This window comes from Achromobacter mucicolens (assembly GCF_029866465.1).
Classification (GTDB): domain Bacteria; phylum Pseudomonadota; class Gammaproteobacteria; order Burkholderiales; family Burkholderiaceae_B; genus Achromobacter; species Achromobacter mucicolens.
This window is the reverse complement of record NZ_CP123364.1, coordinates 4872151-5100773: the sequence shown is the minus strand read 5'-3', so window position 1 is coordinate 5100773 and position 228623 is coordinate 4872151. Positions and strand designations below refer to the sequence as shown.

General features: G+C 66.9%; 203 protein-coding genes and 2 tRNA genes (2 of these 205 only partly in view). 106 read left to right on the top strand and 99 right to left on the bottom strand.

Annotated elements, in window-relative coordinates; genetic code table 11:
- Positions 1 to 487: the 3' portion of a phytanoyl-CoA dioxygenase family protein gene (locus QEP15_RS23205; RefSeq protein ID WP_152382759.1), read on the top strand. The gene continues 284 nt to the left of window position 1, outside the view; only the last 487 of its 771 coding nucleotides appear in the window; its start codon lies off the left edge, out of view; its stop codon occupies positions 485 to 487.
- Between the two features lie 99 nt (positions 488 to 586).
- Positions 587 to 1393: a pyrroline-5-carboxylate reductase gene (gene proC / locus QEP15_RS23200; RefSeq protein ID WP_217618257.1), complete on the top strand. Its 807-nt coding sequence runs from the start codon at positions 587 to 589 to the stop codon at positions 1391 to 1393.
- 37 nt (positions 1394 to 1430) lie between these two features.
- Here proC and QEP15_RS23195 read toward each other — a convergent pair whose 3' ends face one another.
- Entirely contained in the window at positions 1431 to 2882 is a 1452-nt protein-coding gene (locus QEP15_RS23195; RefSeq protein ID WP_175156188.1) for an MFS transporter, read from the bottom strand.
- Positions 2883 to 2990: 108 nt separating this feature from the next.
- Between QEP15_RS23195 and QEP15_RS23190 the strand changes: the two genes are divergently transcribed.
- The 3 genes from QEP15_RS23190 (at position 2991) to QEP15_RS23180 (ending at position 5594) form a co-directional block, all read left to right on the top strand.
- Positions 2991 to 3881 carry a helix-turn-helix transcriptional regulator gene (locus QEP15_RS23190; protein ID WP_280148163.1) on the top strand — a complete coding sequence of 297 codons (891 nt, stop codon included), beginning with the start codon at positions 2991 to 2993 and terminating at the stop codon, positions 3879 to 3881.
- A 94-nt stretch (positions 3882 to 3975) separates the two neighbouring features.
- Positions 3976 to 4752 (top strand): PadR family transcriptional regulator, encoded by a 777-nt coding sequence (locus tag QEP15_RS23185; protein ID WP_280148162.1) that lies wholly within the window; start codon positions 3976 to 3978, stop codon positions 4750 to 4752.
- 26 nt (positions 4753 to 4778) lie between these two features.
- Positions 4779 to 5594, top strand: a complete 816-nt coding sequence (locus QEP15_RS23180; protein WP_280148161.1) for a siderophore-interacting protein — start codon at positions 4779 to 4781, stop codon at positions 5592 to 5594.
- Positions 5595 to 5616: 22 nt separating this feature from the next.
- Here QEP15_RS23180 and QEP15_RS23175 read toward each other — a convergent pair whose 3' ends face one another.
- Entirely contained in the window at positions 5617 to 6504 is an 888-nt protein-coding gene (locus tag QEP15_RS23175) for a LysR family transcriptional regulator (RefSeq protein WP_175156185.1), read from the bottom strand.
- Positions 6505 to 6609: 105 nt separating this feature from the next.
- Between QEP15_RS23175 and QEP15_RS23170 the strand changes: the two genes are divergently transcribed.
- On the top strand, positions 6610 to 7470 hold the full coding sequence (locus tag QEP15_RS23170; protein ID WP_280148160.1) for an isocitrate lyase/PEP mutase family protein: 861 nt from the start codon (positions 6610 to 6612) through the stop codon (positions 7468 to 7470).
- Here the strand turns inward: QEP15_RS23170 and QEP15_RS23165 are convergent.
- Both QEP15_RS23165 and QEP15_RS23160 read right to left on the bottom strand, forming a co-directional pair.
- Positions 7464 to 10367, bottom strand: coding sequence for a WG repeat-containing protein (locus QEP15_RS23165; protein ID WP_280148159.1), 2904 nt, complete (start codon positions 10365 to 10367; stop codon positions 7464 to 7466). The genes QEP15_RS23170 and QEP15_RS23165 overlap by 7 nt on opposite strands.
- A gap of 2 nt (positions 10368 to 10369) precedes the next feature.
- Complete coding sequence (locus QEP15_RS23160) at positions 10370 to 13483, bottom strand: WG repeat-containing protein (RefSeq protein ID WP_280148158.1); 3114 nt, start codon at positions 13481 to 13483, stop codon at positions 10370 to 10372.
- A gap of 430 nt (positions 13484 to 13913) precedes the next feature.
- Here QEP15_RS23160 and QEP15_RS23155 point away from each other — a divergent pair, with 430 nt between their 5' ends.
- Positions 13914 to 15155 (top strand): MFS transporter, encoded by a 1242-nt coding sequence (locus QEP15_RS23155; protein WP_280148157.1) that lies wholly within the window; start codon positions 13914 to 13916, stop codon positions 15153 to 15155.
- A gap of 61 nt (positions 15156 to 15216) precedes the next feature.
- On the opposite strand, the gene QEP15_RS23150 is transcribed toward QEP15_RS23155, so the two are convergent.
- On the bottom strand, positions 15217 to 15597 hold the full coding sequence (locus QEP15_RS23150) for a cupin domain-containing protein (RefSeq protein ID WP_056324729.1): 381 nt from the start codon (positions 15595 to 15597) through the stop codon (positions 15217 to 15219).
- Positions 15598 to 15700: 103 nt separating this feature from the next.
- Here QEP15_RS23150 and QEP15_RS23145 point away from each other — a divergent pair, with 103 nt between their 5' ends.
- Both QEP15_RS23145 and QEP15_RS23140 read left to right on the top strand, forming a co-directional pair.
- Positions 15701 to 15934 (top strand): Arm DNA-binding domain-containing protein, encoded by a 234-nt coding sequence (locus QEP15_RS23145; protein ID WP_152382750.1) that lies wholly within the window; start codon positions 15701 to 15703, stop codon positions 15932 to 15934.
- Positions 15931 to 16488, top strand: coding sequence for an ureidoglycolate lyase (locus QEP15_RS23140; protein ID WP_152382749.1), 558 nt, complete (start codon positions 15931 to 15933; stop codon positions 16486 to 16488). Before QEP15_RS23145 ends, QEP15_RS23140 begins: the two co-directional genes overlap by 4 nt.
- Before the next feature lie 24 nt (positions 16489 to 16512).
- On the opposite strand, the gene QEP15_RS23135 is transcribed toward QEP15_RS23140, so the two are convergent.
- Positions 16513 to 17109, bottom strand: a complete 597-nt coding sequence (locus QEP15_RS23135) for a hypothetical protein (RefSeq protein ID WP_152382748.1) — start codon at positions 17107 to 17109, stop codon at positions 16513 to 16515.
- Between the two features lie 149 nt (positions 17110 to 17258).
- Between QEP15_RS23135 and QEP15_RS23130 the strand changes: the two genes are divergently transcribed.
- On the top strand, positions 17259 to 18401 hold the full coding sequence (locus QEP15_RS23130) for a DUF1254 domain-containing protein (protein ID WP_152382747.1): 1143 nt from the start codon (positions 17259 to 17261) through the stop codon (positions 18399 to 18401).
- Between the two features lie 9 nt (positions 18402 to 18410).
- On the top strand, positions 18411 to 19340 hold the full coding sequence (locus QEP15_RS23125) for a LysR family transcriptional regulator (protein WP_056324740.1): 930 nt from the start codon (positions 18411 to 18413) through the stop codon (positions 19338 to 19340).
- 17 nt (positions 19341 to 19357) lie between these two features.
- Here the strand turns inward: QEP15_RS23125 and QEP15_RS23120 are convergent, their stop codons facing one another.
- The 4 genes from QEP15_RS23120 to QEP15_RS23105 form a co-directional block, all read right to left on the bottom strand.
- Positions 19358 to 20164, bottom strand: coding sequence for an SDR family oxidoreductase (locus QEP15_RS23120; protein ID WP_280148156.1), 807 nt, complete (start codon positions 20162 to 20164; stop codon positions 19358 to 19360).
- Between the two features lie 25 nt (positions 20165 to 20189).
- Positions 20190 to 21389: an ABC transporter substrate-binding protein gene (locus QEP15_RS23115; RefSeq protein ID WP_152382745.1), complete on the bottom strand. Its 1200-nt coding sequence runs from the start codon at positions 21387 to 21389 to the stop codon at positions 20190 to 20192.
- A 34-nt stretch (positions 21390 to 21423) separates the two neighbouring features.
- Positions 21424 to 22356 (bottom strand): 3,5-dioxohexanoate:acetyl-CoA acetone transferase, encoded by a 933-nt coding sequence (kce, locus tag QEP15_RS23110; RefSeq protein ID WP_152382744.1) that lies wholly within the window; start codon positions 22354 to 22356, stop codon positions 21424 to 21426.
- A 248-nt stretch (positions 22357 to 22604) separates the two neighbouring features.
- Positions 22605 to 22886: a peptidylprolyl isomerase gene (locus QEP15_RS23105; RefSeq protein WP_056324750.1), complete on the bottom strand. Its 282-nt coding sequence runs from the start codon at positions 22884 to 22886 to the stop codon at positions 22605 to 22607.
- A 289-nt stretch (positions 22887 to 23175) separates the two neighbouring features.
- Between QEP15_RS23105 and QEP15_RS23100 the strand changes: the two genes are divergently transcribed.
- The 8 genes from QEP15_RS23100 to QEP15_RS23065 all read left to right on the top strand — a co-directional run bounded on the left by QEP15_RS23100 (position 23176) and on the right by QEP15_RS23065 (position 29751).
- Positions 23176 to 23913, top strand: coding sequence for a FadR/GntR family transcriptional regulator (locus QEP15_RS23100; RefSeq protein ID WP_223573290.1), 738 nt, complete (start codon positions 23176 to 23178; stop codon positions 23911 to 23913).
- Between the two features lie 36 nt (positions 23914 to 23949).
- Entirely contained in the window at positions 23950 to 25308 is a 1359-nt protein-coding gene (locus QEP15_RS23095) for an aromatic ring-hydroxylating oxygenase subunit alpha (protein ID WP_280148155.1), read from the top strand.
- Positions 25305 to 25874 (top strand): 3-phenylpropionate/cinnamic acid dioxygenase subunit beta, encoded by a 570-nt coding sequence (locus QEP15_RS23090; protein WP_056324755.1) that lies wholly within the window; start codon positions 25305 to 25307, stop codon positions 25872 to 25874. The genes QEP15_RS23095 and QEP15_RS23090 overlap by 4 nt, the downstream gene beginning before the upstream one ends.
- A gap of 103 nt (positions 25875 to 25977) precedes the next feature.
- A complete protein-coding gene (locus tag QEP15_RS23085) occupies positions 25978 to 26970 on the top strand; it encodes a Bug family tripartite tricarboxylate transporter substrate binding protein (RefSeq protein WP_254607166.1) in 993 nt (330 codons plus the stop codon).
- A gap of 5 nt (positions 26971 to 26975) precedes the next feature.
- Positions 26976 to 28169 carry an FAD-dependent oxidoreductase gene (locus QEP15_RS23080; protein WP_280148154.1) on the top strand — a complete coding sequence of 398 codons (1194 nt, stop codon included), beginning with the start codon at positions 26976 to 26978 and terminating at the stop codon, positions 28167 to 28169.
- Between the two features lie 20 nt (positions 28170 to 28189).
- A complete protein-coding gene (locus tag QEP15_RS23075; RefSeq protein WP_280148153.1) occupies positions 28190 to 28516 on the top strand; it encodes a 2Fe-2S iron-sulfur cluster-binding protein in 327 nt (108 codons plus the stop codon).
- A 31-nt stretch (positions 28517 to 28547) separates the two neighbouring features.
- Positions 28548 to 28757 (top strand): hypothetical protein, encoded by a 210-nt coding sequence (locus QEP15_RS23070; RefSeq protein ID WP_280148152.1) that lies wholly within the window; start codon positions 28548 to 28550, stop codon positions 28755 to 28757.
- A 16-nt stretch (positions 28758 to 28773) separates the two neighbouring features.
- Positions 28774 to 29751 (top strand): 2-hydroxyacid dehydrogenase, encoded by a 978-nt coding sequence (locus QEP15_RS23065; protein ID WP_280148151.1) that lies wholly within the window; start codon positions 28774 to 28776, stop codon positions 29749 to 29751.
- Positions 29752 to 29847: 96 nt separating this feature from the next.
- Here QEP15_RS23065 and QEP15_RS23060 read toward each other — a convergent pair whose 3' ends face one another.
- The 3 genes from QEP15_RS23060 to QEP15_RS23050 form a co-directional block, all read right to left on the bottom strand.
- Positions 29848 to 30846, bottom strand: a complete 999-nt coding sequence (locus QEP15_RS23060) for a Bug family tripartite tricarboxylate transporter substrate binding protein (RefSeq protein ID WP_280148150.1) — start codon at positions 30844 to 30846, stop codon at positions 29848 to 29850.
- A gap of 145 nt (positions 30847 to 30991) precedes the next feature.
- Complete coding sequence (locus QEP15_RS23055) at positions 30992 to 32437, bottom strand: M81 family metallopeptidase (protein WP_280148149.1); 1446 nt, start codon at positions 32435 to 32437, stop codon at positions 30992 to 30994.
- An 11-nt stretch (positions 32438 to 32448) separates the two neighbouring features.
- Positions 32449 to 33423, bottom strand: coding sequence for a Bug family tripartite tricarboxylate transporter substrate binding protein (locus tag QEP15_RS23050; protein WP_280148148.1), 975 nt, complete (start codon positions 33421 to 33423; stop codon positions 32449 to 32451).
- A 165-nt stretch (positions 33424 to 33588) separates the two neighbouring features.
- Between QEP15_RS23050 and QEP15_RS23045 the strand changes: the two genes are divergently transcribed.
- On the top strand, positions 33589 to 34509 hold the full coding sequence (locus QEP15_RS23045; protein WP_063954814.1) for a LysR family transcriptional regulator: 921 nt from the start codon (positions 33589 to 33591) through the stop codon (positions 34507 to 34509).
- 10 nt (positions 34510 to 34519) lie between these two features.
- Here the strand turns inward: QEP15_RS23045 and QEP15_RS23040 are convergent, their stop codons facing one another.
- Positions 34520 to 35536: an amino acid ABC transporter substrate-binding protein gene (locus QEP15_RS23040; protein WP_056324770.1), complete on the bottom strand. Its 1017-nt coding sequence runs from the start codon at positions 35534 to 35536 to the stop codon at positions 34520 to 34522.
- A gap of 209 nt (positions 35537 to 35745) precedes the next feature.
- Between QEP15_RS23040 and QEP15_RS23035 the strand changes: the two genes are divergently transcribed.
- Both QEP15_RS23035 and QEP15_RS23030 read left to right on the top strand, forming a co-directional pair.
- Positions 35746 to 36870 (top strand): FUSC family protein, encoded by a 1125-nt coding sequence (locus QEP15_RS23035; protein ID WP_280148147.1) that lies wholly within the window; start codon positions 35746 to 35748, stop codon positions 36868 to 36870.
- A 68-nt stretch (positions 36871 to 36938) separates the two neighbouring features.
- Positions 36939 to 37181 carry a hypothetical protein gene (locus QEP15_RS23030; protein WP_226847303.1) on the top strand — a complete coding sequence of 81 codons (243 nt, stop codon included), beginning with the start codon at positions 36939 to 36941 and terminating at the stop codon, positions 37179 to 37181.
- A 22-nt stretch (positions 37182 to 37203) separates the two neighbouring features.
- Here QEP15_RS23030 and QEP15_RS23025 read toward each other — a convergent pair whose 3' ends face one another.
- Positions 37204 to 38184, bottom strand: coding sequence for a LysR family transcriptional regulator (locus tag QEP15_RS23025; RefSeq protein ID WP_226847301.1), 981 nt, complete (start codon positions 38182 to 38184; stop codon positions 37204 to 37206).
- Positions 38185 to 38350: 166 nt separating this feature from the next.
- On the opposite strand from QEP15_RS23025, the gene QEP15_RS23020 reads away from it, so the two are divergent.
- The 3 genes from QEP15_RS23020 (at position 38351) to QEP15_RS23010 (ending at position 42212) form a co-directional block, all read left to right on the top strand.
- Entirely contained in the window at positions 38351 to 39355 is a 1005-nt protein-coding gene (locus tag QEP15_RS23020) for a Bug family tripartite tricarboxylate transporter substrate binding protein (RefSeq protein WP_063954817.1), read from the top strand.
- A gap of 33 nt (positions 39356 to 39388) precedes the next feature.
- Positions 39389 to 41104: an N-acyl-D-amino-acid deacylase family protein gene (locus tag QEP15_RS23015; protein WP_280148146.1), complete on the top strand. Its 1716-nt coding sequence runs from the start codon at positions 39389 to 39391 to the stop codon at positions 41102 to 41104.
- 133 nt (positions 41105 to 41237) lie between these two features.
- Entirely contained in the window at positions 41238 to 42212 is a 975-nt protein-coding gene (locus QEP15_RS23010) for a Bug family tripartite tricarboxylate transporter substrate binding protein (RefSeq protein ID WP_062841229.1), read from the top strand.
- Positions 42213 to 42230: 18 nt separating this feature from the next.
- Here the strand turns inward: QEP15_RS23010 and QEP15_RS23005 are convergent, their stop codons facing one another.
- On the bottom strand, positions 42231 to 43226 hold the full coding sequence (locus tag QEP15_RS23005) for a LysR family transcriptional regulator (protein WP_152382735.1): 996 nt from the start codon (positions 43224 to 43226) through the stop codon (positions 42231 to 42233).
- Positions 43227 to 43394: 168 nt separating this feature from the next.
- On the opposite strand from QEP15_RS23005, the gene QEP15_RS23000 reads away from it, so the two are divergent.
- Both QEP15_RS23000 and QEP15_RS22995 read left to right on the top strand, forming a co-directional pair.
- The gene (locus QEP15_RS23000; RefSeq protein WP_280148145.1) at positions 43395 to 44369 is read left to right on the top strand and encodes a D-2-hydroxyacid dehydrogenase; all 975 of its coding nucleotides are present in this window, start codon (positions 43395 to 43397) and stop codon (positions 44367 to 44369) included.
- A 60-nt stretch (positions 44370 to 44429) separates the two neighbouring features.
- Complete coding sequence (locus QEP15_RS22995) at positions 44430 to 45632, top strand: pyridoxal phosphate-dependent aminotransferase (protein WP_175156170.1); 1203 nt, start codon at positions 44430 to 44432, stop codon at positions 45630 to 45632.
- Positions 45633 to 45664: 32 nt separating this feature from the next.
- Here the strand turns inward: QEP15_RS22995 and QEP15_RS22990 are convergent, their stop codons facing one another.
- Complete coding sequence (locus tag QEP15_RS22990; RefSeq protein WP_217618272.1) at positions 45665 to 46681, bottom strand: LysR substrate-binding domain-containing protein; 1017 nt, start codon at positions 46679 to 46681, stop codon at positions 45665 to 45667.
- A 146-nt stretch (positions 46682 to 46827) separates the two neighbouring features.
- On the opposite strand from QEP15_RS22990, the gene QEP15_RS22985 reads away from it, so the two are divergent.
- From QEP15_RS22985 to QEP15_RS22970, 4 genes are all read left to right on the top strand, one after another.
- Complete coding sequence (locus QEP15_RS22985; protein WP_062841225.1) at positions 46828 to 48057, top strand: metal-dependent hydrolase family protein; 1230 nt, start codon at positions 46828 to 46830, stop codon at positions 48055 to 48057.
- Positions 48058 to 48093: 36 nt separating this feature from the next.
- Complete coding sequence (locus tag QEP15_RS22980) at positions 48094 to 49449, top strand: MFS transporter (protein ID WP_056324799.1); 1356 nt, start codon at positions 48094 to 48096, stop codon at positions 49447 to 49449.
- Complete coding sequence (locus QEP15_RS22975; protein ID WP_262759500.1) at positions 49446 to 49991, top strand: GAF domain-containing protein; 546 nt, start codon at positions 49446 to 49448, stop codon at positions 49989 to 49991. The genes QEP15_RS22980 and QEP15_RS22975 overlap by 4 nt, the downstream gene beginning before the upstream one ends.
- A 308-nt stretch (positions 49992 to 50299) precedes the next feature.
- Positions 50300 to 53803 (top strand): autotransporter outer membrane beta-barrel domain-containing protein, encoded by a 3504-nt coding sequence (locus tag QEP15_RS22970; RefSeq protein ID WP_280148144.1) that lies wholly within the window; start codon positions 50300 to 50302, stop codon positions 53801 to 53803.
- Positions 53804 to 53886: 83 nt separating this feature from the next.
- On the opposite strand, the gene QEP15_RS22965 is transcribed toward QEP15_RS22970, so the two are convergent.
- Positions 53887 to 54732 carry a DMT family transporter gene (locus tag QEP15_RS22965; protein WP_280148143.1) on the bottom strand — a complete coding sequence of 282 codons (846 nt, stop codon included), beginning with the start codon at positions 54730 to 54732 and terminating at the stop codon, positions 53887 to 53889.
- A gap of 26 nt (positions 54733 to 54758) precedes the next feature.
- The gene (locus QEP15_RS22960; RefSeq protein WP_280148142.1) at positions 54759 to 55652 is read right to left on the bottom strand and encodes a LysR family transcriptional regulator; all 894 of its coding nucleotides are present in this window, start codon (positions 55650 to 55652) and stop codon (positions 54759 to 54761) included.
- A gap of 110 nt (positions 55653 to 55762) precedes the next feature.
- Here QEP15_RS22960 and QEP15_RS22955 point away from each other — a divergent pair, with 110 nt between their 5' ends.
- The 3 genes from QEP15_RS22955 to QEP15_RS22945 all read left to right on the top strand — a co-directional run bounded on the left by QEP15_RS22955 (position 55763) and on the right by QEP15_RS22945 (position 58239).
- On the top strand, positions 55763 to 56767 hold the full coding sequence (locus QEP15_RS22955) for a Bug family tripartite tricarboxylate transporter substrate binding protein (protein WP_226847282.1): 1005 nt from the start codon (positions 55763 to 55765) through the stop codon (positions 56765 to 56767).
- A 66-nt stretch (positions 56768 to 56833) separates the two neighbouring features.
- Positions 56834 to 57553 carry a PIG-L deacetylase family protein gene (locus QEP15_RS22950; protein ID WP_175156163.1) on the top strand — a complete coding sequence of 240 codons (720 nt, stop codon included), beginning with the start codon at positions 56834 to 56836 and terminating at the stop codon, positions 57551 to 57553.
- Positions 57550 to 58239, top strand: a complete 690-nt coding sequence (locus tag QEP15_RS22945) for a 4-carboxy-4-hydroxy-2-oxoadipate aldolase/oxaloacetate decarboxylase (protein WP_175156162.1) — start codon at positions 57550 to 57552, stop codon at positions 58237 to 58239. Before QEP15_RS22950 ends, QEP15_RS22945 begins: the two co-directional genes overlap by 4 nt.
- Positions 58240 to 58267: 28 nt before the next feature.
- On the opposite strand, the gene QEP15_RS22940 is transcribed toward QEP15_RS22945, so the two are convergent.
- Complete coding sequence (locus tag QEP15_RS22940) at positions 58268 to 58564, bottom strand: hypothetical protein (RefSeq protein ID WP_175156161.1); 297 nt, start codon at positions 58562 to 58564, stop codon at positions 58268 to 58270.
- Positions 58565 to 58639: 75 nt separating this feature from the next.
- A complete protein-coding gene (locus QEP15_RS22935) occupies positions 58640 to 59824 on the bottom strand; it encodes a chymotrypsin family serine protease (RefSeq protein ID WP_218895224.1) in 1185 nt (394 codons plus the stop codon).
- A gap of 581 nt (positions 59825 to 60405) precedes the next feature.
- Between QEP15_RS22935 and QEP15_RS22930 the strand changes: the two genes are divergently transcribed.
- From QEP15_RS22930 to QEP15_RS22920, 3 genes are read left to right on the top strand one after another with little or no spacing between them, the layout of a single operon-like run.
- Positions 60406 to 62595 carry a TonB-dependent receptor gene (locus QEP15_RS22930; RefSeq protein ID WP_280148141.1) on the top strand — a complete coding sequence of 730 codons (2190 nt, stop codon included), beginning with the start codon at positions 60406 to 60408 and terminating at the stop codon, positions 62593 to 62595.
- Between the two features lie 10 nt (positions 62596 to 62605).
- On the top strand, positions 62606 to 63775 hold the full coding sequence (locus QEP15_RS22925; protein ID WP_280148140.1) for a PepSY-associated TM helix domain-containing protein: 1170 nt from the start codon (positions 62606 to 62608) through the stop codon (positions 63773 to 63775).
- A complete protein-coding gene (locus QEP15_RS22920; RefSeq protein WP_226847276.1) occupies positions 63772 to 63984 on the top strand; it encodes a hypothetical protein in 213 nt (70 codons plus the stop codon). The genes QEP15_RS22925 and QEP15_RS22920 overlap by 4 nt, the downstream gene beginning before the upstream one ends.
- Before the next feature lie 29 nt (positions 63985 to 64013).
- On the opposite strand, the gene QEP15_RS22915 is transcribed toward QEP15_RS22920, so the two are convergent.
- The 5 genes from QEP15_RS22915 to QEP15_RS22895 all read right to left on the bottom strand — a co-directional run bounded on the left by QEP15_RS22915 (position 64014) and on the right by QEP15_RS22895 (position 69992).
- Positions 64014 to 64643, bottom strand: a complete 630-nt coding sequence (locus QEP15_RS22915; RefSeq protein ID WP_280148139.1) for an HAD family hydrolase — start codon at positions 64641 to 64643, stop codon at positions 64014 to 64016.
- Positions 64644 to 64790: 147 nt separating this feature from the next.
- Positions 64791 to 65546, bottom strand: a complete 756-nt coding sequence (locus QEP15_RS22910) for a hypothetical protein (protein WP_280148138.1) — start codon at positions 65544 to 65546, stop codon at positions 64791 to 64793.
- Positions 65547 to 65886: 340 nt separating this feature from the next.
- Complete coding sequence (locus tag QEP15_RS22905; protein ID WP_280148137.1) at positions 65887 to 68034, bottom strand: laminin G domain-containing metallophosphoesterase family protein; 2148 nt, start codon at positions 68032 to 68034, stop codon at positions 65887 to 65889.
- Positions 68035 to 68358: 324 nt separating this feature from the next.
- Positions 68359 to 68443: transfer RNA gene (locus QEP15_RS22900), tRNA-Leu, on the bottom strand.
- A 157-nt stretch (positions 68444 to 68600) separates the two neighbouring features.
- A complete protein-coding gene (locus QEP15_RS22895) occupies positions 68601 to 69992 on the bottom strand; it encodes a uracil-xanthine permease family protein (RefSeq protein ID WP_280148136.1) in 1392 nt (463 codons plus the stop codon).
- 208 nt (positions 69993 to 70200) lie between these two features.
- Between QEP15_RS22895 and htpG the strand changes: the two genes are divergently transcribed.
- The 4 genes from htpG (at position 70201) to QEP15_RS22875 (ending at position 75246) form a co-directional block, all read left to right on the top strand.
- A complete protein-coding gene (htpG, locus tag QEP15_RS22890; protein ID WP_152382717.1) occupies positions 70201 to 72099 on the top strand; it encodes a molecular chaperone HtpG in 1899 nt (632 codons plus the stop codon).
- A gap of 240 nt (positions 72100 to 72339) precedes the next feature.
- Positions 72340 to 72591 carry a helix-turn-helix domain-containing protein gene (locus QEP15_RS22885; protein WP_152382716.1) on the top strand — a complete coding sequence of 84 codons (252 nt, stop codon included), beginning with the start codon at positions 72340 to 72342 and terminating at the stop codon, positions 72589 to 72591.
- Positions 72588 to 73853: a type II toxin-antitoxin system HipA family toxin gene (locus tag QEP15_RS22880; protein ID WP_280148135.1), complete on the top strand. Its 1266-nt coding sequence runs from the start codon at positions 72588 to 72590 to the stop codon at positions 73851 to 73853. Before QEP15_RS22885 ends, QEP15_RS22880 begins: the two co-directional genes overlap by 4 nt.
- A 193-nt stretch (positions 73854 to 74046) precedes the next feature.
- Entirely contained in the window at positions 74047 to 75246 is a 1200-nt protein-coding gene (locus QEP15_RS22875; protein WP_280148134.1) for an MFS transporter, read from the top strand.
- Positions 75247 to 75268: 22 nt separating this feature from the next.
- Here QEP15_RS22875 and QEP15_RS22870 read toward each other — a convergent pair whose 3' ends face one another.
- From QEP15_RS22870 to QEP15_RS22845, 6 genes are all read right to left on the bottom strand, one after another.
- Complete coding sequence (locus QEP15_RS22870) at positions 75269 to 75577, bottom strand: helix-turn-helix domain-containing transcriptional regulator (RefSeq protein WP_062839856.1); 309 nt, start codon at positions 75575 to 75577, stop codon at positions 75269 to 75271.
- Positions 75574 to 75897 carry a type II toxin-antitoxin system RelE/ParE family toxin gene (locus tag QEP15_RS22865; RefSeq protein ID WP_180097601.1) on the bottom strand — a complete coding sequence of 108 codons (324 nt, stop codon included), beginning with the start codon at positions 75895 to 75897 and terminating at the stop codon, positions 75574 to 75576. The genes QEP15_RS22870 and QEP15_RS22865 overlap by 4 nt, the downstream gene beginning before the upstream one ends.
- Before the next feature lie 296 nt (positions 75898 to 76193).
- Entirely contained in the window at positions 76194 to 77504 is a 1311-nt protein-coding gene (locus tag QEP15_RS22860) for an MFS transporter (protein WP_056324855.1), read from the bottom strand.
- Positions 77505 to 77530: 26 nt separating this feature from the next.
- On the bottom strand, positions 77531 to 78679 hold the full coding sequence (dgoD, locus tag QEP15_RS22855; RefSeq protein WP_056324857.1) for a galactonate dehydratase: 1149 nt from the start codon (positions 78677 to 78679) through the stop codon (positions 77531 to 77533).
- The gene (locus QEP15_RS22850; protein WP_062839854.1) at positions 78676 to 79329 is read right to left on the bottom strand and encodes a 2-dehydro-3-deoxy-6-phosphogalactonate aldolase; all 654 of its coding nucleotides are present in this window, start codon (positions 79327 to 79329) and stop codon (positions 78676 to 78678) included. The genes dgoD and QEP15_RS22850 overlap by 4 nt, the downstream gene beginning before the upstream one ends.
- A 9-nt stretch (positions 79330 to 79338) precedes the next feature.
- Positions 79339 to 80346 carry a 2-dehydro-3-deoxygalactonokinase gene (locus QEP15_RS22845; protein ID WP_280148133.1) on the bottom strand — a complete coding sequence of 336 codons (1008 nt, stop codon included), beginning with the start codon at positions 80344 to 80346 and terminating at the stop codon, positions 79339 to 79341.
- Positions 80347 to 80750: 404 nt separating this feature from the next.
- Between QEP15_RS22845 and QEP15_RS22840 the strand changes: the two genes are divergently transcribed.
- On the top strand, positions 80751 to 81572 hold the full coding sequence (locus QEP15_RS22840) for an IclR family transcriptional regulator (protein ID WP_128829335.1): 822 nt from the start codon (positions 80751 to 80753) through the stop codon (positions 81570 to 81572).
- A gap of 90 nt (positions 81573 to 81662) precedes the next feature.
- Here the strand turns inward: QEP15_RS22840 and QEP15_RS22835 are convergent, their stop codons facing one another.
- Together QEP15_RS22835 and QEP15_RS22830 are read right to left on the bottom strand one after the other, a co-directional pair.
- Positions 81663 to 83843: an ATP-binding response regulator gene (locus QEP15_RS22835; protein ID WP_280148132.1), complete on the bottom strand. Its 2181-nt coding sequence runs from the start codon at positions 83841 to 83843 to the stop codon at positions 81663 to 81665.
- A 191-nt stretch (positions 83844 to 84034) separates the two neighbouring features.
- On the bottom strand, positions 84035 to 84985 hold the full coding sequence (locus QEP15_RS22830) for a LysR family transcriptional regulator (RefSeq protein WP_280148131.1): 951 nt from the start codon (positions 84983 to 84985) through the stop codon (positions 84035 to 84037).
- Positions 84986 to 85077: 92 nt separating this feature from the next.
- Between QEP15_RS22830 and QEP15_RS22825 the strand changes: the two genes are divergently transcribed.
- The 7 genes from QEP15_RS22825 (at position 85078) to QEP15_RS22795 (ending at position 92787) form a co-directional block, all read left to right on the top strand.
- Positions 85078 to 86553 carry an aldehyde dehydrogenase gene (locus tag QEP15_RS22825; RefSeq protein WP_226847239.1) on the top strand — a complete coding sequence of 492 codons (1476 nt, stop codon included), beginning with the start codon at positions 85078 to 85080 and terminating at the stop codon, positions 86551 to 86553.
- A 6-nt stretch (positions 86554 to 86559) separates the two neighbouring features.
- Positions 86560 to 87594 (top strand): NAD-dependent epimerase/dehydratase family protein, encoded by a 1035-nt coding sequence (locus QEP15_RS22820; RefSeq protein WP_128829331.1) that lies wholly within the window; start codon positions 86560 to 86562, stop codon positions 87592 to 87594.
- Between the two features lie 90 nt (positions 87595 to 87684).
- A complete protein-coding gene (locus tag QEP15_RS22815; RefSeq protein WP_280148130.1) occupies positions 87685 to 88659 on the top strand; it encodes a tripartite tricarboxylate transporter substrate binding protein in 975 nt (324 codons plus the stop codon).
- A 38-nt stretch (positions 88660 to 88697) separates the two neighbouring features.
- Positions 88698 to 89375 (top strand): RraA family protein, encoded by a 678-nt coding sequence (locus QEP15_RS22810; protein WP_175156148.1) that lies wholly within the window; start codon positions 88698 to 88700, stop codon positions 89373 to 89375.
- The gene (locus QEP15_RS22805) at positions 89372 to 90337 is read left to right on the top strand and encodes a 2-hydroxyacid dehydrogenase (RefSeq protein WP_280148129.1); all 966 of its coding nucleotides are present in this window, start codon (positions 89372 to 89374) and stop codon (positions 90335 to 90337) included. The genes QEP15_RS22810 and QEP15_RS22805 overlap by 4 nt, the downstream gene beginning before the upstream one ends.
- Positions 90334 to 91755, top strand: coding sequence for an FAD-binding oxidoreductase (locus QEP15_RS22800; RefSeq protein WP_280148128.1), 1422 nt, complete (start codon positions 90334 to 90336; stop codon positions 91753 to 91755). Before QEP15_RS22805 ends, QEP15_RS22800 begins: the two co-directional genes overlap by 4 nt.
- 81 nt (positions 91756 to 91836) lie before the next feature.
- The gene (locus QEP15_RS22795) at positions 91837 to 92787 is read left to right on the top strand and encodes a tripartite tricarboxylate transporter substrate binding protein (RefSeq protein ID WP_280148127.1); all 951 of its coding nucleotides are present in this window, start codon (positions 91837 to 91839) and stop codon (positions 92785 to 92787) included.
- A 9-nt stretch (positions 92788 to 92796) separates the two neighbouring features.
- Here QEP15_RS22795 and QEP15_RS22790 read toward each other — a convergent pair whose 3' ends face one another.
- The 4 genes from QEP15_RS22790 to QEP15_RS22775 form a co-directional block, all read right to left on the bottom strand.
- Positions 92797 to 93420 (bottom strand): glutathione S-transferase family protein, encoded by a 624-nt coding sequence (locus QEP15_RS22790; protein ID WP_175156145.1) that lies wholly within the window; start codon positions 93418 to 93420, stop codon positions 92797 to 92799.
- Positions 93421 to 93438: 18 nt separating this feature from the next.
- Positions 93439 to 94017, bottom strand: a complete 579-nt coding sequence (gene ampD, locus QEP15_RS22785; protein ID WP_280148126.1) for a 1,6-anhydro-N-acetylmuramyl-L-alanine amidase AmpD — start codon at positions 94015 to 94017, stop codon at positions 93439 to 93441.
- Between the two features lie 93 nt (positions 94018 to 94110).
- On the bottom strand, positions 94111 to 94365 hold the full coding sequence (locus QEP15_RS22780) for a PP0621 family protein (protein WP_280148125.1): 255 nt from the start codon (positions 94363 to 94365) through the stop codon (positions 94111 to 94113).
- Position 94366: 1 nt separating this feature from the next.
- Positions 94367 to 95209 carry a cytochrome C assembly family protein gene (locus QEP15_RS22775; protein WP_062839871.1) on the bottom strand — a complete coding sequence of 281 codons (843 nt, stop codon included), beginning with the start codon at positions 95207 to 95209 and terminating at the stop codon, positions 94367 to 94369.
- 107 nt (positions 95210 to 95316) lie between these two features.
- Here QEP15_RS22775 and ffh point away from each other — a divergent pair, with 107 nt between their 5' ends.
- A complete protein-coding gene (gene ffh / locus QEP15_RS22770) occupies positions 95317 to 96723 on the top strand; it encodes a signal recognition particle protein (RefSeq protein ID WP_056324911.1) in 1407 nt (468 codons plus the stop codon).
- Positions 96724 to 96838: 115 nt separating this feature from the next.
- Here ffh and lysM read toward each other — a convergent pair whose 3' ends face one another.
- The 4 genes from lysM to trmB form a co-directional block, all read right to left on the bottom strand.
- Positions 96839 to 97285, bottom strand: a complete 447-nt coding sequence (lysM, locus tag QEP15_RS22765) for a peptidoglycan-binding protein LysM (protein WP_056324913.1) — start codon at positions 97283 to 97285, stop codon at positions 96839 to 96841.
- Between the two features lie 303 nt (positions 97286 to 97588).
- A complete protein-coding gene (thiS, locus tag QEP15_RS22760; protein WP_063954630.1) occupies positions 97589 to 97789 on the bottom strand; it encodes a sulfur carrier protein ThiS in 201 nt (66 codons plus the stop codon).
- Positions 97790 to 97800: 11 nt separating this feature from the next.
- Positions 97801 to 98742: a prolyl aminopeptidase gene (gene pip / locus QEP15_RS22755; RefSeq protein WP_062839872.1), complete on the bottom strand. Its 942-nt coding sequence runs from the start codon at positions 98740 to 98742 to the stop codon at positions 97801 to 97803.
- Positions 98742 to 99644, bottom strand: a complete 903-nt coding sequence (trmB, locus tag QEP15_RS22750) for a tRNA (guanosine(46)-N7)-methyltransferase TrmB (protein ID WP_280148124.1) — start codon at positions 99642 to 99644, stop codon at positions 98742 to 98744. The genes pip and trmB overlap by 1 nt, the downstream gene beginning before the upstream one ends.
- Before the next feature lie 127 nt (positions 99645 to 99771).
- On the opposite strand from trmB, the gene QEP15_RS22745 reads away from it, so the two are divergent.
- The 5 genes from QEP15_RS22745 to QEP15_RS22725 all read left to right on the top strand — a co-directional run bounded on the left by QEP15_RS22745 (position 99772) and on the right by QEP15_RS22725 (position 104174).
- Positions 99772 to 100668, top strand: a complete 897-nt coding sequence (locus tag QEP15_RS22745) for a LysR family transcriptional regulator (RefSeq protein ID WP_175156144.1) — start codon at positions 99772 to 99774, stop codon at positions 100666 to 100668.
- A 121-nt stretch (positions 100669 to 100789) separates the two neighbouring features.
- Positions 100790 to 101983: a CaiB/BaiF CoA transferase family protein gene (locus QEP15_RS22740; RefSeq protein WP_152382695.1), complete on the top strand. Its 1194-nt coding sequence runs from the start codon at positions 100790 to 100792 to the stop codon at positions 101981 to 101983.
- Positions 101980 to 102933 carry a hydroxymethylglutaryl-CoA lyase gene (locus QEP15_RS22735; RefSeq protein ID WP_152382694.1) on the top strand — a complete coding sequence of 318 codons (954 nt, stop codon included), beginning with the start codon at positions 101980 to 101982 and terminating at the stop codon, positions 102931 to 102933. The genes QEP15_RS22740 and QEP15_RS22735 overlap by 4 nt, the downstream gene beginning before the upstream one ends.
- 74 nt (positions 102934 to 103007) lie before the next feature.
- On the top strand, positions 103008 to 103994 hold the full coding sequence (locus QEP15_RS22730) for a Bug family tripartite tricarboxylate transporter substrate binding protein (RefSeq protein WP_280148123.1): 987 nt from the start codon (positions 103008 to 103010) through the stop codon (positions 103992 to 103994).
- Positions 103995 to 104100: 106 nt separating this feature from the next.
- Positions 104101 to 104174 (top strand) — tRNA-Gly (locus QEP15_RS22725).
- A 144-nt stretch (positions 104175 to 104318) separates the two neighbouring features.
- On the opposite strand, the gene QEP15_RS22720 is transcribed toward QEP15_RS22725, so the two are convergent.
- On the bottom strand, positions 104319 to 104705 hold the full coding sequence (locus QEP15_RS22720) for a VOC family protein (RefSeq protein WP_280148122.1): 387 nt from the start codon (positions 104703 to 104705) through the stop codon (positions 104319 to 104321).
- Positions 104706 to 105295: 590 nt separating this feature from the next.
- Here QEP15_RS22720 and QEP15_RS22715 point away from each other — a divergent pair.
- The gene (locus tag QEP15_RS22715) at positions 105296 to 105691 is read left to right on the top strand and encodes a hypothetical protein (RefSeq protein WP_280148121.1); all 396 of its coding nucleotides are present in this window, start codon (positions 105296 to 105298) and stop codon (positions 105689 to 105691) included.
- Positions 105692 to 105723: 32 nt separating this feature from the next.
- On the opposite strand, the gene QEP15_RS22710 is transcribed toward QEP15_RS22715, so the two are convergent.
- The 8 genes from QEP15_RS22710 to QEP15_RS22675 form a co-directional block, all read right to left on the bottom strand.
- Positions 105724 to 106329, bottom strand: coding sequence for a hypothetical protein (locus QEP15_RS22710; RefSeq protein ID WP_280148120.1), 606 nt, complete (start codon positions 106327 to 106329; stop codon positions 105724 to 105726).
- 82 nt (positions 106330 to 106411) lie between these two features.
- Positions 106412 to 108265: an ABC transporter ATP-binding protein gene (locus QEP15_RS22705; RefSeq protein WP_142052922.1), complete on the bottom strand. Its 1854-nt coding sequence runs from the start codon at positions 108263 to 108265 to the stop codon at positions 106412 to 106414.
- 210 nt (positions 108266 to 108475) lie between these two features.
- Positions 108476 to 109348, bottom strand: a complete 873-nt coding sequence (locus tag QEP15_RS22700) for an amidohydrolase family protein (protein WP_280148119.1) — start codon at positions 109346 to 109348, stop codon at positions 108476 to 108478.
- A gap of 2 nt (positions 109349 to 109350) precedes the next feature.
- Complete coding sequence (locus QEP15_RS22695) at positions 109351 to 110412, bottom strand: isocitrate/isopropylmalate dehydrogenase family protein (protein WP_280148118.1); 1062 nt, start codon at positions 110410 to 110412, stop codon at positions 109351 to 109353.
- 32 nt (positions 110413 to 110444) lie between these two features.
- Positions 110445 to 111449 (bottom strand): Bug family tripartite tricarboxylate transporter substrate binding protein, encoded by a 1005-nt coding sequence (locus tag QEP15_RS22690; RefSeq protein ID WP_280148117.1) that lies wholly within the window; start codon positions 111447 to 111449, stop codon positions 110445 to 110447.
- 32 nt (positions 111450 to 111481) lie between these two features.
- Positions 111482 to 112471, bottom strand: coding sequence for a tripartite tricarboxylate transporter substrate binding protein (locus tag QEP15_RS22685; protein ID WP_280148116.1), 990 nt, complete (start codon positions 112469 to 112471; stop codon positions 111482 to 111484).
- Between the two features lie 27 nt (positions 112472 to 112498).
- Positions 112499 to 113131 (bottom strand): GntR family transcriptional regulator, encoded by a 633-nt coding sequence (locus QEP15_RS22680; protein ID WP_180097649.1) that lies wholly within the window; start codon positions 113129 to 113131, stop codon positions 112499 to 112501.
- 85 nt (positions 113132 to 113216) lie between these two features.
- On the bottom strand, positions 113217 to 114125 hold the full coding sequence (locus tag QEP15_RS22675; RefSeq protein WP_280148115.1) for a LysR substrate-binding domain-containing protein: 909 nt from the start codon (positions 114123 to 114125) through the stop codon (positions 113217 to 113219).
- A gap of 142 nt (positions 114126 to 114267) precedes the next feature.
- Here QEP15_RS22675 and QEP15_RS22670 point away from each other — a divergent pair, with 142 nt between their 5' ends.
- On the top strand, positions 114268 to 115245 hold the full coding sequence (locus QEP15_RS22670; protein ID WP_175234718.1) for a Bug family tripartite tricarboxylate transporter substrate binding protein: 978 nt from the start codon (positions 114268 to 114270) through the stop codon (positions 115243 to 115245).
- A gap of 83 nt (positions 115246 to 115328) precedes the next feature.
- The gene (locus QEP15_RS22665; RefSeq protein ID WP_280148114.1) at positions 115329 to 116738 is read left to right on the top strand and encodes an amidase family protein; all 1410 of its coding nucleotides are present in this window, start codon (positions 115329 to 115331) and stop codon (positions 116736 to 116738) included.
- 17 nt (positions 116739 to 116755) lie between these two features.
- Here QEP15_RS22665 and QEP15_RS22660 read toward each other — a convergent pair whose 3' ends face one another.
- From QEP15_RS22660 to QEP15_RS22630, 7 genes are read right to left on the bottom strand one after another with little or no spacing between them, the layout of a single operon-like run.
- A complete protein-coding gene (locus QEP15_RS22660; protein ID WP_280148113.1) occupies positions 116756 to 117493 on the bottom strand; it encodes a carboxymuconolactone decarboxylase family protein in 738 nt (245 codons plus the stop codon).
- The gene (locus QEP15_RS22655) at positions 117481 to 118662 is read right to left on the bottom strand and encodes an SDR family oxidoreductase (RefSeq protein ID WP_280148112.1); all 1182 of its coding nucleotides are present in this window, start codon (positions 118660 to 118662) and stop codon (positions 117481 to 117483) included. Before QEP15_RS22655 ends, QEP15_RS22660 begins: the two co-directional genes overlap by 13 nt.
- A complete protein-coding gene (locus QEP15_RS22650) occupies positions 118662 to 119420 on the bottom strand; it encodes an SDR family NAD(P)-dependent oxidoreductase (protein ID WP_280148111.1) in 759 nt (252 codons plus the stop codon). The genes QEP15_RS22655 and QEP15_RS22650 overlap by 1 nt, the downstream gene beginning before the upstream one ends.
- Before the next feature lie 9 nt (positions 119421 to 119429).
- Positions 119430 to 120374, bottom strand: coding sequence for an acyl-CoA dehydrogenase family protein (locus QEP15_RS22645; protein WP_280148110.1), 945 nt, complete (start codon positions 120372 to 120374; stop codon positions 119430 to 119432).
- Positions 120371 to 121576 (bottom strand): acyl-CoA dehydrogenase family protein, encoded by a 1206-nt coding sequence (locus QEP15_RS22640; RefSeq protein ID WP_280148109.1) that lies wholly within the window; start codon positions 121574 to 121576, stop codon positions 120371 to 120373. The genes QEP15_RS22645 and QEP15_RS22640 overlap by 4 nt, the downstream gene beginning before the upstream one ends.
- 8 nt (positions 121577 to 121584) lie before the next feature.
- Positions 121585 to 123717 (bottom strand): acetate--CoA ligase family protein, encoded by a 2133-nt coding sequence (locus QEP15_RS22635; protein WP_280148108.1) that lies wholly within the window; start codon positions 123715 to 123717, stop codon positions 121585 to 121587.
- 2 nt (positions 123718 to 123719) lie between these two features.
- Positions 123720 to 124490: an enoyl-CoA hydratase/isomerase family protein gene (locus QEP15_RS22630; protein WP_280148107.1), complete on the bottom strand. Its 771-nt coding sequence runs from the start codon at positions 124488 to 124490 to the stop codon at positions 123720 to 123722.
- Between the two features lie 274 nt (positions 124491 to 124764).
- Here QEP15_RS22630 and QEP15_RS22625 point away from each other — a divergent pair, with 274 nt between their 5' ends.
- Positions 124765 to 125649 (top strand): SMP-30/gluconolactonase/LRE family protein, encoded by an 885-nt coding sequence (locus QEP15_RS22625; RefSeq protein ID WP_280148106.1) that lies wholly within the window; start codon positions 124765 to 124767, stop codon positions 125647 to 125649.
- A gap of 14 nt (positions 125650 to 125663) precedes the next feature.
- On the opposite strand, the gene QEP15_RS22620 is transcribed toward QEP15_RS22625, so the two are convergent.
- Positions 125664 to 126605, bottom strand: coding sequence for a LysR family transcriptional regulator (locus tag QEP15_RS22620; protein ID WP_056325002.1), 942 nt, complete (start codon positions 126603 to 126605; stop codon positions 125664 to 125666).
- A gap of 108 nt (positions 126606 to 126713) precedes the next feature.
- Here QEP15_RS22620 and QEP15_RS22615 point away from each other — a divergent pair, with 108 nt between their 5' ends.
- Positions 126714 to 127778 (top strand): LLM class flavin-dependent oxidoreductase, encoded by a 1065-nt coding sequence (locus QEP15_RS22615; protein WP_063954001.1) that lies wholly within the window; start codon positions 126714 to 126716, stop codon positions 127776 to 127778.
- Between the two features lie 11 nt (positions 127779 to 127789).
- A complete protein-coding gene (locus QEP15_RS22610; RefSeq protein WP_063954000.1) occupies positions 127790 to 128587 on the top strand; it encodes a flavin reductase family protein in 798 nt (265 codons plus the stop codon).
- Between the two features lie 96 nt (positions 128588 to 128683).
- Here the strand turns inward: QEP15_RS22610 and QEP15_RS22605 are convergent, their stop codons facing one another.
- Together QEP15_RS22605 and QEP15_RS22600 are read right to left on the bottom strand one after the other, a co-directional pair.
- Complete coding sequence (locus QEP15_RS22605) at positions 128684 to 129646, bottom strand: tripartite tricarboxylate transporter substrate binding protein (RefSeq protein ID WP_062839900.1); 963 nt, start codon at positions 129644 to 129646, stop codon at positions 128684 to 128686.
- 246 nt (positions 129647 to 129892) lie between these two features.
- Positions 129893 to 130645 carry a Crp/Fnr family transcriptional regulator gene (locus QEP15_RS22600; protein WP_280148105.1) on the bottom strand — a complete coding sequence of 251 codons (753 nt, stop codon included), beginning with the start codon at positions 130643 to 130645 and terminating at the stop codon, positions 129893 to 129895.
- Between the two features lie 147 nt (positions 130646 to 130792).
- Between QEP15_RS22600 and QEP15_RS22595 the strand changes: the two genes are divergently transcribed.
- The 5 genes from QEP15_RS22595 (at position 130793) to QEP15_RS22575 (ending at position 137226) form a co-directional block, all read left to right on the top strand.
- Positions 130793 to 132010, top strand: a complete 1218-nt coding sequence (locus QEP15_RS22595; protein ID WP_280148944.1) for an ABC transporter substrate-binding protein — start codon at positions 130793 to 130795, stop codon at positions 132008 to 132010.
- A gap of 9 nt (positions 132011 to 132019) precedes the next feature.
- On the top strand, positions 132020 to 132934 hold the full coding sequence (locus QEP15_RS22590) for a beta-keto acid cleavage family enzyme (protein ID WP_152382686.1): 915 nt from the start codon (positions 132020 to 132022) through the stop codon (positions 132932 to 132934).
- A 131-nt stretch (positions 132935 to 133065) separates the two neighbouring features.
- The gene (locus tag QEP15_RS22585; RefSeq protein WP_371825581.1) at positions 133066 to 133629 is read left to right on the top strand and encodes a sigma-70 family RNA polymerase sigma factor; all 564 of its coding nucleotides are present in this window, start codon (positions 133066 to 133068) and stop codon (positions 133627 to 133629) included.
- Positions 133626 to 134618 carry a FecR domain-containing protein gene (locus QEP15_RS22580; RefSeq protein WP_152382684.1) on the top strand — a complete coding sequence of 331 codons (993 nt, stop codon included), beginning with the start codon at positions 133626 to 133628 and terminating at the stop codon, positions 134616 to 134618. Before QEP15_RS22585 ends, QEP15_RS22580 begins: the two co-directional genes overlap by 4 nt.
- Before the next feature lie 250 nt (positions 134619 to 134868).
- The gene (locus QEP15_RS22575; RefSeq protein WP_425285991.1) at positions 134869 to 137226 is read left to right on the top strand and encodes a TonB-dependent siderophore receptor; all 2358 of its coding nucleotides are present in this window, start codon (positions 134869 to 134871) and stop codon (positions 137224 to 137226) included.
- Between the two features lie 12 nt (positions 137227 to 137238).
- On the opposite strand, the gene QEP15_RS22570 is transcribed toward QEP15_RS22575, so the two are convergent.
- Genes QEP15_RS22570 through QEP15_RS22550 form a run of 5 tightly spaced genes read right to left on the bottom strand, consistent with a single transcriptional unit; the run spans position 137239 to position 142282 of the window.
- Positions 137239 to 139341, bottom strand: coding sequence for a TonB-dependent receptor family protein (locus tag QEP15_RS22570; RefSeq protein WP_280148103.1), 2103 nt, complete (start codon positions 139339 to 139341; stop codon positions 137239 to 137241).
- A gap of 32 nt (positions 139342 to 139373) precedes the next feature.
- Positions 139374 to 139814, bottom strand: coding sequence for a CopD family copper resistance protein (locus QEP15_RS22565; protein ID WP_279989400.1), 441 nt, complete (start codon positions 139812 to 139814; stop codon positions 139374 to 139376).
- Positions 139811 to 140509: an ATP-binding cassette domain-containing protein gene (locus QEP15_RS22560; protein WP_152382681.1), complete on the bottom strand. Its 699-nt coding sequence runs from the start codon at positions 140507 to 140509 to the stop codon at positions 139811 to 139813. The genes QEP15_RS22565 and QEP15_RS22560 overlap by 4 nt, the downstream gene beginning before the upstream one ends.
- Positions 140502 to 141281 (bottom strand): ABC transporter permease, encoded by a 780-nt coding sequence (locus QEP15_RS22555; protein ID WP_152382680.1) that lies wholly within the window; start codon positions 141279 to 141281, stop codon positions 140502 to 140504. Before QEP15_RS22555 ends, QEP15_RS22560 begins: the two co-directional genes overlap by 8 nt.
- Positions 141278 to 142282, bottom strand: coding sequence for a substrate-binding domain-containing protein (locus QEP15_RS22550; protein WP_152382679.1), 1005 nt, complete (start codon positions 142280 to 142282; stop codon positions 141278 to 141280). The genes QEP15_RS22555 and QEP15_RS22550 overlap by 4 nt, the downstream gene beginning before the upstream one ends.
- Before the next feature lie 57 nt (positions 142283 to 142339).
- On the opposite strand from QEP15_RS22550, the gene QEP15_RS22545 reads away from it, so the two are divergent.
- Positions 142340 to 143053, top strand: a complete 714-nt coding sequence (locus QEP15_RS22545; RefSeq protein WP_152382678.1) for a Crp/Fnr family transcriptional regulator — start codon at positions 142340 to 142342, stop codon at positions 143051 to 143053.
- Positions 143054 to 143110: 57 nt separating this feature from the next.
- Here the strand turns inward: QEP15_RS22545 and QEP15_RS22540 are convergent, their stop codons facing one another.
- Positions 143111 to 143809 carry a response regulator transcription factor gene (locus QEP15_RS22540; protein ID WP_152382677.1) on the bottom strand — a complete coding sequence of 233 codons (699 nt, stop codon included), beginning with the start codon at positions 143807 to 143809 and terminating at the stop codon, positions 143111 to 143113.
- A gap of 78 nt (positions 143810 to 143887) precedes the next feature.
- On the opposite strand from QEP15_RS22540, the gene QEP15_RS22535 reads away from it, so the two are divergent.
- From QEP15_RS22535 to QEP15_RS22525, 3 genes are all read left to right on the top strand, one after another.
- Positions 143888 to 145927, top strand: a complete 2040-nt coding sequence (locus QEP15_RS22535; protein ID WP_152382676.1) for a sensor histidine kinase — start codon at positions 143888 to 143890, stop codon at positions 145925 to 145927.
- Positions 145928 to 146168: 241 nt separating this feature from the next.
- Positions 146169 to 148706 carry an autotransporter family protein gene (locus QEP15_RS22530; RefSeq protein WP_175156138.1) on the top strand — a complete coding sequence of 846 codons (2538 nt, stop codon included), beginning with the start codon at positions 146169 to 146171 and terminating at the stop codon, positions 148704 to 148706.
- Positions 148707 to 148881: 175 nt separating this feature from the next.
- Positions 148882 to 150396, top strand: coding sequence for an argininosuccinate lyase (locus QEP15_RS22525; protein ID WP_152382674.1), 1515 nt, complete (start codon positions 148882 to 148884; stop codon positions 150394 to 150396).
- Between the two features lie 74 nt (positions 150397 to 150470).
- On the opposite strand, the gene QEP15_RS22520 is transcribed toward QEP15_RS22525, so the two are convergent.
- On the bottom strand, positions 150471 to 151373 hold the full coding sequence (locus QEP15_RS22520; protein WP_280148102.1) for a LysR family transcriptional regulator: 903 nt from the start codon (positions 151371 to 151373) through the stop codon (positions 150471 to 150473).
- Between the two features lie 144 nt (positions 151374 to 151517).
- Between QEP15_RS22520 and QEP15_RS22515 the strand changes: the two genes are divergently transcribed.
- On the top strand, positions 151518 to 152930 hold the full coding sequence (locus tag QEP15_RS22515) for an MFS transporter (RefSeq protein WP_280148101.1): 1413 nt from the start codon (positions 151518 to 151520) through the stop codon (positions 152928 to 152930).
- Between the two features lie 41 nt (positions 152931 to 152971).
- Here QEP15_RS22515 and QEP15_RS22510 read toward each other — a convergent pair whose 3' ends face one another.
- From QEP15_RS22510 to QEP15_RS22495, 4 genes are read right to left on the bottom strand one after another with little or no spacing between them, the layout of a single operon-like run.
- Positions 152972 to 153937 (bottom strand): Bug family tripartite tricarboxylate transporter substrate binding protein, encoded by a 966-nt coding sequence (locus tag QEP15_RS22510; RefSeq protein WP_152382672.1) that lies wholly within the window; start codon positions 153935 to 153937, stop codon positions 152972 to 152974.
- Between the two features lie 43 nt (positions 153938 to 153980).
- On the bottom strand, positions 153981 to 155225 hold the full coding sequence (locus tag QEP15_RS22505; RefSeq protein ID WP_152382671.1) for a CaiB/BaiF CoA transferase family protein: 1245 nt from the start codon (positions 155223 to 155225) through the stop codon (positions 153981 to 153983).
- Between the two features lie 29 nt (positions 155226 to 155254).
- The gene (locus QEP15_RS22500; protein ID WP_056325026.1) at positions 155255 to 156400 is read right to left on the bottom strand and encodes an FAS1-like dehydratase domain-containing protein; all 1146 of its coding nucleotides are present in this window, start codon (positions 156398 to 156400) and stop codon (positions 155255 to 155257) included.
- 40 nt (positions 156401 to 156440) lie between these two features.
- Positions 156441 to 158018: an acetate--CoA ligase gene (locus tag QEP15_RS22495; protein WP_280148100.1), complete on the bottom strand. Its 1578-nt coding sequence runs from the start codon at positions 158016 to 158018 to the stop codon at positions 156441 to 156443.
- Positions 158019 to 158186: 168 nt separating this feature from the next.
- Between QEP15_RS22495 and QEP15_RS22490 the strand changes: the two genes are divergently transcribed.
- Positions 158187 to 158984, top strand: a complete 798-nt coding sequence (locus QEP15_RS22490) for an IclR family transcriptional regulator (protein WP_081259812.1) — start codon at positions 158187 to 158189, stop codon at positions 158982 to 158984.
- Between the two features lie 4 nt (positions 158985 to 158988).
- Positions 158989 to 159462, top strand: coding sequence for a PaaI family thioesterase (locus QEP15_RS22485; protein WP_280148099.1), 474 nt, complete (start codon positions 158989 to 158991; stop codon positions 159460 to 159462).
- A gap of 34 nt (positions 159463 to 159496) precedes the next feature.
- Here the strand turns inward: QEP15_RS22485 and QEP15_RS22480 are convergent, their stop codons facing one another.
- The 7 genes from QEP15_RS22480 to QEP15_RS22450 form a co-directional block, all read right to left on the bottom strand.
- Positions 159497 to 161341, bottom strand: a complete 1845-nt coding sequence (locus tag QEP15_RS22480) for a methyl-accepting chemotaxis protein (RefSeq protein WP_280148098.1) — start codon at positions 161339 to 161341, stop codon at positions 159497 to 159499.
- Between the two features lie 155 nt (positions 161342 to 161496).
- Complete coding sequence (gene prpF, locus QEP15_RS22475) at positions 161497 to 162678, bottom strand: 2-methylaconitate cis-trans isomerase PrpF (protein WP_152382666.1); 1182 nt, start codon at positions 162676 to 162678, stop codon at positions 161497 to 161499.
- Between the two features lie 69 nt (positions 162679 to 162747).
- The gene (gene acnD / locus QEP15_RS22470; RefSeq protein ID WP_175234703.1) at positions 162748 to 165363 is read right to left on the bottom strand and encodes a Fe/S-dependent 2-methylisocitrate dehydratase AcnD; all 2616 of its coding nucleotides are present in this window, start codon (positions 165361 to 165363) and stop codon (positions 162748 to 162750) included.
- Positions 165363 to 166097, bottom strand: a complete 735-nt coding sequence (locus QEP15_RS22465) for a GntR family transcriptional regulator (RefSeq protein ID WP_152382665.1) — start codon at positions 166095 to 166097, stop codon at positions 165363 to 165365. Before QEP15_RS22465 ends, acnD begins: the two co-directional genes overlap by 1 nt.
- 185 nt (positions 166098 to 166282) lie before the next feature.
- Positions 166283 to 167254 carry a Bug family tripartite tricarboxylate transporter substrate binding protein gene (locus tag QEP15_RS22460; protein ID WP_253857425.1) on the bottom strand — a complete coding sequence of 324 codons (972 nt, stop codon included), beginning with the start codon at positions 167252 to 167254 and terminating at the stop codon, positions 166283 to 166285.
- A 104-nt stretch (positions 167255 to 167358) separates the two neighbouring features.
- A complete protein-coding gene (locus tag QEP15_RS22455) occupies positions 167359 to 168183 on the bottom strand; it encodes an alpha/beta fold hydrolase (RefSeq protein WP_253857427.1) in 825 nt (274 codons plus the stop codon).
- Positions 168180 to 168782 (bottom strand): amino acid synthesis family protein, encoded by a 603-nt coding sequence (locus QEP15_RS22450; RefSeq protein ID WP_056325045.1) that lies wholly within the window; start codon positions 168780 to 168782, stop codon positions 168180 to 168182. The genes QEP15_RS22455 and QEP15_RS22450 overlap by 4 nt, the downstream gene beginning before the upstream one ends.
- 122 nt (positions 168783 to 168904) lie before the next feature.
- On the opposite strand from QEP15_RS22450, the gene QEP15_RS22445 reads away from it, so the two are divergent.
- Positions 168905 to 169813, top strand: coding sequence for a LysR family transcriptional regulator (locus QEP15_RS22445; RefSeq protein WP_280148097.1), 909 nt, complete (start codon positions 168905 to 168907; stop codon positions 169811 to 169813).
- A gap of 29 nt (positions 169814 to 169842) precedes the next feature.
- Here QEP15_RS22445 and QEP15_RS22440 read toward each other — a convergent pair whose 3' ends face one another.
- On the bottom strand, positions 169843 to 170748 hold the full coding sequence (locus QEP15_RS22440; protein WP_180097714.1) for a LysR family transcriptional regulator: 906 nt from the start codon (positions 170746 to 170748) through the stop codon (positions 169843 to 169845).
- Positions 170749 to 170860: 112 nt separating this feature from the next.
- Between QEP15_RS22440 and QEP15_RS22435 the strand changes: the two genes are divergently transcribed.
- The 17 genes from QEP15_RS22435 (at position 170861) to QEP15_RS22355 (ending at position 191736) form a co-directional block, all read left to right on the top strand.
- The gene (locus tag QEP15_RS22435; protein WP_280148096.1) at positions 170861 to 174400 is read left to right on the top strand and encodes an indolepyruvate ferredoxin oxidoreductase family protein; all 3540 of its coding nucleotides are present in this window, start codon (positions 170861 to 170863) and stop codon (positions 174398 to 174400) included.
- Positions 174401 to 174537: 137 nt separating this feature from the next.
- The gene (locus tag QEP15_RS22430) at positions 174538 to 175440 is read left to right on the top strand and encodes a LysR family transcriptional regulator (protein WP_280148095.1); all 903 of its coding nucleotides are present in this window, start codon (positions 174538 to 174540) and stop codon (positions 175438 to 175440) included.
- Between the two features lie 191 nt (positions 175441 to 175631).
- Entirely contained in the window at positions 175632 to 176606 is a 975-nt protein-coding gene (locus tag QEP15_RS22425) for a Bug family tripartite tricarboxylate transporter substrate binding protein (RefSeq protein ID WP_280148094.1), read from the top strand.
- A gap of 10 nt (positions 176607 to 176616) precedes the next feature.
- A complete protein-coding gene (locus QEP15_RS22420) occupies positions 176617 to 178623 on the top strand; it encodes an aconitase family protein (protein ID WP_280148093.1) in 2007 nt (668 codons plus the stop codon).
- Positions 178624 to 178884: 261 nt separating this feature from the next.
- A complete protein-coding gene (locus QEP15_RS22415; RefSeq protein ID WP_280148092.1) occupies positions 178885 to 179745 on the top strand; it encodes an N-acyl homoserine lactonase family protein in 861 nt (286 codons plus the stop codon).
- 8 nt (positions 179746 to 179753) lie between these two features.
- Positions 179754 to 180737, top strand: coding sequence for an ABC transporter ATP-binding protein (locus tag QEP15_RS22410; protein WP_280148091.1), 984 nt, complete (start codon positions 179754 to 179756; stop codon positions 180735 to 180737).
- Complete coding sequence (locus QEP15_RS22405) at positions 180734 to 181447, top strand: ABC transporter permease (protein ID WP_056325070.1); 714 nt, start codon at positions 180734 to 180736, stop codon at positions 181445 to 181447. The genes QEP15_RS22410 and QEP15_RS22405 overlap by 4 nt, the downstream gene beginning before the upstream one ends.
- On the top strand, positions 181444 to 182823 hold the full coding sequence (locus tag QEP15_RS22400; RefSeq protein WP_280148090.1) for a GldG family protein: 1380 nt from the start codon (positions 181444 to 181446) through the stop codon (positions 182821 to 182823). The genes QEP15_RS22405 and QEP15_RS22400 overlap by 4 nt, the downstream gene beginning before the upstream one ends.
- Complete coding sequence (locus QEP15_RS22395; protein WP_280148089.1) at positions 182820 to 183398, top strand: DUF4340 domain-containing protein; 579 nt, start codon at positions 182820 to 182822, stop codon at positions 183396 to 183398. Before QEP15_RS22400 ends, QEP15_RS22395 begins: the two co-directional genes overlap by 4 nt.
- Positions 183399 to 183642: 244 nt before the next feature.
- Positions 183643 to 184548, top strand: coding sequence for a branched-chain amino acid ABC transporter permease (locus QEP15_RS22390; RefSeq protein WP_056325078.1), 906 nt, complete (start codon positions 183643 to 183645; stop codon positions 184546 to 184548).
- Positions 184548 to 185528 carry a branched-chain amino acid ABC transporter permease gene (locus QEP15_RS22385; protein ID WP_056325080.1) on the top strand — a complete coding sequence of 327 codons (981 nt, stop codon included), beginning with the start codon at positions 184548 to 184550 and terminating at the stop codon, positions 185526 to 185528. Before QEP15_RS22390 ends, QEP15_RS22385 begins: the two co-directional genes overlap by 1 nt.
- Positions 185529 to 185530: 2 nt before the next feature.
- The gene (locus QEP15_RS22380) at positions 185531 to 186271 is read left to right on the top strand and encodes an ABC transporter ATP-binding protein (RefSeq protein ID WP_056325083.1); all 741 of its coding nucleotides are present in this window, start codon (positions 185531 to 185533) and stop codon (positions 186269 to 186271) included.
- A 3-nt stretch (positions 186272 to 186274) separates the two neighbouring features.
- On the top strand, positions 186275 to 186931 hold the full coding sequence (locus QEP15_RS22375; RefSeq protein ID WP_063956832.1) for an ABC transporter ATP-binding protein: 657 nt from the start codon (positions 186275 to 186277) through the stop codon (positions 186929 to 186931).
- Between the two features lie 20 nt (positions 186932 to 186951).
- Positions 186952 to 188388: an aldehyde dehydrogenase family protein gene (locus QEP15_RS22370; protein WP_253857440.1), complete on the top strand. Its 1437-nt coding sequence runs from the start codon at positions 186952 to 186954 to the stop codon at positions 188386 to 188388.
- Positions 188389 to 188415: 27 nt separating this feature from the next.
- On the top strand, positions 188416 to 189168 hold the full coding sequence (locus QEP15_RS22365) for a glucose 1-dehydrogenase (RefSeq protein ID WP_062839932.1): 753 nt from the start codon (positions 188416 to 188418) through the stop codon (positions 189166 to 189168).
- Between the two features lie 101 nt (positions 189169 to 189269).
- Complete coding sequence (locus tag QEP15_RS22360; protein WP_280148088.1) at positions 189270 to 190394, top strand: zinc-dependent alcohol dehydrogenase family protein; 1125 nt, start codon at positions 189270 to 189272, stop codon at positions 190392 to 190394.
- Positions 190395 to 190431: 37 nt separating this feature from the next.
- Positions 190432 to 191736, top strand: a complete 1305-nt coding sequence (locus QEP15_RS22355) for an ABC transporter substrate-binding protein (protein WP_253857444.1) — start codon at positions 190432 to 190434, stop codon at positions 191734 to 191736.
- A 75-nt stretch (positions 191737 to 191811) separates the two neighbouring features.
- Here the strand turns inward: QEP15_RS22355 and QEP15_RS22350 are convergent, their stop codons facing one another.
- Both QEP15_RS22350 and QEP15_RS22345 read right to left on the bottom strand, forming a co-directional pair.
- The gene (locus QEP15_RS22350) at positions 191812 to 194163 is read right to left on the bottom strand and encodes a cytochrome P450/oxidoreductase (protein ID WP_280148087.1); all 2352 of its coding nucleotides are present in this window, start codon (positions 194161 to 194163) and stop codon (positions 191812 to 191814) included.
- A 152-nt stretch (positions 194164 to 194315) separates the two neighbouring features.
- A complete protein-coding gene (locus QEP15_RS22345) occupies positions 194316 to 195305 on the bottom strand; it encodes a Bug family tripartite tricarboxylate transporter substrate binding protein (RefSeq protein WP_180097733.1) in 990 nt (329 codons plus the stop codon).
- A 160-nt stretch (positions 195306 to 195465) separates the two neighbouring features.
- On the opposite strand from QEP15_RS22345, the gene QEP15_RS22340 reads away from it, so the two are divergent.
- Positions 195466 to 196320 (top strand): IclR family transcriptional regulator, encoded by an 855-nt coding sequence (locus tag QEP15_RS22340; protein ID WP_253857458.1) that lies wholly within the window; start codon positions 195466 to 195468, stop codon positions 196318 to 196320.
- 4 nt (positions 196321 to 196324) lie between these two features.
- On the opposite strand, the gene QEP15_RS22335 is transcribed toward QEP15_RS22340, so the two are convergent.
- Entirely contained in the window at positions 196325 to 197365 is a 1041-nt protein-coding gene (locus tag QEP15_RS22335; RefSeq protein WP_280148086.1) for a DUF2235 domain-containing protein, read from the bottom strand.
- Between the two features lie 426 nt (positions 197366 to 197791).
- Here QEP15_RS22335 and QEP15_RS22330 point away from each other — a divergent pair, with 426 nt between their 5' ends.
- The 7 genes from QEP15_RS22330 (at position 197792) to QEP15_RS22300 (ending at position 203503) form a co-directional block, all read left to right on the top strand.
- Positions 197792 to 198538 carry a 5'-methylthioadenosine/adenosylhomocysteine nucleosidase gene (locus tag QEP15_RS22330; protein WP_280148085.1) on the top strand — a complete coding sequence of 249 codons (747 nt, stop codon included), beginning with the start codon at positions 197792 to 197794 and terminating at the stop codon, positions 198536 to 198538.
- A 102-nt stretch (positions 198539 to 198640) separates the two neighbouring features.
- A complete protein-coding gene (locus QEP15_RS22325) occupies positions 198641 to 199621 on the top strand; it encodes a Bug family tripartite tricarboxylate transporter substrate binding protein (RefSeq protein ID WP_280148084.1) in 981 nt (326 codons plus the stop codon).
- Between the two features lie 54 nt (positions 199622 to 199675).
- Positions 199676 to 200641: a Bug family tripartite tricarboxylate transporter substrate binding protein gene (locus tag QEP15_RS22320; RefSeq protein ID WP_142055961.1), complete on the top strand. Its 966-nt coding sequence runs from the start codon at positions 199676 to 199678 to the stop codon at positions 200639 to 200641.
- Positions 200642 to 200660: 19 nt separating this feature from the next.
- On the top strand, positions 200661 to 201305 hold the full coding sequence (locus QEP15_RS22315) for a flavin reductase family protein (RefSeq protein ID WP_152382648.1): 645 nt from the start codon (positions 200661 to 200663) through the stop codon (positions 201303 to 201305).
- A 38-nt stretch (positions 201306 to 201343) separates the two neighbouring features.
- The gene (locus QEP15_RS22310; RefSeq protein ID WP_152382647.1) at positions 201344 to 201958 is read left to right on the top strand and encodes a glutathione S-transferase family protein; all 615 of its coding nucleotides are present in this window, start codon (positions 201344 to 201346) and stop codon (positions 201956 to 201958) included.
- A 13-nt stretch (positions 201959 to 201971) separates the two neighbouring features.
- Positions 201972 to 202583 carry a carboxymuconolactone decarboxylase family protein gene (locus QEP15_RS22305; protein ID WP_280148083.1) on the top strand — a complete coding sequence of 204 codons (612 nt, stop codon included), beginning with the start codon at positions 201972 to 201974 and terminating at the stop codon, positions 202581 to 202583.
- Positions 202580 to 203503: an amidohydrolase family protein gene (locus QEP15_RS22300; protein ID WP_280148082.1), complete on the top strand. Its 924-nt coding sequence runs from the start codon at positions 202580 to 202582 to the stop codon at positions 203501 to 203503. The genes QEP15_RS22305 and QEP15_RS22300 overlap by 4 nt, the downstream gene beginning before the upstream one ends.
- A gap of 65 nt (positions 203504 to 203568) precedes the next feature.
- Here QEP15_RS22300 and QEP15_RS22295 read toward each other — a convergent pair whose 3' ends face one another.
- From QEP15_RS22295 to QEP15_RS22260, 8 genes are all read right to left on the bottom strand, one after another.
- A complete protein-coding gene (locus tag QEP15_RS22295; RefSeq protein ID WP_056325137.1) occupies positions 203569 to 204531 on the bottom strand; it encodes a LysR family transcriptional regulator in 963 nt (320 codons plus the stop codon).
- Between the two features lie 69 nt (positions 204532 to 204600).
- Positions 204601 to 205572, bottom strand: a complete 972-nt coding sequence (locus QEP15_RS22290) for a Bug family tripartite tricarboxylate transporter substrate binding protein (protein WP_063956803.1) — start codon at positions 205570 to 205572, stop codon at positions 204601 to 204603.
- Positions 205573 to 205618: 46 nt separating this feature from the next.
- On the bottom strand, positions 205619 to 207970 hold the full coding sequence (locus QEP15_RS22285) for an acyl-CoA dehydrogenase family protein (RefSeq protein ID WP_280148081.1): 2352 nt from the start codon (positions 207968 to 207970) through the stop codon (positions 205619 to 205621).
- A complete protein-coding gene (locus tag QEP15_RS22280) occupies positions 207967 to 209190 on the bottom strand; it encodes a CaiB/BaiF CoA transferase family protein (RefSeq protein WP_280148080.1) in 1224 nt (407 codons plus the stop codon). The genes QEP15_RS22285 and QEP15_RS22280 overlap by 4 nt, the downstream gene beginning before the upstream one ends.
- 11 nt (positions 209191 to 209201) lie before the next feature.
- Entirely contained in the window at positions 209202 to 209999 is a 798-nt protein-coding gene (locus QEP15_RS22275; protein ID WP_370458339.1) for an enoyl-CoA hydratase/isomerase family protein, read from the bottom strand.
- An 18-nt stretch (positions 210000 to 210017) separates the two neighbouring features.
- A complete protein-coding gene (locus QEP15_RS22270; RefSeq protein WP_056325146.1) occupies positions 210018 to 211238 on the bottom strand; it encodes a CaiB/BaiF CoA transferase family protein in 1221 nt (406 codons plus the stop codon).
- A 145-nt stretch (positions 211239 to 211383) separates the two neighbouring features.
- Complete coding sequence (locus QEP15_RS22265) at positions 211384 to 211548, bottom strand: hypothetical protein (RefSeq protein WP_142053099.1); 165 nt, start codon at positions 211546 to 211548, stop codon at positions 211384 to 211386.
- Between the two features lie 56 nt (positions 211549 to 211604).
- Entirely contained in the window at positions 211605 to 213044 is a 1440-nt protein-coding gene (locus QEP15_RS22260; RefSeq protein ID WP_280148079.1) for a hypothetical protein, read from the bottom strand.
- Between the two features lie 181 nt (positions 213045 to 213225).
- Between QEP15_RS22260 and QEP15_RS22255 the strand changes: the two genes are divergently transcribed.
- From QEP15_RS22255 to QEP15_RS22225, 7 genes are all read left to right on the top strand, one after another.
- Positions 213226 to 213657 carry a hypothetical protein gene (locus QEP15_RS22255; RefSeq protein WP_175156114.1) on the top strand — a complete coding sequence of 144 codons (432 nt, stop codon included), beginning with the start codon at positions 213226 to 213228 and terminating at the stop codon, positions 213655 to 213657.
- Between the two features lie 43 nt (positions 213658 to 213700).
- The gene (locus QEP15_RS22250; protein WP_056325154.1) at positions 213701 to 214399 is read left to right on the top strand and encodes a glutathione S-transferase N-terminal domain-containing protein; all 699 of its coding nucleotides are present in this window, start codon (positions 213701 to 213703) and stop codon (positions 214397 to 214399) included.
- 3 nt (positions 214400 to 214402) lie between these two features.
- Positions 214403 to 215329 (top strand): LysR family transcriptional regulator, encoded by a 927-nt coding sequence (locus QEP15_RS22245; protein ID WP_175156113.1) that lies wholly within the window; start codon positions 214403 to 214405, stop codon positions 215327 to 215329.
- Between the two features lie 77 nt (positions 215330 to 215406).
- Entirely contained in the window at positions 215407 to 216822 is a 1416-nt protein-coding gene (tcuA, locus tag QEP15_RS22240; protein ID WP_062839952.1) for an FAD-dependent tricarballylate dehydrogenase TcuA, read from the top strand.
- On the top strand, positions 216809 to 218050 hold the full coding sequence (gene tcuB / locus QEP15_RS22235; RefSeq protein WP_063956789.1) for a tricarballylate utilization 4Fe-4S protein TcuB: 1242 nt from the start codon (positions 216809 to 216811) through the stop codon (positions 218048 to 218050). The genes tcuA and tcuB overlap by 14 nt, the downstream gene beginning before the upstream one ends.
- Before the next feature lie 74 nt (positions 218051 to 218124).
- Positions 218125 to 219102, top strand: a complete 978-nt coding sequence (locus tag QEP15_RS22230; RefSeq protein ID WP_280148078.1) for a Bug family tripartite tricarboxylate transporter substrate binding protein — start codon at positions 218125 to 218127, stop codon at positions 219100 to 219102.
- An 85-nt stretch (positions 219103 to 219187) separates the two neighbouring features.
- Complete coding sequence (locus QEP15_RS22225) at positions 219188 to 219769, top strand: WG repeat-containing protein (protein ID WP_175156110.1); 582 nt, start codon at positions 219188 to 219190, stop codon at positions 219767 to 219769.
- A gap of 14 nt (positions 219770 to 219783) precedes the next feature.
- Here QEP15_RS22225 and QEP15_RS22220 read toward each other — a convergent pair whose 3' ends face one another.
- The 8 genes from QEP15_RS22220 to rbbA all read right to left on the bottom strand — a co-directional run.
- Positions 219784 to 221193 carry an aminotransferase-like domain-containing protein gene (locus QEP15_RS22220; RefSeq protein WP_280148077.1) on the bottom strand — a complete coding sequence of 470 codons (1410 nt, stop codon included), beginning with the start codon at positions 221191 to 221193 and terminating at the stop codon, positions 219784 to 219786.
- A gap of 27 nt (positions 221194 to 221220) precedes the next feature.
- On the bottom strand, positions 221221 to 221358 hold the full coding sequence (locus QEP15_RS22215; protein ID WP_217618184.1) for a DUF2474 family protein: 138 nt from the start codon (positions 221356 to 221358) through the stop codon (positions 221221 to 221223).
- Entirely contained in the window at positions 221358 to 222365 is a 1008-nt protein-coding gene (cydB, locus tag QEP15_RS22210; RefSeq protein WP_280148076.1) for a cytochrome d ubiquinol oxidase subunit II, read from the bottom strand. Before cydB ends, QEP15_RS22215 begins: the two co-directional genes overlap by 1 nt.
- 4 nt (positions 222366 to 222369) lie before the next feature.
- On the bottom strand, positions 222370 to 223806 hold the full coding sequence (locus QEP15_RS22205) for a cytochrome ubiquinol oxidase subunit I (RefSeq protein WP_280148075.1): 1437 nt from the start codon (positions 223804 to 223806) through the stop codon (positions 222370 to 222372).
- Positions 223807 to 224148: 342 nt separating this feature from the next.
- Positions 224149 to 224895, bottom strand: coding sequence for an acetoacetyl-CoA reductase (gene phbB, locus QEP15_RS22200; RefSeq protein ID WP_175156105.1), 747 nt, complete (start codon positions 224893 to 224895; stop codon positions 224149 to 224151).
- Positions 224885 to 225349 (bottom strand): hypothetical protein, encoded by a 465-nt coding sequence (locus QEP15_RS22195; protein ID WP_280148074.1) that lies wholly within the window; start codon positions 225347 to 225349, stop codon positions 224885 to 224887. Before QEP15_RS22195 ends, phbB begins: the two co-directional genes overlap by 11 nt.
- Before the next feature lie 46 nt (positions 225350 to 225395).
- Positions 225396 to 226520 carry an ABC transporter permease gene (locus QEP15_RS22190; RefSeq protein ID WP_175156103.1) on the bottom strand — a complete coding sequence of 375 codons (1125 nt, stop codon included), beginning with the start codon at positions 226518 to 226520 and terminating at the stop codon, positions 225396 to 225398.
- Position 226521: 1 nt separating this feature from the next.
- On the bottom strand, positions 226522 to 228623 hold the 3' portion of the coding sequence (gene rbbA, locus QEP15_RS22185; protein WP_175156102.1) for a ribosome-associated ATPase/putative transporter RbbA. Its footprint extends 634 nt past the window's final position; the window shows 2102 of its 2736 coding nt (coding positions 635-2736); its start codon lies off the right edge, out of view — the gene reads right to left on this strand; it ends in the stop codon at positions 226522 to 226524.

Sequence of the window (228623 nt, the reverse complement as noted above, 5' to 3'; positions counted from 1 at the left end):
GTGGCTGCAGCGCTACTTCAACCAGACGCCCGTGCTGTCCACGGTGCACCACAACTGCGTGATGACCAAGCACCCCGCGTATGGCAGCCTGACCGGCTGGCACCAGGACATCCGATATTGGTCGTTCTCGGACACGGATCTGGTGTCCTGCTGGCTGGCCCTGGGGCCAGAGACGCGCGCCAATGGCGGCCTGTCGTTCATTCCCGGTTCGCACACGGCGGCCTATACGCCGGAACAATTCGACGACAAGAAGTTCTTCCGCGAGGACGTGCCGCAGAACGCCGAATGGATCGCGCGCGCCGTCTGCCCGGAACTGCAGGCGGGCGACGTCGTGTTCTTTCACTGCCGCACCTTGCACGCCGCGCAGGGCAACAGCAGCGACCGTGTGAAGTTATCGGTGGTTCATTCCTATCACCCCGAGTCCTGCCATCCGCTGCCGGGCACGCGTTCGTCATCGCAGGCAGGCGTGGCGCTGACGAAGGCGTGATGCCTCGCGATGCCCGTAGACTGTCGAATCCCCATTCCGCGCGCCGGCATTGCAGCCTCGCCGGCCCGGTCCGCAATCCCTCTTTGGAACTGAAGCAACATGCGTGAAAAGATCGTCTTCATCGGCGGCGGCAATATGGCCTCCGCCATCATCGACGGGCTGCTCGGCCAGGGCCGGGCGCTGACCGATTTTCTGGTGATCGAGCCCTACGCGCCCACGCGCGAGGCGCTGGTGGCGCGCGGATTGCCGTGCCTGGAGCAGGTCAGCAGCGACATCGGCGACGCGGGCCTGTGCGTGCTGGCCACCAAGCCGCAGGTACTGCGCGAGGCGTGTGGCCAGGTCCGTCAGCATCTGCCGGCCGACGCCACGGTGGTCAGCATCGCGGCGGGCGTGGAACTGGCCGCGCTGTCGGACTGGCTGGGCGGCCACGCGCGCATCGTGCGCGCCATGCCCAATACGCCCGCGAAGGTGGGGCTGGGCATGACCGGCCTGTACGCCACCCCGGCCTGCGGGCAGGCCGAGCGCGATCAGGTCGACGCGCTTTTCGCGGCCGTCGGTGAGCGCATCTGGACCGACAGCGAAGCCATGATCGACGCCGTCACCGCGGTGACCGGCAGCGGTCCCGGCTACGTGTTTCACTTCATGGCGGCGCTGGAGAAGGGCGCTGTCGAGCTGGGCTTCACGCCTGCCGACGCCCGCCGGCTGTCGGTCGCCGCCTTCCGCGGCGCGGCAGAGCTTGCCGCCAGCGAAGACGTGCCGCTCACCGAATTGCAGGAGCGCGTCACTTCCAAGGGAGGCACCACCTACGCCGCGCTGTCGCACATGCAGCAGGCCGGCGTGGCCGAGGCCATCACGCAGGCGGTGCACAAGGCGCAGCAGCGCGCTCGCGAATTGTCCGCGGGATAAGCGCGCCGGCACGGCCGCGCCGCAAGTCCGAACGCGGTCAGCGGTGGCGGCCCAGCCGCCACAACAGCGCGGCCGCCAGAAGAATGGCCGCGACGTTGAATTGCATGGCTGACGCGAATGCCTGCGCATGGCGCTCGGCCACGCCCGCATCCGCATGGGCTTGCAGCGCACCGCCATACAGCATGCCCGCGGCCGATACGCCAAGCGCCGCGCCCACCTGCTGCAGGGTCGACACCACGCCCGCGGCCATGCCCGCGTGGCGGTCCTGGACCAGTCCCATCGCCAGGTTCACCAGCGGCGTGTTGACCGCGCCTTGGGCCGCGCCCAGCCACACCAGCGCGGGCAAAAGCGTCCAAGGGTCCAGATCGGCGCCCGCAAATTCCGTGTGCAGCATCAGGGCAGCCGTCGCGCCGCCGTACAGCAGCGCGGCCAGCGCGATCGCCCGCGTCCCATACCGGGCAACCAGCCGTGGCGCGGCCATCGAGCCGGCGACGAACCCGACGCTGGCCGGCGCGAAGATCAGGCCGGCCGTCAGCGCATCGCGGCCGAATCCGGTCTGCACCAGCAGCGCATAGCAAAGAAACATGGCGCTGGCGGTGGAGAACACCAGCATCACGACAAGGCACCCGGCCGCAAAGCGCGGCTGCGTCAGCAAGGCCATGTCCACCAGCGGCGCGCCGCCGCACGCGGCGATCCGGCGTTGCAATCGCACGAATGCCGTCAATGCGGCCACCGATGCCGCGCCGCAGCCGAGCGTCCAGGCGGGCCATTGACGTGCCGGACCCTCGATCAGCGCCAGCAGCAGCAACGCCAGCCCCAGCCCCACGAGGGCGGCCCCTGCCCAATCCATCGCCGCGCCGGAAGGGTCGGCGGATTCAGGGATGTGACGCGCCAGCCAGCAAGCCAACAGACCCAGCGGCAGGTTGACGAGGAAGATGGTGCGCCAGGCCAGGCCGAACAGATCCGCATGGACGATCCATCCCCCCAGCACCTGCCCGGCGATGGCCGCAAGGCCCAGCGTCATGCCCAGCCATGCAAACGCCCGCCGCCGCGCGTGGCCCTCGAAGCTGACGCGAATCAGCGCATACACCTGCGGAAACAGCAGGGCCGCCGCGGCGCCTTGCACAATGCGCGCGGCGATCAGCGTGTCCGGCGTGGGCGCCAGGCCGCACAAGGCGGATGCCAACGCGAAACCCGCCATGCCCAGCATGAACAGGCGCCGCCTGCCGTGCCGGTCGCCCAGCCGGCTGCCCGCGATCAGCAGCACCCCGTACGCCAGTTCGTAGGCGGCGATGATGAAGTTGATTTGCGCGAAGCTGGCCGACAGTGTCGCTTGCATGCTGGGAATGGCCACGTTCACGACGAAGAGGTCGAAGATCGTGATGAATCCGCCGGAGAGCAGCACGGCCAGGCCAAGATTGCCCAGGCGCGGGGAATCGGTGTGGAGGAGGGCGGGCGAGGGCGTGGCGGGAAGGCAGGAGGTCGACATGGAAAAGGCCAGAAAGTCAGGATCGGCGCTATTCTGGTCGGACCTTCAGCCTTATACAATTTGGCTGTTTATGCTATTACTGCCTGCAACAGCGTCATGACCGCACCCATGCCTACAACCCCGTCCGCACCGGCTACGGCGCACCGTCTGGACCGCACCCGCGCCGATCTTTCCGAATTCCTGCGCCTGCGGCGCGAGCGGCTGAGCCCCGCCGACCTTGGGCTGCCGCCCGGCCGCCGTCGCCGCACGCCGGGGCTGCGGCGCGAGGAGGTCGCGGCGCTCGCGGGCGTCGGGCTGGCCTGGTACACGTGGTTTGAACAGGGCCGCAACATCAGCGTGTCGTCGGCGTTTCTGGAAAACCTGGCGCGCGTGTTGCGGCTGGACGATGCCGAGCGCCGCCACCTTTACCTGCTGGCGCATCAGCGCCCGCCGGCCGAGACGGGCCGCACCTGGTGCACCGTGCCCGCGCAAGTCCGCCGCCTGATGGACGACCTGCCCGCGCGGCCCGCGTACATCCTGAATCTGCGCTGGGACGTCGTGGTGTGGAACGCCGCCGCGGACAAGGTGTTCAATTTTTCCGGGCAGGCGCCGGGCCGCCGCAATCTGCTCTGGATGCTGTTCGTGGACCCCGCCATGCGCGAGCGCTTCGTGGACTGGACGGCGCAGGCGCCGCGCATGCTGTCCTCGTTCCGGCGCGATTTCGCCAGCGCCGCCGGGGTGCCCGACATCGCCGAACTGGTCGATGAGTTGGAACGGGTGTCGCCCGATTTCCGGACCTGGTGGCGCGAACACGACGTGCATGGTTCGTGCATGGGCCTACGTACGCTGCATGTGGAATCACTGGGTGACATCGCATTCGAGCACGCCACCTTGAGCGTCGACGAAAGCCGTCATTTGCGGCTCGTGGTCTATGCGCCCGCGCCGCACGAGCCCAAGGCGGCGGACTTCGTCCGATGGGTGCAGGTGGATGCCACCGCGCCGAGCGAACCTCTGCGATAGGACGGGGCGGCGGAAAAAAAACGGGGGAGTTGACGCCGCCAAAGCGGCAGGTATATCGTACGAGCTATCGTAAGACATATCGTAAGAGGCATTCATGTCCCCGTTTTCGTTCATCGCCGCCGTCCAGCGCGCTGCCGGCGGGCGCCGCGCCCATGGCCATCGCGGCCATTGTCAGCATCAGGGTCGCCACGGCAACGCCCATCCCCACGCCCCGCATCCCGGCCATCACGGCGGCCGTCATCATGATCACCATCCGCGTCACGCCACCGCGGGCGGCGACTGGTTCTCGGGTGGCGCCCACGGCCGCGGCGACGCAGACGGCTTCGGCGGCGACGGCCGCGGCTTCACACGCAGCCGCAAGGTGTCCAGCGACGACTTGCAACTGATGCTGCTCGGGCTGCTGGAGCAGAACCCCAGCCACGGCTACGAACTCATCAAGGCGCTGGGCGCGCTCAGCAACGGTTTCTACACCCCCAGCCCCGGCATGGTGTATCCCGCGCTCACCTATCTGGAAGAACTGAGCTACGCCACCGTCGAACAGGAAGGCGCCAAGAAGCGCTATCACCTCACGGAACCCGGCAAGGCGCACCTGGACGCCAACCGCGAGCGCCTGACGCTGATGTTCAACAAGCTCAAGCACGTGGCGCGCAAGATGGACTACATGCGCCAGGCCTGGAGCGGCCAGCCGCGCGAGACTGGCCCCGAAGGCGAGGACACCCGCACCGGCTGGCTGCCCGAATTCGTCGAGGCGCGCCAGGCGCTCAAGCGCGCGCTGCTGGATCGCACCGACGCCTCGCCCGCCGAACAACGACGCATCGCCGGCATCCTGGCGCGTGCGACCGACGAGATCAACGGCAAGTCTGGCGCCTGATCCCGTCCCAACTGACTGGAGTACCCATGAATCAAAGCGACCTCACCGTGGCGCGCGTGCGCCACACCCTAAAGATGCGCACGCTGACCGTGGCGCGCGTCGAGCGCATCGCCGGGCTGCTGGCCCGTGTCACGTTCACCGGCGAAGACTTGCAGGACTTCGTGTCCGCGTCCTTCGACGATCACGTGAAGATCTTTTTCCCCGCCGATCCCTCGCAACCGCCCGTGCTGCCCACCGCCGGGCCGGACGGCATCAAGTTCCCCGACGGCGTGCCCCGGCCCGCCGCGCGCGACTACACGCCGCGCCGGTTCGACACCGCGCGCCAGGAACTGGAGATCGAATTCGTGCTGCACGGCGACGGCCCCGCCTCGACCTGGGCCGAACAGGCCGCGCCCGGCCAGCAACTGGGAATCGGCGGACCACGCGGTTCGTTTGTGGTGCCTACCGCGTTCGACTGGTATGTGCTGATCGGCGACGAGACCGCGCTGCCCGCCATCGCGCGCCGGCTGGAAGAACTGCCCGCCTCGGCGCAGGCGCTGGTGCTGATCGAAGTGCCGGCGGCGGAGAATGAAATCCCGCTGCAAACGGCCGCGAAGGCGTCGGTGCGCTGGCTGCATCGCAACGGGACCGCGCCGGGCTACAGCACGCTCTTGCTGCAAGCCGCGCGCGAATTGGCGTTGCCGCGGGGCGAAGGCTATGTGTGGGTGGCGGCGGAATCGGCCACCGCGAAAGCGGTGCGCGAGATCATGGTGGCCCAACACGGCATCGACAAGAGCCGCATCCGCGCCGCCAGCTACTGGAAGCGCGGCGCAATTGCCGTGCACGAATCGCACGACGATTGAGCGTGCGGGCCAGCAAAACGCATCAGGGCTTGCGGCGAGCCCGCGCCAGCGCAAGCAGATTGGCGGCCCGTGCACCGGTCGCATCGCGCACGGCCAGGCCCAGCACCGCGCGCGGCCAATCCAGCGCTAACGGCCGGTAGAGAACGCCATCCGGGCGCAGGGGGCGCAGCGAAGCCGGCACGATCGCCACGCCCATCCCCGCCGCCACCAGGTTCACGGCCGACGACAACTGCGGCGCCTGCTGCCCGATGCGCGGGCTCAGCCCGTGCTGCCGGCACGCCGCCATGATGTCTGCGCTCAGGCCATAGCCCGATTTGCGCGAGTACAGGATGAAGGTCTCCTGGTGCAGGTCAGCCGGCGTGAGCCGCTTGCGGCGCGCCAGCGCATGGCCCAGCGGCATCGCGACCACCAGCGGTTCCTCCACCAGTTGCGTGAACGTCAGCCCGCCGTCCAGCGCAAAGGGCGGGCGCACGAACGCGGCGTCGATCGCGCCGTCGCGCAGTTGCGCCACAAGCGTTTCGCTGTCGCCCTGCGACAGCGTCATTTCAACTTCCGGGTAGCGCTCGCGGTATTGGCGGATCAGCTCAGTCACCACGCCGTTGAAAGACGCCGACTCGGTGAACCCCAACGTCAGTTCGCCCACCTCGCCGCGCGCGGCGCGCTGGGCCGTGCGCACGGCCGCATCGGCGCGTTGCAGGATGTCCTGCGCGCACGCCAGGAATGCGCGTCCGGCGTCGTTCAGCGTCACCCCGCGGCCCGTGCGGTCAAAAAGGGGCGTGCCCACTTCCTGTTCAAGCTGGCGGATTTGCTGGCTGAGCGGCGGCTGTGCCATGCCCAGCAGCTCGGCCGCGCGCGTGAAATGCTGGGCCTCGGCAGTGACGACGAAATAGCGGAGATGGCGCAGTTCCATATTGATACTCAAAAAATACTGATTGGAAATATTCCATATATTGGACATTCTAATGGCCGGCGCAGATCATGCGGGTATGACGCTTTGCTTTTAAGGACCCCCCCCATGACTGCCCACTTATCGCCCGGCGCGCGGTTGCGCCAGCAGCTCTCTGAAAACATCGTCGTGGCGCCCGGCGCCTATGACGGCCTGTCGGCCCGCCTGGTTGCCGCGGCCGGATTCTCGGCGGTCTACGCCAGCGGCGGCGCCATCGCGCGTGCCGCCGGCTATCCGGACATCGGTCTGCTCAGCTTCACCGAAGTGATGGACCGCGTGGAAAAGATCGTCGACGCCAGCGGCCTGCCCGTGGTGGCGGACGCTGACACCGGATTCGGTGGCTCGGCCAACGTGGAACGCACGGTGCGCCTGATGGAGCGCGCGGGTGTGGCGGCGTTTCATATCGAGGACCAGACCTTTCCCAAGCGCTGCGGCCACCTGGACGACAAGAGCCTGGTCGATGCCGGCGAGATGGCCCGCAAGGTCTACATTGCGCGCCAGACGCTCGCCGACGCCGACACGCTGGTCATCGCGCGCACCGACGCCATCGCGGTCGAAGGGTTTGACGCGGCCATCGCCCGCGCCGAGCTGTACCTGAAGGCCGGCGCCGACATGATCTTTGTCGAGGCGCCGGAGACGCTGGCGCAGATCCGCGCCATTGCCGAGCGGCTGCCGGGCTTGAAGCTCATCAACATGTTCTACGGCGGCAAGACGCCGCTGGTGCCGCTGCCGGACCTGACGGCGATGGGCTACCGCCTGGCGATCATTCCGTCGGACCTGCAGCGCGCGGCGATCCACGCGATGCAGGAGACGCTTCGCGCGATCCGGCTGACGGGCGACAGCAGCGCAATGGCGGACCGGCTGACCAGCTTCAAGGAACGCGAAGCAATCGTGCAGACCGGCCGCTATCTGGCGCTGGATGTTCAGTAGGCGCGCGACGCCTCGGTACGCTTGCAGCCGTGCGGCATGCGCAGCGGCCACAGCCGCTGGCCGGCCGCGCCGTACAGGGTGCGGATGCCGCATTGCATCCTGACCTGTGCGACCAGGCTGCCGGCGTTGTCGATGATCCGCGAGTCGTCTTCCGTGGACACCACCGCACGCTGGTTCTCAAATCCGGACAACGCCCGGTATTCCGCAGGAATGGCGAACGCGCCCGTGCTATCGACATAGCCGTAGCGCCGGTCGCTGGCGGCTGGCGCCAGGCCTTCGCGCAGCGTACCCAGCGCGTCGAACGCCGGCCCCGTCAGCACGCCCTTGGCATCCACCCAGCGCATGCCGCCGCCAGACAGATGCGTGACGGCGCGGCCTTCCGAGAACCCCGATCCAAACCCTTCGACCGTCAACCGGGTCTTGCCGGACAAGTCCGTGTAGTCCGTCATGGTGCCCCGGTCGGCCGAGTAATAGCGGATCAGCAGGTCGGAGCGTGGCGGCCACGTCCATTCGCCGCGGGGCAGGGTGGCCAGGATCTTGCCGTTGGCGTCCATGACCTGCGTGCCCTTGGCGTTGGACGTCAGCGCGCGCGCCGGCGTGCCTTGGAAGAGCGTGCCGGTGCGGGCTGCCGGCGCGATCTGCCACGCGCCCTTGCCGTTCAGATAGCCTTCGCGGTCGGCGCGGCGGATCTCCATCCAGTCGCCCAGCCGCAGGTAATCGGCATCCTTCATGTCCAGCGCGTCCGAGCCGTCCGGCGAGATGATCCAGCGGCGCTCGCTGTTGCCCGCGCTGACAGAGCCATCCCCAAAATCGCCCACCTGCAATCCGCGCATGAAGGCGGTCAGCGCCTGGCCGCGCGTATTGAACAGTGCGGCGGGACGGTCGTACTCGTCTTCTTGCTTGCCGGGCTGCGTCACCCGCCATAGCGTGTCGTTCACGCGCTCCACGCCGTGGTGGCTGGCCGGCACGACCCACTTGCCTTGCAGGTCGATGACCCCGACCCGGCCCGCGCCCAGCGATGCGATCGCCTGGCCATTCTGGAATTCGCCGATGCTACGGAACGTGGGGGCGGCCAGCAGCTTGCCGGCCGCAAAATCGTACAGACCCCACGGCGCGCCGTCGGCCGCCGTTTGCACAAAGCGCGCCACGCCGGGCGCCACGACCTGCGTATCGAAGTTCTCGGGCAGCTCGAACGTCTTGCCCGCGCGGTCGATCATGCGCACCACGCCGTCGCCATACACCTGCGCGTAGCCATGACGGAACATGCCGATGTGCTGCTGCGCGGGCAGGTCGATGCGCTTGCCGCGCGCGTCCAGCAGCACCATGCCGTCGTCGGTTTCGGCCGCGTAGCGCAATTGGTCCGCTGTCGGGGCTGCGGCGTTTTCATAATCGGTGTCGTCCAGCGGTGTCACGGCAGACCAGGACGGATCGGTGACCATGCTGCCATCGGCAAGCAGCAGACCCACTTGTGTGTCGTCGCAATTGCAGTGGCTTTGACCCAGCACGCTCAGCGGACCGCCCGGGACGCCGGCGGGCAGCGGCTGGAGTTGCTGGTTCTGAAGCGCCGCTACCGTCTCGGGTTTGAGCAGCGGCTTGCCGTCCTTGTCCACCACATTGAGCAGGGCGCCTTGCTCGTCGGACAGCCACAGATTGCCTTCGCGCGTCTGCAGGCGGCGGGCGTCCGCGAGCCATGCGGGCGCCGTGGCGCCGTGCAGCCACGCGCCGGTCGGCGTCAGCAAACCGGCGGCGCGGCGGGATTCGTCCACGAAAAGGACATAGCCCTCAAGTTCGTCGCCGGCCGACAGCCCCGCGCCCAACGTGACCGGCGCGGCGTGGCCGGGCACCAGCGCCATCAGGTTTTCGCCCGACCGATACAGAATGGTGTCGGCGTGGCGCTGCGACGTCTGGCCTTCTTCGGTTGTCAGCGTGGCCACGATCGTGCCGGTGCGGTCCATCACCGCAAAGCCGCCTCGCTGCGGCAACTGCGCGCTGTAGAAAGCCTTGCCCACGGGCAGGATGCTTTCGTACTGCTGGTCCGCGCCGATCAGCTTGCCGTCCGCCGTCACCAGCACGGAGCCGTCCGGACCGTAGCCCGAGGCCAGGTTGCCGTCGTCCTGCAAGGAGATGTCATCGAACTCCGGGTCCACGACCCATTTCCAGTCCTTGTCCACCACGCCGTACTTGGCCTGGCCGTTGGTGGCGATGTACAGGCCTTTGTCACCCAGCGGCCGCGTGATGACGACACCGTCCCCGCCGAAGCGGCGTTCGCCGCTGGTTGAACGGTATTCCTCCTTGTACTGAACCGTGGCCCGCGCGGGCACGCCATCGAACAGGCGCACGGCACGCACCACCTCGTCGAACGGCTCGCCCGCCGGATTGCCCTGGCGGTCGATCAGCATCGGCTTGCCGTCCAGCGTCACCGCCGCCAGCCCGACCTCGACAAAGTCCTGCGCCGCGTCGTACTGCGGGCGCACCGCCATGCGGCCATTGCGGTCGATGTAGCCCCACTTGCCTTGCCACCGCACGGCGGCAAGCCCGTGGCGGAAATCGCCTACTTCCTCAAAGATCGGCTCGATCGCGACGCGGCCGTTCCGGTCCAGAAAGCCCCATGCGTGGCGGCGCAGCGAGTTGTCGCGCGGCACTCGGTCGATGTTCTCGATGGCTGACGGCAGCAGCACCGCGGCGCGGCCGTCCTGCAGATCCCGGATGCAGCCGTTGCTGAAGGGGTTGCGCGCGGAGATGTCGTCGGCAGCCGGATAGACCGGGTAATCGGATTCCCCCAGGCAATAGATGTGGCCCTGCTGCACGTAGCCGGTCTGCGCCTGAACGGACAGGGATGCGCCCAGCGCGGCCAATGCGCAGGCGAGGCGGGTGGTTCGTAGCACGCGTGACGTCATGATCATTCTGCGTTGGCGTTGTCGACTGCCGGCGGCGAGATGCCGGCGGCCTCGGGGCAGGTGAGTTTCCGGGGCGGCCAGCTTTGCCGGTCCTCTGCATCCACGATCACCACCGTGTCGCACAGCACGCCGAACAGCGCGGTGGTCTTGCCCTGGGTATCGATGTACTCGATTAGCCGATTGCGCCGCACCAGCGCGCGGCCTTCCGAAAAGTCGCCGGCCCACGTGAACGCCGGCGCAATCGCATAGCGTCCGGTCAGATCGATGTAGCCGTACAGCTTGCCCGTGCGCTCCAGGCGGCGCGCCCGCGCCAGTCCGTCCTTCATGCGGCCAAGCTGGTTGAAGTGCGCGCCCACGACGCGCTTGCCGTTCGCGTCGATGAAGCCGTACTTGTTATCGCCGTCGCTGTACGGCGCCACGCCCTCGCTGGCCTTGTCGCTGTCGATGGCGTAGCGGCCGGGCAGACGGGTGACCTCGCGGCCTTGCAGGTCCACCAGAATGCTCGATCCGCTCTCGTCGTCATTGACGACGACGCGGTGCATCGATGCCAGCGGCGTGGCGTCGCCCCACTTCTCGAGCAGGGTCTTGCCGGTCTGGTCGATCAGGCGATAGCCCATGCCGATATTGGCGCGCGCCAGGCCTTCGGGCTGCGTGAAGAACGGATTGAATTCGCCGTATTGCGCGGGCACCTTCATGTTGCCGCGCGCATCGATGGCGCCTTCGCGTTCGTCAAAGTTGATGTAAAGCCAGTCGCCGAATTGCTGCTTGTTGTTGGGCCGGCCCTCCGACAAGCGGATGGAGGCGCCCTCTGCATCGATCAGGACAGCGCTTGCGTCGGCCAATTCGCCGAGAAAGCGCCCATCGGCAAGCTTCTGCGGCTTGCCGACCACGGGTTCACTCGTTTTGCCGGTGCGCAGGTTGATGACGCGGTAGGCGCGTTCGGTGAAGCCGCCGCGATTGCGCTTGCCCTCCGGCGCTTCGACCAGCATCAGGCCGTTACCCAGGTATTCCAGATCGTAGGCGCCGTCGTAGCGGGCGGGCACTACCCACTGGCCCTCGCGGTTGACCACGCCCCAGCGGTTCTTGTCCTGGACCTTGGCCCAGTCGTCCTCGAACTCCTGTATCTGCTCGTAGACCGGCTTGAGCACTGGCGCGCCCTTGCGCACGTTCCACAGGCCCGCGCGGCGCTGGCGGTTTTCGTTGCGTGCGTAGTAGGGCAGCAGTTCACCGTCAAGGCGAGAGGCCTCTTCCAGCACGTGTGCGGGAACGGACACTTCCTGCCCGCGGGCATCGATCAGAAGCGCGTCGCCGCGCAGCATGTCCTTCGTGCGGGCCCAGGTGTAGGGGCCCTTGAAGGGGCGGATCTCGGTGTAGCGCGGTTCGATGGCCCACGCGCCGTCCGCGCCGATCGCACCGGCTTGGTAGTTCCTGGTGCGCGCCACGAGGGGCAGCGTGACGTCGTACGTGTCGATGTTTGCCCAATCCGGATTCGTGACGATCTTGCCCGCCGCCGTGAGGATGCCGGTCGGCTGGCCATAGTCGTGCGGACGCAGGAGCGCCAGCGGGGCATCCGCCTCGCGAGCGGTCGTGCGCGCGTAGTGAAACTCGCTGACGTCGTAGGCGCGCAGCTGCGCGAGGGTGGTCTCGTCAAGGATGCCAAGGCCGTCCCGGCCGTAGACCTGGTAAAGCGATTCGTCTGCGTTGGCGCTGGCGGTCGTTTGTGCGGCGTCTGCCGCGGCGGTGGCCGCATCCATGGCGGCATCTGCCGCGGTATCGGCTTGCATTGCATCGGCCGCCATGGCGTCGTCTGCGGCTGCCGCAGCCTCAGCTTGAGTCGCCTCGGTAGGCGTCGCGTCTGCCACCGTTGCCGCTTGGGCAATATCGGTTGCGGCATCGGCGGCAACCGGCGGGTCCTGGAAAGCCGCAGCAGTCTCCGCTTCGGACGCCGCCTGCACTGCAGCCGCCGCGTCGGCGGCATGGGCTTGATCTTCCGCGCTCATCGCGTCGCCAGCCGCGTCGGCAACGCCGGCCGTGCGCCGCGCCGCGCCATAGACCCACGCGCGCCCGTGATGAATCTTGACCTCGCCGCTGCGCAAGGGGATCAGCTGCAGCCGGCCCTCGGGATCGATCAGCAGCGTCATGCCGGGCTCGGCGGCAAAGCGCCAGCCGTCTTGCTCCCGCACACCCACATAGTCGCTTTCGAAGGTGTGCATGGGTTGGAGCTTGCCATCCAGCAGCAACGTGCCGCCATCCGCGACCCGCACCAGCCATATGCCCGGCGCCACCCGCTCCACGCGTTCGTAACGCTCGGTCGACAGCGCCTCGCCGCGCACATCCACGAATTCCCATGCCCGTTCGCGGTTCACGGCCACCACATCGCCATCGCGCAACGGCGGCGCGAGCGAGCGCAGCACTTGCGGGCTGATTGCCCAGGTGCCGTTCTGATCCAGCAGGCCCCACCAGCCGCCGTAACGCGAATCGCGCGTCTGCGCGGGCAGTTGGCCGCTGGTCGGCGCGGCCAGCGCCATCACCCCTTCGGGCAGCGCGGCAGGCTTGCCGGTCACGGTATTCACCAGACGCGGCGGCGTCGGAATTTCCATCGCCGCCAGCTTCTGGCCGGGCTCAAAGCCCGAGGTGCGCGTGCCCAGCGGAAAGGTCTTCACGACCTTGCCCTGACGGTCGATCAGCACATCCCGTCCGTCCTCTTCGGCCAGCGCCGTGCCTTGGGCGTTGAATCCGGTCGCGTCGCTAAAGCGCGGCGGGATGACCCAGCGTCCCCGGGTGTCGATGTAACCCCAGAGATCCTGCTGGCTGACGGCGGCCAACCCGTTCTGGAAGGAGCGGGCTTCCGAATACGCCGGCACGATGGCCATGACGCCTTGCTTGTCAATAAATCCCCAGGCAGCGGAATCGCCGTCGGCGGTACCCACCAACACGGCCGCCAGGCCTTCCTGGAATGGCTGGTGGCACGATGTGCCCGCGCCTTCGCCGAAATTGTTGTACGCGCACTGCTGCGCCCAGTTGGTCTGCGCGTGCGAAGTGACCGGCGCCAGGAGCGCGATCCCCGCCAGCGCCACTGCCAGCGCCAGCGGCTTGAAGATGGGTGCCGCTGTCATGAGTTGCGGGCGCGGTCAACAACCGCGGAAACGAACGTGCCGGACCGGGCGTGCCACATGAGTCGATGCCTGCCGAAGGATTGGGAAGGCAGCCACTGTACTCAGCGGTGTGCGGGGACGGATCGGGAGATGTAACCATCAAAAACGAAGCGTTAACATGTCGCAGCCTTCGGCTGATTTTTTCGGTAACTCCCGCCATATTTCAAAAACATCGCGTAATTTCTTTTTTTTTGCGCACGTTGAAGGTTGGCATAGCCGCTCGATTCAGGCGCCTGTCTCGATCATCAACGCAGTCTGGCGCGTTGCCGTGACATTCCCTCCACGCATGCAGCGGGCAAAAAATAATCGGTTGAGCCTCGCGTCTGGCGACCCTGTAATAGCGCCAATGCCCGCCTGAACGGGGGCGACGTTTCCTTGCAAGAGGTTCGCCATGTCCACCCCCCAAAAATCTTCCCTGGATGCATCGCAGCTGTGGCTGCTGGTGCTGGCCGGTGGCGTCGTCATGGGTCTTGCCCTGGGCGTGCGCCATGTGCAGGGCCTGTTTCTTCTGCCCGTCACCATGGACCGCGGCTGGAGCCGCGAAACCTTCGCCATCGCGCTGGCCGTGCAGAACCTGACCTGGGGCATCGTGCAGCCCTTCACCGGCATGATTGCCGACCGCTATGGTTCGGCCAAGGTGATCGCTGGCGGGTTGGTTTTTTATGCGGTGGGCCTGGCCGGCATGGCGCACGCCACGACGCCGGCGGGCTTCATGTGGACGGCGGGGGTGTGCATCGGCATCGCGCTGTCCGGCACGGCGTTCGCGGCCATTTATGGCGCGCTCAGCCGCCTGGTGCCGCCCGAACGCAGAAGCTGGGCGCTGGGCGTGGCGGGAGCCGTCGGCGGCCTTGGACAGTTCACGATGGTGCCCGCGGCGCAATGGCTGATCGGGGGCTGGGGCTGGGTGGCGGCCTTGCTGGCGTTTGCCGTGGCGCTGACTATCCTGTTGCCGTTGGCGTTTCCGCTACGCGAGCCGGCGAACCGTCTGCGCGATGCCGGCGCGCCCGACGCAAACCTGTCGCTGCGCGACGCCCTTCGCGAGGCCTTCACGCGCCCGGGCTTCTGGCTGCTGAACCTGGGATTCCTGGCTTGCGGTTTCCAGCTGGCGTTCATCGGCACGCACCTGCCCGCCTACCTGATGGACAAGGGCCTGCGCGCATCGGACGCGGTCGCCGCGCTGGCCATCATTGCGCTCACCAATGTCATGGGCACCTATGTCTGCGGCATCCTGGGCGCGCATCACCGGCGCAAGTACCTGCTGGCGGGCATCTACCTGATCCGGACCGCGGCCATTGCGCTTTTCATCCTGGTGCCGCTATCCACGTGGTCGGTCTACGCGTTCGCGGCGGTCATGGGCTTTGTGTGGCTGGGCACGGTGCCGCTCACCAACGGCCTCATCTCGCAGGTGTTTGGCGTGCGCTACATCACCACGCTCTTCGGCTTCGTGTTCTTTGGTCATCAGGTTGGCTCGTTTCTGGGCGTGTGGCTGGGGGGCGTGGTGTTCGAAGCCACCCGCTCTTACGACCTGATCTGGCTGGGGGCGATGGCGCTGGGCGTGCTGTCGGCCGCCTTGCACTGGCCGATCGACGACCGCGAGATCCAGCGCGCGCGGCCGGTGGGCACGGCTGGCTAGGCGCGGCTGGCTAGGTGCGGCCGGCTAGGTGCGGCCGGCGAGGCGCGCACAGGAAGCGGCGTTACGCCAGCCGGTGCTGCGTGCCCGCACCCATGGTGATGTGCAGCATGCGACAGGGCTCAATGACCTTGACGGTGTGCCACGCGCCCTTCGGAATCACGTAGGCATCGCCGGCCAGCATTTTCACGATCTGGATGCCGGTGGGCCATTCCAGGTGCAGTTCGGCGGCCCCAGACATCAGCCGCACGATCTCGTCGGCGCCGGGATGCATCTCCCATTGCGGCCAGTCGGCCGCGAATTCGTACTCGGACACGAGCCAGCCGCGCCCGTATTGCTCAAGGTCTTCCGGAGATTGGGACCAGAATGCGTCGCCGCCCGTCACGGTGGCGGCGGCGCCGGCGGCGTCCAGATACACATAGTGCGACGTCAGGTCGATGGCCATGTTGCGCGTCCTCGGGTGGGGGAATCAGGGCAGTGTATGACAGCGCCGGCTGTCACATCGTTGCGTTTATCATGTCTGCCATCGGCAACTTGGAGAGCACGCGATGAGCACGGGATTCGAAGGGGTGCGCCCCGCATCCGAATCGTCCATCGAGATCGGCTTCTTCTATGACGGCCGGCATTGTGTCGAGCGTATCCGTGTCAAGCCCACCGCCGCCAACCTCAAGCGCGCCGCCGACCGGCGCGTTGCCATCCTGGAGGCCATCGCGCGGGGCGATTTCGACTACGACGCCGAATTCCCCAAACGCGGCGCTAAGCCATCACTGGGTCCCGCATGACGAGCAATTCGCAGCTTGAAGTTCACGATCTTTCGCCTGATGCCTTCAATGCCTACGGGTGGATGCTGGGCAAGCCCATGCCGGACGGCAACGGCGTTCCGCTGTTTACGAACCCGGCCACCGATTTCTGGCACGAGCACCTGTTCAACACGGGCGCGGGCGGCGACGCCGAGGTGCTTTGGGTCAATTACCGAAGCCAGTCCGTCGAAGTGGCCAGCCTGGAAAAGCACCTGCTGACGCAGCAGGCGATCGTCCCGCTGACGGGCAGCATCATCCAGATCGTGGCGCGCAGCGCCGCGGACGGCTCGCCCGACCTGGCCACGCTTGCGGCCTTTCATGTGGCGCAGGGGCAGGGCGTGTGCATGCGGCCGGGCTGCTGGCACGCCACCCGCGTGGCGGGCGACGAGGTCACGTGCCTGATGCTGACCCGCCGCTCCACCACGGTCGACCTGATCCAGCACCTGACCACGGACGCCAGCACCACCGAAAGCGCCTTCGCGGCCATCCCCGCGCGGCAACTGGAAGTGCCTCAGGATCTGCTGCAAAGCGCCTGACAATGCGCCACGAGGGCGGGAGAATCAATCCCCCTCGCTGCACGCGAAGCCCAGGCGCGTGAACAAGGGCCACTTGTTGCGGTAGCTGTCCGTCCAGCACATGCCGAAAAACGCCGCGAACGGCGCGTCGACCCGTTGCGCCGATATGTGTGCAGCGGCATCGGCATCGGGCGGACAGAATGCCTGCCCTGGCGTCGGGTACAACGCGCCGTCCCAGATGGGGTGATCGCAATGCTCGCAGAAATTGCACCATTCCCCTGACCGGGCGGGGTTCTGGCGGTAGGCCGGCGCAAGCGAGCGCAGCGTCTGCGCCACATCGGGCGCAAGAGCCCGTGTCGACGAGATCATGGCCGGACCCGGTATCGACTGCCATTGCGCGGGTCCGAACAGCCAGTCCTGAAACGCCAGCGGATCCAGTCCCGTGCTATCCGCATCGTCCTCATCCAGTTCCAGGTCGACCTCGGTGCTTTCGTGGCCGGGCGGCACGGCCAGCGCCGTCACGCGCGACAGCGTGTTGCAAGCCGCGCAGCGGTGCACGGCCTGCAACACGAAGTACGACGACGCGCGAATGTTGAACGCCTCTCCGTCCGGACCGGTCATGCTCGGGTCTTGCGTTGACATGCTGCTGTGCCTTTCCTGTCGCACCGCTGCGGTGCACTGTTACTTCTACATGCCGGGGAAATATGACAGAATCCCCCGGAATTCGAGCCCTGGCGCAATCCGCCGCCGCCCTCGGGCGACTGCGCCATCCCGTCATGTCGGAGCCCTGAATGCGCCACCGCCAGATTAGCACCGGATTTTGCCGCGCCACCTGCCGTCCGTTCATGGGGCTGGTTGCCGCCATCGTCGTGGCGGGCGTTTTGTCCGGCTGTGCGGTCCCGTCGCACGACGCCGCCGCCGGGCAGTCCGTCGGCATCGAGGGCCTCACTGCGCAACAGGCGCGTGGCATCGCGCGCGAATCCTACCTTTACGGCGCGCCCATGGTCGCCAGCTACCAGGCCATGTATGCCTACAGCCTGGACAAGCAGGGGGCGCAATACAAGGGGCCGGTGAACAGCATCAATCCGGTCGGCACCGCGTCCGCCGCCGCGGCCGGCCTGGACCCGGCCTATCTGTATTCCTACGCCGCCCTGGATTTGCGCGCCGAACCCGTCGTCGTCATCGTGCCCCGCGTCGAAAAGCGGCGCGACGCCTCGTTGCAGGTCATGGACCTGTACATGCACCACATCCGCGACCTGGGCTCGCGCGGCCTGGGCGGTGGCGTCTTTCTCGTGGCGGGTCCCTCCTGGAAAGGCAAGGTGCCCCCGGGCATCACCAAGGTGATTCGGTCAGAGACGCAGCTTGCCACGCTGGTGGCGCGCACGCAGCGGTTCAATCCCGCCGACCAGGAAAACGCCAAGCGCATCCAGGCGCGCTTCAAGGTGCAGCCGCTATCGGCGTTCCGCAACCTGGCCGCGCCCGCCGCCCCTGCCAAGGTGGAATGGAAAGCGCCGGTTCCGCGCGCGCAGATGTATTCGTCGCTCGAGTTCTATGACGAACTGGCCTTCCTGCTGCGGTTCGCACCCGCACACAAATCCGAGACCGCGCTGCGCGAACGCATGGCCACCCTGGGCCTGCGCCCCGGCGAGGACTACGACACCGCCACGCTCAACCCCGCGTTGCGCCGCGCGCTGCAAGAGGGCATGCACGATGGCCAGAACGACATCGACAAGAACCGCGCGGCGCAGGGCGCCGATGCCGGGGCGCTGTTCGGCGACCGGGACAAGCTGAAGAACGACTATCTGGCACGCGCGACGGGGGCGCAGATGGGGCTGTTTGCGTTTGGCGGCATGAACGCGCCCAAGGCGGCGCCGAAGGTGCCACCGAAGGCGCCGCTGAAGTCTCAGCCCAAACCGGCACCCACGCCCCAATAGGCGCGCCGCATGAAGCGCAACTTCAACATCCACGACCTGCGAATCTTCTACGCCGTCGTCATGACCGGCTCGACGCGTCAGGCCGCGCTGGCCATGCACCTGACGCAGCCCGCCATCAGCCACGCAATATCGCGTCTGGAAAGCGCCACGGGCGTTCAATTGTTCGACCGGTCGCACAAAACACTGCGTCCGACGGAAGCGGGGCAATATCTCTACAGCGAAGCCAAGTTCGTGCTGGACGAACTGGTGCGCATCGACGAAGCCCTGCACAGCATCGAACAATTCGGCGGCCGCGGGCTGCGCATCGCCTCGTCACCCGCGCTGGCGCTGGGCTACGCGCCCGACGCGGTGCGCCGTTATCTGGACATCAACGGCACGCGCCCGTTCTCCATCGATGTCGAGTCGTCCATGCAGGTCATCAGCGCCGTGGAAACCATGCGCGCCGACTTCGGCCTGGGCGCTGTCGGCCGGGACAGCACGCGGCTGACGTTCACGCCATTCCTGCGTGCGGACGTCATGGCGATCGCGCATCGCGAACATCCGCTGGCCGGGCGCGACGCCATCACGGTGCTCGACATCCCGCCGGACACCTACGTCAAGCCGCTGTGGTCCGACTATGTCGTGGCGCAGGGCGACATCGCCGATTCGTTGCTGTTGCGCTCCGGCATGCAGGCGCATATGTCGCTGCTGCCGGGTACGGTGCGCGCCGTCAAGGGCATCAGCCTGGTCAACGCGCTGTCCGCGTCCGACATCGTGACGTCGTTTCCGGATCTGGTGGCCGTGCCGCTCGCCTCCCGGCAGTGGTTCGATTTCCTGCTGATCACCCGCACCGAGTCCCGCAACAACGAGCTGACCGCGCGCCTGCTGGACGCCCTGCGATCCACGGCGCAGGCGCGGCGGCAGGGCGTGTATGCAGAGACAATCGCGTTGCTGCAATAGCGGTAATTGCGCCGGGCTTATTGCGCCGGGGGCTGCCACGGCAGCGATTGCAGATCGCCGTCGATGCTGATCGCCTGGCCGCTGACCATGGCCCCGTAAGGGCTTGCGAGAAACAGCGCCATGTTTGCGATGTCAGCGGCGCGCACGAACTGCCGCAGGCTGACGCCCGACAACTCCAGCCGTGTCTGCTCTTCGACCGACAATCCCATGTTCTTGGCGCGGGCGGCGATCACCCGATCGATGCGCGGTCCGGCCACCAGCCCCGGCAGTAGCGCATTGACGCGGATGTTGAGCGGCCCAAGTTCCATCGCGAGCGAACGCGTCAGGCCCACCACGCCCCATTTGGTGGCCGCATATGGCGTGCGCATGGGTAAGCCCATCCGTCCCGCCACCGAACTGATGTTGATGATGCTGCCGCCGCCCGACGCGCGCAGGGCGGGCAACGCATGGCGCACGGTGTGGAACTGCGAGGCCAGATTGATGTCAAGCGTCGCGTCCAGCTCTTGCGCGGTGATGTCGGCGATGCCTGCCGTGGGCCCGGCAATGCCGGCGTTGTTCACCAGCACGTCCAGCCCGCCCAGATGCGATAGCGCGGTCTGCATGTAGCGGTCGATCTCGTCGCGGCTGCCCACGTCCGCGCGCGCCCACGGGTGACGGCAACTGGCCAGCGCCTGTTCATCGACATCGCACAAGTGAACGCGGGCGCCGCGTTCTGCAAAGGCGTCGACCAGCGCGACGCCGATGCCGGACGCGCCCGCGGTCACGATGACGCGCTTTCCAGACAGGTCAACAGGAAGGGCGGCGAGCGCCTCGGGGGTCGTCATGGGATTTCCGGATTGATTCATGGCGTCAGGGCTTCATCAGGCGGCAGGTCGATTCCTCGGGCGACGTATACACCTGGGTGCCTGGCACACGCGCCACAAGCTTGTAGTAGTCCCACGGCGCCTTGGATTCCGCAGGCGTCTTCACCTGCATCAGGAACATATCGTGCACCATCAGCCCGTCCGCGCGGATCTTGCCGTCTTTGACGAAGAAGTCGTTCACGGGATTGGCCTTCAGCCACTTCATGATGGTGTCGCCATCGGTGCTCTTGGTGGCTTCCACCGCCTTCAGGTATGTCGTCGCGGCGGAATAGTCGCCGGCTTGCAGCATGGACGGCTTCTTCTTCATCACGGCCTCAAAGCGCGACGCCCACTTGCGCGACGGGTCGTCCTGGTCCCAGTACCATGCCGTCGTCAAATACATGTTTTGCGCCGCCGGCAGGCCCAGCGCATGCACGTCGGTGATCAGCACCAGCAGGCCGGCGATCTTCATCTTGGGCGTCAGTCCAAATTCGTTGGCCGCCTTGACCGCATTGCTGGTGTCGCTGGCGGAATTGGCCAGGCCCAGCACCTGCGCGCCGGAGGCCTGCGCCTGCAGGATGAACGACGAGAAATCCGCTGTGTTCAGCGGATGCCGCACCCGGCCCTTGACGTTGCCGCCGTCGGCCTGCACCACCTTGGATGCATCGCGCTCCAGCGCATGGCCGAACGCGTGGTCCACCGTCAGGAAATACCAGTCCTTGTTGCCTTCCTTCATCATCGCGCGCGCCGTGCCGCGCGCCAGCGACACCGTGTCGTACACGTAGTGCACGGTATAGGGCGTGCATTGCGCGTTCGTCAGTTCGGAAGCACCCGCGCTCACCACGAAGAACGGCGTCTTCTTTTCCTCGGCCACCTTCGCCATTGCCAACGCCGCCGCCGAATTCGCGCCCGCAATCAGCATGTTCACCCCGCGCTGGTCCAGCCATTCCCGCGCGCGGGACGACGCGATATCGGCCCGGTTCTGGTGATCCGCAACCAATACCTCCACCTTCTTTCCAGCCACCGTGCCGCCCAGGTCCGCGATCGCCATCTTGATGGCCTCGACGCCGCCAGGTCCGTCGGCGTCCGCGGACAGTCCGGACATATCCGTGATGAACCCGATTCGGATCACGCCGTCATCGGCCTGTGCCGCACCTGCCATTCCCAACAGCGCGGCCAATGCCGTCGCGCGCAACGTCTTTTTCATGTCTCGTCTCCCCACTGGGTGGATGTGTATGTATTCAGAACGCGACGTGGCCGCGTCCCTTCAGTTGCAGCGTCGCTCGCGCGTCGTCCGGCGTGGCGATCTGCAAGGACAGGTCTTCCAGGATGCGGCGGATGCGGTGCACCTGATCCGCGTTGGACTTTGCCAGCTCGCCGGGCCCGTCCCACAATGAATCCTCCAGGCCTACGCGAACGTTCCCACCCATCGTCGCCGCCATCGTCGCAAGCGGCGTCTGCTTGCGGCCGGCGGCCAGCACCGACCAGATGTAGTCGTCGCCGAACAGCCGGTCAGCCGTGCGCTTCATCATCATCACGTCCTCGGGGTGCGTGCCGATGCCGCCGCGGATGCCGAACACCGACTGGATCAGAAACGGCGGCTTGAGCAGCTTGCGGTCCACGAAATGCGCGGCGGTATAAAGATGGCCGATGTCGTAGCACTCGATCTCAAAGCGCGTGCCGTTATCGCCGCACGACGACAGGATGTGCTCGATATCCTTGAACGTGTTGCGAAAGATCAGGTCGTTGCTGCCCTCCAGATACGGCCGCTCCCAAGCCTGCGTGAACGTCTTGAACCGCTCCAGCAGCTCGTACATCCCGAAGTTCATCGACCCCATGTTCAGCGACGCCACTTCGGGCTTGAACTGCAACGCCGGCGCCATGCGCTCGGCAATCGGCAGCACCGGCGATCCGCCCGTCGTGATGTTGACCACCACGTCCGAAGCTTCCTTGATACGCGGCAGGAATTGCGCGTACAACGCCGGATCCTGCGTGGGTTGCCCCGTGTCCGGCTGTCGCGCATGCAGGTGCACGATCGCCGCACCCGCCTGGGCGGCATCAAGCGCCGACCGGGCGATCTCTTCAGGCGTGACGGGCAGGTAAGGCGACATCGACGGCGTATGGACCGAACCGGTGATGGCGCAGGTGATGATGACCTTTCTGGACTGTTTCATGGGCCTCTGGCGCGCGGCAGGTTGCCGCTGTGAATATGTCGCTACGGATCTTTATGGCCCCGGCTGTCTCCTCCGGGTGTGGGCCATTCTGTCGCAGGGCTTCGGGTCCTGTCACCTGAACAGAAATTATCAATTGATAGGGAATCCGGTGCTGCGCTGCAGCGTGCCATTCACGCGGCCGGAGCACGAAAAAAAGCCGCCGCCAGGATCACTCCTGGCGGCGGCTTTTGCCGAACGGCTTCGAGGACTTAGTCCTTGCGGCTGGTCACTTCAACCAGGTGGTAGCCGAACTGGGTCTTGACCGGACCTTGCACTTGGCCGACCGGGGCGCTGAACACGACGGTGTCGAATTCCTTGACCATCTGACCCGGGCCGAAGGTACCCAGGTTGCCACCGTCGCGGCTCGACGGGCAGCTCGAGTTTTCCTTGGCGAGCTGTGCGAAGTCAGCGCCATTCTCGATGGCGGTCTTGAGTTCGTTGGCCTTCGCTTCGGTGGAAACGAGGATGTGACGGGCGGAGGCTTGTGCCATGAGGGAACTCCTTGCAGACTGATTTGGGGAGGGGAGAGTAACGCATTCGCGTGAACTCGCTACCCCGGCATCATAAACGGGGAGTGATCCGGCCCCGGGTCACAGACGGTAAGCGGGAGGGGGCGCACCCCCGCACTTCCCCTAATACCCCCTCATATCCTTATACGATTATCGTATTTTCAACACGCCCCTCCCGGGGCGTGTCCACAGCCGAGGCAACGCGGGCTGGCAATGAGATGCACGTTTTCGGACGAGACTTCCTATGCCTGATTCAGCTTCCCGAGTACTGTTGAAAAAAGACGCGGTCGTGCCGTTTACGTCGGAGCCCAATCTGACGGATCGTGTGACCGAGATGCTGCTGGACGAGATCACCAGCGGCGATTACCAGGTCGGTGAGGTGCTGCCCCCAGAGCAGACCATCGCCACCCGGCTTGGCGTTTCGCGCACGGTGCTGCGCGAAGCGGTTTCCCGCCTGAAGGGCGATGGCATCGTGCAGAGCAAGCAGGGCCGCGGGCTGACCGTCATGCAGACGGCGCGGCCGTCGGTGTTGCGCATGCAGGCCGCGGATATTGGCGATGCGGATCAGGTGCTGCGCATCGTGGAACTGCGCCGCGGCTTCGAGATCGAGGCCGCGCCGTTGGCGGCGGCCCGGCGTGACGAGGACGATCTGGCCGCCATGCGGTTGGCGCTGCGCAAGATGGCCGACGCGATTGCGTCCGGAGATGTAGCGGTGGGCGTCGATGCCGACATGGAGTTCCACCGCTGCGTGGCGCGTGCGACGCGCAATGAACACTATCTGAATTTCTTCGATTTCCTGGCGGTGTTGCTCAAAAAGAACCTGCGCGTGTCGCGTTCGCGGTCGGCCAAGATCGCGGGGCGCGGGGCGCAGGCGCAAAAGGAGCACGAGGCGCTGTTTGCCGCCATCGAGAAGGGCGACGTGGAACTTGCACGGCAGCACGCGCGCACGCACGTCGACAACACGGAAGCACGTCTGCGTACAGCGGCGGCCACGGCCGACAAGCCGTAGGCGCCCACTAAGGGCATCCTCCAAGGGGAAGTGGTGATGGGTCAGAAGACGATCGATGAGTTGGTGCGCGCCGACGAGGGACTGGTCAGCCGGTCCATCTTCGTGGACGAAGAGATCTTCCAGCAGGAACTGAAGCAGATCTTCTCGCGCGCGTGGCTGTTCGTGGGGCACGAAAGCCTGGTGCCCAAACCGGACGACTACTTTGTTTCGCGCATGGGCACGGAATCGGTGATCCTGACGCGCGACCGGCAGGGGCAGATTCAGGTCATGCTGAACAGCTGTGCGCATCGCGGCATGAAGCTGTGCCGCTACGACCATGGCAACAACCGGACGTTTACCTGTCCGTACCACGGCTGGAGCTTTTCCACCGACGGCAAGCTGGTGGAACGGCCCGGCGAGCTGGTCGGCGTGCCCGGCCACGCCACGCACTACAAGGGCGAACTGGACAAGAAGCAGTGGGGCCTGAAGACGGTGGCGCAGGTGGTGAACTACAAGGGCGCCATCTGGGCAACGTGGGATCCCAACGCGCCGCCGTTCCTGGACTACATCGGCAACATGCGGCTGTACTTGGACGCGGCGCTGGACCATCGAAACGGCAGTCCGGGCGGCTCCGAGGTGATGGGCGGCGTGCAGAAGTGGCGCGTGAAGTGCAACTGGAAATTCGCGCCCGAGAATTTCATTGGGGACCTGTACCACGACATCAGCCACCGATCCGTGGACATCGTGGGCATCGGCCCGGGCGGCGGCAAGGGGCGGCGCGATGCATCCGCCACGCGCTCGGCAATCTGCTTTCCTGAACTGGGCCACGGGCTGCTGGGCCGGCTGCCGTTCTACGAGGAAGGGCCGTACGCGCCCCAATACGCGCGTTATCCGGAAGTCGAGGCGTACTACCGCGAGATCCACGAACACCGCGAGCGCACGTTGGGCGCGGCGATGCGCGTGCAGACCAGCGTGGGCACGATCTTCCCGAATATGTCCTTCCATGGCCGTCAGCCGCGCACGCTGGCGGTGTTTCATCCGATCAGTTCGACCGAGATGGAGATGTGGCGCATGTACCTGGTGGACAAGGATGCGCCCGAAGCAGTCAAGGAAGCGGCGCGCCATTATTTCCTGCGCTACTCCGGCCCGGGCGGCATGACGGAATCGGACGACATGGAGAACTGGACGGGCGCCACCGAGGCCAGCATGGGGGCGATGTCGCGCGAGCTGTACTTCAATTACCAGATGGGCGTGGGCCACCGGCAAGACGTGCCCGAGATTCCGGGCTGTGCGGTCAACGGTGAATACACCGAGGAAAACGCCCGCATCTACTACCGGCGCTGGGCGCAGTTCATGAACGGCCTGTCATGGGACCAACTGATGGCGGGCGCGGTGCGCCTGGAGGAGGCGGCATGAACGCAACCGTGGAAAACGCGCCGCCGGTGGCGCAGGACGACAGCGTGGACGACATGCTGCTCTGGTGGGAGGCGCATCGCTTCCTGCACTTTGAGGCCGACCTGCTGGACCACCGGGAATTCGACAAGTGGCTGGGCCTGCTGGACGAGGACATCACGTATCGCATGCCGCTCACGCGCAACGTGCGCCGCGACGCGATGGCGCAGGAATACTCCGGCAAGCAGGATGCGGCGTGGTTTGACGAAGGCATCGACACGCTGCGCCAGCGTGTGGCGCAGATCAAGACGGGCATTCATTGGGCCGAGGAACCGGCCTCGCGCGTATCGCATCTGGTGACCAACATCCGCGTGCTGGACGTGACGCCGGACGACGGCGGCGGCGACCTGGTGCGGGTGCGTTCGCGCTTTCTGATCTACCAGAACCGCCTGCAGTCCGAAGTGAACCTGTTCGTGGGCAAGCGCGAGGACGTGCTGCGCAGGCGCGACGGGCGCTTCACCATTCTGTCGCGCGAAATCCACCTGGACCAGAACGTCCTCTTATCGAAGGCGCTGACGATCTTCTTCTAGCGCCGTTGCCGGAGCCGGCCCGTCTGCCGGCATTCGATGGTTTTTCTTCCACTCGGGGCCTGACCGCCGACAGGACGCGCTCGCCCATACCTGGAGTTGCAGCATGCAAAGACGTACTGTACTGAAGGCCATTGCCGGCGCGGCCGCGATGTCGGCAACGGGAATGTCGTGGGGCGCCGACGCGGCTTACCCCAGCAAGCCGATCCGCCTGATCGTGCCGTATCCGCCGGGCGGCGTCACGGACGTGGCGGGGCGTTTGGCGGGAGAAATCCTCACGCGCAAGTTTGGCCAGCCCGTGGTGGTGGAGAACCGGCCGGGTGCGAACGGCATGATCGGCAGCCAGCAGGTGGCTTCCGCGCCGGCGGACGGCTACACGCTGCTGCTCAATGGGCTGGGCGGCATGGTGCTGCCGATGGCCACGGTGACCGGCCTGCCGCTCGATACGTCGCGCGCCTTCACGCCGATTGCGCAGATGGCCGAATTCATCAACGTGCTGATCGTGCGGGCCGACTCGCCGATACGCAGCGTCGACGACCTGATCGCCACGGCGCGAAAACGTAGCAAGGATGGCCTGAACTACGGCTCCAACGGCATCGGTTCGTCGGTGCACCTGACCACCGCGTTCTTCGCGCAGCACACAGGCACCAATCTGCTGCACGTGCCCTACAAGGGCAGCGGCGAGATGCTGGTGGACGTGGTCAACGGCAACCTGGACTTCAGTTTCAGCAATCTGCCGCCGGTGATGGGACTGATCCGCAAAGGGTCGATTCGCCCGATCGCCGTCACCAGCAGCTATCGCAGCAAGCAGCTGCCGGATGTGCCGACGATGGCCGAGCAAGGCGTGGCGGATTTCGATGTGACGAGCTGGCTGGGACTGTACGGACCGGCTGGCATGCCGCCCGAGGTGGTGCAGAAGCTGAGCGCGGCGTTGCAGGAAGGCATGGCGCTGCCTCAGTCGGTGGAAACCTTGAGCGCCGCGGGTTTTGAGCCCAGGCCCACGGGAGCGGATGCGTTTGCGGAACTGAACCGCGCCGAACTTGCGCGCTGGAAGCAGGTCGCCACCAAGGCCAGCATCTCCCTGAAATTCGGAGCCTGAGCATCATGGAAACGACATCGGCCCTGCAGCGGGTTCACACCGCCATCATCGGTGCAGGACATGCGGGCGTGGAGTGTGCGTGGGCCCTGCGCGCGGCGGGGGTGGAAGGCGACGTGGCGCTCTTTGGCGCCGAAACGCATGCACCCTACGAACGGCCGCCGCTGTCCAAGGCCCTGCTGACCGGTTCAACCAGCGCCGAGCGCATTGCGTTGCGCGCGGGCAGCGCTTACGAAAAGTCGCGCGTAATGGTGGTGGCGGGTGACCCGGTGGCCGCCATCGATACTGCGGCGCACACGCTGCGCACGGCGTCGGGCCGCGTCGTGGCGTATGAGCATTGCGTGCTTGCCACGGGCGCCAGCGCGCGCGGCATGGCCGACGTGGCGGGCGAACAGGTGTTCTCGGTGCGTGGCCTGGACGACGCGCACCGGCTGCGCGAGGCGCTGCGGCCGGGCATCCGGCTGCTGGTGGTCGGCGCCGGATATCTGGGACTGGAAGCGGCCTGCTCGGCGCGCAAGCTGGGCGCGCAAGTGCTGGTGCTGGAGCAGGGCGGCAACGTGATGGCGGGCAAGGTGTCCGAGCCCACGGCCACACGGCTGGGCGACCTGCACCGCGAGGCCGGCATCGAGATCCGCCACGGCGCTGCGGTTCAGCGCTGGGAACGCACGGCATCCGGATGGCGCGCGCATCTGGCAACGGGCGAGGCCATCGATGCCGACCTGGTGCTGGTGTCGATTGGCGCGGTGGCCGAGACGGCGCTGGCCGAGGCGGCGGGACTCATCTGCCTGGACGGCGTGGTCGTGGACGAATGCTGCCGCACGTCCGCACCCGATGTTTACGCCATCGGGGACTGCGCCAGCGCCTTTCGGGGCGAGCTGCAGCGCTATGCCCGCATCGAGAGCGTGCAGAACGCGCTGGCACAGGCGCGCACGGCGGCCGCCGCCATCGCGGGCAAGGCGCCGCCCGCGTTGCGCCCGCCCACGTTCTGGTCCGAACAACAGGGCCGCCGTCTGCAGATGGCCGGCCTGGTCGATCCGGCCGCGCCGTGCCGCGATGTATTGCTGCCCACGGCCAAGGGATGGCTGGTCGAACGCTATCAGCACGGCCGCCTGGCCGCGATCGAGGCGGTCGATAGCCCGGTGGAGTTCATCAAGGGCGTGCCGCGCATCGGCGCGCCCGAAGTGGCTGCGGCCACGGCGTGATCAAACCTTCTGGAGACAACATGCCCGTTGCGATATTTGAATTGCCCGATGGCGCCGAACAGGTGCTGGATGTGCCCGATGACTGGTCGCTGATGGAAGCCGCTCGGCGCGACGGCCTGGAAGGCATCGTCGCCGAATGCGGCGGCGGCGCCATCTGCGGCACCTGCCACGTGCAGGTGGATGTCGATTGGCACGCGCGGCTGGAGCCGCCCGGCATGGCCGAGGAAGCGTTGCTGGAAGTGGTGCCCGAGCGCTGCCCGACCAGCCGCCTGTCCTGTCAGGTCATCATGACGCCCGAACTGGACGGCATCCGCGTGCGCGTGCCGTCATCGCAGCTCGAGCTGTAGCCAGCGCGTCCGAACCCCAAGGAGCAACCGCATGGCCGACAACAAATCCATCAACCTCGTCGATCTGCAACCCGGCGTGCGCGTGCGCATGGCGGGCGGCGCGTTGGCCGAGATCCTCGAGAACCCGCAGGACGGCTTCTGGCTGATTGTCCGGTACTTGGATCATCCGGCAGAGCCCGCGCTGGTCGACGCCGGTGAGCAGCAGGTGTTTGCCACCGACGTCGAAGCAATCGAACCCTGAACCCTCTGGAGCCCCCATGAATCAAAAGCCCAAAGTCATCGTCTCCGCGCCCGTGCCGCCCGATCTGCGCGAGCAGCTGGCCGAGCGTTGCGAAATCGTCGAAGTGCCCACCGGACAGAATCCGGCCGAGGTGCTGGGCGCGGATGCGCGCGCGAATATCGAAGGCATGGTCTGCACGGTGCGCACCAAGGTCGATCAAGCCTTGCTGGACGCCTTGCCCGCGCTGAAGGTCAGCTCGAACTTCGCCGTGGGATTCGATAACGTCGATCTGGCGGCCGCCACACAGCGCAAGGTGCTGATCTGCAACACGCCCGGCGTGCTGGATGGCGCGGTGGCCGACGTGACGATCGGCCTGATGCTGTGCCTGTCGCGCAACCTGGTGGCGGGCGACGCCTTCGTGCGCAGCGGCGCATGGACCAAGGGTGCCTTTCCGCTGACGCGCGACATCCGCGGCAAGACGCTGGGACTGCTGGGCATGGGACGCATCGGCCGTGTCGTGGCCCGCGCGGCGCAGGCCTTCGACATGAAGGTCATCTACCACAACCGCCGCGAAGATCCGCAGGCCGAAGGCCTGGCCACCTATGTCGAGCGCGACGAACTCTTCAAGTCGTCGGACGTGCTGAGCGTGCACATCCCCCTGTCCGCGGAAACGCGCCATTCCATCGGCAAGCGCGAGCTCGGCTTGATGAAGCCGACGGCGTACCTGATCAACACGGCGCGCGGCCCGGTCATCGACGAGGCGGCGCTGATCGACGCGTTGCGTGCCGGCACCATCGCAGGCGCGGGGTTGGACGTGATGGAGCAAGAACCGCTGCCGGCCGACAGCCCGCTCTGCGCCTTGCCGAATGTGGTGCTGCAGGCGCACGTGGGCAGCGCCACGCACGAAACGCGGCGCGCGATGATCGACCTGGCGGTGGCCAACCTGATGGATGCACTGGGCGGAAAGTCGCCGCAGGCGATGGTCAACCCCGAGGTCTGGCAGGCGCGCGCGTGACGCGTCCGGCAGGCAAAGCAGCGGCCCGTTGATTGAAGGCCTGCGAGGTGGGGCCGCCTAGGTGGGGCCGCCGAGGCGGCCCCTAATCCATGCCCCTTATCCCTGTTTCCCGCCGTAATCCACCACGATCCCCGCTTGCCGCGCGACCTCGCTCCAGCGCTTGAGTTCCGCCTTGGAGAACGCCTGGAACTGCGCCGCGTCGCGCAGCTTGGGTTCGAAGCCGGCGTTGATGATGCGGGTCTGGTATTCCGGCGCGGCCAGTCCCGTGACGATGGTGTTGGACAGCTGCGCGATGATCGCCGGATCGACCTGCGCGGGCGCATACATGCCCAGCCAGCTCGTCACGTCGAAGTCCTTCATGCCCTGTTCCTGCATGGTCGGCACGTTGGGAAGCTGGCGCGCGCGGTAGGCGCTGGTCACCGCCAAGGCCTTCAGGCGCTTGCCGTCCACCATCGCCAGCGTGGGCGGCAGGTTCATGAAACAGAGGTCCAGGTCGCCATTGGCCGTTCCGACCAGCGCCTCGCTGGCGCCCTTGTAGGGCACGTGGTCGAACTTCAACCCGGTGCGCATGGCAAAGAGCTCGGCCGTCATCTGCGACGAACTGCCGACGCCGTTGCTGCCATATAGCGGTTTACGCTTCGTGGCACGCAGGTATTCGATCAGTTCGGGCACCGTGTTGGCGGGGTGGTCCACGCGCACGACCAGGGCGTTGACGAACTCGGCTACCTGGGCGATCGGAAGGAGGGCGGTTGGAATGTCGATCGGCAGGCCGCGCAGCGTGGCGGGCGGCAGCACGTTGTGGCCCAGGCCCCCGGTGGTGAGGGTGTAGCCGTCAGGCCGTGAGGCAGCGGCCGCCTGCATGCCGATGACCCCGCCCGCGCCGGCGCGGTTTTCGATCACCACGCTCTGGCCGTACTTGGCGTAGAGCAGGTCGCCCACCAGCCGTCCTGCAAGGTCGGTGGCGCTGCCTGGTGTGGAAGAGACGATGATCTTGATGACGCGGGACGGATACGGCCCGCTCTGTGCCCAGCTTGCGCCGGTAAGGTGCAGGCCGGCGGTGGCCCCCATCAGCTTCAACGCACTACGACGTTTCATGACGACTTCCCCTTGGGTTATAGACCTACTGCTTCACGTGCTGCTCCAAAAATTTGATCCGAACTTTGTACGATAAACATATTTCTCGTACGGTACGGGCCACGCGAGAGCACGCAAATTGCGGCTTACCCTAGGGGGGCGCAGTTCAGGGGTCGATTGGCCACTTCGGGCGCACGATGCGGCGGTAGGGCAGTGCGGCAAGATTCAACGACACCGAGCCGGGCGCGTCCGCATAGATCACGTGGCGCGCGATCTGCGCGAAGGCGGTATGAAAGTGCTGCGCGGACTTGACCACGATGAGCGTCTTGTCCTCAAGCCGGCAGCCCAGCTGTGTAAACACGTCGGTATGCAGCGCTTGCGCGCGCACGCTGATCAGCACGATCTCGATGCCATCCGCATCTATCCGCGCCGCGTTGCCCACGGCGCAAGGCGAGCCCGACAGCCCCGTCATGACCATGTCCGGCGCCAACGCCTTGACGGTGCAGGACAGGTCGATCGGGGCGCCCGACATTGGACTGATCTTGCCGCCGATGCGCAGTTGCAGGCGCGCGCCGACGCCGGCGCTGAACGCAATACGCACGGCAACGGGGTCCCAGACCGGCCCCACCACGGCATTGCGCACGTTGCGCTCGCGCAGGCAATGCAGGAAGAAGGTCGCGTCACCCGCCCCGCCGCCACCAGGATTGTCGGCGGCATCGGCGATCACCACGGGCGTCACCCCGCACGCCAGCGCCTGGCTGATGGCCTCGTCGGGCTGTGGGCAAGCGGGAGCCAGCGCCTCGCGCATGCCGATCAGTTCATCGGCCAGGCGCCGGGCCAGGGTCTGGGCTGCGGCGCCGTCGCGGTCCGCGTACACCAGGATCTTGGTGCCCATGTCGGGAACGTCGCCCCACGGAAAGCTGTGCACGACCGAAATGGAAAGAATGCCGTTGCGTCCCTCCTGCGCCATGAGGCGATCGATGTAGCTTCGAGCCGGCTCCTGGGGAGTCCGGATGGTGACGACCATCCCGCAATCGACGACCGCCGACACCGGTTTGATGCGTCCGGCGGCCTGCGCGGCACAGAAGTCCACCAATTCCAGGGCGCGTTCCCGGATGTCGGTGTGGGGATATTCCTTGTATGCCACCAGGATGTCGGCGTTGTGCACCATGGCGTCGGACAGATGGCAATGCGGGTCCAGTTCGGCCCCGACCACGACGTCGGGGCCAACCAGGGCACGCACGCGGGCAAGCAGGTCGCCCTCGCAATCCTCATAGCCCTGCGCCACCATTGCGCCATGCAGCCCCAGGACCACCATATCGACGGGCAAGGCGCCGCGCAGGTCCTGGAGCAGTTCGTCGCGCAGGGTTTCATAGGCGTGCCGCGTGGTGATGCCACCAGGTTGCGCGCCCGCCGTCATGCCTTCGATCACCTTCCAGCCGTGCTCCGCGCCGCGCTGGCGGGCAGCCCACAGGGGGCCGCTGAAGATGGTCATTTCCCGCGGGTGCGTGCCGGCGGGGTAATGCCCTCTATCGGCGAAGTCCGCCAGCGACGTGGGCAGCGGCGAGAACGTGTTGGTTTCGGTGGCCAGCGAACCGGTGAATACGCGCATGGTCCGCCTGCTCAGTCCACGGTGGCGCCGGAGGCCTTGATGACCGCGCCCCATTTCACGATCTCATCGGCGACGTGTTTTCGCAATTCTTCCGGCGTGCCGCCGCCCGGCGTGGCGACCATGCCGGCAAGCTTTTCCTGCGTATCCTTTTCGGCCATGATCGCGTTGACTTCCTGGTTCAGTTTGTCGACGATGCCGGCAGGCGTGCCCGCCGGCATGAACAGGGCATACCAGGACGTCACTTCATAACCTTTGACGCCGCTGGCGTCGATCGTCGGGATCTCGGGCGCAAACGGTTGCGGGCTGGCGCTGGTGACGCCCAGCGCGCGCAGCTTGCCGCCCTGGATGAGGGGCATGACCGACGGCGCGGTATCGAACATCACCTGTATCCGGCCGGCCATCAGGTCGGTCAACGCGGGCGCGCTGCCCTTGTACTGGACGTGCTCCATCTCCACGCCGGCCATCGTCTTGAACAGTTCTGCCGACAGGCGCGTGGAAGAGCCCGCGCCGGACGATGCGAAGAAAATGCCCTTGGGGTTGGCCTTCGCGTAGCTGATGAATTCCGACACCGTCTTGGCCGGCACAGTGTTGTTCACCACCATGATGTTCGGAAAGCGCGTCAACAGCGCCACCGGCGCAAAGTCCTTCTGGAAATCAAAGGGCAGATCCTTGTAGAGCGACACGTTTATCGTGCTGGCGTTGGAGCCGAGCAGGATCGTGTAGCCGTCGGCGGGCGAACGCGCCACGCCCGCCGCCGCGATGTTGCTGGCGGCGCCCGGCCGGTTTTCCACGACGAAGGTCTGTCCCAGTCGCTCCGACAGGCGGCCCGCGACAAGGCGCGCAACCGCGTCGGACGATCCGCCCGGGGCATAGCCGACCACGATTTTCACGGGCTTCGAAGGATAAGCCGTCTCCGGCGCGGCGGCGGCTTGCTGGCAGAACACGGCAAGCGTCGCGGCTGCCAGGATTGAAGCGAAGGGTTTCATGCGTGTCGGCTCGAAAAGGAAAAGGGGGGCCGGCGGGCGCCGGCGGGGCTTCGGTCAGGCGCATTATTGGCAATCCCATGCCGCGTAATCAATGTAAGCTTGGCGCGATTTTGTTGCCTATTTGGCAACGATTGCTTTGAGGCCGACGGGCGCGGGGAGACAGACATGGATGGCGGGCTGAGCGCGCGGCGCTTGCAGTACTTCTTTGAAGCGGTGACCACTGGTTCGGTACGTGGCGCCGCCGAGCGGCTTGGCGTCGAGCCGTCGATCGTCAGCCGCCAGATCCAGCTTCTGGAAAAGGAACTGGGCGTGGCCCTGCTCGAGCGCAAGGGCCGCGGCATCGTGCCGACCGACATGGCGGCCATCGTGATGGACCATTGCCGCGACAGGCAGGCCAGCGAACAGGCGTTGCGGGCGCGTCTGGACGAGGTCAATGGCCTGCAGCGTGGTGATATCCAGATCGTTGCCAGCGAGGGCTTCGTCGATATCCTGATGAGCGGCGCGGTTGACGCGTTCTGCCGGCAGCATCCGGGCGTGCGGGTTTCGCTGCGGGTGGCCGGCGCTTCAGATGCCGTGCGGGCGGTGGTGCATGACGACGCGCATATCGGTGTGGTGTTTGGTGCGCCAGCCGACCCGGCCATTCGCGTGGTCGACACGCGCACGCACCCGCTCTGCGTGATTGCCTGGCCCGATCATCCCTTGGCTCGTCAACGCAAGCGCCCGGCACTGCGTGACGTCGCGAAATATCCGGTCGCGCTGATGGCGCCCGGCTTCGGGTTGCGGCAGCTGATCGAGATGGCCGAGCTGTCCGAAAATACGGTCCTTGCGCCCAGCTTCATCGCCAACTCGGTCGTCACGCTCAAACGCTATGTCGAGTGCAGGTTGGGACTGGCGTTCACATCGGCCAATTCCGTCGTGAAAGAGGTCGCAAGAGGCGAGCTGGTGGCGCTTCGCACCACCAATCCGATTTTTGAAGCGGCGCAATCGCGCCTGATGGTCAGGGCCAACAGGCCGCTGACGGGTGCAGTGAGGGAAATGCTGGACCGCATCCAGGCCTCGCCTCTATTCGGCGCAGGCAAGGCCTGAATCCGCTGGATTACCGGACGGGCCAGCCGTACATCAGCCCGCCGTTGCGGTACGACGCATTCAGCCCGCGCTCGAGTTTCAGCGGGCTGTTCGGGCCCAGGTTCTTCTCGAAGCTCTCGCCGTAATTGCCGACGGTCTTGATGATGTTGTAGGCCCATTTGTCATCGACGCCCAAGTTCTTGCCCATGCCCGGCGTCACGCCCAAGAGGCGCTGGATGTTCGGGTTGGTGCTTTTCAGCATCTCGTCCACGTTCTTGGACGTGACGCCGTATTCCTCGGCTTCCAGCATGGCGTTCATGGTCCAGCGGACCAGGTTGAACCATTGCTCGTCGCCCTGGCGAACCATCGGGCCCAGCGGTTCCTTGGAGAAGTTCTCCGGCAGGATGTCGTACTTTTCCGGATTCTCAAGGTTGCTGCGCGCGGCGGCCAATTGCGACTTGTCGCCGGTGAAGGCGTCGCAGCGGCCCACGGCGAAGGCGCGGATGATCTCGTCCAGGCGTTCCACGACGACCGGCTTGAAGTTCACGTTCTGCGAGCGGAACCAGTCCGCCAGGTTCAGTTCGGTGGTGGTGCCGGGCTGCACGCAGACGGTGGCGCCTTCCAGTTCCTTGGCGCTCTTCACGCCCAGGGACTTGTTCACCATGATGCCCTGGCTGTCGTAGTAGTTCACGCCCACGCCAATCAGGCCCAGCGTCGTGTCGCGGGTCAGGGTGAGCGTGGTGTTGCGGGTCAGGACGTCGACTTCGCCGGATTGCAGGGCGGTAAAGCGCTGGACCGCGCTGATCGCCTGGATCTTGGCCTTGGACGCGTCGCCGAACAGGGCGATGGCCAGCGCGCGGCACAGGTCGACGTCCAGGCCGATCCAGCCGCCCTTGCTGTCGTTCACGGAAAAGCCCGCGACGCCCGTGGATACGCCGCAATGGACAAAGCCCTTGCTCTTGACCGCCTCGAAGGTCGCGCCGGCGTGGGCGGTCCAGGACGAAATGAACAAGGCGGTTCCTGCCGCAGCCAGTTTGAGTGCTTTCATGGTGTCTCCGCGCCGCGTGGCGCATGTTTATCGTTCAGCCGAAGGCTGAAGTGCGGCGCATAGTACCAGTGGGTCCGGGAGGGAGAATCAGGGAATTCCCGTTAAATCCGGGAGGCGGAATTTGATGGGGATAGAATCGGGCATGCCCGGCCTGCCGCCTGCTTCCAGGCCGCCAGCGGCCGGAAAACGCCACACCGCCACGCCAGCCTATGAATCGACATGACGACCCCGCAGGGCCAGACAATCGTCCGAGGCGCCCGTTCGCCTTCGTCAAGGACCAGTTGCACGGCACTTGGACCGAGCTGACGCGGGTCACCGCCAGCGACCGCCGCTGGGAAATGCCGCTGGCCGCCGCGCTGTCGTCGGGTCTGCCGCTGATGGTGGGCGCGTATTTCGGGCGCATGGATTACGGACTGATGTCCAGCCTGGGCGGGATGGTGTTCCTGAGCCTGCCCAACGCCTCGTTGCAGATCCGCATGATGATGCTGCTGGCGGCGTCCTTCGGCATGGTCGCCTGCTACGCGCTGGGCGCGCTGACGCAGTTCTGGCCAACCGCCACGATTGCGGCGCTGACGCTGATCGCGATGGTGGTGAACATGGTGTGCCGCTGCTACCGCCTGGGACCGCCGGGCAGCCTGTTCTTCATCATGGCCACGGCGATCGCCGCCTACACGCCAGGCACCATCGAAGACGTGCCATTGCGCGTGGGCATGGTGGCCTTGGGTTGTCTGGTCGCCTGCCTGGTGGCCTTTGCGTATTCGCTGCACATGACGCGCGTGGCCCCGCCGCCGCCGCATGTCGAGCTGCCCAAGCCCACGTTCGATTTCGTTGTGTACGACTCCGTCATCATCGGGCTGTTCGTCGGCATCTCATTGCTGGTGGCCGAACTGCTGCAACTTCAGCGGCCGTACTGGGTGCCTGTCAGTTGCCTGGCGATCATCCAGGGCGCCAGCCTGCGCGCGGCGTGGAGCCGGCAGATGCATCGTATCCTGGGCACCGCCGTGGGCCTGTGCGTGGCCTGGGCGCTGCTCAGCCTGCCGCTCAATGTCTGGACGCTGAGCGTGGTGATGATGGCGCTGTCGTTCGGCATCGAAACGCTGGTGGTGCGCCATTACGCCAGCGCGGTGGCGCTGATCACGCCCCTGACCATCTTCCTGGCCGAGGCGCCGCATCTGGGGCAGGGCTATCCCGTCGATGTGATCGAGGCGCGCTTCGTGGACACGGCGCTCGGGGCATTCATCGGCGTGCTTGGCGCCGTGCTGCTGCACAGCCAACGCATCCGCCCGACACTGTCCCGCTGGATGCGGGCAGTGCTGCCGCAGCGGGTGAATTGACCGTCGTCCTGCCCCGGCTGGACGCCGCGGAGGTCGATTTTCCCTGCCGGCTCGGATAGGATGGGCGTTTGCGCAACCTGGAGGCACTCATGGATTGTTCTGTTGAAGGAAAGGTCGCGTTCGCCGACGGTCATTCGTATCACTTCGCGACCGTCGACGCGGCGCTGGCGTTTGCTGAGTGCGTCAAAAGCACCCAGAATCCCGCCCAATGCGCCGCCACGCATGGCAGCACCAGTCAGGTCAAGCTGGAAGACGTCGCCGCGCAGGAAGCGGCGGAGCGGCGCGAACAGGAACCCGGCGCGGGGACTTGAATGTCTTGATGCGGCGCGGGTGTCAGCCCTTCGCCGCAGATTTCGCGCCGGCACTTCGCCGCCGCCCGCGCGGCGGCGCCGCATCATCCCCCCCTTCGCCGGCCAGATACGCCTGCACCAACGTGATGATGCGTTCCGCGGTAGGCGACAAACTGCGCCGGGCGCGGTGGATGACGCTGTAGGTCAGCGGACCTGACGCCGGGTAGGGCAGCGGCAAAGGCACGAGCGTCCCTTGCGCCAGTTCGGCGACGATGGCCTCGCGCGTGCAGAACAGCACCACGTCGCTTCCCACGGCTACGTCGCGCAGCGCGCTGACGCTGTCGCATTCAAACGCAATCGGCAGTTCATCCACGCCCGCCACCTGATACAGCTTGGCCAGGTACTCCCGCGCGCGCTGCGGCAGGTCGGTGGCGGCCAGGCGATATTGCGCCAAGGCGGCGCGCAGCTTGGGTTTTCGCACCGATTGCAGCGGATGCCCGGCCCGCACGAAAAGGCCGCCGTGCTGCGGCGGCAGCGCACGCACGATGAAGTCGGCCGGCGGCGGCAGGCTGTGCGTCACCGCCACGGCAAAGTCCAGCTTGTCCTGCAACAGCTTGTCGAGCAGGCGCTGCCAGCTTTCGATCTCGACATGCACGCTCAGGCCGGGATGATCGTGCGCCAGGCGGACCAGCAGCGGCGACAGAAACCCCGCCGCCGGAAAGGCCCCGACGCCGAAGCTCACGCGTCCCGTGTCATGGCCCCTCATCAATTCGGCCTCGCGCCGAAGGGCGAGGACATCGCCCAGGATGCGGCGCGAACGATCGAGAACCATTTTTCCCGCCTGCGTCGGCGTCACGCCGATCGACGCGCGATCCACCAGCACCAGGCCCAGCGTCTCTTCAAGGGACTGGATGCTGCGCGTCAGCGCCGACTGCGTCAGATGCAGCCGCTGGGCCGCCCGTGAGAAGTGCCGCTCTTCGGCAAGGACGGAAAAGTGCTGGAGCGAACGGATCGTCAGGCCCATGTATTTTTCTCATCGGAATTGCGCCAAATATGCAATTGATTCGAGTCAATTGCAAGACTAAAACAGCTTGACCACGGGTCGGTGAAAACGCTGCAAGAACCCGGGAAAACACGACACAGAGCGCTGCGCGGCCCCGCGACACGCCAACCTCGCAGGAGGAGACAACATGAACCGCAAGCCGATCTTCCATCTGGCGGGCTGGGCCGCCGCGCTGAGCATGCTGGCCTGTACGGCGGCCGTCGCGGCGCCATCCCCGCAACCCGACGCCTGGCCCGCCGCGGGCAAGCCGATACGCATGGTCGTGCCGTTCCCGGCGGGGTCGGGGTCGGATTCGCTGGCGCGCATGCTGGCGGCCAAGGTATCGCAGCAGACAGGCGCCTCCGTCATCATCGACAACAAGCCGGGCGCGGGCACGATGATCGGCGCGCAGGACGTGGCGCGCGCCAAGCCGGACGGCTATACGCTGCTGTACACCATCGTGGTCACGCACACGCAGAATCCGCACCTCTACAAAAAGCTGCCGTACGACCCGGTCAAGGACTTCACGCCGGTGTTGCAGGCGGTCAGATCGGCCACCGTGCTGGTCGCCAACAACAACGCGCCGTTCTCCACGACAGCCGAGCTGATCGCCTACGCCAAGGCAAATCCTGGAAAGCTCAACTACGCCTCGTACAGCGCCGGATCAACCTCGCACCTGAATGGCGAGATCCTCAAGATGAAGACGGGCACCGACATCGTCCACGTGCCCTACAAAGGCACCGCCGACGCCAGCCGCGCGCTCTTGGCGGGCGACGTGCAGGTTTACTTCGATGGCACCGCCACAGCGGTCGAGAACGCGCGTGCCGGCAAGGTCAAGCTGCTGGGCCCGGCCACGGACCGGCGCCTGAGCGTGCTGCCAGAACTGCCCACGCTGGAAGAGCAGGGGATCGAGGGACTGAACATCGTGGGCTGGCAAGGCATCTTCGGTCCGGGCGACATGCCGCCCGCACTGGCCGAGCGCGTCGCCCAGGTGTTTCGCGCCGCGCTGGAGACCCCGGAGATCACCCAGACCATCCTGTCGCAGGGCAATGAGGTCAGTGGTGCGGGGCCAAAGGAGTTCTCGGCCATCGTGCAGCGCGACAGCGCGCGGTGGGGCGACGTGATCCGCCGGATCGGGCTGGTATTGGAATAAGGCTGACGGGCCCACGGGCCCCGGGAGACAACGATGCACGATGTAGTGATACGCGGCGGCACGCTGGTGGACGGTTCGGGCGCCAGCGCCCGGGTGGGCGACCTGGCCATCGACGGCGGCACGATCGTCCAGGCCGGCGGCAAGGCGGGCGCGGCGCGGCGAGAAATCGACGCGGCGGGCGCGTTGGTGACGCCGGGGTGGGTCGACATCCATACCCATTACGACGGCCAGGCGACATGGGATCCGTATCTCAGTCCGTCGACATGGCATGGCGTCACCACCGCCATCATGGGCAACTGCGGCGTGGGCTTTGCGCCGGTCAAGCCCGACCGGCGCGAATGGCTGATCAAGGTGATGGAAGGCGTCGAGGACATTCCGGGCTCGGTACTGTCGGAAGGCATCGAATGGGACTGGGAGACGTTCCCCGAGTACCTGGACGCGCTGGACCGGCGGCCCAAGGCGCTGGACATCGGCGCGCAGATTCCGCACAGCGCGGTGCGCGCATACGTGATGGGCGATCGCGCCATTCATCACGACGAGGCGTCTCCCGCGGACCTGCTGGCCATGCGCGAGGTCGTGCGGGCCGCCTTGCAGGCAGGCGCGGTCGGCTTTTCGACGTCGCGGACCTTCCTGCACAAGTACGACGAGCGCAAGTATCCCCCGGGCACGTTCGCCACCGGCGAAGAGATCAGCGCGCTGGGATCGGTCATGGGCGAGGTCGGCCACGGCGTGTTCCAGATGACGGCCAACCATCCCGCGATGGAAGGCGAGATCCCCTGGCTGGAACAGCTTGCCCGCCACAATCGTCTGCCGGTGCTGTTCAACCTTCAGCAGACCGACGGCGCGCCAGACGTCTGGAAGCAGATCGTGCGCACGCTGGACAAGGCGCGCGACGAAGGCGTGCCGCTCATGGCCGGCATCAGCGGCCGGCCGCTCGGCATCCTGTTCTCCTGGCAGAGCTCGCTGCACCCCTTCATTGCCCATCCGACCTATCAGGCGCTGCACGCGCTGCCCCTGCCGGAAAAGCTCGCGCAGCTGCGCGATCCGCAGGTCCGCCAGAAGATCATGAGCGAGCAGCGCGGCCTGCTGGACCGCCGGGCCGAAACGCTATTCAGCAGCTTCCACAAGATCTACCGGTTGGGCCAGGATCCCGACTACGAACCGCTGCCCGAAGACAGCGTGGCGGCCATGGCGGCGCGCACCGGGCGCCCGCCGCTGGAGCTGGTGTACGACCTGATGCTGGAGAACGACGGCCGGGCGATTCTCTATTACCCGTCCTTCAACTACGCCTATGAAAACCTGGATCACCTGCACCAGTTGATGCAGCACGCCAATACCGTGAACAGCCTGTCGGATGGCGGCGCGCATTGCGGCTACATCTGCGATGTCAGCATGCCGACCTTCATGCTCAGCCACTGGACGCGCGACCGCCGCCGCGGCCCGCTATTGCCGCTGGAACACGTGGTGCGCCGGCAAACCCGCGATACCGCGCTGGTGTATGGCTTGCACGATCGTGGGCTGCTGCAGCCCGGCTTCAAGGCCGACATCAACGTCATCGATCCCGATGCGTTGAAGGTCCACTGCCCGGAAATGGTGTTTGACCTGCCGGGCGGCGGGCGCCGGCTGGTGCAGCGTGCCGATGGTTACGCGGCCACGCTGGTCAACGGCCTGCCGATCTTCGAACGCGGCCAGGCTACGGGCGAGCTGCCAGGCAAGCTGCTGCGCGGCGCCGGACCGCAACGCGGCTAAGCATCCGGGCATTCCCGAATATATTGATTGCACCGATTAATCCACTGGAATTTCTCATTTGTGGCGCAGGATTGCGCTCCCTATGATCGGCAGGGTTGCTTCACCAGCAACCCAAAAATCAAGGGGAAAAAAAATGAAGAAGTGGAAACTGGCCGGCGCGGCGCTGGCCGTGCTGTCCTGCGTGGCCACGGCCTCGGGCGCGCAAACCGCCTATCCGAAGGGCCCGGTCACGCTGGTCGTGCCTTTCGCGCCCGGCGGGTCGACGGACGTGATCGGACGGCTCCTGGCCGAGCGGCTGGCGGTGGCGCTCAAGCAGCCGGTGGTGGTCGAAAACCGCTCGGGCGCGGGCGGCAACATCGGCGCGGCCATGGTGGCCAAGTCCGCGCCCGATGGCCAGACGCTGCTCTTTGGGACGACGGGCATCCTGGCCATCAACGAGTTCCTGTACAACAACCCAGGCTACAAGGCCGACCGCGACCTGAAGCCGGTGGCGTACACCGCCTCCATCAGCAACGTGCTGATCGTGAACAACGACATGCCGGTGTCCAGTGTGGACGACCTGATCAAGCTGGCCAAGGCCAACCCCGGCAAGTATTCCTTTGCGTCCTCGGGCGCGGGCAGCTCCACGCACCTGTCGGGCGAATTGTTCAAGAACATGGCGGGCGTGGACCTGATGCACGTGCCGTACAAGGGCAGCGGCCAGGCGCTGGTGGACCTGGTCGGCGGCCAGATCAACATGATCTTCGACAACGCGCCGTCGGCGGTGCCGCTGGCGCAATCCGGCAAGGTCAAGGCCCTGGCCGTCACCAGCACCACGCCGCTGTCGGTGCTGCCGGGGATTCCGCCGTTGACCGAGGCCGGCCTGAAGGGATACGAGTCCTTGTCCTGGACCGGCGTGGTCGCACCCGCCGGCACGCCGCAGGCCGTAGTGGACCGGCTCAACAAGGAGGTCAACGCGATCCTGGCCGACGAGGCCGTGCGCAAGAAGCTCACCGAACTGGGCGCGCAAGCCACGGGCGGCTCGCCCCAGGACTTCACCGCGCACATCGAAGCCGAACGCGCCAAATGGGGCAAGCTGGTAAAGGAAGCGAAGATCGCGGTGCAGTAGCCACCGGCGGCGCAGGTGTCAGACACCGGCAGACGCCGCCTTCCTGGTCCTCTTCCCCGACACCTTCACCCCCGCCGGCACTGGCTTTTCGTTGATCACGTCCCGCATGTACTGCAGGAACAGCTCCGAACTTGCCGACAGCGACCGCAGTCGCCGCGTAATCAGACAGACCTCGCGCGACAACCGGGGCGAACTCAATTCCCGAAACACGAACGTGCCCGGTTCGCTCCCCCGCGTCTGCGGCGGGGCGATGGAACTTGCCGCCAGCGCCGGCAGAATCGAGTAGCGCCCGCCGCCGCGCAGCACGGCGTGTAGCGACGACGTCCGCGACACTTCGTCGTGCTGCTGCTCAAAAAACCCAGGCTTGCCGGCATGCGCGCGCAGGAAGGCCCCGATGCCCGTGTCCTCGGTAAACCCCACATATTCCGCCGGATCCAGGTCAGCCCACTTCAAGGGCTTGGCGCCTTGCGCGTACGGATAGGACGCCGCGCAGATCACGCCGTAGCGGTCTTCGAACAGCGGTGTGTAGACCAGCTCGTCAAAGCCATGGTGCGACGTCGAAATCGCAAAATCGATGTCGCCGTTGGCGATCATCTTTTCCACCTGTTCCGAGCCGGCGTCGTGCAACGAGAACGTGATCTTGGGATAGGCCTGGCGGAACGCCGCGATGGCGTCGCCCAGGAAGTAGTTGGTGACCGACGCCACCACCGCGATCCGCACATGCCCCTGACGCCCTTGCGACAACGCTTCCAGATCGCTCAAGGCGCCGTCGAACTGGCTGAGGATGCGCTCGGCTTCGGCCTTGAAGCGAGCGGCCTCCGGCGTCATCGCCACGCGCCGTGTGCTGCGGTCAAACAGCTTGACGCCTACCGCGTCTTCGAACTGCTGAATCGTTGCCGTCAGCGAAGACTGGGTAAGGAACAATTGCGACGCGGCAACGGTGAACGAACCCGTGTTGGCCACGGCGACGAAGCTGCGAAAGTGCCGCAGGGTGATGCTGCGTTTGGCCGTCATGCTCCCCACCGTTTCATATATTGATGAAACCGAATAATAAGCAAAAACCAACAATTTGTAGTGAAGAAAACCGCGCTCTAGAATTTCCTTCGATCTGGCGCATCGCGCCGTCTCCATCGCACGCAACAGGGAGCGAACTGAAATGAGCGCTGCAGGCGTATTGCCCACATGAGCACACCACAACCCTTGCGCATCCTCATGTCCGCATCGACGCGGGACCGGATTGGCGACGCTATCAGCCAGGCCCTGAACGGGCGCCCCTTCGAGGCCGTCATTGCGGCCCAGGCGCACGGCAATGAGCCGGCGGATGTGGATGTCGCATTCATCTCGCGCGACGTGACGGGCCTGTCGACCAAGCATCGCGTCCTTGAACCGCTGGAGGCGTTCTACGTCACGCTGCGCCGGTCGCCGAAGCTGGCCTGGGTGCACGTGCATTCGGCGGGCGCCGACCGCCCGATCTTCGGCGAACTGAAGGCGCGCGGCGTGCGCGTCACGACGTCGTCCGGGGCCAATGCGCAGGTGGTGGCGCAGACGGCGCTGGCCGCGATCCTGTCGCTGGCTCGCGAGTTTCCCCGCCTGTTCGACGCCCAGCGGGCGCGCACGTGGACGCCACTGATCGGAGGATTGCTGCCGCGCGACCTGGCCGGGCAGACCGCCGTGATCGTGGGATGGGGGCCAATCGGCCAGACGCTTGCCGGATATCTGCGGATGTTGGGCCTGAACGTCATCGCCGTGCGCAGCGCCGCCACGCCGCCCGCCGATGGCGTCGAAACCTATGCGTTCGAGGGTCTGGCACGCATCGCCGGACGCGCCGACTGGCTGGTGTTGGCCTGTCCTTTAAGCGATCGCACACGCGGGCTGGTAAACGCGCGTGTGCTCGCCGCCATGGCGCCGCACGGCCGGCTCGTCAACGTGGCGCGTGGCGAGATCGTGGCTGAAGCCGAACTGATCGAAGCCCTGCGCGCAAAGACGCTGGCCGGCGCGTATCTGGATGTGTTCGAACACGAACCGCTGGATGCCGAATCGCCGCTATGGACGCTGCCCAACGCATTCGTCACGCCGCATTCGGCGGGCCATTCGGATGGCAATGAGGCGCGCGTGGACCGGATCTTTCTTGATTACCTGCGGCAGTGGCGGCAGTAACGCCAGCCTGATTGCCCGCGCACCCTACCTGCTTGCAACCCGTCAATTCCAGGACCTTCCATGATCCAGACCGCCGCGCGCATCCAGCGCATCAAACCCTCGCCCAGCTCGATGGCGGGCCAGCGGGCCCGTGAACTGCGCGCCACCGGCCGCGACATCGTCGCGCTGACGGCCGGCGAGCCCGACTTCGATACGCCCGACAACGTCACGCAGGCCGTCGTGCGCGCGATGGCGCAGTCGCGCACCAAGTACACCGACGTGGGCGGCACACCCGAGCTCAAGGCCGCGATCCGCGAGAAATTCCGCCGCGACAACGGCCTGGACTACGCCGCCAGCGAAATCATCGTCGGCAACGGCGGCAAGCAGATCATCTTCAACGCGCTGCTCGCCACCGTCGACGAGGGCGACGAGGTGATCGTGCCGACCCCGTACTGGGTGTCGTATCCCGACATCGTGCTGCTGGCGGGCGGCACGCCGGTCTTCGTGGCCTGCCCGCCCGCGCAGGGATTCAAGCTGCAGCCCGCCGACCTGGACAAGGCGATCACGCCCCGCACACGCTGGGTGATCCTGAACGGTCCCAACAACCCCAGCGGCGCGGCCTATTCGCGCGAAGAGCTGCTGGCGCTGGCCGAAGTGCTGCGGCGCCATCCGCATGTCTGGTTGATGTCTGACGACATCTACGAACACATCCTGTACGACGGCCGGCAGTTCGCCACCCTGGCGCAGGTGGCCCCCGACTTGAAGGCGCGCACGCTCACCATCAACGGCGTGTCCAAGGCCTATGCGATGACCGGCTGGCGTATCGGTTACGGGGCGGCGCCGGCCGACCTGATCAAGGCGATGACCAAGCTGCAGTCGCAGAGCACGTCCAACCCGTCTTCGATCAGCCAGGCGGCCGCGCAGGAAGCGCTGTCCGGCCCGCAGGATTTCATGGCCGAACGAACCCGCATCTTCCAGACGCGCCGCGACATGATCGTGGCCAGCTTGAACCGCATCGACGGCATCGACTGCCACATGCCGGAAGGCGCGTTCTACGTGTTTCCGTCCTGCGAGGGGCTGCTGGGCAGGACGACGCCCGCGGGCAAGCAATTGAAGACCGACGAGGACTTCATCATGTACCTGCTCGACGAGGAGAACCTGGCGGTGCTGCAAGGCGCGGCGTACGGGGTGTCGCCGTTCTTCCGGATCTCGTACGCGGCGTCGATGGAACAGTTGGAAGAGGGCTGCGCGCGCATCAAGCGCGCTTGCGCGAAGCTGGGATAAAGGCGGTTGGGGCGGGCGTTTGCGCCGGACGATTAGGCTGCCGCCCCGCAATACGGGCAGTCGGATTCACCGGGCTGCGCGGGCGCCATCCGTTCAGCAGCCGGCTTTCCCGGCGCGGGACGCACGTCAGTGGGCAGGGCGGCATCGCCGCCGTGCCCGCCGTGAAAACACTCGTGCGCCAGCCACTGGCTCAGCCGTTCGTAGCTTTCCATGTTGCTGCGCCAGTTCGGCGCGCAAAGATAATAGCCAAGCGGGCTTTCAAACGTCCGGTCGAAAATGTCCACCAGTTGCCCTGTGGCCAGTTCCTTTTCGATCAGGCAATGCGGCATCAGCGCCACGCCAAAGCCGGAAGACGCGGCCTGGATAATCATCGAAAACAGATTGAAGCCCGGGCCGAACCGTGCGCGGTCATAATCGCCCAGGTAGGTCGAGAACCAATATTCCCAGGACAGCGGAATCTCGATGTGCTGCAGCAGCGTGCATTGCTTGATGTCTTCGAGGCTGCCGATGGGGTGCTGATCCAGATATTCCCGCGAGCACACCAGACGCGTTTCGCGGCCCGTCAGGTATTTGGCGTCGCCATCGTGCCAATCGCCATACCCATATTGGATCGACGCATCGAAATCGAGCTCGGTGCTTTTGTAATCCGCCACGCTGTAGCGCACGAAATTGATGGAAATGTCCGGGTTGACCTCGCGGAACGTCTTCAATCGCGGAAACAGCCATTGCGCCGCAAAGGTCGGCGCGGCCGATACGTTCAGGGATTTTGCCGACTGCTGCGTCGCCATGACCTGCGACGTGGCGCTTTCCAGCGTATGCAGGGCCGGCCGGATCAGGCTGAGGTAGGTGGCGCCCATGCGGGTGAGCTGCAGCCCATTGGTGCCCCGGATGAACAGCGCGTGTCCCAGGTAGCTTTCCAGCGTGGCGATATGCCGGCTGATGGCGCTTTGCGTGACGAACAGTTCCTTGCCCGCCTTGGAAAACGACAAGTGCCGGGCCGCCGCGGAGAATGCGTTTAACTCAGAAAGGGTGGGGCAGCGACGTCTCATAGGGGGGTATGAGTAATGCTCATAAGGCTGTTCAAATTTGTGTCGAACGCATAGGGGGAGACCCGGTATCGGACCCCCGAATTGTACCGGTAGAGTTCGGCATGCCGTGATTTCCCGGCGTTTTGAACTGTTTACGTGGTCGATTTATGAAGCCGGTTGTCATCAAGAATTGCAGGATCCTCAATACCCGAACCTTGGCCCTTGAAGCCGCCGCGACCGTGCTGGTCGAGGATGGCGTGATCACCCGCATTGGCGCCGATGAACCGGCTGCCGCGGATGCGCAGGTGGTGGACGCCAAGGGCATGACCCTGATGCCCGGCATGATCGACTGCCACGTGCACGTTGTGGCGTCGTCGTTCAACCTGGGCCGCGTCGCGTCCCTGCCCAACGCGCTGGCGCTGCTGCGCGCGCTGCCCATCATGCAGGGCATGCTGGACCGCGGCTTCACGTCCGTGCGCGACGCGGGCGGCGCGGACTGGGCGCTGGCGCAGGCGGTGCTGGACGGCACCATCGACGGCCCTCGTCTCTTCTGCTCGGGCAAGGCCTTGTCCCAGACCGGCGGCCACGGCGACTTCCGCCAGCGCAACGACGAGCTCGATCCGTGCCCCTGCTCGGTCAAGATCGGCAACATCGGGCGTGTGGTCGACGGCGTGGACAACTGCCGCTTGGCCGTGCGCGAGGAAATCCTGAAGGGCGCCACGCAGATCAAGGTCATGGCGTCCGGCGGCGTGGCCTCCCCCAACGACCCCATCCAGAACCTGGGCTTCTCCGAGGCCGAGCTCATCGCCATCGTCGAAGAGGCCAATAACGCCAACACCTACGTGATGGCCCACGCCTACACCCCGCGCGCCATCACGCGCGCCGTGCGTTGCGGCGTGCGCACCATCGAGCACGGCAACCTCGTCGACCGCGAGGCCGCCGAGGTCATGAAGGAACATGGCGCCTACATGGTGCCCACGCTGATCACCTACGAAGGCCTGGCCAACGACGGCGAGCGCTACGGCCTGCCGCTGGACTCGGTCAAGAAGATCGCCACCGTGCGCACGCAAGGCCTGACCGCGCTGGAGATCCTCGACGAAGTCGGCGTGAAGATGGGCTACGGCAGCGACCTGCTGGGCGAGACCCATTACATGCAGTCCGACGAACTGGTGCTGCGCAGCCGCGTGCTGGGCAATGCCAAGGTCATCCAGCAGGCGACGCTGATCGGCGCCGAGATCCTGAACCAGGAAGGCCTCCTGGGCGAAGTGTGCGAAGGCGCCTACGCCGATCTGCTGCTGATCGATGGCAATCCGCTGGACGACATCGAACTGCTGACCAAGCCCGATTCGATCAAGCTCATCATGAACCGCGGCCTGCTGCACAAGAACGCCTGCTGACGGCCCCCTTCCTTTTATCTCCGGAACTTCCCCATCATGTTTTCCGTATCCGACCGCCTGGAGCGGTTGCCCTTCAGCAGCTTTCATTTCCGGCTGCTGATGATCGGCGGCCTCGGGCTCGCCTTCGAAGCACTGGACGCCGGCATCATCGCCTTCATCATTCCCTCGCTGCGCACGCAGTGGGGCCTGACCACCGGCCAGATCGGCTGGATCGCCAGCAGCACGTACGTCGGCTTCCTGGTCGGCGCGCTGTTCTCCGGCATCCTGGGCGACCGCTACGGCCGCAAGAAGATCATGATGTGGGCGCTGCTGCTGTTCTGCGTCGCCACGTTCGTCAACGCCTTTGCGCGCAACTATCACGAGTTCTACATCCTGCGCATGATCGCCGGCATCGGCATGGGCGCGGAAGGCGCCATCATCGCGCCGTACCTGGCCGAGTTCGTCAGCAGCAAGTACCGCGGCCGGTTCACCGGCGCGCTGGCGGGCTTTTTCTCGTTCGGCTTCGTTATGTCGGCGCTGCTGGGCTACTTCATCGTCCCGATGAGCGACGACGGCTGGCGCTACATCATGATCATCGCTTCGGTGCCGGTCGTCTTCCTGCTGTGGTGGCGCAAGTCGCTGTTCGAGTCGCCCCGCTGGCTTGAACACACCGGCCAGACTTCCGAGGCCAACCGCATCTGCGAAGCCATCGAAGCCGAAGTGCAGCAAAGCACCGGCCGCCCGCTGCCCACGCCTGTCGCCACGCGCAAGGCTGCGTCCTCGCCCGCAGACCAGCAGACCGCCATGGCCAAGCTGGCGTCGCTGTTTTCCAAGCAATACCTGGGCACCACCGCGCTGGTGTGGGTGTTCTGGATCACCGTGCTGTTCTGCTACTACGCCTTCCTGGTGTGGATCCCCAGCCTGCTCGTCGAGCGCGGCTTCACCATCACCAAGAGCTTCTCGTACACGATCCTGATCTACCTGTCGCAGATCCCGGGCTACTTCTCGGCCGCGTACTTCAACGACAAGATCGGCCGCAAGTACACGATCCTGGCGTACATGCTGCTGTCGTGCCTGTCGGCGCTGGGCCTGGCGCTGGCTAGCGGCGAGCATCAGATCATCATGCTGAGCATGCTGCTGTCCTTCGGCATGAACGGTGTGATCGCCGGTCAATACACCTACACCGCCGAAATCTATCCCACGTCGATCCGCGCGACCGGCATGGGCGCGGCCTCCGCCTTTGCCCGCATCGGCTCCATTGCGTCGCCCACCATCGTTGGCGTGGCATATCCGGTCCTGGGCTTTGCCGGCGTGTTTGCCATGATGACCGCGATCCTGCTGGTCGGCGGCCTGGGCATCCTGTTCTACGGCAAGAACACGCGTGGCGTCGTGCTCGAGGAAATCAACGCATGACCAAGGCCTCCGCATTCCACGCGTTGGCTGGCCACGCCCGCGATCTGGCGCTGGCCGGCGACCGGCAGGCGCAGTGGGGCGTGATCTCCAACCTGCTGCAAGACTGCTTTGGCCACAAGCTGTTCACGGCGCTGCTGTACTTGCAGGACCACAAGCTGATGAAGCGTCTGCACACGTCGGACGACACCATCAGTCCGCTCGGCGGCTTCAAGGCCACCGGCAACGGCCCGTGGTCACGGCTGGTGCTGGAAGAAGGGCGCCTGTATGTCGCCAGCAACGAAGACGACGTGCGTACCGTTTTCTCCGAAGCGCCGATGCTGATCGAGCGCGGGCTGCAGTCGGCGTTCAATATCCCGGTGCGGCACGCGGCGCGGGTGATCGGCTCGCTGAACATGCTGGCCGCGCGGCATGCCTATGACGATATCGATCCGGATCTGGCGGCGGTCGTGGCTGGGTTGTGCGCGCCCGTGTTCATCGAAGCGATGCAGGACGCGGCGTCCGCGGCAGCTAGCGTGGACCGTTCCGCGTTGGACAGCGTGTGAGTTGCGTAATGTGAGTATCCGTCCCGGTGCGGGACGATGTTTGCGGGCCGCTTTCGACGCGGCCCTTTTTTCGTCCGGAAACAGGGACGGCGACGGTTTTGCACATTGTTGCGGGAACTGGTCTGAATTGTTGCGTGTCACCGCGTTTTTGCAAGAGGGGGAGCGAGCTTTAGAAGTCTTTCGATGTGCGAGCTTGCGCGACGTCAAGAGAATGGTCGCTTTTTTTCGTGGCGGTTCGGCGTTGCTGCACTTGGCTGGCATCTGGCTTTTCGCATCTCCGAGGCCGCGCACGGGTTACGGAGCTTGCAATGCATTTCCCTCTTTCCCCGGTTGTCGCGGCGATTCTCGCCGCAACGATTCCGGCCTTTCCCTTGATGGTGTCGGCGGCGCCGACCGCGCCCATCGTTGTCGACGACCCGCTGGGCAATACGTCGTTGTTGTTGTTCCCTGGTTGGAATGTCACGGTCAGTACCGGAGAGGCAATCCGCGTCGACGGATCGGGCAATAGCGTCGAGGCAAGTGGCGTCTCGCTGATCGGAGAAGCCGACGGCCGGGGCGCGCACGCCCAGGGCGGCGGGACGATCCTGCTCACGGACAGTACCGTCCAGACGCAAGACGGCACCGCTTTGTCCGCGTCCGAGGTCAATAGTCTGGTGAGCGCCACCAACTCCCAGCTCTCGTCGATGGCAACCACCGTGCGGGCGGTGGATGGCGGCCGCATCGAGCTGAACGGCACAAATGTGTCCGGGGCAGGCGGGTTCGGAGCGACGATGCATGCGAGCGGAGGGCACATCACCGCAAAGAATCTTGAGATCACCAGCGTTGCTCGCAATGAGATCGAAAGCTATGCGGTGCGCGCGCAATCGGGCGGGCACGTCGAGCTAACGGATGTCATTGTGTCCAGCGTGGACGAATCGGGCACGGCAAGGACCGCGCTCATCTCGGTGCAGGATGCTGACTTCACGATGACCAACAGCCACACCAAGACAGGAATCGTACAGAGCGCTGCCTCGTCTCTGCATGTGTCAGGCAACTCCGTGGCGACCGTGACGGGAAGCGTCATTGAGGGCGCCATTACCGGCTCTGACGGTGCAACCCTGAACGTCGTCGACACGGTCTTGGGTGGGCCCAACGGCGTCTTCATTGGGGTGTACTTGTTGGGCAACTCGACAGCTACCGCGTCCCTCGATAACGTGACGATCGGTAGCGAGGCCGTCGCCGTCACTGACGGTGTCGTCGGGCGGGCCAACCATGTGATCAACGCGAAGGACGTGGATATTCACGCCAGCCGGTACGGGATTCGCACTGTCAACGGGTCGGCTCAGGTTCAAGGAGGCACGCTGCGTGCAGGACAAGCCGGCCTGTATGCGTTTTCGGAGGATGACACGGCGCCATCGACGATTGCCGCCGTCGGCACGCATGTGCTGGCCGAAGCCACCAATGCGGTAGGGGCGAGCGCCGCCCAACGCGGCGCCCACGTTTCGCTGGACGGCGTCACGGTGGACGTGTCCGGCACAGGGGGAAGAGCGCTCCAGGCCACCGACGGGGCGCACATCGACGCCGTCAATTCCCAATTGAATGGCCAGTCCACAAACGCGACCGGCGCGCACTTGCTTGGAAACATCGGCGCCGGCGACACGGCTGTTTCGCTGAGCGAAACGCAAGTCATCATGACGGGTCAAAACGCAAACGGCGTGCAGAGCGTGCGCTACGAACCGCAGGGCGCCAACTCGCTCGTGCTGTCGAACGGCAGCGACCTTCAGACCCACGATGGCGTGGGGTTTCTCGTCAGGGGTGGAGATCACGACATCTCCGTCCAGAACGCCACGGTGATGACCCGATCCGGCGGCGACGAAGCCAGCGGCATCCTACTTAGAACGCAGGCGACTCCCAACGCGGGAATCGTCCCCGGGCAACCGTACCAGACGCAACGCGTCACCCTGAACGCCACAGACGCGCTCATGACGGGCGACGTGCTGACTTCCGACAGCGGCCGCGTCGACATTGGCCTGGCCAGCGGCACTGCGTGGACCGGCGCGGTGCGCGCGGGGCAGGGTTCGGTGGACAGCGTCAAGTTAGACGGCAGCAGCGTCTGGAACATGCGCGGCGATTCGGTCGTCAAGACCCTGACGAACGCGGGCGTCGTCCGGTTCGTGTCTCCCGATGCGCAATCTGGATTCAAGACGCTGACCGTCTCCGACTACATCGGCGGCGGCACCTTGGTCATGAATACCCAGCTGGGCGACGATACGTCCTTGACCGACCGGCTCGTCGTGGACGGCGGCGCGGTCACGGGCACCACCGGGCTGCGTGTCTTGAACGCCGGCGGCGCAGGCGCATTGACCACGCAAGGCATCCGGCTCGTGCAGGCCACCAACGGGGCCACGATTGCGGGCAATGCGTTTTATCTGGATGCGGACTCGACTGGCTTCCGGCCCTCAACCACTAGCCTGGCTCTGAATGGCTACGACTATTTCCTGGTTCAGGGCGGCACGGGCGGCGTGGCGTCCGATTGGTATCTGACGTCGACGACGCTGCCGGGAAGTGGCATTGAAACGCCGCCGGGCAGCGGTACTGAAACGCCTCCTGGCAGTGGTACTGAAACACCTCCGGGCAGTGGAACCGAAACACCTCCGGGCAGTGGAACCGAAACGCCTCCCGGCAGTGGTACTGAAACGCCTCCCGGCAGCGGTACTGAGACGCCTCCCGGCAGCGGCATTGAAACGCCGCCGGGTAGTGGCACCGAAACGCCACCGGGCGGTGGTGTGACTACGCCTCCCGGCAGTGGCGGTGGCTCAACCGGTTCTACCCCGCCGGGATCTCTGCAGAACGTCTCACCGGAAAACGGCGCGCATATCGGCAATCAGGTCGCGGCGACCCGGATGTTCGTGCATCGCCTGGCGGATCGGACCGTGGCGCAAATGTCGGCAGGTCAATCTGCACCCGGCAGCGCGTCCCGGCAGGTGTGGGCACGTACCGAGGGCGCGCGGCACACCGGCATGAAACTTCACGAAGGTCACGTCAGCATCGACACCGACACCGCCATGCTGCAGATGGGAGCCGACCTCGTGAGCACGCGACTGGGTCAGCAAGGCGTCCTCAAGGCAGGGGTCATGGCCGGGGCGGGCGATGCGCGCACGCACGCCACTTCCCAACTCATCCACCCGGGCACCGGCATGGCGATGCGTGCCGATGCCCGAGGCAAGGTCACCGGGTATTCGGTGGGCATCTATGCCACCGCTTACGCCGACGATGCCACCCGCTTGGGCGCATACGCCGATTCGTGGTTGCAGTTCGGCCGCTATTCCAACGAAATCAACAGCGAACTAGGCTCGGCCCGCTACCGCTCCAACACCTGGACCGCGTCGGTGGAAGCGGGATACGCGCTCAAGCCCTTCGCCGCCGATTCCGCGTTGGGTGCGATGGTCGTGGTGCCGCAAGCCCAACTGGCCTACACGCGATACGACGCCCAGGACGCTGTGTTGCCCAGCATGACGCTGAAAAACTCGCCCGCCAGTTCAGTCACTTCGCGCGTGGGTGTCCGCGCATACCCGCTTGGCAACGACGCCGCCACGTTCCCGGTGCGGCCTTATGTCGAAGCCAATTGGCTGCACAACTCGGGCAGCGCAAAAGCCAACGTTGGCGCCTCGACATTCCAGGCGACGCCCATGCGCGATGCCGCTGAACTGCGAATCGGCGTGGCAGGCAATGTCCGCGAGTCGTGGCAGGTTAGCGGCGAGCTGTTTGGCCAGGCTGGAAACGGCGGTCAGCGGGGCTACGGCGGCATGCTGAACGTTGGGTATCGCTGGTAACCACAAACCGCGCAGGCCGCGCCGTGCGGGCGGCCTTTGCCAGCCGGGGCTGTCTGCGCTCCCACGTCAGGCACCCCGGCGGTTCACGCCGCGCGCTTGTTGAAGATCACCAGCGACACGCCGGTCAACACCAAGGCCGACGCCGCGATCAGCAACGCGGTCATCGGTTCGTCCAGGAACACCGTCCCGCCCAGCGCCGCCAGCACGGGCACGCTGAGCTGTACGGTGGCGGCGCGCGTCACGGTCAACTGTTTGAGCGCGGCGTACCACAGGATGTAGCCCAGGCCCGAGGTCACCGCGCCAGAGGCCACCGCATAGGCCGCGCCGGCGGTATCGAATCGAACGTGGGAGGCGGCCAATTGCGCAAGCAGCAGCGCCACCGCGACGGGCGCTGCCCGGATGAAATTTCCGGCCGTCGCGGCGGCCGGGTTCTTTGCGCCTCGGCCCAACAGCGAATAGATGCTCCATGCCACCCCGGACAGGATCATCAGCAATCCGTAGAACACCGGTGGCGCATCGGCGCTGGGCCACATCAACGCGACGAGGCCGGCGACCGCCAGTGCCGTGCCGGCCCACTGCATCGCCGCCAACCGTTCCCCGGCCACAAGGCCATACAGAATCATGCTGATTTGAATGGCCCCGAAAAGCAGCAGCGCACCCGTGCCCGCAGGTACATGCGTATAGGCATACGAGAAGGCGAGCGCATAACCCACCAGCGCCAGCGCGCCCGCCCACGTGCCTTCGACACGCCCGGTCTGCCGGCGAAGCGCCAGCACCAGGCACAGCATCAGCGCGCCCGACACGATGCGGATGGTGAAGAAGGTGGTGGGATCAATGGCCGTCTGCTTGAGCGCGACCCGGCAAAGCAGCGAGTTGCCGGCAAAGGCCAGCATGGCCAATAAGGTGAGCGCGAAGAGGCGGAAGGTCATGGCGAGGGACGCGGCTGCCGCTTCCTTTACTGCGCGGCCTGGGCGGTTTCGCGGAACCGCTGCAGCAGCGCGGACCCATCCTCCGAACGATACGCCAGCAACACCTGGCTTTGCGCATCCGGCGTGTCCAGTTCGCGGTAGGCCACGCCGGGAATGCCCGTCTTCATGTAGGTGTCGGGCAGGATCGAGATGCCCATTCCTGCCGCTACCAGGCCGATGATGGTCGCGCCTTCGCGCGCTTCCTGGCCCACTTGCGGGGCAAAGCCCGCGCGGCTGGCCAGCACGCCCACGTGGTCGAACAAGCCGCAGCCCAGCCCGCGCGGGAACAGGATGAAGGACTCGTCCGCCAGGTCGGTCATCGACAACGGCGCGTTGCGGCGCGCCAGCGGATGCGATTGGGGCAGGGCGGCCATGAGGCGGTCGGTCCACAGCGGCAGCGTCGCGATATTGGGCGGCGGCACGAACAGGATGGACGGGCGCAGAAAGCCCACGTCGATGTCCTTGGATGCCAGTGCGCGCAGTTGCTGTCCGGTCGACTGGTGGCTCAAGTCCACACCCACGCCCGGAAAATCCGTGCGAAAGGCATGCACGATGCGGGGAAACGCGTCGAACATCGGCACAGACGCCGTGAATGCCACGCGGATCTCGCCGGTTTCTCCCAACGCGGACTGCCGCACGACCTCGCCCGCGCGTTCCAGGTGCGCCAGCGCGCGGCGCGCCTGGTCCAGGAACAACGCGCCCGCCTGCGTCAGTTCCACGCTGCGGCTCGTGCGCGTCAAGAGCGGCGACCCCAGCTCTTCTTCCAGCGCCTTGATCTGCAGGCTGAGCGGCGGCTGGCTGACATGCAGCCGCCGCGCGGCCTGGCTGAAGCTCAGTTCCTCGGCGACGGTGACGAAGTAACGCAGTTGGCGAAAATCCATATCGATTTGGAAAGCAAATAGATCGTCGTGGAAAACGGTATTGGACGGTATGAGTGTACAGCGCGCATCATGCGCCCATACCAACACGCATAACGACACAGGAGACAACCATGAAGGCTTACGCGCCGTCCCGGTCCCGCCGCACCTTTGCCGCCGCCGCAGCAGTAAGCGCCCTGATGGCCGCGATGCTGGCGCCGTTGCCGGCAGCCGCCCAGGGCGCCTATCCCGACAAGCCGATCCGCATCGTGGTGCCCTACGCCGCGGGTGGCGGCGTCGACATCGTTACCCGCCTGGTCAGCCAGAAAATGGGCGACGCGCTGAAGCAGACCATCATCGTCGACAACCGCCCGGGCGCGGCGACGAACATCGGCATGGACGCGGTGGCGCGCGCTCCGGCGGACGGCTACACGCTGCTGACCGCATCGAACACGCTGGCCGCCAACGGCGCGCTGTTCTCCAAGCTGACCTTTGACCCCGCGCGCGACTTCACGCCGGTGGGCGCGATCGGTTACGCGCCGCTGGCGGTGGTGGTACCCGTCGAATCGTCGTTCAAGACCTTGAAGGATCTGACCGACTACGGCCGCGCGCACCCGGACAAGCTGACCTACGCGTCGGCCGGCAATGGCAGCTCGGGCCATCTGGCCAGCGAACTGCTCAAGCGCGAGAGCGGCATGAAGGCGCTGCACGTGCCGTACAAGGGCGGCTCGCCCGCGGTCACGGATCTGTTGGGGCAGCGGATCTCCTTCATGTCGATCAATCCGCTGGAAGTCGTCTCACACGTCAAGGCGGGCAAGCTGCGCGCGCTGGCCGTGCTGGACGACGAGCCGGCGAGCATGCTGCCCGATGTGCCCACCGTGGTGTCGCAAGGCCTGCCGGGCGCGATGGCCACCGTGTGGTGGGGACTCATCGGCCCCAAGGATCTTCCGCCCGACGTCACCGCAAAGCTCAACGCCGCGCTGCAATCCGCGCTGAACGACCCCGACGTGAAGAAGCGCTTTGCCGAGATGGGCGCGGTGGTCACGCCCGGAACGGACAAGCAGTTTGGCGAATTCGTGGCGGCTGAAACCACCAAATGGACCAAGGTCATCAAGGACGCGGGCATCAAGGCCGATTGATGGCCTTTGCGCCAGCCCGGGGCCGCGGCGCGGTCCGCGGGCGAAACACTGCATAAAGGAACTGAAATGGAACGGCAAAAGAACGCGCTGGTCGTCAGCGCGCACTCCGCGGACTTTGTGTGGCGCGCGGGTGGCGCCATCGCGCTGTACGCCAAGCGCGGCTGGAAAATCACCGTGGTGTGCCTGTCGTTTGGCGAACGCGGCGAATCGGCCAAGCTGTGGAAGCAGCCCGGCATGACGCTGGAGCGGGTCAAGGCCGACCGCCGCGACGAGGCGCGTCTGGCCGCCGGCATCCTGGGCGCCGACATCCGCTTCATGGACTGCGGCGACTATCCCTTGCGCGTATCGGACGAAGCGCTGTTCGAGCTGGTGGACGTCTACCGCGAATTGCAGCCGGAGTTCGTGCTGACGCATTCGCAGAAGGACCCGTACAACTTCGACCACCCGCTGGCGACGCACGTGGCGCAGGAAGCGCGCGTGATCGCGCAGGCGCATGGGCATCATCCGAAGCAAGCGGTGCTGGGCGCACCGCCCGTATTCCTCTTTGAGCCGCATCAGCCCGAACAGTGCGAGTGGAAGCCCGAAGTGCTGCTCGATATCTCCGAAGTCTGGGACCAGAAGCGCCGCGCCTTCGAGACCATGGCCGCGCAGGAACACCTGTGGGAGTACTACACCCGCGTCGCCCTGCAACGCGGCGTGCAGGCGTCGCGCAACTCGAACCTGAAGATTAAATACGCCGAGGGCTATCAGCGCGTGTTCCCGCAGGTCACCGGAGAATTGGCATGAGCCTCGCGGTCAGGAACATCGAGCGGGCGGACAGCTCGGTCATCGCACGCCTGGCGTCGGCAGGCGTCGCCACCGCGCACGAAGCGCAGCAACGCACGGGCCTGTTGCAGCCCACGCTGCGACCCATCTACGCCGGCGCATCCATCGCGGGCAGCGCGATCACGGTGCTGGCGCAGCCGGGCGACAACTGGATGCTGCACGTCGCCATCGAACTTTGCCGGCCCGGGGATATCGTCGTGGTGGCCTGCGCGTCGTCCAATGAAGACGGCATGTTCGGAGAGCTGCTGGCCACCTCCATGCGCGCTCGCGGTGTGCAAGGACTGGTGATCGACGCGGGCTGCCGCGATGTCGCCGCGTTGAAGGACATGCAGTTTCCGGTGTGGTCCAAGTGCGTATCGGCCAAGGGCACGGTCAAGGCAACGCCGGGATCGGTGAATGTGCCGGTCGTGTGCGCTGGGGCGCTGGTGCAACCCGGGGATGTCGTCATTGCGGACGACGATGGCGTGTGCATCGTGCCGCGTGCGCGGGCGGCGCAAGTGGCCGATGCGTGCGACGCGCGCCTGCGCAACGAGGCGGACAAGCGCAAGCGGCTGGCCGCCGGGGAATTGGGGCTGGATATCTACGGCATGCGCGAAAAGCTGGCGGCTGCCGGGCTGGTGTACGTGGACCGCACCCCGGGAGGCTGAAACGCCGGCGCTGCTTACCGGGTGGGCGTTAGCGCTGCCCTTGCGCGTCCACCGGTCCGGTCACTGTAATCACCAACGGGACGCCATTGATTTCGCGGGGCAGGCGCGCCGCGACGTTGGCGTCCGTCACGCCCACGGCAAGCGCTTCTTCGCCGGGGCGCCCCGTGGTGACGCCCACCGAGACGACGCCCGGAGTGGCAAGCAGCCTTGCTTCCTCGCTGGCAAGTATCTGACCAGCGGCGCCGGCCGGCTGCGTTTGATCCGGGTTGTATTCGACGGCGCCTGCGCCGGAGAAGTCGGGTCCGGGTTTTCGTGTGTCGCTCATGGCTCCAGCTCCTCGTGCTTCGGATATGGCTTGATAAGCGGCCGCCCTGGTTGGGCAGGGCGGCCGGAACGTCAATCAGGGCAATAGCCTGATGTTCAGTGCGGACAGCACGGACGCAATCGGATTGGCAAACGTCGTGCCGCCGCCGCCCGCAAACAGCAAAGCGACGGGTCGCACCCCGGATGCCCAGTGCCAGATCAGCGAGCCGGAATCGCCGCCCGCGGAGAACGGGTTGGCGTTGACGGACTGAATGGCAATCTGATTACGGAACAGCGCGACGCGGCCGCCGCCATAATTGACGTTAACCGACACGCCAATCTGTGTCACGCGGCCCTGAGTCAGACCCGTGGTACGGCCGCTTTTGCCGACGATCAGCCCCAGCGACGCGGCAAGCGGCGCCGTGCCGGTTTTGTAATACGCGGCGCTGCCCCCCGATAAATAATATTGATCACCGCGGATGCGCTCGTGCCACGCCCAGCCGAATGCGGCGTCCACAAAATTCGCCGCGCCGCCAAATGCAATGGGAACCCAGCGTGCCAGCACGGCAATCTGATCGCCCGGATGCCGGCCACCGTCCGCCGTGCCCGGCTGGATGATGCTGTCGTTCACGCTGGCGACGTTGGAGTTTGCCAGCACGTGGTTGTTGCTGAGGATCAGATGGCGATTGGTCCACGGCGCCGTCAGCCCGATCGCCCGGCTTCCGAGCGTACCTGCCGTGACGTTGACGTGACCGACCGACACGCCGGCAGGCGCGGGCCGATGCCGCGCGCGATGCGAATACGCATCCACCACGCCCACCGGCACCTGCTGCACCGGCACACTCGATAGGGCGCGTGTACCTGCCGCCTGCGCCACCTGGCCAAGCACCGCCTCCTGCGGCATGGCGCTTTCGGTGAAGATCGTCAGCACGGGCTCACCGGGCCCGCCCGGTCCGAATGTGACATTGGTGGGGTCCGGCAATCCTATGCCGACCCCGACGATGCCTTCGGAAGAGCCAGCATCCGAAAGCGTCCGGAATTCGCCGGACGCGGTCAGCAACTGCGCCTCGATCGCGTCCCGCAGCGCCAGCAGATCATTGGATACGCCCGCTTCGGCAAATACGGCTTGTTGTTCCGCCTCTTGGCCCAGCGCTTCGAGTCCGGCGGCGTCAGAGTCCGGGTTCTCGGGCGCCCCGGAAGCGGACTTGCCGTTGGCCGGCCCGCCTTGGTCTTCTTCGCCCGGGTTGTCCACCCGTGGGGTGTTGTTGTTCTTTCCTGACATGACAATGTCCTCCAACTGATTGGGTAAGCGTTAGCTAAAACCGTGTGATTGCCACTAAATGGTTTGTCGATGGCTCCTTGTGATGGATGGCCGGTCTGGCCGGACAAAGGCAGCCCCAGCCCGCGGGCGCGCCTTGCGGCGAGCGCACCTGGCAGTTGGCGGCGGGCGGATCGGGGCTGGAGAGAAATGTCGGGGAGGGGCTCGGAGAAGGCGGCAGGGCTGGACGCCGCGCCACCGGCGTGTGCTGCGGCAGCCCGCCGGCTATCGGCCGCGGCGCGTTCCGCAGGAAGGGGAAATGCGCGGCAGTCCGCCCGATGCGCGGGCTGCCAGGCGTTTCAAGCCGCGGGATCTGGCGGCGGATTAGGCCTTTTGAGCGGTCATGCGGCCATTATTTGACGGTGCCCCGCGCTTTGGTATGGACAACTTTTGGTATGGACATCAAGCGATTGGCGGTGGCGGATGAGATCCGGATTTCGCGACATTGATGCGTCCGCACCACATCCAGACAAACCCCCGTAGCGATATGTAATAAGAATGCTTATCATGCGCGTTTTATATAAAAGAACGCATGGGGTGGGGCTGTGGGTAAAGCATCGAATGGCCGTCAAGGCAGGCAGAAGGGCGTCGCCCTGGCGGTGAAACAGGCGTTGGCGGGCAGCGCCGCGCTCTACGCCGCCTCGGTATCGGCGCAGACGCAGGCGCCGGCCGCGATCACCGTCCTGCCCACCGTCACGGTGACCAGCGCGCCCGTTGCCCTGGGCGAGGCGCCCGCGCCCATCGCCGGCGGTCTGATCGGCGGCGGCGCCCGCATGGGCATCCTGGGCAACACGTCCGTCATGGACACCCCGTTCAGCGTCACCAGCTATACCGCCCAGACGATCGAGAACGAGCAGGCCCGGTCGGTCGCCGACGTGGCCACCATGGATCCGTCCGTGCGCATGAGCAGTGCCCGGTCCAACATCAACGAAGACCTCACCATCCGCGGCTTCAATGTGCCGACCGCAGACTTCGCGTTCAACGGCATGTTCGGCCTGACGCCCTATTGGCGCGCACCGGTCGAGACCCTGGAACGCGTGGAGATCATCAAGGGACCGTCGGCGGCGCTCTTCGGCATGACGCCGGGCGGCAGCGTGGGGGGTGTCGTCAATCTGGTGCCCAAACGCGCCACCGATGAGCCCATCACCCGGGTCACGGGCTCGGTCATGTCGGACTCCGTCTTTGGCGTGCATGCCGACGTGGGACGCCGCTTCGGTCCCGACAACGCGTTTGGCATCCGCGTAAACGGGATGCTGCGAGACGGCGACACGCCAATCAAGGACCAGTCGACACGCGAAGCGCTGGGGTCGGTTGCGCTGGACTATCGCGGTGAAAAGCTGCGGTCCTCCCTGGACCTGATCTGGCAGAAGGAACGCATCGACAACGTCGTGCGCCAGTTTCAGCTTGGCGCGGACCTGACCTCGATTCCCGAGGCGCCGAGCAACAAGAATCCGTATCCGGGCCTGGGCTGGAGCGACGGGCGCAATACCGCCGGCGTGTTCAAGATCGAATACGACATCACCGACTACCTGACTGCTTACGCAGGCTACGGCCAACGCAAGCTGGACTGGGACGCCTTCGCCGCCAACCCCATGCTGCAGAACACGCAGGGCGATTACTCCTTCTTCGGCGGCTGGCAGCGGATGACGGTGGACAGCAAGTCCACCGAAGCCGGCCTGCGCAGCAACTTCAAGACCGGCCCTGTGAGCCACAAGGTCGCCTTCAGCTACACGCTGCTGGACCAGAAATCCGACCTGGGCTTCTACACCGGTTTTCCGCCGGGCAATTCCAATATCTACGCCGGCAACATCTTCGACACGCCGTCCATCTCCGGCATCAGCAATCCGCTTAACCGCTACCAGAGCACCAAGCTGACCAGCTACGCGCTGGCCGACACCCTGGGTTTCATGGACGACCGGCTGCAACTGACGCTGGGCGCGCGCCGCCAGAACGTGCAGGGCCAGAACTACAACTTCGCCAACGGCGAGCCCAGCGGCCCGCGCTATGACAAGAGCGCCACCACGCCGCTGGCCGGCGTCGTCTTCAAGGTGCGGCCGGATCTGTCGGTCTACGCCAGCTACGTCGAAGGCCTGTCGCAAGGCGACACCGCGCCCACCAGCGCGGCCATCACCAATCCAGGCGAAACGCTGTCGCCCTTCAAGTCCAAGCAGAAGGAACTCGGCGTCAAGTACAACCTGAACGACGACATGCTGGCCACTGTCGCGCTCTTTGAGCTGACCCGCCCCAGCTCCGGTATCTCGGGCAACACCTTTGGCGAATTCGGCGAACAACGCAACCGAGGCGTCGAAGCCAGCTTTGCCGGCGAAGTCACCAAGGGTGTGCGCCTGTTGGGCGGCATCAGCTACATCGACGCCGTCATCAACAAGGCCACCACGCCTGGCCTGCAGGGCAACAAGGCCATCGGCGTGCCCGACTGGCAATTCAACCTGGGCGCCGAGTGGGACACCCCGTTCGTCCCAGGTCTGACGGTGTTGGGCCGCGTCATCTACACCGACAGGACGTATGCCAACGCCGACAACACCTTGTCGGTGCCAAGCTGGACCCGCGTTGACGCCGGCGCGCGCTACGAGACCAAGATCAGCGGCACGCCCGTCACCTTCCGCTTCAACGTCGAGAACCTGTTCAACCGGAACTACTGGGGCACCGCCACGGCAGGCTACCTGTTCGTGGGCTCGCCGCGCACCTACACGTTCTCGACCAGCATCGCCTTCTAAGGAAGCCGAGATGTCCACGCAAGCCTGGTCCTGGATACACAAGTGGAGCAGCCTGGTCTGCACGGTCTTCATGCTGCTGCTGTGTCTGACCGGACTACCCTTGATCTTCCACGAAGAGATTGAGCACCTGTCGGGCGTCGTCGAAGCGCCGCCCATGCCCGCCGGCACGCCCAACGCCAGCATGGACCAGATCGCCCAGACCGCGCTGGAGCGCCGCCCGGGCGAAGTCATCCGCTACATGTTCTGGGATCAGGACGAGCATCCCGACATTACGTATGTCTCCATGGCCAGCGCCGTCGACGCGCCGCCCGAGGAGAACAACGCCGTCGTCATCGACTCGCGCACGGCCAAGGTCCTGGACGAACCGGCCACCGACGAAGGCTTCATGTACGTCATGCTCAAGCTGCATACCGACATGTTCGCCGGCTTGCCGGGGATGCTGTTCCTGGGTGCGATGGGCCTTTTGATGGTGGTCGCCATCGTGTCCGGTGTGGTGCTGTATTACCCCTTCATGCGCCGCCTGAAATTTGGCGCGCTGCGCACCCAGCGCAGCACCCGGGTCAAATGGCTGGACTGGCATAACCTGTTGGGCATTGTCACGGTGGTGTGGCTGCTGGTTGTTGGCATCACGGGCAGCATCAATACACTGAACCGCGTCGTGCTTAGCCTCTGGCAGATGGACCAGATGGCGGAAATGACCGCGCCGTTCCGCGGCCTGCCGCCCGTCACGCAGCCCGCGCATCTGGAAGCTTCCATCCGCACGGCACGCGCCGCCGTGCCGGACATGGCCGTGAGCCTTGTCGCGTTTCCGGGGACGATGTTTTCCAGCCCGCATCACTACACGTTCTTCATGAAGGGCAACACACCCGTGACCTCGCGCCTGCTAAAGCCCGCGCTGGTGGACGCCACTAACGGCGAGCTGACCGACACGCGAGAGATGCCCTGGTACGTAAAGACCCTGTTCCTATCGCAGCCGCTGCACTTTGGGGATTACGGCGGCCTGCCGCTCAAGATTCTTTGGGCGGTGCTGGATCTCTTTGCAATCGTGGTGCTGGGTAGCGGACTGTATCTATGGCTGCGCAAGCCCAAGGCGGCAACGGCTTCGAAATCGTTGACCCCGGATGCCGCAGAGACCGCCAACGCGCTGCGGCAGGGTGATCGGCAAGGGGCAGCGCAATGAGCAAGAACGTTGATGCGCGCGGCGCGCGGACCGAGAACCTGCAAACGGCGGGCGAGGTGTTCCGCGCGCCGATCTGGCTAGGCGTGGCCTCGGTGGTGGGGCTGGTGTCGGCGCTGCTGGGCGATGGGGTGTGGGACGGGGTGTCGTGGTTGGCGATCTTTGCGCCGATTGGGGCGGTCTGGTGGGCCTGGCGGCGCCGGGGCGGATAGGGCCGCCTTCTTATTCGGACGGCCTGGCGTCAATGGCGCGCGGCCATCAGCGTAAGCACATCGCTCAGCGAACGTACGGACTCCGCTGAACTCGATGTTGCCGCGTGCCGGTCCAGGTGATACCCGTGCATGCCGAACTTCCGAGGCCCGATCATATCGGCCTCGATGGTGTCGCCGATCATCAGGACTTCCTCGGGCTGGCAAGCAATGCCCTCGCACAGATACTGATAGATCTCGGGCTGTGGCTTCAGGGCCCCGGCCTCGTACGACCAAGCGCAAAAGTCCGGCTGAAACGGCAGCAAGTCCAGGACGGGCGGGCCGTACGGCGCTGCCAGGTTGGAACACAGCGCCACCTTGATGCCGCGCGCCTTCAGTGCCAGCAACGTTGGCGCGGCGTCCGGGAACAACGTGATGGATTCAATCTCTTCGCGCAGCTCGGCTTCGAGTGCGTTCAGCGCATCTTCGCTGATCATTCCGCCAAACAAACGGGCAGCCTGCCGCAGGTCGATCGCACTGCTCATCGCCCGAATGCCGTCGTCGCGTTGGCGCGGGCGGCCCGCTTCGTGCAGCAGGCGGACCAGCTTGCGGAAGGGGCGGGTTGGCCGATCGATGTTGACCAAGGTTCCGTATACGTCGAATGCCACGGCCTTGATTGCCATTGAACCTCCTGCGCCAATAAAGCTTTCCGTTGGTTGGCCGGATCGTGATGTCCAACCCGACTGCGACGGAATTCTAGCGGTAAAGGTGCGGCAGTTTGATTGCTCCCCGGGTTTTAGGAGCAGGGAGGCAGCAGCGCCGGTTGAGGGCTACTCGTCGCGCCCGACCGTGACGAATATGCCGTCGGCCTCATTCAATCGGGGGCCTGCAGGCAGGATCAGTACCGACACGTCATCGGGCAGATGGGACGCCAGGGCTTTCAGCCGTTCGCTGACGACGTTCTCCAAAGAATCGCGGCGCGCCTCTGCGGACACCGTAAGGCTTAACCCAACCTTGTTCCAGCCTTCCCAGGAGTCCGGCGCTTGCAGGTATGCCAATGTCGCCCATTCCGATGGGTTGACGACGGTGCCGTCCGCCAGCTTTGAAGGCGCATCGCTCCAGGCTTCGAACTTCTCGCGTGTGGCGCCGTAATAGATCCACGCATGGGGCGGGCGGATTCCCTGGGCGGACTGGGCGGAAATCCCCAGTTTGGAAGCCAGCGCCTCCAATGCCTGATCCGTTGACAGCTTGGCGTCCCGAAGCCGCGCGGGGTCGATCGAGAGCCAAAGCTGGATGGGTTCCGGCACATTGCTCCAGACCTGGGTGATGGTTTGGTTATCGCCAATCCCACGACCGATCTTGTCGGCCACCAGTTGTTGCAGCTCGGGCTTGCTGAGACGCGGGCTGGCCACCAGCAGGTAGAGATCCGCGCTGGGAACGGCGCCCCACACTAGGGTTGGCGGCTGGACGGCGTCTGGTGGCGGGGTCTGCGTGGCACTCGCGGGCAGGCAGACGCAGAAGGCCAATGCGGCAAGCAAACTGCAGCGCGTGGTCTGCAAGCGGGAAATCCAGGTCTTCAGAGGCATAGGGGTTTAGGTATTCAAACGCGGGTGAATCCCATGCGCGATGGTCACGAGTAGGGATTCGACGGACATGATCATGGTTTCGACACCGGTCTACCGTCGTGTCGTTTCGCGCTTCTGACGGATCTGACGGTCGAGGGCTCGTGGATTATCCCAGACGAAGAAAAACCCGCAGCGCGTTAGCGGGTGCGGGTTTAAGTACTACCTGATATCAATCCAGACAGATAGGAGTTTTCCGCGATGCTCAAATGGAACGGAGAGCAACCGACGTTGATAACCAATGCGCTCATGCAATCATGCACTCACGCGCCGCGGCAGGGGCCGACCGCGGCGCGTGCACCGATCAACGCCGACGCGCGGTCAGCCAGTCGATCGGCTGCAGCGCCCGATCGACAATACGCACCTCACCCACGCTGCCAAAGAAGCCATCGGCCCGCGCGCCATCCCACGAACCCGCGCCGATCACCCAAGGCATATTGGCAGCCAGCGTCGCCAGGCCCGGCGCGTCCGACGTATTGCGCAGCACCGGCGCGCCTTCCACGTACAGAATGGTTTCGTGCGTGGTGTCGTCGTTCACCACTGCCACGTGCATCCACTTGTCGGGAATGATCTCGCCCGACCAGTTGGCCTTGGCGCCACGCGCGCCCGACACATCGGGCACGACTTCCCACTGAATCTCGCGCAGGCTCGAAATGGCGAACAGCAGCGGCGGCGACTCCGGATCTCCCCCGGAGAACCCCGGCAGATCTCCGCGCTTGCCGTCGCGCGTCATGATGTTCATCCACGCATGCTTGGACGCCACCCAATCGCGGTCGATCTTGATGAAGGCCTCCACCGTGTAACCATTGGGCGCGGTTTGGCCGTTGATAATGGCCGCGGCGTCCGTCGTGAAGTAGCTCATGCGGGCCGTGTTCTTGTCGGTGTTCAGGAACCGCACCGAGCCCGGCGCCGCCGACAGGTAGTGGTGATCATCCGACCAGACCACGTCGCCCACCTGCGCGCCGGCCACGCCGTCGATATTGAGCGGCGCGCGGCGCATCGGATTCAGCCCCGTGCGGTCCGCAATCACCTCGCCCACCGGCACCGGCTGACCATTGGCGCCACCAAAGAATCGCCAGTGCGCCAGCGTGCCCGTCACCTGCGGATAGTCGTCCGGATCGGCCGCCGGCTTTTGCTCTGCGGCGACGGGGTCCGTGTAGTTGGCCAGGATCAACGCGCGGGCCTGGTCGATCAGCGCGGTGTGGCTAGGCGTGGCGGCCTTGAATTCCTTGTTGAACCCGCCGAACCGCTTGGCGAAGTCCATCTTGATGGTGAACTGCTCGTTCGCGCCGGTCAGGATGGCCTGATCGAACGTATTGAGCGTGTCCTTGGGCTTTTGCGGCACCCACGGCGAGAACGACAGCACCCGAATCTCGTTGTTGCTGAGGTCGAATTCATACAAGCGCATCAGGCCGTTGCCGCCCTGATAGGCCATCTGGTAGTCCACCACCATTTCTTCAACCGCATTGCCAAACGCGTTGGTCTTGGTCAGATGCGCCGCGCCATGATAATGGCCGTTGAGCGTCATGAAGATCTGATCGTTGTCGCGGATCAACTTGTCCCACAGCATCAGCCCGTAGGGCACTTCCAGCGGCGTGACGCCATCCTTGTCGATGTTCAGCAACTGGTGGTTCACCAGGATCACCGGCAGCGACGGGTTCGCGCGGATCACCTGGTTAGCCCACGCCAGCGCCGCGTCGGAGATGCGCCATGACAGCGACAGCACCATGAACTTCTGACCTTCGGCCTCGAACACGTGGTACTCGTGAAACCCGCTCGGATCACGCCCGCCAAACGTCGCCTGCTTCGAGGCGCGATCGGCACTGAAGGTCTGCAGATAGGGCTCATTGGCTAGATTGCGCTGCGCGTCCGTGGCGCTGGCCTGGCTGCTGGCGTCGACGTAATCGCGATCCAGGATCACGTCGTGATTGCCGGCCAGGATCGAGTACGGCACCTTGGCGTCTTCCAGAATCTTCATGGCCGCACCGGCCACCTTCCACTGATCCGGCTTGCTCTGCTGATCGACCACGTCGCCCAGATGGATCAGGAAGGGGATCCCCAGCGATTTGGAATGGTCGGCCACCCACTGCGTCTGCGCCTTGAACGGCTCGTTGCCGTACTTGCGCATGAACTGCTGGTTTTCCGCGTCGGTGGCGTAGCGGGAGTAGAACTGGGTGTCCGGCAGTACTGCTACCGCGAAGCTGGAAATGTTGACGGGTTGGGGTTGCGGTTCGGGTTGAGGCTGCGGCTGCGTGCCGGGGGTCTCGGGCGCGGCGGGGTCATCGTCATCGTCGCTGGAGCAGGCTGACAGCAGCAGCGAGCCGCCTACGGGCAGGAGGGTGGCGCCGAACCCGGCCTTGAGCAGACTGCGACGGCGCGGGTCCGCGGCTATCGGTAGTGCGGGAAGATCGTTGGCAATCTGAGGTTTGCCGTCTTGCTTGTCGTGCGCCATCTTTGCTGCCCTTGAGGAAAAGCGGGAAGCTTAGGGAGGGCGGGTGACGGAATGATGAATGTTCTGGGGCGTTTTCTTGACGGGCAAGCACGACCTACGTCACCAATGTCCCTGCCGCGCTCTGCAAGGACGCGTGTGAGTTCGACGTGTGTCTTATGGGGTCTTGGTGGTGAACGCGATATGCGGGCGTGGTTCTCGAACGCTGACACGATCGGTAAGCGGAGTTCGGCCAGCAGCTTGGTCAGGCCAGCGTCGTGGACATTAAGGCGTCGAAGGAGAATGCGCAGCGATGAGCGCTTTAATGCGCCATACGCATGGAATCTGTGGTGCCCGGGGCCGGAATCGAACCGGCACGCCTTGCGGCGGGGGATTTTGAGTCCCCTGCGTCTACCAATTTCACCACCCGGGCTAGGGGGTCGCGAGCGCGTCCAGGTGACGGCTGCGGGAGATGCGAAGACCGCGATTATATGCGGTCTTTGGCATCTTGTCAGGCGAGGGCCGGGCGGCCCTGCCGTTCAGGGGCTGGCCCGGGGGCAGCATACCCCCGACACGCACCCCCTCGATCCTTACTTCTTCTCAGGCAAGAACCAGTTCATCACCAGCGCGCAAATCCCGCCGGTGGCGACGCCCGATTCCAGCACGCTCTTCACCGAGTGCGGCAGGTGCGACAGGATTTCCGGCACTTGCGATACCCCCAATCCCAGCGCCAAAGACACGGCGATGATGAGCAGTGCGCGGCGATCCAGCTGGATGCCCGCGAGGATGTTGATCCCGGACGCGGCAACCGCACCAAACATCACCATGGCTGCGCCGCCCAGGACGGGTTCGGGCACCGCTTGCAGGACACCCGCCACAACCGGGAACAGACCCAGCAGGATCAGCATCCCGGCAATCCACACGCCCACATGGCGGCTGGCGATGCCGGTCAGCTGGATGACGCCGTTGTTTTGCGCGAATACCGAGCTGGGGAACGTGTTGAACACGCCGGCCAGCAGCGAATTCGCGCCGTTGACCAGGACGCCGCCCTTGATGCGCTGCATCCAGAGCGGACCTTCAACCGGCTGCTTCGATACCTTGCTGGTGGCGGTGACGTCGCCGATGGCTTCCAGGGAGGTGACCAGGTAGATGATCAGCATCGGCACGAACAAGGCCCACGAGAATCCCAGGCCGAAGTGCAGGGGGACCGGCACCTGGAAGAGGGCGGCTTCGCGGGCGCCGGTGAAGTCCAGGCGGCCCATGTAGGCGGCGGCGATGTAGCCGACGGCCAGTGCCAGCACCAGCGCGGTGCTGCGGATCCAGACGACCGGGACGCGGTTGAGCAGGATGATGGTGCCCAGGACGAGGCCGGACAGGGTCAGGTTCTCGGCGCTGGCGAAGGTGCCGTTGGCCATGGCGCCGAAGCCGCCGCCCATGCTGATGAGGCCGACCTTGATGAGGGTCAGGCCGATCAGCAGCACGACGATGCCGGTGACGAGCGGGGTGATGAGGCGTTTGACGAAGGGCAGGATGCGGCTGATGCCCATTTCGACGAAGGAGCCGGCGATGACGACGCCGAAGATGGCGGCCATGACGGCTTCGACCGGCGTGCCTTGCTTGACCATGACCGAGCCGCCGGCGATCAGGGGGCCCACGAAGTTGAAGCTGGTGCCCTGCACGATGAGCAGGCCGGCGCCCAGGGGCCCGAAGCGCTTGCACTGGACGTACGTTGCGATGCCGGAGATGACCAGCGACATGGAAACGATCAGGGTGGTGTCGCGGCTGCTGACGCCCAGCGCCTGGCAGATGAGCAGGCCGGGGGTGACGATGGGGACCAGGATGGCCAGCAGGTGCTGCAGGGCGGCGACGAAGGCGACGGGCGGCGCGGGGCGGTCGTCGGGGCCGTAGACCAGGTCGTGGGAAGTGTTGGCGTCGTCGGGCGCACCGTGGGGGGCGGGTTGGGAGAGGGAGGCGGGTTGCATGGCGGGAGGGCCGGCCGGGGAGGGGGAGGTGAGAAAAGTGCGGGATTTTACCGGGGCCAGCCCGTTGTCAGGTTGCAAGGCCGCCACCCCGGCCTTGAAAAGTTCCCATTGGCCCCCACATCAGTAGGGTTTCCCGGCGCCTGCGCAGGCGCACCGCCCCAGCCGCCGGATATTTGTCCCTAATTTATTTTCCGAGCCACGTAGAACTATGAGCCAAACCGCCACGAATTCCGCGTCCGAAACCCTGGGGTTCCAGGCCGAGGTGAAGCAACTGCTTCATCTGATGATCCATTCGCTGTACAGCAACAAGGAAATCTTCCTGCGCGAGCTGGTGTCGAACGCGTCGGACGCCTGCGACAAGCTGCGCTTCGAGGCCATCGACCAGCCGGAGTTGCTGGAAGGCAACGGCGAACTGGCCATCACGGTCAGCTACGACAAGGCCGCCCGCACGATCACGATTTCTGACAACGGCATCGGCCTGTCGCGCGACGAGGCGGTGGCCAACCTGGGCACGATCGCCCGCTCGGGCACGCGCGAGTTCTTCTCGCAACTGACCGGCGACAAGCAGAAGGATGCGCAGCTCATCGGCCAGTTCGGCGTGGGCTTTTATTCGTCGTTCATCGTGGCGGACAAGGTCACGGTGGTGAGCCGCCGCGCCGGTTCGACGGAAGCGATCCAGTGGGAATCGGACGGCCAAGGCGAGTTCACGATTGCCGCCGCTGAAAAGGCCGGCCGCGGCACGGACGTGACGCTGCACCTGCGCGCCGACGAGGACGAGCTGCTGAACGGCTGGAAGCTGCGCGAGATCCTGCGCCGCTACTCCGACCACATCTCGCTGCCGATCCGCATGGCCAAGGAAGAGTGGGATCAAGAGAAGGGCGAGCAGGTCAAGACCGACGAACTGGAGACGGTGAACCAAGCGAATGCGCTGTGGGCCCGCAACAAGTCCGAGGTGACGGAAGAGCAGTACCGCGAGTTCTACAAGACCGTTTCGCACGACTACGACGACCCGCTGGCCTGGACGCACAACCGCGTCGAAGGCCGCAGCGAGTACACGCAGCTGCTGTACGTGCCCAAGCACGCGCCCATGGACATGTGGGACCGCGACGGGCGCCACGGCGTGAAGCTGTACGTCAAGCGCGTCTTCATCATGGACGACGCAGATCAGCTGCTGCCGTCGTACCTGCGCTTTGTGCGCGGGGTGATCGATTCGGCGGACCTGCCGCTGAACGTGTCGCGCGAGATCCTGCAGGAAAGCCGCGACGTGCGCGCCATCCGCGAGGGCTCGGCCAAGCGCATCCTGTCGCTGCTGGAAGACCTGGCCGAGAACAAGCCGGAAGACTACGCAACGTTCTGGTCGGAGTTCGGCCAGGTGCTGAAGGAAGGCGCGGGCGAAGACGCGGCCAACCTGGAGCGCATTGCCAAGCTGATGCGTTTTGCGTCGACGAACTCGGGCGATCAGGCGCAGACGGTGTCGTTTGCCGACTACGTGTCGCGCATGAAGGAAGGCCAGGACAAGATCTATTACGTCACGGCCGACACGTTCGCCGCGGCCAGCAACAGTCCGCATCTGGAAATCTTCCGCAAGAAGGGCATCGAGGTCCTGCTGCTGTCGGATCGCGTTGACGAGTGGATGCTGTCGTACCTGCGTGAATTCGACGGCAAGCCGCTGGTGTCGGTGGCCAAGGGCGGCCTCGATCTGGCGGAACTGGCCGACGAGGAAGAAAAGAAGCACCAGGCCGAAGTGGCCGAGGACTTCAAGCCGCTGGTCGAGCGCCTGCAAAAGACGCTGGAAGATCAGGTCAAGGAAGTGCGCGTGACGCTGCGCCTGGTGGATTCGCCGGCGTGCGTGGTGGTGGGCCAGAACGAGCTCAGCCCGCACCTGCTGCGCATGCTGAAGGCCGCGGGCCAGGAAGCGCCGAACGTGAAGCCGGTGCTGGAGATCAACCCCGAGCACCCGCTGCTGGCGCGTATCCGTTCGGCTGACGACAGCGAGTTCGATCAGTGGGCGCGTCTGCTGCTGGATCAGGCGCTGCTGGCCGAGGGCGCGCAGATTGCGGACCCGGCGGCGTTCGTGAAGCGCTTGAACGCGTTGCTGTTGAAGTAAGCGCGTTGGGGTGAATGTAGGGCGTCCGGGAGGACGCCCTTTTTGTTTGTAGGGGGCTTTGCTTCCCGATCGGTAATTTTTGTGGCGAAGGCGTGCAAAACAGGCTGAAAAATTCCCGATCGGTAATATCAATGCGTTTTTCTTTGAATATTTTGCAAAAAGCTTCCCGATCGGGAAAAACAAGACCCAAATGCGCTCAAACCTAGCTAAAATTCCCGAACGGTAAAAATGGAGGTGGCGATGGCTTCGAACGTCGACGCGTTTCCCGTGACGGTGCAAACCTCGGCCGAAGTGGGCGAAGTGGTAAGAGCCGTCCGGCGGTCCCAGGGGTTGCTGCAAGCGGATCTGGCTGGCCTGTCCGGGACCGGCAATCGCTTCGTGGTGGACCTGGAGCGAGGCAAGCCGACGCTGCAGTTGCAGAAGGTGTTGGATGCGCTGGATCTGCTCGGGCTGGAGGTGCAGATCGCACCCAAGCGCGCGAGGCTGCCATGAGCAACGTAGACGCGCTCGATCTCTACCGGGATGGCCAGAAGGTCGGGCGCCTGTTCGACGAGCAGCCCCTGCGCTTCGCGTATGACGACGCGTGGATCGCGCACCCGGACGCCCGTCCAATCTCGCCGTCGATACCGCTTGTGCAAGGTGATCAATCCACTGAAGCCGTCCACGCCTTCTTCGAGAACCTGCTGCCCGAAGGCCACGTGCGCAAGTTTCTGCAAGCCAGCCGGCATGCGACGACGGTGTTCGGATTGCTGCGCAGCGTCGGCGGCGACACCGCGAGCGGTTTGACGATTTTGCCGCAGGGGGAAGTTCCTCAGCCCGCCAAGTATCGACCCGTGACTTGGCCGGAAATCGCTGCGCGTCTGCAGCAAACGGGCGTGCCGGCGCTGGTGGCCGAGAACGTTGAAGGCACGCGGATCTCGCTCGCGGGGGCGCAGGACAAGCTTCTGCTGACGGTCATGCCTGACGGTTCGCCCGCACTGCCGCAGGGTGCGGCCCCCTCCACTCACATCCTCAAGCCGGATATCCGCGGACTGGATGGGGTATGGGCATCGGCCCTGAACGAGGCGCTGGTCATGCAACTGGCGGCAGCACTTGGGTTGGGCGTTGCGCAAGCCGTTTACCAACCGGAAACGCGCGCGTGTCTGATTCAGCGTTACGACCGCATGCCGGACGGACTGGGCGGTTTACGGCGACTGCATCAGCTGGACCTGTGCCAGTTGGCGGGCAGGCCTTCGAACGTGAAGTACGAATCGGATGGCGGTCCGACGCTGTTGGATTGCCGCAAGTTGCTGGCGGCGACGGGTGTCGGTGGTCCGGACGTAAAGCGATTTTTGCAGTGGATTCTGTTCAACCTGATGGTGGGCAACAACGACAGCCACGCAAAGAATCTCTCCGTGCTTCTGGATGGCGACGGAAAATACGTCCTTGCGCCGTTCTACGACTTGATGTGCACGGCAATTTACCCGGGGTTGAGCGCGCGGTTTGCATTTGCCATTGGCGGGGAAGACAAGCCGGGCGCCATTGGCAAGGATCAACTCGATGCCATGGCGCGCGATCTGGGATTTAACCCGCGCTATGTTGCTGCCGTGGCGCAATCACTTCTCGGAGCATTGCCGGACGCGCTGGCCCGGGTCAAGGCCCGCTTGTGGGACGAAGCACGGCTGGGAACAGAACGGACGCTTCTGGAGCGGCTGACGCGATGGATCACGACCAACACGCGCAAGCATGCCAAGCGCTGGGGACTGCATACCTGACGGCACGCCCAGGCGCCGGGTTTGACATCCGCTGATTAATGACCTGAAGTCAAAAGTGTTTGCCCGCCAGACGCCTTTTTCTGCAAGGATCCGGCGGTCATACTGCACGCCTGTCTATCCGATGCGCCGGCCATTTCAGGCCGGGCGCGCCCCAGGAACGTCCTGCCGGCGCCGTCGAACCCAAGGAACTTGCATGAATCCCCAAGAAACCCAGCCGGTTAAGGCCGGCCCGCCGTTGTTGGCGCTTGCCGTCGGTGCCTTTGGCATCGGCGTGACCGAGTTCTCTCCCATGGGCCTGTTGCCCGTCATCGCCGAGGGGGTGAACGTGTCCATCCCCAGCGCGGGCATGCTGGTCAGCGCCTACGCGATCGGTGTCATGATTGGCGCGCCGCTGATGACGCTGGCGTTCTCGCGCTGGTCGCGGCGCAAGGCGCTGATCCTGCTGATGGCGATCTTCACCATCGGCAACATCCTGTCGGCGCTGTCGCCCAACTACACGACGCTGTTGCTGGCCCGCCTGGTGACCAGCCTGAACCACGGTGCGTTCTTTGGCCTGGGTTCGCTGGTGGCCGCCAGTGTGGTGCCGCGCCACAAGCAGGCCAGCGCGGTCGCGACGATGTTCATGGGGCTGACCATCGCCAACGTGGGCGGGGTGCCGGCCGCGACGTGGCTGGGGCAGACGATCGGTTGGCGGATGTCGTTCTTTGCGACGGCGGTGCTGGGCCTGATCGCAATGCTGTCGCTGTGGCTGGCGCTGCCTGCGGGTGAGGCCGGGCGTCGTCCCAACGTGCGTCATGAACTGGCGGTGCTGCGCAGCCCCGCGGTGTTGCTGGCCCTGCTGACGACGGTGCTGGGCGCGGGCGCGATGTTCACGCTGTACACATACATCGCGCCGACGCTGGCCGAGATCACGGGCGCGTCGCCGGCTTTCGTGACGGGCATGCTGGTGCTGATCGGTCTGGGCTTCACGCTGGGCAACGGCGTGGGGGGGCGCATGGCCGACCGCTCGCTCGATGGCACGCTGATTTTCTTTCTGGTGCTGGTGATTGCGGACCTGTTGGCGTTCCCCTGGGTGGCCTCGACGCCGGTCGGTGCGGCGATCGCGCTCTTGATCTTCGGCATCGCGACGTTCGCGGTGGTGCCCCCGCTGCAGATGGGCGTGATGCGCGCCGCGACGGATGCGCCGGGGCTGGCCTCGTCGATGAACGTGGGCGCGTTCAACCTGGGCAACGCGGTGGGCGCGGCGGCCGGGGGCGCGGTGATCTCGGCGGGTATGGGCTACGCGGCGGTGCCGATTGCCGGCGCGGTGATTGCAACGGCCGGCCTGGCGCTGGTGCTGGTGCAGCGCGCCGGGAATGTGCGCCGGCGTAAGGTGGCGATGCAGGGCTGCTGAGGTTATCCAGGGCCGGACGCTGCTAGCTGAGTTGCCGCCCCTCCAACGGTTGTACGGCCAATCGCAATCCCATTGCCTTTAGGATGGCTGTGAGGCTACTAAGACCGGGATTTCCACTTGGGGAGAGTGTGCGATATAGCTGAGTGGGGTTCAATCGCGCCGTGGATGCCACGGTCTGAACGCCGCCGAAGGCCTGGGTAAGTTGACGCAGCGCGATGAGCAGCTCTGCCTGATCCCCATCTTCCAGAACGCTGTTGATCAGGTCCGCGGCCAGTCCGGGGTCATTGCGGTACAGCTCGGCCATCGCCTCGTCGTGTGATCTGCTTTTCATGGTCTTTGTTCCCAGTCTGTGCGATAGCGGACGGCGCACGCAAGATCCGCCGATTGGGTGCTTTTGTCGCCGCCACATAGAAGCAGTACGACCCGGCGTCTCACCAGTGTGTAGTAAAGCCGGTAGCCAGGCCCCATGTCGATGCGCAGTTCCCAGATGCCATCGCGGCAAAAGCGGTGGTCACCGAAATTGCCGAGTTCAATTCGTGCAACTCGCCGTATGACGGCGACCTTGATGCGGTTATCTCGCAGACTGTTCAGCCAATCGAGATAAGGATTCGTATGCCCATCAGGCGCCAGGTAATGTTCAATTTCGACCATGCGAATATTCGTTTATTGACGAATTAAAGTCAAGCCGTATGGGGCGCTGACTCCGTGTTCCTTTATCTCCTCGCAAAGGGGCTGCGAGCTAACGGATGATCCGGCGAACGAAAGGAGCGGCGCAATGGTGGTGCGTGATGGATTCATCACGCCGGCGGCCGAGCACGCGGAAGGGGACGATGTCGTTTGTATCTGGGTGAAGGACGAAACCGGACGTATTGGAATCGGCAAGAAAAAAGGGCGTCCCGCAGGACGCCCCTTCACTCCAAGCCAGGGTTCAAACCCAGGACAAGTCCTCAAGCCTCGATCCGCTCCACCTTCCCAACCAGCAAGATATACGACAGCGCGCCCAGCAACGCCAGCGACGATACATACACGATCGCCGGCGCAAAGCTGTCCTTGGACACCAGCAAGCCGATGACGATGGGCGTGCAGATCGACGACAGGTTGCCGACGAAGTTGAACACGCCGCCGGTCAGGCCCAAGAGGCGCACAGGCGCCAGTGTCGAAACCAGCGACCACGTGATCGACGCCAGGCCGTTGCCAAAGAACGCGACGGCCAGGAAGAAGATGACCCAGGGCGTGGAGTCGGTGAAGTTCGCGCCGATCATGGACGTGGAGATCAAGAGGCCCAGGATGATGGGCAGCTTGCGCGCCATGCCGACCGTTGCGCCGCGGCGGATCAGGAAGTCGGATAAGACGCCCGAGCACAGCACGCCGATGAAGGCGGCCAGGAAGGGCACCGACGCCAGGAAGCCGGACTTGATGAAGTCCATGCCGCGGTACTTGACCAGGTACGTGGGGAACCACGTCAGGAAGAACCACAGCGTGGAGGTCAGGCAGAACTGGCCGAGGTACACGCCCCACAGCTTGCGCTTGCTCATGACCAACCCCAGGTCGTTCCAATTGAACGGGGCCTTCTTTTCGCGCACGCGCGTGTCCAGGTCGACGACGCCGCCGCCTTGCTGGATCAATTCGATCTCGGCCGCGTTGGCGCCTTTGAACTGGCGCGGTTCGCGGTAGATCATGAACCACAGCACACCCCAGATGATGCCCAGCAGGCCCGTGCTGACGAACACCATGTGCCAGCCGTAGTGGTGCTGCAACCAGGCCAGCACCGGCGTCAGGAACGCCAAGCCGACGAACTGGCCGGACGTGTAGAAGCCGATGGCGGTGGCGCGTTCGCGTTCCGGGAACCAGGTGGTGACGACGCGGTTGTTGATGGGGTAGGCCGGGGCCTCCAGCGCGCCCACGGCCAGGCGCAGGACGAACAGGATGACGAAGCTGCCGGCAAAGCCCATGAAGAACGTGGCCGCGGACCACAGGATCAGCGCGGCGGCGTACAGCACGCGGGGGGACACGCGGTCCACCAGCCAGCCGCCGGGGATCTGCATGGCGGCGTAGGTCCAGCCGAAGGCGGACAGGATCAGCCCTTCATGCCAGGTGTCCAGGCCGAACTCGTCCTTGAGGGCGGGTGCGGCGATGGACAGATTGCTGCGGTCCAGGTAGTTGATGACGACGGTGATGAACAGCATCACCATGATGATGTAGCGGCTGCGGGTCGGGCGCTGGGCGCTCTGCAGGCCGGTGTGGGCGGCGGTGGACAATGGTGTCTCCTCTCTCTTTTATCGGCTTACCATTCGGCGAAGCTGCCGTCGGCGTGACGCCAGATGGGGTTGCGCCAGCGATGACCCACTGCGGCGCGTTCCTTGACGTATTCCTCGTTCACGTCGATGCCCAGGCCGGGACCTTGCGGGATCGCGACCATGCCGTCCTCGTAGGCAAAGACCTCGCGGTTGCTGACGTAGTCGAGCAGGTCGTTGGCGGCGTTGTAGTGAATGCCCAGGCTCTGTTCCTGGATGAACGCGTTGTAGCAGCCGGCGTCGATCTGCAGGCAGGTGGCCAGCGCGATGGGGCCGAGCGGGCAATGCAGCGCCAGCGCGACGTCGTAGGCTTCGGCCATTGCCGCGATCTTGCGGGTCTCGGTGATGCCGCCGGCGTGCGACGGGTCGGGCTGGATGATGTCGACGTAGCCTTCGGACAGCACGCGCTTGAAGTCCCAGCGCGAGAACAGGCGCTCGCCCAGCGCGATGGGCGTGGACGTCAGCGGCGCCAGTTCCTTCAGCGCTTCGTAGTGTTCGCTCAGCACGGGCTCTTCGATGAACATGAGTTTGAACGGATCAAGTTCCTTCATCAGCACCTTGGCCATGGGCTTGTGGACGCGGCCATGGAAGTCCACGCCGATGCCCACGTTCGGGCCGACGGCGTCGCGCACGGCGGCAACGTTCTCCAGGCACTTCTCGACCTTGTCGAACGAGTCGATGTACTGCAGTTCTTCGGTGCCGTTCATCTTGACGGCGGTGAAGCCGCGCTCGACGGCGCTCTTGGCGGCCGCGGCGGTATCGGCGGGACGGTCGCCGCCGATCCACGAGTACACGCGAATGCGGTCGCGCACGTTGCCGCCCAGAAGCTGCGAGACGGGTACGCCAAGGTGCTTGCCCTTGATGTCCCACAGCGCCTGGTCGATGCCGGCCAGCGCGCTCATGTGAATGGCGCCGCCGCGGTAGAAGCCGCCGCGGTACAGGACCGTCCAGTGGTCTTCGATGTTGCGGGGATCCTTGCCGATCAGGTAGTCCGACAGTTCCTCGACGGCGGCCGCAACCGAATGCGCGCGGCCTTCGACGACGGGTTCACCCCAGCCGACGATGCCTTCGTCCGTCTCGATCTTCAGGAAGCACCACCGGGGCGGCACGATGTAGGTGGTGAGCTTGGTGATCTTCATGCTTGTGTCTCCTGGGCAGGATAGGCGCGTTGCCAGGCCGCGACGAAAGCGCGCGCGTTCTGGCCGGTTGCTTCGGCCGACAGGCCGGGTTTGTACAAGGCGGAGCCCAGGCCGAAGCCGCTGGCGCCCGCCTGGGCGTAACTGGAAAGGTTGTCGGGCGTGATGCCGCCCACGGGAACCAGGGCGATCGGCGGGCGCATGACGGCGCGCCAGGCCTTGAGCACGGCGGGGCCCAGCTGCTCGGCCGGGAACATCTTCAGCACGTCGGCGCCGGCGGCCAGCGCCGCGAAGGCTTCGGTGGGCGTGGCGACGCCGGGGCAGGACGCCATGCCCAGTTTTTTGGCCTGACGGATCACCGCCGGGTCGCTGTGGGGCATGACGATGAGTTCGCCGCCCGCCTGCTGGATGCGTGCGCAGTCGTCGGGATTGAGAACGGTGCCGGCGCCGATGAGGCAGTCGGTGGGCAGCGCGGCGCGCATGGCGCGGATGCTGTCCAGCGGATCCGGCGAATTGAGCGGCACTTCGATCAGGCGGAAACCTGCGTCGTACAGCGCCTGCCCGACGGGCTCGGCTTCGGCGGGCGTGATGCCGCGCAGGATGGCGATCAGGCCGCAGTGGGCCATGGCGGTTTGGAGACCGGGATGGTTCATCGAAGGTTCCTAGGCGGGGATCGGGGTGGAGGGAGTGACAAGGCCGGCACAGATGGCCAGGTGCCACAGGCCGCGCTCGGTCGCGTTCTGCGCCTGTTCGGGCACGCCCAGGCCGTAATGCTGCATGGCCAGGGTGTAGCGCTTGCACAGCGCCGGGTCGCCGCACAGCACGATGCGCGGCAATTCGCCCTGCTGGCGCAACATCTCGGCCAGCGCGGCGACTTCATGGCCGATCAGGAGGCCCGACAGATAGTCCGCCTGCGATTCGGGGGCCAGTTCGCCCGTCAGGCCCAGCGCGCGTGTGCTGAAGATGGTGGACATGACGCCCGCGCGGCCCGCTGGCGCACCGGCGATCTTGACGCCGCGCTCGAAGGCAGCCAGGTCAGGGGTGGCGGCGTCAGCCATCGTGCGGCCCAGAATGGTGTGGCCGCGCAGCGCCGCGTAGACCTCGCCGGTCATGAATGTGTCGAAGTGGGTGACGCGGCCGCGGCGCGCGTTGACCCATTTGGAGTGCGTGCCGGGCAGTCCGATGAGCACGCTGTCGGCGTTGACGTTGGCTTCTTCCGCCATCACGCCGAACACCTGGGTTTCTTCCCCGCGCATCACGTTGGGCAGGCCGTGGCGCTGGATGAGGCCGGGAACGATGTGGACGGGCGTGCTGCCCGCGCGCTCCACCACCGTCAGCAGCGTGCCGATGCGTTCCAGGTCAACGGGCACATCCAGGTAGGCGGCTTCCTTCCAGCCCTGCGCGCTGCCGACCATGCCGCACGCGATGACGGGCAGGGCGGGCTCGGCGCGCAGCCAGTCGCCGCAAGCCTGTTCAAACGCCAGCTCAAAGCCGGACAGCGTGGTGGTGGCGGCGCCGTCCTGCAGCGGTTGCGGCAGGCGCATGATGCCCCAGGGCAGATGGCGCGTATCGAGCGTGCGGCCCGTGGCATCCAGGCGGTAGGCGCGCAGCGAAGAGGTTCCCCAATCCAGCGCGATAAGAGCCGCACGGGCGGGCGATCCGGTATTCATCAGAGTCTGTCTCGTCTCTGGCCGCGCATCGGGCGCCGTCGCAGCGCCGTCGTGGGGCGCGGGACCGGGCAAGGGGAGCGCGGACCTTGTTGTCTGAAATCTGCCGTGCGCGCGCGGGAGACGCACAGCGCACGAATGGCAAAAATTCTAGTCCAGCGCTTGAAAAATCTCAAAATATAGAATTAAATCCCACATATAGGGAATTTGAAGTGCTTTTGAAGTGCTTTTGAAGTGCTTTTGAAATGCTTTTGAAGTGCTTTTGACGTGGCCTTTGTATGGGCAGGCGACATGCCTTGTTCGCCCGGAAAAGCGCCGTGGATTCCCGCTTTGCTCACGTATCCGTGCCGCGGCGCCGGGTATGCTTGCCGATCTGTCCCGCCGCGCCGCAACGCCCTCTTCGCAACATGACCGCCACCACACTGCCCCCCGAGCCATCCGCCCCGCTGGACCCCGATGCCGCCGCGCCCGCCGGCACGCAGACGCTGATGCGCGGTCTTGCCGTGGTGCAGGCCGTCGCCGATGGCGCACGCGACCTGAAGGAGATCTGCGCGCGCATCGGCGTGGCGCGCAGCACCACGCACCGGCTGGCAAGTTGTCTGGTGCAAGAGCGCTACCTGCGCGCGTTGCCGGGCGTGGGCTACGTGCTGGGCCCCAAGCTGATCGAGCTGGGATTCCAGGCGCGCGAGGCTTTTCCGCTGGCGACGCTGGCACGCCCTTATCTGGACAGCCTGGCCGAACTGACCGGCGACACCATCCACCTGGCGGTGCGCGACAACAACGACGTGCTGTATCTGGAAAAAATCCCGGGCAAGAAGGGATTGGAAATGCGTTCGCGGGTGGGCCACCGCATGCCGCTTGCCGCAACCGGCGTCGGCAAGGCGCTGTTGCTGGACGCCGACGAATCGCAATGGAAATCGCTGCATCGCGTGGGCGCTCCCGTTTCATCCCGCGCGCCGGGCGGGCAGCAGGGATGGGAGGCGTTCCGCGACCGCATGCGCGACTACGCGTCGCAGGGTTATGCGTTCGACCTGGAAGACAACGAGCCCTCGATCCGCTGCGTGGCGGCGCCGGTGCGCGATGCCTCCAGCGGCATCGTGGCCGCGATCAGCGTGTCGAGCACCGTGCCTTATATGTCGCTGGAGCGCATGCGCGAGATGGTGCCGGTAGTGCAGGGCGCGGCGGCTGGGATTTCGGCGGAGATGGGGTGGAAGGTGGAGCGGGGGTGAGAGGGGGATCGGCTTGCGGAAAGGTTCTATCTTGGACGAAGCCGCAGACCATCGCGGTCGCACAAAGTCAAGCAGGTGCAATGCTTGCCCCTATCCCCGACCACCCCGCCGCTCGGTCGTAGACAGCATCTCCAGCAGCACGTCCATATCCACTGGCTTGACCAGATGCGCATCGAAGCCGGCTTCCATCGACTCCCGGCGGTCCTCTTCCTGGCCCCAGCCGCTCAGCGCAAGAATCGTTGCGCGTTCGCCCCAGTCGAGGGTTCGCATGTGGCGGCAGGCTTCGTGGCCTGTCATGCCGGGCATGCCGATGTCCATGAGGATCACCTGCGGACGGACCTGGTTGCCGAGGGCAATGGCTTCTTCACCGTCGTAAGCGGCAGTGACGTCGTGGCCTTCCAGCGCAAGCACGGCGACCATTGATTCGACCGCGTCGCGGTTGTCGTCGACCACCAGCACCTTGCGCGCGGTGGGCGATAGCGCGCTGGCGGATTGCTCGGGTGCGACTGCCTGGATGCCGGTCACAGGCAGCCGGACGATGAATGTGCTGCCTTTGCCTTGGCCTTCGCTGTGGGCGCGCACCGCGCCGCCATGCATTTGCACCAGGCGCTTGACGAGCATGAGGCCAATGCCCAGGCCGCCCTGCGCGCGTTCGAGCGTCCGGTCGACCTGCGTGAACATCTCGAAGATCCGGTCGAGCTGGTCGGGTGGAATGCCCGAGCCGTTGTCGCGGACCGTGACGTCGACGCTGTCCTGGCCCGGGTCGACGAAGAGCTCAATGTCGCCGCCGGGGGGCGTGTATTTGGCCGCGTTTGAGAGCAGATTGCCGAAGACTTGCGTCAGGCGCTCGGCGTCGCCCTGCATCGTGATCTGCGCGTCGGGCTGCACCAGCCTCAGCCTGTGTCCGTGCTGTTCCAAGGCGGGGCGGCAAGCCTCGATGGCGTGCTGCAGGACCGAGTCCAGCGTGAGGGATGTGAGGCGAAGCTCGAGCTTGCCGCGGTTGATGCGGTTGACGTCGAGCAGGTCGTCGACCAGCCTGACCAGTTGGCGCAACTGGCGGTCCATGACTTCGCGGGCGCGTGCCGTCATGGCGGGATCGCGCTCGGCGCGCTTGAGCACTTCGAGCATGTTGCGCAGGGCGGCAAGCGGATTGCGCAGCTCATGCGCCAGCACCGCCAGGAATTCGTCCTTGTGCCGCCGTTCACGCGCCAGTTCCGATTCCGCGATATGACGTTCGAGCAGTTCGGCGGCCTGCCGCGCAAGCAGATCGATGTAGCGCAGGGCCTCCGGGGTGGGGCCGCCGGGCCACGTGTAATGGTTGTTGAGCATGCCGAGCAGCTGGCCGCTGCGGCTGAGCAGCGGCGTGCATTGAATCGACCGGATGTTGTCCGCCAGGATGACCTCTAGCCCCGGGGTGCCTCGCAGGTCCGTCAGTTGTTCGACGTCGGGCACGACCAGACGTGCCAGATTCTTGGCGGCCTCGGCGCAGCTTGCTACCCAGCCGTCCTGCGCGAAATGCTCGACGAAGTGTGAGCTCAGGCCCTGGTGCACGGCAATGCGCAACGTGTTCTTGGCGGGGTCGTAGATCTGGATGTTGCCTTTCGCGGTGCCGGAAATGTCGGCGGCCGCGGCGAGGATTTTTTTCAAAAGCGGTTCGAATTCGCCGGGGCCGACGAGTTCGGCGCTCAGCGCCTGCAGTCTGGCCAGGGCGTGGACTTCATGCCGAAGATGCGCGGCCGCGCGGTCCCGTTCGACCACGATGCTGGCGGCCAACGCGCCGAACTCCGCGACACGCTGCTCCCAGGTGCTCAACGCAGCAGCCTGAGGCAGAAACAACAGAAACCAGCCGACGGTCGCGCCATCGGCAGCCTGTGCGGGCTGGGCGTGGCAGGCCCGGATACCGTGTTGCGCGCAAAGGGATTGCCAAGGCGCCGCCCACATCGCCGCGTCCTCGATATGGAGGCATCCCGTTGGCTGGTCACACCGCGCGGCAAGGCCCGGCGCGAAGAGCGCCTGATCGATCGACTGCCCGCGCAGGCCCGCGGCGAACTCGGCAGGCAATTGCGAAGAGTATCCGTCGTCCACGGTGGTGCGACCCGCGCCGGCCAGAATGACGCAGGCGCGCGCGTCGGGAAGCAAGCGGCCGACGGCATCGGTAAGCGCCTCCAGGCATGCCTTGGCCGGCGTGCCTGACGCCGACGAAAGCAGGATCTGGCGTTGCGCTTCATGCAGCGCAGTGTGGCTTGCGGATTCTGGCGGCGGGCAAGTCAAGCAAGTCTCCTTCCTGGTGCCCCCAACGCATCAGTCATCTGGCGGGAACGATGCATGGATGGAGGCGTTTGGCCTGTGTCGCTGCGGTGTGCGCCTGACGACGGCTTTAAATATTTACATGGATCCCGCCCCGCGAGTGTTGCAATTTGTCGGTTAGCCGTCACGGATCGTCGCGCAGTTGTCGAGTTCTTTCAGGCGTCCGCAGTGATCGGGGGCAATGGCAACAGCCGCTGCTGGATGTGGGTCATTGCCGTCTCCAGTTGTTCGACCAGCGCCTGCGCGGCCGGCGACAGCGTGCGGTCGCGGCGATGCAGCACGCCGATATAGCGGCGCGCCGACGCGTCACAGAGGGGCGTGCAGAGAAGGCCGGACAGGTTCAGCTCCGGCAGCGCCAGCCGCGGCAGCACACTGACGCCGAGCCCCTGGCGCACCATGCCGGCCGCCGTGCCCATGTGCGTGACGTCGTAGCGCAGCGCGGTGGTCGGCGCCCCGACCTCATCGCGCACGGCGCGGTCGAACTGCTGGCGCGCATGGGACCCCTGCGAGAGCAGGATCAGGTCGTAGCGCAGCACGTCGCGCCAGTGCAGCATCCCCGGCGCCTCGCCCAGCGGGTGGCCAGCGGGAAAGACGGCGCAAAAGCAGTCCTCGCCCAAGGGAGTGAACGTCAGGTCGGACGCCGGCTCGGCCTGCGCGGCCACGGCGAACTCGATCTGGTTGGTGCGCAAAAGGGCGACCAGTTCGTCGTTGTGGGCCTCGACCACACGCACCTTCAGCGCCGGATGCGCCTGGCGCAGCGTGCCGGTGGCGGCGGGCAGAAGTGTCAGAGCGGCCGAGGGCAGGGCGCCCAACGCCACGTTGCCGCGCCGCACGGCAGCCAGATCCGCCAGGCTGCGGTAGGCCTCTTCGAGGTCGGCGATGGGCCGCTGCACGCGGGCATAAAAGTCCTGCCCGGCCGAGGTCAGGCTGATGCTGCGCGTGGTGCGTTCGAACAACCGCAGGCCGAGCACTTCTTCAAGGTCCTGGATCAGGGCGGTGAACGAAGGTTGAGTCACGCCGAGGTGATTGGCCGCGTGGGTGAAAGAGCCGGTGTCCACCGCGAGCAAAAAGGCCTTGAGCGGCCGGTATTTGATATTGATAGCCATCGGCTAATAATAGTGAAGAAATATCTATTTGTGTCTAATAATTGGCCGGACGATGATGACGTCTACCGAAGCCCTCCGGATTCATAGACGTTATGGACGCATCGAGCCACAAGCCCTTCCGGCTGGGCGCCAACTGGCGCCAGAGCCAAGACGGCGACGCCGTCATCACCTCCATCAACCCGGCCGACGGCAGCATCGCCGGCATCGTCACGCGCGCGCTGCCGCAGGACGTTGACACCGCTGTTGCCGTCGCCTGGGACGCTTATCAAAACAAGCCCTGGCGCAAGCTGCGTCCCGACCAGCGCGCCGCCACGCTGTACGAAATCGGGCGCCGCCTGTCCGCCGAGCGCGAGCCGTTGGCGCGCCTGCAGATGCTGGACAGCGGCAAGCCCTACAAGGAATGCCTGAACATGGTCGACAGCGCGGCCGGGCATTTCCGCTATTACGCCGCCGTGTGCGAGACGTGGCAGAACGAGATGACGTCGCCGCGCGGGGAATACTTCTCCATGGCCTTGGCCGAGCCCTTTGGCGTGATCGCGGCCATCACGCCCTGGAACTCGCCGATCATGAACGAAGCGCAGAAGGCCGCGCCCGCGCTGGCCGCGGGCAACGCGGTGCTGATCAAGCCGTCCGAGGAAACGCCGCAATTGGCGCTGGAACTGGCCCGCATCTGCGCCGAGGCGGGGCTGCCGGAAGGTCTGCTGACCGTCCTGCCCGGCCACGGCGAAGATGTGGGCGCGGCGCTGGTCAAGCATCCCGGCGTGCGCATGGTGTCGTTCACCGGGGGTACCGAAACCGGCCGCGCCATTGGCGGCATTGCGGGCCAGCGCCTGATTCCGGTCGGACTGGAACTGGGCGGCAAGTCACCGCATATCGTGTTTGACGATGCCGACCTGGATCGCGCGGTGGCAGGCGTGGTGTCGGGCATTTTCGGGTCGGCCGGCCAGAGCTGCGTGGCGGGGTCGCGTCTGTTCGTGCAGAAGTCCATATATGGGCGTTTCATGCAGGCGCTGGTGGAGCGCACGCGGCAGGTCCGCGTCGGCCTGCCCGACGATTCATCCACGCAGATGGGGCCGCTGGTCTCTCGCGCGCATCGGGACAAGGTGGCGGGCTATGTGGACATCGGCCGTGCCGAGGGTGGGAAAGTCCTGGTCGGCGGCGCGGCGCCCACGCAGGCCGAACTGGCCAACGGATGGTTCTACCTGCCGACCGTGATCGATGGGCTGGGCAACGGCGCCCGCGTGTGCCAGGAAGAAATCTTTGGACCGGTGCTGGTGGCGCTGCCGTTCGCGGACGAGGACGATGTGGTCCAGCAGGCCAACGACACCGCCTTCGGCCTGGCCGCGGGCATGTGGACCGGCGACTACGCCCGCGCCTGGCGCGTGGCGCGTGAGATCGAGGCCGGCTCCATCTGGATCAACACCTACAAGCAATCGCATATCGCGACCCCGTTCGGCGGCTTCAAGGCCAGCGGCATCGGGCGCGAGAAGGGCCTGCACGGCCTGCGCCTCTACAGCCAGGTCAAGAGCCTGTACTGGGGCATGCACGACAAACCGATGGGACTTTGAACAAACATGACGACTGAAAAGAAACAAGGCGCGGCGCTGTCCCTGGCCGACGCGCGCATCCTGATTGCCGGCGCGGCCAGCCTGGTGGGATCCCACACGGCCGACGCGCTGCTGGCGGCCGGCGTCAAGGAGGTCATTCTGCTGGATAACTTCGCGTTCGGCACGCCAGAGGCGATCGCGCATCTGCAGGACAACCCCCGCGTGAAAGTGGTGCGCGGCGACCTGATGCGCCTGCCCGATCTGCTGACCGCCACCGAGGGCGTGGACGGCGTGCTGCACCTTGCCGCCTACATGACGCTGGGTTTTGCCCAGACGCCCTGGCAGGCCGTGGACGTGAACATCCGGGGCGCGCAGAACATGCTGGAGGCCTGCCGCGCCAACAAGGTGAAGAAGATCGTCTTCGCGTCGTCCAATGCCGTGTATGGCTATGGCACCGGCATTGCTGGCGCGCTGGTCGAGAACGGCCCCTTCCATTCGGTGGGCGCGCCTCCCGCGGCCATCCTGTATGGCGCGTCCAAGATCATGGGCGAGCAGTTATGCCGCCAGTACTACCAGAAGGCCGGGCTGGACTACGTGGTGCTGCGCTACTCCACGGTCTACGGCGAACGGCAGCATTACCGCGCCGCCAATTCCCTGTACATCATGGAAACCTACGACCGCGTGCGCAAGGGCGAGCGGCCCGTGCTGCCGGGCGACGGCACGGACACCAAGCATTTCGTGCACGTCTCGGACGTGGCGCGCGCCAACGTGGCCGCCTTTGAAAGCGCCGCCACCGATGTCGCGGTGAATGTGTCGGGGCCGGCGCCCATCACCACCGGTGAACTGGTGCGGCTGGTGCTGGACTACTGCAAGAGCGACCTGCAGCCCGAAATCAAGCCGGATCCGCCCGGCACGGTGCGCCTGACGTCGGGCGGCGCCTTCCACATCCCGCATGACCTGGCCGGCCAGCATATCGGCTGGCAACCCCGGGTCGGCATGGCGGAGGGCGTGAACCGGCTGCTGGCCTGGCGCGAGGCGCAGGAGGCCGTGCAGACGCCGTAAGGAGGAATGCGCTCACGGCGCCATAGAGCGCCGGGGCGGGCAGTACGTACTTCAGTAGTCACGATAACGACATCCACAGGAGACAGGACAATGAAGTTGCGACATTGCATTGCGGGCGTGGCGATCGGCATGGGGCTGGCGCTGGGTGGGGCCGCGGCGCAGGCAGCGGGCTACCCCGACAAGCCCGTGACGCTGGTGGTGCCGTATCCCGCCGGCGGCGCCACGGACGTCATCGCGCGCCTGATCGCGGAGAAGCTGCCGGCCGCATGGGGGCAGCAGGTCATCGTCAACAACCGGCCAGGCGCGGGCACCACGGTGGCCGCCGAGCAGGTGGCGCGTTCGCCCGGCGACGGCTACACGCTCTACATGACGACGGCCGCCCACACCATCAGCGCCAGCCTGTACAAGAAGCTCAACTACGATCCCTTGAAGGATTTCGCGCCGCTGACGCTCACGTCCACGATTCCGCTGGTGCTCGTGACCTCGCCCTCGCTGCCGGTCAAGACCCTGGACGATCTGATCAAGTACGGCAAGGCCGCGCCGCAGGGGTTGAGCCTGGCGTCCACCGGCAACGGCACGCCGCAGCACCTGACGGGCGAACTGTTCAAGGCCAGGACGGGCATAAAGCTGGTCCATGTGCCGTACCGCGGCGATGCGCCGATGCTGACCGACCTGATAGGCGGACAGGTGCAGATGGCCTTCGTCACGTTGTCGGCCGCGTTGCCCCATATCCAGTCGGGCAAGCTCAATGCCATCGCGTTGGCGCATCCGCGCCGTGTCGAGGCCATCGCGCAGGTCCCGACGATGGCCGAGGCGGGCATGAAGAACTTCGAAGCCGCGACCTGGTTTGGCCTTTTCGCGCCGGGCAGCATGCCGGACGCCCTGCGCGAGAAGATCTACCAGGATGTCGCCCGCGTCGTGGCCACGCCTGAAATGACCAAGCGGCTGCAGGAGATGGGCGGCGATGTGAACAACAGCTCGCCCCAGCAATTCCAGGCCTTCATCAACGACGAGGCGAAGCGGTGGGCCGAGGGCGTCAAGCTCTCCGGCGCACAGATCGACTGAGCGGCTGCACGGTCGATACCGACGGGAGAACCTACTGAATGAGCGACAACGATCAAGAACTGCTGGCGCGCTGCGCCGCCATCGGCACCAGCACCTGGGCCGATGCGATGGATACGCTGGGCATTGCCGGCGTGGTGCAGGGCATTGAGCGCCGGGGCGGGCAAGGCCGCATCGCTGGCTTTGCGGTCACCGCGCGCCACGTCTGGGGCGGCCTGGGAGACTTCGACCGCGCCGATTTCGCGGTGGGACGCCTGGTGGCCGCCACAGGCCCCGGGCGCGTGCTGATGGTGGACGCGGGGGGGACCTGCATTTCCACTTTCGGCGGCATTGCCTCGTTGGCCGCCTCGCGGCGCCAGGCAACCGCTGTCGTCATCGATGGCGCCTGCCGCGACGTCGATGAAATCCGTGCGACGGGATTGTGGCTGGCGAGCCGCCATGTCACCCCGTTGACCGGCAAGACACGCCTGCGCCTGCAGGCCATGGGCGATCCCGTCACCATCGGCGGCGTGCGGGTCGCCGAGGGCGATCTCGTCGTTGGCGACGACACCGGGCTGGTCGTTGTGCCGCGCGCGCGGTTGCAGGATGTGCTGGCGGCGGCGAAGCACGCGCTGGAGGTGGATGAGCGGGTGGAGCGCGGCATTCGGGACGGCCTGTCATTTGCTGAGGCCGCCGCCGCGGCCAACTACATTCCCGCCAGCGCCGGAGGCCGTGCGTGACTGCCCGCTACGAGGTGGTGCAGGTCACATCGCTGGGCGCCGCGTTCGATGCGCGTCTGGCCGCCCATTACCGTGTCCTGCAGGCCTGGCGGGAGCCGCTGGGCCTGGCGGCATTTGGCGACGAATTGGCGGGGCCGCGGGTCGCGGTGACGTCTGTCCGGCATGGATTCACGCAGCCGATGTTCGACGCGTTGCCGAATCTGCAGGCCGTGTGCAGCTGGGGGGTGGGTTACGACACCCTGGACCTGCGCGCCGCTGCCCACCGGCGCATCGGGATCAGCGTCACCCCCGACGTGCTGGACGACTGCGTCGCCGATCTGGCGTGGGCGCTGATGCTTTCGGCGGCCCGGCGTACCGCCGTGGGCGACCGCTACGTGAAGACGGGCCAGTGGCGCGCCATCGGGCAATTTCCGGTTGCGACCCGCGTATCAGGCAAGCGGCTCGGCATCCTGGGACTTGGCCGCATCGGTGAAGCGATCGCCCGCCGGGGCGCGGGCTTCGACATGCAGGTGCGCTATCACAATCGAAGCCCCAGGCCGCAGTCGCCATACCCCTACGAAGCATCCCTGGTGGACCTGGCCGCGTGGGCCGACTTTCTGGTGGTGGCCTGCGTGGGCGGGGCCGCCACGCGGCATCTGGTCGATGCGCCCGTCATTCGCGCGCTGGGCCCGCGGGGGATTCTGGTCAACATCGCGCGCGGCAGCGTCGTGGACCAGGCGGCGGCGCTGGCGGCGTTGCGCTCGGGCGAACTGGGCGGCGCCGGCCTGGATGTGCTGGAGCAGGAGCCCACCGATGCCGCCGATTTTGCCGATCTGGACCAGGTTTCCCTTATGCCGCATGCGGGCAGCGCCACGCACGAGACGCGGGCCGCGATGGCGGATCTGGTTTTCGATAATGTCGCAGCGTTTCTGCGCAGCGGCGCGCTGCTCACGCCGATCGCCGACCGGGAGATGCAGGCATGACCCCGGCTGCGCTGCGGGCGGCGTTGACGGCCTGCCTGGGCGAGGCGAACGTGCTGACGGGCGCGGATGCCCAGCCCTATTTGACCGATTGGCGCCAGGCCGTGACGGGCCGGGCCATGGCGGTGTTGCGGCCAGGCGATACCGGCGAAGTCGCGCAAGTCGTGCGTCTGTGCGCGGCAGCCGGGGTCCCGATCGTCCCGCAAGGCGGCAACACCGGACAGGTGGCAGCCGCCACGCCGGACGTCAGCGGTTCTGCCGTGGTGCTGTCGCTGGCGCGCATGAACCGGGTGCGCGCTCTGGATCTGGAAAACGACACCATCACGGTCGAAGCGGGTTGTGTGCTGCAGTCGGTGCAGGCGTCTGCGCGCCAGGCGGGCCGGCTCTTCCCGCTATCGCTGGGGGCGCAAGGAAGCTGCACCATTGGCGGCAATCTGGCCACCAACGCGGGCGGCACGCAGGTGCTGCGTTACGGGAACACGCGAGAGCTTGCACTGGGACTGGAAGTCGTCACCCCGCAGGGCGAGATCTGGCATGGCCTGCGCGGCCTGCGCAAGGACAACACGGGCTACGACTTGCGCGATCTGTACATCGGCAGCGAGGGCACGCTGGGCATCATCACCGCGGCGGTGCTCAAGGTGTTTCCGTTGCCGGTCGCGCAGCGAACCGCGCTGATCGCCGTCGCCAGCCTTGAGCAGGCACTGCAACTGCTGCAACGCGCCCGCGCGGGCTTTGGCGCCGGACTGACCGCATTTGAAGTGATGTCGGCGGCGTGCCTGCGTGACGTGGTCCAGGCTTTCCCGCAGCAGCGCCTGCCATTTGCCGATCTGCCGGCGGACGCATGGTGCGCGCTGCTTGAGCTATCGGACAGCGAGGACGAAATGCACGCGCAAACGCGGCTGGAGGCCGTGCTGGCGGCCGCGCTGGAGGCCGGCGAGGCGCTGGATGCGGCAGTGTCGGTGTCCGGCGCGCAAAGCGCCGCATTCTGGCACCTGCGCGAGAGCATCACCCTGGCGCTGGCCAAGGCCAGCGCGTGTGTCAAACATGACATCTCGCTGCCCGCCTCACGCATCCCTGCCTTTGTGCGGGCCACCGACCATGCCTTGGCCACGGCGTTTCCCGGCGTGCGCATGCGCGTGTTCGGCCATCTGGGGGATGGCAATCTGCATTACAACCTGCTGCCGCCGCAGGGCGTGCCGGAATCGGCGATCCAGCGGCTGGTCCACGACCGCGTGCACGAGGCCGGCGGGTCTATCAGCGCCGAGCAGGGGATCGGCCAACGCCGGGTGCCCGACCTGGAGCGATACAAGAGTCCGGTGGAACTGGACCTGATGCGGCGCATCAAGCATGCACTGGACCCGCAAGGGCTGATGAATCCCGGCAAGGTGCTGTCCGCCTCGGCAGATCGCGCCTTGGCGTAGCGCGCCACGACTGCGCGCACCATTTCAATGACGGCCTTCCGGCCCAATGACATAACAACTGGAGACAAGAAAATGTTGCTGATGAGCAAGACCCTCGCGCGCGCCGCGCTGTCCGTTGCCGGCCTTTGCGCCGCTTTGCCGGCATGGGCCTGGCCCGACCGGCCCATCGAACTGGTGGTCGGGTTTGCACCCGGCGGCGGCACCGACCTGACGGCCCGTGCCTTGGCCGTCTTCCTGGAAAAGGAACTGGGCACGACCGTTGTCGTCCAGAACAAGCCGGGCGCGTCCAGCGCGATCGCCCTGTCCTACGTGGCGCGCGCCAAGCCGGACGGCTACACGCTGGCGATGACGAACATGCCGGGGCTGGTGTCGCTGCCGATCGAGCGTCAGGCGGGCTTCACCGGCGATGACTTCACGTACCTGGCCAACCTGGTCCGCGACCCCAGCGCGTTCAGCGTGGCCAGCGACAGCCCGTACAAGACCTTGCCGGCGTTGATCGCCGCCGCCAAGGAACGGCCGGATGCGGTGAGTTATGGATCGACGGGCGTGGGCACCGACGATCATCTGGCGCTGGTGTTGTTCCAGGCGCAGACGGGCACCAAGCTCAATCACGTTCCGTACAACGGCGCGGGCCCGTTGCGCAGTTCGGTGCTGGGGGGGCATACTGTCATTGGCGGCCTGAATCTGGGCGAGGTCATGCCCTACAACGGCAAGAATATGCTGGTGTTGGCGCAGGCCAGCGAAAAGCGGTCGCCGCTGGGCCCGGATGTGCCCACGTTCAAGGAATTGGGCGTGAACCTGGTGTTTGCCTCGGAACGCGGCATCGTCGGACCCAAGGGCCTGCCCGCCGACGTGTCGGAAAAACTGCGGCAGGCGCTGGGCAAGGTGGCGGCCAATCCGGCGTTCCAGACCCAGATGAAGCAGCAGTTCACGGAAATGGACTACGTGGACGGGCCGCAGTGGCAGGAGCGCCTGAAGGGCGACGATGCGCGACTGCGGCAGATCTGGGCCCAGACGCCCTGGGTGGAGTAGCCTGCGCGATTACGCCAGCGGCAAGGTCAGCACGCCTTGCGGGGCCGGGCGCATCATGACTCGCCGATACCACGCCGATAGCGCAGGGGTATCGGGCCGTTCAATCGGCATGGCGAGCCATCGATGCGCGGCCGCGACCAGCGCGATGTCGCCCATCGTGAGATGACGGCCCACGATGAACTCGCGGCCTTGCAGGGCCTGGTCCAGGATCAGGGCGCGCGCGTTCGAGCGCTGGACGGATTTCTCGATGGCTGCCTTGTCGCGCTTTTCTTCGGGCGTGCGGATCAGGCCCAGAAATGCCGGCCCCATGGCCGGCTGCCATTCGGTCGCCTGCCAGTCCATCCAGCGGTCGGCGTCGGCGCGCAGGCAGACATCCTCGGGCCACAGCGTGCCCACGCCGTAGCGTGCCGCCAGGTAGCGCACGATGGCATTGGACTCCCAAAGGATGAAGCCGCCGTCGTCGATGACCGGCACCAGGCGGTTGGGATTGAGCTTTGCCGCGTAATCGTCGGTGTCGACCACGCCGTAGGGGCCGCCTGCCTGGACAAAGGTGTGCGGCAGCGCCAGCTCGCGTACGGCCAGCATTACTTTTTGAACGTTGACGGATGTCAGGCGTCCCCAGATCTTCAACATAGCCAATCCTTTCAAAGGTCAGGCCGGCGGCAGGTGCCGCCGCGCAAAGCCGCTGTCGCGCCCGAAGCGCGTCCAGTCGAATGCCGGCCCGGGGTCGGTCTTGCGGCCCGGGGCGATATGTTCGTGTCCCTGGGCGGCCACCAGGGGATAGCGCGCGCGCAGCGTGTGGGTCAGCTTGCGCAACGACGCGTACTGCTCGTCAGTGTAGGGCAGCGTGTCCGTGCCTTCCAGTTCGATGCCGAGGGAAAAATCGTTGCAGCGCTCGCGTCCCGCAAAGCGCGACACACCGGCGTGCCAGGCGCGCCGGTCCGTGGAGACGAATTGCATGATGCCGCCGTCGCGGCGAATGAAAAAGTGCGCGGACACGCGCAGCCCGCGCAGGCGTTCCAGCCAGGGATGCGAGCCGTAGTCGAGCGTGTTCAGGAACAGGCCCGCGACTTCAGGGCCGCCGAACTTGCCCGGCGGCAGGCTGATGTTGTGCAGGACCAGCAGCGAGACCTGCGCGCCCGCGGGGCGCGTGTCGCAGTTGGGTGAGCGCAAGAGGGAAATGCCCGGCGCCGGCGCCAGCCAGCCATGTCGATCCAGGAGCAAAGGCATAGGGAGGGAGCGAGTAAAGATTCCGGCGCCCATTATGCCGTGGGCCCGCCGATTGCCCTATCCGGCCACTTGGCCCGCCCGCACGAATGGGGCTCAGCGCTTGGCAGGGCCCAGGCGCGCGTGGTCGGCGCTGCACCAGGTCTGGCCGTTCTGCAGCAAGGCCTCGGAGCGGGGCAGATGGATGCCGCAATGGGCGCAGCGCACCATGGACTCCAGGACGGGCGGGGCTGCGTCGGCCTGCGCCTTTTTCTTCGGGCCGGCCTGCCGCTGGGCGGCCATGCGGCCGGCGACGCGGGCAACAAACAGGACCAGGATGATCAGAACGATCCAGAAAAGCAACTTGCCCACGTCAGCCTCGATGCAGAATCATTTCCAGCACGAACCGGCTGCCGGTGTAGGCCAGAATCAAAAACCCGAAACCCGTCAGGGTCCAGCGCAGGGCGACGCGGCCGCGCCAGCCCCAGATGTGCCGTCCGGCCAGCAGCACCCCGAAGGTCAGCCAGGACAGCAGTGTGAAAACGGTTTTGTGGTCGAACGGCAGGATCTTGCCGGTCAGCTTCATGGAGGCGATCGAGCCCGAGCCCACCGCCAGCGTCAGTACGACGAACCCGATCCAGATGATGCGGAAAAGCAGTTGTTCCTGCACCAGCAGCGGCGGTTGGGAATCGAGCACGCGCCCGATGATGCTGCGTTCGGCCGGCGCGTCCAGGGGACGGTGCAGGTGGCGGTCCAGGAGAGCCATCATCATGGCGTGCAGGGCCGCGATGGTGATGAGCCCGTAGGCAGCCAGGGCGATCAGGAGGTGCACGCGCAGCCAGGCGTCGTTGGCATGCGGCACGAATTGCCCTTGGGGGAAGATGGCGGCAAGCCCGCTGGCGATGGCGGCGGCGGGCAGCAGCAGCAACTGCAGGCCGTCGATGCGCACGAGCAGGCTTTCCACCCAGAACACCACCATGCCCAGCCAGACGGCGGCGGACAGGGCGAGTGCCCATCCGATGAACAGATGCTGGGCGCCCAGCATCGATTGTTGCAGCCCGATTCCATGGAGAACCAGGGCGCCCAGCAGGCACAGACGGGCTATTTTGCCGGTCTGTTCCACTTCCTTGGCGCCGGCCAGGCGGATCCAGAGCGACCCCCCGAGCACTGCGTACGCCAAGGCAGCCGCTGTGTGAAATACAATGCCTAGTGACATAGAAACCGTTGTCTGGATGGGGCCTTTGGGGTGCACGTCACCCGAAAGCGCAGAATCCGCGCCTGCGGCCACCGTTCAATCGACTAGTTTAAGCGGAAACGCCTCTCATGCTCGATAACCTAACTCAACGCCTGTCGCGTGTCGTCAAGACGCTGCGCGGGGAAGCCCGCCTTACCGAGGCCAACACGCAGGAGATGCTGCGCGAAGTGCGCATGGCGCTCCTGGAAGCCGACGTCGCGCTGCCGGTCGTTCGCGACTTTGTCGCGCGGGTGAAGGAAAAGGCGCTGGGCGAAGAAGTCGCCGGCAGCCTCAGCCCGGGCCAAGCGCTGGTCGGCGTCGTCCACAAGGAACTGACCGCCCTCATGGGCGGCGACCTGGGCGCCGACGCCAACGAACTGTCGCTCGCCGTCCAGCCGCCAGCCGTGATCCTGATGGCGGGCTTGCAGGGCGCCGGCAAGACCACCACCACCGGTAAGCTGGCGCGCTGGCTCACCGAGGGCCAGCATACCCAGCACGGCCGCAAGACCGGCAAGAAAAAAGTGCTGGTGGTGTCCGCCGACGTCTATCGTCCGGCCGCTATCGACCAGTTGAAGAGCGTGGCCGCGCAGGTCGGCGTGGATTTCCTGCCTTCCGACCCCAGCCAGAAGCCCGAAGACATCGCGCGCGGCGCCGTGGATCACGCCCGCCGCCATCATTACGACGTGCTGATCCTGGATACGGCCGGCCGTCTGGGTATCGACGAGGCCATGATGCGCGAAATCCGCGCGCTGCATGACCTGGTCAAGCCGGTGGAAACGCTGTTCGTGGTGGACGCGATGCAGGGGCAGGACGCGGTCAACACCGCGCGCGCCTTTGCCGAAGCGCTGCCGCTGACCGGCGTCGTCCTGACCAAGCTGGACGGCGATGCCCGCGGCGGTGCGGCCCTGTCGGTGCGCCACGTGACGGGCAAGCCGCTCAAGTTCGTCGGCGTGTCCGAAAAGCTGGATGGCCTGGAGCCCTTCTATCCGGACCGCATGGCGCAGCGCGTGCTGGGCATGGGCGACATCGTCTCGCTGGTTGAACAGGCGCAGAAGAACATCGACATCGCCGAGGCGCAGAAGCTTGCGTCCAAGATCAAGTCGGGCAACAAGTTCGACCTGAACGACTTCCGCGACCAGCTCGGCCAGGTGAAAAAGCTGGGCGACATGGGCTCGCTGCTTGAAAAGCTGCCCGCCCAGTTCCAGCAGGCTGCGGGCCAGTTGCAGGGCGGCCAGGCTGAAAAGCAGCTTCGCCGCACCGAAGGCATCCTGAATTCCATGACGGCCGCCGAACGCGCCAAGCCCGAACTCATCAAGGCCTCGCGCAAGCGCCGCATCGCGGCCGGCTCCGGCGTGCCGGTCCAAGAGGTCAACCGCCTGCTGGCTCAGTTCGAGCAGATGCAGGGCATGATGAAGCAGATGAAAAAGGGCGGCATGGCCAAGATGATGCGCGCCATGGGCGGCATGAAGGGCTTGGGCCGTTTTGGAATGAAGTAAAAAAATGGCCAGACGTTGCGTCTGGCCAAGCAATCGCGGCGGGCAGGGGGCGCCGCGCCGCGACACAAGCCGGGGAACGCATGGGTGTCCCCCGGATTGTCGGAATGCAGGCCGCTTACGACAGCGGCGGGATGCGCAGCACCTGGCCCGGGTAGATCTTGTCGGGGCTGGTGAGCATGGGCTTGTTGGCTTCGAAGATCAGCGTGTTCTTGGCGCCCTGGCCCTTGCCGTATTGCGCTTCGGCGATCTTCCACAGGTTGTCGCCCTTTTGCACGGTGTACATCTTGGCTTCCGGCGTGGCCTGCTTGACCTGCAACTGGTTGTCCACCGCGGCCACGCCCACGGTGTTGCCCAGCGCCAACGAAATCTTCTCGGCCTCTTCCGTGCTCAACGCCTGACCGGCGACCGTGACCTTGTCGCCGTCCACCGTGATTTGCAGGCCATCCGCGTTCAGGCCGTGCTTATCGAGCTCTTTCTTCAATTCTTCCGCCGTCGCGGCCTTGGCCTCGCTGGCGCCGAAGAGCTTTTCTCCAACGTCCTTGATGAAATTGAGCAGACCCATAGTGTTTCCTTTTATCGATGTTGCGGTGAGAAAACCTGCGTGCTCCAAAGGCGCCTGCCGGGGGCAGGGCGGCGCGACAGAAACGATTATGACTCGCACATTTGCCGTACGACGAGAGGGCGCGGTGTAACAGGTTGCTAGCCCCTTGCCAGACTACGCAACAATGCTGGCACCTTCGCAGGACGTTGGTATCCGCGGATGTACGCCGCCTCATGCGCGGGGCGGCATGCAAAAAGGCCGCTGTATGTCAGCGGCCTTCAAGGTGACGTGCGATGCGGCGCCGAAGCGCTGCAAACATAGCGGTCAGCCGCCGCCCACCGCCACGACGATTTCGATCTGGTCGCCGTCGGACAACGTCGTCTGCGCGTGCTGGCTCTTGGGCACGATTTCGCCGTTGCGTTCGACGGCCACGCGCTTGCCGGCATAGCCCAGCGTGTCGAGCAGTTCGTTCACAGTCGTGTCCAGCGGGAACTCGCGGGCGTCTCCGTTCAGGGTGATATGCATGACAGGGGTCCTCACTGTTTGGCGTAGTCGTCGGTGGCGGCGATCAGGCGCGCCAGCGTGCCGGGTTCGTCGAAGGCATGGCCGGCATCGGGCACCAGATGAAAGTGCGCCTCGGGCCACGCGCGGTGCAGGTCCCACGCGGTGCGCGCGGGCGTGCACACGTCGTAGCGTCCTTGCACGATGGTGCCCGGGATGCCGCGCAGCTTGTGCGCGTCGCGGATCAGCTGGCCTTCTTCCATGAAGCCGGCGTTGAAGAAATAGTGGTTCTCGATGCGCGCGAAGGCCAGCGCCGCGCGGTCGGCGGCATGGCTTTGCTGGTGGCGCGGGCTGGGCAGCAGCGTGATGGTGCTGTCTTCCCATTTGCTCCAGGCCTTGGCGGCACGCAGTTGCTCGGCGGGGTCGCTGCCCGTCAGGCGCTTGTGGTACGCCGCGACCAGGTCGCCGCGCTCGGCTTCGGGGATCGGCGCCAGATACCCTTCCCAGCGGTCGGGAAACAGCCACGATGCGCCTTCCTGGTAGAACCACTGGATCTCGGCGCGCCGCAGCCCGAAGATGCCGCGCAGCACCAGCTCGCTGGTGCGCGCCGGGTGCGTCTCGGAATACGCCAGCGCCAGCGTCGACCCCCACGAGCCGCCAAACACCAGCCACTTGTCCGCGCCCATGACTTCTTCGCGCAGGCGCTCGATGTCTGCGACCAGATGCCACGTGGTGTTGTTGTCCAGGCTCGCGTGGGGATGCGAACGGCCGCAACCGCGCTGATCAAAGAGCAGCACGTTGTAGCGTTGCGGATCGAACAACTGCCGGTGCACGGGCGAGCAGCCGCTGCCGGGCCCGCCATGCAGGAAGACGGCGGGCTTGCCGTTTGGGTTGCCGCACATTTCCCAATAGATCTGGTGTCCGTCTCCGGTGTCCAGCATGCCTTGACGGTAGGGTTCGATCGGCGGATAGAGCATCAGGCGGCTCGCTTGAAGATCAGGTCCCAGACGCCGTGGCCCAGGCGCAGGCCGCGTGTCTCGAATTTGGTGAGGGGGCGGTAGTCGGGGCGCGGCGCGTAACCGTCCGCGGTGTTCTTCAACAGCGGCTCGCCGCTCAGCACTTCCAGCATCTGCACCGCGTAATCTTCCCAGTCGGTGGCGCAGTGGATGTAGCCGCCGGGAGCGATGCGGCTGGCGAGCAGCGAGATGAACGCGGGCTGGATCAGGCGGCGCTTGTGATGGCGCTTCTTGGGCCAGGGGTCCGGGAAGTAGATGTGCACGCCGGCCAGGGAATCCGGCGCGATCATGTCGCGCACGACCTCCACGGCATCATGCTGGATGATGCGCAGGTTCTGGATGCTGGAGTCTTCGATGCGGCGCAGCAGCGAACCGACGCCGGCGTTGAAGACTTCCACGCCCAGGAAGTTGTCGCCAGGCCGGGCGAGGGCGATCTTTTCGGTGGTCTCGCCCATGCCGAAGCCGATTTCCAGCACCGTCGGGGCCTGCCGTCCGAAGGCGGCGGCCGGATCCAGGCGGCGGGGGGCGTAGGGAATGGACCATTGGCCCATCAGACGCTCCAGCGCGGCAAGCTGGCCCTGCGTGATGTGGCCGCGACGGTGCACGAAGCTGCGGATGTGGGTGGCGCCGGGGCTGTTGGGCGCATAGGCGGCGCTGGCCAGCGCCGCCTGCGTTTCGGCGGAGACGGCGGCGTGCGCAGCGGCGTGCGCAGCGGCGGCGTGCGCAGCGGCGGGCGCAGCGGCGGGCGCAGCGGCGGGCGCAGCGGCGGGCGCGGCAGGGTTCACGCCGGGCTGGGTCGACGCGTCTGCGGCGGTGTCTGCAGGGGGGCTGGCGGGGGTGTTCGTGGGGCTATTCGTATTCATAGGCGGGATTGTAGTGGCAGGCTTGCCCGCGCGGAGCCGGTCAGAAGGACTAAAATAGGGACACATTTGTCCCGCTTACCTGCGGCTATAGTTTCAGCCCGGTTTCCCTGTGCTGTAGTCCTTTTTCATGAACGTTGCCCGGATCGACCTCGTCACGCTCGCCCTGTTTGTCTCCGTGGCTCGCCAGGGAAGCATCTCGGCCGGCGCGCGCCAGTCGCATCTGGCGGTGGGCGCGGCCAGCAAGCGGATCTCCGACCTGGAAGCGGCGCTCGGGTCGCCCCTGCTCTACCGCAATGCCGCCGGCGTTGAACTGACCGACGCCGGCCAGGCGTGCCTCGCGCACGCGCTTCGCGTGCTGCAGGAAGTGGAACAGATGGCCGGCGCGCTGTCGGACTTCGCGCAAGGGGTGCGCGGGCAGGTGCGCATCGCCGCCAACACCTCGTCGCTGACGCAGTTCCTGCCCGAGGACCTGGCCGCTTTCATGGACGAGCACCCCGCGGTGCGGATCGACCTGGAAGAGCAGAACAGCATCGACATCGTCACCGCCGTGCTGGAGAACCGCGCGGACATCGGCGTGTTTGCCGATCGCACGGCGGCAGATGGCCTGGCGACCTTCCCTTACCGCCTGGACGAACTGGTGCTGATCGTGCCGCAACGCCACCCGCTCGCGGCCGAACCGCAGGTCGCCTTCGCGGACACGCTGGCCTACGACTACGTGGGCCTGCCGCCCGCGACGTCGCTGGCCACGCGCCTGTCCGAGGAAAGCGGCCGCATGGGCCGGGCGATGCGGCTGCGCATTCAGGTGCGCAGCTTTGACGCCATCTGCCGCATGGTAGCGGCCACGCGCGGCGTGGGCATCCTGCCGCGCATTGCCGCCGAGCCGCACGCGCGATCCATGCCGATCCGCCTGATTCCGCTGACCGACGAATGGGCACGCCGCTGGCTGCTGCTGGGCGTGCGCGACGCCGACACCCTCACCGTGGCCGCGCGGCTGCTGCTGGCCCATCTGCGCGGCGAGCGCTGAGGGTTAGCCCGGGGTTTCTCGTTCCGGGAATGCCCCTTTCCCCGATTGTCCATTCCGCATCCTGACGTTTTGCGCGCACACTGCCGCCCATCATTACCGTAGGACGCGCCTGGGAGGCGATATGGCAGGGCAGATTCTTGCCGGCATTCGTGTGCTGGAACTGGGACAACTCATCGCAGGGCCTTTTGCGGCCAAGACCCTGGCCGACTTTGGCGCGCAGGTCATCAAGATCGAGCCGCCGGGCCAAGGCGATCCGCTGCGCAAATGGCGCCTTCTGCACGAAGGCACGTCGGTGTGGTGGGAGGCGCAGTCGCGCAACAAGCAGTCGGTCTGCGTGGACCTGCGCCAGCAGGAAGGCCAGGACATCGTGCGCATGCTCGCGCGCGAGGCCGACGTGCTGATCGAGAATTTCCGCCCCGGCACGCTGGAAAAGTGGGGCCTGTCGTGGGAGGCGCTGCACGAACTGAATCCGCGCCTCATCATGCTGCGCATCTCGGGCTACGGCCAGACCGGCCCGAAGGCGCGCGAACCGGGCTTTGCGGCGATTGGCGAAGCCATGGCGGGGCTGCGCTACCTGAACGGCGAGCCGGGCCGCGCGCCGGTGCGCGCCGGATTGTCGCTGGGCGACACCATTGCCGGCCTGCACGGCGCGCTGGGCGTGATGCTGGCGCTGTACCAGCGCGATGCGCGGGGCGGCGTGGGGCAGGTGATCGACACCGCGCTGTATGAAAGCCTTTTCAATCTCAGCGAGAGCCTGCTGCCCGAGTATTCGGTGTTCGGCGCGGTCCGCGAGCCTGCCGGCGCGTCGCTGCCCGGCATCGCGCCCTCCAATGCCTATCCCTGCCAGGACGGCTATGTGCTCATCGCCGGCAACGGCGACGCCATCTACACCCGCTTGATGGCACGCATCGGCCGTGACGACCTGGGGCAGGATCCGGCGCTGGCGCACAACGACGGACGCGCGCGCCGCGTGGACGAGATCGACGCCGCCATCGGCGCGTGGACGCAGCAACGCCAGATCGACGACGTGCTGGCCGCGATGCTGGAAGCGGGCGTGCCGGCCGGCCGCATCTATTCCGTGGCCGATATTGCCAAGGACCCGCACTACCGCGCCCGCAACGCCATTACGTCGATGGAATCGGCCGCGGGCGTGCAGGTCGAGATGCCCGCCGTCTTCCCGTATCTGTCGTCCAACCCCGGCGCGGTGCGCAAGCGCGCGCCGACGCTGGGCGAACACACCGACGCGGTGCTGGCGTCCGCTGGCCTGACTGAAGCACAGCGCGCCGCGCTGCGCGCCAAGGGAGTGATTGCATGAACCAGGGACCCGCCCGCATCGAGATCAACGAGGTCGGCCCGCGCGACGGCCTGCAGATCGAAAAGACCCTGGTGTCCACCGACGACAAGGTCGCCTTCGTGGACGCGCTGTCCGATTGCGGCTTCGCGCGCATCGAGGTCACCAGCTTCACGTCGCCCAAGGCCATTCCCGCCCTGGCCGACGCCGTCGACGTCATGCGGCGCATCAGCCGCCGTCCCGGCGTGATATACACCGCGCTGGTGCCCAACGTGCGCGGGCTGGAACGCGCGCTGGAAGCCGGCACCGACGAAATGAACCTGGTCATGTCGTGCAGCGAGACGCACAACCGCGCCAACCTGCGCATGACGCGTGACCAGTCGTTTGCCGAGCTGTCGCAGGTGCTGGCTGCCGCGGCGAACGCCGGCGCGCCTTGCAACGTGTCCTTGTCGACCGCTTTCGGCTGTCCCTTCGATGGCGACGTGCCTCCCGGCACGGTGCTGGACCTGGCCGCGCGGCTGGTCGATGCGGGCGCTGCCGGCATCACGCTGTGCGACACGACGGGTATGGCGTTTCCGACGCAAGTGGGGGCGCTGTGCGAACAGGCCGCCGCCCGCCTGCCGGCCACGCCGCTGACCGTTCACTTGCACAACACGCGCGGCATGGCGCTCGCCAACGCCATCGCGGCCTGGCAGACCGGCATCACCCGCTTTGACGCGGCGGCGGGCGGCCTGGGCGGATGTCCTTATGCGCCGGGCGCCAGCGGCAACGTCAATACCGAAGAACTGGTCCACATGTTCGCGTGCATGGACGTGCAGACCGGCGTGTCGCTGGAACCGCTGCTCGCTATTGTCCGCAGTCTGCCAGGCCTGGTTCAGCGAGATCTGTCCAACGCGCTGTTGCAGGCGGGCCCCAGGCTGGCCTTGCATGCGCCGCCGGCGTGGCTGGCGGAACGGTTTCCGGCCGGCGCCTGATTGATCGGCCGTTTTTCAGCAGTACCTGCAGTACCTGACACCACCCACAGATAACAATACCCAGGAGACAACGCATGGCCTCTTTCCGCCTGCCCACCGCCCTGCGCGCCAGCGCCGCCTTTGCCCTGACCTTTGCCGCCGGCGCCGCCAGCGCGCAGGCCGATTTTCCGAATCGCCCCGTCACGCTGATCGTGTCCGCCGCGCCCGGCGGCACCACCGACATCGCCGCCCGCCTGATCGCCCAGCCCTTGGGCGCGGCACTGGGCCAGAGCGTCGTCGTCGAGAACAAGCCCGGCGCGTCGGGCGGCATCGCCGCGCAGGCCGTGGCCCGCGCCAAGCCGGACGGCTACACGCTGCTGCTGCAATACTCGGGCTTTCAGGTCATCACCCCGCACGTGACGCCCGCCGCCGGCTGGGATCCCATCAAGGATTTCTCGCCCGTCGCCAACGTGCTGTCGGCGCCGCAGGTCGTGGTCGTGCGTCCGGACCTGCCCATCAAGTCCCTGAAGGAACTGGTCGCTTACGCCAAGGCCAACCCGGGCAAGCTGAACTATGCGTCGTCGGGCAACGGCTCGCTGCAGCAGGTCGCCACGGAGCTGCTCAACCAGATGGCCGGCACGCAGATCACGCACATTCCCTACAAGGGCACGGGTCCCGCGCTGAACGATCTCTTGGGCGGCGCCGTAGACATGACCATCACCACGCCGCCGCCGCTCCTGGGCCAGATCGCCGCGGGCAAGCTGCGCGCGCTGGCGGTCACGGGCAACGCCCGCCTGCCGTCGCTGCCCGACGTGCCCACGGCCGCCGAAGCCGGCTACCCCGACCTGATCGTCTCGTCGTGGTTCGCCATGTATGCGCCCAAGGACACGCCCGCGCCGGTCGTGGACAAGATCGCCGGCGAGATCCAGAAGATCATGAAGACCGACGAGTTCCGCAAGAAGGCGGCCGAGCAGGGCGCCGAGGCGACGTTCATGGGGCCGAAGGACCTGGGCGCCTACACGCAGACCGAACTGGACCGCTGGGGCAAGGTGGTCAAGGCGGCCAACATCACGGCGAATTGATCGCTGAGGTTTAGCGGTGCAGGGCGGTTTACCGCCGCCCCGCCCGAAAAAAAGCCGCGCTATAATCGCCGCTCTGCCCGGCCCACGGCCGCGGCACGACACCCGAGCGGGTGTAGTTCAATGGTAGAACGGCAGCTTCCCAAGCTTCATACGAGGGTTCGATTCCCTTCACCCGCTCCATCAATCCCCAGCAAGCTCCCATCCCCGCGACGCGAATCCTTCGATTCTGCCGCGTCGGCGTTTCATTCCCTGCATCGATTCAATGCCCCGCGTGCGGATGTCCGCGTTGGCGTGCGCTGAGATGTTCCCAAGCGCGCCTTGCGGTCAGGCGGGGCGGTGACACACGGCCTCGACGTTGTAGCCGTCGGGGTCCAGGATGAAGGCACCGTAATAGTTGGGGTGGTAGTGGGGCCGCAATCCCGGCGGGCCGTTATCCCGCCCGCCGGCGGCCAAGGCGGCGCGGTGGAAGGCGTCGACCTCGTCCCGGCTGCGGGCGCGGAAGGCCACATGCACGCGCGGGGTGCAGGGCGTGCCTTCATGGATCCAGAACTCGCCGCCCGGGTTGCCAGCATCGGCGGGGGCGCCGGCGCCAAAGCCCATGTCGGTCTCGAAAGTCTTGCGTGGCACATAGCCCAAGGCCGCCAGCGCGCTCTGGTAGAACGCGCGGCTGCGCGCGAAGTCGCTCACGTGGATGGTGATGTGGTCCAGCATGCACTGCTCCTTCAGCAAGGCGGCCCCCCCGGGCCGGAGCGATCAGCATAGGCCATGGGGGCGGGCAAGGAAGCGATGTATCGCAAGTCGAGGCGACTGCATGGGGCTGGCGCGGCGGTCGCTCACACCTGCGCCATGCCGCCATCCACAAACAGCTCGACGCCATTGACGAAGCTGGCCGCGCAATCGCCACGTCACGCACCGGCTGCGCGTGTTCATTGATTGGCTCGTGGCGCAACTTCCCGCGCGGCTTGGGGATTGAGCCAGGCTGCCGGGGCATTCTTCATTACCTGGCGCGTGGGTACGCGCAGGAAAATTTCCATCGATCCATTTCGATTTTGTGGTTCGTTTCGCGCAATTGAGGTCTGTCCTGCCCTCAATCAATGGACCGCCATTGAAGGGCACTAATGGCTGACAGCGGCTGGTAAAACGACGTCGAAAATCGATGGCGAAGCGTTCCTTGTCTTCGCCGTCATGAGGGGAATCCGAGTCGGCCTTTTTGCCGCAAGGGACCCGCCATCGACTTCGTTACTGGGGAGTGCTGATTCCATGTTGCGCCAGCGTGCGTTCCTTTTGTTTGGCATGCCGGCATGACGCTGGCTCCCCTCCCGCTGCTTGAGCGCCTGCGCGTCGACGGCGTCATTCGCGCTGACCACCATGCGGCGGCGCTGCTTAGGCTGCAAGCGCTGCCGCAGGCGCCCTTCATGACGCTGGGCGGCGCCCTGGTCTGGCTGGCGGCCGAGGGCATCCTGTCCGAACTGGATCTGGATGAGATGTTCGAGTTGGCCGTGTCCGAGGGTACTGTCGACCGCAACGCGACGCGTCGCCAGGCCCTGGCAGAGATGGAAGCGTTGTGCCAGCGCGGGATTGACAATCACGTCGCCCGTTTGGCGCGGGGCAGCCTGCTCCAGGCCATTTTTTCGGGACGGCGCTGGGCCTGGCTGATGGCCATTGCCGGGGCGGCCGCCGCGGTGACGCTACTGTAGCGGCAGGCGGTCCTGCCGCTTGCCGCGGCGCATCAGAAGCTGGGCTTTCTCGACTGGCTACGCTGCACAAACTCGATCCGTGCATTCGTCCATGCCGGGTCAACCATCTGGATGCTGACGCCGCTGTATTTCAATACCGCCTGCGTCATGTCGTTCGAGCAGCCCATGCCGGGATTCGAGCTGGGCTTGGCGCACCACTCCATATTCAGGTCGTTGGGATAGTTGGACTGGCGGCCATACTTCTCCAGCGCCGCCTTGCCCATCGCTTCCTTGTTGGCCGGGGTCCAGGGCAGTTCATAACGGATCTGCGACACCGCGAGCGGGCGTTGCTGGTCGACGGGCACGCGCGGTTCGAAGTGGACGATGAATTTGATGCCGTCCTTCTCGTAGCTGAAATTCATCGGCATCTTGGAGTTCGTGACGGGGTTGTTCCTCGCGTAGCCGATCCGGATGTCTTTCTTGCCGACATGAAAATTCTTGGCGGCGGCGGCGAGCGCTTCGTCAAAGTCCATGCCGGTCTTGACGCCGGCAACGTCGAACTCGCGGGCATCGACGGAGCGCTGTGAGGCGGCGTGCGCGGGCAGAACGGCGGCGGCGCCGAGCGCCGAGATGAGGAGGGCAGCTTTCAACTTCAACATAAAGATCCTTATCGAATGGCGCCAGGATTATCCGATCGGACCTGTATTGCGTCCCTAATAAAGTGCAACGAAACTTCTCCGGTCACGGCTGCTGGCTGGGTTCGCTGGGTTCTTCCGCCAGAAAACCGCCGCTTTGATGACGCCACAAGCGCGCGTACACCCCGTTCATCGCCAGCAGTTCCGCGTGGCTGCCCTGTTCAATGATGCGCCCTTGATCCATCACGATAAGCCGGTCCATGGCGGCAATCGTCGATAGCCGGTGCGCGATCGCGATGACGGTCTTGCCTTGCATGACTTCGTCCAGGCTCTCCTGGATGGCGGCTTCCACTTCCGAATCGAGCGCGCTGGTGGCTTCGTCCAGCAGCAGGATGGGTGCGTTCTTGAGCATGACGCGGGCGATCGCGATGCGCTGGCGTTGTCCGCCAGACAGCTTGACGCCACGTTCGCCGACGAGCGTGTCGTAGCCGGAGTTGCCATGCGAATCGCTGAGCTGTTCGATGAATTCGTCGGCCTGCGCACGGGCCGCGGCGGCGCGGATCTCTTCGCGGCTGGCGTCGGGGCGGCCGTAGGCAATGTTGTCGCAGATGGACCGGTGCAGCAGGGACGTGTCCTGAGTGACCATGCCGATGGCGCTGCGCAGGCTGTCCTGCGTGACCTGCGAGATGTCCTGGCCGTCGATGCGGATGTGGCCGCGTTCGACATCGTAAAAGCGCAGCAGCAGGTTGATGAGCGTGGATTTGCCCGCGCCCGAGCGGCCCACCAGGCCGATCTTTTCGCCGGGGCGCACGGTGAGCGTGAGGCCGTCCAGGACCTGGCGCTCATTGTTGTAGTTGAAGTAGACGTCGTCGAACTGAACTTCGCCGCGCGTGACGCGCAGGGTGGCCGCGTTGGGCGCGTCCTGGACTTTGGGTGCGTGGGTCAGGGTGGCGATGCCGTCCTGCACGGTGCCGATGTTCTCGAAAAGCGAGGTCATCTGCCACATGATCCAGTGCGACATGCCGTTCACGCGCAGCGCCATGGCAGTGACGGCGGCGACGGCGCCGGTGCCGATTTCGCTGCCATGCCAGAGCCACAGCGCGTAACCGCCGGCGCCCAGGATCAGCGCCGACACCAGCGCCTGGTTGACGATCTCGAACTGGCTGACCAGGCGCATCTGCCGGTAACCGGTTTCCTTGAAGTCCTCCATGGCGGCGCGCGCGAAGCGGGCCTCGCGGTTGGTGTGCGAGAAGAGCTTGACGGTGGTGATGTTGGTGTAGGCGTCGGTGACGCGGCCGGTCATGGACGAGCGGGCATGCGCCTGTTCCTTGCCGACCTTGCCCAGGCGCGGCACGAAATACATCATGGCCAGCCCGTAAAGCGCCATCCAGCCGATGAAGGGCAGCATGAGCCGCCAGTCGAACCCGCCGGCCAGTGCGACGATGGTGATGAAGTAGACGGCGATGCCGAGCACGATTTCGCAGAAAGTCAGCAGCACTTCGCGCACGGCCAGCGCGGTCTGCATAACCTTGGTGGTGACACGGCCGGCAAATTCATCGGAGAAGAACGACAGGCTTTGCCGCAGCATCATGCGGTGAAAGTCCCAGCGCAGGCGCAGCGGAAGATTGATGGCCAGGACCTGATGCTGGACCAGCGTGCGCAGCGCGACAACGCCGACGCTGGCGCACAGCACGATGGCGATGCCCCACAGAACGCGCTGCTCGTGCGCCGACGCGGGCTCTCCGGCGTTCCAGGCGGTCAGCATGTCGACGACCTGGCCCAGGAAGGCGAAGAGCCATGCTTCGTAGATGGAGACGGCCGCGCTCAGGATCGCCAGTGCGGCGATGTAGCGGCGCGAGCCGTGGGTGCAGAACCAGAGGAACGCGAAGAATCCCGTGGGCGGCGGGGGCACGTTCTCGGAAGGGAAGGGATTGAGCTGGCTTTCAAATCTGCGGAACAAGGCAGAGACTCCGGAATCTGGATGGGGCTTTCGATGAGGCGCCGGCGTGGCGCGCACGGCCGCGGCGGGCCTGGGGGAGCAAGTCCCGGCGCAAAGCGATATTTAAGCGCATTCGGCAAACGCCGGGAAATGCGGGGAAAAATCCCGCGGTGCAATGTGAAAGCCCGGACGATTGCCCGGGGCGCGTTGCAGTCTCTGCCGCGCTACAAGCTAGAAACCATACAGCGCCGCGGGATTGGCCGCCAGCACCTGGCGGCGCAACGCCGCGTCGGGCAGCCAGGCCGCGATTTCGCGCAGCAGGCGTTCGGGCGGAACGTCGCGATAGGCGCTGACTTCAGTGGGGCCTTTGCCGGGTTCGCGGTTGGTGTGCGGCCAGTCGCTGGCCCACAGGGCGCGTTCGGGATTGCAAGCGATGATGGCGCGGGCCAGCGCGGTGACGCGCGTGGCCGCTTCGGTTTCATCGGGATTGGCGCTGATGCGGTACGACGCGGACAGCTTGACGTACGCGGCGCCGTCACCGGCCAGCGCCAGCACCTGCCGCACGCGCGGATCGTCCAGCGGCAGCGCTGCCGGAATCATCGCGAAGTGGTCCAGCACCACCGGCACCGGCAGCCGGGCCAGCGCGGGGGCCGCGGCGGCGATGGCGTCGAGCGAAGCGTAGACCTGCAGGTGCCAGCCTTGCCCCGCAAGGCGGCCGCCCCAGGCCGACAGCGCGCGGCTGACCGTGGCGGCGTCGCTGGCGCCCGTGCTTTCGAGGTTGACGCGCAGGCCGCGCACGCCGGCGTCGTGCAGGCGCGAGAGTTCAGCGTCCGCCACGTCATCATCCACGACAGCCACCCCCCGTGCCGCGCCGTCCAGCGCCAGCAGGCTGTCCACCAGCAGGCGGTTGTCGGCGCCGTAGATGCTGGGCTGCACGATCACGGCATGGGCCAGGCCCAGGCGTTGCAGATGCGCGCGCAGCGCATCCGCGGACGTGGGGCCGGGCGTGTAGGGCCGGTCCGCCAGCATGGGGTAATCGGCCTGCGGCGCCACGACGTGCACGTGGCAATCGCAGGCGCCGGCGGCAAGCTGCGGCGCCGTCATGGTCAGCCCGCCTGCAGGCGCGCGACGAAGGCCGCGCCGGCTTCGCGCGTGCCCAGCTTGCCGCCCACGTCGCGCGTGCATTCGTGCGCGAGGATCGTGTCGGCGATGGTGGCCTCGATGGCGGCGGCGGCCTGCAGGAAGGCCTGGTTGCGGGTCTTTTGGCCGTGCCAGTTCAGGAGCATCGCGCCCGACAGGATCAGCGAGATCGGGTTGGCGATGTTCTGGCCGGCGATGTCGGGGGCCGAGCCGTGCGCCGCCTGTCCCATCGCGTAGTCGCGGCCTGCGTTCAGCGAGCCGCCCAGGCCCAGGCTGCCCGACAGTTCGGCGGTCAGGTCGGACAGGATGTCGCCGAACATGTTGGTGGTGACGATGACGTCGTAGCGCTGCGGCGCGCGCACCACATGCGCCATCATGGCGTCGACGATCACGTCGTCCACGCGGACTTCCGGGAATTCCTGCGCGACCTGGCGGCACATTTCCAGGAACATGCCGTCGCCCAGCTTGAGCACGTTTGCCTTGTGCACCATCGTGACGTGCTTGTTGCGCGTCATGGCCAGCTCGAACGCCGTGCGCGCGATGCGCTCGCAGCACTGGCGGGTGATGCGGCGCAGGGACACGACGACGTCGGGCGTGATCAGCATCTCGCTGCCGCCGGACTCGACGTTGCGGTCGGCATAGAAGCCTTCGGTGTTCTCGCGCACCACCACCAGGTCGAATTCGCCCAGGCGCGCCTGCATGCCGGGGTAGGTCCGCGCAGGGCGGATGTTGGCGTGCAGGTCCAGCTTCTTGCGAAAGTACATGGACGGATTGATTTCGCCGCGCGCTTCGTCCTTGAAGTCATAGGTGGCCATGGGGCCCAGCATCAGGCCGTCGGCCGCCTTGACCTTTTCAAGGAGGGCGGGCGTGACGGTGGCGCCGTGCTGCTTCAGGCTGTCGTGGCCCGCGATGTCGTGGTCGAACTGCAGGTTCAGGCCGAAGCGGCGCGAGGCGGCTTCAAGCACGTCGACAGCGACCGCCATGGTTTCGGGGCCGATGCCGTCGCCGGGGAGTACAACGATTTTCATGGAGCGTTTTCCTGTGGATGATTCGGCCGGGCTTATTCGACCTGGACCCCGGTGGCTTGCACCAGGTTCTGATATTTGGCGGCTTCGCTGCGCACGAAGGCCGTGAATTCCTGAGACGTGTTCGGCCGCACGGCCGCGCCGTCGCCTTCGAGCCGCGACTTGATCGCGGGTTCGGCCAGGATGGCATTCAGCTTTGCATTGAGCTGCTCGACCACCGCGGGCGGCGTCTGCGCGGGCGCGAAGACGCCGCCCCACAAGCTGAATTGGAAGTCCGGCACGGCGGCCTCGCTGATGGTGGGCACCTTGGGCAGGATGCCCAGGCGCTCCCGCGCGGATACCGCCAGCGCCCGCAACCGGCCGCTGTTGATGTGCGGCATGGCGGCCGATGCGCTGGAGAAGAAGCAGTCGACATGCCCGCCGAGCAGGTCCGACATGGCCTGGCCGGCGCCCTTGTACGGCGCGTGGATCATGCGTGTTTGCGTGCCCAGCGCCAGCGCGGCGGCGGCCAGATGGCCCGGCGTGGCGGTGCCCGACGACGCGTAGGCGATGGCGTCCGGCTTGGCGCGGGCGGCCGCGATCAGCGCGGCCAGGTCCGCATGCGGCGACTTTTCCGGCACGACCAGAACCAGGGGCGAATCCCCCACCAGGATCACCGGCGCGAACTCGCGCAGCGGGTCGTAGCCCAGCGACTTCATGGCGTACGGGTTGACGGCGATCTCGCCGGTCTGGCCCAGCAGCAGGGTGTAGCCGTCGGCGGGCGCGCGCAGCACGATGCGCGATCCGACCGCGCCCGACGCGCCGGGGCGGTTCTCGACGATGAAGGTCTGCTTGAGTTCCGTACCCAGGCGTTCAGCCAGGATGCGGGCGAAGACGTCGCCCTGCCCGCCGGGGGCATAGGGCACGATGATCGTCACGGGCTTGGCGGGATAGGCATCCGCCGCCCGCGCCGCGCCGGCAAGGGTCAGCGCCACGCCCGCCGCCGCGCCTTGCAGCAGGCGGCGGCGAGTGGGGTTCAGGGGATGTTGGGGCTGCTGCATGGTGTCTCCTTGTTGTGCGTGCGGCGGGCCGGTCAGTCCAGCTTCATGCCGGACTTCTTGACCACGCCTTGCCACATCTCCAGTTCGGCGGCCAGGGCCTTGCCGAAATCGTCGGGCGATCCGCTGATGGCCTGGGCGCCTTCGTGCTTCAGGCGGTCGGCGACCAGCTTGTCGGCGGCCGCGTCGTTGATGGCCTGGTTCAGCTTGCCGACGACCTCGGGCGGCGTGCCGGCCGGCGCCAGCACGCCCCACCACGTCGTGATGTCGAAGTCGGCAACGCCTGCCTCGGCCACGGTGGGCGTGTCGGGGAACAGCGGAGAGCGCGTCTTGCCCGTGACGGCCAGCAGGTCCACGCGCTGGTCGCGCACCTGCGACAGGATGGTGGGCACGGTGGCGAAAAACACCTGAACGCGTCCGGCCAGCAGATCGACGGTGGCCGGGCCGCTGCCCTTGTAGGGCACGTGCGTCATGGCGGCGTTGGTCTTCTGCTTGAACAGTTCGCCGGCCAGATGATTGATGCTGCCGTTGCCGGCCGAGCAGAAGTTCAGGTCGGCGCCCGGCTTGGCCGCGAGCTGTCGCAGGTCGGCGATGGAGGTCAGCTTCAGGTCCTTGGCCGTCACCACGAAGAGCGGGCCGCGGCCCAGCATCGCGATGGGCGCGAAGGACTTGCGCACGTCATAGGTGGTGCTGATGCCGGCGGCGGCGTTGGTGACGAAGGTGGACGTCGCAAAAAGCAGCGTGTAGCCGTCCGGCCGCGCATTGGCGACCAGCGCGGCGCCGATGGAGCCGCCACCGCCGCCGCGGTTTTCCACGACCACGGACTGGCCCAGCTTGTCGGCCAGCGTGCGCGCCATGTCGCGCGCAATGCTGTCGGTGCCGCCGCCCGCCGCAAACGGCACCACCAATGTGATGGGGCGGCTGGGGTAGGAATCGGCGGACGCTGCCACCGGCGCGCAAAGCGCGGGCAGCAGAAGGGCCAGCCCCGCCAGCAGCCGCTGCGAGGATACGTTGAACTGCTTCATCGACTTGTCTCCGATCGATGGCCGCGCTTAACCCTGGCGCAGCATCTTTAGGCGTTCCAGCAGGGCCTGGTGAATGTGGTGCTGCGCGGCGTTTTGCGCGCCTTGGACATCGCGGGCGCGGATGGCGTCGACGATGGCCTGGTGTTCCTGGTTGGAGCGGCCGGCCCGCTCCGATGAACTGAGCGTGCTGCGTCCCAGCAGGTAGGTGGTCTCGGTCAGCGAATGCAGCGAGCGGATCAGGTAGCGGTTGTGCGCGGCGCTGTAGATGGCCTGGTGAAAGCGCAGGTTCTGAGCGACGGGGTCGCCGCCGTCGCCTTCGTCCAGGATGGCCTGCATGTTGGCGACTTCGGCGTCCGTGGCATGGCGCGCGGCGAAGGCGGCGGCAGCGCCCTCCAGCACTTCGCGCATGGAGTAGAGCTCGCCGACTTCCTGCTGGTCCATCGTGGTGACGACCAATCCGCGGCCGGGCTCGTGCGTGATGAGGCCTTCGTCCTGAATGCGCTTGAGCGCTTCGCGCACGGGGGTGCGGCCCATGTCGAGCTGGTCGGCGACTTCCACTTCGCGTAGCCGGTGGCTGGGCGTGAACATGCCGGCCAGGATGCGGCGCTTGATCTCGTTGTAGGCCGCGAAGGCCTGCGAATTGCTCTTGGGAATGGGCAAGGCTGTCTCGATGCGTTTTTTGTATATTTTTGCATACAAAAAATCGACCGACAATCCGGCCCCTGAAAATAGATGCCTGGCCGGGTTATCCGCCTAGCGGTGCGCGCGACACGTGACGCCGGAACAGGTCCGCCATGGTGGCCGCCGCCAGCGACAGCGGCGTGCTCTGCAGCGTCATGATGCCGATGCTGGCCACGGGCATGGGCACGTCGGCGCGGATGCGCCGTGCCTCGTCGCCGTAGGGCTTGATGTCCAGCATGCCGGACGGACAGAGGATGAGCGCGTCGCTGCGGGTCATCAGGTTCCACATGACGCCGAAGGTGTCGCACTCGATGACCCGCTGGGGTTCGGGCAGGCGGTGCGCGCGCAGCCCGCGCAGAAAGGCTTCGGTGTGGCTGCCGGGCGATACGTTGAGCAGCCATTCGCAGCCGCGGATGTCGTCCCAACGCTTTGCGCGCGCCAGCGGATGACCCTTGCGGCACGCGATCATGAATTCCAGCGGCCGCAGTTCCTCGAAGTCGAATTCCTGCCCGCCGGCGCCGTCGTTCATGCGCGAGGCCAGCGCGAAATCCAGCGCGCCGTTTCGCAGCGCGGGCAGCACCGCGGGGAGCAATCCCTCGGAGACCTTGACCCTGGCGGCCGGCATGCTTGCGCGGAACTCGGCCAGCACGTCGGGCAGCACGCTCATCATCACCATGGGTGTGACGCCGACCGCCACGCGCGCCTGCGCGCCGCTGAGCAGCTGGCGGATGTCCTGGCGGGCCAGCGCGAGTTGCGCCTGCGCCAGGCGAGCCCGAACCGTGAGGTGCTCGCCGCATTCGGTGACGGCGATGCCCTTGGGGCTGCGCGTCAGAAGCGGCGCGTCCAGTTCGGTTTCGAGTTCCTTGATGGCCTTGGTCACGGCGGCCTGGCTCAGATGCAGGCTGCGCGCGGCGGCGCGGATGCTGCGCAGTTCGGCCACTTTCAGCCACGCGCGCAATTGATGGTCTTTCACGACGATGAGCCCCTGACAACCTGGGGTGGTCACCTTAACAAAAATATAGCCTTACACGCAGCGCGGACCATCCCTAAGCTGATCGTCGATCAGGCCCGGAAAGACCGATGGCCTGGCCCGAAAAGCGCTTCAGGAGAATGCCATGCCGATCTTTGCCCGCCGTGCCGTTTCCTTGTTTCTGGTCCTCGTGGCCGCCACCGTCGCCAGCGCCGCCCGCGCCGACTGGCCGCAGCGGCCGATCAAGCTCATCGTCCCGTATGCCGCGGGGTCGGGCCCGGATGTGGTGCTGCGGCCGATCGCCGACGCGCTCGGCCGCGAGCTGGGGCAGCCGGTCATCGTGGAGAACCGGGGCGGCGCGGGCGGCATCGTCGGCACGCAGGCGCTGGCGTCGGCCGCGCCCGATGGCTACACCATCGGCTTCGGCAATATCGTCACGCTGGCGATCAACAAGAGCATGTACGCCAAGCTGCCCTACGACCCGCAACGCAGCCTGGCGCCCGTCAGCCTGGCCATCAGCAATGCGCTGGTGCTGATCGCGCGCAACGGCCTGCCGGCCAGCAACGTGCAGGAGCTGGCCGCGTACGCGAAGCAGCATCCGGGCAAGGTCAGCGTGGGATCGCTGGGCGTCGGATCCAGCGCGCATTTGGCGGGAGAGATGCTCAAGAGCGAAACCGGCACCACCATGTTGCATGTGCCGTACAAGAGCGGCCAGCAGGCCGTGGTGGATCTGGCCGGCGGACAGCTGGACGTGATGATCGACAACGTGGCGGGCGTGCTGCCTTTCATCCGCGCGGGCCAGGTCAAGGTGCTGGGCGCCACCAGCCTGACGCGCGTGCCGGTGCTGCCGGATGTGCCGACGCTGGACGAATCGGGCTTGAAGGGATTCGAGGTCGTGTCGTGGGGCGGCATCGTGACGCCGGCGGGCACCCCGGCGCCGGTGATCGCCAAGCTGAACGCCGCCATTGCCAAGGCGTTGCAAGACCCCGCGGTGCAGAAGCAGAACGAGACGCTGTCGGTCGATGCCACGCCGTCCACGCCCGAGCAGTTCGCCAGCCTCATCGCTGCGGAGATTCCGCGCTGGGCGGCGATGGTCAAGCAGTCCGGCGCGTCGGCGGACTGAACGGTCGGCGCGGAACGGGCTTTGCAGCGCGCGTGCGCCGGCGCGGTCCGCGCAGAACAGGGTTATCAGAATAGGGAGACAACATGACGAACGCACTGTGGCGCTGGAACGCGCTCGACCTGGCCCGTGCCATCCGCAACGGAGAAGTATCCAGCCGAGAAGCCGTGCAGAGCTGCCTGGACCGCGCCGACGCGGTCAATGCCGCCTTCAATCCGCTGACGGAGACGTATGCGGAACAGGCGCTGCGCGCCGCGGATGCCGCCGACGCGGCGGTGCGCGGCAAGCAGGCATTGGGCGCGCTGCATGGCGTGCCGGTCACGATCAAGGCCAACGCGGATCTGGCTGGCACCGCCACGACCAACGGCGTGACGGACTATCGGGACCTCATCGCGCAGGAGAGCAATCCGGCGGTCGACAACTGGCTGCGCGCGGGCGCGATCGCCATCGGACGCACGAATGTCCCGGCGTTTTCGTGGCGCTGGTTCAGCGACAACGATCTGCACGGCCGCACCGTCAATCCGTTCGATGTGGCGCGCACGCCGGGCGGCTCCAGCGGCGGCGCGGCGGTGGCGGCGGCGCTGGGCGTCGGGCCGCTTGCGCATGGCAGCGATCAGGGCGGCTCGATCCGCTATCCCGCGTATTGCTGCGGCGTTGCAGGGCTGCGGCCCTCGCAGGGGCGGGTGCCGGGCTACAACGCCACGCAGCGCTCGGAGCGCCCGGTGGCATCGCAGATGGCGGCCACGCAAGGGCCTTTGGCGCGTACCGTCGCCGATCTGCGCTTGGGACTGGCGGCGATGTCGGGTGGCGACGCGCGCGATCCTTGGTGGGTGCCTGCGCCGCTGGCGTTTCCCGATTTGCCAGGCAACGGTCGCGTCGCGCTGTTCGCGGGCACCGCGCAGCACAAGGCCGACGCCGCCGTGGCCGACGCGCTGCAACGTGCCGCCGGCTGGTTGCAGGACGCGGGCTACATCGTCGAGGCCGCCGAGCCGCCGCAGTTCGACGCCGCGGCCGCGCTGTGGCTGGACGTGCTGATGAACGAAGCCGCCGGGTCCATGCAGCGCGAGATCGAACGCGCGGGCGACCGCGCCATCCAGAACGCGTACCGAAGCATGCTGGCGCACACGCCGCGCCGGGACAAGGACGGCTTCGTTCAAGCCATGGCGATGCGCACCACGATCCTGCGCGAATGGGGCCGCTTCTTTGAACGCTATCCCGTCCTGCTGATGCCGGTGTCGTTCGCGCTGCCTTTCCCGGTGGATCGGGATCAGCAGGGCGCCGACGTGATGGCGGACATCCTGCAGGCGCAGAGTCCGTTGATCTCGACGGCGATTCTGGGACTGCCGGGGCTGTCGGTGCCGGTGGGGTTGGCGCACGGTGTGCCTGTCGGCGTGCAGTTGGTGGCCGGGCGGTTTCGCGAAGATCTGTGCCTGGCGGCTGGCGAGGTCATCGAGGCGCGGGCGGGCTGGTCGGTGCTGGAACGGCTTGGCCTCTGACGGCGTCCCTTGCGGACCTAACCCAACGCGCCTGAATCCTTCAGCCGCGCATGGACGGTGGCGCCCAGCGCCGCGCCGTGGACGGCCAGATGCGCGCCCAACTGGATGGCCTGCAACAGGGCCTGGCGCGTCACCCCTTGCGCCAATCCCTCGTGGATCAACGCACGCGTGGTGTCCATGTCGCCCTGCGTGAAGCAGGCGTGCAGGGCAACCCGCACCAGCAAGCGCTCCGCGCGGGTCAATCCACCGGCAGGCGCGCCATGTTCCAGAAAGTCGAGCAGGACAGCGACATAGCCCGGGTCCATCTCCGCCAGCCGCAGCAGGCTGCACGCCTGTTCCGGCCACAGCGCGGCGATGCGGGCGCGCAGGGCATCGTCCGGATTCAGCGCAGGTTGGGGCGCGGCCTCGTGCAGCAGGTCGGCGGCTTGCAGCACCGCGCTCAGGCCCTGCATCGTGACCAGGTGCAGCACATCGAACACGTCGGCATCGGTGGCGCCGGCCTCGCGCGCCATGCGCAGATGGGTGGTCAGGCCCGGCTCGAAAAGATGCGTGGCCGACGCATCGAGCGCCACGTAGATCAGCTCGACCATGCGGGGCGCCAGCGGTCCCGTCTTGGCCGGGTGTCCCGCGTACTCGGCGTAGTGCGCCAGAAAGCCCGGATTGGCGTGCAGCATCGCGTCTGTCCACGGACGCCAATAGCCGCGCGCGGCGATGAAGCGGGCCTTGATCTCGTCCAGGCCGGTCAGCGGCTGCATAGCACTTGCCCCGTCAGATATTGGGCCTGCGCGCCGGCCACAAAGCGCAGCAGGGGCGCCAGCGCCTCGGGCGACGTGCCTTGCGCGATCTGCACGGCATTGATGCGGAGCGCCGCCGGTCCCCATTCGCAGGCCAGCGAGGCGATCAGCATGCGCGCGGCCGCGTGATCGCCGGCGTGTTCCCAATCCAGGTTCTCGTCATCGGGCAGCAGCAGCGTCAGGCTGGCGGGACCGTCTGAGGTAAAGCGCTGCGCGGCCTGCAATGCTGCGGCCAGCCGTTGCCCCGGTGCGCTGGCCAGCACCGTTGCGTCCAGCACGGCGGGGTAGCCGTCGCCAGCGGATTCAGGAGGCAGCGGCGGCCAGTCTCCGCGAACGGTAAGGGACAGGGGGGCATCCGCCGGAATGCGTCCGTGTCCGGCGGCAGGGGCATAGGTCTGGCTTCCGCCGTACACCGACGAACCGCCATCCATGCACACGAGTCCGCCGGCAAGCGGGGCCGCGTGCGTGCTGGCCAGGAAGGCGAGGGCGCATGCGATCTCGTCAGGATCGGCCAACCGGCCCAGCGGGATCTTGGCCACGGCGCGTGCGGGGTCCAGGCGGCCCGAGGCGATCAGGCCAGCGACCAGTTCCGTCTGCACATAACCGGGGCAGAGCACGGTGACGCGGAGGCCCGGATCGGACTGGGCCAGCGCACGGCTCTGCGCGATCAGTCCGGCCTTGCTGGGGCTGTAGCCGCCGCGCCACGGGATGGCGCGCAGTCCCGCGCCGGAAGCCACATTGACGACGCGCGCACCGTCAGCGAGGCGGCTGCGCAGGGCGCTCACCAGACGGGCCGGCGCGCGCAGGTTCAGGTCGAGCAGCCGTTGCCAGTCGCCGGCGGCCTGGTCGACGGTGGGTCTATTGCTGCTGTCGGTCATCCCGGCGTTGTTGATGAGCGCATCCAGGCGCGGCATGACGTCCGTCAGGGCGGCAATCTGCGACGCGTCCGTCAGGTCAGTGACGCGCGCCAGATGCTCTCCATCGGCGGGCGCGGGCAGCTCGCCCCGCAGAGCCTGCAGCGCCGGCGCATTGCGGTCGACCAGGACGCAGCGATGGCCCGCGGCCGCGAGCCGGCGGGCCGCCGCACGGCCAATGCCGCTGGCCGCGCCCGTGAGCAGGACGGTGTCCATCAAAGGGTCGTGAACGTGATGCCGCCGTCCACCACCAGCGCCTGCGCCGTGATGAAGCGGGCCTCGTCGCTGGCAAGAAACACGACGGCCTCGGCGATGTCGTCCGCCGTGCCCAGGCGGCCCATCGGCGTGCTGGCGACGCGGCGCGCGTCGCGTTCGGCGTTGCGGTTGCGCTGCGTGCCTTCCGTGGGCACCGCCGACGGGCAGACGGCGTTGACCCGGATCCGGCGCGCACCGAGTTCGGCGGCCGCCGCGCGCGTCACGCCCAGCACGCCGGACTTGATGCCCGAATACACGATGGAGTTGGGTGCGGACTTGAGCGCGGCGGTGGATGCGACGTTGACGATGGCGCCGCCGCGTTCGGGGTCCATGACCTCGGCCGCCGCCTGAATGCCCCAGATGACGGCCTTGAAGCCGATGTCCAGCATGCGCTCCAGCGTGTCGGGCTGAATGTCGGGCGCGCTCTGGTAGCGTACCCAGGCGGCGTTGTTGACCAGGATATCCAGCCGCGCGCCGTGCTCGGCGGCCTGCCGGACGGCTGCGCCGATGCCTTCGCGCGTGGCGACGTTTTGCACTACGGGAAAGGCGTTGCCGCCTTCGGCGACGATGCCGGCCACGGCTTCATCCACCAGTTCCTGCTTGAGGTCGTTGACGCCGACCGTGGCGCCGCGCGCGGCGAGCAGGCGGGCGGTGGCCCTGCCGATGCCGGCGCCCGCGCCCGTGACGAGCGCGACGCGCCCGGCGAGATCTTGTGCCATGTTTGCTTCCTATACCGATTGAATGAATGCGAGGCCGGCGCCGCGCGACAGCCCTGCAAACGCGGCGTCCAGCTTGCGCACCGCGCGCAGCGCGCGATGCAGGGGCAGTTCCCAGGTGAAGCCCATGCCGCCGTGCAGGTGGATGGCTTTTTCGATGACGAACGCCGCGTTGGCAAGCGCGCCAGCCAGCGCGGGCTGCGTGTCGCGTGGCGCGCCGTATTCGTCGGCGTGCGCAGCCCGCCGTATCGCGGCGCTGGAGACGTCCTGCAGCAGCCGCATGCGGGCCAGCAAGTGGCGCACGGCCTGCTTGGCCGACAGCGGCCGGCCGAACTGCACGCGGGTGGCCATGTAGTCGGCTGCCGCTTGCAGCGCGCCTTCGGCGGCGCCGTTGGCGAACTCGGCCAGCAGCAGGTGCGCCTGGCGGCGCAGCGCGGTCCATGCCGCTTCGTCCAGCCGCGCAAGCACCGGCGCGTCCGCGAGCGCGATCCAGGTTTGCGGATGATCGGGATCCAGCGCCGCCTGGTCGTCGCGGGGCAATGCCGTCGCGTCGACAAGGGCCGCGCCCGCGCCATCGGCCACCAGCACCCAGTCGGCGGGGCCGTGATCCAGTCGCGCGTGACCGGCCTGCAGGCTGCCATGCCAGGCGATGCCGGCCAGGCGTTCGCCGGCGGACAGGGCCGCTGCCTGCGGCGTGCCCGCCAACGCGCCCGCAAGCAGGATCTGTTCGGAAAGCGCCAAGGGCAAACGCAGACGCCCGGCCGCATGCGCGATAGGCAGCGCGAACTCGAGCGGGAGGCCTAGTCCGCCGTCGTCTTCGGCCGCCATGACCCCGCACAGCCCCGCCTGCGCCAGGACCTGCGCCATGGCGCGGGGATCCTGGCGGGTCAGGGCATCGGTGATCGCGGCGTCGGCGGCCTGCGCGAACTCCTCGGGACGCAGTTCTTCGTGGCTCATGTCAGGTCCTTGGGCAGATTCATGACGCGCTGGGCGATGACGTCGAGCTGCACTTCGGTGGTGCCGGCATAGATCGTCTCGGCGCGCGAGAACAGGTAGGCGGTGGTGAAGGCCTTCTGGGCGCGGCGCGCCAAGGCGCTGGAATGCGGCCCCACCTGGGACAGCAGCGACAGCGCCAGCCCGGCGAACGCCTGATGGCATTCCGACCAATACAGTTTGGTAAGCGAACCGCGCGCGCCGATGGTCTCGCCACGCAGCATGCGCGCCACGGTCAGTTCGACCAGGCCCTTCAAGCCGTCGATCTCGCAGACCAGGTCGCCGACGCGGCGCTGCACGTAGCCGTCGTCAAGCGCGGGGGCCAGTTGCGCATCGGATTTGCAGGCGGCGATGAGCTGGCGCAGTTCGCATTCGAAGCGCCACGGGCGGTACATGCGGTTGGTGGCGCGCTCGATGGACAGCACCCGGATGGCGGCGTTCCAGCCTTCGTCCGGGGCGCCCAGGCGTGCGCTGTCCGGCACCACCACGTCATCGAAGAAGACCTCGGCAAAGGACTCCTTGCCGTCGATGGATTTGATGGGGACGACGCGGATGCCCGGCGTGTCCATCGGGACCGCGAACATCAGCAGGCCGCGATGCTTGTCGGCCACGGTGCCGGTGCGCGTCAGCAGCAGGCAGTAGTGCGCCTTGGCCGCGCCGCTGGTCCAGATTTTCTGGCCGTTGATGCGCCACGTGTCGCCCTGCTGTTCGGCCTTGGTGCGCAGGCGGGCCAGGTCCGAACCCGCGTCCGGCTCCGAAAACCCCTGGCACCAGTACTGGCGCATCGCCAGGATCGCGGGCAGGAAGTCCTGCTTTTGCTGTTCGGTGCCCACGGCCATGATGATGGGACCGGCCAGTTCCTTGCCGATGGAACTGACGCTCTCGGGCATGGGCAGTGCGCCAATCTCCTTGTTCACCGCCAGATGCTCGCGCAGCGTCAGGCCGTGGCCGCCGTAGGCCTTGGGCCACGTCATGCCGGCAAGCCCCGCCTGATACATCGCGGCCTCCCAGGCGCTGCTTTCGGCGAGCGTGGGGGCGCGCCAGTCCAGGCTGTCGGCGCGCATGAAGTCGGGCAGGTTGGCGCGCAGCCAGGTGCGCGCGTGCTGGCGGTAGACCTCGGGGCCCGCGGCAGGATCCGGGACCGCGGCGTGTTGTTCGAATTGCATGGCTGTCCTCAGTGGGCGGGGGCGGCGCGCGGAATCATCAGCGCGTCCAGGACGACGACGCCTTGGCCTTGCGGCCGCACCAGAATGGGGTTCATGTCTATTTCGGACACGTCCGCGCGGTGGCGGTACGCGAATTCGGACAGGCGCGCCACGCTGCGCGCGGCGGCGGCGATGTCGGCCTTGGGCCGGCCACGTGCGCCATCCAGGATGGGAAACATCTTGAGCGACCGGATCATCTCGGCGGCCTCGTCTTCGCTGACGGGCGCGGCCTGCACGGCGACGTCCTTCAACACCTCGGCGTAGATGCCGCCCATGCCCACCATGACGATGGGACCGAAGACGGGATCCTGCGATACCCCGGCGATCAGCTCGGTGCCGCCCGCGACCATCGGCGCGACGAGCACGCCGTCGATGCGCGCGGCTGGCGCGTGCCGCGCCACGTTGGCCAGGATTTGCGCATAGCCCTGATGCACGGCGCCGGCATCGGCCAGGTCGAGCAGCACGCCGCCGGCTTCCGTCTTGTGCGCGATGTCTTCGGAGGCGATCTTCAGCACCACGGGATAACCGATGGCGCCGGCCGCGCGCACGGCCTCGTCGGCATCGCGGGCGATGATCTCGCGCGGCACATCGATGCCGGCTTTGCCCAGCGCCTGCTTGGCGTGGAATTCGTTGCGGAACACGGCCGGGTCGACCGGTTCCGAAGCGGGCAGCGCGGTGCCGTCGGAAATGCAATTGCGCAGGCGGCCCAGCTGCACCAGCCCGGCCAGCCCCGTGGCGGCCGCGTCGATGCTCGGGAACACCGGAATGCCCAGCGCGTTGATCTGCTCGACGGCGTCGGCCGGCCCCTGGCTGATGACCATCAAGAGGCGGTCCGGGTGGCTGGCGCGCACCTCGGCCAGCGCTTGCAGGTAGATGCCGCGCAGCCGGGCGTTGTAGAGTGACAGCGACATGAACAGCGCGACCGAACTGGCCGACGGGTCGTCCAGCAGGGCGGTCAGCATCTTGAGCAGGATGTCCGGACGGGCGGACATCTGGGCGGACGCGTCCACCGGATTGCCGGTGCTGGCGGTGGGCACGGCTTCCCGGATGCGTCGCTGTGTGTCGGGCGCGAGCGGGGGCAGGGACAGGCCCGCCTCGCTCATGGCGTCGGCCATCATGATGCCGAAGCCGCCGGACGCCGCCACGAGCGTCACCGCATCGTTGGCCGGCAGGCGGCGGGGCATGAGCAGCGAGGCGGCGTGGCCGATGTCGATCAGCGCTTCGACCGAGCGCACGCGCAGCACGCCGTGGCGGCGAAAGACCGCGTCGATCACGGCGTCCGACCCGGTGAGGGCGCCGGTGTGCGAGGCGGCGGCGGCCTGGCCTTTTTCCGTGGAACCAATCTTGAGGATGACGACGGGCTTGGCGCGCTCTCGCGCCAGGCGCAGCGCGCCGATGAGTTTGCCGGCGTCGCGGCAGGTCTCCATGCAGCACAGAATGATGCGCGTGTCCGCGTCTTCGGCCAGCGCGGCGATGCCGTCGGCGGCATCCACATCCGCTTCGTTGCCGGTCGCGATGAAGCGGCTGACGCCCATGCCGCGGCGGGCGACGCTCTGCATGGTGTGGCTGCCCACGTTGCCGGACTGCGACACGATGCCCACATGGCCGACGGGCGGCATGTTTTCTTCCAGCGCGATCGAGAACGAACCGATCAGGCGCTCGGCCACATTGACCGTGCCCAGGCAGTTGGGGCCCAGGATCCGCATGCCGTGTTCGCGGGCGATGGCGACCAGTTCGGCCTGCAGCGCGGCGCCTTCGGGGCCGGCTTCAGTGAAGCCGGCCGACAGCACGATGGCGGCCTTCACGCCGCGCGCCGCGCAGTCGCGCAGCGCGGCGGGCGTGGCGGCGGCGGGCACGGCCAATATCGCCAGGTCGGGCGCCGTGGGTGTCTGCGTCACGCTGGCGTAGGCGGGCAGCCCCTGGATGGTTCCCCCCTTGGGATTGATGGGATACACCGCGCCCCGGTAACCGTGCTTGATCAGCATGTGAACGGGACGGCCGCCGATCTTGGTGATGTCGTCCGAGGCGCCGATGACGGCAATGCCCGCGGCCTGGAAAAAGGGCGTCAGCCCCGCGCCGGGGCGTTGATGCTGCGTATCCATGCTCAACGTCCCTTGAATTGCGGCTGGCGCTTTTCCAGGAATGCCATGCGGGCTTCGCGCGCATCTTCCGTTTTGGCCAGCGCCATGGTGAAGTCCTGCTCGAAGCGGTAGGCGTCGCGCTGCGGCATGAGGTCGACCATGTTCGCGGCGCGTTTGGCGTACAGCACGGCCAGCGGTGCCTTGGCGGCGATTTCGTGCGCCAGCGTCAGCGCGGCCGGCAGAAGCTGGTCTGCAGGCAGCACGTCTTCCAGCACGTTGCGGCGAAGCAGGTCGTGCGCGGTCAGGCGCTGGCCGGTGAAGAACATGCGGCGCAACGTCGAACGCCCGAAAAGCGTGCGCAGCATGGACGCGCCGCCGGCCAGGCCGACGTTGATTTCGGGCATGCCGAAGGTGGCGTTCTCGGACGCATACATGATGTCGCAGGCGGCCATCAGGCCCAGCCCCGCGCCGAGCGCCGCGCCGTTGACGGCGGCGATGACCGGTTTGGCGCATTCCTTGATGGCGTTGCCGGTTTCGCGGGTGATGCGGTTGTGTTCAAGAAAGTCGCCGGCGATGTCGGCGTCGGGGCGGTCCTTCAGGTCGGCGCCGGCGCAAAAGACCGTGCCGCTGCCGGTCAGCACCGCGCAGCGGATGTCGTCGCGCTCGGAGATCTCGTCGAAGATCGCCACGATGCGGCGGCGCATGGCGCGATTGAGCGCATTGACCGGCGCGTTGTTCAGCGTGACCAGCGCCACGCCTTCATTGACTTCGAACTTGACGGGGGTGTCGCTCATGCCGGCACCTCGCTCGATTGGAAACACATAGCGGGGCGCCGGGCGCCGTGGGCATGCTGCATCGTCAGTCTCCTCGGGGTCTGATGACCGGTCTTGTCTGCTGTCCACGCCTGCCGGCACTGAACTTTTTTTGATTTTAGGAAGGGGCCTGGGCTCGATCTACGGCAAAAACGGTGGTTGTGTTCTGCAGGAATGGCGCATATTCCGGGCTCCCCGCAGCCGATACCATGAGGAAAAATCATCGCCAGCGCGCGTGTTGGAGAGAGGGAGGCAGATGCAGATCGAACGTATCGGAACGCTGCGTGCGGCATTGGGCGAATGCCCGGTGTGGGACGCGGCGGGCGGGCAGCTGTGGATGGCCGATTGCCGTAAGGGGCTGATCCTGGCCGTGACGCCGGATTCGGGCCGCGTGCAAAGCTGGCAGCTGCCCGCGCCGCTCGGGTCATTTGCCTTCAACGGCGAGGACGAGCTGGTCGTGGCATTGAAGGAATCGTTCGCGCTGTTCCGGCCGGCGGACGGCAGCCTGCGAACGCTGGCCGATATCGGCATCAGCCACCCCAACCTGCGGCTCAATGACGGCACGTCCCTGCCGGACGGCAGCTTTGTCGCGGGCACCATGCACATCTACCGCGAGGCCGGCGAGGCGCCGCTGGGCGGACTGTATCGCCTGGACACGCGCGGCACGCTTGCCCGGATCGCGCAGGGGATCGGCGTGGTCAACGGCCCGGCCCTGCATCCGGACGGCACGCACCTTCATGTGTGCGACAGCGCGGCGCGCACCATCTACCGGTACCGCATGGATGCGCAGGCAGGCTTATCGGACCGCGAGGTGTTTGCCAACACGGATGCGCTTGGATCGGCGCCGGACGGTTGCTGCTTTGATCGGGACGGCGGGCTTTGGACGGCGCTGGTGCATGCGGGCGCCGTCGTCCGGTTCGACCGCGACGGAAAACTGGACCGGCGCATCGACGTGCCGGTCGCCCACCCGGCGTCGCTGTGCTTTGGCGGGGACGACCTGACCGACCTCTACGTCACGTCCATCAGCGACAGCGGACGCCTGTCGGCCAATGGCCCCCTGGACGGCGCGCTGCTGCGCATCCGGGGCGCGGGTTACGCAGGCGCGCCGCGCCCGCGCTGCGCGATCCGGCCCGGCGCCTGACGCTTACCGCCGGGTCAGGCGTCGGCCGCCGGCTTGCCGTACGCGGCGAATCGCAGCTCGGCGCCCGACACGTGCGAGGCGACAAAGTCCAGGAACAGCCGGATCTTCACGGGGATCATGGCCGTGTCCAGGATGGTGGCGTACATGCCTTCTTCGAAGGTGGTGTTGGTGACGCGGTAGTCCGGACACAGCCGCACCAGCGTGCCGCGCGCGATGTCGTGGTGCACGGTGTAATCGTCCAGCAGCGCGATTCCTTCCCCCAGCCTGGCCAGCTCCAGCAACGCCACGCCATTGTTGGTGACGTGCCTTGGCTGGATCGGCACTTCGTCGATGACCTCGCCCTGCTTGAAGCGCCAGAGGTACTGGTCGCCAGGAAGCAGGTACGCCAGGCACGCATGCTGGGCGATGTCGGCCGGCGTTTCGGGCGGCTTGCGATCGGCCAGATACGCGGGCGAAGCGACGAGATAGCGTTCGCTCTTGAACAGGATGCGCCGCTTCAGGCCGGCCTCGACGGGCGGCGAGATGCGGAAATCGATGTCGAAGTTGTTGCGCCGCAGATCCGTCTTGGCTTCCGACAGCACGAGTTCTATGTGGATCTCGGGGTAGGCCTCGCGAAAGGCCGCGACCAGCTGCGGCAGTACGCCCAGACCGAACATCATGCGTGAATGCACGCGCAGCACGCCTTTGGGCGCGGCGCGGATCTCGGTGATGTTGCGATGCGCCTCGTTGATGTTCCAGAGGATAGGTTCGAGCTGGCGCGCGTATTCCTGGCCCGCTTCGGTCAGCACGACCTGCCGCGTGGACCGCAGCAGCAGCTTGACGTTGAGCTCGCTTTCGAAGTCGGTGATCATGCGCGACACCGAGGTGGCAGAGATGCCGAACTGGCGCGCGGTTTCCGAGAAGCTCTCGGACTTCGAGATCGACAGAAAGAGCTCCATGGCGCGCAGTCTGTCCATCATTCCTCCACTTTATGCAGCACAGAACGCCGCTTTTCTTGTATTCCAGCCCATGACTACCGGCCTCTAGAATTTCCTCAAGGATTCAAGCATCAATGAGGAGACACAATGGAATTCGGCGTATTCATTCTGGCGCAGCAACGAGGTTACCACCAGTCCTCCGCGCAAGTCATCAACAACTCCATCGAGCAGACGGTGGCGGCCGAGCAAGCCGGATTCAACACGGCGTGGTACGCCGAGCATCACTTCAACAACTATTCCCTGTCGCCGTCGCCGCTGATGACGGTGGCCCATGCCGCGGCCAAGACGCGCCAGATACGCCTGGGCACGGCAGTGTGCATCCTGCCGCTGTATCACCCCGCGCGCTTTCTGGCGGAAGTCGGCTTCGTGGATACGGTGTCCAATGGGCGGCTGGACCTGGGCGTTGGGTCGGGGTACCAGCAATTCGAATTCGAGCGCTTCGGCGTCCAGATCGAGGAGTCAGGTGCGATCTTCAACGAGTTCCTGGACGTCATTCCCAAGGGCCTGACGCAAAAGATCTTCGAGCATGACGGCAAGTTCCTGAAGATTCCGCCCAGCTCGATCGCGGTGCGCTGCGTGCAGGATCCGATGCCGCCGCTGTGGATCACGTCGGGCAACCCGGTGACGCTTGGCCGCGGCGTGCGCGAGAACCACAATCTGTTCGTGACGGCGCTGCTCAAGGGCAACGACGCCATCGCGGAACTGCGCGGGCGGCTGGAGAAGGTGGCCGAGGACAACGGCAAGGACCTGGACCGCGACGTGAAGTTCGGCTTTTTGCGCTGTGGCTATGCGTCGGACAACAAGGCCGAGATCGATGCCTATCTGGATTGCGCGCGCTTTCAGCGCCGCATTTCCGAAAGCCTGAAGTTCCGCCGCGCGCAGAGCGACGACGGCTACATGGTCAAGGAAGTGCCTTCGGAAACGGACCCGACGTTCGAGCAATTGCGCAAGAACCTGCCGGTGGGTTCGGTCAACGAGGTCATCGACAAGATGCTCGAAGAGATCAGCATCCTGCGACCGAAGCACATTGCGCTGCAAACGCAGCTTGGCGATTTCGACCAGAAGACGATGCTCAAGCAGATCGAACTCTGGGGCGACAAGATCATTCCCGCGATCCGCAAGGAAGTCGGCAGCACGACCGTCCTTGCCTGAAGGAGGGCAGCATGCGTATCTACCTGAGCAATGCCGGCGCCATTGCGCTGCGCGACGCGGCCGATTTCGGCCGTCTGGATGTCTTGGCGGACCCGCAGCCCGCGGATCGGCTGGAACGCGCGATCGCGCGCATCGGCCGGCGCGAGGACGAGCGGCACGTGCGGCTGTCGCCGTCCGTGCTGCGCTTCCTGTCGCAGCACGCGGGCGATCCGGCCTGGGAAGCCAGCTTCTCGAAGATGGTGGACTACGCGGCGCGGCACGGATGGGTCGACGAACGCGGCGACATCCGCGCGCACATGGTGGTCAACGAATGCGACGAGGTGGTGTCGGTGGATGACTTCAAGGCGGCGATGCGGTCGCTGCCGGCCGGCATCAGCGCCGTCAGCACGGGTGACGGCGACGACATGGCGGGCATGATCGTCTCCAGCCTGACGTCGATCTCGGCCGACCCGCCGATGGTCGGGTTCTTTGTGCAGCAGACCGCGTCGGCGCACGCGCCGCTGCTGCGCAACGGCCGTTTCGTCGCCAACATCCTGGGAGAAGGCCACGGCGAGGTGATCGAGGCCTTCATGAAGAATCCTCAGGGCAAGGCGCGGTTCGCCCAGGGTGGATGGGTGATGAACGAACATGGCGCGCCCGTGCTGCCCGATGCGCTGGCCAGCATCGAGTGCGACATCGTCTGCACCGAGAAGCTCGGCACGCACGATCTCATCGTGGGCAAGATTCGCAGGACGGCCTGCCGCGAGGCGCGTCCGGTGATCAACTTCAAATCCGCCACGCACGGCATTGCGCCAGCGCAGCTGCAATGAACCAATGACCGCATTTGACTGAACGACAAGCCCGCCATTTGGCGGGCTTTTGCATGGCGGCAAGGATGCGCGGGCGCTGCGCGAGCGCCCGCAGGTTCAATCGAGGACGATGCCGTTTTCCTTGATGACCTTGCCCCAGTACTGGCGGTCGGCTTCCAGCTGGGCTTCCAGCGCCTGCGGGCCGCCGGCTTTCTCGGTCTGGCCGTTGGCCACGAGCAGCTTGCGGAAGCTCTCGGATTGGACGGTCTTGATGGCGGCGGCCGAATAGGACTGCACGATCGCGTCCGGGGTGCCCTTGGGCGCATGCAGCGCGGTCCAGTAGCTGGCCTTGAGCTGGGGATAACCCAGTTCCGTCACGCAGGGCACTTCCGGCAGCGCCGGATCGCGCTGGTCGGTGGTCAGCGCCAGGATCTTCACCGCGCCGGCCTTCTGGTGGTCGGCCAGGGCGATGGGCGTCATGTAGGAAAGATCGTTGCGCCCGGTGATGAGATCGATCAGGCTGGTGGGCGTGCTTTTGTAAGGCACGGCGGTCAGCGGGATGCCCAGGGTCTTGGACATGATCAGCCCGTACAGGTCGGTGACGCTGCCCGGGCCCAGCGAGCCGTAGGTAAGCGCGCGGTTCTCGCGTTTTGCATAGGCGACCAGTTCCGCCAGTGAATTGACGCCCATCTTCGCGGGCACGGTGATCGTAAGCGGACCGTCGAACATCATGGCGACGGATTTGAAGCTGTCGAAGCTGTAGTTCAGGCTGGGGCGCAGCAGGATGTTCAGGGATAGGGGGCCGGAACCGCCCATGAGCAGCATGCTGCCGTCGGCGGGCGCGCGCGCAACTTGCGAGGCGCCGATGATGCCGTTGGCGCCGGGCTTGTTCTCGACGATGAAGTTGATGCCCAGTTCGGCGCCCATGCCTTCGGCCAGAAGGCGCGCGAAATTGTCGTTGGGGCCGCCCGCTGCATAGGGCACGATCAGGGTCACGGGCTTGGCCGCGGCCCGCAACGGACGGGCGAACATCATGAGGGTGCCGGCCGCGATGAAGCCGCGGCGGGTGAGCTTGCGCATCTGTCTCTCTCCAGGTTCCCGCCGCCATGCGGGACCGTGCCTTCCGCGGGCCGGTTCTTGTGTTTTGACGCTGGCGGCTGGGTCGGCCGGAATCAGTGTCCGGCCTGGGGTTGTCTCATAGCCGATGATAATTTTTATCGGACCGGGCGATTACCCCATCGATCTGCAGAACTGTTCTGCGAAGCCAGCAATATTGCGGCTTGCGGCGGCATCGTCTTCTTGCGGCGGCGGCGCGCGTGACCGGCATTATGCCGGATCGCGGCTGATCTTTGCGCACCGGTACAGCGCCTCCTTGTCCAGCACCGTCAATCCGCCGTAATGCGTTTGCAGGACACCCTCGCGCGCAAGCCGGGTCAGCGCGGCGTTGCAGCGCTGGCGCGAGACGCCGCACAGGCCGGCGATTTCTTCCTGCGAGATCCGCAGCCGGCCCTGCGTTCCCGAATGGACCTCGGCATCCAGCTGCGCGGCGACGGCGCGCGCGACGGTGGTGTCGACGTCGAGCAGCACGTTGCCCGTGTAGCAGCCCATCAGCCAGTTGACCCGCTGCGCCAGGTGCGTCATCAGCGCCTTGGTGAATTCGATGTTGTTGTTCCAGAGGCGTTCGCAGGTGTCGCGCGGCAGGATCACGATACGGCTGGGCCGCAGGGCAACGACTTCGTATTCGAAGCGCTCGCGGCGGATCATGGTGGCTTCGCCGAACCAGCTGCCCGTGCTGAAGCCGGCCAGCGACAGCGTGCGGCCGTCGGTGCCGGGTGACGACCACTTCACCAGCCCTTCGACCACGCCATACCAGCCGGGCGACCGCGATCCCGCGCGAAACAGGTATTCGCCGGACGCCAGGGACACCGTTCGCAGTTCGGCGCGCACCACGTCGCGCTCGAGTTCCGGCAGGCCCTTGTACCAGGGCACCACGTCGAGCATCTTGTCGACCGCGCTGCGCGCCGGCCGGCGGCTTGCGTTCGACACGTCGTTGCCCGCCAGGGCAGGCGGTTCGCGCATGGTCGTTCCCTGTCTGGAGGTGGGATGCGGCCCAGGTAAACCCTAGGATTCTTTGTCAACGTGATGACTGTCCGCAAGGGCAGCCGGACCGCAGAATGTTTGACGCCTACGGGCCAAAAACCATAAGAGGAGACCGGTATGTTGTCAATGCCACGCCTGCTGTCCGCCACCGCCCTCGCCGGCGCCCTGTCCGCCACGCTGCTGCCCGCCACGGCCGCGCAGGCGCAAATGTCGGACGACGTGATCCGCATCGGATTCATTACCGACATGTCCGGCGTCTACTCGGGCCCTGACGGCCCCGGCGGCGCGGAAGCCATCAAGATGGCGATCGAGGAAATGGGCGGCCAGATCGACGGAAAGAAGATCGAACTGTTGACGGCAGACCACCAGAACAAGGCCGACGTGGCCTCGGCCAAGGCGCGCGAATGGTTCGACCAGCGCGGTCTGGACATGCTGATCGGCGGCACCAATTCCAGCACGGCGCTGGCCATGTCCAAGGTGGCCGCCGACAAGAAGAAACCCATCATCGTGGTGGGCGCCGGCGCGCCCGCGCTGACGAACGAGCAGTGCACGCCCTACACGCTGAACTACGCGTACGACACCGTGGCGCAGGCGCGGGGTACGGGCGCGGCGGTGGTCAAGACGGGCGGCAAGCGCTGGTACTTCCTGACGGCCGACTACGCCTTCGGACACGCGTTGCAGGCCGACACCACCAAGGTCGTCGAGGCGGGCGGCGGCAAGGTCGTGGGCAGTGTGAAGCATCCGCTGGCCGCCAGCGATTTCTCGTCGTTCCTCTTGCAGGCGCAAAGCAGCAAGGCGGAGATCCTGGCGCTGGCCAATGCCGGCGCGGACGCGACCAATTCGATCAAGGCCGCGAACGAGTTCGGCATCACCAAGACGATGAAGCTGGCGGGCATGATCATGTTCATCAACGACATCCACGCCATGGGCCTGCCGGCCGCGCAGGGCATGTACCTGACCGACAGCTGGTACTGGAACGCGTCGGACGAAACGCGCGCCTGGGCGCGCAAGTTCTTCGAGCGCCGCCAGGCCATGCCGTCGTCCCTGCAGGCGGCCGACTATTCGGCGGCGTTGCAGTACCTGCGCGCGGTCAAGGCCACCGGCACGGACGACGCGGACAAGGTGCTGGCTTACCTGCGCGAGAACAAGCTGAACGACATCTACATCAAGGACGGCGTCGTGCGTCCCGATGGCCGCGTCGTGCACGACATGTACCTGCTGCAGGTCAAGCGCCCGGACCAGTCGAAAGAGCCTTGGGATTACTTCACGGTGGTGCAGGCCATCGACGGCAACGAGGCCTTCACGAAGCAGTCAGAAAGCCGCTGCGCGCTGTGGAAATCCTAGGAGAACGGCATGGCCAAACGCAAAGTGATCGTGACCATCGCCCCGACGGGGGGCATGGCCTTGAAGAGCCAGAATCCGCACCTGCCGACGCAGCCCGCGGAGATCGCGGATGATGTCTACCGCTGCTACAACGCCGGGGCAAGCGTCGTGGCGCTGCATGCGCGGCGCGCGGATGACCTGGCGACGTGCGATGCCGGCGTGTACCGGAAAATGAACCAGCTCATCCGGGAGCGGTGCGACATCGTCCTGAACAACTCCACCGGCGGCGGCGTGCACGGCGACATGGTGGCCGAGACGTCGCCCGGCACGTGGGAGATCCTGTGGGAGGAGCGTCTGAAGGGCATGGATGCGGGCGCCGAGATGTGCACGCTGGACGCCACCACGCTGAACCTGGCGTTCGGCGACCGCGAATACCTGATGAACACGCCGCTCAGCAAGGGGCGCGAGCTGGCGGCCGGCATGAAGGCGCGCGGCATCAAGCCCGAGTGGGAGGTGTTCAGTCCCACGCATATCCTGCAGGACGTGACCACGCTCATCAATGAAGACCTGGACGAAGGCCCGCACTTCATCAACCTGGTCATGAATGTGCATCGCAACTTCCAGAACGCCATGCCGTTTTCGCCGCGGCATCTGCAGATGATGGTGGACCTGCTGCCCAGGAACAGCGTCTTCTGCGTAAGCGGTATCGGGCCGTCGCAACTGGAGGCCAACATCAGCGCGCTGCTGCTGGGCGGCCACGCGCGCGTCGGGCTGGAAGACAACCTCTACTACCGGCACGGCGAGCTGGCCACCAATGTGCAGCTGACCGAGCGCATCGTGCGCATCATCCGCGACATGGACATGGAGCCGGCCACGCCCGCCGAGGCGCGCGAAATCATGGGCCTGCCGCTGAAAAGCGGCATCCGCCCGGAGTTCGCGCTTTGACGCAACCGTCAGGCGGTGCGGCGCAGGGCCGCGGACCCGTTGCCAAATCCCGCCGCCCCGGTCCATAATCTGCGCTTTGTTAACTGATAACCGTTCGCATTATTGTCAATGCGGAAGGTGTCGCGGGCGGGATCGTGAGCGGATCGGAAGGGGCATCCCAGGACTTCGAAAGCCTGTACGGCAATCATCACGGCTGGCTGCTGGCCTGGGTGAACTGGCGCCTGGGCAATGCGGCCGATGCCGCCGACCTGGCGCACGACGCGTTCGTGCGCCTTTTGACGCGCCCGTGCAAGTTCGACAACGCCCGGCATGCCAGGACCTATCTGCGCCGGATGGCCAACGGCATGTGCATCGACCTGTGGCGCCGCCGCGACCTGGAGCAAGCCTGGCTGGACGCCCTGGCGGCGCAGCCGGAACCCACGGTGTCGTCGGCCGAAGACCAGGCCATGGTGCTGCAGGCGCTGGGCGAGATCGACGCCATGTTGCGCGGACTGCCGCCCAAGACCGCCCACGCCTTCGTGATGGCGGTGGCGTGCGAGATGACCGACCAGGAAGTGGCCGACGTGCTGGGCGTGTCCTCGCGTATGGTCCGCAAGTATGTCGCGCAGGCCATGCTGAGCTGCATGAAGCTGGAAGCGCGGCTGGCGGCGGGGATGGCGGGCGAGCCGTCGATGCCGCAGGTGGCGGCCCCATGACCGCCGCGCAAGCGCGCGAGCCCTCCCATCGCGCGATGGAGCAGGCCGCCGAATGGTATGCGCTGCTGCGGTCGGGCGATGCGTCGGCCGCCGAACGCCAGCAATGGCAGCAATGGATCGACCGCGCGGCAGAACACCGTGAAGCCTGGGGTTACGTCGAACGTATCGGCCGCCGCTTTTCTCCCCTGCAATCCAGTCCGGACCGGGACGCCGCCGTGACGGCGTTCGGGCAAGCCGCGGCGGCCCGGCCGCGCGCGCGCCGGCAACTGCTGCTGGGCATGGCGGGCGCGCTGGGCATGGCGGGGCTGGGATGGACGGCGTGGCGGCAGACGCCGCTGCCGCTGGTGGCCTCGACCTGGGGCGCGGACCATCGGGCGGGACTGGGCGAAACCCGGCAGATCGCCCTTGAGGACGGCACCCAGGTCTGGTTGAAGGCGCTCAGCGCGTTCGATGTCGACTATGGCGCCACGCTGCGCCGGTTGCAGCTGGTCGCCGGCGAACTGCTGATCGATACCGCCAAGGATTCCCTGCGTCCCTTTGTGGTCGACACCGCCCAGGGGCGCCTGCAGGCGCTGGGCACGCGTTTCACGGTGCGTGGCGAGGACGATGGCGTGGTGGTCGCCGTGCATGAAGGGGCCGTCCGGATCGACACGGCGGCCAGCCGCGCCAGCGGCATCGTGGCGGCGGGGCAGCAGGCGAGGTTCACCGCGAACGCGCTGGATGGGTTCGTGCCCGCGGACCCGGCGCGCGAGGCCTGGACGCGCGGCGTGCTGGTGGCCGACGACACGCCGCTGGCCGACGTGGTGGCCGAATTGCGCCGGTATCACTTCGGCCACCTGGCCGTGGCGCCTGACGTTGCCGGCCTGCACGTCTTTGGCAGCTATCCCATCCGCGAAACGGACCGCGCGCTGAACATGCTGGCCTCGGTGCTGCCGGTCCAGGTGCGCCGCACGATGCCCTGGTGGATCAGCCTCGAAGCGCGGGCCTGAAAAAAATCCGCGAAACGGTTCCGGGTTTTGCCGGCTCGTTCGAATAAGGAGAGTAAGAGACGCTCGCGCCCTGCCATCCGCGGGGCCGGCGCGCCGCTCTGACTTCCCGAACCCTACGCACGAGAGCACTGGTCCCGTCATGTCCCACCGTCATTCCTGCCCCGCCGCGGCCTTCCCCGTGACCCGCGCGCGCGCCCTGGCCCGCCGCTGCGGGCGAATCCCGTCCTGGGGCCTGCCGCTGGCCCTGGCGATGGCCATGGCCGCCCTCTGGGGCCCGCCCGCCCACGCGCAGGCGGCGCCCGCCGCGGCTGGCGTGGCCGATCTCTTCACCTTCGACATTGCGCCCGCGCCGCTGAACCAGGTGCTGACGCGGCTGGCGAACGAGTCCGGCATTCTGTTGGCCGCCCAGCCGTCGCTGGTGGCCGACCGCCAGAGCAATGGCGTGCGGGGCCGCTATACCAGCCACGAGGCCCTGGACCGGGCGCTGGCCGGGACGGGACTGCGCGCCACGCGCGAGGCGCCGAACCAGTACCGGCTGAGCCTCTTGCCCGCCGCGCAGGCCACGACGCTGGAACCGGTGACCGTGACGGCGTCAAGCCTGTACAGCGGCCTGCCGCCCGTCTACGCCGGCGGCCAGGTGGCGCGGGGCGGGCGCCTGGGCCTCTTGGGCGACCGCGACGACATGAGCACGCCGTTCAGCGCGACGCAGTACACCGCCAAACTGATCGAGGACCAGCAGGCGCAGAACATCGGCGACGTGCTGGTCAATGACCCGACCGTACGCAACACGTATTCGCGCGGCGCAGGGCGCGACGAGTTCAACATCCGCGGGTTCACGCTGTTCAACTACGACGTATCGTTCAACGGCTTGTACGGCGTGTCGCCGCGCAATTCGAGCTCGCTGATCGGCGTGGAGCGGGTGGAAGTGCTGCGCGGCCCCAACGCGCTGCTGAACGGCATGGCGCCGTATGGATCGGTGGGCGGTTCCATCAACCTCGTGCCCAAGCGCGCGGGCGCCGATCCGCTGAACCGCTTTACCGTGTCCTACATCAGCGACAGCCAGTTCGGCGCGCACGCCGACCTGTCGCGCCGCTATGGCGAGAGCCAGGAGTGGGGCGTGCGCCTGAACGTGGCGGGCAGCGGCGGCGACCTGCCGATGGACGGGTCCAAGGAAGACCTGGGCGCGGTGGCGCTGGGCCTGGACTACCAGGGCGAGCGCCTGCGCCTGGAAGGCGACATCAACTACCAGAACCGCACCACCGATGCGCGCAGCGGCCTCCTGTTCCCGCCGCCTTCCGGCGTCGATATCGGCCGGGCGCCGGACGCGCGCCGCAATTTCTTTCCGTCGTGGACCTACTGGAAAACCAAGGAATGGTCGGGCGCGCTGCGCGCCGAGTACGACGTGTCGCCCGATTGGACCGTCTACGGCGCGGTGGGCGCGCGCAAGCATGATTTTGAAAGCATGCAGACCAGCTGGCTCATGCTGAACGAAGCGGGCGACATCGGCGCGGTGCCGGCCCGCCTGAACGAGTCGCTGATCAGCAAGACGGGCGAGGTGGGCGTGCGCGGCCGCGTGCAGACCGGCCCGCTCAAGCATGAGCCGGCGCTGAGCGCCAGCGTGCTGGACATCGACTATTCGGCGGCGCGGATCCGGTCCAGCACGGTGTTCTCCAACATCTACAACCCCGTCGACCTTGCCAAACCGAACATCGCGCGTCCGTCGGATCTGCCCCGTGTCAGCGACTCGCGGCTGTACAGCATTGCGCTGGCCGATACGATCTCCCTGGCCGACGACCGCGTGCAGTTCATTGCGGGTGTGCGGCACCAGCGCGTGGAATCCACCAACTTCAACGCGATGAGCGGCCGCCAGACGTCGAACTACAACGAGTCCGCCGTCACGCCGGCGTTTGCGCTGACCGTCAAGCCCACCGAGCGCCTGTCGCTGTACGGCAACTACATCGAAGGGCTGAGCCAGGGCGGGACCGCGCCCCAAGGGGCCGTCAACGCCGGCGAAGTGTTTGCGCCGGAAATCTCCAAGCAGTTCGAAGTGGGCGCCAAGTACGACTTCGGCCAGTTCGAAACCACCCTCAGCGCGTTCCAGATCGAGCGCCCCAGCAGCTACCTGGATCCGGCCTCCCTGCGCTACGTGTCCGACGGCAAGCAGCGCAATCGCGGCCTGGAATTCCTGGTGCAGGGCGAGCCGGCCCGCGGCGTGCGGCTGCTGGGCGGCGTGGCCTACACGGATGCGCGCCTGACGCGCACGGAAGGCGGCGTGAACGACGGCAACCGCGCGCCCGCCGTACCGCGCCTGCAGTTCAACGCGTCGGCCGAATGGGACACGCCGTTCGTGCCGGGCCTCACGCTGACGGCGCGGATGCTGCGCACCAGCTCGCAGATCGTCGACGTCGCCAACACGCAGGAGATCCCGGGCTGGACGCGGTTCGACGTGGGCGCGCGTTATGCCTTCAACGCCAACGGCAAGCCCGTGGTCATCCGCGCGATGGTCGAGAACGTGCTGAACAAGAACTACTGGCAGTCGGCGGCGCGCGAAGGCCTGACGGTCGGCGCGCCGCTGACGGTGCTGTTGTCCGTCAGCACGGAGTTCTGAGTCAGGCCCGCATCAGAACTTGTACGCCACGCCCGCGCTGAATGCGCGGCCGTTGCCCGGCAGGAAGATGGGCATCGCGGGCGTGGCGGTGTTGCGGATGGCGTAGCTGCTGGCGTAGGTCTTGTCGGTGAGGTTGTCGGCGGTGACGTAGCCGCTCCAGTGCGCGTCGTGCTCGTAGGCGATCTTGAAGCCGAGCAGTGCGTAAGCGTCCTGCTGCGTGCCGGGCGCGTTGGCATGGTTGGTTTCGGTGTCGCTCATCAGCCAGCGCACGTTGGGGCCGAAGCGCCAGCCGCCAATGCGGTACATCACTTCGGCGCTGAGCAAGTGGCGCGGCACGCCGGCGATGCGGTTGCCCTGGTATTGGCCATTGCGGAAGCGGAAGTCGCTGAGCGTGTACGCGATGCGGTAGTCGAACATGCCTTCGCCGGGCGAGGGCAGGGTGCCGTAGAGCCCGGCTTCGATGCCCTGGTGGCGCGTGCGGCCGTTGTAGTTGTAGGTGCCGGCCGGCGTGCCGTTTTCGTTGGTGACGGACATCAGCTCGTCCTCGACGTTGCTGCGGTACAGCGACACGCTCCAGTGCTGGTCGCGGCCGGCGACCGAGAAGGCGCCATCCCCGCCGATTTCATACGTCAGCGCGCGCTGCAGGTCCAGCTTGCTCATGGACGTGCTGGCGGTTGCCGGATTCATCGGCGCGGCGACTTCGCCATTGACGATTTCCCAGAAGGTCGGCACCTCGTTGCTGCGGCTGACGTTGGCGTACCAGCGCTGGGATGCGGCCGGCTGCCAGATGACGCCCATCTTCGGAGTGGCGTAACGCCAGTCCTGATCCAGCGTCTTGCCGCTGTTGCGTTCGTGCGCGTCCCGCACGGCGACGGTGTATTTCACGTCGCCGACCACGCTGAACTGCGGGGTCAGATGCCAGTCCAGGCCGACCATCGCGCTGCGATTCTCGGCGCGCAGGTCGTAGTTGCCGAAGCGTTGCAGGCGCTGGCCGTCGGACGGCCGGATCGCGTACAGGTCGCGGTCCATGTTGCTGCGCTGCCAGTCCAGCCCCGCGCGGTAGTCCACCGTGCCGACCTTGCCGTTCAGTTGCCAGGCGATGCCATAGGTGTCGCTGTCGGTCACGTTGGCGACCTGGGGATTGGTGAAGTCGTCGTTGGTGTGCTGCCAGTAAACGCCCGCCGCCTGGTTCAAGGCCTCGGTGCCCCAGAAGCTGCGGTTGGCCAGGCGAAACTGGTTGGTGTTGCGATGCGGATCGCGGTTGTAGACGTTGTTGGCGATGTCCTGCGGCGAGTTGCCGTCGCCCAGCACGCTGCGCGGGTCTTCAAGCATGCGCGCCTTCGGGATGGGCTGGGGGATGTCGAACTTCAGGTCGGTGTATGAAAGATAGGTGCGGTTCTCGAAGAGACCGCGGCGAAATCCCACGTTGCCCTGAAAGCTGGTGCGCTCGGACGACGAGTGATGGCGGTAACCGTCCGACTTGTCGTAGCCGAAGGCGAAGCGGCCGTCGAACCGTTCGTCCTGAAAGCCCTTGGCCAGCGTGACGTTGCGCATGCCAAAGCTGCCGCCGCCCAGCCGGATGAAGTCGCCCTGCGTGCCGGTGAGCGACTGGAAGTCCACCTCGCCGCCCAGCGTGCTGGCGCCGGGGGCCAGCGCGTTGGCGCCGCGCCGCACGCTGATGAGGCCGGCGTTGCGCGGTTCAAGCAGGCTGATGATGAACGAGCCGTCCGCGTCGTTCAGGGGCAGGCCGTCCTGCATCAGCAGGATGCCGCGCGACAGCGGGTTGCTCTGGATGCCGGAGCCGCGGATGTTCAGGCGCGGCTGGTCCAGGCCGCCGAAGAATTCCTGCACGATCACGCCGGGCTGGTAGTCCAGCGCATCGCGCAGCGTGATCAGGCGCACCGCTTGCTGCGGCTGGATCAGGTTGGTGCCGCCGGGCACGGCCTGCAATTCGGCTTGCGTGCGCTGCACGCTGGGTTCAAGGGCGTTTGCAACGGCGGCGCCCGACACGACGACGGGGGCCAGCGACGGCGCCTCCTGCGCCAGGGCGGCGGATAGCCCGAGGGCGCCCAGGGTGAGAGTGGAGGCGAGCTGGCGCAGGACAGGGGTAGACATCAGAAGGTTTCCACGAAGAACGGGCCTGGGCGTTACCAGGAAAGGTGAAACATGATCTTGGCCAGCAAGACGATGCCAGCCATGTGACAGAAAACGCTCAGGTGCACGCGAGAGCGCAGCGCGGCGTGCAGGCGCTGGCGGCGCGCCAGCGTCATGGCCGTGATCACGTGCAGCAGCACGCTGCCGGCCAGGGCCATCTTCAAGAGCAGCAAGGCGCCGAAGGCCGAGCTGCCAGGGCTGGCGAGCGCGGCGCGGTAGTGCCAGGCCATGCCCAGCCCGCAGGCGTAGAGCACCGCCAGCACCCAGGGCATCACCCCCCGAACCCGCGGCGCGAGCTCCTGCGACAGCGCGCGGCGCACGTCGGCGGGCAGGCGCCGGGCCACGGGTTCCAGGAACAGCACTTCGAAGATCACCGTGCCGATGAAGATCAGCGCGGCGTACAGATGCACGATGTGCAGGACGATGTAGGTCATGGTTGGTTCCTTGAGTCGAGCAGCAGGGCATGCAGGCGTTCGGCGTCGGCGGCGCGTTCGGGGCTGCCGATCGGGCCCGAGAGTGCGATGGGTTCGACGCGGCCCTGGCCGACCACGACGCAGCGGTCGACCAGCCCCAGCAGTTCGTGCGGGTCATGGCTGATGCAGACGAGGGCTGCGCCGCGGCGCGCCACTTCTTCGTGGCAGCAGGCCGAAAGCTGGCGGCGCAGCGCGGGGTCCAGCGCGCTGAAGGGCTCGTCGAGCAGCAGCAGGTCGGGTTCGAGCGCCAGCGCGCGCGCCAGCGAGACGCGCTGCGCCATGCCCCCGGAAAGCTCTGCAGGCCACGCGCTGCCCGCGCCGTCCAGGCCGACGCGGGCAAGCCAGGCCTCGGCCATGGCGTGGGCATCGGCGGTGCGTTGACCCGCCGCGCGCAGCGGCAGCGCCACGTTGTCCCGCGCATTGCGCCAGGGCAGCAGCCGCGGTTCCTGGAACATCAGCACCGGATGCCGGAACGTGTTGCGCAGCGTGCCTTGCGTCGGCGCGAGCAGGCCCGCCGCCAGGCGCAGCAGCGAACTCTTGCCGGCGCCGCTGGGCCCGACAAGGCCAAGCCGCTCGCCGGCCGCGAGCCGCAGGTCGACCTGCGCCAGCACGGTCTGGGGGCCAAAGCGCAGCGCAAGGTTTTGCATCTCAAGCATGGCTTGGCTCCATCCAGCGTCCCAGCCGGCGCTGCAGCGGTTGCAACAGCGCGAATTCCAGCAGCGCAACCAGGCCGAAGATCAGCAGCACCCAGGCGAAGAGTTCAGCGGTGTCGAAGGTGCTGCGGGCGTTGGCGAGCGCGTAGCCGATGCCGTTTTCCGCGCCCAGCACTTCGGCCATCACGACCAGGCGCACGCCGCCGCACAGGGCAATGAGCAGGGCGGCCAGCAGCGGCGCGCTGAGCGCGGGCAGGTACAGGTGCCGCAGCCGCAACCACGGGCCGTAGCGGTAGACGTGCGTCATCTCCACAAGCCGCCGGTCCACGTGCAGCATGCCCTTGACGGTATTGACGTACATGCCGGGCGCCATCATCAGCGTCGTGATGAAGATCACCATGGGCGAGCCCATGCCGAACCACAGCATGGCCAGCACCACCATCACCACGGGCGGCACCGCCATCAGCAGCCAGCGCAGGGGCTCGATGAGGCCGCGCAGGCGTGCGCTGTGTCCGGCCAGCACGCCCAGCGTGAAGCCGATCGAGGCGCCGGCCAGCACGCCCGCGCCGATGCGCATCAGGCTGACGCCCGCGTTGGCGAAGAACTGCTCGCTGCGCACCAGGGGGCCGATGGCGCGTAGCGCCTCCCATGGCGTGGCCATGAGCAGCGGGCCGAGATGGAGGGCAGTCAGGTGCCACGCGAGTACCAGCAGCAGGATGCCGGCCACGCTCCAGCCGCGCGAGGTGCGCGCGGGACTTGCGGCGGGCGCGCTCATGGTCCGTAGAATCCGACGGGCGGCAGGTCGCCGCCGATGGCCTGCGGAAAGCGGCTGGCCAGCAGGCGGTACAGCGCCTCCAGTTCAGGACGGGCGTCGTGGGCGCTGCGGCTGTCCAGCCGCGTGCCGCGGATCGCGGTCACGATGGCAGGCGCGGGCAGGTGGGGTAGGTGTTCGCGCACGAGGTCGGCGCAGGACTCGGGATTGGCGGCGCACCAGCGCGCCGACGCCGCATACGCGACATCCACCGCCCGGCACAGTGCGGCGTCGCCCGCCACGCCGGCGCCGGCCATGACACCTGCCTGCGGCAGCGTAGGCTGTGCCGGAAAGCGGGCGCGCCACGCGGCTTCCAGGCTTTGGCCGCGGTGCAGCGCCACGCCGCCCGCTTGTTCGGCGCGCCACAGCAGCAGCGAGGCCATGGGCTCGACGAGCAACACGCTTTCGGCCTGGCCGCCCAGCATGAGGGCAATGGCGTCCTGCCCATCGCGGGTGCGGCGCAGCGTGACGGGGGCGAGGCCGTGCTCGGTCTGGGCTTGCAGCAAGGTGTCCAGCAGCACGGCCGGCAGGTCGCGTTGGAAGGGCGCCACCAGTTCGCGTCCGGCCAGGTCGGCGAAGGTCTTGACGTCGGGATTGCGGCTGACCAGCCACAGGATGCCCCACACGGAAATGTTCAGCAGGCGCACCGGCATGCCGCGGTTGTGCAGCAGCGCGGGCAGGGTGCTGGGCGCGGCGCTGAAGTCGACGTCGCGGTTCACCAGCAGCGTGCGCAACTGGTCCGGCGTTTGCCACAGGCGAAAGCGCAGCGTGTTGGTGTGGTCGGCCAGTGCGCCAGTGGCTGCCATGTGCATCAGCGGATAACTGACGACGGCGCCGGGGCCGGCAAGCGTCAATTGGGCCCGGCGGTCGGACACGGCGGCCCTGACGATTTCAAGGCGCGGCAGGAGGGCGGCGCCCAACGCCGCGGCGCAAAACCGGCGGCGGGTGTGCTGATGTGCGGTCATTATTCTAAATACGAATTATTATCGTTTTATTCTGACACTCAGCCTGAAAGACCCAGAATGACAAATATCAATGTGCTGGAGCCGCGCGCGGCGGCTGCCCGCCTGCTTGCAAGGCATCCGCTGCTGGCCGGCCTGCCGGCGGACGTGGCCGACGATCTGCTGCTGGAGGCCAGCGTGATGCGCGCGCCGGCCGGGCAGATACTTTTTGGCGAAGGCGATGAAGCGCGTCACTACCTCCTGGTCGAAGCGGGGCAGGCCGAGGTCATGCGCTACAGCTACAACGGCGACGAGCGCGTGTTCCGCGTGTTCGAGCCGGGACAGTTGATGGCCGAGGCCGCAATGTTCATGCCGCATGGCCGCTATCCCATGCAGGCGCGTGCGCGCACAGACGTGCAGTGCTGGCGGCTTGTCCGCGGCAAGCTGCACGATGCTTGCCGGCGGTGGCCCGATCTGGCGCTCAAGCTGCTGGCCGGCATGAGCCAGGCCGTGTATGACCAGGTGAACCGGGTGGACTGGATGACGTCGAGCTCGGCGGCCGAGCGGTTGGCGAACTACCTGATGGGTTTGCGGGAACGGCAGGGCGCCGAGGTCACGCTGCCGTTGAACCAGCGGCAGCTGGCGGCGCACCTGGGCATTCGCGCGGAAACGCTCAACCGGCTGTTGAACGACTGGCAAGCGCAGGGCTATATCAGCGGCAAGCGCAGCCAGTGGGTGGTGACCGACCCGGCCCATCTGGCCAGTCTGGCGATGACGGCGAAGCGGCCGTTTTGATTCGCGAAGGGTCGGGACTGCGCGTGCGCGCGAGTGGGGACGCGGCTGCGGCGCGCGTCAGCCCTTGACCTGGGCTGGCTGATAGAAGCAGTACCCGCTGTTGCGTAGCGTCTTGACTGGCAGCGTCTGCCCGCTCAGGGCTTCGACGCGGCGGCGCAATCGGCGCATTTGCGTGTCCAGCCGGCGTTGGTCGTATTCCAGATAGTCGGCACCCAGCGCCTCGACGATCTGGCGGCGGCTGATGTTTTCGCCGGGTTGGCTCATGAGGACATGCAGCACGGTCAGGTCCTGCTGCGACAGCGGCATGGCCTCGGCGCCGGGGATGTGCAGGCGGCGCGGGCCGATTTCCAGCAACCAGCTGGGAAGCGGCTGATCCTGACCCGGCTGGGGCAGCCCCAGGCGGCGCACCAGCGCGGCGAGTGTGGCGGCCAGTTCGTCCAGGTCGCAGCCCTTGCCCAGGTAGTGATCGGCGCCCATGGCAAGGCCCGAGATCCGGTCGCGGCCGGTCTGGCGCGCACTGAACACCACGATGCCGACCTGCTGGCCTTGCTGGCGCAGCCGCTGGATCAGGTCCAGGCCGCAACCGTCCGGCAGGCCGATGTCGATGACGGCAAGATGGTGGCGGCCGGGATCGAAGCGCTGGTCGAATTCCTGCAGGCTGGACACGCACGAAGGCGCGTACCCCAACTCTTCGAGGAACTCGCCGAGCTCCTGGCGCAGCACGGGTTCGTCTTCGAGCAGGATCACGTCGGGCATGGCGCGCCCGCGGAATGCAGCGTGAAGGGCTGGTGTAATCTGCCGGGTTGCACGGGAATGCTGCGTAAATTGCGATTGATGAAACGGGAATGTTACTCCAGGGCCACGCTGTGGCTGGCGCTGCTGGCCTGCCTCTTCGCAGGTCTTGTGGCCGCGGCCGGGCCGGCGCGCGCCGAGCCGCTGCGCCTGGATGGCCAGGAGCGCGTGCAGGATGCAAGCGGCCATCTTGAGCGGCTGATCGATCCCGATGGCGGGCTTGATGTCGCGCACGCGGCCGCCGCGGACGGCTGGACGGCGCTGCCGGGCAGCCTGAGCGCGGGGTTCACGCCCGCGACGATCTGGCTGCGCCTGCCCGTGCAGGTGGACAAGGTCATGCACGGCGGCTGGATGCTGCGCCTGAGCAATTCGCTGCTGGACGACGTGCGCATCTATGTGGGCCACGCCGGCGGCTGGACGATGCTGGGGCGCAGCGGCGAGGATCTGGCGCGGCGCAAGTGGCCGGTGGACTATCGCAGCCCCGTGATCCAGTTCAATCCATCGCAACCCGGCGCCTACGTCATCCTGGTGCGGCTTCAAAGCAAGAACGCGCTGGCGACGCGGCTGGAAGTCTGGCAGCGGCTGGCGTTCGACAACCAGTCGCGCCGCGAAGGCCTGCTGTTCGGGCTGTACTTCGGCTTTTACCTGCTCCTGATCTGCGCGCACGCCGCGTTCTGGCTGGTGACGCGCGCGCCCATGAGCGGCCTGTTCCTGGCCTACATCGGCAATTGCGTCTTCAACGAGGTGCTGTCGCTCGGGTTGGTGCAGCAGCTGACGGGCCTGCCCGTTGCCTGGAGCGACCGCTTGCTGGGCGTGGGCATTGCCGTCAGCCTGCCGGTGGCGCTGCGCGTCGCGTTCCGCCAGTTGAATCTGGAAGCGCTGTATCCGCGCGCCGTGCGCGGCCTTTACTGGCTGTTCTGGGGCATTGCCGCCGTGTGCTCGGCGCTGATCGTGACGGGGCATTATGGCGCCGGCATGCTGCCGATCCAGACGCTGGGGCTGCTGGTCATCATCGCGTTCATCATTCTGGGCGCGTACCTGCTCAAGCGGGGCTGGCGGCCGGCGCGCTTTTTCGCGCTGGCGTTTGGCGTGTTCTACGTGGGCGTGCTGATCGCGTTCCTGCGCAACCTGGGAGTGTTCCCGGTCAACGCCTTCACCGAGTACGTGTCCACGTTGGGCACGATGCTGCACATGCTGCTGCTCAGCCTGTTCATCGTGGGACGCTACGAGCGCCGGCGCCGCGTCCGGGAATTGCAGCAGGCCAACCTGGCGGCCGATCTGGCGCGCCAGCACAGCCATTGGCTGGAACGCGAAGTGGCCCTGCGCACAACAGAAATGCAGAGCGAGATCGAACGCCGGGTCGCGCTGGAAGGCGAACTGCGCACCTCGCTGGAAAAGGAACGGCAGATGTTCACCGAGCAGCGCGAATTCGTGGCGATGGTGTCGCACGAGTTCCGCACCCCGCTGGCGATCATCACGACGTCGGCCCAGCAATTGGGCCGCAACCTTGCCGCGCCGCTGGAAAAAAGCCTGGCGCGCTGCGCCAACATCCGCGATGCGGCCATGCGCCTGTTGGCGCTGGTGGACGAATACCTGACCGATGACCGCATGCGCGAGCCGCGCGCCGAACTGCGCCTGACCCGGTGCGACCTGCCCGCGCTGCTGCAGGATCTGGCAAGCGAGTATCCGCCGGGCAGGGTGCAGTGCGCCTACGAAACGCAGACCCGGACGCTTGACTGCGACGCGGGCCTGCTGCGGATCGCGCTGCGCAACCTGCTGGCCAATGCCGACCGGCATTGCGCCGAGGGCGGGACGGTCAGCGTGTCGGTGCGCGAGGACGGGGACCAGCTGCGCATTGCGGTTTCCAATCCCGGCAGCGCCATTCCGGCCGGAGAGCAAGAACGGCTGTTTCAGAAATACTATCGGGGGCAGAATGCCACCCGGCATCCGGGGGCGGGACTGGGGCTGTATCTGGTCAGTTCCATCGCAGCGCGGCTGGGCGGTTCGGTGGCACTGGAAGCGGCCGGGGGCGTCGAGCCGGTGCGCTTTTGCATTACGTTGCCTCACCTGCGAGCCGGCTGAAGCCGGCACTGCCGCGAATATTGCGACGTGCGCGGCAATTGTTGCGTAAATGCATCCATTCCGCGCCATCCTTCGCGGGCCGCCGACGGTTCAAACGGGGGAAAAGCGCCGTCTTTTGGGCCTATTTGCGGCTATTCCACGAGAAACGGCTGCAGCTATTACAAGTTGCTCAGATTCGCTCAGATTCCGTTTTGCAATGATCGGTACATTTCAGACACGAAATTTACATGGTCACTACAAAATGTCTCGCCGCTTTCCGCTTACTCGCCTCGCCGCTTTGCTTAGCCTGAGCCTGCCGTTTTCCGCCCCGTCGGCGCTTGCACAGCCCACCGACTACATCCTCCATGCGGGTAGTGTGCCCACCGTTGTCAACGTTGGGGATTACACCTCGATCAGCCTGGTCGGCGGCACGATCGTGGACGGCGACGTCGTGAACGATGGCTTGATGTGGCCGATGCGCTTCAGCCCCAATGGCGGCATCAAGGTGCAGGGATCGACCGTCAATGGCTCGATCATCAACCAGGCCGCCCGGCAACTGACCAGCAATCGCGCCGGTATCAGCATCTCGGCCGGCGCCATGGTCAAGGGCGACATCATCAACGAATATCGGATTTCGGGCGAGTACAGTTCGGGCGTCGGTATCGAAGTGATCACCTCGAGCACAGTGCTGGGCAAGATCATCAACAACGGAAGCATCGACGCGGGCATCGTTGTCTCGGACGGCACGGTCACCGGCGGCATCCTCAACAACGGCGTCATCAATCCCAAGATGGATGGCATTGCCCTTGACGTCGCCGGCGCCAGCGCGCCGATGACGATCGTCAACGGCGGCACGATCGCCGGCGACGTGATGCTTGGCACGTCCACCCTGGACATCACCGGCGGCACCATTACGGGTGGCGTCGTAGGCCCCGACGCCATCATGAACATCAATGGCGACTTCGGGGCAACCTCCAAGATCAGCGTCGGCCAGATCAACGTCGCGCCGGCCGCGACGCTGACGCTGAACGGCAACACCATGAAGGGCCTGGTGAACGTGAAGGGCACGCTGGCGGGTTCCGGCGAAGTCGGCCCGACGACCTTGGAGTCGGGTTCGACCCTGTCGCCCAACGCCGCGGCGCAGTCGAACCACATCTTCATGATGTCGATGTCGCCGGTTGTCGTCACCCCGCCGTCGCCGATCGGCACCATCACGGTGAATGGCGACCTGACCTTCAAGCCGGGCTCGACCTATCGCGTCGACGCCACCGCCGAGGGCAAGAGCGATCGCGTCAAGGTCACCGGCACGGCCAATCTGGCGGGCTCCGTGGTGCACGTGGGTTCGGGCGGCACGTACGCCGAATCGACGGCCTACACCATCCTGTCGGCCAACACCCTGAACGGCCACTTCGACAGCGCGACCAGCGACATGGCCTTCCTGCAACCGTCGCTCAGCCATCAAGGCAACCAGGTCGTGCTGACGCTCGACAAGAAGCAAGTGCCGACCGACCCGGATCCCAAGCCGACCGAGCCGACTCCCACGCCGACCGAACCGGCCCCCACGCCGACCGAACCGGCCCCCACGCCGACCGAGCCGGCTCCCACGCCGACCCAACCGGCCCCCACGCCCATCGGCAACGGCGGCACCCGCCCGATCGAATTCGCCGACCTGGCCGTGACCGGCAACCAGCGTGCGGCCGCGAACGCGTTGCAAAGCCTGCCCACGACCAGCTCGCTGTACACGCGGGTCCTGAACCTGCCCAACGGCGCCCCGGCCGGCGTGTTTGCCGACCTGTCCGGCGAATCGTTCGGCAGCAGCGTGTCGGCGATGCAGAACGTCAGCAACAACGTCGCCAGCCTGCCCACGGCACAGCTGCGCGCCAACATGAATGCCGGTTTCGTGGCCGGTCCCCCCACGGCGCAGGTCGGCCGTGGAGACGCCTCCATGCTGCCGCGCTCGAATGCGCAGCCGCTGTGGGCGCAGGCCTTCGGCAACTGGCGCACGATGGACGGCAACGGCGACGTCGCCAAGTCCCGTGAACGCGACGTCGGCATCTTTGTCGGTGGCGATCATGGCGTGGGCAACGGCTGGCGTCTGGGTGGCGCGTTCGGTTACACCGATAGCCGCATCACGGTGGACGACCGCTCGGCCAAGTCCGACGTGAACAGCTACAGCGCGATCCTGTACGGCGGCAAGTCGTTCGAAGCCGGCTCGGGCAAGATCAACTTCACGGCTGGCGTGGCCTACACGTGGCACGACATCGACAGCAAGCGCAACATCAACGCGGCGGGCCAGTATCAGGAGCTGAAGGCCGACTACAGCGCCAGCACCGGCCAGGTCTTCACCGACGTGGGCTACGCCATCCCGCTGAACGACCGCGTCACGCTCGAGCCGTTCTTTGGCGCGGACTTCAGCGACCTGCGCACCCGCGGCTTCTCGGAGTCGGGCGGTGACGCCGCGCTGAGCGGCAAGCGCAGCACGAACAACGTGGGCACCACCACGCTGGGCCTGCGCGCACAGACGACGTTCGACGTGAAGGACAACGCGGGCCGCCTGCGCGGCATGCTGGGCTGGCGCCATGCTTACGGCGACCTCAATCCGGAAGCCACGATGTCGTTCGACGGCAGCCAGCCGTTCACCGTCGCGGGCAACCCGCTGGCGCGTGACGCGGCGGTCATGGAAGTGGGCGTGGATCTGGCGATGAGCAAGAACGCGACGCTGGGTCTGGCGTACTCGGGCCAGTTCGGCGACGGCAACCGCCAGAACACCGGCACGGTCAACGTGAGCTGGCGCTTCTAAGGCGATTCGATTCTGATCGGATGCGAAGGCCGGCCTCTTGGAGGCCGGCCTTTTTTCGTGCGGGGCCCGTCTTCGCCCGGCAAGGTGTCAGGCGCCCGCGCCTCGGTGCAATACCGGGTGTCCGGCGGCATCGCGCTTCGATACACTGTTTGGCCACCCCTATAACGAGAACGCCATGAGACAGATGCTTCCGACCCTGGGCGCCGCCCTGTTGCTATCGCTGGTCGCGAACGCCGCCGCCGCGCAGCAATCCCCACCCCGCGATCCCTTCTTCTGGTTGGGAGAAATCAACAAGGCCACGGCGGTGATCAACACCGACGAGGGCCTGCTCGACAAGTCCATGGCGCCGCGAATCGCCGCCGGCGTGGCCAAGGTCATTAGCGACGGCAATCAGCCCGGCGCCAAGCGGCCGGCCACGGTCATCACCTTCGAGCCCCTGCTGATCAAGGCCGCTGGCGAGGATGTGACCCTGCTGCACGCGGGCCGTTCCAGCCAGGACATGCACGCCACCTATCGCAGCGCGATTCTGCGCGACAAGCTGCTGGAACTGGCCGACCAGTTGAACGCCACGTCGACCACGCTGGTGGAGCTGGCCGCCAAGCATGCGGGCACCATCGTTCCCAACTACACCAATGGCGTGGCCGCGCAGCCCAACAGTTACGGACATTACCTGCTGGGTCAGGCGGCAGGCCTGGCGCGCGATGCGCAGCGCATCCGCGAGGCCTACGTGCGCATCGACCGCTCGCCCATGGGCACAACCGTGCTGAACGGCACGAGCTGGCCGCTGGACCGCAAGCGCATGGCGCAATACCTGGGCTTCGAGGCGCTGGTCGACAACGCCTACGACGCCTCGCAGATCTCGTCCATGGACCAGCCGGTCGAGGTCGCGTCCATCGTCACCAGCATCGCGCTGCGTACCGGCAATTTCGTCGAAGACGTGATGACGCAGTATGCGCAGTCGCGTCCGTGGATCCTGCTGCAGGAAGGCGGCGGCAATACCTACGTGTCCAGCGCCATGCCGCAAAAGCGCAATCCGGGCCTGCTCAACGACACGCGCAGCGACGCCTCCACCGCGGTGACCCTGGCGATGGGACCCGTGCTGCAGACGCACAACATCACGCCGGGCATGAGCGATCCCAAGGACGTGAAGCAGAATTCCGCGATGGTCGACAGCGCGATCTCTGCGCTCAAGCGCTGGGACCGCGTGCTCAAGGCGATGGTCATCAGCCCGGACCGCGCGCTGGAAGAGCTGAACAGCGACTGGACGGCCTCGCAGGAACTGGCGGACGTGCTGATGCACAAATACAAGCTGCCATTCCGCGCGGGCCATCATTTTGCGTCCGAGGTGGTGTCGTACGCCAAGGCCAACAACATCAAGCCGTTGGATTTTCCGTACGAACAGGCGCGCCGCATCTATGCGGACGCCATGAAGGATTCCAAGTACGGCACGGACCTGCCGATGAGCGAAGCCGAGTTCCGCGCGACGCTGGATCCCGTGGCCATCGTGAAGAACCGCGCCACCAGCGGCGGCCCGCAGCCCAAGGAGATGGACCGCATGATCCAGGAGGCGCGCGAGCAGCTGGCCTCGCAGGACAAGTGGATCAAGGCGCGCCGCGCGCACATCCGCGATTCGCTGGCGGAACTGGACAAGCAGTTCGACGCGCTGGTGGCCAGCGCACCGAAGCCGTAGCGGCCAGCGAAATACGCCTGAGGCCGTTTCACGGGGGCGGCCCCACCTTGGCGGCCCCACCTAGACGGCTTCACCTAGGCGGCCCCGTCTCCCCCGCAGGCCTGCAGCACGCAGCCGCGCAGCCAGCGATGGGCGGCATCGCCGTCCATTCTGGGATGCCACAGCATCGACACCGTGAAGGGCGTCATCGAGAAGGGCAGCGCAAAGCTGCGCATGTCCGCGCGTAGCGCGGCAGTGTGCCTGTCCGGCACCGTGGCGATCAGGTTGGTGTCGCGCACTAGCGCAAGCGCTGTGGAAAAACCGCTGGCAATCGTGGCGACATGCCGCGCGCGGCCAGCCTGCGAAAGCGCCTCGTCGATCGGGCCGGATTCGCGCCCGCGGCGCGACACCAGAATGTGGCGGGCGTTCACGTAGCGCGTCAGCGTGACGTTGCCGCGGGCCAGCGGATGGCCCGCGCGCATGACCCCGATAAAACGATCCTGGAAAAGCGCGCGCGTGCGCAGCTCGGGACTGGCTGACTGGCCCACCACGCCGGTCTCCAGGTCCACGGCGCCGTCGCGCAGCGGCGCGCTGTCCTTGTCCAACTTCTGCAGGAAGCGCAGCCGCACGCCCGGCGCTTGCGTGTCGATGCGGGCCAGGAGGCGCGCGCCGAAGTTCTCCACGAAGCCGTCGGTGACGCGCAGGGTGAAGGTGCGCACAAGGGCCGCGGGATCCAGCGTTTCGGTGGGGCGCAGCACCGCCTGCGCGTCCCGGACGAGCCCGCCGACCTGCTCGCGCAGCGCCAGCGCACGGGGCGTGGGCACCAATCCGCGCCCGGCGCGCACCAGCAGCGGATCGCCCGTGACGTCGCGCAGCCGCGCCAGCGCGCGGCTCATGGCGGAGGGACTCAGGCGCAACCGGCGGGCGGCGCCGGCCACGCTGCCTTCCGCGAGCAGCGCGTCCAGGGTGATGAGAAGATTCAGATCGGGCGTGGACATGCGGCAAACGTAGCACGCCGGCGGCCGGCGCGCTGACATTTGGCATGGCGCCGCGTGCAGGTATTAGCTGCAAATGCTGCGCCTTCCGCCAGGTGATATTGCGGCCTACGCTGGTGTCCTGTCTCTTCCATTCAGGACGCCATCATGCCGATTTCCGATCCCTCGCCCTCCCAGCCCCGTCTGGCGCTACTGTGCTGCCTTTCACTGGCGATGCTGCTGTCTTCGCTGGGCACCAGCATCGCCAACGTCGGCCTGCCGGCATTCACGCTGGCATTCGGCGCGCCCTTCCAGTCGGTGCAGTGGGTCGTGCTGGCTTACCTGCTGGCCATCACGATTGCGGTGGTCAGCGCCGGGCGGCTGGGCGACCTGATCGGCCGCCGCCGTCTGATGCTGGCCGGGCTGGCGTGGTTTACCGCCGCGTCGGTGCTTTGCGGGGTGGCGCCCGGTTTGTGGACGCTGGTGGCCGCGCGCGCCGCGCAGGGCATGGCCGCGGCCGTGTTGATGACGCTTGCCATGGCCTTTGCCGGCGAGGCGGCGCCCAAGGGGCGGGCCGGCAGCGCCATGGGTCTGCTGGGCACGATGTCGGCGGCCGGCACCGCGCTCGGGCCGACGCTGGGCGGCGCCCTGATCGCCGGGGCGGGGTGGCGGGCGATCTTCCTGGTGAATCTGCCGCTGGGGCTGCTGGCGTTCTGGCTGGCCTGGCGGCACCTGCCTCGCGATGCGCAGCGTGCCGCGCATCAACCGGTTCGCTTCGACTGGCCGGGCAGCGTGCTGCTGGCGCTGACACTGGCCGCCTATGCGCTGTCCATGACGCTCGGGCGTGGCCGTTTTGGGGGGCTCAATGTCATTCTGCTGGCTGCGGCGGCGGGCGGCGCAGGCCTGTTCATGTGGGCGCAGGCGCGAACGGCGCAGCCGCTGGTGCGGCCGGCCATGATCGGCAACCCTTTGCTGGCGGGCGGCTTTGCGGCCAATGCGCTGGTCGCCACGGTGATGATGGCGACCTTGGTGGTGGGGCCGTTCTATCTGTCGGGAGCATTGGGGTTGAGCGCCGTGCAGGTCGGGCTGGCGATGTCCTGCGGTCCGCTCGTGGCGGCGCTGGCCGGCGTGCCGGCGGGCCGCTGCGTGGATCGTTTCGGCAGCCGGCCGATGACGTTGCTTTCGCTGGGCGCGGTGGGCGGCGCCTGCGCCGCGCTGCCGGCCGCCGCGCAGGCGTTCGGCGTGACGGGTTACGTCGCGGCGCTTGCCACGATGACGGCGGGGTATGCACTGTTCCAGGCAGCCAACAACACGGCGGTGATGGCGGCCGCAGGCGGCAGCGAACGCGGCGCCGTGTCGGGCATGCTGAACCTGTCGCGCAACCTGGGCCTGATCACGGGCGCCTCGGCAATGGGCGCGGTGTTTGCCGCGGGCGCCGGGGCCGCGTCATTGGCCGATGCGCCACCCGCCGCGCTGGCGGCCGGGCTGCGCGCGACGTTTGTTCTGGCCGCCGTGCTGTGCGGGCTGGCCATGGCCGCCGTCGCGGCAAGCAGCAAGCGGCTTGCCGCCGTCCAGCCGTAACGCAGTCCGGACAGGGCCGCCCGCCGCCGGCCGTCAGCGCATCATTCCGCCTTCAGGCCCGCCTGCACGATCAGCGGCTGCCACTTCAGCCGTTCGCTGCGGGCGAAGGCGGCCAGTTCGTCGGGCGTGCCGCCGCCGGGTTCGTGGCCCAGGTCCAGCAGCTTCTGCCGGACCTCCGGACGCGCGAGGATCTTGGTCAGGTCGTCGTTCAGCCGCTTCACGGCCGCGGGCGGCGTGCCCTTGGGCGCATACAGGCCGTTCCAGGCGATCACCTGGAAGCCGTCCAGCCCCTGCGCCGCCACGGAAGGCACGCCGGGCAGCAGGGCCGACTCCTTCAACGAGGTCACCGCCAGCGGACGCAACTTGCCGCTGGTGATGAACGAGCGCGCGGCGCTGACGGTGTCGATGCCGAGCTGCACCTGACCGCCCATCAGGTCGGTGGTGGCGGTGGCCGAACCCTTGTAGGGAATGCCCCGGATGCTGTTGACGCCCTGCTGTTTGAGCAGTTCGTAGACGAGGCGCGCGGTGGTGCTGGGCATGCCCACGTTGACGCTGTCGGGCTTGGCCTTGGACGCGTTGCGCAGGTCGGCCAGGCTGGCGTAGGGCGAGGACGGCGTGGTCAGCAGCACCATGGGAAACGAGCTGACCAGCATGACCGGCGTGAAGTCTTTCTCCGGGTCGAAGTTGGTGGACGCGTACATGTACTGGTTCAGCACGTGCGTGCCGTTGGTGCCCATCAGCAGCGTGTAGCCGTCGGGGGCGGCGCGCGCGACCTCGGAGGCGCCGATGTTGCCGCCAGCGCCCGGGCGGTTTTCCACGATGAACGGTTGGCCCAGGTCACGGGCCAGGTATTCGGCCAGGTAGCGGGCGGCGACGTCGGTGCCTTGGCCGGCCTGGTAGGGAACGATGATCTTGACGGGTTTGGAGGGATAGCTGTCGGCGGCCCAGGCAGGTTGCGCGAACAGCAGCGGCGCCGCGAGCGCGGCGATGAGGCGTATGGTCTTCATGGTGGTCTCCTCGCTTTTTATGGTGTGCTGCATGCGGGTGCGGCTAGGGCTTGGGAGGCGGCCATCGCGGCAGGATGCCCTGTTCCTGCAACGCCGCGATTTGTGAGTCGTCGAAGCCGGCCTCCCGCAGGACCTCGACGGTGTGTTGCGCATAGGCGGGCGGCGGGCGCTTGACGCGCGCGGGCGCCTGCGACAGCCGGACTGCCGGACCGATGCCGTGATAGCCATCGCGATCCACGCGCATGCCGCGATGCGCGGTGTGCGCCTGCGCAAAGGCTTCGGGCACGCTGTTGACCGGGCCCGCCGGTACGCCCAGCTGCATCAGCTCGGCGCACAGTTCGTCCCGTGAACGCGTCGCCAGCGCGTGCTCGATGGCGTCGCGCAATGCATCGCGGTGCGCCAGCCGCGACCGGTTGGTGGAAAAGCGCGGGTCGTCGGGCAATGCCGTCAGGCCGGCGTAGTCGCAGAAGCGGCGGAATTGGCGGTCGTTCACCACGCCCAGGAAGATCTCGCCATCGCGGCAGGCATAGCGGTCATACGGCGCGATGTTGGGATGCGCGCTGCCCAAGAGGCCGGGCGTTTGCTGCGTGTGCATCCAGTTGGCGGCGTGCGGCACCAGCAGGCTGAGCGCGGTGTCGAACAGCGTGACCTCGACCCGCTGGCCCAGGCCGGTGCGCGCCCGGTGGTAGAGCGCCAGCAGGATGCCGGACTGCGCGGTGTAGCTGGTCAGGTGGTCGACGATGGGTACGCCGATGCGGGTCGGGCCGCTGGCCGGTTCGCCGTTGATGCTCATCAGGCCGCACATGGCCTGCAGCACCGCGTCGTAGCCGGGCAGGCCGCCCAGCGGGCCGTCGTCGCCAAAGCCCGTGATGGCGCAGTAGATCAGCTGGGGAAAGCGGGGTTTGAGGTCCGCCTCAAAGTCCAGCCCCCATTTGGCCATCGTGCCGGGGATGAAGTTTTCGATCAGGACATCGGCATCGGCCAGCAGCGCAAAAAGCACGTCGCGGCCGGCGGGCCGGGACAGGTCCAGCCCGATGGCCCGTTTGCCGCGATTGACGGCGGTGAAGTAGGCCGCGTCGCCCGCTTCGTTGACCGGCGGCCCCAGGCTGCGGGTCTCGTCGCCGCCGGGCGGCTCGATCTTGATGACGTCTGCGCCCTGGTCCGCCAGCATTTGCGAGCACAGCGGACCGGCCAGGACGCGCGACAGGTCGATGACGCGCAGGCCGTCCAGCGCGCCCCGCGCGCGCGGCGCGGGGTTGGGTGCAGCTTGTTCCGATGAATCAGACATCGCCCACCTCGTCTGGGGGTTGCCGCCGGTCAGGCGCGGGTAGGCAATTCGACCACACCGGAGCCCAGTACGGACAGCTCGTCGTCCTGGTTGCGCGCTTCCTGTTCGATTTCCACCAGGTGCCGGCCGTCTTCCACATACTTGCGCACGACCTTGCCCTTGAAGAACAGCATGTCGCCCTCGGGATTGTGGCGGCGGATCTTGCACGTGGACTTGCGCAGGAACCCCGCGTCGCCCATCCAGTTGGTGAGGTGATGGGTCAGCCACGAGTTGCGCTCGGGACCGTAGTCGTAGGCGCCGGGCGCGCCGACTTCCAGCGCAAAGTCTTCTTCCCAGTGGACGCGCTCGGGCACGTCGGGAATGCCGAAGCGGTTGGTGATCCCCACGCCCGGATGCGCGTCGATGAGCTGCCACGCCAGCTTGTTGGCGCGGATGTACAGGCCGCCCCAGCCCTGCGCGAAGGCGATGAAGCCGGTCACCGTCATCGGGCCCTTGAACATCACGGGCAGTTCCTCGCCTTCCTTCACGTCTTCCCAGTAGCGCGGCGTGGCGCCGCGGACTTCTTCCTGGGCGTAGAGCTTGTAGGCTTCCTTGATTTCCTCGGGGCTGTAGCGGCGCGGCTCGCGTGCGCGGACTTCCGCGTACTTGCTGCCCTGTTCGCGCGCGTGGTCGCGTTCGGTGCGAAAGCACCAGCTGTCGGCCTCGGCGACCTTGTCGCCGTCCTGGTTGAAGAAGTCCACGTGATAGATCTGCTGCACGGCGCGGCCGGCAAAGCGCGTCTGGTGTTCGATCAGGTTCTTCAGGTGCGCTTCGGTGGAGATGGTGTCGTTGCGCTTGACGGTCTTGTGCCAGGTCCAGTCCGCGCCCGACCACATGGCGTGCACGCCCGGCAGCCCGCCCACGTAGCCCGACACGATGCGGCTGGTGGCAAAAAGGAAGCTGGGCAGCGCGATGATGCCGCCGTGCTGGGTCTTGGCCGCGTATTCCGGGTCCGTCCACAGGGGGTTGTCATCGCCGATGCCGTGGGCGTAGTGGCGGATGTTGTCGCGCGTGGCCTCGTAGCACCACGGTTCGGCGGTGGCGCCGATCTTCACGCCGATGCGTTCGCGCAGCTCGTCCAGCCCGCGTTCGGTGATCTTGGGAAAGCTGCGTTCGGTCTTGGTCTGGGTCAGCATGATGTCTCCTGGTTTTGAAGATGGCCTGTGCCGGACTGCCCTAGGCGTGGGCGGCCCCGGCGGGCGTGGTGTGGGCGGTCGCAAGCTCTTGCTCCCGCAATTTCCTGCGATGGATCTTTCCGGCGGGCGTCTTGGGCAGTTCGGCCACGAACACCACCTGGCGCGGATACTCGTGCTGCGCGAGGCGGCTGCGCACGGCGTCCTGGATTTCTTCCACGAAGGTGTCGTCGCCCTGGCGCGCCGACACCACGAAGGCCTTGACGACCTGGCCGCGCAGCGGGTCGGGCACGCCGATGGCGGCGGCCTCGGCCACGTCGCGGTGCTTGAGGATGGCGTCTTCGATCTCGACGGCGCTCATGGTCCAGCCGGCCGAGATGATGACGTCGTCGGCGCGGCCGCCGTGCCAGAAGTAGCCGTCTTCGTCCACGCGGCCCAGGTCCTTGGTGGCGACCCATGCGTCGCGGCGCCAGAGCTTGAGTTCGCCGGTTTCGCCGGGCGCGCAGGGCTGGCCGTTGGCGTCCTGGACCTCGACGCGCAATCCCGGCACGGGCTTGCCCAGCGAGCCGGCCTTGACGGTGAAGTCCGGCGCGCCGGGGTAATTGACCAGGCACACCCCGATCTCCGTCGTGCCGTACATGCTGCAGACCGGCCGGCCGAAAGTCGCTTCCACGAAGGCGGCGGTCTCGCTGTCGATGGGTTCGCCGGTGAAGGACACCTTGTCCAGGTGATAGCGGTAGCGCCCGGCCGCGCCGCTGTTGCGCATCATCCGGTAGTGGGTGGCGGCAGCCGATATGTTGTTGAAGCGGTGTTCCTGCAAGGCCTGCAGCAGGCGCTCGGCGTTGAACTTGCCGGCATACGCGCCGATGGTGACGCCCAAGGCCAGCGGCGCCAGCGTGCCGTGCCACAGCCCATGCCCCCAGGCGGGCGAGGACGGGCACATGTAGCGGTCGCCGGGGCGGATGCCGGTGCCGTACAGCGCGGCCAGCATCAGCGTGACCAGGGCGCGGTGGGTGTGCTTGACGGCGTCGGGCAGCTCGCGGGTCGTGCCGGACGTGTACTGGAAGATGGCCAGATCGTCGGCGCGCGTGCGGCATTCGTAGTGCGAAGGGTAGGCGGCCAGCGTGCCGAGAAACGCCTCGTCGGCGATGACGACACGCATGTCCTCGCCGCCCGCGGCCAGCGGCGCCTTCTCGGCATTGGTCACCAGCATGCGCGGCTGGCAGTCCTGCACGCGCAGCCGGATGCCGTCGGGGCCGAACAGCGTGAACAGCGGCACGGCGATCGCGCCCATCTTCATGGCGCCGAACATGGCCACGTAGAACGGCAGCGACGGTTCCAGCATGACGGCCACGCGGTCGCCCGGGCGGATGCCCTGTTCGGCCAGGTAGTGCGCAAAGCGCGAGGATTGCTCGGCGATCTGGCGGAACGTGTAGGTCTCGTCCCCGCCCGCCGCGCGCACCAGGATGATCGCCGGCTCGGTCTTATCCACGTGCCGATCGATGCATTCGTGCGCGATGTTCATGTGTTCGCGGTTGCCGTCGAAAAGCTCCCAGAGCTTGTCGGGGGCGCAAAGCGCCTGGGCGTCCGCATAGGAAAGGGTCTCGGTCAGCTTGGTCATTTCGTCGTACCTGTGTGGGTCGGCAACCTGTGGAACTCACTATGCGCGCCGCCAAATAAATTGTCAATGGCGTTTATGAATTGTATATGTACAATTAAAATGCGTTGGGGCGGACCCGCGACGTGGTCGCCGCACGGTATGCTTGCCGCAATAAAAACGGAGAAACCGATGAGTGAAACCAGTACCCCGGACCCCGCCGCCGCCGGCCCGCGCGTGCGGCCCGTGCCGGCCGTGACGCGATCGATCGCAATCCTGCGCCTGCTCGGGCGGGGCGGCGAGCCCATGACGCTCAAGGCCATCTCGCAGGAATTGGGCATGGTGACCAGCACCTGCCTGCACATTCTTCGCGTCCTGGTGGAAGAAGGCTTGGTCAAGGTCGATCCCGGCGCCAAGCGCTACAGCCTGGGCGTGGGCATGCTGACGCTGGCGCGCAGCGTGATCGAGAGCAATCCGTTTCCCGCGCTGGCCCAACCCGTGCTGGACCGGATCGCCAACGCGGCCAGCGTCACCGCGATCGGCGTCGAGGTGTCGGGCAGCGATCACATGGTCGTGCTGGCGTTGTCGCGGTCCAATGCGCCGTTCCGGCTGCACGTGGACGTGGGCAGCCGCTTTCCCGCGTTGATCAGCGCAACCGGCCGGCTCGTCGCGGCCTTTGCGGATTTGTCGGAAAAGGAACTGGAGCGGCGCTTCAAGGCCTTGCGCTGGGATCAGGCGCCCGAGTTTTCGGCCTGGAAAGCCGACGTGGACGCGGTGCGCCGCCAAGGCTACAGCGTGGACCGCAACAACTACATCAACGGCGTCGTCGTGATCGCGGTGCCCGTCTTCGACAGCCATCAGCGCCTGACGCATGCGCTGGTGGCCGCGGGATTGGCCGAACAGCTTGACGCGGCGCGCGTCGAATCGCTGGCGCGCGCGCTGCAGGACGAGTCGCGCGCGTTGTCGCAACTGATGGCCGCCAGGAGCTGAGCGCATGACCACGCAACCGGATGTCGAACCGCCCGTGCCGCAAGGGTGGCGCAAAAGAGGGCTTGCGGGCTTTGCGGGCCTGATCGGCCCGTTGTGGGTGCGCAAGGAGGACGAGGGCTGGGCGTACGGCCTCTTGGCCACCGCCGATCATCTGAATCCGGCTGGCGTGGTGCATGGCGGATTGCTGACGGCGTTGCTGGATCACGGCATCAGCGCGATCGCGTGGGAAGCGCTGGGCCGGCGCGCCTGCGTGACCGTGCAGCTGGACACGCATTTTCTGGCGGCGGCGCGCGAAGGCCAGTTTCTGGAAGTGCGCGGCCGCGTGGCGCGGGCGACGTCCTCGCTGGTGTTCATGCAAGGAGAGCTGAGCACGGACGGGCAGGTCGTTGCGACGGCCGTTGCCGTGCTCAAGCAGGTGGGGGCAGCGGCGGGCGATCCCGCGGCGGGCGCTCCCGCGGCGGGGGCCGCGGCGAAGTAAACCCCGCCCCGGATCCCGCCAGGCACGTCCGCGATCAGGCGGGCAGCGCGATCAGCCTGGCAGAACCCGCCGCTTCTTCCTCGCGCAGCTTGAACCGCGCCACCGCATCGGCCAGCACGCGCGCCTGGTCGCTCAGCATGCCGGACGCCGCCGTGGACTGTTCGACCAGCGCGGCATTTTGCTGCGTGGCCTGGTCCATGTCGGCGACCGAGCGGTCGATCTGACCCAGCCCCGTGCTCTGTTCGGCCATTGCGCCGTGGATCTCGCTCACCATCCGCTGCACACGGTTGATGCCGTCAACGATCTCGGTCATGGTCGAACCCGCGGCCTGCACGCGTTGCGTGCCGCTCTTGACGTTCTGGACGGACGCCTCGATCAGCGTCTTGATCTCCTGCGCAGACGCGGCGCTGCGCTGCGCCAGCGTGCGCACTTCACCGGCCACCACCGCAAAGCCGCGGCCTTGCTCGCCCGCGCGGGCGGCTTCGACCGCCGCGTTCAGCGCCAGGATGTTGGTCTGGAACGCGATGCCGTCGATCACGCGGATGATCTCGGTAATGCGCTGCGACGACTTCGAGATCTCGTCCATCGTGCTGACCGCGTCGTTGACCACCTGGCCGCCGCGGGCGGCGGCAGCGCTGGCTTCGTCGGCCAGGCGCGTCGCGTGCTCGGCGGTTTCCTCGGTCTGGCGCACGCTGGAGGCCAGTTCGGTCAGGGCCGAAGAGGTTTCCTCAAGCGAGGCGGCCGACGTTTCGGTGCGCTGCGACAGATCACGGTTGCCCATGTCGATCTCGCGCGTGGCGGCGCTCATCGAATGCACGCCGCTGCGCACTTCGCGCATGACGTGGGTGATCTTCTCCACGAACGCGTTAAACGAGGCGGAGATCTGCGCGACTTCGTCGTGGCCGACCACGGCCAGGCGGTGCGTCATGTCGCCGTCGCCCGAGCCGATGGTGTCCATGGCGTCGCGCACCGCGGACAGGCGCTTGAACGCCCGCGACGTGATCACGCTGGCGATGGTTACGGCGATCAGCGTCAGGACGACCAGCGAGATCAGCGTTGCGTGCAGCACCTGCGTCAGGCCGACCGTGGCTTCGGCCTTGTCCAGCGCCACGACCAGATACCAGTCGGTGCCGGGAACGCGGCGCGCCTTGAGCAGCTTTTGCGCGCCGTCCAGCATGATGTCGGCGGGGGCGGCGCCGTCGCGGGCCAGGGATGCCACGACATCGGCCGTCAACGCCGGGGAAATGTCGGTCGACGGCTTGAGCGCCAGCTTGTCGTTCAGGTGCGAAATCACCTGGCCGTCGGTCGCCACCACGAAGGCGCTGCTGGACGGCGTGGGGTGGATGGCCTTGATGATGTCCTTCACGCCATCGAGCGGCACGGCGCCGCTCAGCACGCCCGCCGTCTGGCCGTTGCGGATCATCGGCGCGGTGAATGCGACGTACAGCACGCCGGTGGTGGAATCGCCGTAAGGCTTGGTGACCGTCAGCTTGCCGGCGGCGACGGCGCTTTTGTACCAGGGGCGGGCCGTCGGATCGTAATCCGCCGCGGTCTTGGTGGTGGAAAAGAAGGTCTTGTCCGACCAGCCGATGGTGGTGATGGGAAAGCCATTGGTCTGGCCCATGAGCTGGGTCAGGCCGCGGGGATCGCCCTTTTCGACCACTTTCGCGGTGGCGTCCACCGCCTGCGCTTTGTCGGCCGACCAGCGCTCGATGGCGCTGGCGTTGCCCGAGGCCACGGCGTCCAACGTGGCGGCGATGGTGGACATCATGTTGTCGCGCACGATCTGGTAGGTGATGAGGCCGGAGAGCGTGAGGGCTCCCACCACCGTAAAGCAGGTAATAAGCAAAATGCGGTTGCGCAGCGACGTTATCTTCATGCTCGTGTACTGGATACGCCGGCGGGGAAGGCCGGCGGGTTGCAAGTCGGCCAGGAAACCCCCGGCCGCAACCCGCTAACGGCAGATGCAGGCGGCGACTTTAGGGGGCCGCGCCAGAACCCGAGCAATATCGTCGCGGCGGTTTCAGCCGGCTTTCAGCCCTCGCGCGGCACGTGCACCCGGCCTTCCATCAGCACCCGCGCGCTGCGGCTCATGATGGCCTTGGTCACTTTCCATTCGCCATCCACCAGCTGCGCCTGCGCGCCGACACGCAGCGTGCCCGACGGGTGGCCGAAGCAGACGTTGTCGCGCTCGCCGCCGCCCGCCGCCAGGTTCACCAGCGTGCCAGGCACCGCCGCTGCGGTGGCGATGGCCACGGACGCCGTGCCCATCATGGCGTGGTGCAGCTTGCCCATCGACAGGGCGCGCACCAGCACGTCGATGTCGCCCGAGCCGATTTTCTTGCCGCTGGAGGACACGTATTCCTTCGGGGAGGCAACAAAGGCCACCTTGGGCGTGTGCTGGCGGCCGGCCGCCTCGGCGATGTCCTTGATGAGTCCCATGCGCACGGCGCCGTGCGCGCGGATGGTCTCGAAGCGCGCCAGCGCGGCGGCATCGCCGTTGATGGCGTCCTGCAGTTCCGTGCCGCTGTAGCCCAGCGCGTCGGCTTCCAGAAAGATCGTGGGAATGCCGGAGTTGATCATCGTGGCCTTGAACGTGCCCACGCCCGGGACTTCCAGGTTGTCCACCAGGTTGCCCGTGGGGAACATGGAGCCGCCGTCGCCTTCCTCGGCCGGGTCCATGAATTCCAGGCGCACCTCGGCGGCCGGAAAGGTCACGCCGTCCAGTTCGAAGTCGCCGGTCTCCTGCACCGCGCCGCCGGTAATGGGCACGTGCGCGACGATGGTCTTCTGGATGTTGGCCTGCCAGATGCGCACGATGGCAATGCCGTCCTGCGGGATGCGGGCGGCGTCGACCAGGCCGTTGGTGATGGCAAAGGGACCGACCGCGGCAGACAGGTTGCCGCAGTTGCCGCTCCAGTCCACGAAGGGCTGGTCGATGGAGACCTGGCCGAAGAGGTAATCCACGTCATGGCCGGGGCGCGCGCTTTTGGCGACGATGACGGTCTTGCTGGTGCTGGAGGTGGCCGCGCCCATGCCGTCGATCTGCTTGCCGTAGGGGTCGGGGCTGCCGATCACGCGCAACAGCAGCGCGTCGCGCGCCGCGCCCGGCACGCGGGCCGATTCGGGCAGGTCGTCCAGCTTGAAGAACACGCCTTTGCTGGTGCCGCCGCGCATGTAGGTGGCGGCGATCTTGGTTTGGGGAGCATGTGACATGAAACGATCCTGAAGTATCGGAGTAGGGCGGCGGGCGATGCAACCGCCCGCCGGTCTTTACGGCGCGGGTCAGGCCAGCTTGCCGGCGTCCGACGCGGAAGCGGCTTCCAGGAAATCCTGGGCAAAGCGCTGCAGCACGCCGCCGGCTTCGTAGATGGACACTTCTTCGGCGGTGTCCAGCCGGCAGGTCACGGGCACCTGTTCGGTGCTGCCGTTGCGGCGGTGGATGACCAGCGTCAGGTCGGCGCGCGGCTTGCGCTCGCCAATGACGTCGTAACTTTCGGTGCCGTCCAGCGCCAGCGTCTTGCGGTTCACGCCCGGCTTGAATTCCAGCGGCAGCACGCCCATGCCGATGAGGTTGGTGCGGTGGATGCGCTCGAAGCCTTCGGCCACGATGGCTTCCACGCCGGCCAGGCGCACGCCCTTGGCGGCCCAGTCCCGCGACGAGCCCTGGCCGTAATCGGCGCCGGCCACGATGATGAGCGGCTGCTTGCGGTCCATGTAGGTCTCGATGGCTTCCCACATGCGCATGACCTGGCCTTCCGGCTCCACGCGCGCCAGCGAGCCTTGCTTCACGGTGCCGTCGGCGTTCTTCACCATTTCGTTGAAAAGCTTCGGGTTGGCGAAGGTGGCGCGCTGCGCGGTCAGGTGGTCGCCGCGGTGCGTGGCGTACGAGTTGAAGTCCTCTTCGGGCAGACCCATCTTGTGCAGGTATTCGCCCGCGGCGCTGTCCATCAGGATGGCGTTGGACGGCGACAGGTGGTCGGTGGTGATGTTGTCGCCCAGCACGGCCAGCGGCAGCATGCCGCGCAGCGTGCGTTCGCCGGCCAGCGCGCCTTCCCAGTACGGCGGACGGCGGATATACGTGCTTTGAGGACGCCAGTCGTACAGCGGGCTGACGGCGGTCTGGCGGTCGTCCTTGATGCCGAACATGGGGGCGTAGACCTTGCGGAACTGCTCGGGCTTGACCGCCGACTTGACCATCGCGTCGATCTCCTCGTCGCTGGGCCAGATGTCCTTCAGACGGATCTCGCGGCCATCGGCGGCCACGCCCAGCACGTCGCGTTCGATGTCGAAACGGATGGTGCCGGCAATCGCATAGGCCACGACCAGCGGCGGCGAGGCCAGGAAGGCCTGCTTGGCGTACGGGTGGATGCGGCCATCGAAGTTGCGGTTGCCGGACAGCACGGCGGTGGCATAGAGGTCGCGGTCGATGATTTCCTGCTGGATCTTCGGGTCCAGCGCGCCGGACATGCCGTTGCACGTGGTACAGGCAAACGCCACGACGCCAAAGCCCAGTCGTTCCAGTTCGTGCGTGAGGCCGGCTTCTTCCAGATAAAGCTGGACGGCCTTGGAGCCGGGCGCCAGCGAGCTCTTGACCCAGGGTTTGCGCGCGAGACCCGCGCGGTTGGCGTTGCGCGCCAAGAGGCCCGCGGCGATCACGTTGCGCGGGTTGCTGGTGTTGGTGCAGCTGGTGATGGCGGCGATGATGACGGCGCCGTCGGGCATCAGGCCAGGCTGGTTCTCGACCACGCCGGCGATGCCGCGCTCGGCCAGGTCGGACACCGGCAGGCGGCGGTGCGGGTTGGACGGGCCGGCCAGCGTGCGCACGACGGTAGACAGGTCAAAGCGCAGCACGCGCTCGTACTGCGCGGTCTTCAGGCTGTCGGACCACAGGCCGGCGGTCTTGGCGTAGTTTTCCACCAGCGCAATCTGCTCGTCCTCGCGGCCGGTCAGGCGCAGGTAGTCGATGGTCTGCTGGTCGATGGAAAACATCGCCGCGGTGGCGCCGTACTCGGGCGCCATGTTCGAGATGGTGGCGCGGTCGCCCAGCGTCAGGCTGGAGGCGCCTTCGCCGTAGAACTCCAGATACGCGCCCACCACCTTTTCCTTGCGCAGGAATTCGGTCAGCGTCAGCACGATGTCGGTGGCGGTGATGCCGGGCTGCGCGCGGCCGGACAGTTCGACGCCGACGATGTCGGGCAGGCGCATCCACGACGCGCGGCCCAGCATGACGTTTTCGGCTTCCAGGCCGCCCACGCCGATGGCGATGACGCCCAGTGCGTCCACGTGCGGCGTGTGGCTGTCGGTGCCGACCAGCGTGTCGGGGAAGGCCACGCCGTCCTGCGTGTAGATGACGGGCGACATCCGCTCCAGGTTGATCTGGTGCATGATGCCGTTGCCCGGCGGCACGACTTCGATGTTTTCGAAGGCCTGCTTGGTCCAGTCGATGAAATGGAAGCGGTCTTCGTTGCGGCGGTCTTCGACCGCGCGGTTCTTGGCAAAGGCGTCCGGGTCGTTGCCGTCGTATTCGACGGCCAGCGAGTGGTCCACGATCAGCTGCACCGGCACCACGGGATTGACCTTGGCCGGGTCGCCGCCCTTGTCGGCAATGGCGTCGCGCAGGCCCGCCAGGTCCACCAGCGCGGTCTGGCCCAGGATGTCATGACAGACCACGCGCGCCGGAAACCACGGAAAGTCCAGATCGCGGCGGCGTTCGATCAGCTGCTTGAGCGCGTCGGTCAGCAGCGCGGGGTCGCAGCGGCGCACCAGGTTTTCGGCCAGGACGCGGGACGTGTAGGGCAGGCCGTCATAGGCGCCGGGGGCAATGGCCTCCACGGCCGCGCGGGCGTCGAAGTAGTCCAGGCGGGTGCCGGGCAGGTTCTTGCGGTACGACTTGTTCATCATGCCTCCGTGCGCTGTTGGGTGCTTTGCGCGATCTGTTGTTCGATGTTGATGCGGGATGCGCGGATGTGCCGGCGCATCAGGAGTTCGGCCAGCTCGCCGTCGCCGTCGGCGATGGCGTCCAGAATGCGGTGATGCTCGGCGTAGGCCTGCCGCGGGCGATTGGGCGTCGTCGAATACTGGATGCGGTACATGCGCGCCAGCTGATAAAGCTCGTCGCACAGCATGCGAAACAGCATCTGGTTGCCGCTGCCCTTGACGATGCGGTAGTGGAAATCGTAATCCCCTTCCTGCTGGTAATAGCCCAGGCCGGCCTGGAAGGCTTCGTCGCGTTCGTGGGCTTCCAGCACGCCGCGCAGCTCGTCGATTTCCGACGGCGGCATGCGTTCGGCGGCCAGGCGGCAGGCGGTGCCTTCCAGCGATTCACGGATTTCGTAGAGTTCGATCAGTTCCTGGATCGACAGGGACACGACGCGCGCGCCGGCGTGCGGCACGCGCACCAGCAGCTTCTGGCCCTCCAGCCGGTGCAGGGCCTCGCGCAGCGGGCCGCGGCTGACGCCGTGGATGCGCGCCAGCTCGGGCTCGGAGATCTTGCTGCCCGGGGCGATCTCGCCCTTGACGATGGCGGACTGGATCTTGCGGAAGATGTGGTCCGACAGGGTTTCGCCGATGGGTTCGCCAGCGGGGGCGCCATCGGCCGCCTGCGCGCCCGGCAAGGTGAGCACTTTGCTCATGGTGTTGACAATTCGTTCCGTTAAAGGGGGTATTTTCGGAATAAAGCGCGATTGGCGCGCTGAATTGTCAACAATTTACTCCCGGCAAGGGCGCGGGTGCAAGCGGGCCCCGGTCGCGGAGGCGGGCGCCGGGCAGGGCGCGGGCCCGGCCGGTTCAGGGCCGCCTGCGCAGGCGGGCCATCACCTTAGAGGTCGACCCGCACCTTGCCCGCCTTCACCAATCCGGCCACGTCCCGGATTTCCGCCAGCAGCGCATCCTGCAGTTGCGCCGGGGTGCCGCCGGTGGGCTCAAACCCCTGTTCGGCCAGCTTGGTGTGGACGGATTCGGTTTTCAGGGCGCGGTTGATGCCCTGGTTCAGCGCCGCGATGGTGGCTTCGGGCGTGCCAGCCGCGCAGTACGTTCCGAACTGGATCTGCGCCGAAAACCCCGCAAAGCCGCTTTCGGCAACGGTGGGAATATCCGGATACTTCGGCAGGCGCTGCGGGCTGGTCACGGCCAGCACGCGCAGGCGGCCGGTCTTCAGATACGGTTCGACCGCGGCCACCGTGGCCACCACCACCTGGATCTGGCCGCCCAGCAGGTCGGTCATCATCGGGCCCGTGCCGCGGTACGGCACATGCAGCATCTCGATGCCGCAGGCGGCTTGCAGCAGTTCGGTGGCCAGGTGCTGGGGCGTGGCGTTGCCGGGCGTGCCAAAGGTCAGCGCCTTGGGCTCGCGCCGCGCCTGCGCAACCAGTTCGGCCAGCGTCTTGGCGGGCAGGTCGCTATTGACCGCCACCATGTAGGGCGAGCGTGCAATCGGGCAGACGGGCGCCAGCTGCTTGAGCACGTCTTCGGGCGGGCGGGCGTAATAGCGCACCGACGGCACCAGGCCGGCAAACAGCAGCATGCTGCCGTCTTTCGCGCCATTGGCCGTGTAGTCCGCGCCCAGCATGCCGCTGGCGCCGGGTTTGTTTTCCACGACCACGGGGCGATCCATCGCGCCTTCCAGCGCCGCGGCGATGACGCGGCCCAGCACGTCGGTGCCGCCACCCGGCGGGAACGGCACGATCACGCGCAGGGGCGCTTCGCGCGCGGCGGCCAGCCGCGGGGCGGCAGCGCCCAGCGGGGCCAGCGACATTGCCGCCAGGGTCTTGATGAGGGTTCTGCGGTCCATGTGTTCTTGTCTCCGTCCCCGCGTCGTGGCGGGGTTGTCGCGCATCGTCTCTGTCGGCGGACGATGTCAGGGTTCGGGGGAAATCAGTGTGGCGATTGCGTCGGCTAGGCCTTTGCGGCATGCGCCTGCGTCGAAGGCGTCTGGGCGGGATTCGCCACCACCGGATGCGCCGACACGAAGCTGCGAAGCGCGGCGGCCACCGTGCCCGGTTCCTCCACCGGCAGCATATGACGCTGGCCGGGGGCGACGCGGGCGCAGGCGCGGGGCAGGGCGCGCGACAGCTCGCGCGTCATCCGCGGGTTCGAGCCGACGTCGTGTTCACCGGTCATGACCAGCACGGGGCAGGCGATGTCCGGCGCGGCCTGCGCCAGCAGCGGGTCGCCCAACGCGAACAGCGCGTACGCGGACAGAAAGCTCTGGCGGTCGTTGCCGAGCAGGCGCTGTTCGATCTGCGCGACGCGCGCGGGCCGCGCGGCTTGAAAGGCCGGCGTGAACCAGCGCGTCAGCGACACCTTGGCGGCAGCTTCGGGGTCTTGCGTGGCCGCGGCATCCAGCCGGGCGCGCACGGCGGCGGCTTCTTCGTCCGTGCGCCGGAACACCGTATTCAGCAGCACCAGCCGGCTGACGCGTTCGGGGCGCGCCGCCGCGTAGGCGCCCGCGATCAGGCCGCCCATGGAATAGCCCAGCACGGTCGCGTGTTGCCAGCCCGCGCGGTCCAGTTCGGCATCCAGTTGCGCGATGAAGTCCTGGATGTCCGCCGGGCCGCGCAGCGCGGGCGCGGCGCCGTGGCCCAGCAGGTCATATCGCAGCACGTCGAAGTCCGGCTCAAGCAAGGGAGCCAGGTCGTCCCACAGCGTGTGGTCCAGGCCGACGCCGTGCAAGAGGACCAGCGGTTCGCCGCGGCCGGTGCGCCGCCGTTGCATGGTCATTTTGCGCGCGCCTCCTGTGCTTCCTGCTCCAGTTCCTTCATGTCTGAATAGCGGTTGCCGATGCGGTGATGCGGACGGCCCGAGGTGGCCGCGCCCAGCGCGATCACGATCTCGTCGGGCGCCGGCGCGTCGTTGATGGTGGTCTGCACCGTCAGGTAGTGCGACCGCAGGCCTTCGTCCAGCTTGTGCATCAGCGGCACGGAGATCACGCAGCCCGGTCCGCCGCGCATGTTGGTGAAGCTGAGATAGCTGGTGCCGCCCACCGCGTTGCGGTAGAAGTTGCCGAAACGCAGCGTGTGGATCAGCGCGGACGCATGTTCGACTTCGCCCGCGGTGCCGACGACGGCGGCCTTGCCGTAGGCCTCGATGTTGTCCGCCGAACCGGCCTGGCGCAGGATCTCGCCGACCAGCAGTTCGCCCAGCGGCGGCGCCGCTTCTAGGATGCCGGGCCGCAGGTCTTCTTGAAACGGCAGGCCGGCCCACGGATTGCGGATCACGGCGGCGGCCACGATCATCACCAGCGGGCGCTCGGCCGCGCGGCCGCCTTCAATGAGGGTTTTCTCGACGTAACTGACTACCTTGCGCACTTGCAGCGACATGCACTTGCTCCGAAATCGTGGGGATGAATGACGAACCCATTGTTCGACGCTGCGTGCGATTTTGACAATCCAAATTAACGTGAGCTAATTTCAGAAAATCCGAATTCAAGGCGGCTTTTCCCATGCCTACTTCCCTGAAGATTCAGCACCTGCGCCAGTTCCTGCTGGCCGCCGATCACGGCAGTTTTCGCGTCGCCGCGCAGGGCACGTTCCGGTCGCAGGCGGCGGTGTCGGCCGCCATGCAGGACCTGGAGCAACAGCTGGGCGCGCCGCTCTTTGAACCCGGCAAGCGCGCCCAGCTGACGGCGTTGGGCGAGGCGGTGGCGCCGTTGTTTCGCGAATTGCTGACCACGCATGACCGGGTGCTGGACGCGGCGCGGCAGTTCGGGACGGGCAGCCAGGGGCCGGTGGCGATGGCCGTCATGCCGTCGCTGGCCGACGAATGGCTGCCGCGGCTGCTCGCGCGCTTTGCGCGCACCCATCCTGACGTGCGGATCCGCGCGTTGGACGAAACCTCGCCCGAAGTGCACCGGCTGGTGCTGGCAGGCGAGGTTCAGGTGGGCGTGGCCGGGCAGGCCCCGCGCACGGACGAGGTGGCATTCACACCGGTGGCGCGGGACGCCTTCGGGCTGGTCTGCAAGAAAAGCCACCCGCTTGCGCGTCGGCGCGGCCCGGTGTCCTGGGCGGCGCTGGCCGATGAGCGGCTGATCGGCAACGCCACCTTTGAAACGTTGAAGAACCGTCAATTAGGCAGCGGCATCGACGACCCGGCGATCGTGGTATCCAACCGGGCTTCGCTATTGGCCAGCGTGGTGGGCGGCCTGGGCGTGACGGTGCTGCCGGTGCTGGCGCGGCCCGCGGCCGGCAGCGGGCTGGCGTTTGTGCCGCTGGCCGAACCCGTGGTCGAACGCATTGTCGGCGTGCTGACGCGCAAGGACGAGATGCTGCTGCCGTCGGTCGCCGCCATGCACGCGCTGGCACTGCGGTCGCTGGCGCAGTTCACGCGGCGCAAGGGTGCGGTGCTGGTGTAGGGCCGGTCAGCCTGCGGCGCCGGCTGGCGTCATCCGCCGCACGCATAAATCATGAACTGCCGGAAGGCCTCGGCCGGCTTGGCCATGGCCGCGCGCGGATGCCACAGCAGGCCGGCCTCCATGGGCGGCACGGCGTCGGTGATGGGCACGGCTTCGATTTTGCGTCCCTCCAGCGACCAGGGCCGGTAAACCATGTCCGACAGCATCGTGACGCCAAAGCCATGCGCGACCAGGCCGCGCAGCGCCTCCATCGACCGCGTGCGAAAGGCGATGTCGGGCTGCAGGCCGTGGCCGCGCCAATAACCCAGCGTGGATCGCTCGCCCTCGTCCATTTCAAGCAGGATGTAGGGATAGCGCGCGATGTCGGCAAGCGCGGGCGCGGCCGCCTGCGTCAGCGGATGCCCGGCCGCGGTCCAGAGCTGGCGCCTTGAGCGCACCAGCACGTGGTGGCCGAAGCGGTCGCGCTTGTCCACGTTGGACAGCAACGCCACGCCCAGCTCCACGTCGCCGCTTGCCACGGCCTGTTCGATCTCCGGGCGGTCCAGGTCCACCAGGTCCAGCACGACGTCCGGATAGCGCCGCCGGAACCGCGCCAGCAGGTCAGGCAGAAAGTACCCCAGCACCGTGTAGGACGCCGCGATCCGCACCGAGCCGCGCAGCGCATACCGCTGAAACCCGGGTTCGCGCAGCGCGTCGTCCAGGGAGTCGAGCACGTCGCGGGCGCGCTGGTGGAAGTTGTGGCCCTCGGGCGTCAACGTCACGCCGTGCGCGTGGCGGTCGAAGAGGCGCACGCCCAGTTGCGCTTCCAGCGCCAGCACGGCGTTGGTGACCGCCGACTGCGAGACGTGTTCGTCGGCCGCCGCCATGGAAAACCGCCCCGTGCGGGCGGCGGCGGCGAAGTACCGGAGTTGGCGGAGCGTGACGTCATTAGCCATGTGTTTTTCACATACCAGCTAGTCGAATATATGAATATACGATAGCTGTTCGCGTTCCTACACTGCGGAAAACACGTAAATGCCCGCACCGCAGATTGCAGGAGACAACCCCATGAACGCCCCTCTACCCCCTGGCGTGGCCGACACCCATGGCCTGTCGCTGGACGACAAATACGCGCAGCCCACCGGCCGCGTCTACCTGAGCGGCACGCAGGCGCTGGTGCGCCTGCCCCTGATGCAAAAGCAGCGCGACCAGGCGGCCGGCCTGAACACCGCCGGCTATGTGTCGGGCTACCGGGGATCGCCGCTGGGCGGCCTGGACCAGGCGCTCTGGAAGGCCAAGCGTCATTTGAAAGACAACGATGTCGTGTTCCAGCCCGGCCTGAACGAGGATCTGGCCGCGACCGCCGTCTGGGGATCGCAGCAGCTCAATCTGTTTCCCGGCGCGCAGCGCGATGGCGTCTTTGGCATGTGGTACGGCAAGGGGCCGGGGGTGGACCGGTCGGTGGACGTGCTCAAGCACGCCAACTCGGCCGGCACGTCCGCGCATGGCGGGGTGCTGATGCTGGCGGGCGACGACCACGCCGCCAAGTCCTCGTCGGTGGCGCACCAGTCCGAACACGTGCTGATCGCCAGCGGCATCCCGGTGCTGTACCCGTCCAACGTGCAGGAGTATCTGGATTACGGCCTGCATGGCTGGGCGATGAGCCGCCACACGGGCCTGTGGGTGGCGATGAAATGCGTGACGGACGTGGTGGAGTCCAGCGCCTCGGTGGACGTTGACCCGTCACGCGTGCGGATCGTGCTGCCCGAGGACAGCCTGCCGCCAGGCGGGCTGAACATCCGCTGGCCGGACTCGCCGCTGGCGCAGGAGGCGCGGCTGCTGGACCACAAATGGTACGCGGCGCTGGCCTATGTGCGCGCCAACAAGCTGAACCGCGTGGTGCTGGACTCGCCCAACGCGCACTTCGGCATCATGACGGCCGGCAAGGCGTATCTGGACGTGCGCCAGGCGCTAAACGACCTGGGGCTGGACGATGCGGCCTGTGCACAGGCGGGCATCCGCGTGCTGAAGGTGGGCTGCATCTGGCCGCTGGACGCGCAGGACGCGCGCGAATTCGCCACGGGTCTGAAGGAGATCCTGGTCGTCGAGGAAAAGCGCCAGATCCTCGAATACGCGCTCAAGGAAGAGCTGTACAACTGGCGCGACGACGTGCGGCCCCGCGTCTTCGGCAAGTTCGACGAGCGCGAGAACGGCGGCGGCGAATGGTCCACGCCGCGCGGCGGCTGGCTGCTGCCGGCGCGGTATGAGCTGTCGCCCGCGCTGATCGCCCGCGCCATTGCCGCCCGCCTCGAAAAAGCCAGCCTGTCCGACGCGTTGCGCGCGCGCATTGCGGCGCGCCTGGCCGTCATCGACGCGAAAGAGCGCGAGGCCAGCCGCCCCACGCTGGTCGAAGAACGCAAGCCCTGGTTCTGTTCGGGCTGTCCGCACAACACCTCCACGCGCGTGCCGGAAGGATCGCGTGCGGTGGCGGGCATCGGCTGCCATTACATGGCGATGTGGATGGACCGCAATACCGACACCTTCAGCCAGATGGGCGGCGAGGGCGTGGCGTGGCTGGGCCAGAAGGACTTCACGTCCGAGCGCCATATCTTTGCCAATTTGGGCGACGGCACGTATTTTCATTCGGGCCTGCTCGCCATTCGCGCGGCCATCGCGGCGCGCGCGCGCATCACCTACAAGATCCTCTACAACGACGCCGTCGCCATGACGGGCGGCCAGCCGGTGGACGGCGTCCTGACCGTGCCGCAGATCGCGGCGCAGATGCTGGCCGAAGGCGTCGTCAAGACGGTGGTCGTGACGGACGAACCCGACAAGTACACGGGCGCGCAGGCCTTGCCGGCAGGGGTGGAGGTCCACCACCGCAAGGCGCTGGACGACGTGCAGCGCGCGCTGCGCGACATTGACGGCGCCACGGTGCTGATCTACGACCAGACCTGCGCGACCGAGAAGCGCCGCCGCAGAAAGCGCGGCGAGTATCCCGATCCGCCCCGGCGCGCCTTCATCAACGAAGCGGTCTGCGAAGGCTGCGGCGATTGCTCGGTGCAGTCGAACTGCCTGTCGGTGGAACCGCTGGATACGCCGCTGGGCACGAAGCGGCGCATCAACCAGTCGTCGTGCAACAAGGATTTTTCGTGCGTGGAGGGATTTTGTCCCAGCTTCGTGACCGCCGAAGGCGCCACGCCGCGCAAGCCCGGCAAGCAGGGCGGCGCGCCGTCGCTGGCTGAGGTCCCGCTGCCCGGCCAGACTGTCATTGCACCGGGCGCGGCGTATCGCGTGGTCGTGGCCGGCGTTGGCGGCACGGGCGTGGTGACGGTCGGCGCGCTGATCGGCGCGGCCGCGCACATTGAAGGCAAGGGCGTGACCGTGCTGGACATGGCCGGGCTGGCGCAAAAGGGCGGGGCGGTGCTCAGCCACGTGCAGCTGGCCAACCGTCCCGAGGACCTGCACGCTACGCGCGTCGCGCTGGGCGAGGCCGACCTCGTGATTGGCTGCGATGCCCTGGTGTCGGCGTCGCCCGAGGTGCTGTCGCGCCTGCGGCCCGATCATGGCCGTGCGGTGGTCAACAGCAGCGCCGCGCCGACGGCCGCGTTTCTGTCGCAGCCCTCGTGGCGTTTTCCGGGGGCGCAGGCGCAGGCCGCGCTGACGCAGAGCACGGGCGGCAATTGCGACTTCCTGGAGGCCGGCCCGCTGGCCGAGGCCCTGCTGGGCGACAGCATCTACGCCAATCCGCTGCTGTTGGGATACGCGTGGCAAAGGGGTGGACTGCCGCTGTCGCTGGACAGCCTGCGCCGCGCGATCCAGATCAACGGCGTGTCGGTGGACAAGAATCTGGCTGCCTTCGAATTGGGCCGCCAGGCCGCGCATCGCGGCGTGGATGCGCTGCGCCCCGCGGCGGCCGAGCGGGTGGTGGCCATGCCGGAATCGCTGGACGCGCTGGTCAAGCGTCTGGCGGCACACGTGCGTGATTATCAGGACGAGGCCTATGCGCGTCGCTTCCTGACCGCGGTGGAGTCGGTGCGCGTGCGTGAAGCCGCGCTGGGCGACAAGCGGCAGGACGTGACGCGCGCGGTGGCGCGCAATCTTGCCAAGCTGATGACGTACAAGGACGAATACGAGGTGGCGCGGCTGCATGCCGATCCGGCTTTCAAGGACCGGCTGCGCGCGCAGTTCGAGGGCGAGCCGGGCCGCGACTACACGCTGCGTTACTACCTTGCACCGCCCATCCTGGCGCGTCGCGATGCGCGCGGGCGGCTGCAGAAGCGCGCGTACGGCGCCTGGATGGAATCGGCATTCCGGCTGCTTGCGCCCTTGAAGCGCGTGCGCGGCACGTGGCTGGACGTGTTCGGCAGAACGGCCGAGCGCCGCATGGAGCGCCAGCTCGCGGCTGACTATCTGGCGCTGGCGGACGAATTTGCCCGCACGCTGGACGCCTGCAACCGCGACGTGGCGCTGGAACTGGCCAACGTGCCAGATGCGATCCGAGGGTATGGGCATGTGAAGGAAAAGAGCGTCGAGCAGGCCCGGGTCCGGCAGGCCGGGCTGTGGGAGCGGTATCGCAGCGGCGGCGCGGACCGGCTGGCGGCCTGAGCGCGACGCCGGGCGGCCCGGCGCGCGGATGGCCTTCGGATACGCGGCGGGACCTCCCGTCCCATACCGCGAGGGGCGTGGTGTACGATCCCCCGGTCGATGCGGGGGCCGTCCCCGCCGCTCTCGTCCGATCCGCCATGGAAAGCATCCTACGCAAACTCGACCTGACCTCGCTGCGCCTTTTTGTGGCGGTGTGCCAGGAGAACAGCATCGCGCGGGCGGCCGAGCGCGAGTTCATCGCGCCGTCTGCCGTCAGCCGCCGCATCGCCGACATGGAAGCGCTGATCGGCCTGCCGCTCATCGCGCGCCATACGCGCGGCGTCTCGGTGACGCCCGCCGGGCAGACCGTCCTGCGCCACGCGCGCCAGATCATCGGCGACGTCGAGGCGATGGGGGCGGAGCTGTCGCGCTTTTATGAAGGCGTGAAAGGGCACGTGCGCGTGGTGGCCAACCTGTCGGCCATCGTGCAGTTCCTGCCCGAGGACGTGGCGGCGTTTCAGCGCCTGTTTCCCGACGTGGATATCGACCTGGAAGAGCAGCACAGCCCCGACGTGCTGCGCCTGGTGCGAGAGCGCGCGGCAGACTTCGGCATCTGCAACCGGATCGCTGGCGCGGACGGTCTGGAACAGCTGGATTACCGCCGCGACCGGCTGGCAGTGATGCTGCCGTCCGGGCACCCCAAGGCGGCGGCGCGGCAGCTCAGCCTGCAGGACATCGCCGACGAGACCTTTGTGGGCCTGCGCGAGAACAGCGCGTTGACGCAGCAGCTGGCGGCGCGGGCCGCCGAACTGGGCAAGACGCTATCGGTGAAGATCCGCGTGGCCAGTCTGGATGCGCTGTGCCGCATGACGCACGCGGGCCTGGGCATTGCCGTGATGCCGCAGCAGGTGGCCGAGCTGTACCTGCAGGCGTTGGACGTGGTGGTGCGTCCCCTGTCGGACGATTGGGCCCGGCGCCAGCTTTGCATCGTGTTTCCCAGCCAGGCGCAGCTGTCGGCCACCGCCGGGAAGCTGGTCCGGTTTCTGTCGCAGCAGGGCTGACGGGCAGCACCGTCGGAACCCGCCGTCGGAACCCGCCGTCGGAACCCGCCGTCCGAACCCGCCCTCGCCATTCGCGATGGCGGGGCTGCCGAGATGACACTTCGCCGTTGCCGGCGGCCTTCGTATAGTCAAGGCGCGTTCATCGCCGATACGGGGCATCCAGACCCCGCTGCGTCCCATACGGAGACATCATGACCCCCACCAGATTGCTCGTGAGCTGTGCGCTCGCGCTTGGCGTCCTTGGCGCGGCGCCTGCCGCGTCGGCGGCCGGCTACCCCGACCGTCCCATCCGTCTGATCGTGCCCACGTCGCCCGGCTCCACGGCCGACGTGGTGGCGCGCGTCGTGGCCGAGAACCTGGGCAAGACGCTGGTCCAGCCCATGATCGTGGAGAACCTGGCGGGCGCGGCCGGGATTCCGGGCACGCGCCAGCTGGTGTCGGCCAAGCCCGACGGCTACACCCTGGGCATCGTGTCGTCCAACCACGCCATCAATCCCAGCCTGTACAAGAGCCTGCCCTACGACTCGGTCAAGGACATCACGCCGATTTCCGTCATCGGCACGACGCCGCTGGTGGTCGTGGTGGCGGAGAACTCGCCGTATAGGACGATGGGCGACCTGCTCAAGGCCGCAAAGGAACAGCCCGGCAAGATCAACTACGGCTCGTCGGGAACGGGCAGCGTGCTGCATCTGGCCGGCGAGCTGCTCAAGTCCAAGGCGGGCGTGGACATGATGCACATCCCGTACAAGGGCGGCAACGCGCTGATCACCGACGTCATGTCGGGGCAGATCCAGGTCGCATTCCTGGCCACCCCGTCCGTGCTGGCGCAGGTGCAGGCGGGCAAGCTGCGCGCGCTCGCCGTCAGCACGCCCGAGCGCCTGGCCATCCTGCCCAACGTGCCCACGCTGGACGAGGCCGGCGTGAAGGGCTATTCGTACGATGCCTGGATCTCGCTGATCGGGCCGGCGGGGCTGCCCGCCGATGTCGTGCAGAAGCTGCAAGCCGCCACGCGCAAGACCATGCAGGAGCCGGCGGTGCTCAAGGCGCTGTCACCGCAGGGCTTTGTGGCGCAGGGCACCACGTCGGAGCAGGCGGCGCAGACGCTGGCCGCCGAGATCACCAAGAGCCAGACGCTCGTCAAGGCGGCGGGCGTCACCATCGAATGACCGAATTGCCATGACTGCCGTATCTGTACTCGACGCCCCGGCCCGCCTGCTGTTTCTAACGCAGGACCCAATCCGGGTGGCCGCGCAACTGGGCGGCGCGGCGCTGACCCTGCCCGAGGTCGCGCCGTTGCGCGACGACATTTCCACCGACGAGATCACGCCGGTGCCGATCCTGACGCACTTCGACGAGAAACTGGGCCGGTATCCGTATACGGGCTATCGGGCAGGCGACACCCAGCCCATCGGCATCGACGCGATCCGGCAGGCAGGCATCAACGTCGTGGTCGCGGGCAAGCGGTATGGCAAGGGCTCGTCGCGCGAGCACAGCCCGATGGCCGAAAAGTCCGCCGGCGTGCGGCTGGTGATCGCCGAGAGCTTTGAACGCATCTACCGCCAGAACGCCGACAACATCGGGCTCTACACCAGCACCGACATGGGGCTGGTGGCCCGTCTGCAGGCGGGCGAATGCATCACGGTCGACGAGATCGTGGCGGGTCGCGACGCGCTGGCTGCGGCCATCGTCAAGGCGGGCGGTCTGCTGGCGTTTGGGCAGGCGCAGTTGCGCGATGTGTCGGTGGCGGCCGGCCCGGTTGCCGGGCATCCCGCGGCCGATCCCGCCGCGCCGGACGTCGGGCCGCCGCGCACCCTGTTTGAAAAGATCATCCTGCGCCATCTGCTGCAAACGCCCGCCACCGCCGCCGACCCCCGGCAAGGCGACGGCGTCTTCCTGCGCGCGGACTGGCGGTTCATCCATGAGTACTACACCGGCATGGCGGCCCATATGCTGCATGCGCGATTTGGCCGACCCCTGCGTTTGGTGGATCCGGATCGCATCGTGGTGTTCGAGGACCACACGTCCTACGTCGAGGAAAGCCCCAATCATGTGCGCGCCGGCATCGTGCCCAACGTGCGCGCCATGTGCCAGGCGCAGCGCGACTTCGCCGACGCCTACGGCCTGCGCCAGCACCGGACGCTGACCGAAGCCGAGGCGGCGCGCGACACCGGCGCCAACGTGGCGGGCATCTCGCACGCCATGATGGCCGAACACTACGCGCTGCCGGGGCAGGTCGTCGTGGGCACCGACTCGCACACGCCGCACAGCGGCGCGCTGGGCTGCGTGGCCTTCGGCGTGGGCACCACCGACATGGCCAACGCGTTCGTCACCGGCGCGGTGCGGCTGACGCTGCCCGCGTCCTTGCGCGTCGAGCTGGACGGCGCGCTGCCGGCCGGCGTCACGGCCAAGGACATCGTGCTGCATCTTTTGGCGCTGCCCGAGATCCGGGCGGGCGCGGGCGTGGGCAAGGTGTTCGAGTTTGCCGGCCAGGCCATCGCGGCCCTGTCCATCGACGAACGCGCCACGCTGACCAACATGACCGCCGAATTGGGCGGCCTGACGGGCATCGTCGCGCCCGACGCCGAGACGGCGCGCTTTCTGCGCGAACGCCGCGGCGTGGACGCCGGGATCGAACCATGGATGCGCAGCGATCCGGACGCCGGCTACGCCGCCGTCCTGCGCGTGGACTGCGCCACGCTGTCGCCGCTGGTAGCGTCGCCCGGAGACCCCGGCAACGGCGTACCCTTGTCCAGCCTGACCGCGCGGCCGCGCATCGACATCGCGTATGGCGGCTCCTGTACCGCCGGCAAGCGCGAGGATTTCGACTACTACCATCAGGTGCTGGCGTGGGCGGTGGCGCGCGGCGTGCGGCTGCCGGACGGCGTGACGCTATATCTGCAATACGGCACCACGGCCGTGCGCGACTACTGCGTGGCGCGGGGCTACGACAAAACCTTTGCCGCCGTGGGCGCGCGCATCCTGCAGCCGTCCTGCGGCGCGTGCGCCAACTGCGGACCGGGGTCATCCACCGACGACTCGCAGGTCACGATCAGCGCCATCAACCGGAATTTCCCCGGCCGCTCGGGCCCCGGCAGCGTCTGGCTGGCCAGTCCGCCCACCGTCATGGCCAGCGCGCTGGCCGGCGAGCTGGTGTCGTTTGCCGAGCTGCAGGCGCGGTACTAGGGTTCCCCCCACTTCGCCCGCCGCGAAGCCCAGCTTCACAAATCCTTAATTGGCAGCCAATCCGGGCTGCGTCAGAGTGCGCAACAGAGAAAACGGCCGCCAGATGCCGTTTCCGGCCACGCGCTGCGCGTGGCCCCGCCGCAAGGCGCCTTCGCACGGAAAACACCTGTCGACGATGTGAACCCGGGACACACCGGGAGCTTGCTGATCGGCCGCGCCGTCCGGGCTGCGGCTTCCCCCTGTTGGTCCGAGGAGACAACAATGCGCAAGAGCTGGAAGGCAATGGTTGGGGCGGTGGCGGTCATGGCGGGCGGATGGGCACACGCCGCCGACGCGCCGCCGGTGGACGTGAAGCTGATGCAGCTGTCGGTGGGCAAGATCGAGTTGGACAAGGGCTTCATGACCGCCATGGTGGACGTGGGCACCAAGATCAAGATTCCGGTGCCGGCCTATGTGATCCAGCACCCGCGCGGGCTGGTGCTGTTCGACACCGGCATGAACCAGGCCACGGCCGATGGCAACTGCGCCAATTACTGGGGGCAGGGGCTGTGCGGCGCCTTCAATTCCATCCAGGGCCGCGACGAGGTCATCGACCGCCAGCTCAAGGCCGCCGGCTTTGACGTCAGCGACGTGAAGTACGTCGTGTACTCGCACTTCCATCTGGACCACGCCGGCAACATCAAGATGTTCCCCAAGGCCAAGCACGTCGTGCAGAAGGCCGAGCTGCGCGCCGCCTGGTGGCCAGAAAAATTCCAGCGCGCCGCGTATGTCATGAAAGACTTCGACACCACGCGCGACTACGACTTCATCCAGGTGGAGGGCGACTTCGACCTGTTCGGCGACGGCACCATCGTATTGCTGGACACCAAGGGCCACACGCAGGGCCACCAGTCGCTGCAGGTCAGGCTGCCCAAGACCGGCACGGTGCTGCTGGCCGCGGACGCCATCTACACGGGTGAAAACGAGGCCGGCGTCATCCCCGGCATCACCTGGAACACGGCCGCGTCCATGCAGGCCATCGACCGGCTCAAGCAGATCCGCGATGCGCGCCAGGGCCAACTCTGGTACAGCCACGACGCGGCGCAGCACGCGCAAAACGCCAAGACCAAAGTCTTCGACTGAAGGCCCTCATGGAGCCCGCCGTCGCCTTGCATCAGGTCAGCAAGTCGTTCGGGTCCCGTCAGGTCCTGGAATCCCTGAGCCTGTCCGTCAGGCCCGGGGAAATCCTGGGCCTCCTGGGACCGAACGGCAGCGGCAAGACCACCACGCTGCGCCTGATGGCGGGCTTTTACACGCCCGACAGCGGGCGCATCGCCATCCGGGGCCGCGAGCCCGCGCCGGGACGCGGCAACGCCGACATCGGCTATCTGCCCGAGCGCGCGCCGCTTTATGACGCGCTGACGGTGACCCAGTATCTGGAGTTCGGCGCCGGCGTGAAGGTGCAGGGCGGCGCCCGCGCCCGCCGCCAGGCCATCGAACGCGCCATCGACGGCTTTGACCTGCAAGGCGTGGCGCGCTCGGTGATCGGCCGGCTGTCCAAGGGGCAGCGCCAGCGCGTGGGGCTGGCGCAGGCCGTGCTGAACGACCCGCCGGTGCTGCTGCTGGACGAAGCCACCAACGGGCTGGATCCCGTGCAGATCGTGGAAGCCCGCGCGATGATCCAGCGCTGCGCCGAGGGCCGCGCGGTGGTGTTCAGCAGCCATTTGATGCAGGAAGTCGAGGCGCTGTGTTCGCGCATCGCGATCCTGCGGCAGGGCCGGCTGGTCCAGGACCAGCCGCTGGGTGGATCGCAGGCGGCGCTGCAAATGCAGCTGTCCCTGCCCGCGGCCGGGCATGCCGCCTTGCACGCAGCGTTGTGCGCGTGCCCGGGCGTGAAGGCGGTGGACATCACGCCGCTGGATGCCGGCGCCAGCAAGTGGCGGGTTACGTGGGACCCGCCGGGAGCAAGCGCGACTTCCAACGCGACCCCCAACGCCGCTGCCTGCGACGCAGTCATGCGCACCGCGCTGGCGCATGCGGAACTGCGTGCCGTGCTGCCCGCGCAGGAAGCGGTCGAGGCCCGCCTGCTGGCGGCGCTGGCGCCCAACGATCCCCCATTACGGAGACGCGCATGAAGGGTTTCGCGGCCTTGTACCGCAAGGAACTGCGCACCGACTTCGGCTCGCCCGTGGCGCTGGCCGTGGTGGCGGTGTTCTGGGCCCTGTCGGGCTATCTGTTCAGCTTCAACCTGTTCTTTGTGAGCACCGGGCAGATGGTGACGGCGTTTCACAACATGACCATCCTGCTGATGCTGGTGATGCCGCTGGTCAGCATGCGCGCCTTCGCGGAAGAGGCGCGGCAGGGCACGCTGGAATTGCTGCTGACGCTGCCGTTGTCGGACTTCACGCTGGTCGCGGCCAAGTATGCGGCGGGGCTGACCATGCTGGCGCTGATGCTGGCGGGCACCATGTCGGCGGTGTTGCCGCTGGCCTGGTACGGCGAGCCCGACTACGGCCCCATCGTGGGCGGCTACATCGGCGTGTTCCTGTATGGCGCGCTGTTCCTGGCGATCGGCATTGCCGTGTCCAGCGCCTGCTCGAACCAGATCGTGGCCGCCAGCGCCACGTGGGGCATCCTGGTGCTGTTGTGGTTCATCGACTATCCCGCCGCGCTGGACGCGTTTCCGGCGCTGTCGCCGTTCTTTCAGGCGTTGTCGCTGTCGGCCCAGCATGTGGACTTCATCCGGGGCGTGCTGCCCGGACCGGCCACGGTGACGCTCGCCAGCGTCACCGTGCTGGCCCTGATGGTGGCCTCGGTCAACCTGAAGCGCTGGAGGCTGCGATGAGCCCCGCCGTGCGCCGTGCCGGGCGGCGGTTGTCGCTGTGGCTGCCGGTGCTGGCCGTGGCCGCGCTGCTGCTGGCGCTGAACCTGTGGGCGTCGCGCAATCTGGGACGCATCGACCTGACCGCGCAGCGGGTCTACAGCCTGGCCCCGGAAAGCCTGGAGGTCGCGCGGCAGATCCGTCAGCCCGTCGAGGTGACGTGGTTCTACGACCTGCGCAACAAGAGCATGGTCGACGCGTTGGAACTCCTGCGGCAGTACGAGCGCGAGAATCCGCTGATCCGCGTGCGCGGCGTGGACCCCGCGCTGCGGCCCGCCGAGGCGCGCGCCGCCGGCATCCAGTTCGCGGGCAGTGCGGTGCTGGCATCGGGCGCGCGGCGCACCACCATCAACGGCGGCACCGAAACGGACTTCACCAATGCGCTCATCCGCATCAGCCAGAATGGGGCGCAGACGGTCTGCTTCACACAGGGCCATCGCGAGGCGACGCTCGACAGTCTGACGTCGCTGGACGACCTGGAAGATCACAGCAGCGACGAAAACCTGGTGGCGCGCGTCGAGGTACACGAACAGCACGGCATGGCGATGGCGCGCAACGCCTTGCAGACGCTGGGGTTTTCCACGCGCGCGGTGGGTGCGGGCAGCCTGGCGCAAGCCTTGCCGGGCTGCGCCGTGCTGGTGGCGGCCGGTCCGCGCACGCCGTTCGGCGACGACGATGCGCAAGCGCTGCGCCGCTGGACCGGCGCGGGCGGCAAGACGCTGTTGCTGCTGGAACCCGACACGCGGCACGGGTTGGACGGCCTGCTGGCGGACTTCGGCATCTCGCTCGCGCCGGGCGCGCTGGCCGATCCGGGCAGCCACTACCGCAACGATCCCGGCAGTCCCGCGGTCAGCGACTACACGCGCCACAAGATGACGCGCGGCCTGCCGCTCAGCTTCTTTCCCGGCGCGGCGGGACTTGAGCCGGCGGCAGACGCCTTGCCGCCAGGCGTGGTGGTCACGCCGCTGGCGCAGACGTCAGCCGCAGCGCATCCCCCGGGGCAGCCTGCCTCGCGCTACACGCTGATGGCGCTGGCCACGCGCAACGCGCAGGCCGCCAGCGCGGAAGGCGCGGTCCATCCCACGCTGCTGGTGGCGGGCGACAGCGACTTCGCCATCAACCGGCATTTCGCCACGCTGGGCAATGGCGCGCTCTTCACCAACGCCGTCACGCTGCTGGCGGGTGAAGACGCCTTGCTGACGATCCGGCCCCGTCATTACGAGAACCGCCGCGTGGAACTGACCAACCGCCAGATGCGCGCCGTGTTCTGGACCAGTACGGTGGCCCTGCCGCTGCTTGCGCTGCTGACGGGACTGCTGCTGTGGTGGAGGCGGCGTTGAAGGCCGGGCGCCTGCTGTGGCCCGGGCTGCTCACGGCCGGCATCGCCCTGTCGGCGTGGCAATGGCAAGAGGCCGTGCATGCCCCGGCGCATCATCACGGCCATACCCATCTGCACGACGACAGCGGCAAGCCCGCCAGGCTCTATGCGTGGGAGGCCGGCAAGGCCGCGCTGGTCACCCTGGACGGTCCGGGAGGATCGGTCCGCCTGACACGGCAGGCGCAGGGCTGGGTCGCATCCCCGGAGGGAACGGCGGCAGGCTTTGATGCGGCGGGCTTTGTGGCGCTGTTTTCGCAGGCGCGCAGCGACCGCACGCTCACGCCCGAGGACGGCGAAACCTATGGTCTTACACCGCCGCAGTTGCGCATCGATGTGCGCGATGCCGCGGGCGCGAGGCTTGCACAGCTGGACGTCGGCGCGCTTGCGCCGGATGGGCTAGGCCGTTATGTACGCCTGCCGGACGAGGCGCAGATCCGGATTATCCCGGACTATCAAACACGGGCGCCGCTGGCGGCGTTGGGGCAATCTACACCCACTCCATCGCTTGTTAAACCCGCCTTGCACAAAGATAAATAGCAGGCCGATTCACCCCTACCTATACTTCGCACACATACACAGGCGGACGTGCCCACGCCGTAGCGGGGCGGGCCTCCAGCCTGCAATAAAAGGGCCTCCCGGCGGCTGGCGCTGTGCGCCAATCAGCACGGAAAGGTTGATAACGAGACAAGGGCGCGCCGGGCGCGCCCGGGCGCAAGCCCGCACGCCGCGCGTGGCATGTTGAAATCGCCGCCGCCGTGCTCAGCGTATTGGGAGAAGACGCTTGACCTTGGATCTATTGCCTCTCGCCTTGGTGGATGGCGTGGCATACGCCAGTCTGCTGTTCCTGGTATCGATGGGGTTAACCCTGGTGTTCGGGGTGATGGGCATCCTGAACGTCGCGCACGGCGCGTTCTACGCCTTTGGCGGCTATGCCGCGGCCAGCCTCGTCATGTTCCTGGCGCCCAAGACCGACTCGCCCATCCTCCTGTTCGCGGCCTTGTTCGTGGCCGCCATCGCCATCGGGCTACTGCTTGGCAGCATCATGGAATTCGTCCTGATCCGCCGCGCACAGAACTACGACCCCATCCTCAAGCTGCTGCTCACCTTCGGCGCCTTCCTGATGCTGGAAGACATCCAGCGCATGCTGTGGGGCGCGCAGCCCTATAGCGCCAGCGAAGTCGTCAATCGCCTGGGCAACATCGAGATCGGCGATATCACCTACACGACGTATCAACTGGTGGTGGTGCCCGCCACGGCGCTGCTGGCCTACGTGTGCCTGGAATTCTTCCTGCGTCACACCAAGCTGGGCAAGCAGACGGTGGCCACCACGCACAACCGCGAAGTCGCCACGTCGCTCGGCATCAACGCCAAGAAGATCGGCTACGTCACCTTCGTGATCGCGACCATCCTGGGCGCCCTGGGCGGCGCGCTGGCCTCGCCCACCACCTCGCTGGTGCCGGGGGCGGGCACGGACATGACGGTGCTGTCCTTTGCCGTGGTCGCCACCGCGGGCCTCGGCCAGATCACCGGCGCGCTGATCGCCGCGCTGCTCATCGGCATCATCCGCGCCATCGCCGTGTACGCCGCGCCGGAACTGGAAGTCGCCGTGCCCTACATCATCATGGTGCTGGTGCTGATCATCCGTCCGCACGGCCTGTTCACCGTTGCCCAAGCGAGGACGATCTGATGAAAGTCCCTGTCCTGAGCGTGCTGGCCGCGCTGTTCACGCTGTTTCTTGGCTACACCTATTCCTGGACCATCACGCCCATCGTCATCGGCCTGACCTACGCGATTGCCGCGTTGGGCGTGTCGGTGATGGCGCGCGCCGGCCAGATCTCGTTTGGCCATGCCATGTTTGCCTGCATCTCGGCGTACACGGTGGCGTTCCTGGCCAAAGCCATGCCCGGCCTGGATGCGCTCGTCCTGATCCTGGCCGGCGTCGTCGCCAGCTTTGTCGCCGCCGTCGTCATCGGCCTGTTCGTCGTGCGTTACCGCGGCATCTTCTTCGGCATGTTGAACCTGGCGCTCAGCATGGTGCTGTTCGCGCTCCTGGGCAAGCTCTACACGCTGACCGGCGGCTCGGACGGGATGCGCATCGTGCGCCCGACCATGGCCGGCATCGTGATGGAGCGCGAATCCTTCGAACGCGCGTTGCTGGTGCTGACGCTGGTCCTGTCGCTGGTGCTGGCCTGGTGGGTGCAGCGCTACTTCCGATCGGGCAGCGGCCAGGCGCTGTCGGCCATCAAGACCAACGAAACCCGCATCGAATACCTGGGCTTTTCCGCCTACTTCATCATGTGGAAGGGCTACCTGCTGTCTGCCGTGGTGGTCGGCTTCTCGGGCGCGATCCTGGCGCTGATGCAGGGGCTGGTCACGCCGGAAATCGGCTCGTGGCTGCGTTCCGGCGAGTTCGTCTTCATCACCATCCTGGGCGGCGCGGGCCATGCCGCCGGCGCGTTCCTGGGCGCGGTGGGCTTCGAATCCGTCAAGCTCGTGTCCGCCGCCTACTTCCCCGGCCTGTGGCAATTCCTGCTGGGCCTGACGCTGATCCTGGTCATCTTCATGTTCCCCACCGGCTTCGTCGGCCAGATCACCAAGCGCATCCGGTCGCGGGAACGCGCCCAGCGCCGCGCGCAGGCGCCCCTGCAGGCCGCGGCAAGGAACTGACGATGAAACCGCTCATTCAAACCACCGACCTCTATCTGGCCTTCGGCGGCGTGGTGGCCGCCGACAACATCAACTTCGAACTGCACGAAGGCGAACGGCTGGCCGTGATCGGCCAGAACGGCGCGGGCAAGACGACCTTCATCAACATCTGCACCGGCTACCTCACGCCATCAAAGGGCAAGGTCTATTTCGACGGCAAGGACGTCACGGCGATGGCCCCGCGCAAGATCGTGCGGCTGGGCATGGGGCGCTCGTTCCAGCTTCCGCAGCTTTTTACCGAACACACCGTGCGTCAGTGCGTGCAGATCGCGGCCGCCCGGCGCAACAAGGAACTGAGCTGGTTCCGGTCGCTGGAAAGCACCATCGACGCCCGCGAGGTGGACGCGACGCTGGACCTGGTGGGCCTCTTGCCCGATGCCGACGAAGCCTGCATCGAGCTGCCCGAAGGCAAGCGCAAGCTGCTGGACGTGGCGATGGCGCTGGCGTTGCAGCCCAAGTTGCTGATCATGGACGAACCCACCAGCGGCGTTGCATCGGAAGACAAGTTCGCGCTGATGGAAACCGTGATGCACGCGCTGGACGAGCGCCGCGTCACCAGCTGGTTCGTCGAGCACGACGTGGACATCGTGTCGCGCTACGCCACCCGCGTGGCGGCCTGGATCGCGGGCAAGGTGGCCGCGGACGGCTCGCCCGAGGACGTCTTGAACAATCCGCAGATCAGAAGCGAAGTGCTGGGGGCCTGAACCATGTTGAACCTATCGGCCATCAACGTCGACCTGGCGGGCAATCGCATCCTGCGCGACGTCAGCGCCAACTTTGAAGCGTCCCGCACCATCGGCATCGTGGGCCGCAACGGCGCGGGCAAGACCACGCTCCTGCGCACCATCATGGGCCTGACGCGCATTCGTTCCGGCAAGATCGCGTTCGACGGCACCGACCTGACGTCGCTGCCCGGGCACAAACGCGCCGCCATGAAGGTGGGCTACGCGCCCGAGGACCGTGTCATCTTCCCGACCATGACGGTCGAGGAAAACCTGCATCTGCCGTGCGAGGTGCAGGGCCAGTCCAAGGCCGAGATCCAGGCCCGCATGGACACGGTGCTGAAGGTGGTGCCGCAGCTGGAACCGATGCTCAAGCGCTCGGGCTCCGCGCTGTCGGGCGGGCAGGGCAAGATGGTGGCGCTGGCGCGCGCCGTCATGGTCGGCACGCGGCTCTTGATGCTGGACGAGCCCTTTCAGGGGCTCGCGCCCAAGCTGGCGCGCGATTACACCGAGGCGCTGGGCCGCCTGAAGGAAATGCAGCCTGACCTGTGCGTGGTCATCACGGAATCCAACGTGAAGCTGCTGGGCGACATCCCCGACCAGATATGGACGATCGAGCGCGGCTCGATCACGCTGAACTGATACCCCACGGAGACATTTCCATGACGCAGATGATTATCGGCGGCCGCCAGGTCGATGCCCAGGACGGGCGCACGATCGAGGTCGTTTCCCCCGTAGACGGCGAGGTCTTCACCACCATCCCGCGCGGTCAGCAGGCCGACGTGAACGCGGCAGTGCAGGCCGCGCGCGACGCGCTGGAAGGCGCGTGGGGCGACATGACCGCGCTGGAGCGCGGCCGCCTGCTGATGCGCCTGGGCGAAAGCGTGCTGGCGCACCACGAAGAGCTGGCGCAGCTGGAGTCGCGCGACACCGGCAAGCCCATGTCCACCGCGCGCGGCGACATCACGGTACTGGCCCGCTACTTCGAGTTCTACGGCGGCGCGGCCGACAAGGTCCACGGCCAGACCATCCCGTTCCAGAAAGACTATTCGGTGCAGCTCATCCGCGAGCCGCTGGGCGTTACCGCCCACATCATTCCGTGGAACTACCCCGCGCAGATGTTCGGGCGCAGCGTGGCGCCGGCGCTTGCCATGGGCAACGCCGCGGTGGTCAAACCCGCCGAGGACGCCTGCCTGTCGATCATCCGCGTGGCCGAACTGGCCCTGGAAGTCGGCTTTCCGCCGGGTGCGCTGAACATCGTGACGGGCCTGGGCGAAGAAGCCGGCGCCGCGCTGTCGCGCCATCCCGGCATCAATTTCATCACCTTCACCGGCTCCAACGAAGTCGGCGTGCTGGTCCAGCAGGCGGCCGCCCTCAATGCGGTCAAGTGCGTGCTGGAACTGGGCGGCAAGTCGGCGCACATCGTCTTTGACGACGCCAGCTACAAGCTCGCCATTCCGGCCATCGTCAAGGGCATCGTCCACAACACCGGCCAGACCTGCACGGCGGGCAGCCGCCTGCTGGTGCAAAAGGGCATCTACGCGGACTTCATGAAGGCGCTGGGCGAGGAATTTTCCAAGGTGCGCGCCGGCACGCCGGACATGGACCTGACCTGCGGACCGGTCGTCAACAAGGCGCAATACGAGCGCGTCAACCGCTACATCGCCAAGGGGCTGTCCGACGGCTTGAAAGTGGCTGCCGAGGGCGGCATCGCGGACGGCGTGCCCAAGGGCGGCTTCTTCGTCAAACCCACGCTCTTTGCTGCAGCCAATCACGACAGCGACCTGCTCACGCAAGAGATCTTCGGGCCCGTGCTGGTGGCGCTGCCCTTCGCGGACGAGGCCGAGGCCATCCGCCTGGCCAACGCCACGGACTACGGCCTGTTGGGCGCGGTCTGGACGGAGAACGGCGGGCGCCAGCAGCGCGTGGCACGCGGCATCAAGTGCGGCCAGGTCTACATCAATGGGTTTGGCGCGGGTGGCGGCGTGGAGCTGCCCTTCGGCGGCGTGAAGAAAAGCGGCCATGGCCGCGAGAAAGGCTTTATCGCGCTGGAAGAAATGAGCACGACCAAGACCCTGATTCAGTTCTATGGCGAGTGATCGCCGCGCACAATACGGAGACAGAAAATGAGCCAGTTGCAAGGCAAGGTTGCGATCGTCACGGGCGGGGGCAACGGTTTCGGCGAAGGCATCGTCAAGCTGTACGCCAAGGAAGGCGCCAAGGTCGTGATCGCCGACATCAATAAAGAGGCCGCCGACCGCGTGGCCTTTGATATCGGCGACGCCGCGCTGGCCGTGAAGGCCGACGTGTCCAGCCGCGCCGACATCGACAACGTGGTGCGCGCCGCGCTCGACAAATTCGGTACTGTGGACATCGTGGTCAACAACGCCGCCATCACCCACAAGAACCAGCCGATGCTGGACGTGGACGAGGCCACCTTCGATCGCATGTTCGACATCAACGTCAAGTCGATCTACCACATGGCGCAGGCCGTCGTGCCTGTCATGCGCAAGCAAAAGCGCGGCGTGATCCTGAACATCGGGTCGACGGCCGGCATCCGGCCGCGCCCCGGACTCAGCTGGTACAACGCGTCCAAAGGCGCGGTCAACGTGCTGTCCAAGTCGATGGCCGTGGAGCTGGGCGGCGAAGGCATCCGCGTCAACGCCATCTGCCCGGTCATGGGCGTGACCGGCATGTTCGAACTCTTCATGGGCCTGCCCGACACGCCCGAGAACCGCGCCAAATTCGTGTCTACCATTCCGCTCGGCCGCTTCTGCCAGCCGTCCGACGTGGCCGCGGCCGCGCTGTTCCTGGCCAGCGACGCCGCCGAGTTCATCACCGGCGTGGAGTTCCCTGTCGACGGCGGGCGCACGGTATAGGGTTGGGCGCCGGCTTGCCGGGGTCGCAAGACTCCGCTCGCGCCGGCACGCCGGATGCCGCGACCGCCCGCGGTCCGGATCACTTCTGTGGATGAAGACGCATGAAAATCAAAGCGGCGTTATTGCGGCAAGTGGGGGTCGAAGGACCGTACGCGCAGTCCCGGCCCCTGACCATTGCGGACATCGAGCTGGACCCGCCGGGCGTTGGCGAGGTGCTGGTCAGAATCCGTGCGGCAGGGCTGTGCCATTCGGACCTGTCCGTCATCAACGGCGACCGCCCGCGCGGCGTGCCGATCGTGCTGGGCCATGAATCGTCGGGCGAAGTCGTCGAGACCGGCCCCGGCGTCACGGACCTGAAGGCCGGCGATCACGTCGCCATGGTGTTCGTGCCCAGCTGCGGCTGCTGCAACCCCTGCATGGAAGGCCGGCCCGCGCTGTGCGAACCCGGCGCCGTGGCCAACACGAAAGGAACGCTGCTGGGCGGCGAGCGCCGGCTGCACATCGGCGGCGAATACATCAACCATCACACCGGCGTGTCCTGCTTTGCGGAATACGCCGTGGTGTCGCGGCGCTCGTGCGTCAAGGTGAATGTGGAACTCAGCCACCGCGAGGCCGCGCTGTTCGGCTGCGCCGTGCTGACCGGCGCCGGGGCCGTCATCAACCGCGCCCGCATCAAGATGGGCGACACGGCCGCGATCGTCGGGCTGGGTGGCGTGGGCCTGAGCGCACTGCTGGCGGCGGTGGCCGCCGGCGCGCGCCGGGTGGTCGCCATCGACCTCAGCGACGAGAAGCTGGCGCTGGCGAAAGAACTGGGCGCCACGCACCTCGTCAACCCAAAACAGATCAAGACCGACGACGACCTCGTGGATCTGGCCGGCGGCCGTGTGGACTTCGGCTTTGACATGGCCGGCGCCGTGCCGGCCTTCGAAACCGCCTACAAGCTCACGCGCCGCGGCGGGGCGACGGTCACCTCCGGCCTGCCCAATCCCAAGTTCAGCTTTCCGCTGTCGCTGTCGCAGATGGTGGGCGAAGAGCGCGAGATCCGGGGCAGCTACCTGGGCTCGGGCGTGCCCGCCATCGACATCAGCCGCTACATCGACCTGTACAAGGCCGGCCGCCTGCCGGTCGACAGGATGATGGGGCAATCGTTTTCGCTGGACCAGATCAACGAGGGGTTCGATCACCTCGCCACCGGCGGCAGCCTGCGCGACGCCATCGTTTTCTAAGGGCACAGACCCGATCAACAACACTGGAGACAACACCATGAAGACCTCAAGACTGGCGGCCTTGCTGGGCGCCACCCTGCTGTCGGGCCTGACCACGCTGGCCATCGCCGCCGACAAGCCCAAGGAACTGAACGTCGGCATCTCGACCTTCCTGTCGGGCTCGGCGTCCGTATTCGGCGTGCCGGCGCGCGATGCGGCCGACATCCTGATCGAAGAGATCAACGCCGGCGGCGGCATCGACGGCGTCAAGATCGTGCCCAGCTATATCGACGAAGGCGGCGGCGGCGAAAAGCTCTTGTCCGAATACCGCCGTCTGGCCGAAGGCGGCACGCGCGTGATGCTGTCGGCCATTTCCAGCGGCCACTGCAACATCGTCGCGCCCGTGGCCGAGGACCTGAAGGTGCTGAACGTGCTGTGGGACTGCGGCACGGAGAAGGCGCTGGAAGGAAAGAAGTACAAGTACGTAGTGCGTACGCAGGCCAACGCCACCACCGAAATGGTCGCGCAGGTGCTGTACCTGATGAAGGTCAAGCCCGACTTCAAGACCATCGCCATCGTGAACCAGGACTACGCCTGGGGCCGCGATTCGCGCGACATCTTCCTGGCCGCGCTCAAGAAGTTCAAGCCCGACGTCAAGGTCGTTGCCGAGATGTTCCCCAAGTTCGGCGCCGCCGACTTCTCCACCGAAATCAGCCGCTTGCAGGCGCTGCGCCCGGATGTCATCGTCTCCACATCGTGGGGCGGCGACCTGGACAACTTCGTGCGCCAGGCCTCGCAACGCAACCTGTTCAAGAACTCCACCTTCGTGCTGTCGCTGGCCGAAAGCTCGCTGGAACGCCTGGGCAATGCCCTGCCCGAAGGCGTCCTGGTCGGCGCGCGCGGCGATCACTACTTCCTGCACCCGGAAACCAAGGACGATCCCAAGCACCAGGCCTTCGTGAAGAAATTCCACGACAAGACCGGCGCCTATCCGATCTACTCGGTCTATCACATGGTGCAAGGCATCTACGGCCTGAAAGCCGGCTACGAAAAGGCCATCAAGGACAACGGCGGCAACTGGCCCACGCCTGAACAGGTGGCCGCCGCCATGCACGACGTCAGCTTCAAGGGCTACGGCCGCGAAGTGAAGATGCACCGCGCCGACGGCCAGGCCTTGGAAGCGCAACTGTTCGGCGTGACCAAGAAGAGCGACAAGTACCCGTTCAAGGTCCTGTCCGACATCACCATCGTGCCGGCTGAGCTGGTGACGCCCGGGGTGACGGATACGTCGATGGCGTGGATCGAAAAGAGCCTGACGCCTGAGGTGTTGAAAAGCGACCAGATCAAGGTGTTCCCGAACTGATCGGGATGGACTGAGCAAGCAGCAGTGTGTGTAGTGCAGGGATGGCCCCGGCGTGAGCGCCGGGGCGCTTTTTTTCTACAGCTCCAACACCACCTTCTTCCCCCCGCAAGACCGCGAGCAGCACGCCATCATCTTGTTGTTCGCCTCGCGTTCCGCCCGCGTCAGCACGACGTCGCGGTGGTCGATGTCGCCTTCCAGTACGCGTACCTCGCACGACCCGCACAACCCTTCCTCGCAGTCGCTCTGCACATCGATGTTGGCGCCACGCAATGCCGTCAACAGTGTCTGGTCCGCGGGCACGCTGATGACGATGCCCGAATCCTTCAGCACCGCCTCGAACGCCTGTTCCTTCGACGGATCCAGCGTCCCAAGCGTCGAATGGAAGTGCTCCACCCGCAGCGCATCCTCCGGCCAAGCCGCGCAGCATCCCGCCAGCGCGTCCAGCAGGACTTGCGGACCGCAGGCGTACACCTGGGTGCCGGGGCGCGGTTCTGCAAGCAGGGCGGTGTAGTCGGCGCGAGTGCCTTCGTCCTTGACGTGCAGATGCAGCCGGTCGCCGTGCAGCGCCGCCAGTTCGTCCGCCAGCGCCATGCAACCGCGCGAGCGTCCGCTGTAATGCAATTCATAATCCAGCCCCAGCTCACGCGCGCGCCGCGCCATCGCGCTGATCGGCGTGATGCCGATGCCGCCCGCGATCAGGATGAGCTTGGACGCCGACTCATCCATTCGAAAGTGATTGCGCGGACCACGGATGCGCAGGCGCGCGCCGGGCGTGGCGTTCGCGTGCATCCAGGCCGAGCCGCCGCGGCCATCCGCCTCGCGCAGCACGGCAATTTCAAACACGCCGGTTTCGGCCGGGTCGCCGCACAGCGAGTATTGGCGCGACAGGCCGGTGTCGCCGCATTCCACGTCGATATGCGAGCCGGGCGACCAGCGGGGCAGAGGCTTGCCGTCGGGTGACACCAGACGCAGCCGCAGGATGCCGTCCGCGGCCTGCTCAGCGCTTTGCACCACGACGGGCCGGGTGATGGCGTGCGATGAAGGCTCGCCGATGCGCACGGGATGCCTGTTTTCTAGCAGGGATGGGTTCGCGCGCTCCGGGTTCTGCGCCGGATCCCATTCCACCCACAGGTGTTCCGGCCCGCGGAAGGAGGTGTTGGGCACATAGGTGAAGGACTGCTCCGCCAACTTCAGATGCGGCAGCCGGCGCGTCAGTTCTTCCAGAAAGATCTGCATCTCCATGCGCGCCAGGTTCTTGCCCATGCACTGATGCGAGCCATACCCGAACGTGAGCTGATCGCTGGCATTTTCTCGGCGGATGTCAAAGAGGTCGGCGTCTTCGAACTGGCCTTCGTCATGGTTGGCCGACGAGGTCACGATCAGCAGTTTCGACCCGGCCGGAATCGCCACGCCCGCGATCTCGACGTCGCGCGTGGCCAGGCGGCGCCACGCGGCAACCGATCCGTTGTGACGCAGGCATTCCTCGACCGCGTTGGGGATCAGGTTCGGATCCTCGCAGATCTCGCGCCAGGCCTGCGGATGCTGCAACAGCAGCTTGATGGCATTGGCCGACGCATTGGCCGTGGTCTCGTGCGCCGCCACGATGCCGGCCATCATCATCGAATGCAGGTACGAATCGGTGACCACCTCCGGGTGCGTCTGCTGCTTGCGCAGGCCGTATTGCATCCAGCCGGGGCCCGAGGGGTCCTGCCGCATCTTGTCCAGGATCTTGCCGGCCAGCTGCCAGAAATTGCCCACCGCATGCGCGACGGCGACCTGCTCCTCGGGCTTGGGACGGCCCCAGGTGTTCACGGTGTGCGCGATGGAATATTGGCGCAGCAGGTCCATGTCTTCTTCGGGCACGCCCAGGAAGTGCAGCGCCACGGTCAGCGGCACTTCCCACAGCATCTGATCGACGAGATCGGCGCGGCCGTCGTCGATAAAGCGGTCCACGTATTCGCGCGTCAGGCGACGCACCATGGGTTCGTGATGCTTCAACTCCTCGGGCGTGAACGGGTCCATCAGCACGCGTCGGCGCGGCATGTGCGCGGGCTCGTCCTCGTTCACCAGCGTGCGGTTCATGGCGTAGCCATACGAGGCCAGCACCGCGTTGGCCTCCGGCCCCGTCGGCGTGATCTTCTCCAGCGCGATCGACGGGCTGAAGGTGATGTTGTCGCGGAAGATCGCCTTGATGTCGTCGTAGCGCGTCACGACCCAGTAGCCCAACTGCGGACTGTAGAACACCGGCTCCTGCTCGCGCGCCCAGCGCACGTATTCGGGCGGGTCCTGTTGATAGCCGTCGCCAAAGGGGTCGAACGCGGCGGCGCGCGCGCTGACCGGACAGCCCGTCGGGCTTTGCTCGGCGGACAGCGCAGCGTGATCGATGGGACAGCCCGAGGGGCGCGGCGTGGCGGATGCTTGGTTCATGAGGTCGTTCCGTGTGTTCGTCTTGCGGGCCCGCCGCGGGGTGCGGCACATGCTTGCGGCATATGCATGCGGCGGGCCGGTGATGCGGGGTTCAACGTGATGCGGTCGAGCGTGATGCCTAGGCCGGCATGACGCGCATTCCCGCGTAATGCTCAATCCAGCGTGATGCCCAGATCTTTGATCAGCTTTTGCCAGCGGGCGCGTTCGGCCGTCAGCATCTCGGCGTACTGTGCGGGCGTGTTGCCGATCGGCTCGATGCCGAACTCCACCAGGCGCTGGCGCGTGGCCGGGTCATTGATGGTCGCGACCACCTGCTTGTTCAGGGCGTCGATCACCGGCTTGGGGGTGGCGGCCGGCACCACCACGCCGACCTGCGCGGCGGCTTCCACGTTCTTCAGGCCGATCTCGGCGAACGTCGGCACGTCGGGCAATTGCGGCAGACGCGTCGGATTGGCGACTGCCAGCGCCTTGACCTTGCCGCCGTTGATGAAGCCGGCGCCGGCGGCCAGGTCCACCATCATCGCGGGCACCTGCCCGCCGGCGACATCCGCCAGCGCGGGCGAGGCGCCACGGTATGGCACGTGGGTCATCGTCAGGCCGGCCTCGACCTTCAGCAATTCCATCGCCAGGTGGTGCGGGCTGCCGGCGCCGGCCGAGGCGTAATCCAGGCCTTCCCTGCGTCCCTTGGCTTCGGCCAGGAATTCCTTGGCCGAGTTGACCTTCATGGCCGGACCGACCACCAGGATCATCGGGAACCGTCCCATCAGCGTGACCGGCGCCAGGTCCTTCGCCGGGTCATACGACAGCTTTTTGTAGAGGGCGGGGTTGAACACCAGCGTGCCGTTGTCGGCGGACAACATCGTGTAGCCGTCGGCCGGGGCGCGCGCCGTTTCCGACGCCGCAATTGCCGTGTTGCCGCCCGGCTTGTTCTCGATCACCACCGGCTGGCCCAGGCGTCCGGTCAGGCCTTGCCCGATGCTGCGCGCCAGGAAGTCCGACCCGCCGCCGGCGGCATACGGCACGATCCAGCGCACGGGCTTGGACGGGTAATCGGCAGCCGCCTGCTGCGCGGATGCGCTGGCACAAGCCAAGAGGGGCAGGGCCATCAGGCCGGCCAGGATGTGGTGTTTAACACTGCGCATGGACAAGTCTCCTCGTTGTGGAATGTCAAAAGTGCATTCCTTGTTTGCGTAAAGCATATACGCAATGCGTAATTTTTGAAGAAGGGTTAACCTTAGTGCCGCTCCAGGCTTTCGGTCCCTCGGTTGCCGGCGAGCCCGCTGTTACGGAGCCGTATTTCCCATGAGCAAAGCCGCCTTGCCGCCCGAATCCGACCTCGCGTCTGATCTTGAATCCGCCGAATCCCCGGCCGTCCGGCCTCGCGAACGCCGGCAGCGGGTCCAGGCCGCGGAAACCGGCATGTCCGTCCTGAAAGGGCTTGCCCGCCTGGGCGGCCGCGCCAGCCTCACGGCGCTGGCCGCCCACGTCGGCGAAAGCCCCGCCAAGGTGCATCGCTACCTGATGAGCCTCATCGCCGAGGGCCTGGTCGACCAGGAAGTGGCGACGCAGCAGTACCACCTGGGCCTCGAAGCGCTTTATGTAGGGGTAGCCGCCATGCGCCAGGCCGACCCCCTACGCATCGGCGAACCCGCGCTCGTTCGCCTGCGCGAAAGCCTGGCCGTCACGTGCTTCATCGCCGTCATGGGCAACAAGGGGCCGACCATTGTGCGATTTGAGGAACCCGGCCTGCCGGTCACGGTGAACGTGCGCGTGGGGTCGGTGCTGTCGATGCTGTGGTCGGCGACGGGGCGGGCTTTTCTTGGCTTGCTGAACGAGGCGCCCGTGCGGGCGCTGGCTGAGGCTGAATTGGCCGGCGCGCCTGCCGATCAGCGAGAGCTGCTGGATCGCGACGATCCCATCGGCGTCTTGCGTCGAGACGTGCGGGCGCTGGGGTGCGCCACGGTGAAGGACACGAACCTGCGCGGCATCAGCGCCGTCTCGGCGCCGCTGTATGACCATACCGGACGCGTCTGCGCGGTATTGACCGCGCTGGGCGCAACGGGCGGATTTGATGTGTCCGAGGGTGGGGCGGTGGTGGCCGCGGTAAAGCGCGAGGCGCTGGCGGCCAGTGTGGCGCTGGGGTATGTGGCGGGGTGATCCCCTACCGCCCCACCTCCAACTTCCCCAACGCATCCCGGAAATCCGGATACTCCTTCAGAAACGCCTGATTGCGCTCGAACCGCCTGACCAGCCGATCATCGATCGTCAGATTCAGGACCGTGTCCTTATCCCACACCCGCGGCCGACGTTTCACCGGAATCGGTACCTTCTCCGTGAATTCCTTATACGAATCATGCGGTTCGCACTGTTCGTAATCCGTCGAGATCCGCTGCACCGTCCCCGCCTCCAACCCCGCCTGCCGCGCCTTTTCCTGTAGCCACGACGCCGGTAGCGTCTGCAGGCTTCCATCCTGATATCCGCCGCCCACGTCGGAATGCGCGCCGATGAACCAGCGTTGCTCGACGGGCAGGTTTGCGGGGCGTGGCGGCGAGCCCGCGCGGCGGGTCCAGAGCGTGGGGAAGTACGGCTCGCGGTATTCGTTGGTGGCGATGGCGTGGTACGCGTTCAGGACGTGGTTGCTGAGTTCCGTGTCGTGAAAGTTGTAGAAGCTGGAAAAGCCGGGAAACGAGATGCCGCCCACGGGGATGCCCAGGCTGCCCACGGTGTCCCAGACGCCGACGAAGTGCAGATCGGTGTCGCGCGAGAAGCGGTCGCGGAAGGCGGCGGCTTCCAGGGATGACGGGGCGCAGTCGTCGCGGTACAGCGCGTAGGCCTCGGACACGTTGGCCTCGGTGGCTTCATTGAGCAGGCCGCATTTGCGCACCATGCCCGCGAGGCTGCGCGCGGAGTAGGCGCCGCGGCTGAAGCCGAAGAGGAAGATGCGGTCGCCGGGCTGGTGACGCTGGCAGAGCCACCGGTAGCCCTGCCGGATGTTGGCCGACAGGCCTGCGCCGAACGCGCCGCCCATGAATTTGTCGACGGCTGCCCACAGGCCCTGGCCCTGCGTGCCCACGCCCTCGATGTAGAGCGTTTCCTGCGTGCTGGTCTCGGGCGCGGCTTTGTAGAGCTCGTAGACATTGGTGCGGTCGTTAGGTTCGTTCCACGTGCCGTCGAAGAAAACGGCGAGGTTCTTCTTGACCATGATCGTCTCCCCACACACAGATAAAGGCTTGCGATACCTATGCCGCTGGCCGGGACAACGCCTGCGTGAGGCAAGCTAGCACGCGCGGCGATCGCAGCAGGGCACGGGGTTTCCCTGCTGCATGTCCGTACACCACCTTTTTGCCTAGCCCGAGGTGGGAGTCATCCTGAATCGCGCGGGAAAACAGCCGATCCGCCGATTGCTGGAGTACGCCGTCACTACCGCATCAGTAGCCATCCAAGACTGATATGGTTGGTATCCGGTCAGCGCAAAAAACGGCCCGTAGGCCGTTTTTCGGGGTGCTTGAAACCGGGTCAGGCGATCTGGAACTGCAAAGCCCCGTCATTGGCGGGCAAGGCTGCATTGGAGTATGTTGCGCGCTGGCGGCACGGGCCGCGCAACGCAACGATCACGGAAACACCACACATGGGACGTCTCGCCATTCTGGGCGCGCTGCACGAAGAGATCGCCGACCTGCTGGCGGCCATGGACCCCGGCGCGCAAACGCACCGCATCGCCATGCGCGATTTTCAGGTGGGCACGCTGTGGGGCACGCCGTGCGTCATCGCGCTCAGCCGCATCGGCAAGGTGGCCGCGGCGGCGACGGCGTCCATCGTCATCCAGGAATTTGGCGTGACCCGCGTGCTCTTCACGGGCCTGGCGGGCGGCCTGCATCCGCAGGTGCGCGTGGGCGACGTGGTCGTGGCCGACGCCCTGATGCAGCACGACATGGACGCGCGCCCCTTGTTCGGCCGCCATGAAATCCCGCTGTTGGGACGCGAACGCTTCGATACCGATGCCGCCCTGAGCGCGCTGCTGCTGGACAGCGCCCGCGACTTTGCGGGCAAGGGCGGCCTGCCGGCCGCAAGCGCCACGCCGCGCGTCCATCATGGTCTGATTGCGACGGGCGACATTTTCGTGAACGACAACGCCCTGGCGCACACGCTGCGCGAGCGTCTGCCCGATGCCCTGTGCCTGGAGATGGAAGGCGCGGCGATGGCGCAGGTGTGCCACGAGTTCGGCGTGCCGTTTGCCGTGATGCGCGTGATTTCCGACAGCGCCGATCACACGGCGAAGACGGATTTCACGGACTTTCTGGTGAATCTGGCGCGGCTGTACACCGCCGGCATCCTGAAGCCGCTGCTGCAATCCGGCGCGCTGCGCGACGCCTGACGGTCAATCCCCGCGCAAACCAGATATGCGATCCCGCGCATAGCCCCGGCCCGGTCCCGCGCCTACCATGCTGCAAACACAAGAACGAAGTTTGGAGACAGCATGAAAATCGCAAGTGCGCTGAGCACGGCCGGGCTTTGCCTTGGCATGGGGCTGATTTCCGCGGCGGAGGCCGCGTCCACCTATCCCGACCGGCCCGTGCGGCTGGTCGTTCCGTTTCCGGCGGGCGGGGCCACCGATCTGATGGCCCGCGCCCTGGCGCAGGGGCTGGGCGAGAAACTGGGCCAATCCATCGTGGTGGAGAACCGGGGCGGCGCCGGCGGTGCGATCGGCGCCGAGGCGGTGGCCAACGCCGCGCCGGATGGCTACACCTTGCTGTACTCGACCATGGGGGTGCTGACGATCAACCCCACGCTGTACGCCAAGCTGCGCTACGACCCGCAGAAGAGCTTTGCGCCGATCGCGATGACCAACCTGACCGCGAACCTGCTCGTGGTGAATCCGGCGCTGCAGGTGAACTCGGTCGCGGAGCTTGCGGAACTGGCCCGCAAAAAGCCGGGCGAGCTGACCTTCAGTTCCTCGGGCAGCGGCACCACCAGCCATCTGTCGGGCGAAATGTTCAAGTCCACGGCCGGCGTGGATATCCGCCATATTCCGTACAAGGGCACGTCGGGGGCGATCAACGACTTCATGGCCGGACGCATCTCGATGATGATCGACACCTCGTCCAATTTTGTCGAACAGGTCAAGCAGGGCAAGGTCAAGGCGTTGGGCGTGACCAGCCGCCAGCGTCTGGCGGCGTTGCCCGACGTGCCCGCCATCTCGGAGTCGCCGGGCTTCGAATCCTTCGAGGTCAGCTTGTGGTCAGGCGTGCTGGCGCCTGCGGGCACGCCGCGCCCGATCATCGACCGGCTGAACGCGGACATCAAAAGCGTGATGCTGGCGCCGCAGATGGTCGAGCGCATGGCCGGATACGGCATCCAGACAACCTACAGCACGCCCGAGGCGTTTGCCGAACGCATCCGCGCCGATACGCAGAAGTGGGCGCGGATCATCGAGGCCTCCGGCGCACGCGCCGACTGAGCGCCAGCCCGTCTCGCCGTCGCCTCTTTCACGCAAGGACCTGCCATGCCCTCGATGCTTCGAATCCTGCTGACGGCGGCGGCCGCGCTGTCCGCCGTCTCGCTGTCCGCGCCGGCCGCGGCGGCTTATCCCGACCACCCCATCACGCTCATCAATCCTTACGCCGCCGGCGGTCCGGCCGACGTGGTGGCGCGCAGCCTGGCGCGCGCCCTGGAAAAGCGGCTGGGCCAGCCCGTCGTGGTCGAGAACAAGCCGGGCGGGGGCGCGTCCATCGGCACGGGCTTCGTGGCCCGCGCCAAGCCTGACGGCTACACGCTGCTGCTCGGCACCTCGGCCGGCCACGTGGTGACGCCGTTGATGCAGAAGACCACGTACGACGGCATTCAGGCCTTCGAATTCTGTTCGGTGGTGGCAGTGCAGCCCATCATGCTGGTCGTCAACCCGTCGCGTGGCATCAAGACGGTGCAGGCGCTGATCGCCCGCGCCAAGGCCGAGCCCGGCAAGCTCAGTTATGGCTCGGCCGGCGTGGGCGGCGCCACGCACCTGGGCGCCGAACTGTTCCAGCAGGCCGCGCACGTGCAGCTCAATCACATTCCCTACGCGGGCGCGTCGCCGGCGATCAATGACGCCGTCGGCGGACAGATCGACCTGGCCATGCTGAACCTGTCGGCCAGCCTGCCGTTCATCCGCCAGGGCCGGCTGGTGCCGCTGGCGTACGCGGCCAGCGAGCGCTCGCCGTTGCTGCCCGACGTGCCGACGCTGGACGAGGCCGGGGTGCCGGGCGCGCAGGCCGCCACCTGGTACAGCCTGGCCGCGCCCGCTGGCACCCCCGCGGACATCGTGCAGACGCTGAGCGATACCGTCCGGCGCGTGAACGACGATCCCGACTACCGCCGCGTGATGCAGGATCAGGCGATATCGTTGATGGCGTTGTCGCCCCAGGACGCCGGCGCTTATGTCCGCAAGGACCGCGCAGACATGCAGCGGCTGCTCGGCACGCTGGGGCTGCTGGCCAAATGACGATGAACCCTCCCGCGCCATGAACTTCGATTTCAGCAAACTGGCCTCGGCCGACGCCTTCAAGCTGCTTTCCAGCGTGGTCGTGCCGCGGCCCATCGCCTGGGTGGTCAGCCAGTCGCCGCAAGGTGCGCGCAACGCCGCGCCGTTCTCGTTCTTCAATGTGGTCAGCAGCGATCCGCCCATCGTCGCGCTGGGCATCGGCCCGCGCGGCGGCCAGTTGAAGGACACCTCGCGCAACATCCTGCAGACGGGGCAGTTCGTGATCAACCTGGTGTCGGCGGAGCTGGCCGAGCAGATGAACCACACCAGCCTGGACTACGACGCCGGCATCGATGAATTGGTGCGCGCCGGCCTGTCCACCGAGCCGTCCCTGATGGTGGCGCCGCCGCGCATCGCGCAAAGTCCCGCGGCGCTGGAGTGCGAGGTCTGGCAGGTGCTGGATGCGGCGCCCCAGCGCGTGATCGTGCTGGCGCGCGTGGTGGCGCTGTACCTGCGAGACGACGCCTTGCTCAACGCCGAAAAGTTTTACGTGGACACGCCCGCGCTGCGCCTTCTGGGCCGCATGCACGGCGCGGGCTGGTACGCGCACACCAGCGATCTCTTTCAGATGCGCACGCCCGACGCGGCCAACGATCCCGCCGTGCGGCCTACGCAGGGGCATTGAATGCGCGAGAAGACCTTGAACCCTTTTGGAGCCTGTCGATGAAACTGCATTGGTCGCCGCGATCGCCCTTCGTGCGCAAGGTGATGATCGTCATTCACGAGGCCGGCATCGAGGACCGCGTGACGCTCGTGCGCACGCCGGTCGCGATGGATAAGCCCAACCTGGATCTGGTGCCCGACAATCCGCTCATCAAGTTGCCGACGCTGGTGCTGGACGATGGCCAGCCGCTGTACGACTCGCGCGTGATCTGCGCCTACCTGGACGCGCTGACGGGCTGCGGCCTGTTGCCGGCCGACCCGCAGACCCGCCTGACCGCCGAACGGCGCCAGGCGCTGGGCGACGGCTTTCTGGACGCGCTGCTGCTGTTCCGCCAGGAACGCAACAAGCCCGAGGCGCGGCAGACGCCCGCGTGGCTGGACGCCTTTGCGCTCAAGACCCGGGCGGTGCTGGCTGCGCTGGAGGCCGAAGCGCCCGCGCTGCAGGCAAGCCGCTTCGACCTGGGCCTGATCGCCATCGGCTGCGCGCTGTCGTACATGGACTATCGTTTCCCGGATATCGTCTGGCGCGACGGCCACCCGGCGCTGGCGGCCTGGCACGCGCGGTTTGCCGCGCGCCCGTCCGTGATGCGCACGCAGCCCGACGAAACCCCGTAACGAGAGGACGAAGATGAGCCGTATCCCGCTGCCCACGCCAGACACCATGACCGACGACCAGAAGCGCGTGTACGAGAAGATCGTCTCCGGTCCGCGCGGACGCCTTGTCGGCCCCTTGCGCGCCGCGCTGCACAGCCCGGAACTGGCCGAGCGCTGGCAGGCGCTGGGCGCGTTGCTGCGCTTTGGCACCAGCCTGGCGCCGCGCGTCAGCGAACTGGCCATTGTGGTGACGGCGCGCCGTTGGAACAGCCAGATCGAATGGCACATCCATGCGCAGGCGGCGCGCGCCGCCGGTATCTCGGACGCCGCACTGGACGCGATCCGGGCCCGCGAAACACCCGTGTTCGACAATCCCGACGACGCGGTGGTCTACGAGTTTGCGCGGCAGATCCAGGAGACCGGTCAGGTCGAACCGGACCTGTATGCGCAGGCCGTCGCGAGCTGGGACGCGGTGGGCGTGGTGGAACTGACCGCCGTGATCGGCTACTACACCATGGTGTCCATGACGCTGAACGCGCACGAAATTCCGATGCCCGACGACGCGCCGCCGCCGCTGGATACGCCGCGCCAGGATGGCGCGCCGGCGCTCAGCCGGCTTGCGCCCCTGACCGGGAGCCAGCCATGAGCGCCGCCGGAAGTCCGGCCGCAGGCGGGCAGGCCCGCGCCTATGTGCCGGACAGCGTGGAAACGCCCCGCATGCCGGTGACGCCGCGCCACGCCCTGCCGGCGGGCGCGTGCGACACGCATTGCCATGTCTTTGGTCCCTACGACCGTTTTCCCCTGCAGCATCCCTCGTCCTACGCCGCGCCGGACGCGCCGGCGTCGCGCTATCTGCGCATGCTGGACACGCTGGGCGCATCGCGCGGGGTGCTGGTGCAGCCGGCGCCCTATGGCACGAACCCGGATGCCTTGCTGGACGCGCTGCGCGAGGGCGCAGGCCGCCTGCGCGGGATCGCGGTGGCAGACCCGTCCGTCACGGATGCACAGCTGCAAGCCTTGCATGACGGCGGCGTGCGCGGCCTGCGCTTCGTCGAGGCGCGCGACCCCGCGGGAAACCTGTTTCCCGGCAGCGTGGGATTCGATCAGGTCGCGGCGCTTGCGCCCCGCATGAAGCAGTTTGGCCTGCACGCGCAGCTGTGGGCGCCGTGCGATACCTATTTGCGCCATCTGCCCGAGCTGGCAAAGCTGGACTTGGCGCTGGTCATCGACCACCTGGGCAGCCTGGTCCCGGCGCGCGGCGAGGCCGATCCGGTGTTCCAGCTGCTGCGCGGGCTGCTGGCCGACGGCAGGATCTGGATGAAGCTGACGGCGTGCCGGGTGGGGGCCGCGCCCGATTATGAAAACGCGCGCTTCATCCACGATGCCTTCACCGCCGCCAATCCGGATCAGGTGCTGTGGGGGTCGGACTGGCCCTTCGTGCGCATGGGGGCGGCGGCGCCGTCGGCCGACGCGCTGGTGGACCTGGCGCACGATTGGCTGGACAACGAGGCGCTGCGCAAGCGGGTCTGGGTGGTCAACCCCGAGCGTCTGTACGGCTTTGCATGAATACAAGCGGGGGTCGCTGAGCCCCCGCGCTGAACCCGCATCCTGAACCCACTGGTGGACGCCGCTTACGGGCTGGCGTGCCAGACGCCTTCGCCGCCGATCTCGCGCACCAGCGCCTCGATCTGCGTGGCAACTTCCGTGACCGTGCGTCCGGGTCCCTTCGAGCGCGAGAACGCCATCGAGATGATGCGGCTCATCGTGGGATCGCGCAGCGCGGCGATGCTCAGGCGCCCCTCCTGCACTTCCTGCCAGACGGCGTGCAGCGGCAGCACGGTGTACATCTTCTCGTGCTCGACGATGGACTTCATGAGCGGAAGCGAGTCGGCCTCGATGAGAGGCGCGATGGTGATCTTGCGCGCCCGCGCCAGGCCGTCCAGCGCGTTGCGCAGGCCATTGGGCGCGCCGGGCAGGATGAACGGCAGTCCGTCCAACTGATCAAACGTCACTTCGCCGGCCTGCGTGCGCGCGTCGCCCGCCGCGCCGACCAGGTAAGAGTCCACGGACGCCAACGCCTGCTCGCCGGGTGGGCATTTGTCGCCGTAGCGGTACAGGATGGCGATGTCCACGCGGCTGTCGGTCAGCCATTCCTCGATCTGGCCGCTGGAGCCTTCCAGAATTTTCAGATGCACCTTGGGAAACTGCTGGCGCAGCCGCGAAAACAGCCGGCGGATGAGCGGGTGCGCGGTCGATGGCAACAGGCCCAGCGTGACCTCGCCGGCAGGTTCGCGGGCCTCGCCGTTCAGTTCCAGCTCAAGCCGCTCGGCGTCGCCCAGCAGCGTTTGCACCAGCGGGAACAGGCGCTCGCCCACTTCCGACAGGTTCACGCCGCGCCCGGTGCGGTTAAAGAGCCGCGCATTGCACTCGCGTTCCAGCGCATTGATGCGGCGGCTCAGCACCGACTGGTCCTGGTCCAGATACAGCGCCGCGCGCGTGATGCTGCCCAGTTCCGCGATGGCCAGGAAGGCCCGCCATTTGTGAAGGTCGGCGGTCAGGTCCAGGCTCAGGCCCGTGGCTTTTGCGGATGGCATGGTCGATGGAGCAGGTCGGCAGTCGGTGGAATCGGCATAAGCGTACGGCAAAAGCGTGCGGGCATGGCGTTATTGCAAACCCAGCTTGCCGCGCTTGATGACCTCGCCCCATTTCTTCGACTCCGCTTCCATCAGGGCGCGATAGGCGTCCGGCGACGTCGCGACCGGGATGGCGCCCTGGTCGATCATTTTCTGACGCAGCACCGGGTCGGCCAGCGACTTGGCGATCGCGTCCGACATCTTGTCCACGATGTCCTTGGGCGTGCCGGTGGGCGCGATGACGCCGTAGTTCGACTCCACGACGATGCCGGGAAAGCCGGCCTCCTTGGTGGTGGGCACGTCGGGCAGGCCCTCGAAGCGTTCCGGGCTGGCCACGGCCAGCGCGCGCAGCTTGCCCGCCTTGATGAAGCCCAGCGCGGCCGAGGCATCGCCGGGGAACATCTGCACCTCGTTGGACAGCAGCGCGGTCACCGCGGGCGCGGCGCCTTTGTAGGGCACGTGCATGATGTCGATGCCGGTCTGCTGCTTGAGCAGTTCGCCGCCCAGGTGCGGGGTGGTGACATTGCCGGCCGAGCCGTAGTTGTATTTGCCGGGGTGCTTTTTGGCGCTGTCGACAAAGGCGGCCAGGGTGGTATCCGGCAACGACGGGTTGACCATGATGACCTGCGGAATGCGCGCGACCAGCGACACGTACTGGATCTTGGACACGTCGTACGGCACCTTCATGACGTGGGGCAGTCCGGTGATGGCGCCCGGCACGCCAAAGCCGAACGTGTTGCCGTCGGGCGTGGCGCGCACGGTGGCGTCCACGCCGATGGTGCCGCTGGCGCCGGCCTTGTTCTCGATCACGATGGTCTGGCCCAGGCGCTCGCCCAGCGACGGCGCAAGCAGGCGCGCCAGGTTGTCCACCGAGCCGCCGGGCGGGTAGGGCACGATCAGCCGGATCGGCTGGCTTGGCCACGGTTGGGCCGCGTGGGCGGCGGGCGCGGCGGCGCCGCCCAGGATCATTGCCGCCACCGCCAGTACGGTTGCTTTTTTCATGTGTCTCTCTCCGGTTGCGCCGGCTCGGGCCGGCGCGTTGTCATTGTCAGGCGCCTTGCAGGCCCAGAACCTGCTTGGCGTAGATGTTGCGCTGGATCTCGTTGGTGCCGCTGAAGATGGTGGCCGCGAGCGCATTGACGTAGGGCGCCAGCGCCTGCACGCCGCCATTGCCATAGCCCAGGCGCATCGCCGCGCCGCCGTATTCCTCGGCGATCTGGATCAGCAGGGCGCCCAGCCGCTCGTGCGTCTCGGTGGCCCAGATCTTGAGCAGCGACAGTTCCGGCGGCAGCGGGCGGCCGGCCTTGGCCATGTCCGCAAACACGCGGTACATCGCGGTCAGGTCGGCGCTGTCCAGCCGCAACTCGGCCAGCCGGTCGGTGAACGCCGGATCGGCCAGCAGGCCGCGCTGGCGCGCCAGGCTGAAGATCTGCTGCAGGGCGTGGCTGGCGTGCTTGGGGCTGCCGCTGAACAGGCGCTCAAACCCCAGCAGCGCCTTGGCGATGCCCCAGCCCGCGTTCAGTTCGCCGACCACATTGCCGCGCGGCACGCGGACCTGGTCGAAGAAGACCTCGCAGAACTCCTCGTGGCCCGACAGCGTGCGGATCGGCCGGCGGCTGACGCCCGGACTATTCATGTCCACCAGCAGGAAGCTGATGCCGGCCTGTTTCTTCACGGTCTTGTCGGTGCGCACCAGCATGAACATGTGCGTCGCGTCCTGCGCCAGCGTGGACCAGGTCTTCTGGCCCGTGACCACCAGGTCGTCGCCGTCGATCACCGCCTCGCAGCGCAGCGAGGCCAGGTCCGATCCAGCGTCCGGTTCGGAGTAGCCCTGCGCCCACACCGCCTCGCCGGACAGGATGCCCGGCAGAAACCGCGCGCGCTGCGCGTCGGTGCCGTAGCGGATGAGGATGGGGCCCAGCATGACCAGGCCCTGGTCCGGCGCGCGCGCCACGCCGTAGCGTTCGGCTTCTTCGATGAACGCGATCTGCCGGGCGGGCGACAGCGCCATGCCGCCATGCTCGCGCGGCCACGACGGCGCAATCCACCCTTGCCGCGACAAGGTGAAGTACCACGCCTTGATCTCGTCCCAATGCAGCCGCCACGGCACGTGCCGCAGGTGATCAGGGTAATGCGCGCGAAAGAACCGGCGCAGCAGCTTGCGGAACGCCGCTTCCGGCATGGCGTTCCAGTCTGCGTCGCGCGGGAACTCGGTGGCGTCGTTGCCGTCGGCGGCTTGCCCTGCCGTATCGTCCGCCTCCGGCGCCGGGTCGGCCGCCAGCACGCCATAACGCTGGCGATGCGCCGTGGCGTTGCCCAGCCAGGCGGCCAGGTGCAGGGCGCTGCGGAAATACAGGCTGACGTCGCATTCGTCGGTGTAGCCGATGGCGCCATGCAGCTGGATGGCCAGCCGCGCCGCGTCGGCGCCGGCGCGTGCGGCGCGGGCCTTGACCCGGCTAGCCGCCGCCTTGCGCGCCTTGACGTCGCCCGGCGCCGCGGCAATGGCGTTCAGCGCGTCCAGCAGGCTGTTGGACGCCAGCTCGACCTGCAGGGTCGCGTCCACCAGACGGTGCTGCAGCGCCTGGAACGACGAGAGCGTCTGGCCGAACTGCTTGCGCGTGTTCAGGTAGGCCACCGAATCGGCCAGCACCTGCCGCGCGATGCCCACGAGTTCCGCGGACTGCATCAGGCGGCCGTAGTCCAGCGCCTCGTCAACCGCGTCCAGCACGCCCTCGCGCGCCAGCAGCGCCTCGCCGCCAACCACCGCGGACTCGATCGTCAGATGGCAGGCCGGCGAGCCGTCCGCGCGTTCGTGCGTCTGCACCGTGACGCCGGGCGTGCCGGCGGGCAGATGGAAGAGCGCAGACCCGGTTTCGCCATCGGCCGTGACAAGCCAGCCGTCCACGTCCGCGCCGGGGACGACGTGGCGCTTTTCGCCGTTCAGCACATAGGCGCCTTCGCGCGCGGTGAACGTGACGCCGAACGCCCCGGCGGATTCGCCGGCCTCAAGCTGCCCTTCGGTTTCCTGCCAGGCCAGGCCCACCACTTTTTCACCGGCGCACAAGGCTTGCAGCATCGCGTCCCGAATGGCGGCATCGCCCGCCGGGGTGATGCGCGCCAACAGCGCCGTGCTGAGCACGCCCGCCCCGACGAGGGGCTCGGGCAACTGGGCGCGGCCTGCCTCTTCCAGCACGGCGGCCATGGCGTGCCAGCCCAGTCCCAGACCGCCCAGCGCTTCGGGCACGCTCATGCCCAGCCAGCCGACGGCGGCTATTTCCTGCCAGTACGCGCGGTCGCCGCCCGGGGTGCGGCGCTTGCGTTGCCGCTGGTCGCGGCGCTGCAGAAAGTCGCGCGCGCTGTCGCGGATTTCCTCGATCAGTTCGTGGTCGGCGGCGCTCATACGATGCCCTCGGCGTGCAGCTGCGCGATCGCCGCGTCGGTCAGGCCCAGCTCGGCGCGCAGGACGTCGGCCGTGTGCTCGCCCAGCATGGGGGGCGGCAATCCCAGTGCGATGGGCGTGCCGGAAAAATGAATGGGATTGCGCACAACCGGCATGCTGCCCAGCGCCGGATGCGTCACGCTGCCCAGCACTTCGCGATGCCGCACCTGCGGATCCTCGAACACCTGATCCATGGTGTAGATCGGCCCGCAGGGCACATTGGCGGCTGCCAGCGCCTGGTTCCAGTCCGCCACCGTGCGCGCCAGCATCGCCGGCTCGATCTGGCGGGACAGATCGGCCTGCGCCGCTGCGCGTTTGGGGTTGGTGTCAAAGCGCGGATCGGCGGCCAGGTCGGGCAGGCCGATCACGTTGCAGAAGCTGCGGAACTGGGAGTCGTTGCCCACCGCCACCATCAGGTGCCCATCGTGGCACTCGAAGGCGCGGAACGGCGCGGTGATCTGCGAGGCCGATCCCATGCGGGCGGGCAGCTGGCCGCTGGCCAGATAGTTCATGCCGATGTGCGAGATGGCCGCGATCTGCGCGTCCAGCAGCGCCAGGTCGATGTGCTGGCCCACGCCGGAGATCTGGTCGCGGTGCCGCAGCGCGGCAAGAATGGCCGCCACTGCATAAAAGCCCGCGGTCAGGTCCGACACGGAATAGCCCGCCTTGACCGGTCCCGCCCCGGGCTCGCCATCCGGCACGCCCGTCACGCTCATCAGGCCGCTCATGGACTGGAAGATCGGATCGTAGCCCGGCAGATGGCTGTAGGGGCCGGTCTGGCCGAAGCCGGTGATCGAGCAATACACCAGCCGCGGATTCACTTCCGACAGCGAGGCATAGTCCAGCCCGTAGCGCTTCAGGTCGCCCGCCTTGAAGTTCTCGATGACGATGTCGGCCTTCTGCGCAAGCTGGCGCACCAGCGCCTGGCCTTCGGGCCGCGAGATATCGAGCGTCACGGATTTCTTGCCGCGGTTCATCGCGACGAACGAAGAGGTCTCCCGGCTGGGCTTGCCGTCGCGGTCCGGCATGGGATAGCCCTGGTGCCGCACGTCGTCGCCGCGGCCGGGGCGCTCCACCTTGATGACCTCGGCGCCGAAGTCGGCCAGCATCTGCGCAGCCCACGGCCCGGAAAACACGCGGCTCAGGTCCAGGACCTTCACGCCTTCCAATGCACTGGTCATGGCGGCTCCCGTTATTTGCCCTGGAACACCGGCGCGCGCTTTTCCAGGAAGGCGCGGCGCGCCTCCTGCGCGTCCTCGGTCTTGGCGATGGCCGCCGTCATGTCCTGCTCGTAGCGGTAGCCGTCGCGCAGGCTCATGTCTTCGATGGCGTTGAGCGTCTGCTTGGCCAGCACGGACGCCAGCGGGCTCTTGCTGGCCAGCTCGCGCGCCAGTTCCATTGCGCGGTCCATCAGTGCTTCAGCGGGGACGCTGGCCTCGACGATGCCCAACCGGTAGAGTTCGTCGCCGTCCACGCGCAGCCCCGTCAGCATCATGCGGCGCAGGCGCGAGTGGCCAAAGAGCCGCATGCCATGGCGGCCGCCGCCCAGCAGTCCGACGTTGATTTCCGGCAGGCCCACGACTGCGGTGGAGGCGGCGATCAGGATGTCGCACGAGGCCACGATGGCCAGGCCCGCGCCCAGCGCCGCGCCGTTGATCGCGCCCACCACCGGCTTGGCGCACTCGCGGATCGCATGAAAGCATTCCCGCGTGCGGCGCGAGTGTTGCGGCAGGTCGCCCGGCCCCTTGATGGTGGCCGCGCGGTTCTTCAGGTCGGCGCCCGCGCAGAACGTCTTGCCCTGGCCCGACAGCACCACTGCGCGCACCTCAGGCGTTTCCGAAATGCGGTCCAGCACCCAGGACAGCTCGTTCATCATCTCGGTGCTGAGCGCGTTGACGGGCGGGTTGGCCAGCAGGATGGTGGCAACGCCGTCGGCGATCGCGACGTCCAGCGCCGTGTACGGCCCGGCCAGGTTCTCCGGCATGCTCATGTCTCTCTCCTTTGTTGTTCAGATGATCTTGCGGTCGCGATAGTCCTGGATCTGCTCGGCGGACAGGCCCAGTTCGGCCAGCACGTCGGCGGTGTGCTGGCCCAGCAGCGGCGGCGCGGCGTCGGCGCGCAGCGCCGAGCTTCCAAAGCGCAGCGGGTTCATCACCTGCGGCACTGAGCCTGCGGCCGGATGCGGCAGGCGGCGCAGCATGCCGCGGTGCACGACCTGCGGGTCTTCGAAGACCTCGGGCACGGTATTGATCGACCCCGCCGGCACGCCCGCCTTTTTCAGCGCGGCCAGCCAATGGGCGCGCGGCTGGCTGGCGAAGATGGCGTCCAGCACGGGATCCAGCGTGTCCTGATTGCGCACGCGCTGGCTGTTGGTGATGTAGCGCGGGTCCTGCGCCAGTTCGGGCTTGCCCAGCATCTCGCACAACGTGGCGAACTGCCCGTCGTTGCCCACCACGATGACGATGTCGCCGTCGGCGCAGGCAAACGTGCGCTGCGGCTGGATGTTCGGGTGCGCGGTGCCCGTGCGGCGCGGCACCTTGTTGCCCAGCAGGAAGTTCATGGCCTGGTTGGCCAGCAGGCCCACCTGCACGTCCAGCATGGCGACGTCGATGTACTCGCCCTTGCCGGTCTGCGCGCGGCGCAACAGCGCGGCCACGATGCCCAGCGCGGCGTACACGCCGGTGGTCAGGTCCACGATCGGCACGCCCACCTTCTGGGGGCCGCCGCCGGGGCGGTCGTCGCGTTCGCCCGTGACGCTCATCAGGCCGCCCATCGCCTGGATCAGGAAGTCGTAGGCGGGTTCGGCGGCGCGCGGTCCGGTCTGGCCGAAGCCGGTCACCGAGCAGTACACCAGGCGCGGATTGATCTTGGACAGCGACTCGTAGTCCAGCCCCATGCGCGCCAGCGTGCCGACCTTGTAGTTCTCCAGCACCACGTCCGCGTCGCGGCACAGGTCCTTGACCAGCGCCTGGCCTTCGGGCGTCTGCAGGTCCAGCGTGATGGAGCGCTTGCCGCGGTTGGTGGCAATGAAATAGGCGCCGTCCCGGGTGTCCTGGCCGTCTTCATCCTTCAGGAACGGCGGGCCCCAGGTGCGCGTGTCGTCGCCCTGGCCTGGCCGCTCGACCTTGATGACGTCAGCGCCCAGGTCGGCCAGGATCTGGCTGGCCCACGGACCGGCCAGGATGCGGCTCAGGTCCAGCACTTTGAGATTCGATAACAGCGGCTGCAAAGCCTTCTCCTTGACTGCGGTATGTGCAGGCAGTCTAGGAGTTGGCGGGCGCCGCGGGAGGGGCCCGCGGGCGCAAAGCTGTTATGCGGTTCGGGCCGTCACGGCGGCGGCAGGGGGGCCTGCACGCCGGGCGGGTGCGGCGGCGTCAGCGGCCGGTATCGGGATAGTTGGGCCCCGCGTCACGGAAGCCGCCAGTGCTGTAGGGATTGACCGCGCCGGGGTGGGGCGGTCCGCCGGGGCCGGCGCCGCAGCCGGCCAGGAGCAGTGCGGCGGCAACGAGAGAAAGCAGGCGCGTCGGGAAGGATTTCATAAAGGTCTCCTGCGGCTGCCCCTCAGCAGGCGCGTTACTTGCAGCGTATGGGCGGATTATAGGCCTGCCGTCTTCGCCTTGATCCGCGGTTTCGCGCAGTGTGCGCGATAGTCGTTCACCGCATCGGAATCCGCGGGCAGGAAGTACGGGTGCGGGTATCCCGCCTCCCGCAAGGCGGCGTGCATGCGCACGCCCCACACGCATTCGCGCTGCGCCTCGTCCCACAACCGCGTGGCCTGGTCCCGTTGCCCGCTACGCCACAGCGCAAGGCCGTAGTCGGCCACCATCTCCTCGTCGCGCGGCAGGTCGCGGTACGCCGTGTGCATCAGGCGCAGGCCATCGGCGGTCTGTCCGCGCAGGGCCAAAATCCACCCCAGCGTGCCCTGGTTGTACGGACGCGGGCCGACGCGGTCGAGCGAGCGGCGGGCCTGCTCCTCGGCTTGCGGCAGGTAGTCCGGGAAATCCGCCAGGTAATAGGCCGTGTTGTTCGCCAGGTCCACCGCGCCGGCGGCACGCGCGCCGCGTTTGCCGGCCGCACTGTCCTGCAGGACGTTCGACTCCTGCAACACCAGATCCGGCATGCCCAGCAGGCGCGCCACTTCCAGCCGCTTGCGCCGCTCGCCCGGGTCGACGGGCTTGAACATGTCCGGAAATGGCCGCTGGCGTGCCTGCAACAGCCAATGGCGCGCCAGGCCGGGCTGGCCGGCGGCCAGCAGCAGCCGCGCCAGGTCCAGCTTCTGGTCGGCGCTGCGGGTGCAGCGCATGCCGTCGATCAGGGCGTGGGCGCCCTCGGCGTCGTTCCGGGCGAACGCGCGGTTGACGGCGTCCAGCTCGGCAAAGCACGGCTCGTCGCGCGTGACCTGCGCGTCGATGTGCAGCGAGATCGCGCCGGCCGGCACGTCGTGGCTGAAGTAGGCCGTCGCGCCCTGGCGGTTGGTGTAGCCCAGGTCCACCCAGGCTTCGCCCCAGCGCTGGCGCATGGTCATGATGTACGGCCAGCCGGGCAAGGGCTCCGGGGAGCCGCTGCTGTGCAGCTGAAAGAAGTGGCCCCACGGGCCATCCCCGATGCGGCGGATCAGGGTGAAGTCGTCCTCCGCGTGCGGCAGCGTCGTGCGGATAGGCGCCGTGCGTCCTTCGCCATCGGTGACGCCGTGCAGGATGCCGTCGCCGGAAGGCGTATCAAGGATGGCGTCGTCCTTGCCGGTGACGAAGGCGCGGTACGGCGTGTGGGGCGCGGGGGCGGCGCGCCGCTTGCCATCCCACAGGGTCAGCGTCAGGCTGCGCGTGGTGCGCAGGGTGTCAGCCGCCGGCGCCGCCGGGGTGCCGGATACCGCTTGCGCGGTGTTCTGACCCGCGGCGTGCGCGGCCGGACCGGTCAGCCACGCTGCGGCGGCCAGGCATGACGCCGCGGCCCCCATGCGCCAATCTGCGCGGGCCGGGATGAGGCGGCGATGGAAAGTGGCGGGTTGTCCGGAACGTTGCTGCGGGTGCTTCATGGAGACTGCCAGTGGCGCCGGGCGCGGCGGGCGCCACGGCGGTATGGGGGTGACCTGCGGGGCAGGGCGCCGCCTTGCGGGCGCGAGGCGGATTGTGCATCACAAACCTGTTTCACGCCCCACCCGGCGCTGGGCAGGAACGTATGGCATTCTCCCGCCACGTCTTTGCCGCCATCCGCTCATGCCCAAACTCCTAGCGCGAACCCTCGACCTGCTTCTCCTGTCCTTCGCCGCCGCGCTGTTCGGCGCTTGCCTGACCTCCGTGCTGACGACCGGCGCCTATGGCTGGGTCGTCCCCGTCGCGCCTTATCTGTACGGTGTGCGCGACTTCTACGCCGAGGCCGTCCTGGCGGGGCTGGCGGGCGTCATCGTGCTGATCCTGGCCGAGCGCCCGGCCCGGCTGCGGCGATCCACGCCCTGGCGCCTGCTGGCGACCTTTGCCGCGGCCCTCGTTGCCCTGTATCTGGCGCCGCCGTCACCGCAAGTGTTTGGCAACACCTGGGCACCCGGCGAGGCGACACGCGAGCTGTTCCTGGCGCAATGGCCCATGGTGCTGCCCATTGCGGTGGCGGCAACCGCGCTGCGGTGGGGATTGCACCGGGTTTTGCGCTAGGATTGTCGTCACCCAACCCCCGCCTGCCCCGGAGAAACCCCGCATGTCCTCCCTAGACGACTTTGCCATCACCAAGAAGTGGCCCGCCCAGCACCCCGACCGCATCCAGCTTTATTCGCTGCCGACGCCCAACGGCGTGAAGGCGTCGATCATGCTGGAAGAGACGGGTCTGCCCTACGAGGTCCACCGTGTCGCCTTCGATACCAAGGATCAGTTCACGCCCGAGTTCCTGTCGCTCAGCCCGAACAACAAGATTCCGGCCATCCTCGACCCGAACGGGCCGGACGGCAAGCCGCTGGGCCTGTTCGAGTCCGGCGCGATCCTGGTGTACCTGGCCAGCAAGGCCGGCCAGTTCATTCCTGCCGACGCGGCCGGACGCTTTGAAACGCTGCAATGGGTGATGTTCCAGATGGGCGGCATCGGGCCGATGTTCGGCCAGCTGGGCTTTTTCCATCGGTTCGCGGGCAAGGACTACGAGGACAAGCGGCCGCGCGACCGGTACGTCGACGAGTCCAAGCGCCTGCTGACGGTGCTGGACCAGCGCCTGCAAGGGCGCGACTGGGTGATGGGCGACCAGTACACCATCGCCGATATCGCGATTTTTCCCTGGGTGCGCAACCTGGTGGGGTTCTACGACGCCGGCGATCTCGTCGGCTTTTCGTCGTTCAAGAACGTCGCGCGCGTGCTGGACGCCTTCGTTGCGCGCCCGGCGGTCGCCAAGGGACTGACCATCCCGGGCTGACCCATGGAACTGCGCCAGCTTCGTTACTTTGTGCGGGTGGTCGAGGCAGGCAGCATCGGCCGGGCGGCCATGTCGATCGGCATGGTCACCTCGGCGCTCAGCCAGCAGATCAGCCGCCTTGAAGGCGAGCTGTCCACGCGCCTCTTGCAGCGCAGCGCCAGCGGCGTCGTGCCCACGGACGCGGGGCTGGCGTTCTTCCGGCAGGCGCAACTGGCCCTGCGCCACGCCGACGACGCCGTCCAGGCGGCCCAGCAGGCGCGTCTGGCGGGCCACGTCAGCGTCGGCCTGCCGTCCACCACGGCCGCCGTGCTGGGGGCGCCGTTCCTGCAGGCCATGAACGAGCGCTACCCCGATATCCGGCTGCACCTGGTCGAGGCGTTGTCCGGGCATCTGACCGACATGCTCAACGGCCGCCTGCTGGACCTGGCCATCGTGTTCCACGCCGAATCCGCGCGCCGCTGGAGCGTGATGCCGCTGCTGGACGAACCCCTGTTCCTGTTCGCCCGGCCCGACATGCCCGGCGCGCCGTTTGGCGACACGACGCGGCTGGAGGCAATTGCCGACCTGCCGCTGGTGCTGCCCAGCGGCCGCCACGGCCTGCGGGCGTTGGTCAACAACGCGTTCCAGCAATTGGGGCGCACGCCCCGGGTGGTGGCCGAGGTCGACGGCCTGTCGCTGCTCATGGACGTGGTGCGGCAGGGCGGCGCGGCCACGATCCAGCCCAGCTCGGCCACCGCGCGCATCGCGCCCGGCCAGTTGCAGATGGCGCGCATCGACGATGCCCACCTGTTTCGCTCCAACCTGCTCGCCAGCCTGTCGGACGAGGAGCTGTCGCCCGCGGCGCTGGCCGCCCGCCTGGTCATGGCCGATGTCTCCCGCACCCTGGCGCGGGAGGGCAAATGGGCGGTGGTGACTCTTCACGAATCGTGAACACCCGTTGACGCCCGCCTGATATCGCAGCGCCGCGCCCCTGCGTAGAGTCTGCCCCTTGAACTGGGGAAGATGGCATGGTTGACGTCTTGGTGATTGGTGGGGGCAATGCGGCGCTGTGCGCGGCCCTGATGGCGCGCGAAGCCGGCGCCAGCGTGCTGCTGCTGGAAGCGGCGCCAAAGGAATGGCGGGGCGGAAACTCGCAGCACACGCGCAACCTGCGCTGCATGCACGATGCGCCGCAGGACGTGCTGATCGACGCGTATCCCGAAGAAGAATACTGGCAGGACCTGCTCAAGGTGACGGGCGGGCAGACCAACGAACACCTGGCGCGGCTGGTCATCCGCGAATCCTCCACCTGCCGCGACTGGATGCGCCGCCACGGCGTGAACTTCCAGCCGCCGCTGTCGGGCGCGCTGCACGTGGCCCGCACCAATGCGTTCTTCATGGGCGGCGGCAAGGCGCTGGTCAATGCCTATTACCGCAGCGCCGAAGCGCTGGGCGTACAGGTCCGCTACAACGCGCCGGTCGATTCGCTGGAGCTGGACAACGGCCGCTTCGTGGCCGCGCGCATCGGCGCCGAACGCATCGAGGCCCGCGCCTGTGTGCTGGCCGCGGGCGGCTTCGAGTCCAACCGCGAATGGCTGCGCGAGGCCTGGGGCCAGAACGAGCGCGGCGAGTGGCCGGCCGACAACTTCCTGATCCGCGGCACGCGCTTCAACATGGGCGTGCTGCTCAAGTTCATGCTGGATGCCGGCGCCGACGGCATCGGCGATCCTTCGCAATCGCACTGCGTGGCCATCGACGCCCGCGCGCCGCTGTACGATGGCGGCATCTGCACGCGCATCGATTGCGTGTCGCTGGGCGTGGTCGTCAACCGCGACGCCGAGCGCTTCTACGACGAAGGCGAGGACTTCTGGCCCAAGCGCTACGCGATCTGGGGCCGCCTGACCGCCATGCAGCCCGGCCAGATCGCCTATTCCATCATCGACGCCAAGGCAATCGGCCGCTTCATGCCGCCCGTGTTTCCGGGCGTGAAAGCCGACACGCTGCCCGAACTGGCCGAAAAACTGGGCCTGGATCCGGCCACCTTCGCCAAGACCATCGGCGACTACAACGCCGCCTGCCGCGTGGGCAAGTTCGACCACACGGCGCTGGACGACTGCCATACCGAAGGCGTGACGCCCGCCAAGACGCACTGGGCGCGGCCGATCGACACCGCGCCGTTCTACGGCTATGCGCTGCGCCCCGGCATCACCTTTACGTACCTGGGCCTGAAGGTGGACGACACCGCCGCGGTCCGGTTCAACGACACGCCCAGCGGCAACCTCTTTGTCGCCGGCGAAATGATGGCCGGCAACGTGCTGGGCAAGGGCTATACCGCCGGGGTGGGCATGTCCATCGGCACGGCATTTGGCCGCATTGCCGGCACCCGCGCCGCGGCGGCGGCGCTCAGCCAGAAACATGCGGGAGCACACCATGAAGCAGCTTGAAGCCCTGGCCCGCGAGGCGCAGTCCTTTTCCAGCAGTCAGACGGGTTCAACGCCTGCCCAGCCCGCGGCCCCGGCCGAGCAGCCGGTGCGCTTTCATGCCCGGGGCGCCAAGCCGCTGACCGAAACGCTGACCGGCGACGAAACCGAAGTGGCGCGCGTCATGCAGATCTGCAACGCCTGCCGCTACTGCGAAGGCTTCTGTGCGGTGTTTCCCGCCATGACCCGCCGCCTGGAATTCGGCAAGGCGGACCTGAACTACCTGGCCAACCTGTGCCACAACTGCGGCGCCTGTCTGCACGCGTGCCAGTACGCGCCGCCGCACGAATTCGCCGTCAACGTGCCGCAGGCCATGGCCAAGGTGCGGATGCAGACGTACACCGATTACGCGTGGCCCGCCGCGCTGGGCACGCTGTACAAGCGCAATGGCCTGGCGCTGTCGCTGGCCACGGCCGCTGGCCTGGCGCTGTTCCTGGTGCTGGCGGTGGTGATGGCGGGCGGTCTTTTCCATGAACCGATGGCCGGCAACTTCTACGCCGTCTTTCCGCACAACACGCTGGCGCTGATGTTCGGCGTGGTGTTCGGCTTTTCGATGCTGGCGCTGGCGGTGGGGGTGACCCGCTTCTGGCGCAACGTCAGCCCGGGGGCGGCCTCGGGCGCGGCGGTGGCCGAGGCGGCGCACGACGCGCTGCGGCTGCGCTATCTGGACGGCGGCCACGGCAAGGGCTGCAACAACGCCGACGATGCCTTCACGCTGTGGCGCCGGCGGTTCCACCATTTCACGTTCTACGGTTTCATGCTGTGCTTTGCGGCCACCTGTGTCGCCACGCTGTACCACTATCTGCTGGGCCAGCAGGCGCCGTACCCGATCCTGAGCGCGCCCGTGCTGCTGGGCACCGCGGGCGGCATAGGCCTTCTGATCGGACCGGCCGGGTTGCTGTGGCTGAACGTCAAGCGTCATCCGCTACAGGGCGACGCGGCGCAAAAGCCGATGGACCGTGGCTTCATCGTGCTGCTGTTCCTGACCAGCGCGACGGGCCTGGCGCTCTTGGCCGGCCGCGACGGCAGCGCAATGGCGCTGCTGCTGGCGATCCACCTGGGCGTCGTGATGGCGCTGTTTCTGACCTTGCCCTACGGCAAGTTCGCGCATGGCATCTACCGCTCGGCCGCGCTCTTGAAGTGGTCCATCGAGAAACGCCAGCCCAACAAGCTGCAGCTCGGTTCGGACTGACCGGACCGGCCTTATCGCCGGCCTGACGGCGCCCGCACGAGGCGCCGCAGCCGGCTACAACCCTGGAGACATCAATGTTCCGCACTCGTTTGCTGGCGCGCTGCGCGCTGGCCGCCTGTCTGACGTCCGCCCTGCCTGCGGCGATGGCGCAAACCTATCCCGCCAAGCCGATCACGCTGGTCGTGCCCCATTCGGCCGGCGGCACGTCCGACATTCTGGCGCGCACCGTCGCTGCCGAAGCCGCCAAGACGCTGGGCCAGACCATCGTGATCGACAACAAGGGCGGCGCCAACGGCACCATCGCCGCCAAGCAGGTGGCCTCGTCCGCGCCGGATGGCTACACGCTGCTGCTGGCCACCGCCAGCACGCACGGCATCAACCCGTCGCTCTATTCGCGCATTTCCTACGACGCGGTCAAGGACTTCACGCCCGTCACGCTGCTGGCCACCGTGCCCAACGTGCTGGTCGTCGGCCCCAACGTCAAGGCCGGCAACGTGCAGGAACTCATCGCCTTCATCCGGTCGCAAGGCGACAAGACCAACATGGGCTCGGCAGGCGCCGGCACGCCGGGACATCTGGCGGGCGAGATGTTCAAGAGCGAAGCCAAGCTCCAGTTCACGCACGTGCCCTACAAGGGCGGCAGCCCAGCCATCACCGATCTCATCGGCGGCCAGATCGATTTCATGTTCACCACCATTCCGGGCGTGCTGCCGCACGTAAAGGCAGGATCGCTGCGTGCCCTGGCCGTGACCTCGCCCGAGCGCTCGTCCGCGATGCCCGACGTGCCGACGATGGCCGAGTCCGGCCTGCCCGGCTTCCAGGCGGTGTCCTGGCACGGCATCGTCGCGCCGGCCGGCACGCCGGACGCGGTGGTGGCGCGGCTGAACCAGGCGCTGACCGGCGCGCTGGCGGCGCCCGAGGTCAAGCAGCGTCTGCTGGAAGAGGGCGCGCGCGCCTCCGGCGTGAACACGGCGGAATTCGGCAAATTCATCCAGACCGAGATGGCGGCCTGGGCCAAGGCGGTCAAGGATTCGGGCGCCACGGCCAACTGACCGGCAGGGCGGTCCCCGCGGGCCGCCTTTTTCCGGACGACGAGCATGCCGATCGGCACGCGGGCGCCATGCTAGGATGCCCCGCATGCTGATCGCCGCCCTGCTGACCTCGCTGGCTCTCACCCCGGGCCACGCCGTTGAATACGACCTCGCGTGCTTCTTTGCGGACAGGCAGGCGCAAGGCTCGCTGGAACACGTCGAGCACTGTGCCCGCGCCACGAAGGACAGCGTCGAGTTCCGGCCCGCCGTGCTGGCGCGCATGGATTTCGGCGACGATGGCCTGTCGCCCGCCACGGCCAACGGCTCGTGGCACTGGGTGCGGCCCGACGGACACGCCGTGGCCGTGGTCACGTTCGACAACAGCGCCGACGACTTCGAGGAAGGCCTCACGCGCGGGCCTTGGGCCGGCGGCATGGCCTACTACGACAAGCAGCTCAACCGCGTGCTGGCCACGCCCTACGATTGGGTCGACCGCTTCGAAGGCGGCCTGGCCGCGGTCTGCAAGGGCTGCCGCATCGAGCGCACGCGCGACGGCGAACACAGCGTCGTGACGGGCGGAGAATGGGGCGCCATCGACCGCCAGGGCCGGCTGGCGCTGCCCATGCGGCCGGATGCGATCTCGTTGCGGGCGCAGATGCAGGCGCAGCGCAAGGCGGCGCAACGCTGAAAGAACGCCCGCCGTCAGCCGGCCAGCAGTTTGCCCAAGGTCGCCATCCCTTGCTCCATGCCGTCGTTCCACGGATGGCCGTGATTCAGGCGCAGGAAGTTGCCGAACCCGCCCGTCGCGGAAAACAGCGGCCCCGGCGCAATGCTGATGCCCTGGTCCAGCGCGGCGCGGTGCACCCTCAGCGTGTCGATGTGCGCGGGCAATTCCACCCAGACGAAGTAGCCGCCGGCCGGCCGCGTGGCGCGCGTGCCCTTCGGGAAGTAGCGCGCCACCGCTTGCAGCAGTTCGCCCTGCTGCAGCGCCAGCGCCTGCCGGAACTGCCGCAGGTGGCGATCGAAACCGCCTTTTTCCAGATAGGCCGCAATGGCCGCCTGCGTGGGGGCGGGGGTGGCAAGGCTGGTGGTCAGCTTGTTGCGCATGATCTGGCGCGTGTAACGTCCACCCGCCACCCAGCCGACGCGGTACCCCGGCGCCAGGGTCTTCGAAAACGACGCGCAGTGCATCACGATGCCTTCGGTGTCGAAGGCCTTCGCGGGCCGCGGGCGGGACTCGCCGAAATAGAGTTCGCCGTACACATCGTCTTCGATCAGCGCCACGTCATGGCGCGTCAACAGCTTGACCAGCGCTTCCTTTTTCTCGTCGGGCATCAGGCTGCCCAGCGGATTCTGGAACGTCGTCATCAGCCAGCAGGCGCGCGGCCGGTGCTGCAGGATCGCGTCTTCCAGGGCGTCCAGATCGATGCCCACGCGCGGATGCGTAGCGACTTCGATGGCATGCAGGCCGTTGCGTTCCAGCGATTGCAGCGCGGCATAGAAGGTGGGGGACTCCACGATCACGGCATCGCCGGGGCGGGTCACCGCCGCCAGGCTCAGGTTCAGCGCGTCCAGCGCGCCGTTCGTGACGATGATCTCGTCCACGGGCACGGTCAGCCCGTCGGCCAGGTAGCGCAGCGCAATGGCGCGCCGCAGCGCCGCGTCGCCGGGGCTCAGGTCATCGATGGACCCCCACGGATCCAGCTTCTGCACCGTCGCCGCCATGAAGCGTGCCAGCCGGCTGTACGGCAGCAAGGACGGACTGGGAAACGCCGAGCCAAACGGCAGCATGTCGCGGCGCAGCGTGGCATTCAGCACGCGAAGCACGTTGTCGCTGACGTCCACCGGATGGCGGCCCGCAGTGGCGCTGGACACGCTGTCCAGTTCGGGCAATGCGGCGCGCGGCGCGCGCTGCACGTAATAGCCCGACCGGTCGCGCGCGCGGATGAGGCCGCGCGCTTCCAGCAGGTAGTAGGCCTTGAACACGGTGGACGGACTGACGCCGCGGCTGGCGCTGGTCTGCCGCACTGAAGGCAGGCGGTCGCCCACCTGCAGCAGGCCGGACAGGATCGAGGCGGTGATTTCTTCGGTCAGGCGTTCATAGCGCTTCATGTCGGCATCCGGATGCGTGAGGCGGGTTCAGGCGGACATGCCGATCGCGCGCATGACAAGCCGCAGCGCGCCGGCCGCCGCGCCCAGCGCCGCGACGCTGCACGCCCAGATCATCGCCAGCCACAGCAGGCGCGAGCGCCACGAGGAAGCGGGGGATGCGTTCATCAGTGAAAGGCCTCGCCAGTGCGCACCTTGCCGCGAAAGACGTAATACGACCAGGCGGTGTACATCAGAATAATCGGAATGATCGCCAGGGCGCCGACCAACGCGAAACCCTGGCTCTGCGGCGGCGCCGACGCCGCCCAGATGGACACGCCCGGCGGAATGATGGCCGGCCAGATGCTGATGCCCAGGCCGGTGTAGCCCAGAAACACCAGCGCCAACGACAGAACGAACGGGCCGGCCGCTGGGGCGCCTTTGACGCGGCGCATCAGTTCGAAGCTCGCGGCGGCCACCAGCAACGGCACCGGAAAGAACCAGTACATATTGGGCAGGCTGAACCAGCGCTGCGCGATGATCGGTTGCGCCAACGGCGTCCACGCGCTCAGCACGGCGATGACCGCCAGCAGCGCCAGCGTCAGCGGGCGCGCCAGGCGGCACATGTGGCGATGCAGCCGGCCTTCGGTCTTCATGATGAGCCAGGTGCAGCCCAGGAGCGCGTACGCCGCCACCAGGCCGGCGCCGGTGAAGACAGAGAACGGGCTGACCCAATCCCACGGGCCGCCGCTGTACGCGCGCCCCACCACCGGAATGCCTTCGATATACGCGCCCAGGGTGACGCCCTGGAAGAACGTGGCGCACACGGAGCCCAGGACGAAGGCCCTGTCCCACAGCGGGCGGTGATGCGCGTCGGCCTTGAAGCGGAACTCGAAAGCCACGCCGCGGAAAATCAGGCCCAGCAGCATGAACACCAGCGGCAGGTGCAGCGCGCTGAGGATCACCGAGTAGGCCAGCGGAAACGCCGCCATCAGGCCCGCGCCGCCCAGCACCAGCCAGGTCTCGTTGCCGTCCCAGACGGGGGCGACGGTGTTGACCATCGCGTCGCGTTCCTCGGGGTCGGTCACCAGCGGAAAGAGGATGCCGATGCCCAGGTCAAAGCCATCCATGATGACGTACATCATCACGCCGAACAGAATGACGACGGCCCATATCAATGCAAGATCCACACCCATGGCGTCAGGCTCCGGAATGCTTGGGTTGCGCGGGCGAGGCGCCCGCGAGGGTGGAGGCCGCCGACAGCGGCCGCGAAGGCTGGCGCGGCTCGCCGGGTCCGCCGGACAACGGCGCGTGGCCAGGCGCGGGAGTGGGGCCCAGGCGGATGAGGCGCAGCATGTACGAGACGCCCGCGCCAAACACGAACAGGTAGACGACCACAAACAGCGCCAGCGTCAGCGTCAGCTCGCCCAGTCCATGCGGCGTGGCGGCGTCGGCGGTGCGCATGACGCCATACACGATCCAGGGCTGGCGGCCGATCTCTGTGACATACCAGCCGGCCAGCATGGCGACGATCCCCGAAGGCCCCATCCACAAGGCGAAGCGATGCAGCCAGCGCGCTTCGTACAGGCGGCGGCGCCAGCGCGCCCATAGCGCCCACACCGCCAGGCCGATCATCAGCAAGCCCAGGCCCACCATGATGCGGAACGACCAGAACACCACCGTGGAATTGGGGCGGTCTTCGGGCGGATAGGACTTCAGGCCCGGAAACTGGCCGTCCCAACTGTGCGTGAGGATCAGGCTGCCCAGCCGCGGGATGTTCAGCGCATGGCGCGTTTCCTCGCGCGCCATGTCGGGGATGCCGAAGAGCGTCAGCGGCACGCCCGCGCCGGGCTCGTTCTCCCAATGACCTTCGATGGCGGCGATCTTGGCGGGTTGGTGCTTGAGCGTGTTCAAGCCATGAAAGTCGCCCACCACGGCCTGCAGCGGCGCCACCAGCAGCAGCATGCCCATTGCCATCGCAAACATCTTCTTCACGGCCGGGCTGCGGTCCCCGCGCAGCAGATGCCAGGCGCCGGACGCCCCGACCATTAGCGCGGTGGCCAGGAACGCCGCAATGCCCATGTGCGCCAGGCGGTAGGGAAATGACGGGTTAAAGATGACGGCCAGCCAGTCGGTCGGCACCACGCGCCCATCCAGGATCTCGTATCCGGCGGGCGTTTGCATCCAGCTGTTGGAGGCAAGAATCCAGGTCGCGGACACCAGCGTGCCCAGCGCCACCATGATGGTCGAGAAAAAGTGCAGCCCCGGCCCTACGCGCGACCAGCCGAACAGCATCACGCCCAGAAAGCCGGCTTCCAGGAAGAAGGCGGTCAGCACTTCGTAGGCCAGCAGCGGCCCGGTGACGCTGCCCGCGAAGTTGGAGAAAAAACTCCAGTTGGTCCCGAACTGATAGGCCATGACCAGGCCCGACACGACCCCCATGCCGAAATTGACGGCGAAGATCTTGGTCCAGAAGTGATAAAGGTCCCGGTAGACCGTCTTGCCGGTCCGCAGCCAGAATCCCTCTAGCACGGCCAGGTAGCTGGCCAGTCCGATGGTGATGGCGGGAAAGACGATGTGAAACGAGATGGTGAAGCCGAACTGTATTCGTGCGAGCAATAGCGCGTCGCTGTCCATGACGGTATTCCTGACTTTCATCGGCAGCACGGACGGATCGCCACGAGGCGGCGGGCGCTGACGGGTGTTTGAACTACCCCGCCAAGTTAGGCCTTGCGCAGCGAACAGTACAGATTCAGAGAGCGCGGAAAAAAGCGGATCAGTTTGCGCGCCGCGACGCGGGAAGCACACGTTTTCATGGGCAAACGTGCTGTGCCTGGATGGGAGGCAGGCGACCGCCGTTACAAAAAAAATAGCACAGCGTTCCCGGGGGGCGCGTCCGGCTCACCGCGCCGTGCGCGATGCCACGGGCGGGGAGATCGCGGTCAGGGATCGTTCGGCATCGCGGCGCATCAACGCGCATCAATACATATGCTGGCCGCCATTCATGGCCACGTTGCTGCCCGTCATGAAACCGGCCGCATCGCTGCAGATGAACGCGACAAGCGCGGCGATTTCATCGGGTTCGCCCAGCCGCCCCACCGGGATCTGCGGCAGGATCTTTTCCTGCATGACTTCCGGCGGCACGGCCTGCACCATCCGCGTGGCCAGATAGCCGGGCGACACCGTGTTCACCGTGACGCCCTTGCGGGCCATTTCCAGCGCCAGCGACTTCGTGAACCCATGAATGCCCGCCTTCGACGCAGCGTAGTTGGTCTGCCCGAATGCGCCCTTGCTGCCGTTCACCGACGAGATGTTGACGATGCGGCCCCAGCCCCGATCCGCCATCGGACCGCACAGCGGCTGGGTCATGTTGAACATGGAATCCAGGTTGCTGTGCATGACGTCCGCCCAATCCTGCGCGCTCATCTTGCGCAGGCTCGCGTCGCGCGTGATGCCCGCGTTGTTCACCAGGATGTCGATCTGGCGGCCGTCCTCTTCGAGCCGGCGGGCCAGCGCCTGGCAGGCGTCGAAGTCCGCCACGTCCACCTTGTACGAGGAAAAGGTTCGGCCTTTCGCCGCTTCCTCCTTGATCCAGTCGCGCGTGGCGGCCTCGCTGGAATGGTAGGTGACGATGACGTCGTGGCCCGCATCGTGCAGCGCTACGGCGATGGCGCGGCCCAGGCATCCGGTCCCGCCCGTGATGAGCGCCGTGCGCTTAGAGGTCATGGCGGCCTCCTTGCTGGTTGGCGTCCTGCATGGCGGCGCAGGCGGCCGCCATCTGCTTGGTCATCACGGACCACATCTGCGCGAGCGGTGAATTGTCGGCAGCCGCGCCGTTGGCCTGCTTGAACCATTCGCACATCGCTTCGCCCACGCCGGCGGCCAAGGTGGCCTGTTCCTGCAGCGCCGCGTGGGTGAGGGCCTGGCTGGCTTCCAGCTGGGCCTGCCAGCGCTTGCGCGCGAGTTCGCCCATGGCGGGCATGGCGTCCTGCCAGTTGGCGGTGGGGGGCATGGGGGAAAAGGCGGCGAGATACTGGCCGGAGCTGTCGCTGGCCAGCCGCTGGCCCATTTCGAGCCAGCGCTGCTGGCTTTCCTGCGCAAGCTGGGCCAGGCGCTGGCAGAAGGCGATATTGGCGCCGGTCAGGCCGTCGGGCAGGGAGGCATTTGCTTTCTTCATCATCCGTCCTTTTATGAAAGTGGTAAGGGGAAACGAATACACACGGGCCTCATGCCATCTGGCTGAGGGTCTTGCGAAAACGCGCCAGGGATAACGCAAACAGGACGGCGCCGATCAGCGCCAGCGCCATGAAGGGTTGCCATACGACGCTGATGCCCGCGCCGCGATAGAGGATGGCTTGGCCGAGTTCCACGAAATGCGTCGTGGGGGCGGCCAGCATGATGTTCTGCACGAACGCCGGCATGCTTTCGCGCGGCGTGGTGCCCCCGGACAGCATCTGCAGGGGCAACAGCACTAGTACGAGCAGCATGCCGAATTGCGGCATGCTGCGTGCAAGCGTAGCCATGAAAATGCCCATCGAGGTCGTGGCGAACAGGTGCAGCGCCACGCCGGCCAGAAACAGCGCGACCGATCCTTCGATCGGCACGTGCAGCAGGCCCCGCACCACGAACGTCAACGATAGCCCAGCGGACGCCAGTACGACCAGCCCCATCGACCAGACCTTCGCGACCATGATTTCGGTGGGCGTGACGGGCATGACCAGCAGGTGCTCGATGGTCCCGTGTTCGCGCTCGCGGATCAGCGCGGCGCCGGTCAGGATGATGGACAGCATCGTGACGTTATTGATGATCTCCATCAGCGCGCCGAACCACGACTGGGTGAGGTTCGGGTTGAATCGCATGCGCACCGCCAGTTCAACCGGCAGCTCGGTGGGCGCGCGATAGCGCCTGACGAATTCGTTGATCTCGTCGGTGATGATCTGCTGGATGTAGCTGCTGCCCGTGAACGCCTGGCTCATCCGGGTGGCGTCGACATTCAGCTGGATCTGCGCCGGCCGCCCCGCCAACACGTCGCGCTGGAAATTGGGCGGGATGTTGACGGTAAACGTTTGGCGGCCCGCGTCCATGTTGGCGTCCGCCTGCGCCGGGGTCACAAGCTGCGGCGGCGTGAAGTGCGGCGGATAGAAGGCCGAGACGATACGCGCGGACAGCGGCGACTGGTCTTCGTCCACGACGGCGATGGGCGCGTTGTGCAGCGTTTCGGGCACGGCGGTGGCCGCCGTGTAGATCATCAACGTGAACGACACGACGATCAGCACCAGCATCATCGGGTCGCGCGCCAGGCTCCAGAGCTCTTTCACGCCAAGGCGGTAGATGTTCGCCAGGTGCCGCATGTCAGGTCTCCTGCTTTTTCAACAGCAGCGCCGACGCACCCAGGATGATGGGAATGGAGATCAGCAGCGGCCAGAACGAGGCGTAAAGGTCATGCAGCCCCAGCGCCTTGCTGAACACGCCGCGGCTGATGATGAGCATATGGGTGGCGGGATAGACCTGTCCGATCAGCCGGCCCGCGCCTTCCAGCGACGACACGGGGTTGAGCAGCCCGGCAAACTGCACGGCCGGAACCAGGGTGCCGATCATCGTGAAGAACAGCGCGGCTATCTGGCTGCGCGTGAACGTGGAGGCCAACAGGCCAATGGCGGTGGCCACCACGTTGTAGATCAGCGCGGCGAGCAATAGCGTGCCGAAGCTGCCCTTGATGGGCACGCCGAAAAGCGTCACGGCAAGCAGGGCCATCAACAGGAAGTTCAGCATCGCCAGCGCGACATACGGCGCCTGCTTGCCCAGCAGGAATTCCAGCCGCGTCACCGGCGTGACGTAAAGATTGGTGATCGAGCCCAATTCCTTTTCGCGCACGACGGCCAGCGCCGTCAGCATGGCCGGCATCATCAGCAGCAGCAGCGGAATGACGGCAGGCACCATGGCGGGCAGGCTGCGCACATCGGGGTTGTAGCGAAACCGCGTCTCCACGCTGACAGGAAGCTGCGCGCTGGCGCCCAGCCGCTCGCGCGCCTGCTGCGCCAGCCAGCCCTGGTGCATGCCCAGCACATAGCCGCGAATGGTCTCGGCCCGTTGCGGCATGGCCCCGTCGATCCAGACGCCGATCTGCACGGGCTTGCCGCGCTCAATGTCGCGCGCGAAGCCCTGCGGAATCTCGATGGCCAGCGACAGCTCGCCGCTGCGCATGCGCGCGTCCAGGTCCGCGTAATCGGCAATGGGCGGATGTTCGATGAAGTAGCGGGATCCCGACAGATTCAGGCTGTAGTTCTGGCTCAGGCCCGTCTGGTCGCGGTCCATGACCGCATAGCGCAGGTCCTCGACGTCCAGGCTGATGCCGTAGCCCATCACGAACATCAGCAAGAGCGAGCCCAGCAGCGCCAGCGTGGCGCGCACGGGGTCGCGCTGCAGTTCCAGCGATTCGCGCCACATGTAGCTGAACGCGCGATGCAGGCTGAACCCGCGCCGGGCCGGCTGGGCGGGCGGGGCGGCGTCCTCGATTGGCGGCGCCGTGCCCGTGTCGGCCGCAGTGCCGGCGCCTGCGTCGATCAGGTAGGCAATGAAGGCGGCTTCCAGCGAGCTTGCGCCGCGCAAGCGAATGATTTCGTCGGGCGCGGCGCTGACCAGCACCTTGCCCGCGTGCATCAGCGAAATGCGGTCGCATCGCTGGGCCTCGTTCATGAAGTGCGTGGAGATGAAGATCGTGACGTGATCCTTGCGGGCCAGTTCGATCAGCAGGTTCCAGAATCCGTCGCGCGCGACCGGATCCACCCCCGACGTTGGCTCGTCCAGGATGAGCAGCTCGGGCTTGTGCACCATGGCCACGGCAAGCGAAAGCCGCTGGCGCACGCCCATGGGCAGGTTCTGCGGCAGCGCGTCCAGCACGCCGTCCAGCCCGAAGCGCGTAACCATCTCCTGGACGCGCGCGGGGATGTCGGCCTCCGGCACGTGGAACAGCCGCGCGTGCAGCACCAGGTTCTGCCGCACGGTCAGTTCGCCGTACAGCGAAAAGGCCTGCGACATGTAGCCCACGCGCCGGCGCGTGTCGATGTTGCGCGGATCGACCTCCTCTCCGAATAAAAAGGCCTGGCCTTCGCTGGCGGGCAAGAGGCCCGTCAGCATCTTCATGGTGGTCGACTTGCCGCAGCCGTTCGAGCCCAGGAACCCGAAGATCTCGCCGCGCCGGATGCGGAAGTTGACGTGGTCCACGGCCACGAAGTCGCCAAAGCGCATGGTCAGGTCGCGCGCCTCGATGGCGATGCCGGCGTCCTCGTCCAGGGCCAGCGGCACGATCTCGACGGGTTTGTGGCCGCGCCGCTTTTGCTCGGGCAGCAGTGCAATGAAGGCCGCTTCCAGCGTCTGCGCGCCGGTGCGGTCCTGCAATTCGGCGGGCGTGCCGGTGGCCAGCACGCGGCCGTCGTCCATGGCGATCAGCCAAT

Coding starts and splice junctions, on each gene's coding strand:
- proC (WP_217618257.1), top strand. CDS start 587: ATGCGTGAAAAGATCGTCTTCATCGGCGGCGGCAATATGGCCTCCGCC.
- QEP15_RS23195 (WP_175156188.1), bottom strand. CDS start 2,882: ATGTCGACCTCCTGCCTTCCCGCCACGCCCTCGCCCGCCCTCCTCCAC.
- QEP15_RS23190 (WP_280148163.1), top strand. CDS start 2,991: ATGCCTACAACCCCGTCCGCACCGGCTACGGCGCACCGTCTGGACCGC.
- QEP15_RS23185 (WP_280148162.1), top strand. CDS start 3,976: ATGTCCCCGTTTTCGTTCATCGCCGCCGTCCAGCGCGCTGCCGGCGGG.
- QEP15_RS23180 (WP_280148161.1), top strand. CDS start 4,779: ATGAATCAAAGCGACCTCACCGTGGCGCGCGTGCGCCACACCCTAAAG.
- QEP15_RS23175 (WP_175156185.1), bottom strand. CDS start 6,504: ATGGAACTGCGCCATCTCCGCTATTTCGTCGTCACTGCCGAGGCCCAG.
- QEP15_RS23170 (WP_280148160.1), top strand. CDS start 6,610: ATGACTGCCCACTTATCGCCCGGCGCGCGGTTGCGCCAGCAGCTCTCT.
- QEP15_RS23165 (WP_280148159.1), bottom strand. CDS start 10,367: ATGACGTCACGCGTGCTACGAACCACCCGCCTCGCCTGCGCATTGGCC.
- QEP15_RS23160 (WP_280148158.1), bottom strand. CDS start 13,483: ATGACAGCGGCACCCATCTTCAAGCCGCTGGCGCTGGCAGTGGCGCTG.
- QEP15_RS23155 (WP_280148157.1), top strand. CDS start 13,914: ATGTCCACCCCCCAAAAATCTTCCCTGGATGCATCGCAGCTGTGGCTG.
- QEP15_RS23150 (WP_056324729.1), bottom strand. CDS start 15,597: ATGGCCATCGACCTGACGTCGCACTATGTGTATCTGGACGCCGCCGGC.
- QEP15_RS23145 (WP_152382750.1), top strand. CDS start 15,701: ATGAGCACGGGATTCGAAGGGGTGCGCCCCGCATCCGAATCGTCCATC.
- QEP15_RS23140 (WP_152382749.1), top strand. CDS start 15,931: ATGACGAGCAATTCGCAGCTTGAAGTTCACGATCTTTCGCCTGATGCC.
- QEP15_RS23135 (WP_152382748.1), bottom strand. CDS start 17,109: ATGTCAACGCAAGACCCGAGCATGACCGGTCCGGACGGAGAGGCGTTC.
- QEP15_RS23130 (WP_152382747.1), top strand. CDS start 17,259: ATGCGCCACCGCCAGATTAGCACCGGATTTTGCCGCGCCACCTGCCGT.
- QEP15_RS23125 (WP_056324740.1), top strand. CDS start 18,411: ATGAAGCGCAACTTCAACATCCACGACCTGCGAATCTTCTACGCCGTC.
- QEP15_RS23120 (WP_280148156.1), bottom strand. CDS start 20,164: ATGACGACCCCCGAGGCGCTCGCCGCCCTTCCTGTTGACCTGTCTGGA.
- QEP15_RS23115 (WP_152382745.1), bottom strand. CDS start 21,389: ATGAAAAAGACGTTGCGCGCGACGGCATTGGCCGCGCTGTTGGGAATG.
- kce (WP_152382744.1), bottom strand. CDS start 22,356: ATGAAACAGTCCAGAAAGGTCATCATCACCTGCGCCATCACCGGTTCG.
- QEP15_RS23105 (WP_056324750.1), bottom strand. CDS start 22,886: ATGGCACAAGCCTCCGCCCGTCACATCCTCGTTTCCACCGAAGCGAAG.
- QEP15_RS23095 (WP_280148155.1), top strand. CDS start 23,950: ATGGGTCAGAAGACGATCGATGAGTTGGTGCGCGCCGACGAGGGACTG.
- QEP15_RS23090 (WP_056324755.1), top strand. CDS start 25,305: ATGAACGCAACCGTGGAAAACGCGCCGCCGGTGGCGCAGGACGACAGC.
- QEP15_RS23085 (WP_254607166.1), top strand. CDS start 25,978: ATGCAAAGACGTACTGTACTGAAGGCCATTGCCGGCGCGGCCGCGATG.
- QEP15_RS23080 (WP_280148154.1), top strand. CDS start 26,976: ATGGAAACGACATCGGCCCTGCAGCGGGTTCACACCGCCATCATCGGT.
- QEP15_RS23075 (WP_280148153.1), top strand. CDS start 28,190: ATGCCCGTTGCGATATTTGAATTGCCCGATGGCGCCGAACAGGTGCTG.
- QEP15_RS23070 (WP_280148152.1), top strand. CDS start 28,548: ATGGCCGACAACAAATCCATCAACCTCGTCGATCTGCAACCCGGCGTG.
- QEP15_RS23065 (WP_280148151.1), top strand. CDS start 28,774: ATGAATCAAAAGCCCAAAGTCATCGTCTCCGCGCCCGTGCCGCCCGAT.
- QEP15_RS23060 (WP_280148150.1), bottom strand. CDS start 30,846: ATGAAACGTCGTAGTGCGTTGAAGCTGATGGGGGCCACCGCCGGCCTG.
- QEP15_RS23055 (WP_280148149.1), bottom strand. CDS start 32,437: ATGCGCGTATTCACCGGTTCGCTGGCCACCGAAACCAACACGTTCTCG.
- QEP15_RS23050 (WP_280148148.1), bottom strand. CDS start 33,423: ATGAAACCCTTCGCTTCAATCCTGGCAGCCGCGACGCTTGCCGTGTTC.
- QEP15_RS23045 (WP_063954814.1), top strand. CDS start 33,589: ATGGATGGCGGGCTGAGCGCGCGGCGCTTGCAGTACTTCTTTGAAGCG.
- QEP15_RS23040 (WP_056324770.1), bottom strand. CDS start 35,536: ATGAAAGCACTCAAACTGGCTGCGGCAGGAACCGCCTTGTTCATTTCG.
- QEP15_RS23035 (WP_280148147.1), top strand. CDS start 35,746: ATGAATCGACATGACGACCCCGCAGGGCCAGACAATCGTCCGAGGCGC.
- QEP15_RS23025 (WP_226847301.1), bottom strand. CDS start 38,184: ATGGGCCTGACGATCCGTTCGCTCCAGCACTTTTCCGTCCTTGCCGAA.
- QEP15_RS23020 (WP_063954817.1), top strand. CDS start 38,351: ATGAACCGCAAGCCGATCTTCCATCTGGCGGGCTGGGCCGCCGCGCTG.
- QEP15_RS23015 (WP_280148146.1), top strand. CDS start 39,389: ATGCACGATGTAGTGATACGCGGCGGCACGCTGGTGGACGGTTCGGGC.
- QEP15_RS23010 (WP_062841229.1), top strand. CDS start 41,238: ATGAAGAAGTGGAAACTGGCCGGCGCGGCGCTGGCCGTGCTGTCCTGC.
- QEP15_RS23005 (WP_152382735.1), bottom strand. CDS start 43,226: ATGACGGCCAAACGCAGCATCACCCTGCGGCACTTTCGCAGCTTCGTC.
- QEP15_RS23000 (WP_280148145.1), top strand. CDS start 43,395: ATGAGCACACCACAACCCTTGCGCATCCTCATGTCCGCATCGACGCGG.
- QEP15_RS22995 (WP_175156170.1), top strand. CDS start 44,430: ATGATCCAGACCGCCGCGCGCATCCAGCGCATCAAACCCTCGCCCAGC.
- QEP15_RS22990 (WP_217618272.1), bottom strand. CDS start 46,681: ATGAGACGTCGCTGCCCCACCCTTTCTGAGTTAAACGCATTCTCCGCG.
- QEP15_RS22985 (WP_062841225.1), top strand. CDS start 46,828: ATGAAGCCGGTTGTCATCAAGAATTGCAGGATCCTCAATACCCGAACC.
- QEP15_RS22980 (WP_056324799.1), top strand. CDS start 48,094: ATGTTTTCCGTATCCGACCGCCTGGAGCGGTTGCCCTTCAGCAGCTTT.
- QEP15_RS22975 (WP_262759500.1), top strand. CDS start 49,446: ATGACCAAGGCCTCCGCATTCCACGCGTTGGCTGGCCACGCCCGCGAT.
- QEP15_RS22970 (WP_280148144.1), top strand. CDS start 50,300: ATGCATTTCCCTCTTTCCCCGGTTGTCGCGGCGATTCTCGCCGCAACG.
- QEP15_RS22965 (WP_280148143.1), bottom strand. CDS start 54,732: ATGACCTTCCGCCTCTTCGCGCTCACCTTATTGGCCATGCTGGCCTTT.
- QEP15_RS22960 (WP_280148142.1), bottom strand. CDS start 55,652: ATGGATTTTCGCCAACTGCGTTACTTCGTCACCGTCGCCGAGGAACTG.
- QEP15_RS22955 (WP_226847282.1), top strand. CDS start 55,763: ATGAAGGCTTACGCGCCGTCCCGGTCCCGCCGCACCTTTGCCGCCGCC.
- QEP15_RS22950 (WP_175156163.1), top strand. CDS start 56,834: ATGGAACGGCAAAAGAACGCGCTGGTCGTCAGCGCGCACTCCGCGGAC.
- QEP15_RS22945 (WP_175156162.1), top strand. CDS start 57,550: ATGAGCCTCGCGGTCAGGAACATCGAGCGGGCGGACAGCTCGGTCATC.
- QEP15_RS22940 (WP_175156161.1), bottom strand. CDS start 58,564: ATGAGCGACACACGAAAACCCGGACCCGACTTCTCCGGCGCAGGCGCC.
- QEP15_RS22935 (WP_218895224.1), bottom strand. CDS start 59,824: ATGTCAGGAAAGAACAACAACACCCCACGGGTGGACAACCCGGGCGAA.
- QEP15_RS22925 (WP_280148140.1), top strand. CDS start 62,606: ATGTCCACGCAAGCCTGGTCCTGGATACACAAGTGGAGCAGCCTGGTC.
- QEP15_RS22920 (WP_226847276.1), top strand. CDS start 63,772: ATGAGCAAGAACGTTGATGCGCGCGGCGCGCGGACCGAGAACCTGCAA.
- QEP15_RS22915 (WP_280148139.1), bottom strand. CDS start 64,643: ATGGCAATCAAGGCCGTGGCATTCGACGTATACGGAACCTTGGTCAAC.
- QEP15_RS22910 (WP_280148138.1), bottom strand. CDS start 65,546: ATGCCTCTGAAGACCTGGATTTCCCGCTTGCAGACCACGCGCTGCAGT.
- QEP15_RS22905 (WP_280148137.1), bottom strand. CDS start 68,034: ATGGCGCACGACAAGCAAGACGGCAAACCTCAGATTGCCAACGATCTT.
- QEP15_RS22895 (WP_280148136.1), bottom strand. CDS start 69,992: ATGCAACCCGCCTCCCTCTCCCAACCCGCCCCCCACGGTGCGCCCGAC.
- htpG (WP_152382717.1), top strand. CDS start 70,201: ATGAGCCAAACCGCCACGAATTCCGCGTCCGAAACCCTGGGGTTCCAG.
- QEP15_RS22885 (WP_152382716.1), top strand. CDS start 72,340: ATGGCTTCGAACGTCGACGCGTTTCCCGTGACGGTGCAAACCTCGGCC.
- QEP15_RS22880 (WP_280148135.1), top strand. CDS start 72,588: ATGAGCAACGTAGACGCGCTCGATCTCTACCGGGATGGCCAGAAGGTC.
- QEP15_RS22875 (WP_280148134.1), top strand. CDS start 74,047: ATGAATCCCCAAGAAACCCAGCCGGTTAAGGCCGGCCCGCCGTTGTTG.
- QEP15_RS22870 (WP_062839856.1), bottom strand. CDS start 75,577: ATGAAAAGCAGATCACACGACGAGGCGATGGCCGAGCTGTACCGCAAT.
- QEP15_RS22865 (WP_180097601.1), bottom strand. CDS start 75,897: ATGGTCGAAATTGAACATTACCTGGCGCCTGATGGGCATACGAATCCT.
- dgoD (WP_056324857.1), bottom strand. CDS start 78,679: ATGAAGATCACCAAGCTCACCACCTACATCGTGCCGCCCCGGTGGTGC.
- QEP15_RS22850 (WP_062839854.1), bottom strand. CDS start 79,329: ATGAACCATCCCGGTCTCCAAACCGCCATGGCCCACTGCGGCCTGATC.
- QEP15_RS22845 (WP_280148133.1), bottom strand. CDS start 80,346: ATGAATACCGGATCGCCCGCCCGTGCGGCTCTTATCGCGCTGGATTGG.
- QEP15_RS22840 (WP_128829335.1), top strand. CDS start 80,751: ATGACCGCCACCACACTGCCCCCCGAGCCATCCGCCCCGCTGGACCCC.
- QEP15_RS22830 (WP_280148131.1), bottom strand. CDS start 84,985: ATGGCTATCAATATCAAATACCGGCCGCTCAAGGCCTTTTTGCTCGCG.
- QEP15_RS22825 (WP_226847239.1), top strand. CDS start 85,078: ATGGACGCATCGAGCCACAAGCCCTTCCGGCTGGGCGCCAACTGGCGC.
- QEP15_RS22820 (WP_128829331.1), top strand. CDS start 86,560: ATGACGACTGAAAAGAAACAAGGCGCGGCGCTGTCCCTGGCCGACGCG.
- QEP15_RS22815 (WP_280148130.1), top strand. CDS start 87,685: ATGAAGTTGCGACATTGCATTGCGGGCGTGGCGATCGGCATGGGGCTG.
- QEP15_RS22810 (WP_175156148.1), top strand. CDS start 88,698: ATGAGCGACAACGATCAAGAACTGCTGGCGCGCTGCGCCGCCATCGGC.
- QEP15_RS22800 (WP_280148128.1), top strand. CDS start 90,334: ATGACCCCGGCTGCGCTGCGGGCGGCGTTGACGGCCTGCCTGGGCGAG.
- QEP15_RS22795 (WP_280148127.1), top strand. CDS start 91,837: ATGAGCAAGACCCTCGCGCGCGCCGCGCTGTCCGTTGCCGGCCTTTGC.
- QEP15_RS22790 (WP_175156145.1), bottom strand. CDS start 93,420: ATGTTGAAGATCTGGGGACGCCTGACATCCGTCAACGTTCAAAAAGTA.
- ampD (WP_280148126.1), bottom strand. CDS start 94,017: ATGCCTTTGCTCCTGGATCGACATGGCTGGCTGGCGCCGGCGCCGGGC.
- QEP15_RS22775 (WP_062839871.1), bottom strand. CDS start 95,209: ATGTCACTAGGCATTGTATTTCACACAGCGGCTGCCTTGGCGTACGCA.
- ffh (WP_056324911.1), top strand. CDS start 95,317: ATGCTCGATAACCTAACTCAACGCCTGTCGCGTGTCGTCAAGACGCTG.
- lysM (WP_056324913.1), bottom strand. CDS start 97,285: ATGGGTCTGCTCAATTTCATCAAGGACGTTGGAGAAAAGCTCTTCGGC.
- thiS (WP_063954630.1), bottom strand. CDS start 97,789: ATGCATATCACCCTGAACGGAGACGCCCGCGAGTTCCCGCTGGACACG.
- pip (WP_062839872.1), bottom strand. CDS start 98,742: ATGCTCTATCCGCCGATCGAACCCTACCGTCAAGGCATGCTGGACACC.
- trmB (WP_280148124.1), bottom strand. CDS start 99,644: ATGAATACGAATAGCCCCACGAACACCCCCGCCAGCCCCCCTGCAGAC.
- QEP15_RS22745 (WP_175156144.1), top strand. CDS start 99,772: ATGAACGTTGCCCGGATCGACCTCGTCACGCTCGCCCTGTTTGTCTCC.
- QEP15_RS22740 (WP_152382695.1), top strand. CDS start 100,790: ATGGCAGGGCAGATTCTTGCCGGCATTCGTGTGCTGGAACTGGGACAA.
- QEP15_RS22735 (WP_152382694.1), top strand. CDS start 101,980: ATGAACCAGGGACCCGCCCGCATCGAGATCAACGAGGTCGGCCCGCGC.
- QEP15_RS22730 (WP_280148123.1), top strand. CDS start 103,008: ATGGCCTCTTTCCGCCTGCCCACCGCCCTGCGCGCCAGCGCCGCCTTT.
- QEP15_RS22720 (WP_280148122.1), bottom strand. CDS start 104,705: ATGCTGGACCACATCACCATCCACGTGAGCGACTTCGCGCGCAGCCGC.
- QEP15_RS22715 (WP_280148121.1), top strand. CDS start 105,296: ATGACGCTGGCTCCCCTCCCGCTGCTTGAGCGCCTGCGCGTCGACGGC.
- QEP15_RS22710 (WP_280148120.1), bottom strand. CDS start 106,329: ATGTTGAAGTTGAAAGCTGCCCTCCTCATCTCGGCGCTCGGCGCCGCC.
- QEP15_RS22700 (WP_280148119.1), bottom strand. CDS start 109,348: ATGACGGCGCCGCAGCTTGCCGCCGGCGCCTGCGATTGCCACGTGCAC.
- QEP15_RS22695 (WP_280148118.1), bottom strand. CDS start 110,412: ATGAAAATCGTTGTACTCCCCGGCGACGGCATCGGCCCCGAAACCATG.
- QEP15_RS22690 (WP_280148117.1), bottom strand. CDS start 111,449: ATGCAGCAGCCCCAACATCCCCTGAACCCCACTCGCCGCCGCCTGCTG.
- QEP15_RS22685 (WP_280148116.1), bottom strand. CDS start 112,471: ATGAAGCAGTTCAACGTATCCTCGCAGCGGCTGCTGGCGGGGCTGGCC.
- QEP15_RS22670 (WP_175234718.1), top strand. CDS start 114,268: ATGCCGATCTTTGCCCGCCGTGCCGTTTCCTTGTTTCTGGTCCTCGTG.
- QEP15_RS22665 (WP_280148114.1), top strand. CDS start 115,329: ATGACGAACGCACTGTGGCGCTGGAACGCGCTCGACCTGGCCCGTGCC.
- QEP15_RS22660 (WP_280148113.1), bottom strand. CDS start 117,493: ATGCAGCCGCTGACCGGCCTGGACGAGATCAAGGCCCGCTTCATCGCC.
- QEP15_RS22655 (WP_280148112.1), bottom strand. CDS start 118,662: ATGGACACCGTCCTGCTCACGGGCGCGGCCAGCGGCATTGGCCGTGCG.
- QEP15_RS22650 (WP_280148111.1), bottom strand. CDS start 119,420: ATGGCACAAGATCTCGCCGGGCGCGTCGCGCTCGTCACGGGCGCGGGC.
- QEP15_RS22645 (WP_280148110.1), bottom strand. CDS start 120,374: ATGAGCCACGAAGAACTGCGTCCCGAGGAGTTCGCGCAGGCCGCCGAC.
- QEP15_RS22640 (WP_280148109.1), bottom strand. CDS start 121,576: ATGCAATTCGAACAACACGCCGCGGTCCCGGATCCTGCCGCGGGCCCC.
- QEP15_RS22635 (WP_280148108.1), bottom strand. CDS start 123,717: ATGGATACGCAGCATCAACGCCCCGGCGCGGGGCTGACGCCCTTTTTC.
- QEP15_RS22630 (WP_280148107.1), bottom strand. CDS start 124,490: ATGAGCGACACCCCCGTCAAGTTCGAAGTCAATGAAGGCGTGGCGCTG.
- QEP15_RS22625 (WP_280148106.1), top strand. CDS start 124,765: ATGCAGATCGAACGTATCGGAACGCTGCGTGCGGCATTGGGCGAATGC.
- QEP15_RS22620 (WP_056325002.1), bottom strand. CDS start 126,605: ATGGACAGACTGCGCGCCATGGAGCTCTTTCTGTCGATCTCGAAGTCC.
- QEP15_RS22615 (WP_063954001.1), top strand. CDS start 126,714: ATGGAATTCGGCGTATTCATTCTGGCGCAGCAACGAGGTTACCACCAG.
- QEP15_RS22610 (WP_063954000.1), top strand. CDS start 127,790: ATGCGTATCTACCTGAGCAATGCCGGCGCCATTGCGCTGCGCGACGCG.
- QEP15_RS22605 (WP_062839900.1), bottom strand. CDS start 129,646: ATGCGCAAGCTCACCCGCCGCGGCTTCATCGCGGCCGGCACCCTCATG.
- QEP15_RS22600 (WP_280148105.1), bottom strand. CDS start 130,645: ATGCGCGAACCGCCTGCCCTGGCGGGCAACGACGTGTCGAACGCAAGC.
- QEP15_RS22595 (WP_280148944.1), top strand. CDS start 130,793: ATGCCACGCCTGCTGTCCGCCACCGCCCTCGCCGGCGCCCTGTCCGCC.
- QEP15_RS22590 (WP_152382686.1), top strand. CDS start 132,020: ATGGCCAAACGCAAAGTGATCGTGACCATCGCCCCGACGGGGGGCATG.
- QEP15_RS22580 (WP_152382684.1), top strand. CDS start 133,626: ATGACCGCCGCGCAAGCGCGCGAGCCCTCCCATCGCGCGATGGAGCAG.
- QEP15_RS22575 (WP_425285991.1), top strand. CDS start 134,869: ATGGCCATGGCCGCCCTCTGGGGCCCGCCCGCCCACGCGCAGGCGGCG.
- QEP15_RS22570 (WP_280148103.1), bottom strand. CDS start 139,341: ATGTCTACCCCTGTCCTGCGCCAGCTCGCCTCCACTCTCACCCTGGGC.
- QEP15_RS22565 (WP_279989400.1), bottom strand. CDS start 139,814: ATGACCTACATCGTCCTGCACATCGTGCATCTGTACGCCGCGCTGATC.
- QEP15_RS22560 (WP_152382681.1), bottom strand. CDS start 140,509: ATGCTTGAGATGCAAAACCTTGCGCTGCGCTTTGGCCCCCAGACCGTG.
- QEP15_RS22555 (WP_152382680.1), bottom strand. CDS start 141,281: ATGAGCGCGCCCGCCGCAAGTCCCGCGCGCACCTCGCGCGGCTGGAGC.
- QEP15_RS22550 (WP_152382679.1), bottom strand. CDS start 142,282: ATGACCGCACATCAGCACACCCGCCGCCGGTTTTGCGCCGCGGCGTTG.
- QEP15_RS22545 (WP_152382678.1), top strand. CDS start 142,340: ATGACAAATATCAATGTGCTGGAGCCGCGCGCGGCGGCTGCCCGCCTG.
- QEP15_RS22540 (WP_152382677.1), bottom strand. CDS start 143,809: ATGCCCGACGTGATCCTGCTCGAAGACGAACCCGTGCTGCGCCAGGAG.
- QEP15_RS22535 (WP_152382676.1), top strand. CDS start 143,888: ATGAAACGGGAATGTTACTCCAGGGCCACGCTGTGGCTGGCGCTGCTG.
- QEP15_RS22530 (WP_175156138.1), top strand. CDS start 146,169: ATGTCTCGCCGCTTTCCGCTTACTCGCCTCGCCGCTTTGCTTAGCCTG.
- QEP15_RS22525 (WP_152382674.1), top strand. CDS start 148,882: ATGAGACAGATGCTTCCGACCCTGGGCGCCGCCCTGTTGCTATCGCTG.
- QEP15_RS22520 (WP_280148102.1), bottom strand. CDS start 151,373: ATGTCCACGCCCGATCTGAATCTTCTCATCACCCTGGACGCGCTGCTC.
- QEP15_RS22515 (WP_280148101.1), top strand. CDS start 151,518: ATGCCGATTTCCGATCCCTCGCCCTCCCAGCCCCGTCTGGCGCTACTG.
- QEP15_RS22510 (WP_152382672.1), bottom strand. CDS start 153,937: ATGAAGACCATACGCCTCATCGCCGCGCTCGCGGCGCCGCTGCTGTTC.
- QEP15_RS22505 (WP_152382671.1), bottom strand. CDS start 155,225: ATGTCTGATTCATCGGAACAAGCTGCACCCAACCCCGCGCCGCGCGCG.
- QEP15_RS22500 (WP_056325026.1), bottom strand. CDS start 156,400: ATGCTGACCCAGACCAAGACCGAACGCAGCTTTCCCAAGATCACCGAA.
- QEP15_RS22495 (WP_280148100.1), bottom strand. CDS start 158,018: ATGACCAAGCTGACCGAGACCCTTTCCTATGCGGACGCCCAGGCGCTT.
- QEP15_RS22490 (WP_081259812.1), top strand. CDS start 158,187: ATGAGTGAAACCAGTACCCCGGACCCCGCCGCCGCCGGCCCGCGCGTG.
- QEP15_RS22485 (WP_280148099.1), top strand. CDS start 158,989: ATGACCACGCAACCGGATGTCGAACCGCCCGTGCCGCAAGGGTGGCGC.
- QEP15_RS22480 (WP_280148098.1), bottom strand. CDS start 161,341: ATGAAGATAACGTCGCTGCGCAACCGCATTTTGCTTATTACCTGCTTT.
- prpF (WP_152382666.1), bottom strand. CDS start 162,678: ATGTCACATGCTCCCCAAACCAAGATCGCCGCCACCTACATGCGCGGC.
- acnD (WP_175234703.1), bottom strand. CDS start 165,363: ATGAACAAGTCGTACCGCAAGAACCTGCCCGGCACCCGCCTGGACTAC.
- QEP15_RS22465 (WP_152382665.1), bottom strand. CDS start 166,097: ATGAGCAAAGTGCTCACCTTGCCGGGCGCGCAGGCGGCCGATGGCGCC.
- QEP15_RS22460 (WP_253857425.1), bottom strand. CDS start 167,254: ATGGACCGCAGAACCCTCATCAAGACCCTGGCGGCAATGTCGCTGGCC.
- QEP15_RS22455 (WP_253857427.1), bottom strand. CDS start 168,183: ATGACCATGCAACGGCGGCGCACCGGCCGCGGCGAACCGCTGGTCCTC.
- QEP15_RS22450 (WP_056325045.1), bottom strand. CDS start 168,782: ATGTCGCTGCAAGTGCGCAAGGTAGTCAGTTACGTCGAGAAAACCCTC.
- QEP15_RS22445 (WP_280148097.1), top strand. CDS start 168,905: ATGCCTACTTCCCTGAAGATTCAGCACCTGCGCCAGTTCCTGCTGGCC.
- QEP15_RS22440 (WP_180097714.1), bottom strand. CDS start 170,748: ATGGCTAATGACGTCACGCTCCGCCAACTCCGGTACTTCGCCGCCGCC.
- QEP15_RS22435 (WP_280148096.1), top strand. CDS start 170,861: ATGAACGCCCCTCTACCCCCTGGCGTGGCCGACACCCATGGCCTGTCG.
- QEP15_RS22430 (WP_280148095.1), top strand. CDS start 174,538: ATGGAAAGCATCCTACGCAAACTCGACCTGACCTCGCTGCGCCTTTTT.
- QEP15_RS22425 (WP_280148094.1), top strand. CDS start 175,632: ATGACCCCCACCAGATTGCTCGTGAGCTGTGCGCTCGCGCTTGGCGTC.
- QEP15_RS22420 (WP_280148093.1), top strand. CDS start 176,617: ATGACTGCCGTATCTGTACTCGACGCCCCGGCCCGCCTGCTGTTTCTA.
- QEP15_RS22415 (WP_280148092.1), top strand. CDS start 178,885: ATGCGCAAGAGCTGGAAGGCAATGGTTGGGGCGGTGGCGGTCATGGCG.
- QEP15_RS22410 (WP_280148091.1), top strand. CDS start 179,754: ATGGAGCCCGCCGTCGCCTTGCATCAGGTCAGCAAGTCGTTCGGGTCC.
- QEP15_RS22405 (WP_056325070.1), top strand. CDS start 180,734: ATGAAGGGTTTCGCGGCCTTGTACCGCAAGGAACTGCGCACCGACTTC.
- QEP15_RS22400 (WP_280148090.1), top strand. CDS start 181,444: ATGAGCCCCGCCGTGCGCCGTGCCGGGCGGCGGTTGTCGCTGTGGCTG.
- QEP15_RS22385 (WP_056325080.1), top strand. CDS start 184,548: ATGAAAGTCCCTGTCCTGAGCGTGCTGGCCGCGCTGTTCACGCTGTTT.
- QEP15_RS22380 (WP_056325083.1), top strand. CDS start 185,531: ATGAAACCGCTCATTCAAACCACCGACCTCTATCTGGCCTTCGGCGGC.
- QEP15_RS22375 (WP_063956832.1), top strand. CDS start 186,275: ATGTTGAACCTATCGGCCATCAACGTCGACCTGGCGGGCAATCGCATC.
- QEP15_RS22370 (WP_253857440.1), top strand. CDS start 186,952: ATGACGCAGATGATTATCGGCGGCCGCCAGGTCGATGCCCAGGACGGG.
- QEP15_RS22365 (WP_062839932.1), top strand. CDS start 188,416: ATGAGCCAGTTGCAAGGCAAGGTTGCGATCGTCACGGGCGGGGGCAAC.
- QEP15_RS22360 (WP_280148088.1), top strand. CDS start 189,270: ATGAAAATCAAAGCGGCGTTATTGCGGCAAGTGGGGGTCGAAGGACCG.
- QEP15_RS22355 (WP_253857444.1), top strand. CDS start 190,432: ATGAAGACCTCAAGACTGGCGGCCTTGCTGGGCGCCACCCTGCTGTCG.
- QEP15_RS22350 (WP_280148087.1), bottom strand. CDS start 194,163: ATGAACCAAGCATCCGCCACGCCGCGCCCCTCGGGCTGTCCCATCGAT.
- QEP15_RS22345 (WP_180097733.1), bottom strand. CDS start 195,305: ATGCGCAGTGTTAAACACCACATCCTGGCCGGCCTGATGGCCCTGCCC.
- QEP15_RS22340 (WP_253857458.1), top strand. CDS start 195,466: ATGAGCAAAGCCGCCTTGCCGCCCGAATCCGACCTCGCGTCTGATCTT.
- QEP15_RS22335 (WP_280148086.1), bottom strand. CDS start 197,365: ATGGTCAAGAAGAACCTCGCCGTTTTCTTCGACGGCACGTGGAACGAA.
- QEP15_RS22330 (WP_280148085.1), top strand. CDS start 197,792: ATGGGACGTCTCGCCATTCTGGGCGCGCTGCACGAAGAGATCGCCGAC.
- QEP15_RS22325 (WP_280148084.1), top strand. CDS start 198,641: ATGAAAATCGCAAGTGCGCTGAGCACGGCCGGGCTTTGCCTTGGCATG.
- QEP15_RS22320 (WP_142055961.1), top strand. CDS start 199,676: ATGCTTCGAATCCTGCTGACGGCGGCGGCCGCGCTGTCCGCCGTCTCG.
- QEP15_RS22315 (WP_152382648.1), top strand. CDS start 200,661: ATGAACTTCGATTTCAGCAAACTGGCCTCGGCCGACGCCTTCAAGCTG.
- QEP15_RS22310 (WP_152382647.1), top strand. CDS start 201,344: ATGAAACTGCATTGGTCGCCGCGATCGCCCTTCGTGCGCAAGGTGATG.
- QEP15_RS22305 (WP_280148083.1), top strand. CDS start 201,972: ATGAGCCGTATCCCGCTGCCCACGCCAGACACCATGACCGACGACCAG.
- QEP15_RS22300 (WP_280148082.1), top strand. CDS start 202,580: ATGAGCGCCGCCGGAAGTCCGGCCGCAGGCGGGCAGGCCCGCGCCTAT.
- QEP15_RS22295 (WP_056325137.1), bottom strand. CDS start 204,531: ATGCCATCCGCAAAAGCCACGGGCCTGAGCCTGGACCTGACCGCCGAC.
- QEP15_RS22290 (WP_063956803.1), bottom strand. CDS start 205,572: ATGAAAAAAGCAACCGTACTGGCGGTGGCGGCAATGATCCTGGGCGGC.
- QEP15_RS22285 (WP_280148081.1), bottom strand. CDS start 207,970: ATGAGCGCCGCCGACCACGAACTGATCGAGGAAATCCGCGACAGCGCG.
- QEP15_RS22280 (WP_280148080.1), bottom strand. CDS start 209,190: ATGACCAGTGCATTGGAAGGCGTGAAGGTCCTGGACCTGAGCCGCGTG.
- QEP15_RS22275 (WP_370458339.1), bottom strand. CDS start 209,999: ATGAGCATGCCGGAGAACCTGGCCGGGCCGTACACGGCGCTGGACGTC.
- QEP15_RS22265 (WP_142053099.1), bottom strand. CDS start 211,548: ATGAAATCCTTCCCGACGCGCCTGCTTTCTCTCGTTGCCGCCGCACTG.
- QEP15_RS22260 (WP_280148079.1), bottom strand. CDS start 213,044: ATGAAGCACCCGCAGCAACGTTCCGGACAACCCGCCACTTTCCATCGC.
- QEP15_RS22255 (WP_175156114.1), top strand. CDS start 213,226: ATGCCCAAACTCCTAGCGCGAACCCTCGACCTGCTTCTCCTGTCCTTC.
- QEP15_RS22250 (WP_056325154.1), top strand. CDS start 213,701: ATGTCCTCCCTAGACGACTTTGCCATCACCAAGAAGTGGCCCGCCCAG.
- QEP15_RS22245 (WP_175156113.1), top strand. CDS start 214,403: ATGGAACTGCGCCAGCTTCGTTACTTTGTGCGGGTGGTCGAGGCAGGC.
- tcuA (WP_062839952.1), top strand. CDS start 215,407: ATGGTTGACGTCTTGGTGATTGGTGGGGGCAATGCGGCGCTGTGCGCG.
- tcuB (WP_063956789.1), top strand. CDS start 216,809: ATGAAGCAGCTTGAAGCCCTGGCCCGCGAGGCGCAGTCCTTTTCCAGC.
- QEP15_RS22230 (WP_280148078.1), top strand. CDS start 218,125: ATGTTCCGCACTCGTTTGCTGGCGCGCTGCGCGCTGGCCGCCTGTCTG.
- QEP15_RS22225 (WP_175156110.1), top strand. CDS start 219,188: ATGCTGATCGCCGCCCTGCTGACCTCGCTGGCTCTCACCCCGGGCCAC.
- QEP15_RS22220 (WP_280148077.1), bottom strand. CDS start 221,193: ATGAAGCGCTATGAACGCCTGACCGAAGAAATCACCGCCTCGATCCTG.
- QEP15_RS22215 (WP_217618184.1), bottom strand. CDS start 221,358: ATGAACGCATCCCCCGCTTCCTCGTGGCGCTCGCGCCTGCTGTGGCTG.
- cydB (WP_280148076.1), bottom strand. CDS start 222,365: ATGGGTGTGGATCTTGCATTGATATGGGCCGTCGTCATTCTGTTCGGC.
- QEP15_RS22205 (WP_280148075.1), bottom strand. CDS start 223,806: ATGGACAGCGACGCGCTATTGCTCGCACGAATACAGTTCGGCTTCACC.
- phbB (WP_175156105.1), bottom strand. CDS start 224,895: ATGACCTCTAAGCGCACGGCGCTCATCACGGGCGGGACCGGATGCCTG.
- QEP15_RS22195 (WP_280148074.1), bottom strand. CDS start 225,349: ATGATGAAGAAAGCAAATGCCTCCCTGCCCGACGGCCTGACCGGCGCC.
- QEP15_RS22190 (WP_175156103.1), bottom strand. CDS start 226,520: ATGCGGCACCTGGCGAACATCTACCGCCTTGGCGTGAAAGAGCTCTGG.